The sequence below is a fragment of the Jeotgalibacillus sp. JSM ZJ347 genome (assembly GCF_044383825.1).
Taxonomy (GTDB): domain Bacteria; phylum Bacillota; class Bacilli; order Bacillales; family Jeotgalibacillaceae; genus Jeotgalibacillus.
On the sequence record NZ_JBISEN010000001.1, the window covers coordinates 230686 to 461371 of the forward strand.

The window sequence follows — 230686 nt, forward strand, 5'->3', positions numbered from 1 at the left end:
GGATTGACTGCACGTTGCTATCATTGGAACGTGACAAAGCTGACACTGCTTCCTTTTGGCGGTCAGCTTGAAGTAAAAAATATATTAAATAAACCGGTTGCTGAAGAACTGGCAGTTGCAGTCAGCGGACCTTTGTTTCATTTGATTGTTCACTTAGCCATTCTTTCCTTTGAGCCCTCATTTTCATTTATAAAAGAGCTGTATTACTTAAACCTCCAGCTGATGCTGTTCAATCTACTTCCTGTGTGGCCGCTTGATGGAGGAAGGATCATTTACTGTTTGTCTAACCTGATCTATCCTTTTAAAAAAAGCATCCATATTTCAATCATCAGCAGTTTGATCAGCCTTTTGATCATCTTGTTCTACCTGCTGAATGGCTTTCAGTTTCAATGGATGCTTTTATATATGTACACGGCGGTTTGCACGCTGCAGTTGTTCCGCAACAGGCACTTCCTGCACAGGCAGTTCCTGCTTGAAAAATGGGAATCGAGAGGTCAGAAAGAAAAGGTTGAAGTCGTTGAGGGATTATTAAGTCTGCAGGCACTGGCTGATAAAATGCATAAAGGTAGAAAAGAATATTTTATCCTGCTGGGTAACGAAAAGATGCTCGGGAAACTGAGTGATGATATGATAATTAAACGATACTTTTCCGCTGTGAAATAACAGCTGGTTCAAAAAGAAGGTGCAGTTATTGAAGCAATTAATCGTCAGTCATAAAACACGCGAAAAAAAATGGGCGGTCATGAACCATCAGAAATTAGAAAGACTTGAACTCTATCCGCCTTTTTCACAAACAAAGGTTGGAAATATATACAGCGGGACCATCGCAAGTATTAAGCCGTCATTACAAGCGGCTTTTGTTATGTTTGATCATGGACCTAAAGGTTACCTTCCGTTAAAAACCATACCGGCTGTATACAGCCCGGTTCATCAGGGAATGAGGCTGATGGTTCAGGTGAAAAAAGATGAAGAAGCAACAAAAGGACCTGTCCTGACCGGTGATATTGAGTTAACCGGTAAACATATGGTGTATTTCCCTTTCAGCGATATGATCAGGTTTTCAAAAAAAATTAAGCAGGCTGAGCGCTCGCGATTGAAAAAGTGGGCGGAAGGTTCGCTGACAAAAGGTGACGGCGTACTGATCAGAACAGAAGCCGAGGCTGCAGATGAGAGCACTTTAACTTCAGAGTTAAATGAATTAGTGCAGGATTTTGAACGACTCCAGCAGTCTTTTAAACAACAGAAAGGCTTTTTCTTAATTGATCAGCCCGAGACATTTTCTGATGATGTCATAGAGATCCTGTTAAAAGAACAGCCTGATAAAGTCATTACTGATACTGCTGCAATGGCAAATCAGCTGAAGTCAGCTGCAGCTGAATCGGACCTGACGGCGCAGATTTCATTATATCTAGAGGATGAGGACCTTTTCAGTCAATACCTGAAAGAGGACGTGTATCATCTGATGACGAGACAAACGGTCTGGCTGGATGGCGGCAGTTCAATTGTCATTGATGCGCTTGAGGCATTAACGGTCATTGATGTGAACTCTTCAAAGCAGACAGGCTCTAAGCAGCAGCAGGCAGCGATTAAGGATATCAATCAAAAAGCCGCCCTTGAATCCCTCAGACAAATGAAACTGAGAGATATGCATGGCATCATTCTAATCGATTTTATCAATATGGAACACTCTGCTGACCGTGCTGAGATTGACAGACTGATCAGGGGAGCTGCAAAATCAGATCACAAACACGTTCATGCAGCCGGATTTACAGAACTCGGACTTTATCAGTTAACGAGGAAAAAAACAAAGGCCGCTTATCGCACGCTTTATACAATACCTTGCCCTGTCTGTTCAGGTAAGGGTCAGGTCCGTTCGCCTGAAAACTGCCTGATTGAACTTGAAAAAGAACTGCTGTCAAAACGCAGAACAATTGATAAAGCCGAAATCAAACTAACAAAAGACATACACAGCCTGATCAAGGAAGACACTGCTTTTATCAAATGGATCAAAGAAGAACTCAGCATTCCGGTCACCCTGACAGAAATCGAGCACAGTCATCCTTACTATAAAATTATTTCGACATCAGTTTAGTTACCTGACATTTAATTATGATCAGCCAGATGATCAGCAACAAAATCAAGAATGTCATTGACACACAGATTCCGTGTGTGATAACATTCATATGTTACTGATTGTAGCACCCGTGCTGCAACCGCTCATAACAGGTCATTAAGCACCATCTGGTCACCTGGTATATGGCGAGTCTAAGTGAACTCAAGGAGGTGCATTGGAATGTACGCAATTATTGAAACAGGCGGAAAGCAGATGAAAGTAGTTGAAGGCCAGGAGGTCTACATCGAAAAGCTTAACGCTGAAGCAGGCGAAGAAATTACGTTTGACAAAGTTCTTTTCGTAGGCGGAGATAATGTAAAAGTAGGAAGCCCACTAGTTGATGGCGCTACTGTTACAGGTAAAGTTGAAAAACAGGGTCGCGCTAAGAAGATCACTGTATTCAAATACAAGCCGAAGAAAAATCAACACCGTAAGCTTGGTCACCGTCAGCCTTACACTAAAGTTGTAATCGGCAAGATCAACGCTTAATAGGTCTATCCATGATACAGGTTATCATTGAAAAAGATCCGAACGGTCTGATAAGAGCTTTTCAAATGGAAGGGCACGCTGATTATGCTGAGCATGGTAAAGACTTGGTCTGTGCAGGTGCATCTGCAGTTTCCTTTGGCGCAGTAAACGCAGTTCTTTCTCTTACAGAGACTGAACCGGTTATTCACCAGGGAGACGATGGAGGCTATCTCAGAGTTGAGTTTCCGGTTGAGGCAGACAGCAGTACCCAACTGATTATGGAAAGTATGATTGTCTCCTTGCAGACAATTGAACAGGAATACGGGCAATACATTAAAATAACCTTCAAACAGTAGGAGGTGGAAAACCATGCTAAGATTAGATCTTCAATTTTTCGCTTCGAAAAAGGGAGTAGGTTCAACTAAGAACGGTCGTGATTCAATCTCTAAGCGTCTAGGCGCTAAGCGTGCGGATGGCCAGTTCGTTACAGGCGGATCAATCCTTTACCGTCAGCGTGGAACTAAGATTTATCCTGGAGAAAACGTAGGCCGCGGAGGAGATGACACTCTATTCGCAAAAGCTGACGGCGTTGTACGCTTCGAGCGTATGGGTCGTGACAAGAAAAAGGTCAGCGTATATCCAGCTGCACAAGAAGCTTAATTTCTTAAGAAACTCTGGTTATAAACAGCCAGAGTTTCTTTTTATGTTCAGCATTAGCGCGCTCTTTGCTATACTAGAGGATAAGTGACACTTAGTAGGAGGGGGCTAATGGTAGAATCAAAGTTAAAGCTCGAGCTGCTGCAGCATTGCCGGCATGACTGGATGAATAAACTGCAGATGATCAAAGGAAATCTCGAGCTCTCAAATATAGAGCGGGCAGCCCAAATGATAGATGAAATGGTGATTGAATCAAGACAGGAAGCATTACTTACTGGTCTTGGCACACCGCGTTTTTCAGAATGGCTGCTGACATATAACTGGTATCGTCCCGGGCCGCTGAAGCTTGGTTACGAATTTACCGAACGTATGAAAATTCCGGAAACGTTTGACAGTTTGCTGTTTAACTGGGCAAAAACAACTACTGCAGCGGTGGATAAAGCGTTAAATACACCGTCAGATCAGGAGCTTTACTTTTTATTTGAACAGCAGGAAGACAGCTTTTCTATTGTTGTGGAATATGAAGGGGAGCCTCTTAAATCTTCTCCGGAACAGATTATACAGGAACCAGAAGATGCAAAAGTGGAATGGATTTATGATTCAAGCGCATCCTTTTCAATAAAGCTGACATTTGATTATCCTGTGTCAAAAGTGAAAGTTTAACAATAGGAGGATCCACAATTATGTTTGTCGATCAGGTTAAGATATATGTAAAAGGCGGAGACGGCGGAGATGGAATGGTCGCTTTCCGAAGAGAAAAATATGTACCAAAAGGCGGACCTGCCGGCGGAGACGGCGGTCAGGGTGCCAATGTCATCTTTTTAGTAGAAGAAGGCTTACGAACGCTGATGGATTTCCGTTATCAGCGTCATTTCAAAGCACCTAAAGGTGAAAATGGAATGTCAAAAAACCAGCACGGCAGAGGCGCATCAGATATGATCGTAAAAGTGCCGCCTGGCACAGTTGTGAAAGATGAAGCAACAGGCGAAGTCATTGCTGACCTGACTGAACACGGACAGCAGGCAATCATTGCAAAAGGCGGACGCGGCGGAAGAGGAAACTCACGCTTTGCGACACCTGCCAACCCTGCACCGGAGCTGTCTGAAAAAGGCGAGCCGGGTCAGGAAAAAAATATTATTATGGAATTAAAGCTGCTTGCAGATGTTGGGCTGGTCGGGTTCCCAAGCGTTGGGAAATCTACATTATTATCTGTAGTATCAGCAGCCAAGCCTAAAATTGCAGAATATCACTTTACAACGATCGCACCGAATCTTGGAATGGTCGAGACTGAAGACAACCGGACATTTGTTATGGCTGATCTTCCGGGTCTGATTGAAGGCGCTCATGAAGGTGTTGGTCTTGGTCACCAGTTCCTGAGACACATCGAAAGAACGCGTGTCATTGTTCACGTCGTTGATATGTCTGCCCTTGAAGGCCGTGATCCTTATGAAGATTACGTAACGATTAATAACGAACTGAAAGAGTATAATCTGCGTCTGACAGAACGCCCTCAGGTTGTTGTTGCCAACAAGATGGATATGCCTGAATCAGAAGAAAACCTGAAGAAGTTCAAAGAACAGGTTGGCGATGAAGTAAAGATATTCCCGGTATCTGCAATTTCAAGACAGGGTCTGAAAGAGCTCTTATATACAGTAGCTGATCTCGTTGAGTCTACGCCTGAATTCCCACTACAGGAAGCAGAAAAAGATGAAACGATTAACCGCGTACTGTATAAGCATGAAGAAGCAGAGAAGTTTGAGATTACACGTGATCCTGATGGCAGCTTCGTTATCACAGGAGACTCACTTGAAAGACTCTTTAAGATGACTGACTTCAGCCGTGAAGAGTCAATCAGACGATTTGCACGTCAGATGCGCGCAATGGGTATTGATGAGGCGCTTCGTCAAAAAGGTGCTAAAAATGGCGATACTGTTAAGATTATTGAATTTGAATTTGACTTTGTAGAGTAAAACGAAGCAGGAGGGTATAAGGTGCCAAAAAAGGAACTGAATGAAAAATTCTATCTTGTGAGAGAAGATGTGCTTCCTGAAGCGATGCAGAAAACGCTTGAAGCAAAGCAGCTGCTTGAAAGAGGGCATGCAGGGTCTGTATGGGAAGCTGTGCGCTCTGTTGACCTGAGCCGCAGCGCATTTTATAAATACAGAGATACTGTCTTCCCTTTTCACACAGTTGTAAAAGAAAAGATCATCACGCTCTTTTTTCATCTTGAAGACCGCTCAGGCACCTTATCTCAGCTGCTTGGGCTGGTCGCATCCTGCGGTGGCAATATCCTGACCATCCACCAGACCATTCCGCTTCAGGGAAGGGCAAATGTTACACTATCTTTAAATGTAACAGATATGAATGTCCCGCTTGATGAAATGCTGAGCAGGCTCAAAAAACTGGAGTTTGTTGAAAAAGTTGAGGTACTGGGCTCAGGAGCCTGATTTTTTAAAAGAAGGTGAATATATGAAAATTGGTTATCTAGGACCGGAAGCTTCTTTTACCCATCACGCGGTAAAAAGTGTATTTACAAATGAAGAATATATTGCTTTTCCAACCATTCCTGACTGTCTTGAAGCGCTCGCTGAAGAAAAAGTGGACCGCGCAGTTGTCCCGCTTGAGAATGCGCTCGAAGGCTCTGTGCCGATTACAATTGACTATCTGTTTCATGATGTCGATTTACATATTACAGCTGAATTGATTTCACCAATTGAACAGCATCTGATGGTACACCCTGACAATAAAGAAAAATGGCAGGATGTCACAAAGATCATGTCTCATTCCCACGCACTTGCACAATGTCATAAATATCTGTACTACCGTTTCAGAGGCGTAACGCTTGAGCCGTCAACCTCGACTTCAGCTGCCGCAAAATATGTCAGCGAGCACCCGGAAGAAAACGTGGCGGCAATTGGTAATGCGCTTGCTGCAGATACATATGGACTGAATATAGTGGAAGAAAATATTCACGACTTTCATTTCAATCATACACGTTTTGTCGTGCTGACAAGTGAAAAAGAAACGGAGCTCCTTCCGTTTGAACAGGATGCTGAAAAATCCACACTGATGGTGACACTGCCGTCTGATGACAGGCCGGGTGCGCTTCATCAGGTATTATCAGCTTTCTCTTGGCGTCAACTTTCCTTAAGTAAAATTGAATCCAGACCGCTTAAAACAGGTCTTGGGAATTATTTCTTTATTATTGATGTTGAAAAACCGGTTGACGGTGTACTGATGCAGGGGGCTATTGAAGAACTCGAAGCACTCGGCTGTACCGTAAAGATTCTCGGCAGTTATAAAAAACATATGCTCCAGCCACAGAAATAAAAAAGTTCTCTCATCATCTGAGAGAACTTTTTTTATTCACTATATAAGATGCCTGCCCCGGCTAGTTCCTGCTCAATCCGATCAATTACAGCTGTATGTTCTGCTTCTATTTCATGCATATGGACCCCGTCTGTTAAAGCTGATAACAGTACTGACTCAGAATTTTCCAATTCGGCAGTAAACCGTTTCACTTCAATCTGATTATGAAGCATCAGTGAAGCAGTCATTTCCCCGTATACAGGGTGCTCAATGACAACGTTTTTTACAATGCCTCCATTATTAACAATAATCAACAGCTCTTCTTCAGTCTGATCAGGCGTATGTCTGCATACAATCAATCTTGATACCCGGCTGACCGGATGAGCGGGCATATACAAATAACCCTGGCTTGTCGCAAGGATAGGTTCGTTTTTAGCTTTTAACAAATTAATATCACTGACAATGACCTGCCTGCTCACATTCATCTCACTTGCGAGGGAGCGGCCGGTAATCGGTCCAACGGATTGGCTGAGCGTCTGTAATATTTTTTCTCTTCTCGCTTCTCCTGATTTCTGGCGATCGCTTGGCATTTGTGACCCTTCTTTCTATCGGCGTTCTGAAAGTATTGTATCATAAATTCTTTTTGTTCATAGGATATATGGAATGAACGATGGAGGTGGCAAGATGAAAATTCATGTTGTGCAAAAAGGAGATACACTCTGGACTATCGCTAAAAACTATCAGGTATCTTTTGAAGAATTGAAAGCTGCGAATGCATACTTAGCAGACCCTGACATGATTATGCCGGGAATGAAAATAAAAATACCTGATCAAAAAGCGGCCGTTAAGAAAACGGAAGTAAAAAAAGCTGACTTCATGCACCCGTATGCAAATCAAAAGCCGGCATATCAGGCGCTGCCAGAAGAGGCACCTGTCATGCCTTACGTGGGATTCATGATGCAGACAGCGCCTGAAATGCCCAAGATGAAAGAAATGCCTAAAATGCAGGAGAAACCAAAAACAGAAGAAATAAAGGAATGGAAAAAGATGCCTGAAAAACCCTATTGTGACTGTAAAGAAAAAGGGATCATGCAGCAAATGCCTATGATGCCTCAGCAAATGCCGCAGACAATGCCCCAACAAATGCCGCAAATGATGCCGCAGCAGATGATGCCACAAATGATGCCGCCATGCCATATGCCTGATCATCATATGATGATGCAACCAATGTGTCACCCAGTGCACCACTGTTGCTGTCCGTGTCACCACCCTTACAGAGGTCCATTTTAAAATGAATAAAATCTGGTGAAACACAAATCCTAACCTAACAAGCTTTTTAGGAGAGGATATTATGAAAATACCAGCCATCGCTTTATGCCTCCTTGGCTCTCTGTTCATCTCAGACCAGGCAGATGCAGCGCCACTATTATTAACTTTATCAGTCGAAACCGTCTATCAGGATGGAGAAAAAAGCATTGAACAAAGAACAGAATCATACGAAGCAATGGAAGACTTTTTTGCAGCCTATAAAGACTGGCAGATTATTGATATGAACAATGAATTGATTACCTTAAGAACAACTGAAGATACTGTATCTCCGCTTATGAAATGGAGTGGTTATACTAGTGTCGACTGAATTGTATGATGTTAAACTTTAACTTTCAGGTAAATATTGAGTGGAACGAAGCGAAAGGCGGTGACTTCAGCAGGATGAGTCGGAAAGGTGAGACCCCGCAGGCGAAGCCGAGGAGGTAAAATGGGACCAAAAAACGGTCCACCCATGCGGAAAGCTTCCGCCTGAAGCGCAGTGGAACGGTTAGAGGTTGTGGGAAGATTACCACAGCCTTTTTCTTATGCTGTAAAGCAGGGCAGAACGTGATAAAATAGAACAGATGTTTCATTTTTACAAAACAACTAAACAGATCACCAATCTTAAAAAGTCTGACACATCGAAAAGCCCGAGTTATGTTACAATGAAGTTTGCATTGAAAGGAAGCGTCCAATATGTATGAATATATAAAAGGTGAAATTACATATATCTCAACAGAGTATATCGTTTCAGATCATCACGGGTTAGGCTACAAAATCTACATGCCTAATCCTTTTGTGATGTCTTCGAAACAGGGAGAAACCGTGCAGGTATTTACGTACCAGCATGTGAGAGAAGATCAGCTGACATTGTTCGGATTCCCGACAATGGAAGAAAAGCTGTTATTTACAAAGCTCCTGAATGTGTCGGGTATCGGACCAAAAGGAGCGCTCGCAATTCTTGCTTCAGGCGCACCTGAGCAGGTGATTCAGGCCATTGAAGAGGAAAATGAGTCGTTGCTGGTTAAGTTCCCGGGTGTAGGAAAGAAAACAGCCAGGCAGATTATTCTTGATCTGAAAGGCAAGCTTCAGGATGTCGTGCCAGATTACTTCCCTAATCTGTTCAATGACGCCGCAGAAATAAAAGGTCAGGATGATTCAGCACTTGATGAAGCTATGATGGCGCTGCAGGCGCTCGGATACTCTGAGCGGGAAGTGAAAAAAATCAAACCTGCCCTGCAGAAAGAATCACTGACAACAGACCAGTATATTAAAAAAGGTCTTCAGCTCATGTTGAAGCTCAAATAAAGGAGGGGATTAGATGGAAGAGCGCATTGTTTCAGGGGAAGCAAATATTGAAGAAGAAACACTTGAACAATCAATCAGACCGCAGCTGCTTGAGAACTATATCGGTCAGGATCAGGTGAAGGAAAACCTGGAGATTTATATAGAAGCAGCAAAAAACAGACAGGAAACCCTTGACCATGTTCTTCTGTATGGTCCCCCAGGGTTAGGTAAAACAACGCTTGCTGCTGTTATTGCAAATGAAATGGGTGTAAATCTCCGCACAACTGCAGGACCGGCTGTTGAGCGTGCAGGAGATCTTGCAGCCATTCTGACCGCGCTTGAACCTGGAGATGTATTATTTATTGATGAAATTCACAGGTTGCCAAGAGCGATTGAAGAAGTGCTGTATCCGGCAATGGAAGACTTCTGCCTCGATATCGTGATTGGTAACGGTCCGAGCGCCAGATCTGTCAGGCTTGACCTCCCGCCGTTCACACTAGTCGGTGCAACAACGCGGGCGGGGGCAATCTCAGCGCCGCTCCGTGACCGTTTTGGTGTACTAAGCAGACTTGAATATTACAATGTAGAGCAATTAAAAGAGATCGTTAATCGCTCAGCTGATATATTTAATACTGATATTGATGAGTCCGGTGCAGATGAAATTGCCAGACGGTCAAGAGGGACCCCACGTATTGCCAACCGTCTATTAAGACGGGTAAGAGATTACGCACAGGTAAAAGGAGAAGGGGATATTACTCTTCCAATCGCACAAGCTTCACTTGAACTTTTACAGGTTGATCAACTTGGACTCGATCATATTGATCATAAATTATTAAGAGGGATCATCGAGCGTTTCAGAGGCGGCCCTGTTGGTCTTGATACAATCGCAGCGAGTATTGGTGAAGAGTCTTCGACGATAGAAGATGTGTATGAACCTTACCTGCTTCAAATCGGGTTCCTCCAGCGTACGCCAAGAGGGCGTATTGCAACCCCGCTGGTTTACGAACACTTTAATTTGGAGGTGCCCAAATGACGCTGCCTAAAATGCTGATAATTGCAGGTGCTGCACTGTTAGTAGCCGGATTTTTACTGCAGTTTATAAAGGCTGGCAGACTGCCGGGTGATATCGTGATAAAAAAAGAAAATATGACTTTTTATTTTCCGATTGTCACTTCAATATTAATCAGTTTAATTTTGACAGGAATCTTCTTTTTAATCGGAAGGTTCAGGTAAGGAGCTGTAAGGAATGGATATTAATGATTTTGATTTTGAACTCCCTGAAGAATTAATCGCACAAGTGCCGCTTGAAGACCGTACATCAAGCAGACTGATGGTGCTCGATAAGGTGACAGGGAAAGTTGAACACCAGTCATTTAAACATATACTGGATTATTTGCATGAAGGCGATTGCCTTGTGTTAAACGATACAAAAGTATTGCCTGCAAGGCTCATAGGTGAAAAAAAAGAAACCGGGGCTGCAATTGAAGTACTGCTGCTGAAACAGATAGAAGGCGATACTTGGGAAACACTTGTTAAGCCGGCTAAAAGGATCAAGCCTGATACAGTGATCACATTTGGTGATGGGCTGCTGACAGCAAAATGTATTGATACAGGTGAACAAGGCGCACGTATTTTGGAATTCAGCTACGACGGAATCTTTTATGAATTACTCGATCAGCTAGGTGATATGCCGCTTCCACCTTATATCAAAGAAAAGCTCGATGACCGCGACCGGTATCAGACGGTCTTTGCCAAAGAGCGAGGTTCTGCTGCGGCGCCGACTGCAGGGCTTCACTTCACTGAAGAGATCTTGGATGAGATCAAATCCAGAGGTGTAAAGGTTGCTTTTATTACACTTCACGTAGGTTTGGGAACCTTCAGACCGGTCTCTGTGGATTCTATTGAAGAACATGATATGCACAGTGAGTATTATCAGTTATCAGATGAGAACGCCCGAATTTTAAATGAAGCAAGAACAAACGGCGGACGAATCGTTACTGTAGGTACCACTTCAACACGGACATTAGAAACAATTGCTGATGAAAATGGTCATTTTAAAGCACAATCTGGCTGGACAGATATCTTTATTTATCCCGGCTATCAATTTAAAGCTTCAGATGTGCTACTGACTAACTTTCATCTGCCAAAGTCCACACTGATTATGCTTGTGAGTGCTATGGCAGGCAGAGAGCATACGCTTGCTGCATACGAAGCGGCAGTAAAAGAAAGGTACAGATTTTTCAGCTTTGGCGATGCCATGCTGATCAAATAGAGAGGAGATTGTCTTTTGAGTGCAATCAGATATGAACATATAAAAACATGTAAGCAGACTGGTGCAAGGCACGGTATTGTGCACACGCCACACGGTTCTTTTGAGACACCGACATTTATGCCTGTAGGAACAATGGCGACTGTTAAAACCATGTCACCTGAGGATCTGAAGGAATTAAATGCAGGAATTATCCTGAGCAATACGTACCACCTGTGGCTGCGCCCGGGTCACGACATTATTAAAGAAGCAGGCGGTCTTCACAAATTTATGAACTGGGACCGTCCAATCCTGACTGACTCAGGCGGTTTCCAGGTATTTTCACTGAGCAAGTTCCGTAATATTCAGGAAGAAGGCGTGCACTTCAGAAACCATATTAACGGGGACAAGCTTTTCCTGAGCCCTGAAAAAGCAATGGAGATCCAGAATGCGCTTGGGTCTGATATTATGATGGCATTTGATGAGTGCCCGCCATATCCTGCTGAAGAAAAGTATATGAAGGATTCAGTTGAACGTACGACAAGATGGGCAGAGCGCTGCCTTGAAGCGCATGCCCGTCCTGAAGATCAGGGACTATTTGGCATTATCCAGGGTGGAGAATATGAACACCTGCGCCGCCAGAGTGCGCGCGACCTTGTATCAATGGACTTCCCCGGCTATGCAGTAGGTGGTCTTTCTGTTGGTGAACCTAAGGACGTGATGAATCGCGTATTGGAATTTACGACACCTTGGATGCCTGAAGATAAACCGAGATACCTGATGGGTGTTGGTTCACCTGATTCTCTGATTGATGGTGCAATGAGAGGAATCGATATGTTTGACTGTGTTCTGCCGACACGTATAGCAAGAAATGGGACGCTGATGACGAGTGAAGGACGTCTCGTCGTGAAAAATGCGAAGTATGCACGCGACTTTTCACCAATTGACCCTAACTGTGATTGCTATGTTTGTAAGAATTATTCAAGAGCGTATATCAGACACTTAATTAAATGTGAAGAAACGTTCGGAATTAGACTTACGACTTATCATAACCTGCATTTTCTGATAAACTTAATGGGGAATGTCCGCCAGGCGATAAAAGAAGACAGACTGGGCGACTTTCGTGAAGAGTTTTTTGAACAGTACGGTTTCAATCAGCCGAATGCAAAAAACTTTTAATAGATATATGAAAGAAAGGGGGAGTTTAGCGTAATGGATATGATCGTAACTTTACTTCCGCTTATTCTGATGTTCGGTTTAATGTACCTTTTCTTAATCCGTCCTCAGCAGAAGCGTCAGAAAAAAGTAATGGAAATGCAAAACAGCTTAAGCAAAGGTGATAAAATCGTCACGATTGGCGGTTTACACGGTATCATTGATGCACTTGATGAAGGTCAGGTTGTAATCAAGTGTGGAGATGGAAGCCGCTTAACTTACGACCGCAATGCGGTACGTGAAGTGGTGGAAAAAGATTCAGCAATGTAATAAAAGATAAAAAAAGCTGCAGCTGCAGCTTTTTTATTTTGTTCAGGGACGCTTTTTATCTTCTGAACGACTGAATAAATTAACACCTGCAATTCCGCCAGCCATTCCAGAGGCAAGCAGCAGGCCATAATGAATCAGATGTGACCATTCAAATAAGGTTTCTTTAAAAAACAACCCGGCACCGACAACCAATAAAGCAGTAATCAGCCCGATATGGAATCCTTTTTGGCCTGCAAAAGCACTGCCGATCAGACTGCCTGTCAACACTGCAGCAGCGCCTGCGAGCCCGTGCCACTTTTCCATCGAACCCTCTGTTATCCCCGAAAAGTGTAATACGCCCGATATGGTAGCTGCATACAGTGTAATCATAATCATCACAACACCGATCGCAACACCGATCGCAACACCCAATCCCTCAGCAGTTTTTTTCCACGCCATCAGGTCTTCACGCTCCTTTATGATTATATAAATGAAAATCTGTTTTTCGTACACACTATCAAAGTAAAGGTGGTGCGGACGTTGATTGAGATGTACTCGCTGATTGGATTTAAAGCAGTTACACTTTATTTGCTGATACTGTTAATTTTCAGGGTGATGGGAAAACGTGAAATCGGGGAGCTTAGCCTGCTGGACCTCATCGTATTCATGATGATTGCAGAAATGGCAGCATTTGCGATTGAAGATCCTTATATGGATTTTTTTCAGGCGGCTTTTCCAATGTTGCTATTAATGACCCTGCAGATTCTTTTATCCTGGCTCTCACTGAAATCCAAAAAATTCCGTGATCTGATGGATGGCAGACCCTCTATATTGATTCATAACGGAGAGCTTGTAAAAAATGAAATGAGAAAGAACCGTTACAATATAGATGATCTTATGCAGCAGCTGAGAGAAAAAGAAGTATTTGATCTGCAGGAAGTTTCATTTGCTATTTTAGAACCATCCGGCACATTATCCGTCCTGAGGAAAGAACGCAGTGCCGGTCAGTTATCATTACCATTAGTCATGGACGGAAGAATTCAAAGCCGCCACCTGGATCTGATCGGGAAAGATGAAAGCTGGCTTAGAAAAGAACTTAAATTCCAAGGGTATGATCAGCTGAAAAATATCTTCTTTTGTACGTATGAAGATGGACAGTGGTTTATCAGTTCTTCCTAAAGCTCTTGAAAAATGCCCAGTCATCGCGCTGGATCAGTTGTACCCGGGAAGCCAGGAAACAGAAAATAATGATTGTGATCATTATTCTGACTGGTGCATCCATTGATAAAATACCCGTATGAATCAGCCAGCAGCATGCCGATACGAGAAGAATGGCGGCATATTGCCCAATCGGCAGAGAGATCCGGCACATTTTCCTGACCGTGTGAAAATGTAAAAAGGTAACTGCGGCTGTTCCGATCGCAAGGCCGATCGCTGCACCTGTGATGTCTTCAAAATAAATCATCAGACCAGCCATGGAGAGTAGTTTAATAACAGAACCGGTAATGCTGTTAATCATGGCTTTTCCGGCTGCTTCAAATGCCTGAAGTACAGCATGCAGGGGTCCCTGATAATAGTAAAAAATAAAAAGCAGTGACATGATCTTCAACAGGTTCAAGCCTTCTGCTGAGCCATATAAGAGTGTCAAAATGGTCTCGCCTTCAAGGAACAGAAGAAGACAGCAAAGTGTTCCGGTTACTGCGGAAAGTCTTAAAGCCTGTGTGATTCTGTACATGACGATCCGTTCCTGAGATAACGCCCTTGCCTCACTGATAGAGGGAACAAGGGCTATGCTGAGTGAAACGGTCATGAATGAAGGGAGCAGTAGTACGGGTAAGATAAAACCGGTTAATAATCCATACTCAGCAGTGACAGCTGTTGCGGCCATACCGGTAAATACAAGGCATTTCATGACAATAATCGGCTCCAGAAACCATGCAGCAGAACCCACAAATCTGCTGCCAGCACTCGGGAGGGCAATTTTTAATAGTTGATTAGCCGTTTCACCAAAAGACTTTTCAGATTTCCCGGTTAACTTCTGCTTTTTAAATTTGAACATCATCAATAAGAACAGAAGTGAACATAATTCCCCGACTACTGCAGCAAGCATTGCGCCTCCTGCAGCATAAGCCGCCCCTTTGGAACTTAAAAACCCGACAGCAGCAATCAGTAATAAAATACGGATTGACTGTTCGATTACTGATCCTGTTGCTGTGATGCCCATTTGCTGCCTGCCCATAAAATAGCCGCGGACAACAGCTGAAAAAGCCGCGATTGGAACGATTGGCAAGACAGCAATGAAAGGAATCAGCGTTCTATCATCATTTAACAGGACTGTGGAAATATAGGGAGCTGCAAAAAATAATAAGGGAGTCAGTAATAGTGCTAATGATCCGGTGAGCCAGAGAGAGACGGTTAAAATTTTTCTGATTTCCTGTTCGTTTTTATTTGCTGCTGCTTCTGATACATACTTTGAAATGGCAACGGGGAGTCCAAGCTGAGTGACTGTAATCGCGAGCATGAGTGCAGGGAATGTCATCATGTAAAGCCCGACACCCTCAGCGCCAGCCATATCAGCAAGGATGATTCTATGTACAAAACCCAAAACTTTTGTTACTAACGCAGCTGCCATAAGCAATAAAGTACCTTTAATTAGTTTTGACACTTTCTCCTCCATCTTCTCAAAAGAACATATTTTAGATACAATAAATCATATGCCATTCAGAAGACCGGCTATACCACAAATATAGAAAGGAGCGTACATATGAATCGACATACCAGCTATGAAGAAGCTTTTCCTGTCATTGGACCAGCATTAATCAGTAAAGCACAGGAACTCAGGCTGTACGGATATGATACTGCTACACCTGAAAGCATCTGGCGCTATTTAACACAAAAGAAGTGGAAAAGAGAAAGTGAAAGCTTCAGGCTGCATAGAGTGGTTCAGGAAATTCTTCAGGTCAAAGCGGGTGACTTTATGAATTTCATGACAAATGAAGAATATAAGCAGACAGCAGGAAGAAGCGGTTTAGAGGATGAGGAACTTCAATTATTGCTTCACGGTCAGCATAAAGATGAACATTAACTGACATTATCAGAGACCGCGTTGACACCTTCAGGGAAGTAATACATAATAAGTCTGTTGCTGAAATTTCAGACACATTACATACCTGTTACAAACGGGCAGTTCTTATATAGTTGCGGCTATATACACAGGGAGGATTTTTACATAATGATAAAGCGCAGCAGGATAGTCGCCTTCTTTTTATTAGTAATCTTAATCGGCGGCACGATTGGACTGACATCCAATACAATTTTAAATAACATCAAACTCGGCCTGGATCTCCAGGGAGGATTTGAAGTCCTTTATCAGGTAGAACCGGCTGAAGAAGGTCAGGAAATCACACAGGATGTTGTGTCTGACACCGCAGAAGCACTCGACCGCCGGGTAAACGTACTTGGAGTGAGTGAACCGGTTATTCAGGTTGAAGACGGTAACAGAATACGCGTTCAGCTTGCAGGTGTAGAAGATCAGAATCAGGCAAGAGAGATTTTGTCCACAGAAGCAAACCTGACATTCCGTGACGTAAATGACGAAGTTAAAATGACGGGTGCTGACCTTGTTGAAGGTGGTGCAACTCAGACATTTGATCCAAATAACAATCAGCCGATCGTTCAGGTTCAGCTGAAGGATGCTGATCAGTTTGGTCAGATTACTGAAGAGATTCTTGCAATGGCACCTCAAAACCAGCTGGTGATCTGGCTTGATTATGAAGAAGGGGACTCTTATCAGGAAGAACGGACAAAAGAGGATCCTAAATTTATTTCAGCTCCAAACGTAAGAGAAGTTCTGAATACTGATACAGTAACGATTTCAGGCAGCTTCACACTTGAAGAAGCGAATAATCTGGCTGATCTGCTAAATGCAGGATCTCTGCCAGTAGAGCTTGAAGAAGTGTACTCAACTTCAGTCGGTGCTTCTTTCGGACTGATGGCAATGGAACAAACGATTGTAGCGGGAATTGTTGGTGTTGCACTGATCTTCCTATTTATGATTGCATTCTACCGGTTCCCTGGATTCATTGGAGTCGTAACGCTGTCTGTTTACATCTATTTAATTCTGTTGATCTTCGATTGGCTGAACGGTGTGCTGACACTGCCGGGTATCGCAGCGTTAATTCTCGGAGTTGGTATGGCGATTGATGCCAACATCATCACCTATGAACGGATGAAAGAAGAACTGCGTATTGGCAGATCTGTTCGTGATGCATGGAAAAAAGGAAGCAGTTCTTCACTGCTGACAATTGTTGATGCGAATGTAACAACCATGTTAGCGGGTATTGTACTATTCACATTTGGTACAAGTTCAGTTAAAGGTTTTGCAACGATGCTATTAATCAGTATTGTGACAAGCTTTATCACAGCTGTCTTTGGTACACGTTTATTCATGAGTCTATGGATCAGAAGTAAGTTCCTTGATCAACGTAAAGGCTGGTTTGGCGTAAAGAAATCCGGAATCCTTGAGTATAACGAAGAGGAAGAGCCGGATTCGCTGGACCTTCCGACTAAATTTGACCGCTTTGACTTTGTTAAAGTCAGAAAGAAATTCTTTGTACTGTCAGCGATTTTGCTGTTAGCAGGTCTTGCAGTACTGCTGGTGTTCAGATTGAATCTTGGGATCGAATTTACAGAGGGTTCACGTATGGAGGTGCTCTCTGAGACACCAATGACAAATGAATCCTTTGCAGATGATATTGAAACAGCGGGTTATGAGGCTTCAAACGTTGTCATATCAGGTAATAATCAGGAAATTGGTGTTGCAAGATTCTCTGAAGAGCTCAGTCAGTCAGAAATTGCAGAGCTGAGATCATATTTCACTGAAGAGTATGGATCAGATCCTAATATTTCTACTGTCAGTCCTGTTATTGGCAAAGAGCTTGCAGAGAACGCATTAAAGGCTGTAGCTATCGCTTCACTAGGGATTATCCTATATGTAACGCTGCGTTTTGAATGGCAAATGGCAACCGCATCAATCGTAGCGCTTGTCCATGATGCATTTTTTATTATCGCCATTTTCAGTTTAACCAGACTTGAAGTGGATATTACATTCATCGCGGCTGTTCTGACGGTTATCGGTTACTCCATTAACGATACCATCGTTACATTTGACCGGATCAGGGAAAATATGCGTAAGATGAAGCGTATCGAGAAGAAAGAAGAGCTGGCACTGATTGTGAACAAATCGCTCAGACAAACGCTTGGACGTTCAGTTAACACTGTACTGACAGTTGTATTTGTAGTCGTAGCGCTGATTATTTTCGGTGCAACATCAATTCTGAACTTCTCAATCGCACTATTAATCGGTTTAATTGCAGGTACCTATTCATCAGTATTTATCGCAGCACAGCTATGGTATGTACTGAAGAAACGCCAGCTTAAAAAGAAAGGCGTACTGATCACTTATAAGGAGAAAAAAGAATGGACAGATGAGCCTGTCGTATAATGTGTGAGCCGAGACAAATGTAGATTTGTCTCGGCTTTTTTATATTTATACAAGGTGTGCATGATTGGGGACGGAGGTGAAAGTGCCACACTCGCTCTTCAGGAGTAAAATCCATTAAACCGGGGTAAAAACAACTAACATAGTAAAATAAATTGATATAATAAATAAAAGGAGGTCATTTTATGAAATTTCAATGGACATTGATTTTAGGAATTGTTTTTGCACTTATTGTAGCGATTTTTGCGGTCATTAATGTTGACCCTGTTACGGTTAACTTCGGCTTTTCAGAAGCTGAGCTGCCGCTGATTCTTGTGATATTGGGATCTGTGTTAATGGGCGGCATTATTATGGGGTCAGTAGGGTTGTTCAGACTGTTTATTGCACAGAGAAAAGTGAAGCAACTTGAAGCAGAAAATAAGCAGTTAAATGAAAGGCTGGTTGAAGCTGAAAAGGCACAGTCAGGAGAACTGCCAAGCAGGCAGGAATATCGTAAAACAGCACCGGATTCAGCTGGAGGATCTGCTGCTGAATAATGGTTTGTCATATTGCCACCTCTTCAGTTCATTGAATCATGACTTCTGCTCATGTATAATGAAACCATCTGAAGAGGTGAAATCATGTTAACGTCTAAAACTAGATGGAATGTTAGAGAAAGCAGCGCAGCCGAAACTGAGAAGCTTGCAGCCGCTCTTAACATTCCGCTTTTTATTGCAAAATTATTGGTACAAAGAGGTATAACCACCACGGAAGCAGCCGCTGATTTTTTACATACTGAAAAGAAAGAATTTCATGATCCGTATCTGTTTCCGGATATGAAAAAAGCAGTAGAACGAATTGAACAGGCTGTCAATCAGGGAGAAGCGATCTTAATTTATGGTGATTATGATGCTGATGGTGTGACAAGTACGTCTGTCATGCTGAGCACGTTAAAAAAGCTTGGTGCAGCGCCGGACTTTTATATTCCAAATCGCTTTACAGAAGGCTACGGTCCGAATGAAGGTGCATTCCGTTATGCAGCTGAGCAGGGGTATTCACTCGTAATTACAGTTGATAATGGCATTTCCGGTGTCCATGAAGCTAAAGTATTAAAAGAATTAGGTGTTGACCTGATCATTACTGATCATCATGAAGCGGGTCCGGAACTGCCGGAGGCTTATGCGATTATTCACCCTAACCTTGAAGGGGGCACTTATCCTTTCAGAGAGCTTGCAGGCGTTGGGGTTGCTTTTAAACTTGCCCACGCGCTTCTCGGGGAACCTCCGATTGAGCTGCTCGACCTTGCAGCAATCGGAACAATTGCCGATCTGGTACCTCTCACAGGTGAAAATCGTTTACTTGTGAAAAAAGGACTCAAACAATTGAGAGCTTCTGAACGTAAAGGACTTCATGCGTTACTGAATAAATCCAGCGCGAAGATTCATGAAGCGAATGAAGAAACAGTCGGTTTTGCGATTGGCCCCCGCCTGAATGCTGTTGGCAGGCTTTCTGATGCAGACCCTGCTGTTGAGCTTCTGATGACAGATGATGCGGCAACAGCTGAAGCGCTTGCAAGTGAAATTGATGCGATGAATAAAGAGCGTCAGTCGATCGTGGCTGAAATTGCAAAAGAAGCAATGGAAATAGCAGAGACAAACTATCAAAATGATCGCGTGCTGATCCTTTCTAAAGAAGGATGGAACCCTGGCGTTGTGGGGATTGTTGCCTCCAAGCTTGTGGAGAAATTCTACCGTCCTGTCATTATTCTTTGTGAAGATCCTGAAAAAGGGACGGCGAAAGGCTCTGCCCGCAGTATAGAGGGTTTCAATATGTTTCAGGAGCTGTCACAGAACCGTTCTATTTTGCCTCATTTTGGCGGTCATCCGATGGCAGCAGGTATGACGCTGGACATTCAGTATATTGATCAACTGCGTCAAAATTTGAATGAACAGGCTGAGAAGATGAGCGATGAAGAGTTTATTCCTGTATCAAATATTGATGTGGAAGCTTCAATCGCTGAAATTGACCTTGAATCGATCAGTCAGCTTCAGATGCTTTCGCCTTTCGGGATGAAAAATCCCAAGCCTAAAGTCCTGATCAAACAGACAGAGATTGCTTCGATCAGAAAAATCGGAGCGGGACAGAATCATCTCAAATTATCTGTAAAGCATAGTGATCAGACACTGGATGCAATTGCATTCGGAATGGGAGAAGTGGCTGATCAGATTTCACCTATTGCGAAGCTTGATCTGATAGGTGAACTATCAATTAATGAATGGAATAACATTAAAAAGCCACAGCTGTTTGTCAGTGATATCAGAGTAAGGGAGTGGCAGCTGTTTGATATTCGAGGGATCGCACAGGCTGCAAGATGGGCACCGACGATTCCTGAAGATTCAGTCGTAATCGCTTTTAAGCGGAATACCTATGACCGTTTTAACCCGATCCTTCCTCAACATGTAACGCTGATTGATTCAATAGATCATGCGGGGGATATAAATGCAGATCATCAGACAATTGTGTTTCTTGATCTGCCTGATGATGCGTTGCTGCTTGAAGCTGTGCTCAAGGAGAATAAACCCGCGAGAATTTATGCACATTTTTATCTTGAAGACCCGCAGTTTTTCAGCTCAATTCCAAAGCGTGAAGACTTTGCATGGTTCTTTGCTTTCCTGAAAAAAAGGAAAACCTTTCATCTGCACCAGCACGGCAAGGCACTTGCCTCACATAAAAATTGGTCAATTGACACAATTAATTTTATGTCGAAGGTGTTTTTTGAACTGGATTTTGTTACAATAAACGATGGATTCATTTCGCTTAATGAAGAAATCAATAAACGTGACTTATCAGAATCCCCTGCTTACCAGGCGAAAACACAGCTTGCTAAGTTAGAGCAGGAATTATTATATTCATCATTTCATGATTTGAAAAAATGGTTTGAAGAGCGCTGCGGATGGTCGCGGCAACCTGAGGAGGAAAAGGTATGGATTTAAAGCAATACGTGACAATAGTGGAAGATTGGCCGAAAGAAGGCGTGCGTTTCAAGGATATTACTACACTAATGGACAATGGAGATGCATATAGCTACGCAACTGATCAGATTGTTGAGTATGCAAAAGAAAAGCAGATTGACCTTGTAGTTGGTCCAGAAGCACGCGGATTCATTATCGGTTGTCCGGTTGCTTATGCACTTAAAGTGGGCTTTGCTCCTGTCAGAAAAGAAGGAAAGCTGCCTAGAGAGACAGTTAAAGTGGACTATGGTTTAGAATATGGTAAAGATGTCCTGACAATTCATAAAGATGCAATTAAGCCTGGTCAGCGTGTGCTGATCACAGATGACCTTTTAGCGACAGGCGGAACGATTGAAGCGACAATCAAGCTTGTAGAAGAACTGGGTGGTGTTGTAGCAGGGTGTGCATTCCTGATTGAACTATCTTACCTGGATGGCCGTGAAAAGCTGAACGGTTATGACATGCTCCGCTTAATGGAATATTAATGAACACATGTAAAGAGAGCCCTTTTTCAGGGGCTCTTTTTAGTATATCTCCGGTTTATTTCATGAATTATCAGTAATGGCTTTACATAAATTGATTTTTTATTAATAATAGAAACAATACTCAAAACTACTAAACATGATAAAGGTGATAAATTGTATGGCAAATGATCGGGTGCTTACCGTTGAAGAAGTGTTCGAGATTACCTCCAGTTATATGAATGAAAGTCAGGTAGCGTTCGTGAAGAAAGCATATCACCTGGCTGAAGAAGCACATAAAGAGCAGTTCCGAAAATCAGGTGAGCCATATATCATCCACCCTGTGCAGGTTGCAGGTATTCTTGCAGAACTTCAGATGGATCCATCTACAGTCGCAGCCGGTTTTCTTCATGACGTAATTGAAGATACGATTTTTACTTATGAAGATCTGACTGAGAAGTTCAATGAAGAAGTTGCCATGCTGGTGGACGGCGTTACGAAACTTGGTAAGATAAAATATAAATCTAAAGAAGCGCAGCAGGCTGAAAATCACCGGAAAATGTTCATTGCGATGGCCCAGGATATCAGGGTGATTTTAATTAAGCTTGCAGACCGCCTTCACAATATGCGTACACTGAAACATATGCCTGTAGAAAAACAGATTCGTATTTCAAACGAAACGCTTGAAATTTTTGCGCCGCTTGCACACAGGCTCGGAATTTCGACAATCAAATGGGAGCTTGAGGATACTTCACTCAGATATCTTAACCCTCAGCAGTATTACCGTATCGTGAACCTGATGAAGAAAAAGCGGAATGAACGTGAAGAGTACGTTGATGAAGTCATTACTGAAATTAAACAGCAGGTTAAAGATGTTGGCATTGATGTTGATATTGTCGGAAGACCGAAGCACATTTATTCTATTTATAAAAAAATGGCTGTTCAAAACAAACAGTTTAATGAAATCTATGATCTTCTTGCTGTGCGCGTCATCGTGGACAGTATCAAAGACTGCTATGCCGTACTTGGCATCATCCACACATGCTGGAAACCGATGCCCGGTAGATTCAAGGATTATATTGCGATGCCAAAGCCGAATATGTACCAGTCTCTGCATACGACTGTTATCGGACCTAAAGGCGATCCGCTTGAAGTACAGATCAGAACCGCTGATATGCACCGCATCGCAGAATACGGGGTTGCAGCTCACTGGGCTTATAAAGAAGGTGCTGTCATCAATGAAGACAGCAAACAGACCATTGAAAAGAAATTAACTTGGTTCAGGGAAATTCTTGAGTTTCAGCAGGACTCATCTGATGCTGAAGAATTTATGGATGCGCTGAAATTTGACCTGTTTTCAGATATGGTCTACGTTTTCACACCTAAAGGAGATGTGATGGAGCTGCCTGCAGGGTCAGTTCCAATTGACTTTGCCTACAGAGTGCATTCTGAAATAGGAAATAAAACGATAGGCGCTAAAATTAATGGCAAGATGGTACCACTCGACTCACCTCTAAAAACAGGTGACATTATTGAGATCATGACGTCTAAACATTCCTATGGACCGAGTCAGGACTGGCTGAAGCTGGCTCAGACTTCCCAGGCGAAAAATAAAATCAAAGCGTTTTTCAAAAAGCAGAGACGTGAAGAAAATGTTGAAAAAGGCCGGGAGTCAGTTGACCGTGAAATCCGTGCGCTTGATTTCGCACCTAAAGACGTTCTGACAGAAGAAAATATGAAGCGCATCTATGAAAAATACAATTTCGCGAGTGAAGAGGACCTGTATGCTGCAGTCGGTTACGGCGGGATTACCGGTGCTCAGATTGCCAATCGTCTGACGGACAGATTGAGAAAACTCCGTGACGAAGAAGATACGCTTGAAAAAGCGATGGCTGATATTAAACCACCGTCAGTTAAAAAGAAAAAAGATGCCGGCGTGACGGTTAAAGGAATAGATAACCTGCTTGTCAGACTGTCAAAATGCTGCAGTCCTGTACCGGGTGATGAGATTATCGGTTTTATTACACGCGGCCGTGGTGTATCAGTTCACAGAAGTGACTGTCCGAATATACAGGGAGATTCTGAAGCAAGGCTGATTCCGGTTGAGTGGGAAGGTACAACTGAAAACAGAAAAGAGTACAATGTTGATATAGAAATTTCAGGCTATGACAGAAGAGGGCTTCTGAACGAGGTGCTGCAGGCTGTCAATGAAACGAAAACGAATATTTCAGCTGTAAGCGGCAAAAGTGACCGAAATAAAATGGCGACGATCAATATGTCAATTATGATTCAGAATGTGACGCACCTGCAGAGAGTCGTAGACCGGATCAAGCAGATTCCGGATATTTACGCTGTTCAGAGAATCGTCAATTAGTATAGGAGGCAGTTCGTTGTGAGAGTTGTTGTTCAGCGAAGTAAAGAGGCGAAAGTGACAGTAGAAGGCAAGATTGAAGGAGAGATCCGTTCCGGGCTGGTTCTGCTTGTTGGAATCAGTCAGGAGGATACAGAATCCGATTGCCGTTATGCTGCAGATAAAATTGCAAACCTCCGCATTTTTGAAGATGAAGAAGGCAGAATGAACCATTCAGTGCTTGACCAGGGGGGAGAAATTCTGTCTATTTCACAATTTACTTTATACGGGGACACTAAAAAGGGAAGACGGCCGAATTTTATGAACGCCGCAAAACCTGTTCATGCAGAACCGCTCTATGAGAAATTTAATGAATTACTCAATGAAAAAGGACTAAAAGTCGAAACCGGCGTCTTTGGAGCAATGATGGACGTGTCACTTGTCAACGACGGACCGGTTACGTTGATTGTTGAAAGTTAAATAGAAACTAATAAATGTATAAAGTATCGACTTCAATAAAACTTTTTAAAATAACATAGTGAAACGGTTAAAAGGATGAGACAACATATGTCCCATCCTTTTTTATTCTGAAAAATATTCAGTTAAACCATTATAAATTCCTGTTGCAGCCATCTCCCTGAAGCGGTCATTGTTGATAGAAGCTTCTTCAGAAGGATTGCTGATAAAGCCGAGTTCAAGCAGAACTGAAGGTGCGGTGTTATCTCTTAATACAAGAAAATTCCCATGATGTATACCCCGGTTTTTAACGGTCATACTATCACTCAATCCGCTGTGAACGGAATCAGCAAGTGCTTCATCAGGACCTCCGTAATAATAGGTTGTAAAACCTTTCACGCTTCGGTCATTAATTGCATCATAATGAATAGAGATAAATGCATCTGCCCTGTGATCCCTAGAAACAGCTACTCTGCTGTATAAATCGACGTAACGATCATCTTCACGTGTCATGATGACATTTGCACCGGTACTCGAAAGCATATGATAAAGAACCTCAGCAGTCCGGATCGTCAGTGATTTTTCAAGCGTGCCGGCAGCTCCGACAGCTCCTCCGTCACGTCCACCATGACCGGCATCAATAATGATTGTTGCTTCAGAGATTGAAGTCACCGGCTCTGTTGGTTCATCTTCCGGTTCAATTTCCGGTTCAGCTGTTTCATTGTCAGTTGATACAATCCAGTTTGCTACATACCCGCTCTCGCCTCCTGGTAGTGTGATTTCATACCAATCGCCGCTTTCACCAACAATGGACAGTGATTCACCTGCACTCGCCTTATAGACGACAGCAGCATCAGTTGAGGGCTCCTGTCTAATATTGGACCCATTGTACAGAATCGTTATTTCACCACTTGCCTCTGCATCAGTGTTACCGCCCGAATGAATGCCCCGCTCGGTGAACCAGCTCGCAATCCATCCGCTCTGACCTTCAGAAAATTCGATCCGTAACCAATCTCCTGATTGCTCTTCAACAGTAAAAGAGTCAAATCGACTCACACTGCCAAGCACTTCAGCATTGCGATCCGGCTCAGCACGAACCTGCAGACTATTAACAGTGATATGTATATCGTCAGTAGCTGATTCCGCCGGCTGATTAATTGTTGAAGTGTTATATTCAACATAATCAGAACTGACCCATCCGTTAACAGCACCTGTGCTTATGTATAACCATCCATATTTTTCATCACTGATTGTTACCTGATCACCCGTATTGAGTGTGCCGATTACATTACCATCAGATGAAAAATCATCCCTGACGTTCAATCTGTCAACGAGAATCGTCCCGTTACTATTGGGATCTGTTGACTCAGTTGCTTCAGTATTCAGGTATTCTGAGACAACCCATCCTGTATACCCATCATAGATTACTTCTGACCAGTTGTCTGAAGTAGAAAGCACTTTAACACTTTGCCCCGACTGTATGACTGACAGAATCTCTGAACCTTGATCCGGTGCAGCTCTCAGTCTCAGGTTATCAGTCGTAAAAGCAGATTGACTTTCTGTAGCAGCATCAGGTGCATTTGCTGCGGCGAGCAGCCACTCTGCAATCCAGCCAGATCCCTCACTGAGCGCTACCTCAACCCAGCCATTCTCTCTTTGGAGTTCATTAAACTGATCTCCGGTATTACCTGAAGCAATTGCAGGATATGATAGACCAGGTCCTTCCCTGATCAGTATGTCATCATACACGGCTTCAACGGATTTTACCTCTGCATGTATTGCTGTCGCAGGTAATAATGTAAATAATAAAATGGTTGAACATAATACTGACAGCAGTTTCAATCACATCACCTCGCCATTCTCATATGTCTATCATATAGAAAAATAATTTAAGCGTCATTAGAATTTTGAAAATTTAAGACATGATTAACCTCTTGACAATAAAGCAGATGGTGATTATGATTGATTACATTATCAAAACATATGAACGAATCCCGATGATGGAGAACAGTAAGCAGGATTACGAATGGAAAGAGAGAGTCTGCCACCCGGCTGAAAGCAGACTTACATTGCGCCCTGTTGAATGAACACTCCGTAGGTTTTTTCCTGAAATCATAAGTAGGGAAAGACGTCAGCAGGCGTTAACTGCTTTAAGAGGAAGCTTTGGCTTCAATTAGGGTGGCACCGCGGAATTTCCCGTCCCTTGTTTTCGAACAAGGGACGGGATTTTTTTGTTTGTCTGGGATTTTTTGTTGAAGTGAAGATTTGGAGGAGGAATCATCAGTGGCTATTAATATACCAAGAGGGACACAGGATATCTTACCGGGTGTTTCTGAACACTGGCAGTATATCGAGCAGACTGCTGCAGAACTTTGCAGACAGTACCAATATAAAGAAATCCGCACGCCGGTCTTTGAACATACTGAACTATTTGAAAGAGGCGTAGGGGATACAACAGATATCGTGCAAAAAGAGATGTATACATTTAAAGACCGTGGTGACCGTAACCTCACACTGCGACCTGAAGGGACTGCGAGCGTCGTCCGCTCATACGTGCAGCACAAAATGCACGGTCAGGCAGTACAGCCTGTAAAGTTGTTTTATACAGGTCCAATGTTCAGATATGAAAGACCACAGGCAGGAAGGTTCCGTCAGTTTGTTCAATTTGGCGTAGAGGCAATCGGCAGTGATGATCCTGCAATTGATGCAGAAGTGATTTCACTGGCAATGGAACTTTACAGCAGACTGGGCTTGAAAAAAGTAAAGCTCGTACTGAACAGCCTTGGTGATACGGAAAGCCGGATTGCTCATAAAAATGCGCTGATTGAACACTTCAGCCCGAGAATTGAAGAGTTCTGTTCTGACTGTCAAGTACGACTTGATAAAAACCCGCTCAGAATTCTTGACTGTAAAAAAGACAGAGGGCATGAGCTGATTGAAAATGCACCATCACTGAAAGATTATCTGAATGAAGAATCGCAAAGCTACTTTGAGAAAGTAAAGCGTTACTTGGATGTAATGGGGATCGAATATGAGCTGGATCCTAATCTGGTGCGTGGGCTTGATTATTATAATCACACTGCCTTTGAAATTATGAGCGATGCTGAAGGGTTTGGTGCCATTACAACGCTTTGCGGCGGTGGAAGATATAATGGTCTGACAGAAGAAATCGGTGGACCAAGCGCTCCTGGCATTGGATTTGCACTCAGTATTGAAAGGTTAATGGCAGCACTTGAAGCAGAAAATGTCACACTACCGATCAAAACCCGGGTTGACTGTTACTTTGTCGCAATGGGAGAGGCTGCGAAAGAAAAAACAGTGTCACTTGCTTTTGAAGCGCGTAAAAAAGGTCTGAGCGTTGAACTTGATTATCTGAACCGTAAAATGAAAGGTCAGTTCAAAGCGGCTGACCGCATTAAGGCATCTAACGTTGTCATTATTGGTGAAGATGAACTCACAGCAGGAAAAGCCGCTGTAAAGAATATGGAGAGCGGTTCACAGAAAGATGTCATGTTTGAAGAAATTATTCAATATATAGAGAAAGCTTAGGGAGGAATATATATGTTTGGACGTTCATTTTATTGCGGTGAGGTACCAGAAGCCGCTATCGGAGAAAAGATTACGTTAAAAGGCTGGGTACAAAAAAGGCGTGACCTTGGCGGACTGATTTTTATTGATCTGCGTGACAGATCAGGAATTGTTCAGGTCGTTTTTAACCCTGAAACATCAAAAGAGGCACTTGAAACTGCAGAAGCCATCCGCAGTGAGTATGTGTTAAGCATAGAAGGGACTGTTCAGGCGCGCGGTGAAGGAACAATCAACCCGAACCTTGCAACAGGCTCAATTGAAATTCAGGCGGAAGCAGTGACTGTTCTAAGCAGTGCAAAGACACCTCCATTTGCAATTGAAGATAAAGCTGAAACAGCAGAAGATATCCGTTTAAAGCACCGTTACCTGGACCTTCGCCGTCCGGTGATGGCAGAAACATTTAAAATGCGTCACAGCATTACAAAGTCAATTCGCCGTTTCCTTGATGACGCGCAGTTCATTGAAGTTGAAACGCCGATGCTGACAAAGAGCACGCCTGAAGGAGCGCGTGACTATCTTGTCCCAAGCCGTGTGCATGAAGGTGAGTTCTATGCGCTTCCGCAGTCACCACAGCTTTTCAAACAGCTGTTAATGGTTGGCGGATTTGACCGTTATTATCAGATTGCAAGATGTTTCCGCGATGAGGATCTTCGTGCAGACAGACAGCCTGAATTTACACAGATTGATATCGAAACAAGCTTTATGAGCCAGGAAGATATTATGAAAATGAACGAAGATATGCTTTATCAAATGATGAAAGATGTAAAAGGGCTTGAAATTCAGCTGCCAATTCCACGTATGACTTATGCTGATGCAATGGAGCGCTATGGTTCAGATAAGCCGGATACACGCTTTGGAATGGAACTGACTGACGTATCCGAGATTGTTGAAAACTCGGGCTTTAAAGTGTTCAGTGGTGCTGTTGCAAATGGAGGTCAGGTCAAGCTGATTAATGCAAAACAGGCAGCTGATCAGTATTCACGTAAAGATATTGACGCACTTGGCCAATTTGCAGCAGTCTACGGCGCTAAAGGCCTTGCGTGGCTTAAGGTAACTGAAGAAGGTTTCGCAGGACCAATTGCTAAGTTCTTTAATGAAGAAGAACAGCGTGAGTTAAGCAAAAAAGCAGATGCTGAAGCTGGGGATCTCCTGCTATTTGTTGCAGATAAGAAGTCAGTTGTTGCAGATACACTTGGCGCACTTCGTTCAAAACTTGGAAAAGACCTTGATCTGATTGATGAATCAGCATTTAATTTCCTTTGGATAACAGATTGGCCACTTCTTGAATACGATGAGGAAGAAGGCCGCTATTACGCTGCTCACCATCCATTTACAATGCCGGTCAGAGAAGATCTGCATATGCTTGATACTGATCCTGGTGCAGTAAGAGCGCAGGCTTATGACATTGTGTTAAATGGTTATGAACTTGGCGGGGGATCACTTCGTATATTTGAACGTGAGATCCAGGAAAAAATGTTTGAAATTCTTGGCTTTTCTAAAGAAGAAGCAGTAGATCAATTCGGATTCCTGCTTGAAGCCTTCGAGTACGGTACGCCGCCACACGGTGGAATTGCACTGGGTCTGGATAGACTTGTGATGCTGCTTGCAGGCAGAACAAATCTCCGGGACACGATTGCATTCCCTAAAACGGCAAGCGCTAGCTGCGTGCTGACGAATGCACCGGGTGAGGTAAGTGAAGCACAGCTGAATGAATTAAGATTATCACTGAATCTTCAGAAAAATCTATAATTTTTCATCTAATTAATTGTTTTTTAATGACCTGTATGCTATGATGATTTCACAAGGTAAGTCCTGATGTGTACGTTTTAATATCCATCAGTTTTGACCGAACACTTCAATATCCGGGAGTTCACGTTTTTCAGTCGCTTGCACGCCCTTTGCGGGGAAGCATAAAGCTGAAAATAGGACACCCACCTGCTGAGAGCGGGTTCAAAACGATAGATTCCTACATCGAACGGCACAATTGGGATTTACCACATCTTACATACGAAAAACAGACCCGGGGAATCATTTCCCGGGTCTGTTTTTATAATAACAAGTATACTTGTCGGGTTTAAGTTGCATCTAATTACATTTTACGCTATTCTAAAAACCGTTAATCCAATAAACGGAGTTGATAAAATGCTACACCAATTTTCGAGAAATGAACTTGCGATCGGCTCTGAGGGGCTTGATCTTTTAAAGGGGAAAACAGTAGCTGTTCTCGGTATCGGCGGCGTAGGCTCGTTTGCAGCTGAAGCGCTTGCCAGAAGCGGAGTCGGTCGTTTGATCCTTGTAGATAAAGATGATGTTGATATTACGAATGTGAACCGTCAGATCATTGCGCTGCTCTCAACTGTAGGACAGCCTAAAGCTGATCTGATGAAAGAGAGAATTGCTGATATTAACCCTGAATGTGAAGTACATTCACTTAAGATGTTTTATACAGAAGAAACGTATGAGGAATTTTTCAGCTACGGGCTTGATTTTGTTGTTGATGCATCAGATACGATCTCTTATAAGATTCATTTAATGAAAGAGTGTCTGAACAGAAATATTCCGATTATTTCAAGTATGGGAGCGGCCAATAAAATGGATCCGACCCGATTCCAGATTGCTGATATTTCAAAAACCCATACTGATCCAATCGCAAAAGTGATCAGAAAGCACCTCAGAAAAGACGGAATCAATAAAGGTATTCCGGTTATTTTCTCTGATGAAAGCCCGATTGTGACGCGCGAGGAGGTCAATAAAACAGTCGGTAAAGAAAATGCACCGATCAGAAAGGCTAAAATGCCGCCTTCTTCAAATGCATTCGTCCCTTCAGCTGCAGGTTTAATTGCAGCAAGCTATGTGATGAGAGAATTTTTAAAAGACATCGAGATTAAAACGGTAAGATAAAAAACGGTACATTTGCCGTTTTTTTATTTTGTCTGAAACTTTTTACCAGTTCAAGCGTAAAGAAACTATCAGGAAAAAAGGGGGAGTGTAAAATGAGCAGGCAGGTTGTTGAATTAAAGAATGTATCCAAAAAGATCGGCAGCAAAACGATTATTGATGATATCTCTTTTAATGTATACAGCGGAGAAGTGTTTGGTTTTCTCGGGCCTAACGGCGCCGGTAAAACGACGACAATCCGAATGATTGTCGGACTGATGAAGCTGTCATCAGGAGATATTATTGTAAACGGTAAAAGTGTGAAATCAGATTTTGAAGGTGCCGTCAGTCAGGTTGGCGCGATTGTTGAGAATCCTGAAATGTATAAGTTTATGTCAGGCTATAAAAATTTGATTCACTATTCAAGAATGTACAAAGGTATTTCAAAAGAAAAAATTGATGAAGTGGTGAAGCTTGTCGGTCTTCAAGGCAGGATTCACGAAAAGGTAAAGACTTATTCGCTGGGGATGAGACAAAGACTTGGAATTGCACAAAGTCTGCTTCATGACCCGAAAGTTCTGATTCTTGACGAGCCTACAAACGGACTTGATCCTGCTGGTATCCGTGAGATCAGAGACTACATAAGAAGGCTTGCAAGAGAAAGAGATATGGCCGTGATTGTGTCGAGTCACCTGCTATCAGAAATGGAAATGATGTGTGACCGCATTGGGATTATTCAGCATGGTAAATTGAAGGATGTGCAATTAATCAGTGATTTTGTCGGAGAACAATCCAAAGTTTATAAGCTGGAAGTTTCTAATCCCGCACAAATCGCAGACAGCATGAGACAGAGCTTTCCTTCCTGGGAAATTCAGCTTGTTGGTCAGGATCTCCTGATCAATTGTACAAAGGAAGATATTCCTTCCATTATAAAATGGTGCGTGGAAGAGAACATTTCTGTTTACGGTGCATTAGTTGCTGCTAAAACGCTTGAAGATAGATTTCTTGAAGTAACGTCCGACAAAAAGGGGGAGCCGGTACATGTTTAACTTAGTCAGAAACGAATGGATGAAGCTGTTTTCAAGACCCGCAACCTACGTCATGACCGGTCTGATTGTACTTGCGGTCATTGCAGCAACCGTCATTACTTTATTTGTACAGTCACTTGGAGATGGTCAGGATATAACCTGGCAGTCACAGCTGCAAACAGAAAACACGCAGCTTGAGCAGACGATTGCAACCAGTGAGACCGGTTTTATGGGACAGAACCCTGAGGAACAGCTTGCGATTAATCAGTATGCACTTGAAAATGACATTGCACCAAACCGTGCAGGTTCTTTCTGGTCCTATCTTGAATCAAGCACGTTTCTAATTTCTTTGATCGGTCTGTTTGCCATTATTGTTGCTTCCGGAATCGTTGCAGGTGAGTTCTCATGGGGAACAATCAAACTGTTAATGATCAGACCAATCGCAAGGTGGAAAATTCTTTTATCAAAATTTATTACTGTCGGGGCATTCGGTCTGTTTCTTGTGGCCATTACAGCGGTTCTTTCAGTCATTTTAGGGCTGATATTCTTTGACCCGGGCTCTTCAGTCAGACTCGTGTTTGAGGATGGACAGGTCATTGAAAAAAGTATGGCTGCCTATGTCATTCGCGTATATCTTTTTAACTCTCTTGATGTCATTATGCTGACGACAATGGCATTTATGATTTCAGCAGTATTCCGTAACAGTTCCCTTGCAATCGGAATCAGTCTATTCCTTCTATTTGTAGGTGGAACGGCAACCAGCTTTATTGCGATGTACTATGACTGGGCAAAATACAGCCTGTTTGCAAATACAAATCTTTCATTGTATGAAATGAATATGCCGCTTGTAGAGGGTATGACGATGCAGTTTTCAATTGTCATGATCTTGATTTACTTCACGATCTTTATAGCACTTGCTTTTACGATCTTCACGAAACGTGATATTGCTTCATAAATCGTTTCGCTGCAATTCAGGTAGACGCTTTCCCCAGGGACGGCGGTGAGCCTCCTCACCGCTTCGCGTCTGTGGGGTCTCACCTGTCCGTCATATCCCGGTGGAGTCGCCACCTTACGCTCCACTACACTTTGAAGTGAATATTATAAGGTGATGATGTTTCGAAACAGTTGTTTTGAAGCATCATTTTAATTTGTTATAAATCTGTTTTAATGCCTGTTCAAACTTTCCGGTTTCTTTCGGTTCATAGTATCTTGCACGCTTTAGTGTATCAGGCAGATACTGTTGGGCAACCCAGCCACCGGGGTAGCTGTGTGGATATTTGTATTCTGTTCCGCGGCCCAGTTTCTCGGCCCCTTTATAATGCGCATCCTTTAAATGATCAGGAACAGCGCCAGCCTTGCCTTTTCTGATGTCTGAAAGCGCGCTGTCGATCGCTGAAATCGCTGAGTTTGATTTTGGTGACAGGCATAGCTCAATCACTGCATTTGCTAGCGGAATACGCGCTTCCGGAAAACCGAGTCTTTCAGCAGATTCAATCGCAGAGAGTGTGCGCTGACCGGCCTGAGGGCTTGCAAGTCCAATATCTTCATAAGCAATAACGAGCAACCTGCGTGCAATGGTAGGCAGGTCGCCGGCTTCAATAAGTCTTGCAAGGTAATGAAGCGCAGCATTTGCATCGCTGCCTCTGATGGATTTCTGGAATGCACTCATTACATCATAATGTGCATCTCCGTCTTTATCATGGGAAAAGTATTTCTTTTGCAGACACTCTTCTGCTGCCTGGAGCGTAATAACGATTTTACCATCGTCATCTTCATTTGTTGAAAGTACTGCAAGCTCTAATGCATTTAATGCACTTCTCACATCACCGCCGCTTGCTGTGGCGAAATGGGTGATGGCTTCCTCAGCAATCTCTATCTGCTTATCACCAAACCCTCTTTTGTCATGGAGTGCTCTTTCAACCGCAGCCTTCATATCCTCTTCATCAAGCGGTTTCAGTTCAAAAATCTGAACTCTGCTGCGAATCGCAGGGTTGATCGCGTGATACGGATTACTCGTTGTAGCCCCGATCAAAATCACCGTGCCGCTCTCTAAATGAGGAAGCAGAAAGTCCTGCTTGGCTTTATCGAGCCTGTGAACCTCATCTAAAAGGAGAATCACTCTGCCTGACATTTTCCCTTCCTGGACGACTGCTTCCATATCTTTCTTATTATTGGATACTGCATTTAACATTCTGAACGCATATTTTGTACTTCCTGCAATGGCTGAGGCGATTGATGTTTTTCCAATGCCGGGAGGACCATATAAAATCATTGAAGAAAGCTGGTTCGCTTCAACCATTCTTCTGATAATCTTTCCTTCTCCGACTAAATGGGTCTGGCCAATAATTTCATTTATCTCTGCAGGCCGCATTCTGTAAGCGAGCGGTTTAGTTGCCATCGTATCCCCTCCGTTTCTCTAAGAGCATCATAACCAAATAATCTGCATCAATGCCAATACTAAGGGTTATATGCTATAATGGCAAAAGCAAATTGGCGTAAAGGTGGATGACACATGAAAGTCTCAACGAAAGGCCGCTATGGTCTGACAATCATGATTGAACTTGCAAAGAATTATGGAGAAGGTCCAATCTCGTTAAAATCAATTGCAACAACCCATAATTTATCAGAACACTATCTTGAGCAGCTGATTGCACCGCTCAGGAATTCCGGTTTTGTTAAAAGTGTAAGGGGTGCTTACGGCGGATATGTTTTAGCTGATGAACCTTCAAATATTACTGCCGGAGACATTATCAGAACGCTTGAAGGACCAATCAGTCCAGTGGAAGGGCTTGAAAATGAAGCACCTCCACAAAAAGAACTGTGGATCAGAATCAGGGATGCAGTCAGAAATGTACTTGATCATACGACGATAGAAGACCTTGCAAATCACACTGAAGAAGGCGAATCAGACGCCTATATGTTTTACATTTAACAGGAGGGTTTAGGTTTGAACAGAATTTATGCAGATCATGCTGCAACAACCCCGATGCTTCCTGAAGTCACTGCAGTGATGATAGATGTGATGGAGAAAACTTACGGGAACCCGTCAAGTATTCACCAGACAGGGAGAGCAGCAAGAAAAATACTGGATGATGCGAGAACGCTGATTGCTTCGAAGCTTGGCGTTCATTTTAATGAGATTCATTTTACAAGCGGTGGAACTGAAGCAGATAACCTTGCGATATTCGGAACAGCTGATGCGATGAAACATAAGGGCAGGCATATCATTACAACAGCAGTTGAGCACCACGCAGTCTTACATCCGTGTCAGGAACTTGAAAAACGCGGGTTTGAAGTCACGTATCTGAATGTAGATAAAAGTGGACGGATCAGCACGGCAGATCTGGCGGCATCACTGCGTGAAGATACGATTTTAGTCACTGTGATGTATGGAAACAATGAATCAGGTAGCATTCAGCCGATTAAAGAAATCGGTGCACTGTTAAAAGAGCATCAGGCAGTCTTTCATACAGATGCGGTGCAGGCGTTTGGGCTCGCAGACATCAATGTCAATGAAGAGGGTATTGATCTTTTATCTGTTTCTTCTCATAAAATAAACGGTCCAAAAGGTGCAGGCTTCCTTTTTATTAAAAACGGCACGCCTCATCATGCAACCGTCTTCGGTGGTGAGCAGGAACGAAAAAAAAGAGCAGGTACGGAAAACTTAGCAGCCATTTCCGGTTTTGCTGAAGCTGTCAAATTTGCCTTTGACAGCAAAGATAAAAAAACTGCAGATCTGGTTACAATAAAGCAAACACTGATCAATCAATTAAAGCAGTCAGATGTGCACTTTGAAGTGAACGGCTCTCTTGAACATTCGCTTCCACACGTGGTAAACTTGAGTATTCCGGGAGCCGAAATAGAGTCGTTGCTGATCAACCTGGATCTTGAAGGGATCGATGCTTCAAGCGGTTCAGCATGTACTGCGGGGTCTGTAGAACCTTCACACGTACTTGCGGCGATGTTTGGTGCAGATAGTGAAAAGCTGTTTAATTCAGTCCGCTTCAGCTTTGGTTACGGTAACACCGCTGAGGATGCTGTCTATATTGCAAAAAGTCTTAAGAAAATCACAGACCGCTTTTAGCGTCTGATAAGTAAAGGTGATTCAAATGACAAAAACACCCGCTGAAACGAGAGTAGTCGTCGGAATGTCAGGTGGCGTGGATTCATCAGTTGCTGCTTATCTTTTAAAGCAGCAGGGATATGATGTAATCGGAATTTTTATGAAAAACTGGGATGACACCGATGAGTTCGGTGTATGTACCGCTACTGAGGATTATAATGACGTGATTCGCGTTTGTAATCAGATCGGTATTCCCTATTATGCAGTAAACTTTGAAAAGCAGTACTGGGATAAAGTTTTTACGTATTTCCTAGAAGAATATAAAGCCGGCAGAACACCAAATCCTGATGTGATGTGTAATAAGGAGATCAAATTCAAAGCATTTCTTGATCATGCAATGAAACTTGGTGCTGATTATCTTGCAACAGGTCACTATGCCCGCGTTGACCGTTCAGGGGATGAAGTGAAAATGCTGAGAGGTCTTGATCAGAATAAAGATCAGACTTATTTCCTGAATCAGCTCTCTCAGGAACAGCTTTCAAATGTTATGTTCCCGATTGGTGATATTGATAAAAAAGAAGTAAGAAAAATCGCTGCTGAAGCAGGACTTGCAACTGCTGCGAAAAAAGACAGTACTGGTATATGCTTTATCGGAGAAAGAAACTTTAAAGAGTTCTTAGGTCAGTACCTGCCAGCTCAGCCAGGTGATATGGTTACGATGGATGGAGAAAAAGTCGGCAGCCACGATGGATTAATGTATTACACAATCGGCCAAAGGCACGGTCTTGGCATTGGCGGTTCAGGCGAGCCATGGTTTGTATTCGGTAAAAACCTTGATACCAACCAGCTGTATGTTGGTCAGGGATTTGATCACGAAGCGCTTTACTCGGATTCAATTACCGCAGTGGATATGGGGTTCACTTCTGCAGAAGCACCACAAAAATCCTTCCACTGTACAGCAAAGTTCCGTTACCGTCAGCCTGACCAGGGGGTAACCGTCCATATGCAGGAAGACGGCACAGCAGAAATCGTTTTTGATGAGCCGGTCCGTGCAGTCACACCAGGACAGGCAGTCGTTTTATATAATGGAGACGAATGCCTAGGCGGCGGAACGATTGATAAGATCTACAAAAGTTCAAAGCAATTGATGTATGTAGGTTAATAAAATAGAAATGACCTTTTGTGAACGCCCTTCACATCAGGTCATTTTTTGTGCCTTATGATATACTAATCCCAAATCAATACGAAGGAGAACGTGATGAAATCTTTAAATGAACAGGCAATTGAACTGATCCAGAAAGGCGAACTCGAAGAAGCCTTAAAAAAATTAAATGAACAAATTGAAAAAAGCCCTGAAGACCCGGCGGCCTATATCAATTTTGGAAACGTATTGGCCAGATTTAATGAAGTGGAAAAAGCAGAGCGCTTTTACCAAAAAGCAATCACGCTTGATGAAAAAGCAGGTGCTGCGTATTACGCGCTAGCGAACCTTTATTACACACAGGAAAGGTTCAAAGAAGCCGCTGTTTTATATGAAAAAGCAATCAAATCAGGTCTTGAAGACCACGATGCATACTTTATGCTCGGCATGTCATTTATGAATAATGAACAGACAAAACTGGCAGTGCCTTATCTGCAAAGAGCGGCAGAGCTTACACCTGAAGATGCGGAAGTTCATTTTCAGTATGGGCTTTCTCTCGCAAAGCTTGAGCACGGATCTGAAGCGGTAACCCAGCTGAAGCGCGCTGTGGAGCTTGACCTGGAACATGCGGATGCACTTTATAACCTTGGTGTTGCTTATGCCGGCTTTGAAGAAAATGCCGAAGCGGCACTCGACTGTTTTGAAAAAGCAATTAAAGTGCAGCCTGATCACTATCTTGCTTTAAACGGACGTAAGATTATTCAGCAGGCGATTGACAGCGAATAGGAGGTGTCTTTCATGAACGGTCAGCAGACGGATCTGTTTACTGAAGAAGAGTTATATGTAAAAGGAACGTTAATTGTTTCTATTTTTTATAATGAAGATAATATGTATTCAGTAGTGAGGATCCGTGTATCTGACACGAATATTGCAAATGCTGAGAAGGAAATGGTTGTCACCGGCCATTTCCCTTCTATGCAGGAAGATGATACATATATCTTTTACGGAAAAGTGAAAGAGCACCCGCGTTTTGGTCCACAGTTTATTTCAGAGCGCTTTAAAAAAGAGCTTCCTCAGACTAAGCATGGAATTATCCATTACCTTTCAAGCGATCTTTTCAATGGAATCGGCAGAAAAACGGCAGAAAAGATTGTAGATACGCTTGGGGAAAATGCGATTTCTAAAATTATGGAAAACGAGTCTGTGCTTTTTGAAGTGCCTAAGCTATCTGAAGAAAAAGCCCATCACATTCATGAAATCTTAATTGAACATCAGGGGCTCGAGCGGATTATGGTTCTGTTAAACGACTGGGGATTCGGTCCACAGCTGTCTATGAAGATTTACCAATTTTATCAGGAAAAAACAGTTGAAGTGATTGAAGAGAATCCTTATCAGCTGGTCAATGACATTGAAGGTGTCGGCTTCGGTAAAGCAGATGAGCTCGGCAGACAGCTTGGACTTTCAGGAAATCATCCTGACAGAATCAAAGCTGCCTGTCTTTATACAATGACGCAGCTTTCCATGCAGGAGGGTCACGTATACGCTGACTCCAAACAGCTGTTAATCAGAGTAAAAGAGCTGCTTGAAAAGCATCAGCCTGAGAAAGTGGACTACAGCGATATCTCAAGAAGCCTCGTGGAATTGCATGAAGAGGGTAAAATTGTGGGTGAAAATAAAAAAGTATATTTGCCTTCTCTTTACTATTCAGAAGTTGGTATTGCTTCAAGTATTGAAAGTCTGACGTCAAACACAGAGGTTCACGACCAGTTTCCTGAAGCGGAGTTTCTGCTGGCACTCGGAGACCTTGAGGAGCGGATAGGGGTCACATACGCCCCGTCTCAAAAAGAAGCTATCCAGACAGCGTTATCATCGCCAATTATGATATTAACCGGTGGTCCAGGGACAGGAAAGACGACCGTGATTAAAGGGATTGTAGAGCTGTATGCGGAGCTTCACGGACTGTCGCTGGATCCTGATAACTACTCAAAAGATGAGCCATTTCCGATCGTTCTGGCCGCTCCAACCGGAAGAGCAGCGAAAAGGATGACTGAATCCACGGGGTTAAAAGCGATGACAATCCACCGTCTCCTCGGCTTTAACGGTCAGGAGGATATGGATGAAGAAGACGATGACAGAATGGTTGCAGGACGTCTGTTGATTATTGATGAAATGTCTATGGTGGATACATGGCTTGCAAATAAGCTGCTTCAGGCAGTGCCTGAGTCCATGCAGGTCATTCTCGTTGGAGACCAGGACCAGCTGCCTTCTGTCGGACCTGGTCAGGTGCTGCAGGATCTGCTTGATGCGAAAAAAGTACCTGCGGTGGAACTGACTGATATTTACCGTCAGGAAGAAGGTTCTTCTATTATTGAACTTGCCCATCATATGAAAAAAGGCGAAGTGCCTGAAACGATCAGACAGCCCTACCCTGACCGTTCTTTTATTCCCTGCAGAGCGAATCAGATGGATGAAGTTGTCGGGAAAATTGTTAAGAATGCAATGAAAAAGGGTTATACGGCAAAGGATATTCAGGTGCTCGCTCCAATGTACAGAGGACCCGCAGGCATTGATAAGCTGAATGTACTGATTCAACAGCTGATGAACCCGAATGATGACGGGTCCAGAAAAGAACTGAAATGGGGCGATATTGTCTACCGGATCGGTGATAAAGTGCTCCAGCTCGTTAATCAGCCTGAGAGTAACGTATTTAACGGTGATATGGGTGAAGTCATTTCGATTTTCTACGCTAAGGAGAATACTGAAAAACAGGATATGATTTTAGTCTCGTTTGACGGGGTAGAGGTCACATATACAAGGCAGGACCTGAACCAGATCACCCATGCGTTCTGCTGCTCAATCCATAAGTCTCAGGGAAGCGAGTTTCCGATTGTCGTATTGCCGGTTGTAAAAAGCTACTCGAGAATGCTGAGACGGAACCTGCTGTATACTGCCATTACAAGAAGCAGCAAGTTTTTAATTATGTGCGGTGAAGAAGATGCTTTCAGGTATGGCGTTGAAAGAAAAGATGATCTGATGAGAATGACGTCTCTGAAAGAAAGGCTTGCCGGTGAGCAGGTAAACATTTCAGACGATGCTGATCCATTTGATGGCGGAGCAGATCCAATGATTGGAATGGAAGGCGTCACCCCGTACGATTTCCTTGAAAGTTCTCAAGGTTAAATTGACAAACGGTGATGATCTTTCATATAATTTCAGATAGAATAATGAATCTCGAAGAAGGAACAAGTACGCAGACAAACTCATTTAAAGAGAGAATTCCCCCAGGCTGAAAGGAATTCATTGAAGTTTCTGCGGAAAGCTGGTCCGGAGTGCAGTTAAAAGCTGCCGTCTGCTGCGTTAAAGCAACTTTAGAGTGATGGGTTGTCAATCCATAACCAGGGTGGTACCGCGAGTGTAATCTCGTCCCTGTGTAGGATTGAGGACCCTTTTCTGTTTTTAGAGACGTTTCGGGAGATCAAAGGAGGAAATAAGAATGGAAAAATGGACGGGTGCAGAGCTCAGACAAATGTATTTAGATTTCTTCAAAGAAAAGAAGCATGATGTAGAACCAAGTGCTTCACTTGTACCGCATGAAGATCCATCACTATTATGGATTAACAGCGGTGTTGCTACACTGAAAAAATATTTTGACGGCCGCGTAATTCCGGCAAATCCGAGAATCGTTAACGCACAGAAGTCAATCAGAACAAATGATATTGAAAATGTAGGGAAAACTGCAAGACACCATACATTTTTTGAAATGCTCGGGAACTTTTCGATTGGTGAATACTTCAAAGAAGAAGCAATCGAATGGGCATGGGAATTCCTCACTTCAAAAGAATGGGTCGGTTTTGACCCTGAAAAGCTGTCTGTCACAATTCACCCTGAAGACGACGAAGCTTATGATATCTGGAATAAAAAAGTAGGCGTACCTGAAGAGAGAATTATCCGACTTGAAGGAAACTTCTGGGATATCGGTGAAGGTCCAAGTGGTCCAAACTCTGAAATTTTCTATGACCGCGGAGAAGAATATGGAAATGATCCGTCTGACCCTGAGCTGTATGCAGGCGGGGAAAATGAGCGTTACCTTGAGATCTGGAACCTGGTCTTTTCACAGTTCAATCACAATGCGGATGATACGTATACGCCGCTTCCTAAGAAAAACATTGATACAGGAATGGGTCTTGAGAGAATGGCATGCGTTGTTCAGGACGTGCCGACAAACTTTGAAACAGATCTGTTCATGCCAATCATTGAAGCGACAGAGCTTGTTGCAAAAAGACGCTATGGTCAAAACGCTGAAGAAGACACTGCTTTTAAAGTGATCGCTGACCACATCAGAACTGTATCCTTTGCAGTAGGTGATGGTGCGCTGCCTTCTAACGAGGGAAGAGGGTATGTACTTCGCCGTCTGCTGAGAAGAGCGGTTCGCTTTGCAAAACAGATCGGTATTAACCGACCGTTTATGTATGAACTGGTTCCGGTTGTAGCTGACATTATGATTGATTTCTATCCTGAAGTAAAAGACAAGCAGGACTTTATTCAGAAAGTCATCAAGACAGAAGAAGAACGCTTCCATGAAACGCTGAATGAAGGCCTGTCAATTCTGACTGAGCTGATGAAAAAAGCACAGGAAGACGGTTCAAAAGAAATCAGCGGGAAAGACGTTTTCAGACTGTATGACACATTTGGCTTCCCTGTTGAACTGACGCAGGAATATGCTGAAGAAAACGGATTATCAATCGACCAGAACGGCTTTGAGCATGAGATGGAAGGTCAGAGAAGCCGTGCAAGAGCAGCGCGCCAGGAAAGCGGATCAATGCAGGTTCAAGGTGGCGTATTAGGAGACATTCACACAAAGAGTGAATTTGTAGGGTATGAAAGACTTGATCATTCTACTACAATTGAGGACCTTGTGATTGATGGTGAATTTGCAGATCAGGCAGCTGCAGGTCAGGAAGTTCAGTTTGTACTTGCAGAAACACCTTTTTATGCAGAAAGCGGCGGTCAGATTGGGGATAAAGGTACAGTAACGCATGAAAACTGTGTCATTGACGTACAGGATGTTAAAAAAGCACCAAACGGACAAAACCTTCATACCGGTATTGTAAAAAGTGGACTGATTAAAAAAGGTGAAAATGTAAACGCCAGGGTAAGTGACATCACGAGAAATAAAATTACTAAAAACCATACGGCAACGCACCTGCTGCATCAGGCACTGAAAGATGTACTTGGTGACCATGTAAATCAAGCGGGTTCTCTTGTTGAGCCTGATCGTCTGCGCTTTGATTTCTCTCACTTTGGACAGGTGACCAAAGAAGAACTAAGTCAAATTGAAGAGATTGTCAACGGAAAAATCTGGACAAGCTATTCAGTAGGAACTGCAGTGAAGTCACTTGATGAAGCAAAAGCGATGGGTGCAATGGCTTTATTTGGTGAAAAATACGGTTCAGAAGTACGCGTTGTATCAATTGGTGATTACAGCCTTGAACTTTGCGGGGGTTGCCACGTAGGTAATACTGCTGAGATCGGTCTATTCAGAATTGCTTCAGAGGCAGGAATCGGTGCAGGTACAAGACGTATTGAAGCTGTAACCGGAGAGTCAGCATACCGTCTGATGAATGAGCAGATTGATGTACTAAATCGTTCAGCAGGGTTATTAAAAGCAAACCCTAAAGATCTTGAATCACGCATTGAAGGTCTGCAGGCAGATCTTAAAGCAGTTCAGAGAGAAAATGACTCTCTTCATGCAAAGCTTTCAAATATTGAAGCGAAAAACATTATGGACCGCGTACAGACGGTAGATGGCGTCAGCGTCCTGGCTGAAAAGGTTCAGGCATCTGATATGAATACACTCAGAACAATGGCTGATGATGTGAAAAACAAAATCGGTTCAGGTGTGCTGTTGCTGATTGCTGTAAATGATGGTAAAGTCCAGATTATTGCAGGCGTTACAAAGGATCTGATTGATCAGGGCTATCACGCAGGTAAGCTTGTAAAAGAAGTTGCCACAATCTGCGGCGGTGGAGGCGGCGGCCGCCCTGATATGGCTCAGGCGGGCGGTAAAGACCCTTCACGTGTGGAAGAAGCACTTCAATTTGCCCCTGAGTGGGTGAAATCAATTTGATTCTATTGCTATCTGGTGTACAATAGCAATAGTTGGATAATAGGAATGGTTGTCATTCCGTAGTGAGGTGTTGTTGATGAGCTCATTTGATAAAACGATGCGGTTTGACTTTGGAGATGACTCAGCTGATCAGGAAGTTAAACGTGTCCTGAACCAGGTGTTCGAAGCTCTCGAAGAAAAAGGTTATAATCCGATCAATCAAATTGTGGGGTATCTCTTATCCGGTGACCCTGCTTATATTCCGCGTCATCAGGATGCAAGGAATGTTATCCGCAAACTTGAACGTGATGAAATTATTGAGGAATTGGTGAAGTTTTATCTTCAGCAGCATAAAGAGGGCTAAGAATGAGAACAATGGGACTTGATGTAGGCTCCAAAACTATTGGAGTAGCCATCAGTGATGCGCTGGGCTGGACTGCCCAGGGGATTGAAACAGTAAAAATTGATGAAGCTGCCGGACAGTTCGGCTTCAAGCGAATTAAAGAATTAGTCGAAGAACACGAAGTGTCAAAGGTAGTCATTGGCTTACCGAAAAACATGAATAATTCGCTTGGACCCCGTGCTGAGGCCAGCCAGAGATATGCTGATATGCTAAGCAGAAGAATTGAGGCTGAAATTATCTTCTGGGACGAGCGCTTAAGCACGATGGCAGCAGAGCGGGTTTTACTCGAAGCTGATGTCAGCAGGGGAAAAAGAAAAAAAGTGATTGATAAAATGGCTGCAGTGATGATCCTTCAGGGTTATCTCGACAGCAATAACTAAATGAGGTGACTGAAATGGAACACGGAGAAAAGCAAATTACAGTAATTGATGAACAGGGAAATGAAGTATTATGTGAAGTCTTATTCACATTTGATTCAGATCAGTTTCAAAAATCATACGTACTATACTATCCAGTAGGTGATACTGAGGAAGAAGAGATTGAAATTCATGCATCTTCTTTCGAACCGAACGATGAAAATTCAGAAGGCGAATTAAAGCCTGTTGAATCTGAAGAAGAGTGGGATCTGATCGAGGAAATGCTTAATACATTCCTTGATGAAGAAGAAAACGAATAATATGACAAAGCGGGGGCAGCTATTTGCCCCCGCTTCTTTTTATTGTATAATAAAATCATTGGGAAAAATGAGCAGAAGTTTTTGGAGGGAAATTGATTGAGTGAAAAATCAAGTTTAATAGATCAGTGGAAGCTGAACTTACAGGAAAGAAAAAAAGAAGCAAAACAAGTAAGAAAAATTGTTTTTATTCTATTAATCGTCTTTGTGTTCCTAACAGTTGGTGCTCTCCTCGGTGCCTACTCTTATATCAGTTCAGCGCTTGAACCGATGGATGCAGCTGATGAAAATGCCGTCGCAGTTGAAATTCCAATCGGCTCGTCCGTTGATGGAATCACCCAAACGCTTGAAGATAGCGGTGTCATTAAAAATGCGCAGGTATATAAGTACTATCTGAAGTTTAATAATGAAACAGATTTTCAAGCTGGTACATATAACCTCACACCTGCCATGACACTCAGTGAAATCACTGAAAGTCTGAAGACCGGAAGAGTGTATCACGAACCATTGTTTAATGTCACGATTCCTGAAGGTCTGAGGCTTGAAGAAATCGGAGATATTATTGCAGAGAATACGGATTATTCTCAGGAAGAGTTCATGGAGAAAGTGACGGATGAAACGTTCATTAATTCTTTAATGGAGCAGTATCCAACACTGATTACTGAAGAAATTAAAGGTGAAAATGTGAAACTTTCACTCGAAGGTTACCTGTTTCCCGCAACCTATCCATATTATGAAGAAAATCCTTCTCTTGAAGATATTATTACTCAAATGGTAGATGCCATGAACAATAATGTTGCACCTTATGTAGATTTGCTTCCAGGCTTTACGGAAGGAGATTACACAGGCACGGATGCGGATGAACCAAATGTCATGACCGTTCATGATCTGATCACAATGGCGTCACTTCTTGAAGAGGAAGCAGCTGCGACGACAGACAGAGCGATGATCGCAGGAATCTTCTATAATCGACTTGAAGAAGGTATGCCGCTTCAGACAGATCCAACTGTCCTGTATGCAAAAGGTGAATGGCAGGAGAGAGTACTGTTTGCAGATCTTGAAATTGAAGACCCTTATAACACTTATCAGGTTCAGGGACTTCCACCGGGGCCAATTGCAGCACCGGGCGCAACTTCAATTGAAGCTGCTATCAATCCGGAGAACTCAGAGTATTTCTACTTTCTGACATCAACTGAAGATGGTGCAATGTATTATTCAGAAACGCTTGAAGAACATGAAAGAAAAGCAGAAGAGTTCATCTATAGTGTGAACGATGAAGAATAATGTGAAGACAGAAGGAAAGAACATTCACTTTCCTTCTGTTTTTATGTTAGAATAGATAAAGTATTTTTAGCGTCTATCACTACTTTCCGGATTTCGGTCTGCAGGATTGTATGTGAGCGCTCTTTTTTATGGAGCCTGAGACCAGAAAAGGTGAGAACGTTGGATAAAGTCTATCAATATATTGAAAATTTCTTTCCTGCCCATTCAGATCTTGCTGTGCAGATGATTCGTTTTGCAGAGGAGAATGAAGTACCGATTATGGAATCTGTGGGCATTGAAACACTTTTGCAGCTGCTGAGAATTCAACAGCCAAAAAGAATTCTCGAAATCGGAACTGCCATTGGCTACTCTGCCATTAGAATGGCTGAAACGCTGCCTGACGTTGAAATTGTTTCAATTGAAAGAGATCAGAAAAGAGCTGAGCAGGCTGTACAGTTTGTAAAGCAGTCGGGATATAAAAGCAGAATTCACCTGATAGAAGGTGATGCACTGGAAGTTTCAAATCAGGTTTCAGACTTTGGACAATTCGATGCAGTATTTATTGACGCTGCCAAAAGCCAGAATATCAGGTTTTTTGAATTATATGAGCCTTTCTTCTCGCAGGATGTCTGTGTATATACTGATAATGTCCTCTTTAAAGGGCTTGTTGCAGAACAAACTGGAAATGAAAGCAGAAATGTAAGGCAGATGCTGAGGAAGCTGGACCGTTTCAATCAGTGGATCGCTCAGCATGATCAGTACCATACTGTTATTCTTCCTGTAGGTGATGGTCTTTCAATCAGTAAAAAGAAGTAACGAAAAATACTGCTTTAGCAATTGGAGTGAAAAACTTGTAGGTTTTATTCCAATTAAGATTAAATAAAAGCTTGTCAAAGACATAAGGGATCCTTATGGGTGAATTCACAATCAATCAGATGCTGATAAGCTTCAAATTGAACAAGCGAATAAGCCGCTGCGGTCACTTAGATAGCATGAGAGAGGAGCTAACGGCAAATATGAACAACAAACCCGTTATTATAGGTGTAACAGGCGGTTCAGGATCCGGAAAAACGTCTGTAACCAAAGCAATTTACGATGTATTTCAGGACCAGTCAATCGCAATTATTGAACAGGACTATTATTATAAGGATCAAAGCAATATCCCATATGAAGAACGTTTGAAAACAAACTATGATCATCCGCTGGCTTTTGATAATGATCTGTTAATTGAACATATTAGTCAGCTGCTTGACAGAAAAGCAATTGAAAAACCGGTCTATGACTATACAGTTCACACAAGATCTGAAAAGACAATTCCTGTTGAACCGAAGGATGTGATTATTGTAGAAGGCATTCTCGTACTTGAGGATGAACGCCTCCGGAATCTGATGGACATCAAATTATATGTAGATACAGATTCAGATCTGCGTATTATCCGCCGTATGCTGCGTGACATTAATGAACGGGGCCGTACAATCGATTCGGTAGTAGATCAATATATTAATGTCGTGCGTCCAATGCATAATCAGTTTATTGAACCGACAAAACGTTATGCTGATATTATCATCCCTGAGGGTGGACAAAATCACGTTGCAATTGATTTAATGGTAACGAAAATTCAAACAATTCTTGAACAAAAGTCTATTGTGTAATATGATAGCAAAGGCTAAGAGGATAATTTATCCTCTTTTTAGCATACTTCATAAAAGGGGTTTCAATCACATAGCATGAAATAGGTCATGCATTTTTTAAAGGAGTGAAGGGATTTGGCAAACGAGAAAGTATTTCCAATGACAGAAGAAGGTAAACAGAAGCTTGAGCAGGAACTTGAACAGCTCAAATCTGTTAAAAGAAAAGAAGTAGTAGAGAGAATAAAAATTGCAAGAAGCTTCGGTGACCTTTCTGAGAACTCAGAGTATGACTCAGCTAAAGAAGAGCAGGCATTTGTTGAAGGCCGCATCTCTACGCTTGAATCAATGATTCGCAATGCGAAAATTATTGAAGATGATCAAACGCTTGATGGTGTCGTTTCACTTGGAAAGACAGTTACATTTGTAGAACTGCCTGATGGTGATGAAGAATCTTATACAATTGTCGGCAGTGCAGAAGCGGATCCATTTGAAGGGAAAATTTCAAATGACTCGCCGATTGCAAAAAGCCTGATTGGTAAGGAAGTTGGAGATGAAGTAAAAGTACAGACACCAGGTGGAGACATGGATGTCCGTATTACATCAATCAGTTAATAAAAAGGAATCATGAAACGAAGGCTGGGACAATATTATGTCTCAGTCTTTTTATTCGTTCTGCATCCCTGTAAGAAGGATTTGTCCCGCACGCTTTAAAAGTTTACTCTTACCATGTAACTATTTCTGTTCTTACACGTCTAATGTCATACGGTACAGAGGACCTGTTTTGATAAAAGGAAAAGTGACTCTTGTAACTGAAGCAGGAAACCGTGATATGCTGGTTTAGATTTAAAACATGAGGGAAGAGTTGAACGAGGAGTGATTATATGAACAATTCAAGATCAGACATTCAGAGTAAAAAAAGAAAGCAAAATATATTTCTTAATGCATCTATTGCAGTTGTATTTCTTTTAATTGCAGGTGTGTCGGCATTTATTTTCTTAGGAGATAATGAAAATCAGGCTGCAGAAACGGAAGAAAAAACAATTGCGGAACAGGTTCAGGAGAAGGCTGGATTGCAGGATGAGAACGAGAATGAGCCAGAAGGTAATGAAAATAATGAATTGACTGCTAGTGAAATTGAATCTGAAGATGAGAATAATGAAACAGAGCAGGCCGCTGCTTCAGATGAATCGGAAAAAGAAGAAGAAACAGCAGACGAAAAGAAAGAAAAAGAAAAGAAAAAGAAATCAAATCAAAACGATGAAGAAACGGAAAGACCTGAAGATGGTAAGTGGAAGCCGGTTGGTACAGAACAGACCGGTGAGCACGTCTCGTCTTATGATGAAGGCAGTGTAGACTGGAACGAGAAGTTAAAGGCTGCTGCTTACGCTACAGGACTTGATATGAACGCGATGACAGTGTGGTGGGTCGGAAATAACGGAGGCCCTCAGAAGGCGGTTGTAGAAGTCTCTTCTCCGAGCGCTGGAGCAGCTGAATTCCGTGTACAAATGGAATGGGTTGATCAAAAAGGCTGGAAACCGGTTAAGGTTGATGAGCTCTAAAAAGACAAAAGGTGCTGCGTAACTTTGCAGCACCTTTTTTATGATTTAAAATGAACGCTTGCTGTGTAATACGGCTTTCCTTCAGGGGTAAAAACAGTGTGATGGTTCACATGGTGTACGCGAAGCATAATCGCCTGGTTGTTTTCAATCTGCTGCTGTATTTTCTTCTCAAGCTCACGCAGTGATTGTGATTCAAAAAACTCAACTTTATCTTTAATTAAATCCAGTTCAAAACCCATTGTATTCCTCCGTTGTCTATTTTAAATCATTATATCATGCCTTCATTGATCTTTTCTGATCACTGTGGTAAAGTTCAAATCAGTTTTGAGATACATACAGAAGGCAGGGATTAGTATGAAAATCGGTATTATTGGTGCAATGGAAGAAGAAGTGGAATCACTTCGTTTGGCAATGGAAAACGTTCAGACAGAAACGATTGCAAACAGTGAATTCACATCAGGGTTATTAAAGGAAAAAGAAGTCGTGCTTGTAAAAAGCGGTATTGGTAAAGTAAATGCTGCTATGACAACAACAATATTAATGGAACGCTATCAGCCGGACGTGATCATTAACACTGGATCAGCAGGCGGATTTGATCCTGCATTAAATGTAGGTGACGTTGTCATTTCAAGTGAAGTGCGTCATCACGATGTAGATGTTACTGCATTTAATTATGAATACGGTCAGGTACCGGGAATGCCGGCAGCTTTTAAAGCTGATGAGAAGCTGAGAAAATCTGCACTGAAATGTGCGGAATCAATTGATGATATCAAATCAGTTTCAGGTCTGATTGCAACAGGGGACTCTTTCATGAATGATCCTGAGAGGGTTGAAGCATTACAGGGTAAATTTGAGAACCTGCAGGCTTTGGAAATGGAAGCTGCAGCGATCGCCCAGGTGGCACATCAATATGAAGTGCCATTTGTGATTATCCGCTCGCTTTCTGATATTGCAGGTAAAGAATCTCACATTTCATTTGATCAGTATCTAAAAACAGCTGCAGTCAATTCAGCTAACCTGATTATTCAAATAACAGAAGACATTTAAGCTTCTTCTTCATCAAAATGGTGAAACAGCTTCATTAATGCTCTTTTTTCAATTCGTGAAACGTAGCTTCTTGAGATGCCAAGCTCCTTGGCAATTTCCCGCTGCGTTTTTTCTTCTTCACCATTAATCCCAAACCGCGCACTAATGACTTCACGTTCCCGGTCATCAAGCTTTTTCACAAATGCCCTGATTTTATCACCATTCATCTTCTGTGCAATCACTTCATCAAGTTCTTCTTCTTCACTTTGAAGTACATCAATCAGACTGATCGCATTACCGTCTTTATCCTCCCCGATCGGATCATGGAGTGAAATATCTTTTTTCGTTTTCTTAAGCGATCTTAGAAACATAAGGACTTCATTTTCAATACATCTGGCTGCATACGTCGCCAGCTTTGTACCCTTGTCATATGAATAACTGTCAATGGCTTTAATCAAGCCGATTGTGCCGATCGAAATTAAATCTTCTGTTGTTTCACCGGTGTTTTCAAATTTTTTAATGATATGTGCAACAAGCCTCAGGTTATGTTCAATTAATAATCTCTTTGCATCATCATCTCCATCCTGAAGCTTTAATATTGCTTTTTTCTCATCTTCTTTATTTAACGGCTCCGGAAAAGCATTCTGTTTGAAGTATCCCGTCAATGCCGGCAAGTCAACCAATGCTGATAAAATTAAAAAAACTGACAAGCTTTCTCCTCCTTTCACCGGTTAATACACCGTATGAAAAAAAACAGAAAACTTGCCAGTCCCATTAAATCATCTTAAATTGAGCAATCGTTTTGCTGATTTTTCCTGTTCCGTGGCATTCAGGACATTTCTTCTTTAATATACGTATTTTTCTCACAGAACCGATTCCATGACAGCTTGGACAGATCACAGCAACTTTCATGATAAGTCCTCCTGTATTGAATTTTCAGAATTCTTACTGTTATTTTAACTGGTTTCGCTGTATGATGGCAACGGCTAAGCGTTATTTTTCTTTTTTTTGAATTTCCATTTCAAGCAATTGAAGAAAGTCATCTGAGAGCTTTTGTTGTTTTGCCGCTTCATAAGCCAGGATGAGTGCTTCAAGTGATAACTTATCCATAAAAAAGTAGCCCCTTTCATGTTTCTAATAAAAATGTATCAGAGACAGCGTAGAAGAACAAGCGTTCTCTTATCCACAATCGTTTGTGTATAACCTGTGTAAAAGGTGTGCATAAAGGTTAAATAACAACTAAGGTCGGTTTATTTCGCCATTCGTAAGTTATCCACATTAGAATAGTAAAGACGATATTTGTCGAACGATTTGTGTACTGCTTGTAACTTAAAGATTCATTTTGAACAAATCTTACTGATGATGTATGATATAGACTTGAAGTGAAGAGGTGGAGAACAATGATAAAATTATTTTTGCCAAATGAATACGTCGAGAGCGTATTTGAAATAACACCTGCAAAACTTAAACAGCAGGGGATTAAAGCAATCATTACAGATCTGGACAATACATTGGTTGAATGGGACCGGAAGAATGCAACGCCCAAGCTAATCGAATGGCTTGAAAGTATGCAAATGGAAGGTATTCTGGTCACGATCGTTTCAAATAATAATCAATTAAGAGTAGAAGCCTTTTCTGATCCAATCGGTATTCCGTTTATTTACCATGCAAGAAAACCGATGGGGCGTGCTTTCAGACGGGCAATCAGAGATATGAATGTAAAGAAAGATGAGACTGTCGTGATTGGTGATCAGCTGATGACGGATGTTTTAGGCGGCAATTTGAATAAACTTTATACCATTCTTGTTGTGCCGGTAGCAAAAACAGATGGGTTCTTTACTAAGTTCAACCGCATCATTGAAAAAAGACTGCTGAATTTCTTCAAAAGAAAAAACATGATCCAGTGGGAGGATAAAAAGTGAGCGAAGAAAAAATTACATGTATCGGCTGCGGAGTTGAGATCCAGACGACCGATAAAGAGGGGCTTGGATATGCACCACCTTCAAGCCTTGAAAGAGAACAGATCGTTTGTCAGCGATGCTTCAAGCTGAAGCATTATAATGAGGTGCAGGATGTAGCACTGACAGATGATGATTTTCTAAAAATCCTGAACGGACTTGGACAGGCAGATGCCCTGATTGTGAAAGTCGTTGATATTTCTGATTTCAATGGAAGTTTTCTCACGGGTCTGCACCGTTTTGTCGGAAAAAACCCGGTTCTTCTAATCGGAAACAAAGCAGATGTGCTTCCAAAATCCGTTAAAACGAATAAGCTAATTAACTGGATGAAATATGAAGCCAGTCAAATGGGATTAAAGCCTGTTAATGTCCTGCTATGCAGTGCTGATAAAGGCCATCATATACAGGATGTGCTTCAGGCGATAGACCGTGAACGTAAAGGCAGGGACGTATACGTAGTAGGCTGTACGAATGTAGGAAAGTCCACACTGATCAACCGCATCATTAAAGAAGTGACTGGAGAACAGGACATCATTACGACATCACAGTTCCCTGGTACAACACTGGATATGATCGAAATCCCGCTTGATGATGGAAAAGCCATCATTGATACACCGGGTATTATTAATCGTGACCAGATGGCTCATGTCATTAATAAAAAAGACTTAAAAAAAGTCCTGCCAAAAAAAGAATTAAAGCCTAAAGTATTTCAGCTAAACGAAGAGCAGACACTGTTTGTTGCAGGTCTTGCACGTTTTGATTATATTGCAGGCGGCAGAAAATCCTTTACGTGCTATTTTTCAAATGAGCTGGAGATTCACAGAACTAAGCTTGAAAAAGCAGATGATCTGTATAAGCGTCATGCAGGTGATATGCTATCACCACCGAGGTCTGAGGATCTCGACTCCTTCCCTCCGCTGAAACGCCAGGAGTTTTCTCTTAAAGAGGGTAAAATGGATATCGTATTCTCAGGACTAGGCTGGATCACGATTAATGAGCCTGGCGCCAAAGTTGCTGCTTATGTGCCGGAAGGTGTCAGCGTGATCGTCAGAAAATCTTTAATTTAATGATCAGGAGGAACGGTATATGAAGCTTGCTGTAATTGGTTATCCAATTCGTCATTCAAAATCTCCATATATGCACAATATATGGCTCGAAGCCTTAAATATTGAGGGGCAATATGAAGCGATTGAAGTTTCTCCTGAACAATTGGAACATCAGGTTAAGGTGTTGAAGGAAGAAGAATATAGCGGTTTTAATGTAACGATTCCGCATAAAGAAAGCATTATCCAGTATCTCGATGAAGTGGATCACTCAGCTGAGGTGCTTGGTGCTGTGAATACGGTTGTGATAAAAAACGGTAAATGTACCGGCTATAACACAGATGGTCAGGGGTTTTTACAATCCCTTTCAGCTGTTAGGACGGAAGTTGATATTAAACAAGCGCAGATCCTGCTACTGGGAGCCGGTGGAGCTGCTAAAGGCATTGCGGGTGCCTTAGCATCATTTGGTGTGAGAAAAATCAGTATCGCTAACCGTACGCCATCAAAGGCTGAAGCACTCGTGAAGGCGCAGAAGGTTCCAGGTGAAGGATTGGATCTACAGACTGCACAGGAGCGCCTCAATGAGTTTGATATTGTAATTAATACAACTTCATCCGGTATGTATCCAAATGTGGACGCGGCACCTGTAGACAGTTCTTTTATGAAAAAAGGAGCACTGGCTGCAGATATCATCTATAATCCATTAAGGACACAATTTTTAAAACAGGCAGAATCAGCTGAAGCAGACACGCTAAACGGAATTGGTATGTTCGTCTGGCAGGGGGCACTGGCATTTGAAAAATGGACCCTGCAGCAGCCTGATACAGCAGATATGATCAATAAAATGACAGCATTAATGAAACAGGAGTGAAAATATGTTAACAGGTAAACAAAAAAGATTTCTACGTGCTGAGGCACACAATCTATCGCCGATTTTTCAGGTAGGTAAAGGCGGCGTTAATGAAAACATGATCAAACAGATCTCAGAGGCACTAGAAGTAAGAGAACTGATTAAAGTCAGTATTCTGCAGAACTGTGAGCAGGACAAGCATGAAGTAGCAAGTGAGCTTTCTAAAGGAGCTAAAGCTGAACTGGTTCAGCTAATCGGTCATACAATCGTGTTATATAAAGAATCACGTGAAAATAAAAAAATCGAATTGCCGAAAGCACGTAAGTAATGAAAAAGCGGGTCGGCATCATGGGTGGAACCTTTGACCCAATCCATCTCGCACATCTCATCATGGCGAATGAGGCCTATCATGCGCTAGAGCTGGATGAAGTAAGGTTTTTACCAAACGCCACACCTCCGCATAAAATGATATCAGGTCAGTCGAGTGCAGAGGATAGGTGCAGAATGATTGAAGCGAGTACCGCTGACATTCCTTATTTTAAGCTGGACAAGTCAGAGATTTTAAGGGATGGGAAATCCTACAGCTATGATACGATCTCTCAATTTGTTGAACAGGAACCGGATACTGATTTCTTTTTTATCATTGGTGGTGATATGATCGCGTCACTGTCAACCTGGTACCGGATAGATGAATTGAAAAAAATAATTACGTTTGTTGGCTTCAGCAGACCGGGTTACAATGTGGGTAATGATGAAGTGCTGATGATCAATGGTCCTGTTGTGGATCTTTCATCCACCATACTGAGAAAACGCCTGGCAGAAAAGCAGGATTGCCGATTTTTAATTCCTGAACAGGCGTACAGATATATTTTAGAGGAGGGGCTCTATGAATCTTGAACAGGCGAAGCAGATTGTAAAAGATATACTCCCTGAAAAAAGGTATATTCATACACTTGGTGTGATTGAATCGGCGCTATCTCTTGCAAAAGAACATGGTGTGAGTGAAGAAGATGCGGGAATCGCTGCAGCGCTTCATGATATGGCTAAATTTCATGACAAACAGGAAATGAGAGCAGTAATTGTCGATCGCGAACTTGACCCGGCACTTCTTCAGTTTCATCATGAACTTTGGCATGCACCGGTTGGCGCTGTTTTTGCAAAGGAAAAGCTGAATATAACAAATGAGGAAATTTTAAATGCAATCAGATATCACACAACAGGCAGGCCGGGTATGAGCGATCTGGAGAAGGTCATTTACCTTGCAGACTATATAGAGCCCGGAAGAAGCTTCAATGGAGTGGAAAATGTCCGGGCGGTTGCGCATGAAGATCTTGATGAAGCAATGAAGATTGCTTTAAAACAGTCAATACAATTTTTAATCAGTAAAAACCAGCCGGTATTTCCTGATACACTCGCAAGTTATAATGAATATGTTCAAAAGGAGAAGTGAGTATGACGAAAGAAAACGAATTATTGTCACTTGCATATAATGCGGCTGACGACAAAAGAGCAGAAGATATTGTCGCTTTAAATATGCAGGGGATTTCACTAATCGCAGATTACTTTGTGATTTGTCATGGTAATTCTGACAAGCAGGTACAGGCGATTGCAAAAGAAGTAAAAGACCGTGCTGAAGAAGAAGGCTACAACGTGAAGCGAATGGAAGGGTATGATGAAGCGCGCTGGGTGCTTGTGGACCTTGGCAGCGTCATTGTACACGTATTCCACCGTGATGAAAGAGACTATTACAAACTGGAAAAACTATGGGGAGACGCTCAGATTGAAGATATGACGAGCACAATCAGCTAATGGCTTATGATCAGTTTGCCTATGTGTATGACAGGCTGATGAGTGATGTACCCTATGATGAGTGGATGAGCTATTTACTGCATCAGAAAGAGACTTTTAAAGTCGATGGAATGAAATTACTTGATGTCGGCTGCGGTACTGGTGAATGGACTGTCAAAGCCTCAGCAACCGGCTTTGAAACAGTTGGTATTGATTTATCTGAATCAATGCTCTCAATGGCTCAGCAAAAAGCAATGGAAATGGGACAGTCAATCCGCTTTTTTCAAATGGATATGGCTGAAGCAGAAGATCTTGGTCAGTTTGATCTGATTACAATCTTTTGTGATTCTCTTAACTATCTTGAAACAGAAGAAGCCGTACAGCAGACGTTTAAAAGGATGTATGATCTGCTGTCAGCAAATGGTCTGTTTATGTTCGATGTTCATTCTGTCTACAAAGTAAATGAGCTTTTCGCCGGTCAGACCTACTCTTATGATGATAGTGAAGCAGCGTATATCTGGAATTCATTTGAAGGTGAATTCGAAAACAGCGCAGAGCACGAGCTGACTTTCTTTATCAGAGAAGAGAATGACCTGTATTCAAGGTTTGATGAGTTTCACAAACAGCGTACCTTCTCCATTGAACAATATAAAAAATGGCTATCTGAAGCTGGATTTAAGATAGAATCAGTATCTGCTGATTTCACTGGTGAAGCACCAGTTGAAACGAGTGAAAGAATATTTTTTACATGCACGAAGAGATAGCTCTTCGTGTATTTTTATTGACTTTTTGCACGGGTCTACTATAATGAATGTAATCTTCTGACAGTCTTCTGCTCATTATTGGAGGACTGAAAACATGCTGCTATGGATTAAAAATCATCAAAAACCTCTCTTTATCTTCATTCCACTCATCACGATCTTCTGTTTATTTCTGTTCTATCAATCCACACAAAGTTCTATCCCTGCAGTAAGCCCGCTGACTGAACAACAGCCTGTAACGGCAGAGCCTGAGGAAATAGCCGCCGATCAGTCCGTTGATGTTCTTTTCGTTGATATTAAAGGTGAGGTGACGCATGAAGGTGTGTATGAAATGAATAATGGTGACCGGGTCATTGATCTGATTAAAAAGGCAGGTGGAGAACTGCCGGATGCTGATATGACAGCTGTCAATATGGCACAAAAGCTCCATGACGAAATGGTGATTATCGTGCCCGGCAAATCTGCTGAAGGATTATCTGATCTGGGTACTCAATCTGATAAAATAAATATTAACCGCGCCACCCAAAGTGAACTGGAATCGATCCCCGGCATTGGTCCTTCCAAAGCTGCAGCAATTATCCAGTACAGGGAAGAAAAAGGGCAGTTCAAATCAATTGAAGAAATTATGAATATTTCAGGCATAGGTGAAAAAACATTTGATAAACTGAAAGAGTCTATCAGTACGTATTAAATAACAGCAGCAGCTGTCAGGAGGCGTTAATGATGAAGAGAATTTCCTGGAATCAGTATTTTATGGCACAGAGTCACTTGCTGGCTCTCAGAAGCACCTGTACGAGGCTGACAGTAGGCGCTACAATCGTGCGTGAACAGCGTATCATTGCCGGAGGATACAATGGATCTATTAAAGGCGGTACACACTGTATTGATGAAGGCTGCTACGTGATTGATAATCACTGTGTCAGAACGATTCATGCTGAAATGAATGCGTTGCTTCAATGTGCAAAGTTTGGAGCTGCTACAGAGGGTGCGAGCATGTATGTCACCCATTTTCCGTGTCTGCAGTGTACAAAAGCGATTATTCAGGCTGGAATCGAAAAAATCTATTATGCCAGTGATTATAAAAACCATCCTTATGCGATTGAACTGCTGGAGCAGTCAGGTGTTGAAACTGAACATGTGTCTTTTGATCCTTCGACAATCGAGCCGCTCATCTCACCAGCCACTGAGCACGGAAGAATCAATTGAAACTGATCTTATATTGTGCTCCGGCTGCACTGGCAGGTGCAGCTGGAGCATATTTCCCCGCATACACACCTTTTATCATCCTTCTTTTCCTCCTCTATTGGTTAAAAAGTTCAAGCTTTATTATTATTTCTATCTCCATGATCACCTCTTTACTCTTTTTTATTCACACAGATTACCGACTCGATTCACTGAAGACCGTAATTTCTCCTGACACATCTTCTCTTACGCTGATTATTGCAACACCCTTTACAGGTGAACAGCATAAAAGAGCGGTTGCTGTTAATGGTCAGGAAAAACTGATCCTTATCATACCGAAACAGCATCAGCATTTCCTCGATAAAATACCTGAAAATAGTAAATGTACGTGGGACGGAGAACTGATCACCCCTCAGCCAACTGAAAACTTTCATGCCTTTGATTACCGTCAATACTTGTATTACCAGAACATTCACTGGACATTCATGGTGAAGGATTTACGTCACTGTGAATCAGCCGGAGGATCGCTGTATACTTTTTTAAGCGATCTCCGTTACAAAGGGCTCAGCAGAATTGAACAGATCTTTCCTGAAAGTGTACAGGGGATCGCAGGAGCGCTCATTTTCGGTGACCGCTCTCAAATGGAGGAAGAACAGGTCAGAATGTATCAGCGCTTAGGAGTCATTCATCTTCTTGCAATTTCAGGTATGCATGTTGGAATGATTACATTCTTTTTGTGGAAGGTTCTTTTAAAAATAGGTTTAACAAGGGAAACGATCAGAATGAGTTTACTCGTCATCCTGCCTTTTTATACAGTGATGGCAGGGGCTGCGCCACCGGTGCTGAGAGCGACAGGAATGGTTCTGCTGGGTCTGCTCCTTCAATAATTGTTTGTCCGTTTACCACTGCTGCACATCCTTAGTACAGTATTTATTATTCACTTGTTTTTATTTCCAACTGAACTGGTGAATGCAGGGTTCCAGCTGAGTTATACAATCAGTTTTACTCTTGCACTGTCTTCGGGTAAAATTCTGAGGTTTCAAAATAAAACAGTGAGTCTCCTGGTCGTGACGGTCGTTGCGCAGCTTGGTGCCCTGCCGATCATCCTCTGGCATTTTTATGAACTTTCTTTATCCTCCTTTCTGATGAACCTGATCTATGTACCGCTTTACACACTTCTGATCCTTCCCTCATTTATCCTGATCTATCTGCTTTCGTATATATCAATGGATGCAGCAGTTATTACCGCATCTGCCCCTGGAATGATTATCTTGTCTTTAGAAAAAGTGTCACACCTGATTTCAGATATTAAATTCTCTGTTCTGATTACCGGGAAACCAACTTTTATAAAGGTAAGCATCTTATTATGCGGATTGTATTTGATGATGAGCTTTTTAGAAAAAGCAAAATTTAAATCTGCATTCTGCTGCCTGTTGGTTTTTAATGTTTATCTGATCGGCTCACCATATCTGAATGCTGAAGGGAGCGTAACATTTATTAATGTGGGGCAGGGGGACAGCATTTTGATTCAGCTGCCTAATCGCCAGGGGAATTATCTGATTGATACAGGCGGACAGGTGAATTTCGGGGAGCCTGAAAACAGTTATGCTGTAGGAGAAAAGATTGTTTTGCCATATTTAAAAAGCATGGGGGTTTCAACAATTGATCTGTTAATCCTCACTCATCATGACTGGGATCATATTGGAGGAGCAGAGGATTTATTAAGGGAACTGACCATTAAGGAGGTCTGGACCAGTGCAGGAGCTGTTGAGAAAGAAGAAATGAAGGATCTGCTGAATACTTTCCTTGACCACGGCGTTCCTGTGAAAGAAATAAACGATTCCATGTCATGGCAGGCTGGTAATCATGAATTTGAAGTTATTGCGCCTGCAGCCTATCTTGAAGGGAATAATGGCTCACTAGTCGTGGATGCTGAGATTGGCGGGAAAAAGTGGCTCTTTACGGGGGATATTGAAGAGGAAACTGAACTTGAGATGCTGGATCAGCTGAGGGATATCGATATTTTGAAGGTTGCGCATCACGGAAGTAATTCTTCAACAACTGAGGATTTTCTTCAGATTGTAAAACCGGAAGCCGCCGTAATTTCAGCTGGCAAAAATAACAGCTATGGACATCCACATCGTGACGTCTTAGACAGGCTTAAAAAAATCAATACAGAGATCTACCTGACTTCAGAAAATGGCGCAGTCAGGTACACATTTACAGGAGATGCCGGCACTTTTTGGTATGCAATACCATATAATAATGAAAAATAAAAAGAGCCCTGAAGGCTCTTCAAAAGTTAGGATCCCACGACTGAGATAATTGTTCCGACAGTGAATAATGCAGCAAAGAAAAGAAATGATACAACGAATGCTACGCCGGAATCAATCAGGTCGTTTCGTTTTGATTGAACATTTTGTTCGAATTCATTCATGGTTACCCCTCCTATATACTTTTTCAGTATAGTCCATCGTTTTAGAAAAATCCATAGTTACCATTTAAATTTCCTTACAATCAACAGCTTATCACAAATAATTCATAAATTGATACAAATACTACGTTCAAACAACTGAAATGACGGTGACCCGGGCCCGTCTTTTCAGTGTTTATATAAGGCAGTTTCACTCTGCCCTTTCCACTGTTGTATAGGGAGAGAGATTTCCTATACAATAGTGGTGATACATATAAAAGTGAGGCGGATTTATTTGATCATAAAAGAATGGAACGCAATAAAAAAAGGACAGCTTGCACCTGTTTATTTATTGTATGGTGAAGAAGAATACCTGCTTCACGAAACGAAACAGCTATTAATACAACACGTGATTTCAGAAGAAGAAATGGATTTTAATTTTTCTCTGCATGACCTTGCTGATGAAGCAAGTATTGAAACGGCGATAGAAGACGCTGAATCATTTCCCTTTATGGGTGAAAAGCGGCTGGTCTTTATTGAGGGAGCAATGTATTATACTGCTGAGAAGAAAAAAGAGACAAAGCACCCTACAGAGATGTTAGAAGCTTATCTTCAGTCGCCGGCTCCTTATACTGTACTTGTGATTCACGTTCCGGCTGAAAAGCTTGATGAACGAAAGAAAATCACGAAGCTGACTAAAAAAAATGCTGCAGTGATCGAGGCAAAGAAATTAACGGTCAATGATATTAAAGGCTGGATTAAAAGTAAAGTGGCTGATCACCGAATGCAGATTGAAGACGCGGCAGTTGAAAAACTAACCATGTTAGCAGGGACAAATCTTTTCATGCTCGCCGGGGAAATTGAAAAACTGGCGCTTTATGCCGATGGATCAGAAGTCATTACATATGATGATGTCGTGCTGCTGACACCTAAGTCAGTTGAAAACAATGTTTTTGATTTAATTGAGTTTACATTAAATGGACGCACTGCGCAGGCAATTGAGTTATATCACGATCTGATCAGACAAAAGGAAGAGCCTTTGAAGCTTCTCGCTCTCTTAAGCGGGCAGTTCAGGCTGATCTATCAGGTGAAAAATATGAGCGGGAAGGGGTTCAGTCAACAGCAGATTGCATCGAGGCTGAAGGTTCATCCATTCAGAGTGAAGCTTGCCGCACAGCATGCATCAAGGTTATCTGCTGACCATCTGAAAACAATTATGCTTGAACTGGCTGAATGTGACCTGTCACTAAAATCATCATCAGGCAGAAAAGAGATGATTTTGGAAATGTTTTTGACAAAACTGCCTGCTATAACCCGTTAAAAAAAAGCCGATGCTAAAGGTTAGCATCGGCTTCAACGATTATGCGTTAAGCTTTTTCGTTAGACGAGACTTTTGACGGTCTGCGTTGTTTTTGTGAATAAGCCCTTTTTGTGCAGCTTTATCAAGCTGTTTTACAGCACCTGCAAGCAGTTCTGTTTTGTTGTCAGAATCGTTCTGAACAGCAGTTTCGAAACGCTTGATCGCTGTACGCATAGTTGATTTTTGCTGAATGTTCGCTTCGTTGCGAGCAGCATTTGTCTTTGTGCGTTTGATAGCAGATTTAATGTTTGGCATTTATGTCACCTCCCGAACTGAATCGAGGACTTTTAAAAACTCGATTTACATGATTCACGCCATTTACGGCATACGGTTTCTCGTAAGGAACCGGTTAGATTCAATTACATAAGAACAAGGGATATTTTATCAAACGGATAATGAGAATGCAATAGTAGGGAAAATAAATATTTGATAAGCGAATAGAAAGTCAGTCTGAAAACCATCTTAAATAAAAATGTGCATGGGAGTTGAAAAGATGGCTTTTCGAACAGATCTGGCGCTTGAGGCTTATGAAGCCGTTGCTGATGAGCAGGAAAACAGGCTGATTGTTGAAGAAGAAGAAATTAATGAATTTACCTTAAAAAAAATACATGTGAACAAGGAGACTTCAGTTTTTACGGGAAAAAAAGAAGGGGATTACTGGACATTCGAAGCGCCCCAGCTTCGCACACAAAACGAAGAATGGGTAGAGAAAGCGGCAACAGCACTTTCGTATGTAATCAGATCATTCCTAAAAAAGCTGCACATTCACGATGACGCACCTGTGTTGATTGCAGGCCTTGGAAATTGGCAAATCACCCCGGATGCACTCGGACCGGATGTATGCAGGAAAGTATTTGTCACCAATCATCTGTTTGAGGTCGAACCACAGGCGATCAGTGGAGGCTTCAGAAGAACGGCAGCACTGGCACCGGGAGTCATGGGTCTTACGGGGATGGAAACCGCTGCAACCCTTAAAGGAGTAATTGAACAGTATAAGCCGGCAGCAGTAATTGTCATTGATGCGCTAGCTGCCAGATCGGCTTCACGGCTTCATACAACCGTACAGATTTCCTCTGCAGGGATTAACCCTGGTGCCGGGGTGGGGAATAACCGTCAGGAAATCAACAGCGAGCTTTTTGGTGTGCCGGTTATTGCAATTGGTATACCGACCGTTGTCGATGCTGCCTCGATCACGCATGATACGCTCGGATATTTTGAAAAAACCATGAAGATGAAAAGTAAAAAAGACCGGAAGCCATCTTCACTTCTTTTAACAAAACCATCGGTGGAGGAACTGAATAGCAATCAGGCTAACCCGGAAGAAAAAAGCACCTATCTAGGATTGATCGGTGAACTGACTGAAGAAGAAAAACAGCAGCTGTTTCAAGAAATTCTGTCTCCGATTGGACAAAATCTGATTGTTACACCGAAAGAAACGGATCTTTATATTAAACAGGCGTCTGATATGCTTGCATCTGCACTTGATCATGCACTTCATCACCCTGAAGAAACGTTCTGAAATAAATACAGGTGCATATACTGCAAAAAGATTTCAATCAGGAGGTGGCCTGTTGAAAAAAACGCAGACAATGCAATCAATCAATTTATTTCTAAAAACATTTCTCCTGCTTATTTCTGTGATGGCGGCTGCACTTTATCTTCCAAATGTAAAACAGGGAATCGCCAACTTCTCATTCGAATTACCGGAAGAACTGCCGCTAAGCACTACATATCTGATGTTACAGACCGAATATGGTTATCTGACACCACATGATGAACTCGGGCAGGTGTGGGAGACATTATCTGATACAGTATTTAATCCGTTGAATTGGCTTGCGATGGAAGGTTTCAGTAATCAGGTGGCAGCGAATGAGTTCCCGGCCCCATCTGAATCTGTTCCTCCAACAGAGTGGTTCTTCAGCGGTGAAGAAGGAGAAGCAGTTGAAGTCAATCAGGCGCCGGTTGAAGCTGATCATTCAGCAGACCCGCGTGTCTTTATTTATTTCACTCACTCCAGAGAATCATTCCTGCCATATTTGCCGGACACACAAGACCCTAATCTTGCGCATCATTCAAAAGTGAATATCACACAGACCGGTCAGTATTTTAAACAGTTTTTTCACCAGAAAGGAATTCCGGTAAAAGTTGATTCTACTGATGTGATGGCGAAGTTAAAGGAAAGCGGAAAAGATTACTGGCAGGCATACGATGCATCAAAAAATATCGTACAGGAAGCAATGAGCACAAATGACACACTGGACTATTTTATAGACGTTCACAGGGATTCCGTCAGGCGGGAAGCGACGACACTTGAAGTCGAAAATAATACTTATGCTAAAGTGGCGTTTGTCGTTGGAGGTGAACATCAGGGGAGTAAAGAGAACGCACTACTTGCTGAAGAGCTTCACAAGCGGCTGAATGATCTGGTACCAGGTATTTCAAGGGGCGTATATATAAAAAAGGGTGAGCATACCAACGGAAAGTTTAATCAGGACCTGTCACCAAGGTCTATTCTTCTTGAACTTGGGGGAGTGGATAATACGTTTAAAGAGCTTGAAGCAACTGCTGAAATTTTCACGCAGGCAATGAGTGAGTATATGCTAGATGCCACGCCGGTTTCTGCGCCTTAAAGTGTGCAATTGAAACACGCCTGTTAAACTGTTATACTTTACGCTAGTACAATTGCGTCTTAAAAACAGGAGTGGACACTTAATGAATCAGGAACAGCGTTCGAATAGACAGAAAAACATCAGAAACTTTTCAATTATTGCACATATCGATCACGGGAAGTCAACACTTGCTGACCGGATCTTAGAGCAGACAAAAGCATTAACATCACGTGAAATGAAAGCTCAGCTTCTGGATTCAATGGATCTGGAAAGAGAGCGGGGCATCACGATTAAATTAAACGCAGTGCAGCTTAAATATCAGGCGAAAAATGGTGAAGAATACACGTTTCACTTAATTGATACACCAGGGCACGTCGATTTTACTTATGAAGTATCACGCAGTCTTGCAGCGTGCGAGGGAGCGATCCTTGTAGTTGATGCGGCTCAGGGTATTGAAGCTCAGACGCTTGCCAACGTATATCTGGCGCTTGATAATGATCTTGAAATTCTTCCGGTCATTAATAAAATCGATTTACCAGCAGCAGATCCTGAGCGTGTACGTCAGGAAGTGGAAGACGTCATTGGTCTGGATGCTTCTGATGCTGTACTTGCTTCAGCAAAAGCAGGAATCGGTATCAAAGATATTCTTGAACAGATCGTAGAAAAGGTACCGGCTCCTCAGGGAGATCCTGACGCACCTTTAAAAGCGTTGATTTTTGACTCGCTGTATGACCCGTACAGAGGCGTCGTTGCATATATCAGAATTGTGGAAGGCCGTGTGAAGCCTGGCGATAAGATCCGTATGATGGCGACAGGGAAAGAGTTCGAGGTGAATGAAATCGGTGTATTCACACCGAAATCCACACCTCAGGATGAACTAACTGTCGGCGATGTAGGCTATCTGACAGCGGCAATCAAAAATGTCAGTGACACGCGTGTGGGTGATACCATCACGAGTGCCGTTAAGCCAACTGAAGAGCCGCTGCCGGGGTACCGCAAAATGAATCCGATGGTTTACTGCGGTCTTTATCCGATTGATACTGCGAAGTACGTTGATCTTCGTGAAGCACTGGAAAAGCTTGAATTAAACGACTCAGCTCTTCAGTATGAAGCAGAGACGTCACAGGCATTAGGTTTTGGATTCCGCTGTGGATTCCTTGGTCTGCTTCATATGGAGATCATCCAGGAGCGGATTGAACGTGAATTTAATATTGATCTGATTACAACTGCACCAAGTGTAATCTATGATGTGTATCTTGAAGACGGTGAGCATGTAAAGGTGGATAACCCATCTGCAATGCCGGATGCACAGTCTGTTCATCACGTGGAGGAACCGTATGTTAAAGCTACAATCATGGTACCTAATGATTATGTAGGTCCTGTTATGGAGCTTTCACAGTCTAAGCGCGGTAACTTTATTGATATGCAGTACATGGATGAATCCCGTGTGAACGTCGTGTATGAAATTCCACTGGCTGAGATTGTCTATGACTTCTTTGACCAGCTGAAATCAAGCACAAAAGGTTATGCCTCATTTGACTATGAACTGATTGGGTACCGTGAATCCAAACTGGTTAAAATGGATATCCTCCTGAATTCTGAAAAAGTGGATGCGCTTAGCTTTATCGTTCACAAGGACTTCGCTTATGAACGCGGCAAGCTGATTGTTGAAAAGCTGAAAGAATTAATTCCAAGACAACAGTTCGAAGTGCCGGTTCAGGCAGCGATTGGGAATAAAATTGTTGCCAGATCTTCAATTAAGGCAATCCGTAAGAACGTACTGGCAAAATGTTACGGCGGAGATATCTCACGTAAGAGAAAGCTGCTTGAAAAACAAAAAGCCGGTAAAAAACGTATGAAGATGGTCGGCTCAGTTGAAGTCCCACAGGAAGCGTTTATGGCTGTTCTTCAGATGGACGAAGGCGAAAAATAATTTTGTACATGCGAAAGGGGAGCGGTTTCTGCTGATGGCAGGAAACGTCCCTTTTTCTGTGTTAAAAGGAATGAGGGGAAGCATGACATCTGCAGTTTATATACACATTCCGTTTTGTCACCACATTTGTCATTACTGTGATTTTAATAAAGTATTTATGAAAAATCAGCCTGTTGATGAATACATTGAGATGCTGATTAAGGAAATAAAAACCATTCACACCGGCAACAGTCCGATGAAAAGTATTTTTGTAGGCGGCGGGACACCGACGGCATTGAGTGCAGCACAGCTTGAACAGTTATGCGCAGGTATACAATCCAATTTTCATATTACTGAAGACACTGAATACACATTTGAAGCAAATCCGGGAGATCTGAGCAAAGACAAAATCAGCGTGCTTAAAGCATCAGGTGTAAACAGACTCAGTTTCGGGGTTCAGTCTTTTAATGACAGACTGCTTGAGAAAATTGGGCGAAATCATCGTGCGGACGATGTATACCGCTCAGTAAGAGAAGCGCAGGAAGAAGGTTTCAGTAATATTAGTATTGACCTGATTTATGCGCTCCCTGACCAGACACTTGAGGATTTTGAAGATACAATTGACCGTGCGCTGGAATTGGATCTGCCTCACTACTCAGGCTATTCACTGATTGTTGAACCGAAAACGGTATTTTATAACCTGATGAGAAAAGGGCGTCTGCCGCTTCCGGGAGAAGATACTGAGGCAGCGATGTACGATTTGCTGATGGATAAAATGGCTGCTAAGGGTCTGAATCAATATGAAATCAGCAACTTCGCTAAGCCTGGGTATGAAAGCCTTCATAATCTCACTTACTGGGAAAATGAAAACTATTACGGTTTCGGGGCAGGAGCACACGGATATGTGAACGGCGTCAGATATTCTAATATTGGACCTGTCTCAAAATATATCCAGTCTCTTAAAGATGACCAATTACCTGTTTTCCATCAAGCTGATGTTACGATTCATGAGCAAATGGAAGAAGAAATGTTTCTTGGGTTAAGAAAAACAGAGGGCGTATCGATCTCACATTTTAAGCGCAAATTTGATAAAGACTTAATGCAGGTTTTTGAAGCGCCTGTAAAAGACATGACTGAAAGAAACCTGTTAGAGACTTCTGGAGACCGTATCAGATTGACGCGTGAAGGGAGATTTCTCGGGAATGAAGTTTTTCAATCTTTTCTTGGGTTAAATTAGTGCATAGTCGTTGACAGTAAAATCATCATTTGATAACTTAAGAATTAGATTTAGCACTCGTGATAAGTGAGTGCTAACAGGGGTGATAAAAGATGCTAACAGATCGGCAATTACTTATTCTTCAAGTGATTATTGATGATTTTATTCGCTCTGCCCAGCCGGTAGGTTCGAGAAGTCTGTCCAAGAAAGACGAAATTCCTTTCAGTTCGGCGACAATCCGTAATGAAATGTATGACCTTGAGGAAATGGGTCTGTTAGAAAAAACCCATACATCATCAGGGCGTATTCCTTCTGAGAAAGGATATCGTTTTTATGTGGACCACCTGCTCTCACCGCAGGCTTTAAAGAAAAAAGATATGTCTCAGATTCAATCGATCTTCGCAGACAGAATTCTTGAAATTGAAAATGTCGTTCAGCGCTCAGCTGAAATACTGTCACAGATGACGAATTATACGTCGATTGTACTTGGTCCCGATCACCTTGAAAACAGAGTGAAAAGCGTTCAGATTATTCCGCTGAATCAGGACAGTGCAATCGCCATTATTGTGACAGATACTGGATATGTGGAGAACAAAAGATTTACCATTCCACCCGGACTGAATCCGGAAGATATCGAGCGGATGGTCAGGATATTAAATGATAAGCTGACCGGAACCCCGCTTGCAGAACTTCATGACAAGATGTATAAAGAGGTTGCTTTATTTTTGAAGCGACATATCGCAAACTATGATCTGATGATTGAAGCTTTTGCGCAGATTATGAACATTCCTGTTCATGATAAGCTGTTTTTCGGCGGGAAAATGAATATGATGAATCAGCCTGAATTTAATGATATAGATAAGCTCAGAATGCTGATGGATGTCATAGATAAAGAGGATTACTTATATCCGCTTATTAAAGAAAACAGCGGTTCAGGTATTCAGATCCGGATCGGTAAAGAAAACAATAATGAAGCTTTAAAAGACGTTTCATTAATAACAGCTTCATTTCCGGTCATCGGGGGGCAAAGCGGCTCTCTAGCCATTCTTGGTCCGACAAGAATGGAATACTCAAGAGTAATCAGCCTGCTGAATGTGATCAGTATGGACCTGTCAAAAGCATTATCACACTTTTATGATTCAGATGATCACTAATGCCTGCCGGGCTATTGAAACCGGCAGTGCATTTTACTGAACAGGCGTTTATTGACTAGTAAATAGGGTAAGCATTTCAAGGAGGTGAAAGATCGTGTCAGAAAAAGATGTACAACAGGAAACAACAGAAGAAGTAAAAAATGAAGAAGTTGAAGAGACTGAGGTGGATGTGAATCAGGTATCTGATCAGGAGGAGTCAGTAGAAGCTGCTGAAGAAAACTGGCAGCAAAAAGCTGAGGAAGCTGAAGATAAGTATCTGCGTCTTCGTGCTGAATTTGATAACTACAGACGCCGCATTCAAAAAGAAAATGAAACGTTACAAAAGTATCGTGCTCAAAATGTAGTGACAGGAATTTTACCTGCACTTGATAATTTTGAACGCGCGCTCAATATAGAGACGACCAATGATGAATCTGCTTCACTGCTTAAGGGTATGCAGATGGTACACTCAAGCCTTTTAGAAGCATTAAAAGCTGAAGGTGTGGAAATCATTGAGTCAACAGGTCAGCAATTTGACCCGAACCTTCATCAGGCAGTTATGCAGGTGTCTGAAGAAGGATATGACACAAATACAGTCATTGAAGAATTACAAAAAGGTTATAAACTGAAGGACCGCGTAATCCGTCCTTCAATGGTGAAAGTAAACGAATAATTGTATTTGGGAGGATGATGTTGAAATGAGTAAGATTATTGGTATTGACTTAGGTACAACGAATTCATGTGTAGCTGTACTTGAAGGCGGAGAAGCAAAAGTAATTGCAAACCCTGAAGGTAACCGTACATCCCCATCAGTTGTATCATTTAAAAATGGTGAAAAACAGGTTGGTGAGGTTGCAAAGCGTCAGGCAATCACAAACCCTAACACAATCATGTCTGTTAAAAGACACATGGGGACAGATCATAAAGTAGAAGCTGAAGGGAAAGAATATTCTCCTCAGGAAATTTCTGCAATGATCCTGCAGTACTTAAAAGGATACGCTGAAAGCTACCTTGGCGAAGATGTAACAAAAGCTGTTATCACAGTTCCTGCTTACTTTAACGACGCTGAGCGTCAGGCAACTAAAGATGCAGGTAAAATTGCCGGTCTTGAAGTAGAGCGTATTATTAACGAGCCAACAGCAGCAGCACTTGCTTATGGTCTTGATAAGATGGAAGAAGATCAAACAATTCTTGTCTATGACCTTGGTGGTGGTACATTTGACGTATCGATCCTTGAGCTTGGCGATGGTGTATTTGAAGTACGTTCAACTGCCGGTGACAACCGTCTTGGCGGTGACGACTTTGACCAGGTCATCATTGATCACTTAGTTGCTGAATTCAAAAAAGAAAACAGCATTGATCTTTCTAAAGATAAAATGGCACTTCAGCGTCTGAAAGATGCAGCTGAAAAAGCGAAAAAAGACCTTTCAGGTGTGACATCAACTCAGATTTCACTTCCATTCATTACTGCAGGAGAAGCAGGTCCGCTTCACCTTGAAATGAATCTGACTCGTGCGAAGTTTGAAGAGCTTGCTTCTTCATTAATCGAACGCACAATGGGACCAACACGCCAGGCAATTAAAGATGCAGGTCTGTCTGCTTCTGAAATTGACAAAGTAATCCTTGTTGGTGGTTCTACACGTATTCCTGCAGTACAGGAAGCAATTAAGAAGGAAACTGGGAAAGAACCTTCTAAAGGTGTTAACCCGGATGAAGTTGTTGCAATGGGTGCAGCAATCCAGGGTGGTGTACTGACTGGTGACGTGAAAGACGTTGTTCTTCTAGACGTAACACCACTATCACTTGGTATCGAAACAATGGGTGGCGTATCAACAGTTCTAATCGAACGTAATACGACAATCCCGACATCGAAATCACAGACTTTCTCTACTGCAGCTGATAACCAGAACGCAGTTGATATCCATGTGCTTCAGGGTGAACGCCCAATGGCAGCGGATAATAAAACGCTTGGCCGTTTCCAGCTTGGAGATATTCCACCGGCACCACGCGGCGTACCACAGATCGAAGTTACGTTTGATATCGATAAAAACGGTATCGTAAATGTAAGTGCAAAAGACCTTGGTACAGGTAAAGAGCAGAAGATTACAATCAAATCTTCTACTTCACTCTCAGATGAAGATATCGACCGTATGGTAAAAGAAGCTGAAGAGAATGCAGAAGCGGATAAGCAGCGTAAGGAAGAAGCTGAACTACGTAATGAAGCTGATCAGCTTGTATTCCAGACGGATAAAACACTATCTGATCTTGGTGAAAAAGTTGACGAAGAAGAAAAGAAAAAAGCTGAAGCAGCACGTGACGAGCTGAAAGAAGCGATCGAGAAAAATGAACTTGAAGAAATCAAGACGAAGAAAGAAGCACTTCAGGAAATTCTTCAGGCGCTATCAATGAAGCTTTATGAAGAGGCTGCACAGCAGGCTGAAGCAGAACAGCAATCAGAAGGTGGGAAGCCTGAAGATGATGTAGTCGATGCAGACTTTGAAGAAGTTGACGACGAGAAGAAATAATAGCAGAAGCGGGAAAAAGTCAAAGTCACGGTGCTTTGGCTTTTTCTTTGCCGTTGCAAGGGCAGTCGGAAAAATGATAAAATAACCTTTATGCAAAAGGACCGGGGAGTGGAATTATGAGTAAACGCGATTACTATGAAGTACTTGGCATTTCAGAAGGTGCTTCAAAAGAAGAAATAAAAAAAGCTTATCGTAAGCTGTCAAAAAAGTACCATCCGGATATTAATAAGGATGAAGATGCAGGTGAAAAGTTCAAAGAAGTAAAAGAGGCTTATGAAGTACTGAGCGATGAACAAAAGCGTGCACATTATGACCAGTTCGGCCATACTGACCCGAATCAGGGCTTCGGCGGCGGAGCAGGTTTTGACGGTTTTGGCGGATTTGAAGATATTTTCAGTTCATTCTTTGGCGGCGGTGGCAGAAGACGTGACCCGAATGCTCCAAGACAGGGTAATGACCTGCAATATACAATGACAATTAAATTTGAAGAAGCAGTTTTTGGAAAAGAAACTGATATTGAAATTCCTAAAGAAGAAGAGTGTGAAACGTGTGGCGGTGACGGAGCAAAGCCTGGTACAAAACCAGAAACATGTCATCACTGTAATGGTTCCGGCCAGCTGAATGTTGAACAGCAGACGCCATTTGGCCGTATTGTAAACCGCAGAGTCTGTCACCACTGTGAAGGCTCCGGCAAGCTTGTGAAAGATAAGTGTACGACTTGCGGCGGTAACGGAAAAGTGAAGAAGCGTAAGAAGATTCACGTAAAGATTCCTGCAGGTGTTGATGATGGTCAGCAGATGAGAGTTGCAGGACAGGGTGAGCCTGGCGTGAATGGAGGACCTCCTGGAGATCTGTATGTTGTATTCCGCGTCAGACCACATGAGATTTTTGAGCGTGAAGGTGATGATGTATTCCTTGACATGCCGATCACATTTGTACAGGCTGCACTTGGTGATGAGCTTGAGGTGCCGACTGTACACGGCAAAGTGAAATGGAAGCTTCCGGCGGGTACTCAATCCGGTACTGCTTTCCGTCTTAAAGGAAAAGGTGTGAAGAACGTCCACGGTTATGGTCAGGGAGACCAGCACATCCGTGTCAAAGTGATTACACCTAAAAAGCTGACAGACAGACAAAAGACATTGCTGCGTGAGTTTGCAGAAATCAGCGGTGAGGTACCTGATGAACAGCACGATAACTTTTTCGAGAAAGTAAAACGTGCGTTTAAGGGTGAATAATAAAAATTGAACTGTCAGGGCAGCTGCCCTGACAGCCTGAAGTGAAATGGAGCTGGTCTGATGAAGTGGTCAGAAATAAGTATTCATACAACGAATGAAGCAATTGAACCAATTTCCAATATTTTGCACGAAGCTGGTGCCAGTGGCGTTGTGATTGAGGATCCGGGTGAGTTGCTAAAGGATAGAGAAGATCGATTTGGTGAAATTTATGATCTGAATCCTGAAGATTATCCTGACACAGGGGTCATGGTGAAAGCGTATCTGCCTGTTAACAGCTTTCTTGCAGAAACGGTAGACGGCATTAAGCAGGAAATCAGCAACCTAGTATCATTTAATATTGATATTGGGGAAAACAAAGTCGCAGTCAGTGAAGTCAATGAAGAAGACTGGGCGACTGCATGGAAGAAATATTATAACCCGGTAAAAATCTCTTCAACTTTTACAATCGTTCCAACCTGGGAGGATTACGAAAGAGTGTCGAGTGATGAACTGATTATTGAGCTTGATCCAGGCATGGCTTTTGGTACTGGTACACACCCTACAACTGTGATGTGTATTCAAGCTTTAGAGCGGACTGTTGTTAAAGGGGATACAGTGATCGACGTCGGAACCGGTTCAGGCGTTTTAAGTATTGCTGCTGCTCAGCTTGAAGCTTCATCAGTACATGCGCTTGATCTGGACGAAGTTGCGGTTCAATCAGCAACTGAAAACATTAAGTTAAATGGTGTTGAGAAGATCGTTTCTGTTTCACAGGGGAACCTGTTAAGTGGAACTTCAGAGCCTGTGGATGTCATTGTTGCGAATATACTGGCTGAAGTCATAGTCACTTTCACAGATGACGCTTATAGCATGACCAAGCCGGGCGGCACCTTTATCACTTCAGGTATAATTAAGCAGAAAAAAGATCTGGTGAAAGATGCGCTTAGAGAGTCAGGCTTTGAAATTGATGAAGTGATGACGATGGAAGACTGGGTAGCCATTATTGCTACTAAGCCGGAAGAGTGATCATACATGCAGCGATATTTTATACATCATAAGCTTGATGAAAATGGGCTATTTTCAATCGAAGGTGAAGATTATAAGCATATCGTCCGGGTTATGCGGATGACTGTAGGTGATAGATTCATCTCTGTACTCAGCCCGGCTGAAGTGTATGAATCAGAGATTGTTGAAATTGAAGACAGTTACCTTACGGGTAAACCTGTCGTTCAAATTGATCATCAGTCTGAGCTGCCGGTTAAAGTGACAATTGCACACGGGCTGCCTAAAGGTGACAAACTTGAGCTGGTCATTCAGAAAGCAACTGAACTTGGTGTCTCAGCGATAAAGCCGTTTAGCGCAGAAAGATCCATTGTAAAATGGGATCAGAAAAAAGGAAAAAAGAAAGCTGAACGGTGGAATAAAATTGCCAAAGAAGCAGCTGAACAGTCGCACCGCTCGGTCATTCCACAGGTGGACGAGCCGGTATCTGCAAAACAGCTGCGTTCGTCTTTTCATGAATATGATGCTATTATGATGGCATATGAAGAAGATGCTAAATCCGGAGAATCCTCTAACTTTTATCAGGTGTTGAACCAGTTGAAACCGGATAGTAAAGTGCTGGTCATTATCGGGCCTGAAGGCGGTTTATCTGAAAGTGAAGTGGAGCAGTTCACTGAGGACGGAGCAGTCAGCTGTGGGTTGGGACCAAGAATATTAAGAACTGAAACCGCACCATTATACATATTGGCTGCGATTTCCTATCATTTTGAATTAATGAGGTGAAAAAATGGGAACAGTCGCATTTCATACGTTGGGATGTAAAGTAAACCATTATGAAACAGAAGCGATTTGGCAGCTGTTTAAAGCAAATGGATATGACAGAGTGGAGTATGAACAGTCGTCTGATGTATATGTGATTAATACTTGCACTGTAACGAACACAGGAGATAAAAAAAGCCGTCAGGTTATCAGACGTGCCATTCGTAAAAATCCTGATGCCGTTATTTGTGTAACTGGATGCTATGCACAGACTTCACCTGCAGAAATCATGGCGATTCCCGGAGTGGATATTGTTGTCGGAACGCAGGACCGTACAAAAATGCTTGATTACATTGAGCAATACAGACAGGAACGCCAGCCGATCAACGGCGTAACGAACATTATGAAAAATCGTGTCTATGAAGAGCTTGATGTACCGGCCTTTACTGACCGTACACGCGCTTCGCTGAAAATTCAGGAAGGCTGTAATAATTTCTGCACCTTCTGTATTATCCCGTGGGCACGGGGGCTTATGCGATCAAGAGATCCTGAAGAAGTCATCAGGCAGGCACAGCAGCTTGTAGAAGCGGGATATAAAGAAATTGTTCTTACGGGAATTCATACAGGCGGCTATGGTGAAGATATGAAAGATTACAACCTGGCTATGCTGCTGACAGATCTTGAAGAAAAGGTAAAAGGTCTGAAGCGTATCCGTATATCTTCCATCGAAGCGAGTCAGCTGACTGATGAAGTCATTGAAGTCATTGACCGTTCTAAAATGGTGGTTAACCACCTGCATATCCCGCTGCAGTCGGGATCTAACACGGTCTTAAAGAGAATGAGAAGAAAATATACAATGGAGTTTTTCGCTGAAAGACTGGAAAAACTTAAAAAAGCACTTCCTGGTCTCGCGGTCACATCAGATGTGATCGTAGGATTCCCTGGTGAAACCGAAGAAGAATTTATGGAAACATACAACTTTATCCGTGAACAGAAATTCTCAGAGCTTCATGTGTTCCCTTACTCTAAACGTACAGGAACACCGGCAGCTAGAATGGATGATCAGGTGGATGAAGAGATCAAAAATGAACGCGTTCACAGACTGATCTCACTTTCAGATCAGCTTGCGAAAGAATACGCTTCAAACTATCAGGACGAAGTACTTGAAGTGATCCCTGAAGAGCCGTTCAAAGAAGACGCAACCGGTACCCTCTATGTCGGTTACACAGACAACTATCTGAAAGTTGTGTTCCCTGCTAATGAAGAAATGGTTGGCAAGCTCGTCAAAGTAAAAATCACAGAATCAGGCTACCCTTACAACAAAGGTGAATTTGTCAGAGTGCTTGAAGAAGAATTAACTGTATAAGTGCTGAACAATAACTTTCGATGAGAAAACATCTTTATTTTAACTAAATAAAAGTGTAGCGGAGCGTAAGGCGGTGACTCCGGGACGAATAGAGGGTAGCTGAGACCCCGGAAGCCGCAGGCTGAGGAGGCTCAGCAACCTCCGTCCGGAAAGCATCCGCCTGAAGTGAAGCGAAACGGTTACCAAGACTGGACATATTTTATGATGTCCCAGTCTTTTTTTATTAGGCATTTACACCGCTTAGTGTTAAAATAGGTACGTACATCTAATTGAAAAGGGGAAATAACCATGTCACAAATCGCAAAAATGATCGATCATACACTATTAAAACCGGAAGCAACAAAAGAACAGATTACAAACCTGTGCGAGGAAGCAGCAGAACACGGCTTTATGTCTGTCTGTGTAAATCCATACTGGGTTAAACTTTCATCAGAACTTTTACAGTCAACTGATGTAAAGGTCTGCACGGTAATCGGCTTCCCACTCGGGGCATCTGCTACTGAAACGAAAGCTTTCGAAACAAAGCAGGCAATTGAAGACGGTGCTACAGAAGTGGATATGGTCATCAATATTGGTGCACTTAAAAGCGGAGAATTTGATACAGTCAAGCAGGACATTCAGGCTGTAACAGCTGCTGCAAAAGGAAAAGCACTGACAAAAGTCATCATCGAAACGTCACTTCTTACTGAAGAAGAAAAAGTGAAAGCATGTGAACTTGCGGTTGAAGCAGGTACTGATTACGTGAAAACTTCTACAGGCTTCTCTGGTGGCGGTGCTACGCCTGAAGATATCGCACTTATGAGAAAAACAGTCGGTCCTGACCTTGGTGTGAAAGCTTCAGGTGGCGTTCGCTCAGCTGAAGATGCGAAGGCAATGATCGATGCTGGTGCTACACGTCTTGGCGCAAGTGCTGGAATTAAAATTATTCAGGGACAAACTGCAGACAGCGATTATTAAGATAAACTGTCTCATTGAATTTCATCTTAAATCTAGAAGTCTTTTCATCTCGTAATATAGAGGTGAAAAGGCTTCTTATTCTTTCGAATACCTGTTGACCAGCACAAATACTTGGTTTATACTGTATAAGTACATGGGATTAACCATGAATGTCAGTAAGTATCCCTATCTTACTGCATGCAATGAAGAATTCACATATGTGATTCTCTTTGCTTGAATATGTAAGCGTAGTGTTCGGAGGGAGGGAATTAGAGATGTCAAAAACGGTCGTTCGTAAAAACGAATCACTCGAAGATGCTCTTCGCCGCTTTAAAAAGACTACATCAAAGGCTGGTACTCTTCAGGAGTTCAGAAAGCGTGAATTCTATGAAAAGCCAAGCGTTAAGCGTAAGAAAAAGTCTGAAGCTGCAAGAAAGCGCAAATTCTAATATAGGAGCAGGTGCATGAAGTGAGTATGTTAGATCGTCTGAATGAAGATATGAAAACAGCAATGAGAAATAAGGAAAAGGAACGTCTTTCAGTGATCCGGATGCTTAAGTCTTCGTTGCAGAATGAAGGATATAAGCTTAGTCACAGTGATTTAACTGTAGATGAAGAATTGACCGTACTTTCACGCGAACTTAAACAGCGGAAAGATTCTTATGCTGAATTTAAATCTGCAGGAAGAGAAGATCTTTCTGACAAGCTTCTTGATGAAATCGCCTTAATTGAGACCTATATGCCCCGTCAATTGACTGAAGAAGAGCTTGAAGTCATTGTAATCGAAACGATCAATGAAACAAACGCTTCCTCTAAAGCTGATATGGGCAAAGTGATGAGCAGTATCATGCCTAAAGTAAAAGGCAAGGCTGATGGAGCCCGTATTAATAAAATGGTTCTCCAACACTTATCATAAAACTGAATTTGTTTAATCAGGTTCAGACAAATCAAGCCGTGTTTGCAATGTGCAACGCGGCTTGATTTTTTTATATTGAACATTCAGAATAAAAGTGAAACCTTTCTTTGATACATACGTATAGTAGGTAAGTCATGAAAAGCTACTCAGTCACTGGCAGATAGAAGGGGGGAGTAAAATGAAAATGATCGGAGTGAAACTGTTAGCTGCCTTTGTTGTCTTAATGTCAGTGTTTTCTTTTGTACAGCCAGCAGATGCCAATGGTCAGAAAGTGTATGTGGCTCCGGTTAAGAAAGAGGTTGAGAGAGGGTTAGCAGCATTCCTTGAAAGATCGATTGATGAGGCTGAAGAAAATGATGCAGAAGCATTAATTCTTGATATTAATACGCCGGGCGGTGCAGTCAATGCAGCTGAAGAAATCGGTGAGATCATGCTGGACAGTCAGGTTGATCTGATTGCATATATTAACCCTAATGCATTATCAGCTGGGTCATACATTGCATTATATGCTGATGAAATTTATATGTCACCTTCAGGAAAAATGGGCGCATCCGCAGTCATTACAAGTGCAGGTGGAGATGCTGACAGGAAAGCACAGAGCGCCTGGCTTGCAGCGATGATCAACGCTGCAGAGTCTTCAGATAAAAACAGAGACCCGATTTATGCAGAGGCGATGGTAGATCAATCCGTTGAAATACCCGGACTTGTTGACGAAGGAGAACTGTTAACCTTCACACCTTCAACTGCTGAAGAGCGTGGATATTCTGAAGGGACTTTTGCAAGCCTGGACGAATTAATAGCAGATCTAGGTTTTGGTGATGCTGAACTGGTATCAATAGAACCAACTTTTACAGAAAACCTGGCACGTTTTGTCACCAATCCGATTGTTATACCGATTCTCCTTTCAATGGCCAGTCTGGGACTTGTGCTTGAATTGTACTCGCCCGGATTTGGGATTGCTGGTTCACTCGGACTTGGTGCGCTGCTGCTGTTCTTCTTCGGTCATTTAATCGCGGGACTTGCAGGGATGGAAGTTTTAATTTTATTTCTGATTGGGATAGGCCTGGTGATAGCAGAGTTCTTCGTGCCGGGTGGTATTCTCGGAATTGCAGGACTTGTTGCAATCTTTGTCAGTATCCTGCTTGCAGGTGAAAGTATCGCATTTATGGGGATTGCATTATCTGTAGCGATTTTAGCTGCAGTTATTGGGATGGTGATAATGGTGAAATTCCTTGGTAAAAATCTTCATTTGCTGAAAAAAATTATATTAAGTGATTCAACCAGTACGGAAAGTGGTTATGTGTCAAATGTGAATCGTCATGAACTGATTGGGCAGATTGGCGTAGCCAGAACAGCATTAAGACCCTCAGGCACAATCATCATAGAGAATGAACGCATTGATGCTGTGAGTGAGGGTGGATACATTAATAAAGATCAGAAAGTATTAGTTGTAAAAGTTGAAGGGTCACGCATTGTGGTCAGAGAAGCTGAATAATTTTAAGGAGTGAATGGAATGGGGACAGAAGCAATTACGTTAATTATCATTGTTGTTGCTGCAGTGATTGCCCTTAGTGTACTGTTTACATTTGTACCGGTCGCACTATGGATTTCAGCATTAGCAGCAGGTGTTAAAGTCAGTATCTTTACTTTAATTGGTATGAGATTAAGAAGGGTTATTCCGAGCCGTGTCATTAACCCGATGATCAAAGCACATAAAGCTGGCGTAGACGTAAGCATTAACCAGCTTGAAAGCCACTATCTTGCAGGTGGTAATGTTGACCGCGTAGTCAATGCATTAATTGCAGCGCAGCGAGCAAATATTGAGCTTGCATTTGAACGATGTGCAGCGATTGACCTAGCAGGACGTGATGTGCTGCAGGCAGTTCAGATGAGTGTAAATCCTAAAGTAATTGAAACACCATTTATTGCTGGTGTTGCAATGGATGGAATTGAAGTAAAAGCGAAAGCAAGAATTACAGTACGTGCAAATATTGACCGACTCGTTGGTGGTGCCGGTGAAGATACCATCGTAGCCCGTGTCGGTGAGGGGATTGTCAGTACGATTGGTTCGAGTGATAACCACAAGAAGGTACTTGAAAACCCGGATCTTATCTCACAGACTGTACTTGGTAAAGGGCTGGATTCAGGTACGGCATTTGAAATCCTGTCGATTGATATTGCGGATGTCGATATCGGTAAAAACATCGGTGCAGAGCTGCAGACAGAGCAGGCTGAGGCAGATAAGAATATTGCGCAGGCGAAAGCGGAAGAACGTCGTGCAATGGCCGTAGCACAAGAGCAGGAAATGAAAGCGCGCGTTGAAGAAATGCGTGCGAAGGTTGTGGAAGCTGAAGCTGAAGTTCCACTAGCGATGGCTGAAGCACTCCGTGAAGGAAACATTGGTGTGATGGATTATATGAATATCAAGAACATTGATGCAGATACGGATATGAGAGACTCTATTGGTAAAATTACTGGTAATCAAGACGACAAAGGTGACAGCAAAAACTAATTTAGGAGGCTGACTCCGTGGAGATTATTATTATGGCGATCATCGCGGGTGTCATCAGTCTTCTAAATAAACAGAAGAAGGAAGCACCTGCAGAAAAACCGCCGGTACAAAAGCCTACAGTATCTAAACCCAGGAACCTGAAAGAAACGTTTGACAAGCATGCAAAAGAGCTTGCAGAGGAATATGATAAGCAGAGAAAAATATTTGAAGAGTCACAAAGACCAAAGCGGGAACCTCGTGAAGAATCTCAGTTGAAAAAACAGAGTGAGCCTGTAGTATCACAGGAAATCACAGCTGAAAGCCGGGTTCGACCGCCTAAGAAGCCGGATCCGATCAAAGAGTCTGATATCACTATCAGAAAAGAGTTACAACCAAGCGATGTAGTCAACGGTATCATCTTTGCTGAGGTGCTTGGTCCTCCAAGAGCAAAACGTAAGCACAGACATTGAATGTCATGCCCCCTTTAGTTAAGACATAATCTTAACTGGAGGGGGTTTTTTACATGGTTAAAAAACATTGGTTAAGCCGGGCTGCTGACTGGCTGGACCTGCCTGAAGACTTAATAACAGATTTGCCGAAGATTGAATGGGTTGCGTGTAAAACTGTAAAAATAGAAAATCATAAAGGTTTACTCCGTTATTCAGATTCATCCATTTCGTTTCACGTTAAGTCTGGAGTGGTGACCATTACCGGTGAACACATGATGATCAGCAGTCTGACAAGTGAATATGCATCTCTGCAGGGAGAGATTAAAGATATTCAGTTAAAGGGACACTCGGATGATTAAACAGTTCCTGAATGTAAAAGTTAAGCTGTCGGGAAAAAGCAGCAGTCTTGTGCTCAACAGGTTATTACTGAATAAAGTCTCTTTGAAGGATATTGTATATGTAGATGGAAATGTCACATTTATCATCCGATATACAGATCTTTATCAATTAAGGAAAGTTGTCCGCCGCTCCGGTTGCAGCGTCTCAATTTCAAGTGAAGGAAAAAATCATAAGGTCGTTTCATTTATCCGAACGCACGTACCATCGATCGCAGCGTTTTTGTTAACGGTCTTCATATTTCTTCAGGCCTTTCAATACATTTGGGCAGTTGAGATAACTGGTGCAACGCCTGAGATCAGAGATGAAGCGGCTGAAGTATTAAGTAATAACGGCATTAAGCCTGGTGTCCGGCACTCAGACCTTTTACTGAATCAGCAAAGCTCTGCGGTATTGTATAAAGAAATTGAACAATTATCCTGGAGTGATTTTGAAAGGAAAGGTTCAAAATTAATTGTTAGCCTGAGAGAAAAGGACTTCTTGCAACAGAGTGAACAGGACAAGCCGCTGCATCTTGTTGCTTCAAAAACCGGAACGATACATACATTATCTGTTAGTTCAGGAACACCTGCTGTTAAAAGAGGGGATGTTGTTGAGAAAGGTGAAATTCTGGTGTCAGGTTATATCGGCAGAGAAGGATATGAAAAAGCGGTCAGAGCGAATGGCACTGTAACTGCGCAGACGTGGTATACGGTCAGTGTCAATATGCCAGTTAAAAGTAAAGTGAAGAAATTTACAGGACAAACATACAGCAAATACGCACTTCAATTCAAAGGTTTTCAAACCCCATATACAGCTTATAAAAAAAATCCTTTTGAAAAACAGTTGAAACAGTCAGAGATGAAAAATTTATCGGTGTTCGGCTTTGATTTACCTGTTCAATTGCTTGAACATCAATATAAAGAAGTAACGGAAATTGAAACGGCTTTTTCAGAAGAACAGTATAGAGAGTTGTTAAAGGGGATCGCTAGAAAAAATGTCCTTACCACTGCAGAGGGAAACGGGCAGATTCTGGAGGAGAAAATTTTGCATGAAGATATTGAGAATGGTAAAGTTAAATTAACAATTTTCTATGAAGTTTTAGAAAATATTGCTGAACCAAAACCTTTTACTGAGGAGACACGCGAATGATTGAAGAACGGATTACTGTAGACATCAAATTGGAAGATCCGAATGAGGCAGTACAGCTTTTTGGGAATTCTGATACACATCTTAAAACAATTGAAGACGATCTGGATATATCAATAATTTCCCGTGGAGAATCTTTGCGTATAACCGGGAAGAACGAAGATATTGAAAAAGCAAAAAATGTGATCAGCCAATTGCTTGGCGTAATCAGAAAAGGGATTCAAATCAGTCAGAGAGATGTCATCTATGCGGTTCAGATGTCTCACAGAGGAACAATTGAATATTTCGATGAGCTGTATGATGAAGAAATTACGAAAAACGCCAAGGGCAAGCCGATCAGAGCAAAAACGATGGGTCAGCGCCAGTATGTAAATGAAATACGAAAAAAAGACCTGGTGTTTGGGATTGGTCCTGCTGGTACCGGTAAAACTTATCTTGCGGTGGTGCTTGCAGTCCACGCGTTAAAAAATAATAAAGTGAAAAAAATCATCCTGACAAGACCCGCTGTAGAAGCGGGAGAGAGCCTTGGTTTTCTGCCGGGTGATCTAAAAGAAAAAGTAGATCCTTATTTAAGACCGTTATATGATGCGCTTCACGATGTGCTTGGCACAGAGCAGACGCAGCGGTTTATTGAAAGAGGCGTAATTGAAATTGCCCCTCTTGCCTATATGAGAGGCCGTACACTTGACGATGCTTTTGTCATACTTGATGAAGCACAGAATACCACCTACGCTCAGATGAAGATGTTTTTAACGCGTCTTGGATTCGGTTCGAAAATGGTGATAACAGGTGATCAGAGTCAGGTTGACCTTCCAAATGGAATGGAATCCGGTCTGGTTGCGGCACAAAAAATATTAAAAGGTGTGCCAGGTATCGGATTTAACTACCTCGACCAGGCAGACGTCGTCAGACATCCCCTTGTAGCAAAAATAATCGGAGCCTACGATCAAAAAGGCAGCGTTTAATTTTTATTGATAGTCCTTATAAAGGGAAGTATAAGTTATCTGCAATTTATAAAAAGTTTATTAAGTGTAGCGTAGCGTAGGGCGGTGACTCCGGGACGATTAGAGGGAAGCTGAGACCCCACAGCCGAAGGCGAGGAGGCTCAGCAAGCTCCGTCCGGAAAGCATCCGCCCCGAAGCGCAGCGGAACGGTTATAGAGGCTGAGACATTTATCATGATGTCTCAGCCTCTTTTTTATCTTTCCAAATGTCTAATATCGAAACTATACATTTTTTGCTATACTAATAATCAAGGTACATCTAATTTCTTACATACTAGTATAGCGGGAGAGGATTTTATGCAGAACTGGGTCCGAAAGATGAAGGATCTTTTACATTATACTTTTTTTAAATGGATTCTGTTATCAATAGTAGGACTTGCTTCGTTTCTGCTGCTTTATTCTCATGTGAGTCCTGATACTTATAATACCCGTCTTTTTTCAGTTGCCGATGAGACGATCCGATCATCAAAAACAATTGTTGATGAACGGCTTACAGAAGCTGAAAAAGAAAGAGCGGCAGCTGAAGTTGAACCTGTCTATCAATACAGGCCTGAAACAACTGATAACAGAACCTCTCTGATCAATTCAATTTTTGAATTTGCGAAGGACTTTAATCTCACGCCGGATGAAGAGGAGCCTTCAGCAGATCAGACTGTAACTGCTGAAATGCTTGATCAGCTGAAAAATGCTTTATCTGAAGATGTATCAGAAAATGTAACTGAATCAATTTCAGACCAAACCTTCAGGCAGCTTCTCTCTGCTTCTGATCAGGGGCTTGAAGAAGCCAAAGGGACTACGATTGATCAGGTTGAAAGGGTTATGCAGGAACCTTTCAAACAAGAAGAAGCACTTGTAAAAAAGAATGAGGCTGCAGATTATATTGCCCAGTTCTCATTAAGTGATGAGCTGACCAGTGCTTCGATGGACCTGGCAAGGTTTGCTGTAGTGGAAAATAATATTTATGACCCTGATCAGACTGAGGCAAGAATTGCACAGGCGGTGGAAGCGGTTGAACCGGTCCAGATCCTTGAAGGACAGGTGATTGTGCAAAAAGGATATCTGATTGACAGAGATGTCTACAGACAGCTGGATGCACTCGGATTGACGACAAACGAAGCGAGTCCTGAGCCCTATATCGGTCTGGCATTATTCTCTTTATTAATTATGTTAATCATCCACTTCCACTTTTCATCATGGAAGATCAGTGAAGACAAAAAAGGATTATATTTAGTGTTAGTCAGCATGATACTGCTCCTTTCTCTTTCACTGATGAAAGCAGCAGAGTTAATCCGGGAGCTTGAGATTCTGCAGGTAGGATATTTATTCCCTGCTGCAATGGCGCCGATGCTGATAAAAAGTATGGTGAATACCAGAGTTGCACTCATTATCACGATGATTCAGGCGCTTTGCGCAAGTATTATTTTTAATGATATGATGACTGGCGCTGTGAACGTTGAAGTTTCGCTATACTTCCTATTCAGCGGACTTGCAGGCATTTTATTTCTTTCAGATAGTAAAAGAAGAACTCATTTACTGAGAGCGGGACTTTTTGTGTCAGCTGCAAACCTTATTTTTCTGTTTTCCGTTACGCTGATTGAAAGTGGTCAATTCTCTGCGATTGATTATACGCTCTTTGCAGTGTTTGCAGTGATTTCAGGTGTACTGTCATCAATACTGACAATCGGACTTCTTCCGTTGTTCGAGTCAGGCTTTGGTATATTATCAACAATGAAACTGGTCGAGCTTTCAAATCCTAATCACCCACTTTTGAAAAAAATTCTGACTGAAGCACCAGGCACCTATCATCATAGTGTGATGGTTGCCAATCTTGCTGAAGCGGGATGTGAAGCGATCGGTGCAAACGGATTACTTGCACGTGTCGGCTGCTATTATCATGATATCGGCAAAACCAAAAGACCTCATTACTTTATTGAAAACCAGATGTCAGGTCATAACCCGCATGATCATTTAGACCCTCAAACTTCGCGGGATATTATCATATCGCATGCAAAAGAAGGTGCGGACATGCTGCGTAAATATAAGCTGCCAGGTGAATTTATTGATATTGCAGAGCAGCATCACGGAACGACAATGTTAAAGTTTTTCTATTATAAAGCGAAGGAAAAGGGACTTGATCTAAAAGAGGATGATTACAGATACCCCGGCCCGAGACCGAGGACCAGAGAAACAGCTGTTATATCAGTGGCTGATAGTGTTGAAGCTGCTGTTAGATCCATGAAAGATCCGACGCCTGATAAAATTAAAAAGCTTGTGGAATCCATCGTTCAGGATAGACTGCAGGATGGACAGTTCAATGAGTGTGATATTACAATTAAACAGCTTGAAACCATTAAAAAAGTATTCTGCGAAACGCTTAACGGGATTTTTCACTCAAGAATTGAATATCCTGACTTTAAAAGTGAAGAGAGGAAGAAGGAAGCATGACAACACTGCACTTAGATTTTATAGATGAAACTGAACTGCTGTCAGAAGAAGATGAAAAGCTAATCAGCGACCTTCTTTCATTTGCTGCGAAAGAAGAAGGAATAAAGGAAGCGGAGTGTTCTATTTCATTTGTGAACAATGAACAAATCAGAGTCATTAACAGAGACTTCCGTGGAAAAGATAAGCCGACAGACGTCATTTCATTCGCATTAGAAGAAATGACTGAAGATGAAATTGATATTATTTCTGCAGCTGATATGCCAAGAGTGCTTGGAGATATTATCATTTCAGTTGAAAAGGCAAAGGAGCAGGCTGAAGATTACGGCCATTCCTTCTCAAGGGAGCTTGGCTTTCTGGCGCTTCACGGCTTTTTACATCTCCTTGGGTATGACCATATGACTGAACAAGATGAAGTGGCAATGTTTGGCAGACAGGATGAATTATTAAAAGGATTTGGACTTTCGAGGACTTGATGATGAAGCCGAAGAAATTTCTGCTTTCTTTCAAATATGCCGGACATGGATTGAAAGATGTTTTTAAACAGGAACAGAATTTCAGGTTTCATTCGGTTGCAGCTGTTTTTACAATCGCTGCCGGGTTCTTATTTCAGCTGAATGCAATTGAATGGCTGATCATCATTGCGGCGATCGGAAATGTGATGGCACTGGAACTGATCAATACGGCAGTAGAACGTACAGTTGATCTGATCTCTCCTGAAAACCATCCGCTGGCTAAAAAAGCTAAAGATGCAGGAGCGGCATCCGTATTGATCTTTTCAATAGCAGCTGCGATTGCGGGGGCAATCATTTTTATACCTAAAATACTCTCGTTTATGTAATACAGAGTTTTTACATTAATTCAGTACGTATTTGTAGTATAATAAAGTGTAAGGAGAATTACTTAACCGGTTCGGTGAGTCTTCTCCTTTTTTTAACCCGAAAAATATCACGATATTTTATTAAAGGAGTATTTATATGAATTCCAATCAGTTAATTAAAGAAGCAAAAGAAGCGCGTGAAAAAGCTTACGTGCCATATTCAAAATTTAAAGTCGGGGCTGCACTGCTGACTGAAGACGGAAAAGTGCATCACGGCTGTAATATTGAGAATGCAGCATACAGCATGTGTAACTGTGCTGAGCGGACAGCGCTTTTTAAAGCGTTTGCGGAAGGCGACCGTAAATTTAAGGCAATTGCTGTCGTCGCTGATACAAAGCGTCCGGTTCCCCCGTGTGGAGCCTGCCGTCAGGTCATCGCTGAACTTTGCCCGCAGGAGATGACTGTTTACTTAACAAATTTATCAGGAGACATTCAGGAATTAACAGTAGCTGAACTGCTTCCTGGTGCATTTATGCCGGAGGATTTAAATGGATAATAAACATAAATCTGGATTTATCTCAATTGTAGGAAGACCAAATGTAGGAAAATCAACTTTCCTGAATCGTGTGATCGGCCAGAAAATTGCGATCATGAGTGACAAGCCTCAAACGACGAGAAACAAAATCCAGGGTGTGCTGACGACAAATGACAGTCAGATGGTCTTTATTGACACTCCTGGTATTCACAAGCCTAAGCATAAGCTTGGGGACTTCATGATTAAAATGGCTACAAATACGTTTCGTGAAGTTGACCTGATTTTATTTATGGTCAACGTAGATGAAGGGTATGGCCGTGGAGATGAATACATCATGGAACTCCTTCAAGGCGTTAAAACACCTGTTTTCCTAGTCCTGAATAAGATCGATACTGTACACCCTGATGAGCTGCTGCCTGTCATTGACCAGTACCGTTCAAAGTTTGAATTCACTGAAACGGTTCCGATTTCCGCGCTTGAAGGAAATAACGTGGAGGTTTTATTGAATCAAATATCTGAATACCTACCGGAAGGTCCACAGTATTATCCGGCTGACCAGGTAACAGATCACCCGGAACGGTTTATTATTTCTGAACTGATCCGTGAAAAAGCCCTTCACTTAACCCGCGAAGAAATACCGCACTCAATTGCAGTCTCAATTGAGCAGATTAAGAAGGAAAAGGGTAGAGAAGTGATCGATATCATGGCGACAATCGTTGTGGAACGGGATTCTCAAAAAGGAATCGTCATTGGTAAGAGAGGCGCAATGTTGAAGGAAATTGGTCAGCGCGCGCGTGAAGATATTGAAAATCTGTTAGGGTCCAAAGTATATCTGGAATTATGGGTGAAAGTACAAAAAGACTGGCGGAATAAAGCGAACAGCTTAAGAGACTTCGGTTTTAACGATAAGGAGTACTAAGCCTGCCTAAAGGAGATTTGACGAATGCTTCATAAGTGTGAAGGAATTGTCATCCGGACAAGGGATTATGGTGAAACAAATAAAGTAGTGATTCTCTTTACAAGAGAGCTCGGGAAAGTGGCACTGATGGCACGTGGTGCTAAAAAGACCAATAGCCGCCTTTCTTCTGTTTCTCAAATGTTTACGCATGGAATCTATCTTTATCACGGCGGCAGCGGTATGGGATCACTTCAGCAGGGGGATATGATCAGTTCATCGAGAACGATGAAAGAGGACCTTTATAAAGCCGCCTTTGCAGCTTATATGGCTGAGCTTCTGGATAAAGCGGTAGAGGACAGAAAACCGAACCCATTCTTATTTGAACTCCTGCAGCAATCATATGCATTGATCAATGAAGGCTATGATGAAGAAGTGATCTCTTATATTTTCGAACTGAAGCTGCTTCCTTTGTTTGGTGTTCAGCCGGTATTGAATCAGTGTGTAAACTGCGCGGCAGGGGAAGGGGACTTTTCGTTTTCTTTCAGAATGAACGGCTTTCTTTGTCATCGCTGTAAACATCTTGACGATTACCGGCTACCGCTGTCAGGTAAAGCGGTACGGGTCATCAGACTCTTTTATTTCATTGACCTGCAAAGGCTTGGAAAAGTTTCACTGCAGGATAGCACCAAGCAGGAAATAAAAAAAGTGATCAGGACCTATTACGATGAATATGTAGGCGTTTATGCCAAATCAAGATCGTTCCTCGATCAGATGGACCGCATGAAAAAAACGATGGAAGGTCCAAAAGACACATAAAAAAAGCGTGCAGCTGCACGCTTTTTTTAGTGGATAGATTAAAATTTGATTTTATCTTCAATGAACGCCTGTACTTCAGCGATTGGCATACGGATCTGTTCCATTGTGTCACGGTTACGGACTGTGACCTGCTGATCTTCTAAAGAATCAAAATCAAATGTAATGCAGTACGGTGTACCGATTTCATCCTGTCTTCTGTAACGCTTACCGATTGATTGAGACTCATCATAATCAACCATGAAGTGCTGTGAAAGCTGTTCAAATACCTTGATTGCTTCACTGCCGAGCTTTTTGGAAAGCGGAAGTACAGCGGCTTTATATGGCGCTAATGCAGGGTGGAAGCGAAGAACTGTTCTGCTGTCATTTTCAAGTTCCTCTTCTTCATAAGCATCGCACAGGAATGCAAGCGTTACGCGGTCAGCACCAAGTGAAGGTTCAATGCAGTACGGTACATACTTCTCATTTGTCTGCTGATCAAGATACGTAAAGTCTTCATTCGAATGTTCCATATGCTGCTTCAGGTCAAAGTCTGTACGGTCAGCAATTCCCCATAGCTCACCCCAGCCGAATGGGAATTTGAATTCGATATCAGTTGTTGCATTACTGTAGTGTGAAAGCTCATCTTCATCATGGTCACGCAGACGCATGCTGTCGTCTTTCATGCCTAGGTTCAGCAGCCAGTTCTTACAGAATTCTCTCCAGTAACCAAACCACTCAAGGTCTTCACCAGGCTTACAGAAAAACTCAAGTTCCATCTGTTCAAACTCACGTGTACGGAAAGTAAAGTTACCAGGTGTAATTTCATTTCTGAAACTTTTACCGATCTGACCGATACCAAATGGCACGCGCTTTCTCATTGTACGCTGTACATTTTTAAAGTTTACAAAGATCCCCTGGGCAGTTTCAGGACGCAGGAAAATTTCATTTGTAGAACCTTCTGTTACACCCTGGTGCGTTTTGAACATCAGGTTAAACTGTCTGATGTCTGTGAAATCTTTGGCACCGCAGGTTGGACATGCTACATCATATTCTTCAATTAATTCTGCCATTCTGCTGAATGGAAGGCCGTCTACAATAATTTCTTCACCTTTTTCTTCGATAGCTGCTTCAATCAGCTTATCAGCGCGGTGTCTTGCTTTACAGCTTTTGCAGTCAATCATCGGATCATTAAAGTTTCCGATATGACCTGATGCTTCCCATGTTTTAGGATTCATCAGAATTGACGCATCAAGACCGACATTATGTGGAGATTCCTGAATAAACTTTTTCCACCATGCCTTTTTTATGTTATTTTTCAGTTCGATTCCAAGCGGACCGTAATCCCATGTGTTTGCAAGTCCTCCGTAAATCTCAGACCCTGGGAATACGAATCCTCTGTGCTTTGCAATGTGTACGATATCATCCATATTTTTCGTCATAACCTGTCACTCCTTTTTAGTGTTGCTGTGCATGAAAAAAGCACCGTCCCTGGACTAGAGGTCTATCTAGTCCAGGGACGGTGCTTCTTGACCGCGGTTCCACCCTGATTGATGCATGCGCATCCACCTTGATTAACTGCATTGCTCCAGAGTGCCGTTTCCCTTTAATCCGGGCTTTCACTATCCCCGGTCGCTTCAGTAAAGGTACTTATTCCTCTTTCATTGCGCACATCATTTATCTTTAAACAATCCTAACACGCTTTAATTGAATAGACAATAAAAATCTGTTTCAAGCCATTTACTATCACGTCACATTCATATAGTATATAATATTGACAAACAGTATAACACTATTGAATTTCGGGTGGTGAACAACATCGAACTGAATAAAAGACAGTCTGAGATTCTGCAGATTGTAAAAGCAGACGGACCAATTACCGGCGAACAAATTGCCGACAGGCTCAGCCTGACAAGGGCAACCCTGAGGCCTGACTTAGCTATTTTAACAATGGCTGGCTTTCTGGATGCAAGGCCGAGAGTCGGTTATTTTTATACAGGAAAGTCAGGCACTCAGCTGCTGACTGAAAACCTGAAAAAGCTGTATGTAAAAGATTATCAGTCAATGCCTGTGGCAGTTCAGGATAACGTATCAGTGTATGATGCAATCTGTCATATGTTTTTAGAGGACGTAGGAACGTTATTCGTACTGGATCAGAAAGGGTACTTAGCGGGGGTCGTTTCAAGGAAGGATCTGCTGAGAGCTAGCATTGGTCAGCAGGATTTAACGAGTCTGCCGGTGAATGTGATTATGACAAGAATGCCGAATGTAACGTATTGCCAGGCTGATGATCTGCTGGTAACGGTCGCTTCAAAATTGATCAGTAAACAGATTGACTCGCTGCCGGTTGTTAAAAAGACAGAAGCCGGATATGAAGTATCAGGCCGTATTACAAAAACGAATATTACAAAAGCATTTGTCAGTTTGTCAAAGGATGAAGGATAGGATGGTGGAGTCATGAACGAAGTAAATGTATATGTCGTATCAGACTCGGTCGGTGAAACTGCTGAACTTGTTGCAAAAGCCAGTGTCAGCCAGTTCCGGCAGTCAAGAAAGGCAATTACAATTAAACGTTTTCCATATATAGAAGATAAGGGCCACGTGGATGAAGTCATTTCACTGGCTAAAGAAAATCAGGCGATTATTGTCTACACGCTTGTTAAGCCTCATGTACGCTCATACATAGAGGAGCAGGTGATTATACATCAGCTGACTGCTCATGATGTGATGGGGCCGATTGTCTCTTCATTACAGGAAATATGTGAGGAGTCTCCGATCAATGAACCGGGGATGGTCCATGATCTTGATGAAGACTATTTTAGAAAAATCGAAGCGATAGAATTTGCGGTTAAATATGATGACGGCCGTGATCCACGCGGAATCCTAAAAGCGGATATCGTATTAGTCGGTGTATCAAGAACCTCTAAGACACCACTTTCACAATACCTGGCACATAAAAGGCTGAAGGTGGCTAACGTACCGCTAGTTCCTGAAATTGAGCCTCCTGAAGAGCTGTTCATGGTGAACCCGAATAAGTGTTACGGGCTTAAAATCAGTTCTGATAAACTGAATCATATCCGGAAAGAAAGGCTGATTGCACTCGGACTAAAAGACGATGCAACTTATGCCAAAATGGATAGAATCAAAGAAGAGCTCGAGCATTTCGACAGGGTCATCGGTAAAATGAAGTGCCCGGTAATTGATGTAACAAATAAAGCCGTTGAGGAAACGGCAAACGTTATTTTAAATGATTTAATGAATGGTTAAGTGTGAACAGATGTCTAAGCGGCATCTGTTTTTACATGAGAAGAATAGATCAGTGATGCACAGTTTCATAAAGGAATGAAAATCCATTAAAACAATTAGTTAAAAATAATGGCGGCAGATTCACAAATATACTATAATAAAAAATTGTGATAAAAAGATTCGCTAAAAAAGGATTTTTGCGTAAATACGCAGAATGGTACCTATATGGAACATAATAAAAAAAGTTGTATTTATGTAGATGCGGATGCGTGTCCAGGCGAAGTAAAGGATAAAATCCTTGAATACATCCACTTAGCTGATATCAGGTTCGTTGCCACGTATAATCATTACAGCAGCAATCAAGATCACGCATTATGGACCTATATTGATGATGGAAGTGAAGCAGTGGATTTATATATCCTTAATCGCGTAAAGCGGGGTGATTTAGTGATCACCCAGGATATTGGTCTGGCTTCACTTGTACTGGCTAAAGGGGTTTATGCAATTTCCCCCCGGGGAAAAGAGTACAATCAAGACACGATCGAAACCAGCTTGTCATTTAGGTATTTGTACCAGGAAGAAAGAAAAAAAGGCAGGTTTCATACTGGTCCGAAAAAGGTTTCAAAAAATGACCTGGACGCATTTTCAACATGTCTTATAAAATATTTGACTGAAAATGCAGGAAAAAACTGATTTTTGACGAAACAGTAAAGTATCACAAGTTAAGTTGGTGGTGAACAAGTGCCAGAAAGAATTCCGGAAGAAGTTGTGGATCAAATCAGGTTAAACACCGATATTGTCGATGTGATCAGTGAATATGTTCAGCTGAAAAAACAGGGTCGTAATTATTTTGGACTCTGTCCATTTCACGGAGAGAACTCCCCTTCTTTTTCAGTATCCCCGGAAAAGCAGATCTTTCATTGCTTTGGCTGTGGCGCCGGTGGGAATGTCTTCACATTTTTAATGGATCATAACGGCATGTCTTTTCAGGAAGCAGTATCCTCGCTTGGTGAGAAGTCTGATATACAGTTTGATTTCAGCTCACCAAAAGAGACTGAACCTCACGTTAATCTTGAGGAGAAGGCGCAGCTTGAAGCTATCAGCCTTCTTGAAAAGCTGTTTCATCATTTGCTGATGAATACAGAAGAAGGACATGAGGCACTTGAATACCTTTTGGATCGGGGGTTTAATGAATCACAGCTTAATCAATACAAAGTTGGCTGGGCATTGCCCGGATGGGAAACAGCATCAAAACTGCTTGAGAAAAAAGGTTTTGATCTTTCACTGATGGAAAACGCAGGGCTTTTGATTAAACGTGATGATGGAACTTATTTTGACCGGTTTAGAAACCGGGTGATGTTTCCAATTGAAGATTCAAAAGGCAGAACAGTCGGCTTCTCAGGAAGAATCATAACACCAGAAAAGAACGAGCCGAAATATCTCAATAGCCCTGAGACACCACTATTTCAAAAAAATACCCTGCTCTTTAATTTTCATAGAGCCAGAGGTCAGATACGCAAAGAAAAATATGCTGTACTGTTTGAGGGGTTTGCAGATGTCATTGCAGCTTCAGAAACGGTTTCAAATGCAGTTGCAACAATGGGGACTGCACTGACCAAACAGCATATCCAGCAAATTAAAAGGCTAACTGATACGGTTATTATCTGCTACGATGGAGATAATGCCGGAACTGAAGCGGCTTATAAGGCTTCGATCGAACTGGCTGCAAACGGACTTACTGTCAGAGTAGCCAGGCTGCCAAATGGCATGGACCCGGATGATTATATCCAGAAGTTCGGTTCAGAAAAGTTTAAGGCTGAGATTATTCAGCATGCATCTTCTTTAATGGCTTTTAAAATGTGGTATTTCCGTAACGGGAAAAACCTTCAGACAGAAGATGGCAGGTTATCTTATATTAATGCTGTATTGCCGGAAATTTCACGTTTAAGCAGTGCAGTTGAGAAAGAACTTTATTTAAAACAGCTGTCAGATGATACGGGTGTTTCTTTTTCATCTCTAGAAGAGCAGCTTACATCTTACATGCCTGTGCAAAAAGAAACTCAGGTCAGGCAGGAGACAGTTCCGCCACCTAAAAAAGCGGCAATCTTAAAAGCATATCAAAGGGCAGAGCGATACCTTCTTGCTTATATGATGACCGGAAATGAGACTGCTTATTCAGTTCAGGATTTAATGGCTGATTTATCATTTCCAACAGACGATTATCAGGCAATTTATACGTACCTGCTTGCTTATATGGAAGAAGGCGGATCGTTGGAACCGGGTGCTTTTATTGAATATCTGCCCGACAGACATTTACGTTCAACAGCAACGGAATTAACAATGCTGGAATTAAATGCTGAAGTAACAAAAGGGGAATTAGCAGATTATATTAACGAGCTGGATAAATTCAGACAAGTAAATGTGATCAGGAAAAAAGAAGCTGAGTTAAAACAAGCTGAACAAATAAATGACATCAAAACAGCCACAGCACTGGGAATGGAAATTTTTCAACTGTGGAAAGCTCTAAAAGGGCAACATCGTTAGGAAGTTGGAAGGAGGGGGACTAATGGCTGAAAAGTCAACACGTTCCAAGCAGACTGAACCTGAAGCAGCAACACTCGAATCAGTAAAAACTCAATTATTAGAAGCAGCGAAAAAAAATGGTGAGATTACCTATGAGGATATTGCCGAAAAATTAGCGGGGTTTGAATTAGATACAGAACAAATTGAAGAGTTTTATGAACAGATTGGTGAGCAGGGCGTTGAAGTGATGAAAGAAAATGCTGATGCAGACCCATCTGTTACCGAGTTAGGGAAAGAAGCAGAAGAAGAGTTTGACCTGAATGACCTGAGTGTTCCACCGGGCGTTAAGATCAATGACCCTGTCAGAATGTATCTGAAGGAAATTGGCCGTGTGGATCTTCTGTCGGCACAGGAAGAAATCAACCTTGCGACAAGAATTGAAGAAGGCGATGAAGAAGCCAAAAGACGGCTGGCTGAAGCGAACCTGCGTCTTGTTGTCAGTATCGCCAAGCGTTATGTGGGAAGAGGCATGCTGTTCCTTGATTTAATTCAGGAAGGAAACATGGGTCTGATTAAAGCGGTAGAAAAATTCGACTATAGAAAAGGATTTAAATTCAGTACGTACGCAACGTGGTGGATCAGACAGGCGATCACACGTGCAATCGCCGATCAGGCACGTACAATCCGTATTCCTGTGCACATGGTTGAAACGATTAACAAACTGATTCGTGTTCAGCGTCAGCTTTTACAGGATCTTGGAAGAGAACCATCTCCTGAAGAAATTTCAGAAGAAATGGATCTGACACCTGAAAAAGTCAGAGAAATTCTGAAAATTGCACAGGAGCCGGTTTCCCTTGAAACGCCAATTGGTGAAGAGGATGACTCTCATCTTGGTGATTTCATCGAAGATTCTGAAGCGCAGTCACCTTCAGACCATGCAGCATATGAACTATTAAAAGAACAGCTTGAAGATGTTTTAGATACGCTGACAGATCGTGAAGAAAATGTATTAAGACTACGTTTTGGACTTGACGATGGACGTACCCGTACACTTGAGGAAGTAGGAAAAGTGTTTGGAGTAACAAGAGAACGTATCAGACAGATTGAAGCAAAGGCATTAAGAAAACTGCGCCATCCAAGCAGAAGCAAACGCCTGAAAGATTTTTTGGAGTAGATTGAATAGCTGGCAGCTGCCAGCTATTTTTTTTGCCTTTTTTTTCTTCTTTGAATCCAGTATAGTCATTAGTAAAAGGGGTGGGAGGTTGTTAAATGGACAAGAAAAGAAGAGAAACAATTGTGCATGAAATTAATTATTGGAAACAGAATAAACTCCTGCCGGATGCTTACTGTGATTTTTTAATGAATTTATATACAAGTGGAGAAGGGGAATTTGAGGAAGCTGAGATAAGGAAAAAAAGTGAAAAGAGCTCAAATGTATTTGTATCAGGTGTTTCACTGCTTGGTGGCCTTTTAGCAGTCATTGCACTGGTCTTTGGAGATCTTGCGCTTGTGATTCAGGCGGTTATTTCGATCTTAATTAGTGCGGGAGTCATGATAGTCAGCTTTCGGCCTGGTGCGTCACCAATCGTCAGGATCTTCAGCAGAATTGTTTCTGCATTCGTTATCTTATTATTATCCGTGGAACTTTGGAATACATATTATGCAAATGAAGTTATCATCCTGTATCTGCTCATCGGTGTGCAATGTATCCTCTGGACAGTTGGGGGATTGATTACAAAACAGCACTACTTTACAGTCTCAGGTGCTTTGGGAATTGTTGTCTTACTTATTCTTTACTTTTAAATACGCAGAAAAAATATAAGACTGTGACTTTTCAGTCTTTTCTTTTATAATAGAAATGAAAGCGTATTCAAACAAGGGGGATAATTATGAACTTTGATTTAACACAGGAACAGAAGATGATTCAGCGGACAATCAGGGAATTCTCACAGGATAAGGTTGCACCTGGTGCACTTGACCGTGATCGACATAAAGAATTTCCGCTAGACATTTTTAAGGAATTATCATCATTGGGGATGATGGGATTACCTTTTCCGGAAGAATACGGTGGAGCAGGTGGAGATACAACAAGTTTTGCGATTGTCACTGAGGAATTAAGCAAGGCGTGCGGATCCACCGGTATTACGTATTCTGCACACATTTCACTTGGTGGTGCACCCATCAATATGTTTGGAACAAACGAACAAAAAGAAAAGTATTTAACCAAAATATGTGCCGGTGAATCTTTTGGTTCGTTCGGACTGACAGAACCGAATGCCGGGTCAGATGCCGGGGGGACCCAAACGTCAGCGAAAGAACAGGATGACCATTATATCATCAGCGGTAACAAAAGTTATATTACCAATGCCAGTTATGCGAAGTTCTTAGCGTTGACTGCAGTAACAGGAAATACAGACGGTAAGAAGGAAATAAGTGCGATCATTGTTCCGACAGATGCTGAAGGTTTTACTGTGGTTGATAACTACGAAAAGATGGGTCTTCACTCTTCAAATACGACAGAGCTTGTACTCGATGAAGTATCAGTTCCGACAGAAAATCTTCTTGGGAAAAAAGGAGAAGGGTTTCGACAGTTTCTGATGACGCTTGATGGGGGCAGGATCGGAATTGCTGCCATGGCGGTTGGAATTGCACAGGCTGCTTACGAGCGAGCGCTCAGTTACTCAAAAGAAAGAAAACAGTTTGGTAAGAGTATCTCTTCTTTCCAGGCCACACAATTTAAATTAGCTGATATGGCCATGAAAATTGAACTGGCAAGAAATATGACTTATAAAGCTGCCTGGCTTAAAGACCAGGGAAAGAAGTTTACAAAAGAAGCTTCTATGGCAAAGCTGTATGCTTCAGAAATCTGTATGGAAGTCTGTGATGAAGCAATTCAGATCCATGGCGGATATGGTTATATGAAAGAATACCATGTTGAGAGATACCTGCGTGATGCAAAGCTTCTTGAAATCGGTGAAGGAACTTCGGAAATACAGAGAATGGTGATCGCAAGAGAAATAGGCGCATATTAAAAAATTTTTTATGATTGTGTCTAAAATGCGACAAAAAGGGAAAAGTTGAGTATTGGGTCTTTCCGATTCCCATAAAGTAAAGTAAAATATGAATTGTTCATACCTGCAATAATAGGGTTGATAATTACATATTTTTTGTCAAAAGGGAGGGTAAATCATTGAATAAGAATCCAATCATTCCATTTTTACTCATTATGGTATTAGGTTTTGGAGTCGTTTTCTTTATGTCAGTTCAGGGTCTTGATGACTCAGAAGAAATGGCTGGAGAAGAAGAAGGCGGCGGTGAAGAAGCATCAGGCGGTGACTTTGATCCTGAAGCACATTATCAGAGCACATGTATCGGCTGTCACGGAGAAAACTATGAAGGTGGCGGCGGTGGCCCATCACTGGTTGGAGTTGGCGAAAGACTTTCAACTGATGAAATTGCTGACATCATGGTAAATGGCCGTGGAGGCATGCCAGGAGGTCAGGTTGAGCAGGAAAATGCTCAGGCAATGGCCGAATGGGTAGCACAAATCGGAACTGAAGGCGGCGGCGAAGAAGGCGCTGAGGAAGGTTCTGAAGAGGGATCATCTGAAGAAGAATCCGAAGAAGGCGGAGACGCTGAAGAAGGATCTGAAGAATCTTCTGAAGAAGATGCAGCATAAGCTGTTTTATACTTAAAGATAAAAAGGGGCGACCGATAACGGTTGCCTCTTTTTTCGACATGAGTGAATTGGACGCTTAATCTTACACGTTACATCAGCATTACTGCCGGGTATAATGAGATCAGTGACGAGATATAAAAGGAAGTGGAAAGATGAATAGTAATCAATTATCACAAAGATTAAAAGCAGTGGCAGATTTCGTCAAAGACGGTGAGACAGTTGCGGATATCGGATCAGATCATGCATACCTGCCCTGTTACCTTGTGAAGGCACAAAAAATTCATAAAGCGATTGCAGGAGAGGTCGTCGAAGGACCCTATCAATCGGCTGTGAAACAGGTAAAACAAGATGAGTTAACTGAGCAGATAGATGTAAGAAAAGGAAACGGTTTATCTGTACTTTCACCCGGTGAAGTAACAACTGTTACGATTGCCGGTATGGGCGGACCGTTAATCAGTGAAATTCTTGAAAACGGGAAAGACCGGCTTGAAGGAGTTAAAAAGCTGATCCTACAGCCGAATATCAGTGCAGTTTCAATCAGACACTGGCTGCTTGAAAATGGCTGGCAGATTAAAGACGAAAAAATCCTCGAAGAAGACCGCAAAATCTATGAGGTGATCCTCGCAGAGCGTTCAACTGTTCGTCAGCCATTATCACAGCAGGAGCTCCTGTTAGGTCCAATTTTGTTGAAAGAAAAAACATCTGCTTTTATAACAAAATGGGAACATGAACTGATCCAGCTTAGAAATATACAAAAGCAAATGGAGATGGCTGAACAAAGCTCTTCACTCACTGAAAAGAAAAAACAGCTGGAGCAGAAAATAGTACTGATTGAGGAGGCGATCAAGTGAAACAGGTAAACGGGCATCAGGTTGTACAATTACTTGAGCAATTTTCCCCGAAATCACTCGCAATGGAAGGTGACCCGGTAGGCTTGCAGACGGGTGCATTAAACAGAAGTGTTTCAAAGGTGCTGACTACACTTGATGTAACGCATGAAGTTGTGGATGAGGCGATTGAAAAAGGTGCTAACTTTATCATTGCGCACCACCCGCTTATTTTTAGACCGTTAAAATCTATTAATCTGGAAACAACTGCGGGGAAACTTCTTGAGAAATGTATAAAACATGACATTACTGTTTTTGCTGCTCATACAAATCTGGATGTGGCAAGGGGGGGTGTGAATGATATGCTCTCAGAAGCGTTGGAGCTTCAGCATCCACAGGTACTTGTAAAAACCTTTGAAGACCAATATAAAAAACTAATTGTGTTTGTGCCGGATTCACATGCTTCAATCGTGCGTGAAGCCATTACAGCTGTCGGAGCAGGTCATATAGGAGATTATTCGGACTGCACATTTACAACTGTTGGCACAGGACGTTTCAAACCTGGAACAAGCGCAGATCCTTTTATTGGTCAGCAGGGTACAATTGAAGAAGTGAAGGAAGAAAAAATTGAGAGTATTTTTTTAAGCTCTAATGAAAAAGAAGTGTTAAAAGCGTTAAAGTCAACTCATCCTTATGAAGAGCCTGCTTATGATATTTTTAACCAGTCAATGCAGGGAGAAGTTTACGGGCTTGGAAGGATAGGTAAGCTGAAGGAACCCTTAACGCTTGGTGCATTTGCAGAGTATGTTAAAAAGCAGTTAAACGTACCTGCTTTAAGAGTAACAGGTGACCCTGATAAGAAAATTAAAAAAGCTGCCGTATTAGGCGGGATGGGCAGTAAGTATTTTCAGACGGCAAAATTTGCGGGAGCTGATGTGTATGTCACGGGAGATGTGGATTTCCATACTGCACAGGACGCAGAAGCAGCAGGTCTCTCAATCATTGACCCGGGGCATCATGTAGAAGAAATCATGAAGAGTGGTTTAGCAGCGGAATTAAAAAAGAGAGCTGAAAAAGAAAGGCTGAATGTTGAATTTCTTCCGTCAGCACTTTCAACAGAACCATTTACATTCATATAAAAAGAGCTGCCGAGGCAGCTCTTTTACATTATTTTGAATAAGGCATAATGGTTTCAGGCTTGTTTGGTGTTTTGATTTTCGGAAGAATTTTTGTAAGCGGAACATTCTTCTCGCCGAGCCATGTATCCGGATTATCCGGATCAAACTGATTAATATAATTCATCACTTCTTTTACAATAGGTGTTGGCGTTGAAGCGCCGGCAGTAACTGCAACCGTTTCACACCCTAACAGCCATTCATGCTTAATTTCAGATACATCAGCTACTCTGTGAGCAGGTGTGCCGGCAATTTCCTCTGAAACCTGGGCAAGTCTGTTGGAGTTATTACTCATCGGATCGCCAACAACGATTAAGAGATCAGCTTCACCAGCCTGTTCAGCTACAGCTTCCTGTCTGACCTGGGTTGCCATACAGATCTCTTTATGTTCTTCAGTCTGTGGGTACTTCTCTTTTACTTTAACCATCACATCAGCTACATCCCACTGACTCATTGTCGTCTGGTTTGTCACGATAATTTTATCGTTCTCGATTGAAAGACTCTCTACATCTTCAGGTTTCTCAACAAGATGCACAACGTCTGGTGCTACACCTACAGCGCCTTCAGGCTCAGGGTGACCTTTTTTACCGATATACACAATATGATACCCTTCAGCTTTCTTCTGACGGATCAGGTCATGTGTTCTCGTTACATCAGGGCACGTGGCGTCGATTGATATCAACCCTTTTTGACGGGCGATTTCGCGTACTTCAGGAGAAACGCCATGAGCTGTAAAAATAACAGTTCCTTCATGAACTTTCTCAAGAATCTCTTTGCGGTTTTCACCGTCAAGTGTAATAATTCCTTCTTCCTCAAATGCGTCTGTCACATGTTTATTATGAACGATCATCCCCAGTATATAAATCGGACGGGGCAATGTTTTATCCATTGCGGCATTTCTGGCAATCACCATTGCGTCTACTACACCATAGCAATAGCCGCGCGGTGTTATTTTTAGTGTCTTCATCAGAATCCTCCTGCACGTAAGACTTTATACATTCAGTATAAAGCAGATGACGTACAGGAACAATTAAAAGCTATATATAAAGCTTAGGGATAGACTCAAGTTTCTTCTCAGGATCTCTTTTTGGAGCTTTTTGATTGTCTGGTTTTTCATCTTGCTTATCATCACTAACATCTAATTCGTTAAAAGCTTTGTATAACTTCCACATTGCAGGGAAATTTTTAATCATAGGACCATATTGTTGAACATAAGGCATGTAGCGGTTAGCGGTTTTGATAAATTGCTGAGCTGTACCGGCCCACTTTTGAAGTGATTCAATCGAAAATGAAGCGGTTTTTGCTGACGGCTGGACAAACTGATAGGGCATTGGAAATTGACGATAAGGATACATTAAAACACCTCCTGTACAGTGTTATCATATGCAAAGTATCACGGAATGGAGAAGTCTATGAGGGTGATATTCAGATATACATAGCTTTTTTATAAAAAAAAGACTATAATTAAGTTTTGATGCGAATAGAAGGAGTGACGTATATGTCATCATTTAAACAATATAATTTCCAGGCATTTTTGATAGATGCAATTGATAAACTTGGATTTCATGCACCAACAGCGATTCAGGAAAAAATGATACCGATGATTAACCGTGGGCAGAGCGCAATCGGTCAGTCCCAGACAGGTACCGGAAAAACTCATTCATACCTGCTTCCACTGATTAATCAGATTGCTGCTGACCGTCAGGAAGTACAGGTAGTGATTACTGCGCCTACTAGAGAGCTTGCAAAACAGATTCATCATGAAGTGAAGTTTCTGATTGAAAATACATCTCTTACAAGCAAAGTTTTTGTTGGTGGTACGGATAAGCAAAGAGCCATTGAAAAGTTAAAGCAGCAGCCTCATATTGTCGTAGGTACGCCAGGGAGAATCAATGACCTTGTGAAAGAGCAGGCGCTTCAAGTGTACACGGCAAAAGCAATTGTCATTGATGAAGCTGACCTGATGCTTGAAATGGGCTTTATTGAAGACGTGGACCAGATAGCCTCAAGAATGAGAGAAGATCTGCAGATTTATGTTTTCTCTGCTACGATTCCTGAAAAACTAAAGCCTTTCCTGAAAAAATATATGGAAAACCCTCAATATGCTCATATTGAACCTAAGCAGATTCAGGCTGAAAACATTGAGTTCATTTTAGTTCCACAAAAGAGCCGGTCCCGTGAGATCGTCCTTTATGATACGCTGAATGCGATTAATCCCTATCTTGCGATTGTCTTTACAAATACAAAATCTAAAGCTGATGAAGTAGCGGATTATCTGTTAAATAAAGGGCTTAAGACAGGACGTGTGCACGGTGGACTTTCACCACGTGAGCGTAACAAAATGATGAAACAGATCAGAGATCTTGAATTCCAGTATATTGTTGCAACAGACCTTGCTGCCAGAGGAATCGATATTCCAGGTGTCAGCCACGTCATTAATTATGAACTGCCACAGGATCTGGACTTCTTTATTCACCGTGTGGGCAGAACTGCACGTGCCGGTCATTCAGGTACTGCCATTACAATTTACGAGCCGTCTGATGAGGACGCAATTGCTCAGATTGAAAAGAAAGGCATTACGTTCAGCCATCAGGAAGTAAAAGCCGGAGAATGGGTGCAACTGAATGACCGCCATAAGCGTTCAAGCCGACCTAAGGGTGAAAACGAAATTGACAAGAAAGCAAAATCTTTAATCCGTAAACCTAAAAAGGTAAAACCGGGCTATAAGAAAAAGATGAATTATAAAATGGAACAGATCAAAAAGAAAGAACGCAGAAAAAACAGAAGAAATAATAAATAGACGGGGGAAGTCAGTATGTTGAAAATCGGATCACATGTATCAATGGGCGGCAAAAAAATGCTGCTTGGTGCCAGTGAAGAAGCAGTCTCATACGGATCAACCACATTTATGATCTATACAGGCGCACCGCAAAACACGAGAAGAAAACCGATTGAGGATTTAAATATCGAGGCCGGCCTTGCTCATATGAAAGAGAATGGCATTGAAGATATTGTTGTGCATGCACCTTATATCATCAATATTGCTAATACAACAAAGCCCGAAACATTCGAACTGGGTGTGAATTTTCTGCGATCTGAAACTGAAAGAACTGCAGCACTTGGTGCAAACCAGATTGTTTTACACCCGGGTGCCCACGTAGGTGCTGGAGTTGATAAAGGAATTGAGAGAATTGTTGAGGGACTGAATGAAGTCCTGACAAAAGATCAGACTGTTCAGGTGGCACTTGAAACAATGGCAGGGAAAGGCTCTGAAATCGGGAGATCTTTTGATGAACTAGCTAAAATTATTGATGGTGTTACACATAATGATCGACTTTCAGTATGCTTTGATACATGTCACCTACATGATGCAGGATATGATATTGTGAATGACTTTGACGGGGTGCTGGAGCAGTTTGACAGAATCGTTGGGCTGGACCGGATTAAAGTTGTACATGTCAATGACAGCAAAAATCCAAAAGGTGCATCTAAAGATCGTCACGAGAACATTGGTTATGGACACATAGGATATGAAGCACTTGACCGCATCGTGCATCATGAAGTATTTTCACAAATTCCTAAAATCCTAGAAACACCTTATGTCGGTGAAGATAAAAAAGATAAAAAGCCGCCTTATCAACATGAGATTCAAATGCTTAAAAACAGAGAATTTAATGAAAATTTAATTGAAGAAATCAAAGGGTAAGTATAAAAGGACTGTCACAGAACAGTCCTTTTTTGTGATTATAGATATGAAGCCGCTTTAAGGATTAAATCTTTTACTCTTTTTTTTCCTAAGATCCGTTCCGCTTCATTCAGGATATGGGGGAGAGACTGAATACTGTTGATATTCTTTTTAAGCAGCAGCTGTAGCTTTGTACACTCCTGAACAGATAAGGAAATGCCGGCAGCGAGCAGGTAGAGCTGCATTTTCACCGGTGAAACCGTGGCAAGATATTCAAAATTTATCGTTTGTTTTTTCATAATGCCTCCCAGTAAAAGTGATTTTGATCATCAGGAAATGTTTAATGAAGAGACTTGAACCAAATCCATTTACATAAGCGTACATCAGGTATATAATAAAGAATTGTTAAATCGGAACGATTCTAATTTGAAAGAGGTGGCACGATGAGTCATCATGTCATACAGCTTAAACACGTTCATTACCGGTATGATAAAGAGCAGGTTCTCACTGATATCAACCTTTCGATTCCGAGAGGATCATTTTTAGCGGTTGTCGGCCCTAATGGATCCGGTAAATCAACCATGCTGAAAATAATTCTCGGTTTACTGAAAGTAAAAGACGGAGAAGTAAGGCTTTTTGATCAGCCGGTTCATAAATTTAAAGAATGGGAAAAAATCGGGTATGTCTCTCAAAAAGCAAATGCTTTTAATACCGGATTTCCTGCATCAGTATATGAAGTGGTAGCAAGCGGTCTGACGAAAAAGGCCGGATTGTTTAAGAGAGTTGAACGAAAATATAAAGCTGACATAATGGATGCAATTAAAGCGGTCGATATGCAGAGTTTTATATATAGAAATATTGGAGAACTTTCAGGTGGTCAGCAGCAGCGTGTATTTATTGCCAGAGCAATCGTCAGTCGTCCGGAAGTACTGATTCTTGATGAGCCGACTGTCGGTGTGGATGCAAAAAACGTTCAGACATTTTATGATATGCTCGAACGACTAAATGTTGAACTTGGAATTACGCTTGTGCTGGTCACGCATGATACCGGCACTGTTTCGAATAAAATTACACATGTAGCATGTCTGAATAATACGTTACACTTCCATGGAAGTGCAGAGGACTTTGAACAGGTGAAAGACCATGAGCTTTCCGGATTTTACGGACATGACGTACAGACAATTCATCATGATCACAGTCACGGGGTGCATTAAATGTTAGAAGCATTGTTAACATATGAATTTTTACAGAATGCTTTTGCAGCAGGAATTTTAATTGGTTTGATTGCACCTTTACTGGGTGCTTTTATCGTGGTCAGAAGGCTGTCGTTAATCGCAGATGCACTGAGTCATGTTACACTGTCCGGAATTGCTGCGAGTCTGTTTTTAAGTAAAACCTTTGTGGCTTTTAATGGTTTGAATCCATTGTGGCTCGGAATGGGGTTTTCTGTAGCAGGTTCTTTATTAATTGAGAGGCTTAGAGGCGTATATAAGCACTATCAGGAACTTGCCATTCCAATCCTTTTATCAGGTGGAATTGGTGTAGGTGTTATTTTTATTTCACTGGCAGATGGATTTAATACTGATTTATTCAGTTATTTATTCGGCAGTGTCAGTGCAGTTGGCAGAACTGACTTGTATTTGATTACAGCAATTGCAATCATTGTAATCGTGATCGTAACGTTATTATATAAAGAGTTATTTCTTTTATCATTTGATGAAGAGTTCGGGAAAGCATCCGGTCTATCAACGAAAGCGCTGCATCTTATTTTTATGGTGATGACTGCTTTAGTAATCGCTGCTTCAATGAGAATTGTCGGCATCCTTCTTGTGTCATCCTTGATGACGCTCCCGGTTGCTGCAGCAATGAGGTTGTCAAAAGGATTCAAGCAAACAATTGGATTGTCTATACTATTTGGGGAAATTGCAGTAATTGTTGGACTGATCAGTGCGTTTTACCTTGATTTAGCACCGGGTGGTACGATTGTTGTGTCTTCAATCTTTATACTGCTCTTTGCTATTGGTTATCGTAATTGGTTTGCTGCGAAGAATTAACAATGGGGTGATAGATGTGAATCTTCAGGAAGCAATAGAATTATTAAAGCAGGAAGGCTATAAGCAGACTGGCAAAAGAAAGATGATGCTTGAGCTATTTGATGAACATGACCGTTATATGACTGCAAAAGAAGTGCTTGAAGAGATGAGTCAGCATCATAAAGGGCTGAGCTTTGATACGATCTACAGGAACCTCTCCACATTTGTTTCACTCAATATACTGGAAGAAACTGAACTGTCGGGTGAAAAGCATTTTCGATTTGTGTGTGACAGCGGTCATCACCATCATCATTTTATCTGTCTGGACTGCGGGAAGACGAAACAGATCCATACGTGCCCAATGTCTGCATTAAATGAAAATCTAAACGGCTATGATATTTCAGGACATAAATTCGAAATTTATGGAACATGTCCTGATTGCCGGTAAAAAAAGCTCAGTTCGCTTATCTTTGCGAACTGAGCTTTTTTTCAAATTGCTGAATATAAAATTTTGCTTCATGCCAAGAATGAATTCTGATGACACCTTCAGGATGCGGCTGTCTATTATAAGGAGCATCAAAAAGCAGTACAGGAATACCTGTGTCCTCATGAATATCTACAGCATTGTCATGCTTATCTTCAAGAAACAGGTCGATCTGATTGTCTGTGACGGCTTTCAGCTTATTATGGGAGCCGGTCAAAATAATCTGATCGAAATGAATATCATGGCGATGAAACCATTCCTTCGTCAAGTGATGATGTTCTGTCCCTCTTGCACTGATATAAATCAGTTCATGAGAAGGCTGTAATTGCTTTAAAACTGCATCCGCCTCGTCATTCATAGGCGATGCCTCATAAATTTCCGCCTCTGTTGATTCAAACCACTTCGAAAATGTCCCGGGATCTATTTCCGGTAAAGCCTTCGTTAAGTCATATTCCTTTATATCATTAAGTGTCAGCTGACTGTTAAAAGCACGATTAATGTGCGGGATCAGAGATGATGGGCAGGTAACTGTTCCATCTATGTCAATTCCTAGACGCATACTGTATTGACTCCTTTTACATTCTTTATCAATACAATAACACAGAAAAACAATTTTCCATACATAGATTTATGTACATTGCCAAAGCTAAAGTAAGAAAGCGGAGGAGGGAATATGATTGAATGATGAAAAAAATGAAGAAAAAAATAAAGAAATTATTAAAACGGAGTATGATACGGAGATAGGAAAAGAACTCTCTCAGGTCAGCCCATCCTGGTATGCGGATACTGAACGAAAGAGAGACGGTGTCATTCAAAACACCAATAAAGGTATCTGGCTTGCTTATGCATCAATCATTCTCGGTATACTGGCATTCTTCACTGCGCCTGTTTTGTTTGGTGCTGCAGCGATCATATTGGGTATTCTTGCGAGAAGATCGAATGAAGCAAAAGCAGGGGGGATCGGTATTGCAATCGGTCTGGTTGCCATGCTGCTCGGGTTATTGATCTATCCGCTGCTATAAAAAACTCCCGGCTCATCAAAGCCGGGAGTTTCAATTTATTGCTGGATAGCTGCTTCTTCAGCCTGCTTGCGGTAATGTTCTTCAGCAAGCTTGTCAATTTCAATTTTTAATTCTTCAACCATCGTTTCTTCAGGTACTTTACGTACTGTTTTCCCTTTCATGAACAGAAGACCTTCACCTCTTGCGCCGGCGATCCCGATATCCGCTTCACGTGCTTCACCTGGACCGTTAACTGCGCATCCAAGTACTGCAACTTTGAGCGGTGCTTTAATTGTAGAGATATACTCTTCAACTTCATTCGCGATTGAAATCAGATCAATCTCAATTCTTCCGCATGTAGGGCATGAAATCAGTGTAGCTGCATTAGATGCAAGTCCAAAAGATTTTAACAGCTCTCTTGCGACTTTAACTTCTTCTACAGGGTCTGCACTTAGAGAAATTCTCAGTGTATTCCCAATGCCTTTACTTAAAATAGCGCCGAGCCCTGCAGCACTTTTTACTGTTCCTGCAAATAGTGTACCTGATTCAGTAATTCCAAGGTGTAAAGGATAATCAAAAGCTTTAGCCGCTTTTTCATATGCTTCGATCGCAAGGTTTACATCTGAGGCCTTCATTGACACGATAATGTCGTGAAAATCAAGGTCTTCAAGAATTTTAATGTGGTGAAGTGCACTTTCGACCATACCGTCTGCAGTTGGATAACCGTACTTCTCTAGAATCTTTCTCTCCAGGCTTCCCGCGTTTACACCGATACGGATTGGAATATTTTTCTCTTTTGCTGCTTTTACAACTGCTTCAACTTTTTCACGGCGCCCGATATTACCCGGGTTGATTCTGATTTTATCAGCGCCGCCTTCGATCGCTTTTAAAGCTAGCTTATAATCAAAGTGAATATCTACAACTAATGGAATGTTAATTCTCTTTTTAATCTCAGGAATCGCATCAGCTGCTCTTTCATCAGGGCATGCTACACGAACAATCTGACATCCCGCTTCTTCGAGTCGCATGATTTCAGCAACAGTTGCTTCTACATCATGCGTTTTTGTCGTTGTCATGCTCTGAATAACAAGTTCATTATTTCCACCTATAGTTAAATCCCCGACTTTTACAGGGCGCGTATTCGAACGATGTGTAATATCTCCCACCAGTCATTCGCTCCTTTTTAATTTACTCAAATTTCTATTCCTACTTATTCTAACAGTCTTGAATTCACATTTACAACTAAATGAACGGTGAAAGCGCTCTTAAAATGTTCTGAGATCAGCCTTTACATGATCTTAACATAGATCGTGTATACCCTTTACATTGATTTATGACAATATACCTATAAATCTTAGGGGGATCATACACATGTCATGGATCAAAAGATCATATTATCCATTAGTAAACAGTTTGAAAAAAAGTGCAGGTAAAATAAACCTTGGTTCAAGAGTGATTATGCTGGTACTTTCAATATGTATGATATCTACTGTCTACATAGGGTGGACCGGATATCAGACAGCAAAAAGTTCAGCTGAAACGCTGATGGAGGATCGTCTAACCAGAGAGGCGTCAATTGCGAATGAATTAATTAAAAATGCAAAACTTACATATCCATCAGATGAGAATAAATTTAATGATCAGGTGCAGAGAATTGTCAATCAGCAGGCAGCTGCATTAGGTCAGGATGGTTTGAATGGAAAGATTTATTCTGTCAGTGAAACTGAATCAGCTTCATTAATGTCAAGTGAAGCCAGCTCATTGTCAGACAATACGATACAAGAAATTAATGATCAGAGTAAAGGGACGCTTTTTACAGAAATTGATCAGCAACCATACTTGCTGTCTTTTTTCAGCGTTCAGGAGCTTGGTCAAATTTATGTGATTGCTGTACCTGAAACAGATTATCTGAAGGAACAGAGCGCATTGGGAGAATCGATTATCCGTGTGGTGATCCTGACGATTGTCATTGCAACCCTTCTTACATTGCTGCTGACGAGATCAATCAGCAAACCCTTGAATCTTCTCAGAGAAGAAATGAGAAATGTCAGAGAAGGCAGTTTCACCGGCGCTGACTTAAAGATTAATACAACCATTCCTGAAGTTGTTTCTTTACACAAAAGTTATAAAATTATGATGACAACGATCGGCTCATTAATGGAAGAGTTAAAGACAGCGGGTGGAAATCTGAATCAATCCGGAAGAAGACTGATTGAACGTTCAGATGAGATGTTTCAAACGCTTGATCCTGTGAAAGAAAAGTCTCATTCTATACGCAAGCAGGCTAAAGAAACTTCAGCTTCTTCGGAAAAAAGTCTGGAAACAACTTTACACATGGCGAAGGATATAGAAATCATGATTCAGATACTAAATGATATTAATCAATCAAATCAGCTTCTGATTGATAAAAGGGAAGAAGGAATTAAGAGTGTGTATCAGATGAATGCTTCAATGAAAGTAACGGATGAAAAGCTGCAGCAGTTGAGTAAAGAGATAAAGTTATTAAGAGAACAGTCCATTCACTCAAAACAGGCTGCACATCTGATCAAAGAAATCGCTGATCAGACAAGACTGCTCTCACTGAACGCTTCAATTGAAGCTGCTAGAGCCGGAGAGAACGGGAAAGGTTTTGCAGTTGTTGCAAAAGAAGTAGGTTCACTTGCAGAGCAATCGTCAAATCACCTGTCTGTCATTGACCAATCCATGAAAGAAATGGTGCTTGTCAGTGAGGAGGTTGAATCAAAATTCAATGATATCATGACTGATACTGCCAAAAAGCTTGAGGAGTCTTCTAATGGAATCAGATATTTTAATGAATTGATCAATCAAATGGATCAATCCACTCAACAAATTAGCACAGTCTACAACCAGACAATTGAATTTGAAAAAATACTTCCGGCAGTTAAATCATCAGGTGAACAAGCGCATGTTATCGCAAAAGAAACCAACGAAGGTTTTGAGGAAATGTCGCTGACACTTCGCGAACAGGAATTGCTGATTGTTGAGGTGAAAGAAATCGCTGAAGAACTCTATCAGATTTCATCTCATCTGAACAAACAGTTTAAAGACCACCCTCCTGAGGTGGCTTAGAATAACAAAATGGACCTTCAATGTAGGCTTTGAAGGTCCATTTTAATTATATTACTGAGCTTTCTTTTTAGGCTTGGGGATTTCTTTGATCGAAAGGTATAGCATTAAACCTGTTACAAACCAGTTAAGTAATGTAGCAAACGGAATGACAGAGCCTGCGAGGTCTGCAATCAGAAAGAAAACAGCAGGCAGTGCAGAGCTATAAGCTGCCATTCTGAAGCTGTGACGGTAAGTGAGCTTTCTGTCTGCAGAAGATGCAAGTTTCGTTCCGGCCCATCCGAATATGGTTGCTTTAATGAACAGCAAACCTGCTACAAGAATGAAAATAAAGGCAAGAATGAAAAAGTAAATGATGAATTTAGCACCTTCAAGCGAGCTGAGTAAAGAAGCGATTCCTTCACTGCTTATGTCGAAACCCTCAAACGTGTCATACTGATACTCCTGAACGCTGCCTCCTGTTGCAACAGCAAGCCGGTCAGATAAAAAAGCCACCGCAGGGTCTTCATTTGATAATGCTTCAGAAGTCATTTCATTCGATCCGTCTACATAAAAAGTAATCCCATTGCTGCTCGCTTCTGCAGCAGATGAACCTTCAGTCTGCAGTTCTCCGTTTTGAACTTCGAATGAAGGGAGCTCATTTAGCAGTAATTCCTCACCTTCTGCAAAAAGCCCTTCACCAATCACAGATACCTGAATGATGGCAGGAATAATAGATAGCAAACAAAGTAAAAAAACAAATAAAATGGTTTTTCCGATTCCCTGAAAGCGGAACCTGGCAATATCTTTAGGAGAATATAAGCTTTTAAAAAGTTGTTTGAAAATGTTCAATCTCTAAACCCCCGAATTTATATAATCTATTTATATATTGTACTTTTATCTATGATGAAAGAGCAAATGTGTGAAAAATGAAAAAGTAAGCGTTTATTCTTGTAACATAATTGTAACATTACAACGCTATTATTAACCGATTGTAAAGATTTCAAATTACCCCTTTACTTATATCGCGTAAAGAATTAATAATTGTGGAGGGTTTTCAAGAAGTATGACTAATTTTGTATAACAGGGGTTGAAAACATGGAAGTGAATTGGCAGGAAGTCTTCTTTACATTTATCGGGGGACTTGGGATCTTTCTATTTGGTTTAAAGTTTATGGGAGACGGTCTTCAAAAAACAGCTGGCGACAGACTGAGAGCAATTTTAGACCGGTTTACTACGAATCCGTTTATGGGGGTCCTTGCGGGTATTGTAGTAACCATTCTTATTCAGTCCAGTTCAGGTACGACAGTTATCGTCATCGGACTAGTCAGTGCCGGATTTATGACACTTCGTCAGGCGATTGGCGTCATTATGGGTGCAAATATCGGTACCACTGTTACGGCGTTTATCATTGGTTTTGATATTGGTGCATATGCGTTACCTATTATTGCAGTTGGCGCCTTTTTATTATTCTTTATAAAAAAACCTCAGATTAATAATCTGGGTATGGTTGTCTTTGGGTTTGGTGGACTCTTCTACGGTCTCGAGCTGATGGGAGAAGGAATGAAGCCGCTTCGTGAACTTCAGGCTTTCATTGATCTGACTCAAAGCATGAGTGAAATTCCGATTCTCGGTGTGGTAATCGGTACAGTATTTACAGTCGTTGTACAAAGTTCAAGTGCGACAATTGGTATTCTGCAGGGACTTTATTCTGAAGACTTGATTACGCTTCAGGCTGCACTTCCGGTTTTATTTGGAGATAACATAGGTACAACAATTACAGCGGTTCTTGCGTCAATTGGTGCATCTGTAGCTGCAAAGAGAGCTGCGATGGTCCATGTTATGTTTAACGTAATCGGATCTTTACTATTCCTGATCTTACTCATTCCATTCACGGCATTTATTGTATGGATTGATCAGTTTATGAACCTGAACCCGGAAATGCAGATTGCATTCGCTCACGGAACATTTAACGTAACAAATACAATTATTCAATTCCCATTCATTGCTGCACTGGCATGGGTAGTGACAAAGGTAGTGCCGGGTAACGATGTTGTAGTGGAATTTAAACCTAAGCATCTTGATCCAAACTTTATTGAACAGTCCCCATCTATTGCGCTTGGACAGGCAAAAGAAGAAGTACTGCGTATGGGTCAATTTGCAGTACAGGGACTTACAGAATCATTTGAGTATTTAAAGACTAAAAATAAGAAAAATGCAGAACTCGGCTATCAGGTTGAAGATGCGATTAATAATCTTGATTCGAAAATCACTGATTATTTAATCAAACTTTCATCCACTTCACTTTCCGCTCAGGAATCTGAACGTCATTCTGTATTAATGGATACCGTACGTGACATTGAGCGTATTGGTGACCATTTTGAAAATGTGATTGAGCTTGTAGACTATCAGCAGGCTAATAAAGTTAAAATGACTGATGAAGCAATGGAAGATCTGAACGAAATGTTTACACTGACAATTGAAGCAGTATCTCAATCAATCGATTCACTGGATACGAATGATCACGATAAGGCTCGCAGTGTTGCTGAGAAAGAAGATCTTCTGGACAAAATGGAACGCAAATTCCGTAAAAAGCATATTCTTCGTCTAAATGAAGGAGCTTGCAGCGGACAGGCTGGAATTGTGTTTGTTGACATCATTTCCAACCTAGAACGTATCGGGGATCACTCAGTAAATATTGCTGAGGCAGTTCTTGGTATCAGAAATTAATCACGGAAGCCGGCTGGCAACATCAGTCGGCTTTTTTTGTTATAATCATGTTAAAACATAAGCTTTGAAGGGGTGGAAATCATAGAACTATTATTCTGGAGTCTGATTATTTTAAGCTTTACCATTGCATTTGTCGGTTTAATCTATCCAATTATTCCAAGTGTATTGTTTATTCTGCTTGGCTTTATCTTACATGGATTATTTTTTACTTTTGGTGACTTTACATGGTTTTTCTGGACAGTTCAAATCCTGTTTATTGTTTTGCTGTTTGGGGCGGACTATGCAGCAAATTTATTCGGCGTGAAAAGGTTTGGAGGTTCAAAAGCAGGAATCTGGGGGAGTACAATCGGTCTTTTAGTCGGGCCATTTATAATCCCGGTTATCGGAATCCTGATAGGGCCACTTGCAGGAGCGGTGATCGGTGAACTGGTTGTAAACCGTACACCATTTAAGAAAGCGCTGAAAATCGGCTTTGGGTCACTGATCGGATTTATTACCTCTGTCATCACAAAGGGTACGATCCAGGCAGTCATGATTGTTATTTTCTTTCTGTATGTATGATTTCGGACTTAAGACTGAAAAAAACGTTTGCAGTGCTTATTAATTGAATAGAATGATCTATTCTGATAATCTGAAAACAGTTCATTCCGCATCTCGCGGAAAAATCCACTACATACAAGGAGGAATTCTATTATGGCTTACACATTACCAGAACTACCTTACTCTTATGATGCATTAGAACCGCATTTTGACAAGGAAACAATGAATATCCACCACACAAAGCATCACAACACTTATGTAACAAAATTAAACGATGCACTTGAAGGTCACGATGATCTTCAGGCAAAATCAATTGATGAGCTTGTAGCTGACCTGAACAGCGTACCGGAATCAATCCGTACTGCAGTCCGCAACAACGGTGGCGGTCACGCAAACCACTCATTCTTCTGGAAGATTCTATCTCCAAATGGTGGAGGCGAACCTTCTGGTGACCTTGCTTCTGCAATCAACAGTAAGTTCGGAAGCTTTGAGAAGTTCAAAGAAGAGTTCGCAGCTGCTGGTGCTGGCCGTTTCGGTTCAGGCTGGGCATGGCTTGTTGTAAACAACGGAGAGCTTGAAATCACAAGCACACCAAACCAGGATTCACCACTGACTGATGGTAAAACACCGGTTCTTGGACTGGATGTTTGGGAGCATGCATACTACCTGAAGTATCAGAACAAGCGTCCTGACTACATCAATGCTTTCTGGAGCGTTGTTGACTGGAATGCAGTTGAAAAGCTTTATACTTCAGCAAAATAATTAACTTTTAAAGACTGACGAGGTTTATCACTTCGTCAGTCTTTTTTTTATGACCGCTATTGTAAAGACAAATGTAGTTTTAGCACAGCTAGTGATTGTAGAGGAAGAGGGCGACTCCAGCAGGAGAAATCGGACAGGTGAGACCCCGCAAGCGAAGCTGAGGAGGCTCACCGCCGATCCTGCGGAAAGCGTCCCCCTCGAGCTACAATCACCAGCAACTTTAATTTAGCCTTTGTAATTAAACGATGAGCAAAATGTCGGAGTCGTATGAGTATTTGACCTTTTAATGAAATAACACGTGATCCTCTAGTAATATTTGATAGATTCCTTTAAAATTATGATGTGAATACATAAAAGAAAGGGAGACTCTTATTGAAAAAGAATCAGTCCCGTACGAAAAAAACGAAAAAAATGAAAAAGAACTTTCTTGCTGCAAGAATGAACATCTTATTCTTTGCAGTGTTTTTATTATTTTCAGCACTTATTTTAAGGCTTGGAGTGCTGCAAATTGTTAATGGTGAAGATTTTACAAGGCAGCTTGAGCGGACTGAAGAGGTTGTCGTGAATGCCAGCGTGCCTCGTGGGAAAATATTTGACCGGAATGGGAAAGTCATTGTAGATAATCGGCCGGTAAATGCAATTACCTATACAAAAACACAGCAGACTTCACAGGAAGAAATGATGGATGTTGCGACGAAACTTGCAGACATGATCGAACTTGAACCGGATAAAGTAACGGAGCGGGATATACAGGATTACTGGATCCGGGAGAATAAAAAACGTGCGGATGCAAAAATCACTGATGAAGAACGAGCGCTTTATGATGAGGGAGAATTATCACAAAGTGACTATGACAAGCTTATTCGTGACAGAATTACAGAAAATGAGTTAAATGAAATCACAGATCAGGAAATGCAAATACTGGCTGTTTTCCGTCAGATGCAGACAGGATATAACCTGTCACCACAGATTATTAAAAATGAAAATGTCACGGATGAAGAATTTGCGACAGTCAGTGAACAATTAGGGTCACTTCCCGGTGTTAATACAACTGTTGACTGGGAAAGAGAATATCCGTATGGAGACACATTAAGATCTGTCTTAGGAAGCGTAAGGTCTATTCCGGAGGACAAAATCGAGTATTATCTAGCACGTGACTATGCGAGAAACGACAGAGTCGGTACAAGTTATCTCGAGCTTCAGTATGAAGACGTACTGCAGGGGCAGAAATCAAAGGTGCGAACAATCACAGATAAAGCTGGTAACGTAATAGACTCTCAACTAATTCAACAGGGAGAGCGTGGGAAAGATCTTGTTCTCTCTATAGATATAGAACTGCAGCAGGCACTTGAGAAAGTGGTAGAAGATGAGTTAAGACGCCTGAAGCAGGATTATGGACGCAATCTCATGGACAGGCTGTTCCTTGTCATGATGGATCCAAATACAGGAGAACTCCTTGCAATGGCAGGGAAGCAATATATAGAAACTGAAGACGGTCCGGAAATTCAGGATTATAACATTGGTACGTTTACGAGTGCTTATGAAGCCGGGTCTTCTATTAAAGGAGCTACTGTGCTTTCGGGTTATCAGGATGGTGTGATATCCCCTGGAGCATACTTGAGAGATGAAACAATCAGATTTCCGGGGACTGAACCTAAGTCATCGTGGTATGGAACTTTACCCAATCCTATAAGTGATCTGTACGCATTAGAGCGTTCATCTAACGGTTATATGTTTAAGATTGCAATTGCAATGGCAGGTGCAACATATGTCCCTGACCAACCAATTGATATTGGTCCGAACGCATTTACTAAAATGAGAAATTACTATGGTCAGTTTGGTCTTGGAGTTGAGACTGGTATAGACTTACCGGGCGAAAGTGTAGGATATCAGACAAACAACCCGCTTGATTTAATACCAGGTAAGTTATTGGATTTATCAATCGGACAGTTTGATACGTACACACCTATGCAGATGGTACAGTATGTTTCTACTATTATTAACGGCGGTAACAGACTTGCACCAACAACAGTAAAAGAAATTCGCCAGCCGAGTTCTGATAACGAAACGCTGGGACCATTAGTTAAAGCGATGAAACCTCGTGTGTTAAATAAGCTGGACAATTCACCTGGAGAGCTAAAACAGGTGAAGGATGGTTTTTATCTTTCGTTTAATGGAGCTCAAGGCACAGGCAGAGATTTTATTGGGAACGGCTATGAAGCGGGAGGTAAAACAGGAACGGCCGAGGTTGTTTATTTTGGTCCTAAATATGATGAGCTTTATCGCTCAAAAGGATTAATGCCACCAGAAACAACTAATTCAACCATTGTCGGTTTTGCACCATTTGATCAGCCGGAAGTAGCCTTTTCGGTCATGGCACCATGGGTATATCCAAATGACGGCAGTACTGCACTGCGTGAAGATGTAAATGAAAATGTTGGTACAGCTGCGCTTGATGTTTATTTCGATATCAGAGAAAAAAGAATGAAAGAAGGCGGAGCTGATCAGGATCAGCAGGTTGAAGTAACAGCTGAAGAAGCGGAAGAAGGACAATAAATCATCTATTAAACTGAGTATCGCCCTGCGCGATACTCAGTTTTTTTGCGTGTTTACAAAACCTTTACATTAGATTTATATGAGATTAATAGAAGGGGTGTATTGTATTAGCTGTAGGACAAATCAACCATATCACAGGGGGAATTACAGAATGAAGAACGTAAAGTTTTTAGCAATGTCAACTATCTTAGGATCAGCAGTATTTTTAGCTGCTTGCGGTGGAGAAGATGAAGCAAACGGATCTAGTTCTGAAGGTTCAGGAGAAGAACTGAGCGGACAGGTTCAGGGTGACGGTTCATCTACTGTAGCACCTATAATGGAAGCAATTGTTGAAGAATACGCAGCTGCACAGCCAGGCGTTCAGGTTTCATCAGGCGTATCTGGTACTGGTGGCGGATTTGAAAAGTTTATTGCAGGAGAAACTTCATTCTCAAATGCATCCCGTCCAATTAAAGAAGAAGAAGCAGCCGGTCTTGAAGAGGCCGGAATTGAATACACAGAAGTAGAACTTGGTTATGATGGTCTGTCAGTCGTTATCAACCAGGAAAATGACTGGGTTGACTACCTGACAGTTGAAGAATTAAAAGAAATGTGGACTGAAACTGGAGAAGAAAAAACTTGGGCTGATATTCGTGAAGGATGGCCTGAAGAGCCAATCGAATTTTATTCTCCGGGAATTGACTCAGGAACTTTTGACTACTTCAATGAAGTAATTCTTGAAGATGAGGATATCGTAAGATCAGCAACACTATCAGAAGATGATAACGTACTTGTTCAGGGTGTTATGGGATCACCTAATGCGATTGGATACTTTGGATATGCTTACTACCTTGAAAACCAGGACACAATTAAAGTAGTTCCTATTGATAATGGTGAGGGTCCTGTTGAGCCGAATAATGAAACAATTGAGTCTGGTGAGTATGCACCGCTATCAAGACCACTTTTCACTTATGTAAGTAATGATGCTGTAGCTGAAGATCCTGCGACAGCAGATTTCATTAAGTTTGCGATTGAAAATGCAGGTGAACTAGCTGAAGCTGTAGGATATGTAAGTGCGCCACAGGAAGTATATGACGAAGATATGGCAACAATTGAAGAACTTGCAGGTGAATAAGTAAACACAGCCGGAAAGCGTGTTTTACACGCTTTCCGTATCATTATGTTCTTTGGATAAATGAGGAGGTTTTCATCATGGCTATGAATGAGCCGCAAATTTCGGTTCAGGAATTGATCGCTAAGAAAAGTAACAGGGGTCTTCTGGCGTTCACTGAAAAATTAATTCCTAAAATTTTGTTGTTAATTGCGACAGTTTCTGTACTGACAACAATTGGTATTATATTTACACTGATTTTTGAAACAATCATTTTTTTTACTGAAGTCAATATTTTCAGCTTTTTGACGGGAACAGAATGGTATCCATTCGCTAACACGACGCCAACTTACGGAATTCTTCCTTTAGTGGTGGGAACGTTAAAGATTACTGCAATTGCAACAATCGTCGCTGTACCGATTGGGATTGCAACAGCCATTTTTTTGAGTGAATATGCGAGTGACAGAGTAAGGCGATTTATCAAACCAATTCTTGAAGTACTAGCAGGTGTGCCAACAATTGTTTACGGGTTCTTCGCGTTGACATTTGTTACACCGATTTTAAGGTCGATTTTCCCTGAAATTGCGATTTTTAATGCAATCAGTCCGGGGATCGTTGTAGGAATCATGATCATCCCGATGATTGCTTCACTGTCAGAAGATGCAATGTCTTCTGTACCTAACGCGATGCGTGATGGCGCGTACGCACTTGGTGCTACAAAGCTGGAAGTTGCGATCAAGATTGTTTTACCTGCAGCACTTTCAGGTATTGTTGCTTCAACAGTTCTTGCGATTTCAAGAGCGATTGGAGAAACAATGATTGTTGCAGTAGCAGCCGGTTCGACACCAGGCTTTAACTGGGATGTAACTGGATCAATTCAGACGATGACAGCTTACATCGTACAGGTAACAACAGGTGATGCAGGATATGGTACTACTATTTATTACAGTATCTATGCAGTTGGTTTTACACTATTCCTGTTTACACTGGCAATGAATATGCTGGCACAGTTCATCTCTAAGCGTTTCAGGGAGGAATATTGATATGAAGTACGTTAATCATGAAGAAGTAGCAGCAAGAACTAAAACGCGTTTGACAAAAAACACAGTATTAAAAGGTATTTTTGCAGCTGCAACAAGTTTTGGTCTGATCGTTCTTGCGATTTTGTTATATCGTATCGTGACTCAAGGAAGTGGATATTTAAGTTTTGATTTCTTTACCAGCTTTGCATCACGGATCCCTGAGAATTCAGGAATCAAAGCGGCAATTCAGGGATCTGTCTATTTGATGCTTGTTGTCGCACCGGTTTCCATGTTTTTGGGTGTGGGAACAGCGATTTATCTCGAAGAATACGCAAAGAAGAACAAGTTTACAAATTTTATTAAAGTGAATATTTCTAACTTAGCCGGTGTTCCATCAGTTGTATTCGGTCTATTAGGTCTGACAATCTTCGTTAGGTTTTTTGACCTTGGTATTTCAATTCTTGCAGCAGGTCTCACAATGAGTCTTTTGATTTTGCCTATCATTATTGTCGCGTCCCAAGAAGCGATCAGAGCGGTACCAAACGAGCTCAGAGAAGCATCATTTGCTATGGGTGCTACAAGATGGCAAACGATTTTAAGAGTTGTTCTTCCAGCATCTATACCGGGAATCCTGACTGGATCGATTCTTGCGTTATCACGTGCAATCGGGGAAACAGCACCGCTTGTTGTAATCGGTATTCCAACGATTCTTATGTTCACACCAGACAGTATTATGAGTACATTTACAGCACTGCCTATGCAAATCTTTGACTGGACAAAACGTCCTCAGGTTGAATTCCATGATGTAGCAGCTGCGGGGATCATCGTACTGATGGGGCTGCTGATTATTATGAATTCGATTGCGGTATTTATCAGAAATAAATATCAGAACCGTTATTAATTAAATGGATGAAGGGAGCTTTTCAACATGACAACGATTGTAAAGCCAGAAGTGAAATCGACTGAAAAAAATTTGGTGATGAAGAACAAGTCTTCTGTCTATAAAACAGAGCAGTTAAATCTATGGTACGGATCAAATCATGCATTGAAAAACATTGATCTGGATATTAAAGAAAATGAAGTAACTGCAATTATTGGCCCATCCGGGTGCGGGAAATCAACATTTATTAAAACGTTAAACAGAATGATAGAAACGATTCCTTCTGTCAAAACGTCAGGGGCCATTAATTATCGTGACAAAAACATTTTTAACAAGGAGTATCAGGTAGAAGAACTGCGTACAAAAGTAGGTATGGTGTTCCAGAAGCCTAATCCATTCCCTAAGTCGATCTACGATAACATTGCATATGGACCAAGAATTCATGGCATTAAAAACAAGAAAATTCTTGATCAGATCGTGGAGAAAAGTTTACGCGGCGCAGCAATCTGGGATGAAGTAAAAGATCGTCTTGGAGAAAATGCATACGGTCTCTCAGGTGGTCAGCAGCAGCGTATTTGTATTGCAAGATGTCTTGCCATTGAACCGGACGTGATTCTAATGGATGAGCCGACGTCAGCGCTTGACCCGATTTCAACGCTAAAAGTAGAAGAACTCGTACAGGATCTGAAAAAAGAGTACAGCATCATCATTGTGACGCATAATATGCAGCAGGCTGCACGTATTTCAGACAAAACTGCGTTCTTCCTTAATGGTGAAGTAGTTGAATATGATGAAACCAACAAAATTTTCTCTAACCCGTCAGATGAAAGAACAGAAGATTACATTTCAGGCAGATTCGGATAAGGAGTGAAAGCATTGTCAGTCAGAGAGCGGTACGATACAGAATTAGAAGTATTAAATAATAAAATTGTAGAGCTTGGACGTTTTGCTCAGGTTGCACTTAGGGATTCACTTAATGCGCTTGAGCAACGTGATATTGAAAAATCTCTTATGATCATGGATGAGGATATTAAGGCGAATAGAATTGAAGAGGAAATCAATGACCTTGCGATCTTACTCATTGCTAAGCAGCAGCCGGTTGCAACGGACCTGAGAAGAATCATTGTTGCAATCAAAATCGCGGCAGACCTAGAGAGAATTGCTGACTTTGCAGTTAATATTGCAAAATCAACAATCCGTATTGGCAATGACAGCTTTGTCAGTTCAATTGGAAATGTTCATGAAATGTATAAGATCACAGAAGAAATGATCGAGTTAGTGCTTGAAGCTTATTCAGATGAGGATCTGGTAAAAGCAAAGAAAATCGCAGAGCTTGATGATGGAGTAGACCAGCTTTACGGGGAAACCATCAAAGACCTGCTTTCTTCAAGTGCAGAACAGCCTGAAAAGTTAGCACAGATCACACAACTGTCATTTGTCTGCCGTTACTTAGAGCGGGCAGCGGATCACGTAACAAATATTTCAGAGAATATTTTCTATCTGGTAAAAGGAAAAAGGTACGACCTGAACAAATAAAAAAGAAGCCTCCGGGCTTCTTTTTTTGCACTTAAATTGCTGCTCTGATTATTGCGTAATCAGTACAGCAATTTGCTCTATCGTCATTGTTGAGTTTAAGTCGTACTCACCAATTTGTATACGGTCTGTCAGCTGCTGGCTTGTCAGATAGTCGTTAAATGCCTCCTCATCAATGATTAAACCATTTGAAAAGAGTGCAGAGCTGATTTCAGGTGATGTCATACCGGATTCTATCGTCAGGATCATACGGGTGATTTCTTCAGCCGGCGGCTCACCTGATTCGAGTTCATTGACCCTTTCTTCCCATTCCGTAACTTCATTTTGCAGCGCCTGATATTCATTCGTTTTAATCACCATTTCATCTTCAGCCACCTGACTACTCTCTGCAGCCGGCTCTTCATGTATTAAAGATCCCGCAGCGAAAATAAACAGCGCACTGATCATCATGCCGATACCTGTTGAACGGACTGTTCTGCGATTCAATCGATACACTCCTTATATTTTGCGATTCAATATTTGTCTGACATCATCTATATGTAATGATGAAAGGGCGGAAATCTGATCAGGTTTCATACCCTGTTTATGAAGCGAGAGAACCTGATTAATAAGGATTTCATTAATCTGTTTAGGTTTTGCTTTCTTTTGTCCGGGAGCAGGTTCGATCATCAACTCTTCTTCAAGCGCTTTTGTTCTTTTTTTGAGCTGTGAAAGCTCCTGATAAAGGTTCATTGATAGCTCCTGTAACTCTTCTTCTGCTTCTTTAGAATGGTCCTTTAGAAAGAAAGATATGATAAAAAGTATGAGGCCTAGACCGCCTGCAGCAGGCACAATCCATTCCATTTGCTCACCTCCCTGGTTGTCGGTTTTAATTGTATCATGTTCAGGTGCGATGGATTATAATTCGTTCGAAAAATATAGTAGATTTTTTTGCTGATCAATGATATTATAATTAAGTCGTATGAATCGAAGAATGTAACAAACAGCATTTGAATGTTTGGAGGGATAAAGATGCGTGTAAACATTACTCTTGCTTGCACTGAAACTGGTGATCGTAACTACATCACTACTAAGAACAAGCGTAACAATCCAGATCGTATTGAACTTAAAAAATACAGTCCGCGCCTGAAGAAAGTGACTCTTCACCGCGAGACAAAATAATGATTGAGAGCCGAAAATGTGTTGTGCATTTTCGGTTTTTTTGTCATATCCAGGAGGGATAGGTTTTGGATAAAAAAATGATCAGACAGCAGATGCTTGATCAGCTGAAGAATCTTCCTGAAGACAGAAAAGTATTATATACTAATTACATACATGAGTTAGTGATGTTATCACCGGAATGGAAGCAATCTAAAGTGATTGCCTTAACCATTTCACGCGACCCGGAAATCGATACAACTATACTCATAAATAAAGCTTTAGAACAAGGTAAAAAGGTTTGTGTACCTAAATGCGAACCTTCATCAAAAAGGCTCGATTTTCATTACATACAATCACTAAATGATGCGGAGCCGTCATTTTATGGTCTGCTTGAGCCGAAGTCACACTTACCGATCGCTGAAAAAAGCGATATTGACCTTGTAGTCGTACCAGGACTTGCTTTTTCAGAGACCGGATATAGAATTGGGTTTGGTGGTGGCTATTATGACCGCTTCCTCAAAGATTACAATGGTGAATGTATATCCATGGCCTACAGCTTTCAGATGACAGTTAATCAGTTCGCTGAAAGCTTTGATATGCCGGTTAAGCGGATCATGACTGAAAGAAAAGTTTATCATTGTGATGAAATATAAAAAGCTGAACTAGGAGTACTTGTTATGACTTTTAACACCATGCATGATGTACAAATGCTGCTGAAGAGATTCGGTCAATATGTATACGGTCCGGGAAGACTTGCGACGCTTGAATTGATGGAAATTGAAGTGAAAGATTTATATGATGCTGGAATGATCGAACGTGAGGATTATTTGAAAGCTGTAATGATATTGAAAAATGAAATTAGAAAAGAAAGCCAGGGTGATCAGTGACATGAAGGAAGAATATATTTTTGGAGTAGATATCGGAGGTACCACTACGAAACTAGCAGTCATTACTGATGAAGGAATGATTGTAGAGAAGTGGGAAATCCCGACGAATACATCTAATAAAGGGGTCAGTATCATACCTGATATTGCCGCTGCCATTAAAATCAAAATGACACAGATGAATCTGAATAATGAGCAGGTAGTTGGTATCGGAGTTGGGGCACCGGGACCTGTCAACATGCAGACAGGCATTTTGTATACCGGTGTAAATATTGGCTGGGACAAACCTGTAGCACTGAGGGATGAGTTATCTTCACAGACGGGTCTGCCTGTTGTCATTGAAAATGATGCAAATGCCGCTGCGCTTGGTGAAATGTGGAAGGGTGCCGGGGGTGGAGCACGTGATGTTGTCTGCGTTACACTTGGAACTGGTGTAGGTGGAGGAGTTATCGTCAATGGAGATATTGCACACGGTATTAAAGGAGCTGCAGGAGAGATTGGTCATATTACAGCTGTGCCTGAAGGTGGGTATCAGTGTAATTGTGGCAAAACCGGCTGCCTTGAAACAGTTGCATCCGCTACTGGTGTTGTGAGGCTGGCTAAAGAAGAAATGGAGAAGTCAGATGAAGTCTCTGTCCTTCACAATATAATGGAAGAACATAAAGCCATTACAGCTAAAAATGTTTTTGATGAAGCAAAGAATGGGGACAAAGTCGCGGTTGCAGCTGTAGAGAGACTGACATTCTACCTGGGTCTTGCGCTCGCAAACCTCGGCAGTGCGCTGAACCCTGAAGCGATTGTTATTGGAGGCGGCGTATCGAGAGCAGGACAAATTCTCCTTGATGGCATTACAGAAAAATTTAAAGCATATGCGTTCCCAACGGTAGCTGAATCAACTGACATCAAAGTGGCAACTTTAGGTAATGATGCAGGCGTTATTGGTGCTGCCTGGCTGATTAAATACAAACATTAGTACACTCAACCAGGATCTTCTGTTCAGACAGAAGATCTTTTTTATTCGCTTAAATCATGTTAATTATCGCGCTTTTACAATAATATCGTTTTTCCTTTACATTTTATGCGAATACGATAAAATTAGACTTTGATTTGCCTTTTAAACTTTTATTTAAAGGTGCAATATTATATGAGACTATTGAAGGATTTTAAATTTAATTAGTAATAACGGAACTTTTTGTGGTTTGAAACGTCTATTATGGTGGAATTGTAAATAAGATTTTAAGTATGTAAATGTTACGTTTGATTTTATTTACAATCAAGAGTATGATAATGGGATACAGATTTATTATCCACAAATTGTAACTGAAAGTGTAGGAGGAAATGATATGAACAAAAGATGGTCAATGCCAAAGCTGTCGCTTGTCATTATTGCCATTGCGTTCCTTTGGATTAAAACGTTTATTGCCTATCATGCAAGCTTTAATATCAGCACAGATAATTTCATGCAGGATCTGATCCTGTTTATTAATCCGCTCAGCTTCCTATTGTTGATTTTTGGAGTTGGGCTATTATTTAAAAAAGAAAAAACCAGAAACAATTATGTGATTATCACAAGTTTTGTATTAACAGCTATTCTGTTTGCAAACATGGTTTTCTTCCGATTCTTTAATGATTTCATTACGTTGCCGGTGTTGTTCCAGACAAACAACTTTGGCGACCTTGGCGGAAGTGCAATGGAAAACATTTATATGACTGACGCTCTATATTTTATCGATGTGTTAATCCTGATTGTATTAGCAAAGTATAAGCCGTCATTTATTGTATTCAAAGAACCGACTAAGTTAAATAGAAGAGCATATTTTCTAGTAGCGATTGCCACTTTTTTCTTAAATCTCGGATTAGCAGAAACAGAGCGCCCGCAGCTTCTGACACGTACGTTTGACCGTGAGATGCTTGTAAAAAATATCGGAACGTATAACTATCATATTTATGATGTGTACCTTCAGTCTAAGCAATCTGCGCAGCGTGCACTTGCAGATAGTGACGCGCTTGTGGATGTTAACAATTATGTGCAGTCAAACAAAGCTGATGCTAATAATGATCTTCACGGTATTGGAGAAGGTAAAAACCTGATTGTTGTTAAGCTCGAGTCAATGCAGAACTTTGTTATTAACAATGAAATGAACGGTGAGGTTATCACACCATTCCTTAATACGCTGACTGAAGATGAAAATACGATCTATATGGATAACTTCTATCACCAGACAGAACAGGGTAAAACATCCGATTCTGAATTTCTGCTTGATAACTCGCTGTATCCACTAGGACGCGGTGCGGTGTTTTTCACACACAGCGGGAATGAGTTCAACACGCTCACTCACAGTCTGAATGAAGCTGGTTATTTTACAAATGCAATGCATGCAAATAATAAGAGCTTCTGGAATCGTGATATTGTCTATCAGAATTTTGGATATGACCGTTATTACTCACTGACTGATTACACAGTTGGTGAAGGTCAGGCAGTCAACTGGGGTATGAAAGATATTCCATTCTTTGAGCAGTCAGTTGAACATATGAAGGAAATGGAAAAACCGTTTTACTCAAAAATGATTACGTTAACGAATCACCATCCTTTCTATCTTGACGAGGAAGATAAGTTCATCAACGAGTTCGATTCAAACTCAGGTACTTTAAACCGATACTTCCAGACGGTCAGATATCAGGATGAAGCAATTAAAGAATTTTTCACTAACCTGAAAGAAGCAGGTTTATATGAAGATTCAGTGATTGTGATGTATGGTGACCACTACGGTATTTCTGAAAATCATAATACTGCAATGGCCCAGTACCTCGAGCAAGAAGAGATTACTGCATTTGATACTGCCCAGCTGCAGCGTGTACCAATGTTTATTCACATCCCTGGTGAAGATATTGGTGACACAAATAGCAAGATTGCCGGACAGATTGATCTTAAACCAACAATCCAGAACATCATGGGGATTGAAGGAAATAACAGCATTCAGTTTGGGCAGGATATCTTCTCAGAAGATAATGATAACACCGCGATCTTAAGAGATGGCCGTGTGATTTCAGAAGACCTGGTATATGCAGGTGAAACATGCTGGGATAAAGAAACCGGGGAGCCTGTAGAAAAAGAAAGCTGTCAGCCCCTGATTGATAAAGCAACTGAAGAGCTTGCATTTAATGATGAGATTATTTACGGAGACCTCCTGAGGTTTTATGATACGGAATCCGGAAGATTATTCGAGGATGCAAATGTAACTGAAGAATAAGTATAAAAAGCTCCTAAGGGGGCTTTTTATATTATTTAAATCATATGAGGGGAAGTTGATTGAAATGGCGATTGCAGATATTACGATTATCCCGATTGGAACTACTACACCAAGTGTCAGCAAATATATAGCAGATATTCAGCGTGTGCTTGAGAATAGAGCACAGGAAGGCCTGATCACATATGAATTAACGCCGATGAGTACACTGATCGAAGGTGAGCTGACAGATCTGTTTAAAGTCATACAGGAACTCCATGAATCTGTTTTTTCAGAGGATGTTAAGAGAGTAGCAACCAATATCCGTATTGATGAGAGAAGAGACCGAAACGACCATTCTATGCAGAATAAGCTTGCTTCTGTAAAGAAACATTTGTCTAATTAAAAAAAGCTGACAATTGTCAGCTTTTTTTAATTTAATGTGGATATCCGTCAAAAACGATTGTCATCACTGTAAACCAGCCAAATACACCAAGTGAAGCCAGTGCAAAGAAAATACCCATAATGTTCTTCTCTTTAAAAGATGTGATTGTACCGATTACTGATAGAATGGTTACCAGCGCAAGGATAATTGTTAATCCGTTCATTAAAAGCACCCCTTTCCATACGTTGGTTCATGAATAAACGAGATTAGTGCATAATATAAGCGTACTCTTAATATATTTTATAGTTAATTGTTTGTAATGTCGAGCATAATTCGTGACACTTTCGTGAGTATTCGTCTTTTTTTTATAATCATGCTACACTTTGCCTGAGGTGATATGAATGGAATGGTATCAATTGCCGTTAGGTCCAATGCAGACTAACGCATACATATTGTACAATGATCAGAAAGAATGTTTAATTATCGATCCCGGTGAGGAAGCAGAGAAAATTAAGCGTTTTGTGAAGCAGAAAGAGTTAAAGCCGCTATGTATTTTGCTGACACATGCGCATTTTGATCATATAGGTGCAGTAGAGAAGATTAGACACGAGTATGAGATCGGAGTCTATATGCATATTCAGGAAAAAAGCTGGCTTGCTGCGCCAGAGAAAAACGGCTCAGGATTATTTCAGGGAATTGAGCCGATTATCGCTTCACCGGCAGAAAACATTTGGGAAAGGGAAGCTGAGGTCACGATTGGACAGTTCACATTTCAGCTGCTGCACACGCCCGGACATTCTCCAGGAAGCGTAAGTTTTTATTTTGAAGAAGAGTCACTGCTGATCTCCGGAGATGTCTTGTTTTATGGAAGTATCGGAAGGACAGATCTTCCTGGTGGTGACATGAAAGAATTAATGGGCAGTATCAAAAATAAGCTGCTCATACTTGACGATCAGACTTATGTGTTACCCGGGCATGGGCCCACTACAACAATAGGGGCGGAAAAGAAAGCGAATCCTTTCCTTCAATAAATCAAAAAAGACGATTCCTGATGAAAGGAATCGTCTTTTTTGTCTGGATCAGCTCAACGTTCTTCAAAAATCAGAAGTGGTTTAAAGCGGACCCTTAAGCGGCATCATAAATGTTGTCCAGTAAGTAAATCCTGCAAAGAAAATTGTTAAGTATACAAAGAATACATACACATACATGCGCTCAGATAATTTCATGTACCCTAAAAGGATGAAAAAGCCTGTCTGGGCCAGGAAAAGCAATGAAGTTTTTGGCATATGTCCTAAATAAAATAATACAGAGAAAATTCCAGTCCAAAACCCCATAACGCGATACATTTTATCCATCCGAATCCCTCCTTTACGCAAACAATCCATCGAACCTATTATATAGGATACCATATTATAAAGTAAATAACCCATATTATTAAATGTGACATTTGAGTGATTTTTCAAAGGGAAGATTGTACAATTGTTAAACATTTTCTTTGTTTTGTACAGATGTTTTAAAAACCGCTAATTTACTGGGTTAAACCGCTTACTTTTAAACAAAACTGTGAACAATAAAAAAATATTTATCTATTTTATATAAAATATGTGTACATTAGTTATACAAGTGGTATACAATAAATATAACTTATAAAACACTTGTCCATAGGTGGTACAACTATAAAACAAATGGAGGTAAGATCATGACTCAAATTACATTCTTTACTTATCCAAGCTGTACATCTTGCAGAAAGACAAAAAAGTGGTTAAAGGAAAATGAAGTGAATGTGAGTGAACGTCACATTTTCAGAGAAACACCTGATTATGATGAATTAATGAATCTACTTTCTCTTACAACAGACGGACTTGACGAATTGCTGGCTACACGCAGTCAATCATTTAAAGCACTGAATCAGGATGTAGAAGATTTACCGCTCTCTGAAGTTGTCAAAATGATTATTGAAGATCCAAAACTGTTAAAGCGCCCAATTTTAACTGACGGCAAATCTTTAATTGTTGGCTACAACCCTGAAGGACTTAGAAGTCTTGCAAATAAAAAACAATCGTACAAGCTTTCCAGCTGATAAAAATAGTTTAATCATGTCGGTTCACCTATCTGTACAATCAATGTGCTGATAGGTGAACCGACATTTTGTTTTTAAAACAAAAACTGATTCCATATCAAATAAAAAATATCAAATAATTAAGAAAATTAAAGACAATGGAAATGATTTCGTGTATAGTTTAAATATCTTTAGAAAGGATGTGAAAAAATGCCATATGGCACAGAGTTATTAGCACAAAATATTCTAGTGGAAGCATTCAGGAAAAAAGGGTCAGATATTCACTTTTATCCGGAGGCACAGCAAATGACTGTTCAGCTCAGGGCTTTGGGAGACCTTACAATGCTAAAAAGAATTTCTGCCAACCAGGGGGAGCGGCTGATCTCTCATTTTAAGTTTAAAGCGTCACTTGATATCGGTGAAAAACGTAAGCCTCAGAGTGGTGCCACACTCATATTGATTGAAGAAGAAAAAATCTCCCTCAGAATTTCCACACTACCCGCAGCAGAAGGAAAAGAAAGCATGGTCATTAGGCTCTTACCTCAATCATTTGCAGTTCCAATTGAAAAACTATCATTATTTTCAAACTCCGCAAGAATGTTAACTTCACTTGTCCGACAGCCCCAGGGACTCATCCTTTTTTCAGGACCAACCGGCAGCGGTAAATCCACCACTCTATATTCACTCATTCACTATTGTTCCACTGAACTTAACAGAAGCATCATCACACTTGAAGATCCTGTTGAAAGAAATGAAGATCATGTTTTACAGGTGCAGATCAATGAGAGAGCCGGCATTACTTACGCTTCGGGACTAAAAGCTGTATTGAGGCATGACCCTGATATGATCATTATAGGGGAGATCAGAGATGAAGAGACAGCAGATATTGCAGTAAAAGCTGCATTAAGTGGTCACCTTGTACTGTCTACGATTCATGCCAGGGATACAAAGGGTGCAATCAGAAGAATGATCGACCTTGGCGTAAGGAAAGAAGATTTAAAGCAGTCACTCATCGGTGCAACAGGTCAGCGTCTTGTGAAAATAGAAGTGAACAGAACTGTTCAGTCCAGGTCATCGATCTATGAAATTATTACCCACGCGACTGTGTGCGATTATTTAGACGAACTGCCTGTTCAGTATCCTTATGCGACACTTGAACAGCTCTTCAGGAAAGGAGCTGCGCTCGGCTATGTATCTCCTCAGGAATTTCATCGCTGGATCACACCGGCAGAAGTATATCCCCAAAAAAGATCAGCCAATTTTCCTTCACCGATTAAGTGAACTCCGTGAAAATGGATATCCACTTGATCAGTCCCTCAGCTTTTTATTTCTGCAATTTCCTACCCTCACTCAGAAAAATCATCTGATTAAACTGCTGATGAACGGATCATCAATCAGTGAAACGCTTAACATGCTTGGCTACCCTTCCTATGTTTGTATGCACCTGTATTTTGCAGAACAATATGGAGATGTCGGGCGGTCGTTATCAGAAACTGCAGCGTTAATGAGACACCGTGAAAATCAGAAGAAAAAGCTGATATCAATTCTTCAATACCCCTTATTTCTGATTCTTTTATTTATCTTTGTATCTGCAGTGTTGAATATGTATCTGCTGCCCCGGATGACCCAGCTCTATCAGGCGGTCGGGAATCAACAGTCAGGCATTCTCTCTGCAGCTGAAGCCATCTTTAAATTACTGCCTGCTTTTATGACAGGGGCGATGATCACAATTGGCACCTTTACAGTGATTTTTATACTGGTGCTGCTGAAAAAACCTTTGCTTGAAAGATGGAAGGTCCTTTCATTGCTGCCGCTGATGGGCTTTTATTTCAGGTACTATCACAGTTATTTATTTTCAAGAGAAGCATCAGCTTTACTTAAAAGCGGTTTGTCATTTCAGCAGATGCTGCAAACGTTTATCGATCAGCCATACAGACCTTTATTTAAAGAAATTGGACAGTTTATGACGGATGAACTGGAAAGAGGTCAGAGCATGCATCACACAATGCTTCAGCTTCCATACTTTACAAAAGAACTACAGCAGGTGACTGAACACGGCGAAATAAATGGAAATCTCGAAAAAGAGTGGGGATTTTACAGCAATTACTGCCTGAATACACTGGAAGAGAAATCAGGTATTTATTTTCACATATTGCAGCCGCTTATTTTTACTTTGATTGGACTGGCAGTTGTAGGCGCTTATCTTGTGATCCTGCTGCCTGTATTTAACTTATTACAAAATATTTAATACTTGGAGGAGTCAACAATGAAAAAAATGATGAAACATCTTAAAAACAACCAGGCTTTTACATTAATTGAAATGGTGATTGTATTACTCGTGATTTCCGTTCTGCTGATCGTCAGCCTGCCAAATATTTCTTCACAAAGCAGAGAAATTAACAGCAAGGGCTGTGAGGCTTTTCAGCAGATGGTACAAGCGCAGGTGGAATCATTCCGAATGACTGAAAAGTCGTTACCATCAGATATAGCGGCACTTCAAACAGCAGGATATCTGAATCAGGATGAAACCACATGCCCTGATGGTCGTGAACTGGCGATTGGAACAGAGGGACAGGTGACCATTGTCGAGGTTCCTTAAGCAACAAAGCGGCTTTACGATGCTTGAGGTTATGGTTGTACTACTTGTAATGGGCGTATTCATCACAATATCCGCTTCGATCTATTCTTCTGTCCATACCGTTTCCACCTCATTTGAAACCCGCATCACAAATGATTTGTATTATGCCCAGCTCTATGCGATGACAGAAAATCAATATGTGACTGTCAGGTTCGATGCTGCTTATCAGGAGTATCAATTCATCGTCAGTCATCATCCGCAAGAATATGTGCTTATGCATGTTCCACTTCCTGAAAACGTTGAGCTGCTTGAGACAGGTTCGCTGAAGGTTTTCAGATATTTACCATCAGGAAATACAAGCACTTTTGGTGTCGTCAGGTTTTTAGTAGATGGTTCTCCAGTTAACATTCACTTTTATATAGCTAAAGGAAGATTCTATGTTGAAAAACACTAAAGGGTTTACTTTAATTGAATGTATATTATCACTTGGTATTTGTATATTCTTCTGTCTGACGATCTTACCAGTTGTCGTCATGCTGACAGTGAAGGCTGATCAAGCTGAAGAGCGTCAGCGTATGTTTGAAATTGCTTACGAACAGATCAAGATCATTCAGTTCAATGGACAGATTCATACCCCGGTCTTTAAAGATGGGGGTGAATATGTCATTGATTTTGATGAGGAAAACATGTGCGTTCAGAACCAGGAAAATGTTCAGGTCTGCATCAGTCAATAATTGCAGAGGCTTCACACTGCTTGAGGTGATTGTGAGTGTGGCTGTATTGACAATTATTGCTCCACTATTTGCTATGCTGATCTTGAGTTTTCTTGGCTTAATGGAGCATCAGCACCATTCGAAGGAGTGGGATTTATTTATGATTCAGTTTCAGGAGGAAATTGCGCCACTGATGCTAGAATCTCATACTGATCAATCTGTCACGTTTATTAGGGGAAATAAGAAAGTTGTATTTTCAAAATATGGATCTGTTCTTAGAAAAACTGTAAATGGAACCGGATATGAAATTCATCTGACTGCTATAGATCATCTGACTTTCAGCAGGGATGGGAAAATGGTGATGATGGGAGTTCAATTTAAAAATGGAGAGACGAAGAAGAGTATTTTTTATACTGACGATTTTGAATGAGAGAGGCTCCGTTTTACTTCCTGTACTACTGATATTTATCTTACTGCTGTCCGCATCTTCAGTCATTGCAGCTGTATCAGTTGATCGTATTCAGCATGCTGAAATGATGACGTCATATTTTCAAAAATCAGCAGTCCAATTATGGGGAGAAGAATAGGCATCTGCAGTGATATCATGTATGATGGAGCAAAATAATAAAAGGGGATCACAGATGAAAATCTATTTAATTGGCTTTATGGGTGCAGGGAAATCTACTGTAGGGCATTTACTTGGCAAGGCGCTAAATGCCACATTTATTGATCTGGATCAACTAATTGAACAGAAATGCAATAAAAAAATCAGTGAGATTTTTAAAGATGATGGTGAAATGACCTTTAGAAAAATCGAGGCTGATTATCTTAAAACGTCAAATGGAGAAATCATTGCAACCGGTGGCGGCGTTCTCTATTTTGAGGAAACCGGGCAATGGATACAGCAGGAAGGGATGGTCATTTACCTTCAGGCTCCTTTTGAAGAATTATACGCAAGAATTCAGGGAGATCACACAAGGCCGGTCGCAGCAAGACCGTATGAAGAGCTGAAGGATCTTTATCATAAAAGGGACCAGGCGTATAGGAACATTTCGCATATTCAGGTCTCGGTATCCAGGCGTTCGCCTGAAGATACAGTGACTGATATTCTGTCTTCACTTAAGGTGAACGGAGGTAAATGAGACCTGCCGAAATATGATGTGTTTGAATGTAATTGTCCTGCGCTTTCTGATATGAAAGCTGGTCGTGGATAAATGTCTTTACAAACAGTTTTTCAATATATGCTTCAAGTTTCTGATTCAGCATATTTAAAGACGTTGCATAAGGGATTTTATTAGTTAAAAGAATGCTGCCATTTGGCCGGCTGTCAGTTAACTTTTGTTCTTCAAGTTCTTTTCTTACGTCAAAAGCCGTTTGTCCCGTCGTTAATGAAAGACGGCCTTCAACTCTGTGAGATGGTGAGCCGGGTGGAACGGTTTCTGCAGTGAGATGAATCAAAATCCATGGAAAGAGCCTTTCACCCGGTTGACTTTGCTCATAACCAATAAAGAAGCGGTTGTCATTCTGGGCAGAGTTGAACATCGCTAGAAACACCGGATGGTCAGGATAGATTTGAATGATCTCTTTTTGTTGGGCCGGGGAGGGTGAGTGAACAATCATCACCTGAAGCGGATCACCAGGCTTGCAGACTGCATCTCTGTAATACCAGTAAAACGGCCTGTTCATAAATTTCCTGTCCAGCTGTTCAGTCAGCTGGACGACGGCCTGCCCGGACGATTCTGTTACATTAGCGCCTTCTGACTTTAGATATTCAATTACCAGTTTGCAAATTTCTTTGTTCATCATTCACACCCTCATTTTCCAGGTAGTCTTCGAGTAAATTTAACTTAAATTTTATTTCATTTTCAGATCTTGAATGAATCAATGCATCCTCCAGGTATTTTTCAGCTTCTGTTTTAAAAGGAGACAAAATTTGTTCGTGCTTTCCAACAATCGCTTCAAATAAATGAACCTTGTTTTCTAACAGCTTCCAAATCCTTTCTTCAATGGTATTGCGATTAAGTAAATAAATAATTTCAACATCATTTTTCTGACCAAGCCTGTGAACGCGGCCGATTCGCTGTTCAAGCTTCATCGGATTCCAAGGCAGATCTGCATGAATCACACAGCTGCAAAATTGAAGGTTCAAACCTTCTGACCCTGCTTCAGTTGCAATCATGACATCTGCTTGGTCTCTGAAAAGGTCAGTCATCCATTTTTTCTTTCCTTTTTTAAAGCCACCGCGAAACATTACTGATGAAATGCCATGCTGTTTTAAGTACCACTGTAAATAAAGCTGGGTGGTTCTGTACTGGGTGAAAATAAGCACCTTTTCATTTCTTTTTCTGATGATTTTCAGGATTTCTTTTCCTTTCCCTGTTTCAAGCTGATCTGGTCTGACATCAAGGATCGGACCAAGTATATGACAGACACCCTGATGCTGATCTCTTTTGAGTGCTTTTAACAGGGCGATACTTGAGCTGCAACCCTGCTTTAATAATGTAAGGTGGGTAAACTGATGCATATTTTTCTTTTTTAGTTCCCTGAATGCTTTTTCCACTGCCACATATAATTCTTTTTCATATCCCGATTGCTCAAGCCACTTTACTTTAATTTGTCTCTTTGTCCACTTAATATCAGTATCTTTCTTTCTCGTCCTGATCATTAATTGATCTATACGTTGTTGAAAAACTTCACTATTCTCTCCAGCCAGTTTTTTAAATTCTCTTTTATCCTGAAATAATCCGGGTTTCACGAGCGTAGACAGTGTATAAAGTTCATCCGGTTTATTTTGTACAGGTGTGGCAGTTAAAAGCAGCAGGTATTTTCTTTTTAATGAATTAACAAACTGATAATTCATCGTTTTGGGATTCGAAAGTTTATGTGCTTCATCAACAATGACGAGATCAAACTCCAGTTCTGAAAATGCTGCTTTAAAAGGCTCTCTTTTTAAAAGATCAATTGATGCAATGATCACAGGGAAATGTCGCCATTCCTTTTTTCCTTTGTGGATCATTGAAGGGATCCCAAGGCTGTGAAGCTCCGTTTGCCATTGTCCTGCGAGTGAAGAAGGGACAAGAATTAAAACTGAAGAGACAAGGTATCTCAGCTGAAGCTCTTTTAAAATCAGTGCAGCTTCAGCGGTTTTACCCAGTCCAACCTCATCTGCAAGGATCGCCTGACTATTCATTTCGAAAACGACCTTTTTCACTGCGTTTAACTGATGGGGTAACGGATTGAAAGAAGGTGTGACTTTCAGTGATTTCAGTTCACCTTGATCAACTGCCATCGAATGATGTAACTGTCGCACTAAATAATTGATTTGAACGTTCGGAGATTTATACGAATACAAATATGAAAGAAAACGTTCTTTCCAATCTTCTTCTGGTGTAATGACCGTAATTGACATAATAAATCTCCTTTCACTGCAATTTATGATTGTTGTTAAAGAAAGATGATGGTACGATAAAGATGATTTTAAGCGTAAGAACTAAGAAGTGAATAAACTATTTGTTATTGTGTCCATTTATTAAACAAATATAAGCGAATGAAAGCAGAGGGAGAGACTCTTATTATTAAGAGCGCCGAAGGAGCAAGCTGATCCGTGAATCTCTCAGGCAAAAAGACTTCTGCTGGACGCAACTCTGGAGAGTGTTTCTAATTAGCTGAAACCACCAAAGAGGAAAGCCGCAAGGTAAAACTTTCAGGTGAAAAGGACAGGGACCCCATTTTTAAAAGGGGTATCCCTGTCCTTTTTTGTTTGTATTTGGACGACTATGAGGAGGAAAGCCTGATGAATGACACTTTGAAAAAAACCCCGCTCTTTGATCGCTATAAAGAGTTTGGCGGGAAAGTAATTGATTTTGGAGGATGGGCGCTGCCGGTACAATTTTCAAGTATTAAAGAGGAGCACCATGCTGTTAGAAACCATGCAGGTTTATTCGATGTTTCCCATATGGGAGAAGTAAAAGTAACAGGATCAGCCAGTCTTGCTTACCTTCAGAAAATGATGACAAACGATATCAGTAAAATAAAAAACGGCCAGGCTCAATATACTGCGATGTGCTATGAAAATGGCGGCACAGTTGATGACCTGCTTGTTTATAAAAAAGATGATGATGATTATCTGCTTGTCATTAACGCATCTAATATAGAGAAAGATGTAGAGTGGCTCAAGCAGCATAAGATTGACAACGTTGAAGTAGAAGACATTTCAGAAGAGGTTGCCCAGCTTGCACTTCAGGGACCTAAAGCGGAAAGTATTCTTCAAAAGCTAACAGAAGTAGACTTGACTGCGATTACATTTTTTAAATTTCAAGATGATGTGAATATAAACGGTTCATCAGTATTAGTTTCAAGAACAGGCTATACAGGTGAAGACGGGTTTGAACTTTACTGCACTCCTGATGATGCTAAAAAGCTATGGAAAGAACTGCTTGAGGCAGGGAGAGAAGACGGTTTACTGCCATGCGGACTTGGTGCACGGGATACGCTTAGATTTGAGGCGAAACTTGCATTGTACGGTCAGGAGCTGACTGCTGAGATCTCCCCGATCGAAGCGGGCATTGGTTTTGCTGTTAAGCCGGATAAAGAAACTGCATTTATCGGTCAGGAAGTATTAAAAGATCAGAAAGCGAACGGAGCACCACGCAAGCTTGTGGGAATTGAAATGATTGATAAAGGAATCCCGCGCCACGGCTATAAAGTGTATGCAGATGATACAGAAATCGGTTTTGTGACAACAGGTACACAATCTCCGACTCTAGGCAAAAATGTAGGTTACGTACTGATTAAAAAAGAATTTGCGGCACTCGGTCAGGAGCTTTATGTAGAAGTCAGAAATAAAAAGTTAAAAGCCGAAGTTGTAAAATCTCCATTTTATAAAAGGTAAAGAAGAAGGGAGCAGCAAAAATGAAGCATCGTTACTTACCAATGACTGAACAGGATCAGGTGGAAATGCTGAAAACGATTGGCGTATCATCTGTGGAAGAACTTTTTGAGGACATCCCTGAAAAAGTAAGATTTAAAGGTGAATTAAACATTAAGCCTGCAAAAACGGAATCAGCTTTAATGAAGGAACTTGCACAATTGGCAGAAAAAAATGCTGACACACAAAAAAACACGTCATTCCTCGGTGCTGGTATATATGACCACTATTCACCGGTTATTATGGACCACGTTATTTCAAGATCTGAATTCTATACAGCTTATACGCCTTATCAGCCTGAAATCTCGCAGGGTGAACTACAGGCTATTTTCGAATTCCAGACAATGATTGCAGAACTGACTGGAATGGACGTTGCAAACTCTTCAATGTATGACGGTGGTACATCATTCGCTGAAGCAGCAATGCTATCTGCGGGTCAGACAAAGCGGAAAAAAGTACTTGTATCAGGTGCAGTTCATCCTGAATCAAAAGCTGTGCTTGAAACGTATGCAGCAGGACAGCATATCGAAGTGGTAACAGTACCTGAAAAAGACGGCGTGACAGATCTTAAAGAATTAGAATCGTTAATGTCTGATGATATTGCAGCTGTCATGGTACAGTATCCAAACTTCTTCGGTCAGATCGAAAGACTCGATCAGATTGAACAGCTGGCTCACGGTAGTAAAGCAATGTTTGTTGTCTCATCAAACCCGCTTTCACTTGGTGCACTTACACCGCCAGGCGAATTTGGTGCAGATATTGTTGTAGGGGACGCGCAGCCGTTTGGTCTGCCGCAGTCATTTGGCGGTCCTCACTGCGGATATTTTGCGGTGACAAAAAAGCTGATGAGAAAAGTACCGGGCCGTCTTGTTGGTGAAACGAATGATGAAGAGGGTCAGCGTGGGTATGTGTTAACGCTTCAGGCGCGTGAACAGCACATCAGAAGAGACAAAGCGACTTCAAATATCTGTTCAAATCAGGCATTAAATGCACTCGCATCTTCTGTCACGATGACAGCGCTTGGTAAACAGGGTATTAAAGAAATTGCACATCAGAACCTGCAAAAAGCTGCATATGCAAAAAAACAGCTCCAGGCAGCAGGCTTAAGCGTGAAAAACGGTGGATATACATTTAATGAATTTGTCGTTGAACTGAATCAGCCGGTATCTGCAGTCAATCAGGCGTTAATGAAGAAAAACATCATTGGCGGTTATGACCTTGGCAGAGACTTTGACAGCCGTCAGAATCAGATGCTGATTGCAGTGACTGAACAGCGTACAAAAGAAGAAATTGACTTACTTGCAGAGGAGCTGAAACAATATGCGTAATGAAAACCAGCCGCTAATTTTTGAAATGTCACGTGAAGGAAGAATCGGTTACAGCCTGCCGGACCTTGATGTGCCGGAATCTGATGTAGAGGATCTGCTGCCTGAAGGTTTCGCGCGAAAAGAAGCTCCTGAGCTGCCGGAAGTATCTGAACTTGATATTATGCGTCACTATACAGCACTGTCAAAAAGAAATCACGGTGTAGATTCAGGTTTCTACCCGCTTGGCAGCTGTACAATGAAATATAATCCGAAAGTGAATGAAGCAGTTGCACGTTACGCAGGATTCGCTCATATTCATCCGTTACAGGATGAAAGTACAGTTCAGGGTGCAATGGAAATGATGTACGATCTTCAGGAGCATCTTGTAGAGATCACAGGCATGGATGAAGTTACGCTGCAGCCTGCAGCGGGCGCTCACGGTGAGTGGACAGGGCTGATGATGATCAGAGCTTTCCATGAGGCAAACGGAGACTTCAAACGTACAAAAGTCATCGTACCTGACTCAGCGCACGGTACAAACCCGGCTTCTGCCACAGTAGCAGGGTTCGAAACAGTTACTGTTAAATCGAATGAAAACGGGCTTGTTGATCTTGAGGATCTGAAAAGAGTAGTAGACGATCAGACAGCTGCTCTGATGCTGACGAATCCTAATACGCTTGGACTGTTTGAAGAGGATATTCTTGAGATGGCATCGATTATCCATGATGCAGGCGGAAAGCTTTATTATGACGGGGCAAACCTGAACGCTGTACTGGCAAAGGCACGTCCTGGAGATATGGGCTTTGATGTTGTTCACTTAAATCTCCATAAAACGTTCACAGGCCCTCACGGAGGCGGTGGACCGGGTTCTGGTCCGGTTGGTGTGAAAAAGGATCTGATTCCTTATCTGCCAAAGCCGGTGCTTGTTAAAACAGAAGCAGGTTATACATTTGACTATAACCGTCCGGATTCGATCGGCCGTGTGAAGCCTTACTATGGTAACTTCGGAATTAATGTACGTGCATACACTTATATCAGAACGATGGGTCCTGACGGGTTAAAAGCAGTCAGTGAAAATGCAGTCATTAATGCGAACTATATGATGAGAAGACTGGCTGAGTATTTTGATCTGCCATATGACAGACATTGTAAGCATGAATTTGTCATCAGCGGAAAACGTCAGAAAAAGCTCGGGGTGCGTACGCTAGACATCGCCAAACGTCTGCTTGACTTCGGTTTCCATCCGCCAACCATCTACTTCCCGATCAACGTCGAAGAGTGTATGATGATTGAACCGACTGAAACTGAATCTAAAGAGACGCTCGACTCATTCATTGAGGCGATGATCCAGATTGCGAAAGAAGCGGAAGAAAACCCTGAAATCGTTCAGGAAGCACCGCACACGACTGTCATCAGCCGTCTTGATGAAACGCAGGCAGCACGCAAGCCGGTTCTGAGATACGTGAAAAAAGAACCTGTAGAAGTATAATGAAGAAGAGCCTCCTGATCTGATTAGGAGGCCTTTCTTATGAAAACATATTATTTACGCTTAATTTTACCTGTCCATTTTTTAAATCCGCCCTGCAGCTGATAAAGGTCTTTTACGCCTTTTTTGTGTAACAGCTGCGCTGCACGTCCGCTTCTCATACCATTTTGGCAGTAGATATAGACCGGTTTATCAGCGCGGATCTCACCAAGACGCATTTTAAGCTGTGACAATGGAATATTTCTTGCGCCTAAAATATGACCTCCGTCGTATTCTTTCTGTTCGCGGACATCAATGAGCTGTGCTTTACGGTATCCTGCTTTAAATTCTTCTTCAGTTAATGTTTTAAGGATTTTTTTCTGTCTGAAGTAAGTGAAAACTGAATAAAGAATGATTCCTGCAAGCACAATGAGTAATACATATAACGACTCCAAGTTTTTAACCCCTTTCTATTTCACACTATCCTTTATTATAGTAGGCGGCTCTCATAAGTTCAAAGAAAATAATCAGTTTGATCATCAGTTTTTGACAAGTTGATGGACATTACTTGATCAAAAAGGACAAGTATGAAATCATTTCAAATTGGCAAATATCCAATATGTTTTCTGAGATTCTCTACAGGATATTCGGTTTTTCGCTGTTTATTGGATTTGACAATAATTTTGTAATTGACACAAAAAACTATATGTTGTATAGGTTTTAAAAAAGAAAACACAATATGTTGTGTTTTTTGGTTTGAGGGTTTATATTATTGGTAATACATACAGTAGTTAAGTTCTTAACTCGCTGTTTATTAAAGATATATGTCGAAAGGGGAAATGGAAGTGGCCCAGGTATCAGCATCAGCGCCAGTATTAAATAAAGAAAAATTAAATGAAGACATTCAGTCGTTTGAGGTGGTTCACCCGATCACTGCAGACATGAAGCTGACGCACAAAGGTGTTTCAAGACTCGTCATGTTAGATCGTTATGCGTTTAAGGACACTGAAAAGAAAACTTTGAGTGAAGGGGATTTTGTCGTTCTGACTGTCAGAGAAGATCCTAAATTCCCGGCTCGCGGGCTCGGCTACATTAAAGAAATTGACTGGGAAAAAGGTGTTGCTTCAGTTCAGGTGGAGGATGAATTTAAAAATTCACTAGATACACCGAAAGAAGTTGAATCGGGTATTATTGTCCGGTCACTTGATGTCATTGAAAAGCCGCTTGAAGTGTACTATGAGCAGATTGCACTCAGAAATGCTACAGGTCTTGCATCTGTTGAAAAAACGGAGGAATTGCAAAAAGAGTGGACTGAAAAATTCTATCAGGAGCTTTCAAGTATGCGGTTTGTTCCTGCAGGAAGGGTACTGTACGGTGCAGGTGCAAAAACGGATGTTACATTCTTCAACTGTTATGTAATGCCGTTTATTCAGGACTCAAGAGAAGGGATTTCCGATCACCGCAAGCAGGTAATGGAGATTATGAGCCGCGGCGGCGGTGTAGGAACGAATGGTTCTACACTGAGACCAAGGAACACACTTGCGAGAGGCGTTAATGGTAAATCATCCGGTTCAGTCTCATGGCTCGATGACATTGCAAAACTGACACATCTTGTGGAACAAGGTGGGTCAAGACGTGGTAGAGAAGCATAATGAATGTATGCCTCGTCTATAAATAAACCTCGTGAATTGCTGGAAACTCTTTTATGACTTATTGGCTACAACGTGACTGGAAACAGTGAGCGTGAATGCTTGAAAACAATAAGTGGACAAAGACAATCAGCAGCCAAGCTCCTTAAAAGGAGAAGGTCCAACGGCCATCGAAACCACGCTTATGCGGAAGGGAGTAGAGTAGGGGACAAGCGTTTCCGAAGCGCGAGGACACTCAAAAAGGAGTGTAAGATATGGTCTGAACTCTAAGGTGACTTAGAGCGTTGGTTTAGCGAACCAATATAACAAATTGGCACAAATGATTATGCTCTCAGACTGGCACCCTGACATTATTGAATTCATTATTTCCAAAATGCAAAATCCTAGAATACTACGATTCCTGCTTGAAACGACAAACGATGATTTTATTAAAAAAATTGCACAGGAAAAACTAAAATTCACACCGCTTACTGAGCAGGAAGCTGCGATGTATCAAAGTATTGTTAACTATGAAAGTATTGAAGGGTACGGTGGATTTAATAAGGAAATTATTGAAGACGCGAAGCAGAAACTTGCAGAAGGCGGTAACTACTCAGTTCATAATCCGGAATTCCTGACAGGTGCAAATATTTCTGTCTGTCTGACGGATGACTTTATGAAAGCAGTAGATGAGGATCAGGACTATGCACTGAGATTCCCGCATGTAGAATCGTACTCTAAAGAAGAAATGGCACGTTATAATGCAGAATGGCATGAAGTTGGGGATGTGCGGAAGTGGGAAGCACAGGGTAATAAAGTCAGAACCTACCGTACAATAAAAGCAAAAGAGCTTTGGAACCTGATTAATATCTGTGCAACATATTCTGCTGAACCAGGTATTTTCTTTATTGATAATGCCAATGACATGACAAATGCAAAAGCTTATGGACAGCAGGTCGTAGCAACAAATCCTTGTGGGGAACAACCACTTGCACCATTTTCTGTCTGTAACCTCGCAGCAGTAAACCTTGCTGAGTTCGCAGACAAGAAGAATAAAACCGTGCGTTTTGACAAACTGAAAGAAACCGTTGCAACAGGTGTCAGAATGCAGGACAACGTCATTGATGCCACACCTTATTTTCTTGAAGAGAATAAGAAACAGGCGCTTGGGGAGCGCCGTGTAGGTCTAGGTGTCATGGGTCTTGCAGATCTTCTCATTTATTGTGAAAAGGAATACGGTTCAGAAGAGGGAAATCAGTTAGTAGATAAAATATTTGAAACAATTGCCGTAACAGCATACGAAACGTCAGTGGAACTTTCTAAAGAACGAGGTTCATTCCCGTTCCTTGAAGGCGAAACAGCTGAAGAAACGAACCGCTTAAGAGAAGCTTTTATCAATTCAGGGTATATGCAAAAAATGCCTGAGCACGTCAAACAGGGAATCGTTGAAAATGGCATCCGTAACTCTCACCTGCTGACAGTTGCACCGACAGGAAGCACAGGTACAATGGTCGGCGTTGCGACTGGCCTTGAGCCATATTTCTCTTATACGTATTACAGAAGCGGCAGACTTGGTAAATTTATTGAAGTGAAAGCCGACATTGTAAAAGAATACCTTGAATTAAATAATAAAACAGAAGAAGACGAACTGCCTTCATTCTTCGTAACAGCGATGGAGCTGGCACCTGAAGCGCACGCCGATACACAATGTGTGATTCAGAGATGGATTGACAGTTCAATTTCGAAAACGGTCAATGCACCAAAAGGCTACTCAGTTGAACAGGTGGAAAGCGTATATGAAAGACTATACCGCGGAGGCGCAAAAGGCGGAACAGTATATGTAGACGGAAGCCGTGACAGTCAGGTACTGACTTTAAAAGCTGAAGAAAACAAAGAAGAAAAGCCGAGAGAAAAACAAAACGTCGTGCTGATCGATACAATCCAGGATCTGCGCTCAACAAACGTGACAATCGGTTCAGAAGTAGGGAATACATGCCCGGTCTGCCGTAAAGGAACAGTGAAAGAAATTGGCGGCTGTAACACATGTACAAACTGTAATGCACAGCTGAAGTGTGGTCTATAAAATAGTTATTAGGGTCTGGATTAAGTCCGGACCTCTTTTTTATTAGCTAAGTATAGGTAATTGTTGTTTCGGCACATCTGTTGATTGTAGCGGAAGGGGGCGACTCCAGCAGGAGAAATCGGACAGGTGAGACCCCGCAGTGCGAAGCGCAAGGAGGCTCACCGCCGATCCTGCGGAAAGCGTCCCCCTGGAGCTACAATCAACAGCCAACTTAAAAATTACCAAAATAAAAACACCTGATTGCTCAGGTGTCTACAGCGTCATACGCTTTTTCTTTTTGCCTTTTTTACCCTCAATGACAGTCAGTTTTGGTCCATTCAATCTCGCAGCACCAGCTTTCTTAGCGGGCTTTCTTTGAGGCTGATTTCTTTGTGCGGTCTGAATTTTTCTGACCTTTGAAGGCTTTGCAGGCTGATATTTCTTTTTGGACTGACGGACAGCTTTTTTATAAGCACTATTCTCCTGACTGTTTCCTCTACGTGACATGACAAAACGGTAAATTCCATAAATCGCAGCAGCCAATAGTGCGTAAATCAGGATCATTCTAAGCAGTGAACCCGGTTCAAATAAAATCATTGAAATTAATCCAAGCGCTCCCAGACCAATAACGGCATAGAAAACGATACTTTTAACATTCAATGCAGCCACCTCCCGCAGCAAACCTTTTTATTAGTTTAGACAAGTGCAGCTTTTTTTAAACCTTTTTCAGCCTCTTCCTCCATTTCAAGCATCTTATTGAATGAAGCAATCGCTACTTCGACCTGATCATCTTTAGGTTCTTTTGTCGTCAGCAGCTGCAGCCAGAGCCCAGGATAGCCGAGGAACTTTAGTACTGGAATATCGCGTACTTTATTTGTAATCTGAAGTACTTCAAAAGAAATACCCAGTACAACCGGAATTAACGCAATACGGTTTAAAATACGTGCAGTTAACGGTTCAGTCGGTACAAGCAGATAGACAAACATGCCTACAATGACTGTGAATAAAATGAAGCTTGAGCCACATCTGTAGTGAAGTCTTGATTGAGACTGTACATTTTCAACAGTTAATGGCAGGTTGCTTTCATAAGCATTAATCACCTTATGTTCTGCCCCGTGATACTGAAACACCCTTTTGATCAGTGGTGTAAGTGAGATAAAGTAAATATACGCAAGAAGCAAAATCACTTTAAATACACTTTCAAGCATAACCTGTCCAATATCTCCCGGTACCGCAAAACGGAAAAGCTCTGCCAAGAATACGGGAATTAAAGTGAAAACAAATTTCCCAAATAGGAATGAAAGAACACCAATAGCAGCAATTCCGAATACCATTTCAAGCTTTGAAGATTTCTGTTCCTGCTGAACTTTTTCATCTTCTTCAGGCAGCACATCGTATCTCTCACTCGAAAAATTCAGGTGCTGTGTTCCATTTGCGCTTGCTTCAATCAGCGCAATGATCCCTCTTAAGAAAGGCACCTTTTTTAATTTTTGAAAAGTTGGATTCTGTTTTCTTGGAAGATCGAAATATTCAATCGAGTCATCTTTCCTCCTGATGGCAGTGACAGTGTGACGTTTGCCGCCAAACATAACACCTTCCATTACAGCCTGACCGCCATATGCGGGCTTTTGATTTTTCATGTTTACACCAGCCTATTCCTTACATTCCTAATATTCAGTCAACCAGCAGATGCTGATTTTGAGTAGGTAATACCAGTTTACTAAAAAATCTGTCATTCTTCTACTGTTCGGTGCCTGGAATAACGTAATTAATTCAGTGGCATAATGGGTGTAAAAAGGAGAGATTCATATGGAGTTTCCTACAATCAAACGATTCCCACTTGCCATTTATACATCCATTGCAGGCGCAGTTGTATTTTACTGTATATACCGTGCTTATGTTTTCTTCCATTTTATCGAAAAAGATCTGCTCAAACCGGGGTTCTCATTTATCGCTGCAGAATTTCAAAAAGGCTGGATCAGCGAGTTGTTGTTTATAACCATGCTGACCGTTTGTTCTCTGATATGGGCACTTATTTATTATGTACTGTTAAAGGCACGTCATACGGTTTATCCGGGTATTTTCATGGGCTTGCTGATGTTGGAGGTGCTGTTACTTTTAGGATGGTTATATGACTGGCGGATGGATCCTTCATCCCTTCAGACAAAAACGATCGTGTCACTTCATTCACTTTGTATTTTATACGGGCTCTTTACTGGCTATTCAATTTCATATGAAGAGCCTTACAAAACGAAACAATCGGAAAATTAAACGGATGATGTGTTACAATTTGTTTGTGTGGCGAAGTAAAGGTAAAGGAGCGAACTGCTTTGAAAAAGATATTATTACTGAATGGCCCCAACCTCAACAGGCTGGGTAAAAGGCAGCCTGAGATCTATGGAACTGATACACTTGAATCAATAGAGCAACACCTCACTTCAGTCGCAGAAAAGCAGGGCTTCACACTAAGTGCATTTCAGTCTAATCATGAGGGAGAATTAATTGATGCGCTGCACCGCTCAGAAGATGAACAGTATGCGGGTGTTATATTCAACCCGGCAGCATACACGCACTCAAGTATTGCACTGAGAGATGCAGTAGCGTCAATTTCTGTACCCGTGACAGAGATTCATTTATCAAACATCCATGCACGTGAAACGTTCCGGCACCAGTCAATGATTGCAGCTGAAGCAATCGGTCAAATTGCCGGATTTGGTGTGTATGGCTATGAAATGGCACTGAATGCGTTAATCAATTATGTAAAGGAGAATCATCATGCGTAAAATTGAAAAATTAAGAAACGAAATTTCAGGTCAGGCAGATGGGATGCTGATCACAAGTCCTTATAACCGAAGATATATGACGAATTTCACCGGTTCTGCAGGAGCAGTATTAATCTCAGCAGAAAAAGCAGTGTTTATCACTGACTTCAGATATACAGAACAGGCAGAAAAACAGGCTGAAGGCTATGAAGTTGTGACACATCAGGGGCCGATTACAAAAGAAATCGCTGCTCAATGCGAAAAGATGGGTATCAAAAAGCTTGGAATTGAATCAGATCACCTTGTATTAAGTACATATAAGCAGTATGAAGAGTATATTAAAGCAGAACTGATCCCGCTTTCAGGAACAGTTGAAAAACTGCGCTTAATTAAATCGACGGATGAAATTATGATTATCAAAGAAGCAGCTGATATTGCGGATGCGGCATTTAAGCATATTCTTGATTTCATTCAGCCTGGAAGAACAGAAATTGAAGTTTCAAATGAACTCGAATTCTTTATGAGGAATGCAGGAGCGGTTTCATCATCATTTGATATTATTGTAGCAAGCGGCACACGTTCAGCGCTTCCACACGGTGTAGCGAGCAGTAAAACGATTGAAAAAGGTGATTTTGTTACACTGGACTACGGCGCACTTCATAAAGGGTACGCTTCAGACATGACAAGAACGCTCGCTGTTGGGGAACCGAATGACAAGCTGAAGGAAATCTATCAGGTAACACTTGATGCACAGTTAAAAGCGATGGAAGAAATTAAGCCTGGGCTTACTGGCAAAGAAGCAGATGCGATTGCACGTGACTATATTACTTCAAAGGGATATGGTGAGTACTTTGGTCACTCACTTGGTCACGGTCTTGGGATGGAAGTACATGAAGGACCGGGCTTATCTTCAAGATCTGAGACGAAGCTTGAACCAAATATGGTAGTCACAGTGGAGCCGGGTATTTATCTGCCGGGAATCGGTGGCGTCAGAATTGAGGATGATACCGTGATCACTGAAAAAGGAAATGAAACGCTGACTCACTCGACAAAAGATCTGATTATCCTATAAAATATGAAAGATGACGTAAATTAACGTTTACTTTTTACCGTAAAGTCTATACAATTACTAGCGGTAAACGGAGATCAAGAAAACGGAGGAATTCAAATGATTTCAGTAAATGATTTTAAAACAGGGTTAACAATAGAAGTAGACGGCGGAATCTGGAGAGTCATGGACTTCCAGCACGTTAAGCCGGGTAAAGGCGCTGCATTCGTAAGATCAAAGCTGCGTAACCTGCGCACAGGCGCTGTACAGGAAAAAACATTCAGAGCAGGGGAAAAAGTAGCGAAAGCTCAGATTGACAATAAGCGTATGCAGTATCTTTATGCAAATGGTGATATGCACGTCTTCATGGATAATGAAACGTATGAACAAATTGAACTGCCTGCAGCTCAAATTGAGTATGAACTGAAGTTTCTTAAAGAAAATATGGAAGTTCAAATTATGATGTATCAGGCTGAAACATTAGGTCTTGAGCTTCCGAACACTGTGGAGCTTGAAGTAACTGAGACTGAGCCTGGCATTAAAGGGGATACTTCAAGTGGCGGTTCAAAACCTGCTACAGTAGAAACAGGATTGACAGTAAACGTACCTTTCTTTGTTAACGAAGGTGACAAGCTTGTCATTAATACAACAGATGGAACGTATGTATCACGCGTTCAGTAATTGATCGTCATATAAACTGCACCACCGATTATGAAAGCTTATAATCGGTGGTGCAGTTTTTTATTTCGCATAAATAGAAATGCCGTTCAATATGATAGTCGTAAAACATGAAGGAGACTTTCATGCATCAAATTCTTTCGTTTCTTCCGGATCAAATCACTGACGTAATTATTGAAGCGGCAGGTCCCGAATTGGAATCTGTTAATGAAATCAGGATCAGAAAGGGCAGACAGATCGTGTTGAAATCGAAAGCCGGACAGCAGATCATTCGCTATGAGCCAACTGATGAAGATTGTCACAGGCTCCTTGAAAAAATATCTGATCATTCAGTGTACTCAATCTCCAGGGAGCTTGCAGAAGGGTTTATTACAGTCAAAGGCGGACACCGGATCGGGGTGGCAGGTGAGATGACAGAAAGCTTACATCAGGTCCCTACTTTTAAATATATCTCGTCATTTTCAATCCGTATTGCCCGTGAGTTCATTGGAATTGCGAATGAAATGATGACAGATATATGGCATCAAAATAAAAAGAAGTGGCCTCATTTTTTAATTTATGGACCACCTGGCAGCGGAAAGACAACTTTTATCAGAGACGCAGTCAGATTTGTTTCACAAGGAAATCAGTATATCCCGTCTAAGACCGTTTCTTTAATTGATGAGCGTTCTGAAATTGCAGCATGTTATCAGGGGGTTCCCCAGCTTACTTTTGGTCAGAACATCGATGTGCTCGACAAATGTCCAAAAACCCGCGGGATGAAAATGATGCTTAGGGCAATGTCTCCTGATGTCATCGCTGTTGATGAAATCGGCGGGGCAGCTGATGCACTAGCCGTGGAGGAGATTATATCTGCAGGCATCAAGATGATGGTGACTGCTCATGCTGAAACCGCTGAAGAACTGGAGCAGAAAAAAGAGCTGGCCTCACTGATGGCGAAGGATGATTTGTATTTGATTAAATGCAGCAAATTGAACTATAAAATTGATGCGAGATGACGTATTCAATCGGAGCGGTGTGTATCATTCTCAGTTTTACACTTGAAGGTATGAGACGAGCCTCATTACTGATTAAGAGAAGACAGGTACTGCTTGAGTGTCTAAGGCTCTGCAAATGGATGGAAAGAGAGGTTATGGACCGGAGAACATCAGTTTCCGAGATGATCAGCGTACAATGCGAATCCGGTTCAATCCTGACTGAGTTATTAAAGCAGGTTGAATCCGGCATGCTGACTGAGCCGTTTCACGCTGTCTGGAAGCGCGCAGTATTAAATCACCAGGTATTAAAGTGTTTAAAAAAAGAAGATCTGAATTGGCTTGTAAAAGTCAGTGATGCGTTTAAAAACATTCATATTCATTCTGTTGAAAAAGACCTTTCATTTACAATCAGCGGTCTGCAGGCCAGATATGAAGAGGCGCTTGAATTTGAACATAAATTTGTGAAAATATACCGGACGATTGGATTTATGGCGGGATTGATTGCAGTTTTGCTGCTTATTTGAAACCAGGAGAGATCGCGGGTGTATATAGATGGAGAAACGCTTTTTAAAATTGCCGGAATCGGACTTGCGGTTGCTTTTTTGTATACAGTGCTTGAGCAGGCTGGAAAAAAAGATTATGCACAGTGGCTTGCCTTTTTTGGTGCAATGTATGTGCTCTATATTGTTATCCAGGCGCTCGGCGACTTTTTTGAAGCCGTCAGATCAGTTCTTATGTTTTATGAATAAGGATCAATAATGGAAGAGTTACTTAAAATTGCAGGTATATGCTTTTTAATCGGATTTTTGGCATTGCTGATCAAAGAGCGGTCTCCACATATCGCAATGATGCTTGCATTCTGTGGCAGTGTGTACTTGCTGAATGAGCTGATCATTAAAGTCAGACAGGCGTCAGGTATACTGACACAACTGACGGGATACGTTCCGGGTCTTCAGCAATATTCTATTGTGCTGTTAAAGGTACTGGTCATTGCATTTGTATCAGAAATTTGTATTCACCTTGTCAAACAGCTTGAACAGCCGCTTTTAGCCATGATCATTGAATGGACAGGCAAGCTTTTGATTTTAACGATTGCTTTCCCGGTATTTATTGAATTGATGGAACAAATATTCCAGCTGCTCCCTGAAAACATGTTGCAAGGAAGGCTTTAAATGAATCAGCATCAGGAAGTTGAAACGCTTATCAAAACACAGCTTGAAAAGCAGGATCATTCCGCATGGACAAGTTATTGGACAGAGCTGAATAACAGTTACGGTGAATACCTTCCTGCTTCTCATGACAACTCAATCTGGGATGTCATATTTTCATTTGATGAGGGGATCTGGGGATGGGTTCAGGGACTGATCAGCTACACAATGGTCCAGGTACACGATCACCTTCATTTGATTTTCTGGTTAATACTTCTTTTATTATTAAGCTCTTTTATCCAAGTGATCGAACAGTCCTTCAGTGATCATAAAGTCGCAGCAGTTAGCCCATTAATCCTGATGGGACTTGTTCTGATTACGATCACTTCGAGTGTTCAGCTGTTTCTTGAAGTTATTTTTGATTCACTTCACTCCACAGCTTCTTTTTTAAATGGCCTGCTGCCATTATATATAGCCTCAATTACACTATCTGGCGGTCCTGCTACATCAGCTGCATCATTTCCCATTATGCTGGCAATGGTTTATGTGATCACATATTTAATGAAATCAGTCATTGTACCACTATTTATTTTTTCAATTTTTTTTGATCAGCTGAACTGTCTGTCCGACCGTTACAGTATGGGGAAGGTTGCTGCGTTATGCAGACAGACCGGTCTTTGGATCCTCGGTGTCACAGCGGTTGTTTCAGTATCGATATTGTCTATTCAGACATCTGCTGCTGCCGCTGCTGACGGTGTAGCGGCTAAGTCGGTAAAAACATTAGCAGGTACAATGCTGCCGTTTGTAGGTAAGGTTGTTTCTGATACAGCAGATCTTGTTATGACATCTTCCATGCTTGCAAAAAATATGATTGGTGCAGCAGGTGGATTTATCTTAATTTTTATTGTGTTATTCCCGGCGATCAAAATGCTGATTATCGCAATCATGTACAGGCTCGCTGCAGTGATCATGGAGCCTGTAGCAGGAAGCAGGCTGACAGAGGCTGTGGATGCTGCAAGTAAAGGTATGTTTCACCTTGCGGCGGCACTTCTTCTGACAAGCTGTATCTTTTTTATTTCGATCATTGTGGTTATGTTCATCAGCAATATCCCAATAATGATTCGCTGAGGTGATGATCATACAGTTTTTGACAGAGTGGGCGACAGGGCTCGCGGTATTGATTTTACTTGTACTGGTCACTGACATTTTGACACCTTCTGAAGTGTGGAGACCGTTTATCAAATTTACTGCAGGATTAATTTTTCTGTTCTGGTTTATCAATCCCGTCAAGCATGTATTAAACGATGCAGAGTCTTTCACCATTTTATTTCCTGACACCATTGAAAAATGGATTCATGAAGAAAAAGTGAATGGTGAAGCAGTAATTGAAAGCATGACAGCCGATCAGACTGCATACATATTAGAACAAAGTGAACAAAGCCTCTTGCCGTTGCTTGAAGAAAAGTGTGGCTGTGAAATTGATTCACTTCAAATTGTTCAGCAGGATAATGAATTTCGGATCGTGCTATCAACCAACATTGATAGGGGGGGACTTGAACAACTGGTCACTCAAATTTCAGCACTGCTTGAAATCCCGAAAAAAAACATCATCATATCTGATTAATACCGGAGGATAGAATGAATAAAATCAAAGAAACGATTTTTTCTTCCAGAGACCCGACATTTCAAAAAAAAATCCCGATCATTATATTACTTCTTTTCATTGGTGTCATGATCATCACACAGAATAGAGATCCTCAGGAACCTGAATTGACAGAAGAAGAAACGGCAGACCAGGTGACGGAAATTTCGGACCTGGAGCGGCAGCTCGAAAAGAAAATGACGACACTGCTGAAAAAATCGCTCGGAACGTCAAAAGTGGATGTCATGATTACGCTCAGCAGTGGTCAGAGGTTAATATATGAGCGCAATGAATCAATTCAGCAGGATAGTGGAGAAGAACAAAGGGAGAACCAGCAGTCTGTATCCGGAAGAAAATCCACTACTTCGGAAGTTGTTTTCGGACAAGCATCATTAAATGGTGAACCGGTGTTGAAATACATTGAAAAACCCCCGGTTTCAGGCGTATTAATTGCAGCTGAAGGTTCAGAGTCAGCAGGTATCAGAAAACGTATTATTGAAGCAGTCTCCAAAGCGCTTGATGTATCTACGCACAGGGTGGCTGTCATACCATACGAATAAGGGGATGAGCGTATGTTGAAAAAGCAAACTGTCTGGCTATTGACAATGATTGGTCTTGTAGTCCTGCTGTCGGTTTACTATGTCATGTCACCGACTTCTCAGACTGCCGTTACATATGAGGATTCTGAAGTTGTCAGCACTGAAGATGGTGAAGAGTGGGTATTTGAAGATGAAGTGGAAGTGTCAACTGAAGGCTCACCTGAAGATTTGTTCAATGTACTGAGAATGGAAGTTCAGGACGAAAGAAGCGCATTGAAAGAACAGCTGACATCTAAAGTCGCTTCAGCCGATTTTTCAGCAGCCGAAAAAGATGAAGCTTATGAAGCCATGGAAGAGCTGAATCGACTTGAGTCAAAGGAAAAACTGATCGAAACGATGATAAGGGCAATGGGGTATGAAGATGCACTGGTCAGAACAGATGATGATCGAGTATTAATTACAGTTAAGTCGATTGAACACGAGCATTCCAAAGAAGCCGCCAATGAGCTGGTTCAGCTTGGGCGCAGAGAAATGGGAGAAAATACTTTTGTATCTGTCATGTTTGAACCGGCAGAATAACCTCAGCTAAAATGCCCTTTAAGCCACCGTCAGGAGGCTTAAAGGGCATTTTTTTTATGGTGTTCAGTTATTTTAGGAAACAAAATTTGTGTTACAATCAGATTTGTGAAAGCGTTTTATCTGCTCTTTTCTTGCCTGTCTTGAATTTTGGTTAAGTATTAGCGTATGATAATAGCAGCTGCTGCTAATTAATATGATGATCAGGGAGTGTAAAATATGTTAAAAGTACAAGAAATCAGAGAACTAATTAAATTAATCGACCAATCCTCAATTGATGAATTTACATATGAACAGGATGGCGAAAAACTGAAACTGAGAAAGCAGGCTAAAAAATCAGCTGATTATTCAGAACCGGTTCAGCAGGCTGAGCCAGTTGTTCAGCCAGCAGAAGAAGTAAAAGCACCTGCTCCTGCACAAAAGGAAAAGCAGCCTGAGCCAGTTCAGGAAGCTCAGCCGGAGCCTGCAGCAGACCTTGAGAATACAACAGAGATTAAATCACCGATGGTAGGAACTTTTTATGAAGCATCATCACCGGATGCCGGGCCATTTGTAAAAGTGGGTTCAAAAGTATCTGCTGATACAACGGTTTGTATTGTTGAAGCAATGAAATTATTTAATGAAATTGAAGCTGAAACTGAAGGGGAAATTGTTAAGATCCTCGTAGAAAATGGCCAGCTTGTTGAATACGGACAGCCTCTATTTCTTGTTAAAAAGTAGTTAGGAGAGAATACGTATGATAAAAAAAGTATTAATTGCCAACCGGGGAGAAATCGCAGTACGCGTGATTCGTGCGTGTAAAGAAATGAACATTGAAACCGTCGCTGTTTATTCAGAAGCGGATAAAGAGGCACTTCACGTTCAGCTTGCAGATGAAGCGGTATGCATTGGACCGAAACTATCAAAAGACAGTTATTTAAACTTTACGAATGTGATTTCAGCTGCCAAACTGACGGGTGCTGATGCAATCCACCCGGGTTACGGCTTTTTGGCTGAAAACGTTGATTTTGCTGAATTGTGCAGAGACTGCAACGTTACATTTATCGGACCGAGTCCTGAAGCAATCTCTAAAATGGGAACAAAAGATGTAGCCCGTGAAACGATGAGAGAAGCGGGAGTACCGGTTGTTCCAGGTTCAAAAGGGATAATTGCCTCAGTTGAAGACGGACTCGCTCTCGCTGAAGAAATGGGATATCCAGTCATCATTAAAGCAACTGCCGGTGGAGGCGGTAAAGGAATCCGCGTGGCAAAAAGCAAAGAGGATCTTGAAAAAGGTATTAAGGCAACGCAAAGAGAAGCTGAAGCTGCTTTTGGAAATCCGGGTGTGTACATAGAAAAGTTCATTGAAGATTTCCGTCACGTTGAAATTCAGGTGATGGCTGATACACATGGGCAGACGATCCATCTCGGAGAACGCGACTGTACAATCCAGAGAAGACTTCAGAAACTGCTTGAAGAAACGCCTTCCCCTGCACTTGATCAGGAGGTCCGTGAAAAAATGGGTGATGCTGCTGTGAAAGCGGCTGAAGCTGTTGGTTATACAGGCGCCGGGACAGTTGAGTTCATTTATGACCATAATGAAAAATCATTTTACTTCATGGAAATGAACACAAGAATTCAGGTTGAACACCCTGTAACAGAAATGGTGACAGGTGTAGACCTGATTAAAGAACAGATCAAAGTTGCTGCTGGTGAAAAACTCAGCATCTCACAGGATGAAGTAACATTTACAGGATGGTCAATGGAGTGCAGAATCAATGCTGAGAATCCTGAAAAGAACTTTATGCCTTCAGCAGGAAAGATTACGATGTATCTTCCACCGGGCGGTCCTGGTGTAAGAGTTGATTCAGCTGCATATACTGGTTATGAAATCCCGCCATATTATGATTCTATGATCGCTAAAGTAATTACGTATGGGGCTACACGTGAAGAGGCAATTGCGAAAATGAAGCGTGCGTTATCTGAGTTTGTTGTTGAAGGTGTTCATACTACGATTCCATTCCATTTAAAGCTGTTAAGCCATGATGTATTTACAGGTGGAGACTTCAATACGAAATTTCTTGAGAAGTATGATATCATGACAAAAAAGGCTGATTAAGAGGGGGATCATATGACTGCTGAAAATGAAAATAATTTATTACAAATGAGCAGCATTGCACAAAACCAGCTTGGTAAAGTTGAAATTGCACCTGAAGTGATTGAAGTGATCGCAGGCATCGCAGCTTCTGAAGTTGATGGTATTGCACAGATGAGAGGCAATTTTGCATCAGGTGTTGCTGAGAGGCTCGGTAAGAAAAATCACGGTAAGGGAATTAAAGTTGAGCTCGGTGACGAAGGAATTGTGCTTGACGTCTATTGTACAGTGAAGTTTGGTGCAGCAATTCCTGAAGTTGCGCAGAAGCTCCAGGATAATATCAGACAGACGCTCCTTAATATGACTGCACTTGAAGCAGATGAAGTAAACATTCATGTAGTGGGTATCCAGTTTGAATCAGCTAAGACTGAAGATGAAGAGAAAGAATAACAACATGAGACAACAGCTGAAATGGCTGTTGTCTTTTTTTTAGGAGTGTAAGCGCATACCTTTCTTGAATTTTAAAATTCGTGTCATGTTGAGTTAGTAGGGAGCTTCATTTTATGCTATGATCTTTTGTAGACATGGATATTATGCAAATAGAGAAGGAGTTAAACCAGAAATGAAAAGAAGAACGGCCAGAGAGAAAGCGCTGCAGGCGTTGTTCCAGATGGAAATGAATGAAATGACGCCGGAAACAGCGATTGAAAATATTCTGGAAGACGAAAAAAACGACGATTATTTAACAGACCTGGTAGAGGGTGTTAGCGGTCACCTGTCTGAGATTGATCAGGTTATACAGAATCATCTTGAAAAGTGGAAGATCGAACGACTTGCAAGAGTAGACCGTAACATTCTGAGAGTTGCACTGTATGAACTATTATATAAAAAAGAAGATGTTCCTCACAATGTGGTCCTGAATGAAGCGGTTGAAATTTCAAAGCGTTTCGGTGATGAAAAATCAAGCAAATTCGTGAATGGCCTTCTTTCAAAGGTAGTTGCAAACTTACATTCACGTGATTGAATCACGGGAGGAAATGTTGAATGTCAGCTGAAATCATTGATGGTAAAAAAATTGCTCAATCGATGCGTGAACAATTGAAAAACAGAATTGCACAATTGAATGGCGTAAAGCCGGGACTTGCAGTGGTCCTGATCGGAGATAACCAGGCTTCAAAAACATATGTCTCAATGAAGCAAAAGGCATGTGAAGCACTCGATATCTATTCGAAGCTTGTGAAATTACCTGCTTCTGCTACTGAATCAGAGCTTCTTGATATTATTCAGGAGCTGAATAATGATTCATCAATTCATGGAATTCTTGTTCAATTACCGCTGCCTGATCATATTAACGAAACATCAGTTATTGAAGCGATACACCCTTCAAAAGATGTAGATGGATTTCATCCGATCAATATCGGGAGGCTGCAGACAGGCGGAGAAGCATTTTATCCGTGTACGCCAAACGGAATTATGAAAATGCTCGAACATCATGAGATTGACCCTGCTGGGAAACATGCTGTTGTTGTCGGCAGAAGTAACATTGTCGGTAAACCGATGGGTCAGCTGCTGCTCGGTAAAAGTGCGACCGTCACATACTGTCATTCTAAAACAGCAGATCTAAAAGCGCATACACGTCAGGCGGATATTTTAATTGCTGCTGCAGGTATACGCAATCTGATCACTGCAGATCATATTAAAGAAGGCGCAGTTGTGATAGATGTTGGTATGAACCGTGATGATGAAGGGAAATTATGCGGAGACGTCGATTACTCACAGTGCAGCCAAAAAGCATCAGCCATCACCCCTGTTCCAGGCGGTGTTGGTCCAATGACGATCACAATGCTGCTGTTTAATACAGTTGAATCAGCTGAGCGTTTTTCAAGATAACATAAAGCTTCAGCTTAGCGGTTCCGGTTAGTTTCTCGGAACCGCTTTTGCATATTTAGGAGTGTTAAAATGTCCACTTTAAGATACATAACTGTCAGTGCACTGACAAAATACATAAAAAGAAAATTTGACGCTGATCCCCATTTATCCGGGGTATTGATTAAGGGTGAAATATCAAATCTGAAGCAGCCGTCAAGCGGACACATATATTTTACTTTAAAAGATCAGAAAACACGGATCAGTGCGGTAATGTTTTCATCCGCAGCCGGATCATTAAAGTTTAAGCCGGAAAACGGCATGGAAGTTCTGCTTCAGGCGGATGTTTCAGTTTTTGAATCAAGCGGACAATATCAGTTATATGTGAAAAAAATGGAACCGGATGGTGTAGGTGCGCTTTACCTTGCTTATGAACAGCTGAAGGAAAAGCTCCAAAAAGAAGGTTTATTTGATCCAAATAAAAAAAGGACCTTACCGCCCTATCCTGAAAATATAGGGGTCATTACATCTGCATCCGGGGCAGTAATTAAAGATATTATGACGACAGCCGCAAGGAGATACCCAATTGCCACAATTTGCCTTTACCCGTGTTCTGTTCAGGGTGAAAAAGCTGTACCCTCTATTATCCAGGCACTAAATGATGCCAGCAGGGATTCTTCTCTTGATCTATTAATTATCGGCCGTGGCGGCGGATCTATTGAAGAGCTGTGGGCATTTAATGATGAACAGGTCGCAAGGGAGATTGCATCCTTTCCTGTACCGGTCATTTCTGCTGTGGGACATGAAACAGATGTGACGATTGCAGACTTTGCTGCTGATCTGCGCGCGCCAACCCCTACTGCTGCAGCGGAGATCGCTGTTCCGCATATTGAAGAGGTCAGAGAACGGGTGATGAATATGGAAATAAGAGCCCACAGATCAATCTCGCAGCTGATTCAGAATCAAAAGCAGCAGCTCAAAAAATATACGGACTCAATGGTATTCAGAAAACCTGGAAAAATGATTGAACCGCACGCACAGCAGTTAGACAGATTAAATGAACGGCTGTACCGGGAGAGTGCAAAATACCTTCAAAATGCTGAATTAAAAAGAGAAAGAATGCATGAGCGGTTAATCAGACTTAACCCGTCAAGCCAGATAGAACGTAAAAAAAATAACCTCGACCGGCTCGTGGACCGGCTTGAGCATACGACAGTGAAAAAAGTAAACGCAGGACGGCAGCGTTTTATTCAGGCTTCAGCATCCCTTGAAGCGCTGAGCCCGCTGAAAATCATGAACAGAGGGTATTCTCTCGTATTTAATGAATCAGACGAGCTTATTAAAAGTAGCAGTCAGGTAGAAGCTGGAGATAAAATTAAAGTGTCACTTCAAACCGCAGATTTAATCTGTAAAGTGGATCAAAAAGTGGAGCGTGATCATAATGGAGAAAAATAAAGAATATTCGTTTGAAGAAGCAATGGAAGGCCTTGAAAAAATAGTGGAGAAGCTTGAAGAGGGAGATGTCCCTTTAGAAGAAGCGATTGATTATTATAAAAAAGGTGTTGAACTTTCAAAGTTGTGTCATGAAAAACTGCAAAGTGCGGAAAAGCAGCTTGCTGTGATGATGACTGAGGACGGGGAAACGCCGATTGATCCGGAGGAATTATCTGAATGAATGCGCTTGGAAAATTCAGTCATACTCAAAGAATCCTGATAGAAGAGGAGCTTACTTCTGCCATCAGGGAACTCAACGCTCCTGAAACACTAAAGGAATCAATGCTGTACTCGATCAATGCAGGCGGGAAAAGAATCCGTCCGTTATTATTGCTTGCTGTGATGGAAACGTTCGGAGGTGAAACTGAAAAAGGCTTAAAAACAGCAGCGGCGCTTGAAATGATCCATACGTATTCGCTGATTCATGATGATCTGCCAAGTATGGATGATGATGACCTGAGAAGAGGTCTGCCTACCAACCATAAAGTCTACGGTGAAGCAGTTGCGATACTAGCAGGAGATGCGTTACTGACAAAAAGCTTTGAACTTGTCGCTGACTCTTCAATTGATCCTCAATCGAAAGTAAGCATTATTTCCATGCTATCAAGCGCTTCAGGCGCAGAGGGAATGGTCGGTGGTCAAATCGCTGATATTGAAGGCGAGAATAAGCCATTATCACTTGAAGAACTTGAATCAGTTCACAGACGGAAGACTGGCAGGCTGCTTGAGTTTGCTGCAACAGCAGGAGGACTACTGAGCGGTCTCGGTCAAAATGAATTAAATCAGTTACGACAATTCGCTGAGCATATTGGTCTTGCATTTCAAATCAGAGATGATATTTTGGACGTCGAAGGCAAGGTGGAAGAAATAGGGAAACCTGTCGGCAGTGATGAAGGGCGTCAGAAGAGTACGTACCCTGCCATACTCGGGATGGATCAGGCAAAAGAGAAACTGGCTTACCACCTTGCTGAAGCGAGAGGCTTACTTTATGATCTGCATGAAGAACCTGTGCTGCTACTAGAGCTGAGTGATTTAATTGGAAGTCGTAAAAACTGAGTTTATTGCAAGACATCGGAAAAATGAATATGTTATACTGCCATAAATGGGTGGTGCAGTATTCTAGTCAGTCCGCCGTTTCCGAAGGTGGGCCTAAAAATCCACTAAAGGGCATATCGATGAAGTTCCTGGTTTAGGCTTGAGGCGCCCAGCTTTGGGCTTTTTCTGGGAGTAAGGTTTGCGGGCGATCCACAATGGCATGTGGGCGATGACCCGCTTACCGCGGAGGCTTTCATTCTCAGCTGGCATAAAGCATATGCAGGTGAATGATTGTATGAACCTGTGGAAGTGATGACAATCAGCCACAGCGTAGCCTGCCTTGAGTGGAAGGTGAGGGGATTACGGTTACAGAGAACACATTAGTTGGCCATTAATATGTTCTTTTCAGCCCGTATGAAATCACTTCTGCAAAAGAGGATAAGGAATCTGGATCAGGGCTGCCGGGGAAATCTCCTAGACTGTACACACACGTGTTCAGAGGATTAGAGTGCGGACTAAGTGGTAATCCAGTCCGGCAGCGGGTAACCCTGCCGAATTCGATATAATGGGAAACCGCCGGTATGGCAACAGCCGGTGTCGAATTGGGAAAACCTACTGGACCTAAGCCGTAATGTTAACTCTGATCACGACCACCCCCTTTTTTAGTGATAGGTGTGATATCGATTGAACAGCTTCTTACATAAAACAATAAAATGGAGTGTTACGATAGCCGTTATCACAGGAGTGTTAGCGGCTATTTTTTCACTTCTTTCCACAAGTATACTTAATCAGGTGAACTGGACTGTAGGACTGATCGTCGTGCTGATGATTGTAGTAATCGGCGTATTTTTTGACATGCTGGGTATTGCAGCAGCAGCTGGCGAAGAACAGCCTTTTCACGCTATGGCTGCCAAAAAAGTATACGGTGCTAAGCATGCCATACGAATTGTCAGGAATGCAGACCGTTTTGCCAGTTTCTGTAACGATGTGATCGGCGATATTGCCGGTATCATCAGCGGGGCAGCTGCAGCCATTGTGATTATCCAGCTTGCTAATGAACTTCAGCTTGGTCAGGGTTCACTTGTAGAAAGTTCAATAAATATCGGACTGACGAGTCTGATTGCAGCGCTCACTGTTGGCGGAAAAGCGATGGGAAAGTCCCTGGCAATCACTTTTTCCAAAGATATCATATTCAGGGTGGGAAAAACCCTACAATTTCTTGAGGAAAAGCTACACATTGTTATAATGAAAGATACAAAGAAAACGAAATAGAATTCATTTTGGGGTGCAGCGGGCTTTTTTGTAAAATCCCGTCATCCCCTCTAGAGAAAGTGAGTGATCCGGGTGGAGATAAATCAAATTAAAGGCCCTGGTTTTCTAAAAAGCCTGAACAAAGAACAATTAATTGAATTAAGTGAGGAAATCCGTACATTTCTGATTGAAAAATTATCAGCAACCGGCGGTCATATTGGACCGAATCTGGGAGTTGTGGAACTGACGCTTGCGCTTCATAAGCATTTCGACAGCCCTGCTGACAAATTTCTATGGGATGTCGGCCACCAGTCCTATGTACACAAAATCCTTACAGGACGGGCTGATCAATTCGATACGCTCAGACAATATAAAGGGTTATGCGGATTCCCAAAAATGATTGAAAGCGAGCACGATGTCTGGGAAACCGGACACAGTTCAACTTCGCTGTCAGCTGCCATGGGTATGGCGATTGCCAGAGATATAAAAGGAGACAGCAATTATGTTGTTCCAATTATCGGAGACGGTGCCTTAACAGGCGGCATGGCGCTAGAAGCACTTAACCACATTGGTCACGAACAAAAAGATATGATCGTTGTCTTAAACGACAATGAAATGTCAATTGCACCAAACGTTGGTGCACTGCATAGTGTGCTTGGACGTATGAGAACGGCAGGCAAGTATAATAAAGCCAAAGATGATTTGGAATATCTGATCAAAAAAGTGCCGGCTGTTGGCGGAAGGCTTGCATCTGCGGCTGAACGGGTTAAGGACAGCCTCAAGTATCTGCTTGTTTCAGGTATGTTCTTTGAAGAGCTGGGCTTCACTTATTTAGGGCCTGTTGATGGACATAATTTTGATGAGCTAGATGAAAATATTAAATACGCTAAAAAAACAAAGGGTCCTGTGATCCTTCATGTAATCACTAAAAAAGGTAAAGGCTTTCATCCGGCTGAAAACGATACAGTCGGCACCTGGCATGGAACAGGCCCTTATAAAATCGACACAGGTGATCTGATTAAATCATCTGCAAAGGCACCAGGCTGGAGCGCGCTTGTTGCTGAAACTGTTCGTAAAGAAGCAAGAACCGATGAGCGGATTGTTGCAGTTACACCTGCAATGCCGGTCGGCTCAAAGCTTGAAGGGTTTGCGAGTGAATTCCCTGACAGAATGTTTGATGTCGGAATCGCAGAACAGCATGCAACGACGTTATCTGCAGGTCTTGCAACGCAGAATATGAAACCGTTCCTTGCGATCTATTCCACATTCCTTCAGCGTGCTTATGATCAGGTTGTACATGACATTTGCCGCCAGAATCTGAATGTGTTTATTGGTGTAGACCGTGCAGGCCTTGTAGGGGCAGACGGCGAGACGCATCAGGGTGTATTTGATGTTGCTTTCTTAAGAAGCCTTCCAAATATGGTTGTTATGATGCCAAAAGATGAAAATGAAGGTCAGCATATGGTGCATACAGCATTAGCATATGATGATGGCCCAATTGCCATGAGATATCCGAGAGGAAACGGGCTTGGTGTTCCTATGGATGAAACACTGCAGCAGATTCCTATTGGCAGCTGGGAAGTCCTGAAAGAAGGAACTGATGCAGCAATTCTTACGTTTGGTACGACCATACCAATGGCGCTTGAATCTGCAAAAGAGCTTGAAGAAGAGGGAATTTCAGTCAAAGTGATTAACGCAAGATTTATCAAACCTCTTGATGAGGCAATGGTAAAGGATTTACTTGCTGTAAATATGCCGATTCTGACAATCGAAGAAGCAGTGCTGCAGGGCGGGTTTGGAAGTGCGGTACTTGAATTCGCTCACGATCAGCAGTTCTCTCATGCTAAGATCGAGCGAATGGGGATTCCAGATCAGTTTATTGAACATGGAAATGTTGATCAGCTGTTAGAAGAAATCGACCTTACTTCCGAACAGGTTGTAAATGTCATCAGGTCGATTGTTCCATTGAAGGAGAAAAGAGCCTGAGCATGAAAATAAAAAAGCAAAGAGTTGACATTCTACTTGTGGATCAGGGACTTGCAGAAACACGTGAAAAAGCGAAAAGAGCGGTTATGGCAGGGCTGGTTTTTCATAATGAAACCAGACTTGACAAGCCTGGAGAAAAAATCCCTGAAGATGCAGTGCTAACGGTTAAAGGCAAAGTGATGCCTTATGTAAGCCGGGGTGGATTGAAGCTTGAAAAGGCACTAAAGGAATTCAATATAGATGTACAGGATAAATGTATGATTGATGTGGGTTCTTCAACAGGAGGATTTACTGACTGTGCACTTCAAAATGGTGCCAGACAGTCCTATGCAGTGGATGTAGGCTATAACCAGCTTGCCTGGAAACTGAGACAGGACCCAAGGGTTATTGTCATGGAAAGAACAAATTTCAGGTACCTGACACCTGAAGATCTGTCACAGGGATTACCTGATTTCGCTTCTATTGACGTATCCTTTATTTCATTAAGGATCATTCTTCCGGTCTTAAAGACATTACTTAAGCCGGGAAGTGATGTACTTGCGCTCGTTAAACCACAATTTGAAGCAGGGCGGGAACAGGTAGGAAAAAAAGGAATTGTCAGAGATCATCATGTACATCTTGAAGTGGTAAAAAGAATTTCTGATTTTGCAACAGAGTGCGGCTTCAGTTTGTTAAATGCATCATTTTCACCGATTACAGGAGGAGATGGAAATATAGAGTTTCTATTTCATCTTCAGACAATAGAATCGGGAAAAGGTGAGATTTCAAGCAGCGTTAAACTTGAAGATGTCGTATCAGAAGCGCATAAAAGTTTTAAAAAAACAAAAGTTGAGGACAGCCTATAGGCTGTTCTTTATTTATGACTTTACGCTTCTGCAAATATGACCGGCCACTTCTGCTCACGTTAGTGTACAAAATGGAAAATGTACGTTAAGATAACTGTATATTTAAGCATAAATATTCATACAGACGGAGTGAAGAGATGATTAATAAAGGTCAAAGACATATTAAAATCAGAGAAATTATTGTGAATAATGATATAGAAACACAGGATGAACTTGTAGATGAATTAAAAAATGCAGGATTTCCTGTTACACAGGCTACGATTTCAAGGGATATAAAAGAATTGCACTTAGTAAAAGTGCCTCTTCATGACGGCAGATATAAATATTCTCTGCCGGCTGACCAGCGCTTTAATCCGCTTCAGAAACTAAAAAGAACGTTAACGGATGCCTTTGTAAGAATTGATGGTGCCGGTCATCTGCTTGTTATGAAAACTCTGCCCGGAAATGCGAACGCAATCGGGGCATTAATCGACAATCTGGACTGGGACGAAATTCTCGGTACCATTTGCGGGGACGATACTTGCTTAATTATATGCAGATCAGAGGATGAAGCGGATACGATTTCAAAACGCTTTATTGATATGCTTTAAACAGGGGTGATGTTGTTTGTTACAGGACTTATCAATACGTAATTTTGCGATTATAGATGAACTGTCTTTGTCTCTAGAAGAAGGTCTTACAGTATTGACTGGTGAAACAGGGGCAGGTAAGTCGATTATTATAGATGCGGTTCAGCTCCTTGTAGGTGCAAGGGGTTCGGCTGAATTTGTCAGACACGGCGAAAAGAAAGCTGAAATAGAAGGTGTGTTTTCAGCACCTGCCGGCCACCCGGTATTTAATAAGTGCCAGGAATTCGGTATCGAGATCGAAGACGAAATGGTTTTGCTGAAAAGAGATATTTCTTCTTCCGGTAAAAGTTCATGCCGTATAAATGGAAAGCTCGTAACAATTTCTATTTTACGCGAGGTAGGAAGTGCGCTTATTGATATACACGGTCAGCATGAAAGTCAGGAATTGATGGATGAATCCGCTCATATTAATCTGCTTGATCAATTCGGCGCTAAAGAAATCAGTGAAGCAAAAAACAATTATCAGGAAATTTATGACGTCTATGCCGATCTAAAAAAGCAAATCAGATCATTATCTGAAAATGATCAGCAAATGGCACACAGACTTGATCTGATTCAGTTTCAGTATAAGGAAATTCAGGATGCTGATCTCTCAATTAATGAGGATGAAGAATTGATGGAGGAAAAAATCAGGCTGTCCAATTTCGAAAAGCTGTATGAATCACTGCAAACTGCATACGATGCTCTTCAGGGTGAACAGCGCGGACTCGATTGGACGGGCCTGGCTATGTCGAATATGGAACACGCCGCTGCTATTGATGTCGAATTAAAAGATGTCAGTGACGCAATCAGCAGCCAGTTTTATCTGCTCGAAGATTCAGCAAGGGAGATCAGGCAGCATTTGGATGGGCTTGAATTTGATCCAGAGAGACTCCAGATGATTGAGGACAGACTGAATGAAATCAATCAGCTAAAACGTAAATACGGCTCAAGCATTGAAGATATAATGGAATATTTCTCAGGTATTGAAGAAGAAATTGAAGCCATTACAAATAAAGACTCATCACTCGAAGAATTGAAATATAAACTTGAATCAGTCAAAAAAGATTTATCTGTAGAAGCTGAAAATTTATCTGCTCTCAGAAGAAAGTGGGCAGATATTTTAACAGAAGCGATTCATGGTGAATTAAAAGCACTCTACATGGATAAGGCTGTCTTTAAAGTATATTTTGCTGAAACCAGACCTGACCAATACAAAGCGGATGGCGTGGATGAAATCGAATTTTATATTTCTACAAATCCGGGTGAACCGTTAAAACCATTAATCAAAGTAGCATCAGGCGGAGAAATTTCGAGAATGATGCTTGCGCTTAAAACAATCTTCTCTCAGCACCAGGGGATCACTTCCATTATATTTGATGAGGTTGATACCGGCGTCAGTGGAAGGGTTGCGCAGGCAATTGCTGAAAAAATTTATTCAATTTCATCCCACTCGCAGGTGCTGTGTATTTCCCACCTTCCTCAGGTAGCTGCGATCAGCGACCGTCATTTGTTTATTTCAAAAGAAGTGAAAAATGATCGTACGCACACGAGTGTCAGTCCTCTCGATAAAGAGGACAGAGTGAAGGAAATCAGCAGAATGATTTCAGGAGTTGAAATTACCGATCTGACCATCAGTCACGCAGAAGAGTTGATTAACCTGGCGCATACAATCAAAAAGTCAGCTGTGTAAAAGCTATCCATTAACGGATAGCTTTTTTCTTTTGGCTTGCTGATATTTTTCCTCTTTTCGCTCAAATTATAATTAGTGGAGAGGAGGGATGCAGATGATCAAAAAGCTGATTCTAGCCGTTTTAGTCTTTAGCTCTGTAACAGCACAATATTGTGCTGCAATCGAACTGATACCAGGCGGTCAGTCAATTGGAATTGTTCTTGAAACAAATGGTGTATTAGTCACGGGTTTTTATGCTCCTAGTAATGAAATATCTCCTTCAGAGCGGGCTGGAATTAAAATCGGAGACAGAATCAGCAGCGTAAACGGAAAAAAAATTCAAACTGTAGAGGAATTGAACACTTTAATTAGTAAAGTTCAGTCAGAAGAAACGATCAGTCTTGAAGTAATCAGAGATAAAAGCACATTCACAAAACAAGTAAAGCTGGTTAAAAATGAACACGGTCAATCACAACTTGGATTTTTTGCAAAGCATGAGATCTACGGAGTCGGAACACTAACTTATATTGATCCTGAAACACTCCGTTTTGGAGCGCTTGGACATGTTGTTTCTGAGCAGCATACCAGACAGCCTGTTGAAATGAAAAGTGGTCATATTAAAGCAGCAGATATCAGAGATATTCAAAAGAGCAGGGCAGGCAGTCCGGGTGGTAAAATTGCATATTTAAATGATAAAACTAGCATGCTCGGTGAAATAAAAAAGAATGCATCGACCGGCATATTTGGTGAATTATTTCAGCGTGAGATCAGTGGTGAAGGTGCAAAAGCAATGAAAACTGCTCAAAAGCATGAAGTAAATAAAGGAAAAGCTGAAATTTTGACTGTATTAAAAGGACAGGATATTGAAGCCTTTCAAATCGAAATTCTTGAAACAGATGCGACGCTTCCAAGTGGAGAAAAAGGGATGAAGATCCGTCTGGCTGACCCTGGTTTAATTGATAAAACAGGTGGAATTATTCAGGGGATGAGTGGAAGTCCGATCATACAGAATGAACAATTAATTGGCGCAGTTTCACATGTATTAATTCACCAGCCAAATGAGGGATATGCACTTTATATAGAAGATATGCTGAAAGAACAGGCCTCCTAACCTGTTCTTTTTTGTACATATCTGTAAAAAAGTTGGACCTTGTGGAATTTCATGATAAACTGTAAATGAATTCGACATTATGTCAGTTAATGTTGAAATATATCGAAAAATAGAGCATACAAGAGTATTCGAAAGAAAAATTGTATATTTTTTAAAAAAGTCTTACAATGAGAAGGGATTTATTTCCGCGTGTCGAATACATTAAGTGAGAAATCATAATGGGGAGGAATTATAGTGGAGAAGATGAAGGTTTGTATTATTGATGATAATCGTGAATTAGTATCAACATTAGAAACATTTATTAACAATCAGCCTGACATGGAGGTAGTTGGTACTGCATTTAACGGGCAGGAATTTCTAGATATGATAGAAGAAACATCAGTGGATGTCTGCCTGCTTGATATCATAATGCCTCATATAGATGGATTGAATGCACTTGAAAAAATGAAAGAGCTTGAGCTTGAAAAGAACCCCCATGTGATTATGCTGACTGCATTCGGCCAGGAAGATGTAACGTCTAAAGCGCTTGAACTTGGTGCATCCTACTTTATTCTAAAGCCGTTTGACATGGAAAACCTGCTGCAGGTGATCCGTCAGGTACTTGGTAAAAAAGAACGTCCGATGATGAGCGGTGCAAAGCGTGAGAAAAATAAAAAGCCAAACCTCGACGCGAGCATCACAAGTGTTATTCATGAGATAGGTGTACCTGCTCATATTAAGGGGTATATGTATCTAAGAGAAGCGATTTCGATGGTGTATCATGACATCGAACTGCTGGGCTCAATTACAAAAATTTTATATCCTGATATTGCTAAGAAATTTAATACAACATCTTCACGTGTTGAGCGGGCGATCCGTCACGCAATTGAAGTTGCGTGGAACCGCGGTAACGTAGATGCAATAACAAATATGTTTGGTTATACCGTATCAGCTGCAAAGTCAAAACCTACTAATAGTGAATTTATTGCGATGGTTGCAGACAAGCTGAGACTTGAGCATAAAGCAAGCTGACAAATAAGTAGACAGAACGCCAGTATCCAAACTGGCGTTTTTACTTTTAATTTAATACTTGTCCAAAGGGGTGATGATCATGACAAAAGTATTTGCTCACCGTGGAAGCTCTCTAAAATATCCGGAAAATACAATGCTGGCCTTTAAAAAAGCTGAAAAAACAGGCTGCTACGGAATTGAACTGGACGTACATATGTCTAAAGACGGCTATCTATTCGTCATCCATGATGAAACGGTCAACAGAACAACAAATGGCAGAGGATATATTAAGGATTTAACTAAAAAAGAATTGAAAAAACTTTCAATTAAAAGAAAATGGTTAGGGAATGAAAAAATTCCTTTGCTCGATGAAGTACTTGAATGGGCGGGTAACACCAGGCTGGTCATCAATATTGAAATAAAAAACGATAAGATACAGTATGAAGGAATAGAAAAAGCGGTTGTGCAAAAAGTTGCAGAATATGGTTTAGATCAACGCGTGGTTTATTCAACTTTTAATCATGAAAGTGTGAAGATATTGAAAAGAATCACTTCTTCAGAGGTGGCGGCACTCTATTCAAAAAAAGGGATCAATCCTGTTTTACTCGCCGGATCCACAGGGGCAGATGCGATTCATGCAAATCACCGGGTTATGACTGAACAGCTGATGAAAGATTGTCAGCATCATCACATTCCTGTCAGGTTATATACATTGAACAAACCTGTGCTTATTGAGAAGTGGATCGATGCAGGACTTGCGGGCGTGATAACAGATAATCCGGAGCTTGCAGAGAAAATATTAAAGGAAAAGCAGTAAAAGCTTAAACCGCTTTTACTGCTTTTTTTTAATGAAGCGCTGCTGCACTTTATTTTTTTTGCGGTCCCGGTGCAGAAGAAAACCGCCAATAAAGCTCAGACCTGCAAGAAACATGATCAGTCCGAGGAAGAATTGAAGGGAAAGTGAAGGGAGCCAGGAAACCTGAAGACCAAAAAACATATCCCTCATCAGCTTTATCCCGTAAGCAGCCATAACGCCTGGGATTAATAGAATAATTAATGCGATCATACGTGCCATATATTAACTCCTTAAAACATTCATTTATGTACAAACTATGCTATGTATAAAAAGCATTGTCAAGGAAAGGGCTTTCATGTACAATAAAGTAGGTTGCAAGATATTGCGTGAAATTGAGGGAAGGATGAAATATATTGCAAAAGGTGCTGATTGTCGGAGCTGGGCGTGGAGGTGTCGCCTTGCTGCAGGTAATGGCTGAAAGTGATGCTTTCTCGGTGTATGCAGTTGTCGATCACGATCCGCAGGCGCCGGGTCTTACATTGGCACAGTCACTAAACATTGAAACGGGACAGGATTGGAAAAAATATTTAAGTGATCAGACTGATATCATTATTGATGTTACAGGTGATGAAGAAACCTTTAATCAGCTGAGGGAAGCAAGATCGAGAAAAACAGTCTTAATTCCCGGAAGTGTAGCATCCCTTGTTTATCAGCTGTTAACAGAAAAAGAATCGCTAATTACTCATCTCGAGCATGATTCTTACATAAGAGAACTTGCCATGAATTCTACACACGACGGAATGATCGGGATTGATTGTGATCACAGAATTATTTTATTCAATAACAGAGCGGCTGAAATGATCGGAATCGAAAAAGATAAAGCACTTCACCAATCCATTTATCAAGTAGTTCCGCTCAGTGGGCTGCCGAGAATTATCGAAACAGGGCGTACAGAAAATAATCAGGAGCTTATCCTTGATAACGGCACGAAAGTCGTTACGACCAGAATCCCGATGGTAAATGAGTCAGGTGACGTGATCGGTGCATTTGCAGTGTTCAAGGATATTACTGAAGTTGTGAACCTTGCTGAGGAAATGACAAACCTGAAGGAAATTCAAACAATGCTTGAAGCGATCATTCAATCAAGTGATGATGCCATTTCTGTAGTGGATGAACAGGGACGGGGCTTAATGATCAACAGGGCTTACACTAGATTAACAGGGCTTAGTGAATCTGAGGTCATTAATCAGCCGGCAGAAGCAGATATCTTTGAAGGTGAAAGTATGCATATGCAGGTCCTTAAAACGAGGCGACCTGTCCGTGGAGTGAAGATGCTTGTCGGTCCAAACAGAAAAGAAGTAGCTGTGAATGTCGCGCCGATTATTGTAAACGGTCAATTAAAAGGTAGTGTCGGCGTAATTCACGACTTATCAGAAATACACCAGCTGACATCAGAACTTGACCGTGCAAGAAGAATTATCCGGTCACTTGAAGCGAAATATACGTTTGAAGATATTCTCGGGAATTCAGATGAAATGTTACTTGTAACAGAGCAGGCGAAAGTAGCTTCTAAAACAAATACAACCGTATTGCTCCGTGGTGAACAGGGTAGCGGAAAAGAGCTGTTTGCTAATGCGATTCATAATGGAAGTGACAGAAAGTATAACTCGTTTAACAGAGTGAATTGCGGAAGCATGCCTGCAGCGTTTTTACTTGATACACTCTTTGGCACTGAAGCTTCAGAAGGGCTTTTTGAACAGGCTGGCGAAGGAACAGTATTTCTTGATGAGATTGGTGAGCTGAGCCTGGAAGCGCAAAAAAAATTGCTCAGTACACTAAAAACCAGAGAAATTGAAAAGAATTCTAGTGAAGTGGTTCCGTTCAAAGCGAGAGTTATAACCGCTTCTCATATCAATCTGGAAAGGGCGATTGCAAAAGGGCAATTCTCAGAGGAGTTATACTACTATCTTTCCAGATTAACGCTTCAGCTGCCGCCGCTCAGAACGCATAAACAGGATATGCCTGTTATATGTGAAAGGCTGATCCTTAAGCTCAATCAGTCATTTGGGAGAACAGTTAAAGGGATCTCAAAACCTGCACTTGAGCAGTTAATGGACTATGAGTGGCCTGGAAATGTCAGAGAGCTTGAGAACGTATTAAGCAGAGCAATGATTTTTATGGATCAAAAAGAAGAGACCATAGAACAGAAGCACCTCATCCCGCTTCAGAGTGAACCGGCACTAAAACGTGAAATGAATGGTCCGTTAGCTGAACAGCTCGAGCATGTTGAAAAAGAAATCATTGAGCAGACATTGAGAAAACATAATGGAAATAAAACAGCGAGTGCGAAAGAACTCGATATCTCAATCAGAAACCTGTATTACAAAATTGAGAAATATCAGGTGGAAACTGAAAGGAGTGGATAGATTGGTTCGTTTTGATGATCTGATCAAAAAAGCGGAATCAGCAGCCGGAGCGACAGTTGCAGTTGCTTCTGCTGAAGATTATGAAGTACTAAAAGCAGTAGAAATGGCAATTGAAAAAAGATTAGCTACTTTTATTCTTGTAGGTGATGAAGCAAAAATCAATGCGATCATTCAGGAATCCTTCCCTGCGCTCACTGAAGGTGATATTAAGATTCACCACGCTGATAACGCGCAGTCTGCTGCACTTGAAGCTGTCAGACTTGTCAGCTCAGGGCAAGCAGGTGTGCTGATGAAAGGGCATGTGGAAACAGCAGTTTTATTAAAAGCTGTTTTAAATAAAGAAGTCGGATTAAGAACGGGAAATGTTTTATCTCATGTCGCACTGTTTGAAGTGCCTTCAATAGAAAGAAGCATTTTCATCACGGATGCTGCAATGAATATTGCACCAGACTTAAGTCAGAAGGTGCAAATCGTGCAAAATGCAGTAAAGATTGCGCATGGTGCCGGTGTTGATAATCCATCAGTTGCACCTTTAGCTGCAGTTGAAACAATCAATCCAGCGATGCAGGCAACACTGGATGCAGCCGCTTTAACTCAAATGAACCGGAGAGGTCAGATCAAAGGCTGTATCATTGATGGTCCACTTGCACTTGATAATGCAGTATCTGAAACTGCCGCTGCACATAAAGGAATCACAGGGCCGGCAGCAGGTAAAGCTGATATCCTGCTGGTGCCGTCAATTGAAGCGGGTAACATTTTATATAAATCTCTTATGTATTTTGGTAACAGTAAAGTCGGTGCAGTGATTGCGGGTGCTAAAGCACCTATTGTATTAACTTCCAGAGCTGATACAGCAGATAGTAAACTCTATTCACTTGCACTTGCAATTTGCACAACATATTAATTAGGGGGCAATTACAATGGAACTTTTTACTTATATGGAGAAATATGATTACGAGCAGTTAGTATTCTGTCAGGATAAAAATTCAGGCTTAAAAGCAATTATTGCCATTCACGATACAACACTTGGACCTGCACTTGGCGGAACAAGAATGTGGACGTATGATTCAGAGGAAGATGCAATTGAAGATGCGCTGCGTCTTGCAAAAGGGATGACTTATAAAAACGCTGCAGCAGGACTGAATCTGGGCGGAGGAAAAACGGTTATTATCGGAGATCCGCTAAAAGACAAAAATGAAGAAATGTTCCGTGCATTCGGCCGTTATATTCAGGGGCTTGCAGGCCGTTATATTACAGCAGAGGATGTAGGCACAACGGTAAAAGACATGGACCTGATCCATGAAGAAACTGACTATGTAACAGGAATTTCACCAGCATTCGGTTCATCAGGTAACCCTTCACCAGTAACTGCATACGGCGTATACCGCGGTATTAAAGCTGCAGCGAAAGAAGCATACGGCAGTGACTCGCTAGAAGGCAAGACAATTGCTGTCCAGGGAGTTGGAAACGTGGCATTCACGCTTTGCCGCCACTTACATGAAGAAGGTGCAAAGCTGATCGTAACGGATATCAACAAAGAATCTGTTCAGCGCGCTGTTGATGAGTTTGGAGCGAAGGCGGTTGAACCAAATGAGATTTACGGCGTTGACTGCGACATCTTTGCACCATGTGCACTTGGTGCGATCATTAATGACAATACACTTGAAGTATTAAAAGCTGATGTCATTGCAGGTGCTGCAAATAACCAGCTGAAAGAAACAAGACATGGTGACATTCTTCATGAACGTGGCATTGTTTATGCACCTGACTATGTCATTAATGCAGGCGGCGTAATCAACGTAGCTGACGAATTATATGGATATAACCGCGAACGTGCAATGAAAAATGTTGAAAAAGTATATGATAATGTTGCACGCGTATTTGAAATTGCAAAACGTGACGGAGTACCGAGCTATCTTGCTGCAGACCGTATGGCTGAAGAACGCATCGCGAGTATGGCGAAATCAAGAAGCCAGTTTTTACGCAGTGAACATAACATTCTAAGCAGAAGATAATAATTGAATATGCTGATGCACCTGACTTTCAGGTGCATTGGTTTGTAAGTATGGAGGGAATATCGTGCAGGATCAACAATACAGAATTTTAGTCATTAACCCTGGATCAACTTCAACAAAAATTGGGATCTTTGACAGTGAAACTGCGATTTTAGAAAAAACGATTCGCCATGAAACGGCTGAAATTGATCAATTCGAAAAAATAATTGATCAGTATCAGTTCAGAAAGAAAACAATTCTTGAGGCGCTTGATGAAGAAGGTATGAATGTATCCAAACTGGATGCGGTCTGCGGACGAGGAGGTCTTTTGAGACCGATCGAAGGTGGAACTTACAGTGTCAATGATGCAATGCTTAAGGATCTGAGACAGGGGTACTCAGGTCAGCATGCTTCAAATCTCGGCGGTATTATTGCCTATGAGATTGCACAGGGGTTAAATATCCCTTCTTTCATTGTAGATCCTGTTGTTGTAGATGAGCTTTCAGATACGGCTAGAGTGTCAGGATTTTCATTAATCGAACGTAAGAGTATTTTTCATGCACTGAATCAAAAAGCAGTTGCACGCCGTGTAGCGAAAGAGATCGGAAAGCCTTACAGCGAATCCACTTTTATTGTCACGCACATGGGCGGCGGTATTACGGTTGGAGTACACCATAATGGCAGGGTCATTGATGTAAATAACGGACTGCACGGGGATGGACCATTCAGTCCGGAACGGGCAGGTACCGTACCGGCTGGAGACCTGGTGGAACTTTGTTTTTCAGGTGATTACTACAGAGATGAAATTATGAAAATGCTTGTTGGACAGGGTGGTCTTGTAGGATACCTTGGCACCAATGATGCAGTAAAAGTAGAACAGATGATTCAAAATGGAGATAAAAAAGCAAAACAGGTCTATGATGCAATGGCTTATCAGGTGGCAAAAGAAATCGGTGCCGCATCTGCAGTTGTAAAAGGAAAAGCGGATGCAATTATCTTAACCGGCGGGCTTGCTTATGGTAAGGAATTTGTAGGGCTGATCAGTGAACGGGTGGACTGGATTGCAGATGTCATCGTCCAGCCAGGTGAAAACGAGCTACAGGCACTTGCAGAAGGTGCACTGAGAGTTCTTAAAAACGAAGAAACTGCTAAAGTTTATTCAGCACAATAGGAGGTTTAACCATGGCAGAAGAATATGATCTCGTCATACTGGGTGGAGGCACTGGCGGTTACGTTGCCGCAATCAGAGCTTCACAGCTCGGGCTTAAAACAGCAATTGTTGAAAAAGGAAAAATCGGTGGGACTTGCCTTCATCGCGGGTGTATTCCAAGTAAAGCACTTTTAAGAAGTGCAGAAGTATTTGCAACAGCTAAAAATGCAGATGAGTTCGGAGTTGAAATCAGTGAGGCAGTACTGAATTTCACTAAAGTTCAAAAGCGTAAGCAGGCAATCGTTGATCAGCTTCATAAAGGTGTACAGCATCTGATGAAGCAGGGGAAGATTGATGTCTTTGACGGCTTTGGAAGAATTCTAGGACCATCTATTTTTTCTCCAATGCCTGGCACCGTTTCAGTTGAAATGACTGACGGGACTGAAAATGAAATGTTGATTCCCAAAAATGTAATTATTGCAACCGGCTCAAGACCACGTTCTCTTCCGGGACTTGAGATTGACGGTACTTACGTATTAAGTTCAGATGAAACACTGGAGCTTGAAGAACTGCCAAAGTCTATGGTGATTGTTGGCGGTGGTGTAATCGGAATCGAGTGGGCTTCAATGCTCAATGACTTCGGTGTAGAGGTTACTGTGCTCGAATATGCAGATCGTATCATACCGACGGAAGATGCAGACGTTTCAAAAGAAATGGAAAAACTGCTGAAGAAAAAAGGTATTACGATTGTAACGAATGCTAAAGTTGATGCTGAAAGTGCAAAAACAGGTGAAGAAACCTCTATTTCTGCTGAAGTAAAAGGCGAAAAGGTTGAATATAAAGCTGAAAAAATTCTGGTTTCAGTAGGAAGAAGTGCGAATACTGAAGGAATCGGCCTTGAGAATACTGACATTCAGGTGGAAAAAGGATTTATTAAAGTTAATAATAAACTGCAAACAAAAGAATCTCACATTTATGCGATTGGTGATGTGATCGGTGGTCTTCAGCTTGCTCACGTTGCCTCACATGAAGGAATTCATGCTGTAGAACATATTGCGAATATGGACGTTGAGCCGATTGACTACAGCCTTGTTTCCAAATGTATTTATTCAAGCCCTGAAGCTGCAAGTGTAGGGCTGACTGAGCAGCAGGCTAAAGACGAAGGTTACGAGGTAAAAGTCGGTAAGTTTCCATTTAAAGCGATTGGTAAAGCACTTGTATTTGGTAAGTCAGACGGTTTTGTAAAAATCATTGCTGATCAGGCTTCAAATGATATTTTAGGTGTGCATATGATTGGTCCTCACGTAACGGATATGATTTCTGAAGCAGGACTTGCAAAAGTACTTGATGCGACACCTTGGGAAGTCGGTCAAACCATTCACCCTCACCCGACGCTGAGTGAAGCAATTGGTGAAGCCGCGCTTGCGGTTGATGGAAAGGCAATTCATTCTTAAATGCAGGAGGCGAAAAGACGATGACTAAATCACGTCATAAAGAATTAGGTCTGTCCAATGAAGATGTTCTGAAAATATATGAAACGATGCTAATGGCCAGACGCATTGATGAGCGCATGTGGCTGTTAAACCGTTCCGGAAAAATCCCATTTGTTATTTCATGTCAGGGACAGGAGGCAGCTCAGGTAGGTGCTGCATATGCGCTTGATACTGAAAAAGATTTTGCACTGCCGTATTACAGAGATATGGGTGTTGTGCTGCACTTTGGTATGACTGCACGTGAATTAATGCTCTCAGGCTTTGCAAAAGCAGAAGATCCGAACTCAGGCGGACGTCAAATGCCTGGACACTTTGGCCATAAAGCTAAAAGGATCGTAACAGGATCTTCACCGGTTACAACGCAGGTGCCCCACGCAGTAGGTCTAGCGCTTGCAGGCAAAATGGAGAAAAAAGATCTTGTGACATTCGTAACGTTCGGTGAAGGTTCATCCAATCAGGGTGATTTCCACGAAGGAGCAAACTTTGCAGGGGTACATAAATTGCCGGTTATTTTCATGTGTGAAAATAACAAATATGCAATTTCAGTGCCGATTGAAAAGCAGCTGGCCTGTGAAAATGTATCAGACCGAGCGATCGGCTACGGAATGCCAGGTATCACAGTCGACGGAAATGATCCGCTTGAAGTATATAAAGCTGTAAAAGATGCTGCTGACAGAGGACGACGCGGAGAAGGGCCGACACTTGTTGAGACAGTATCATACCGTCTGACTGCTCACTCTTCTGATGATGATGACCGTGCATACCGCTCACCTGACGAAGTAGCAAAAGCAAAATCACTAGATCCGATTATTACTTTTGGCGCTTACCTGAAGGAAAACGGCGTAATGGATGATGCGCTGGAAAAAGAAATCAATGACCGAATCATGAAAGAGGTCAATGAAGCGACAGATTATGCAGAAAAGGCGCCATACGCTGATCCGGAATCTGCATTAAAATATGTATACGCAGAACAAGAATAAGGGAGGATAAACCGATGCCGGTAATGTCATATATTGACGCTGTTACATTAGCTATGAAAGAAGAAATGGAACGGGACGAGCGCGTGTTTGTCCTTGGTGAAGACGTTGGAAAAAAGGGTGGCGTATTTAAAGCGACGAATGGCCTTTACGAACAGTTTGGTGAAGATAGAGTAATCGATACACCACTGGCTGAGTCAGCAATTGCGGGTGTAGGAATTGGAGCTGCAATGTACGGTATGCGTCCAATCGCTGAGATGCAGTTTGCAGACTTTATCATGCCAGCTGTGAACCAGATCATCTCTGAAGCGGCGAAGATCCGCTACCGTTCAAATAATGACTGGAGCTGTCCGATGGTTATTCGTGCGCCATATGGTGGCGGCGTTCACGGTGCACTTTATCACTCTCAGTCAGTTGAAGCAGTGTTTGCAAATCAGCCTGGATTGAAGATTGTAATGCCTTCAACTCCACATGATGTGAAAGGACTGCTGAAAGCTGCGATTCGTGATGATGATCCGGTTATGTTCTTTGAGCATAAACGCGCTTACCGCCTGATCAAAGGGGAAGTGCCGGATGAGGATTACACGATTGAAATAGGTAAAGCAGATGTAAAACGTGAAGGTGAAGATATTACAGTCATCACATACGGACTGTGCGTTCACTTTGCACTTCAGGCGGCTGAACGCCTTGCTGAAGATGGTTACAGTGTACACGTACTTGACCTTCGTACAATTTATCCACTCGATAAAGAAGCAATTATCGAGGCAGCTTCAAAGACAGGAAAAGTACTTCTGTTAACTGAAGATACGAAAGAAGGCAGCATCATGGGCGAAGTATCTGCGATCATTGCAGAAAACTGCCTGTTTGACCTGGATGCACCAATTATGCGCCTCGCTGGACCTGATGTGCCGGCAATGCCATACGCACCAACAATGGAAAAATTCTTTATGGTCAACCCGGATAAAGTAGAAAAAGCAATGAAAGAACTTGCTGAATACTAAACATTAAAGGAGGCTATTTCCTTGGGTATTGAAAAAATGACGATGCCTCAGCTTGGTGAATCTGTTACTGAGGGTACAATTGAAAAATGGCTCGTTCAGCCAGGAGATACGGTTAATAAATACGATCCAATTGCTGAAGTAAATACGGATAAAGTAAACGCAGAAGTACCATCTTCATTTACAGGTGTGATTAAAGAACTGATTGCAAATGAAGGTGACACGTTAGAGGTTGGTGAAGTCATCTGCTCAATCGAAGTAGAAGGCGAAGGTTCAGCTGAAGAGGCACCTTCAGAGCCAGAAGAAAAAGCATCGGCTAATGCTGATGAAAAGCCTGCTGCACCAAAAAAGGCATCTGAACCAAAGAAATCTAATGCAAGATATTCACCTGCAGTGATGAAAATGTCACAGGAGCATGGAATTGACTTATCATTAGTTGAGGGATCAGGAAAAGAAGGAAGAATTACAAGAAAAGATCTTCAGAAGATTATTGATTCCGGTGAAATGCCGACAGCTAAAGAACCGGTCGAAGCATCTGCTCCTGCAGAAGTAAAGACTGAAGCACCTGCAAAGCCTTCAGCACCGGCTCCGAAGCAGAATATCGAGTCTGCTCCTGGAGACATTGAGATCCCGGTAACAGGTGTAAGAAAAGCGATTGCAAACAATATGCTAAAGAGCAAGCATGAAGCACCTCACGCTTGGACGATGATGGAAGTGGACGTGACAAATCTCGTTCAATACCGTGATTCAATTAAAGGTGATTTTAAACAAAAAGAAGGCTTTAACATCACATATTTCGCATTTTTTGTTAAAGCAGTTGCCCAGGCACTCAAAGAATTCCCTCAAATGAATTCAATGTGGGCCGGAGATAAAATTATTCAAAAGAAAGATATTAACATTTCAATTGCTGTAGCAACTGATGATGCACTTTTCGTTCCTGTCATTAAACATGCAGATGAAAAAACGATTAAAGGCATCGGACGTGAGATCAATGAGCTTGCCGGCAAGGTCCGTGCAGGTAAGTTGAAATCTGAGGAAATGCAGGGTGGAACTTTTACCGTTAACAATACTGGTTCATTTGGTTCTGTCCAGTCAATGGGTATTATCAATCATCCTCAGGCAGCCATCCTTCAGGTTGAATCCATCGTGAAACGGCCGGTTGTCATGAACAACGGAATGATTGCAGTGCGCGATATGGTTAACCTGTGTCTGTCGCTCGATCACCGCGTTCTAGATGGCCTGGTATGTGGCAGATTCCTGCAGCGTGTAAAAGAAATTCTTGAGAATACATCTGAAAATACATCAGTTTATTAATTTTATTCGGCCGCCAGTGTCTTGCTGGCGGCTATCTTTTCATCTGTACAACTTTTCTTTATACTGTAAATGAGAGAATCGAAAACGATTACAATGGGGAGGGAGCTGCCAAGCAGCACGATTATGACTTTAAGAGACACAGAATTTAAAGCGTCATCATTTGATGAATGGACAGAACAGGTAAAGAAAGTGTTAAAAGGGAAGCCGGTAGAATCCCTGAATAAAGAACTGTTGGAAGGGATAACGATTCAACCGCTCTATACTGACCGCCCTGAACGGTCTGATACCCATATCTCAAGAGGGTGGAAATCTAAAGCCGGGTGGATGGTCTCACAGCATGCGCAGGGTAAACGCGCAGAGGATATCATACAGTTTACGGATGAAGAATTAAAAAGAGGGTCTGAAGTGGCTGCTTTAAATGAAATCACTTCTTCTCTCTTTAATGCCAAAGAGGCTTCAGATTTCCTTGCATTAGATGACTATTTACATATTTATATTAAATACACAGATGTATCTCCATGGCTGTCCGCGATTCAACAAACTGAAGTGACAGGTATATTAGGCAAAGACTGCAGCGGCCCGGAGCTGAGTGAAGACTGGTTTAATGATGTGATTGAGATTGATCAGGTACAACCTGACTTGAAATCAATTATTCTATCAGGTTTACCCGTTCACCAGAGTGGTGCAAATGCAGTTCAGGAGCTTGCCTATATCCTCGCACAGGCAAGCAGAGTCATTCAGCTTGCTGAAAAGTCAGGCTGGAGTGCTGATAAAGTGATCGCTAAAATGCACGCGGAATTTGCCATCGGCTCAGACTTTTTTATGGAAATCTCAAAGCTCAGAGCGTTTCGTGCAATCTGGCGTCATTTTACTGCTCAATATCATGTTGATTCCGCGATCACGATCAGTACTGAAACGTCGCAGTTCACAAAATTAACACAGGATGAACATACCAATATGCTCAGAAGCGGGAATGAAGCATTTGCTGCTGTGTTAGGCGGAACTGATTATTTATATGTCAGACCACATGATTGTTTTAAAGACGTGTCATCAGGACAGGCAGTCCGTGCTGCAAGAAATATTGGTCTAATCTTAAAAGAGGAAATGTTTTTACAACACATGATCGACCCTGCAGGTGGGTCGTATTATATCGAGCACTTAACGAAACTGCTTGCTGAAAAATCCTGGAGTGAATTCTGCGATATAGAAGAGCGTGGCGGGCTAACTGATGCTTATCAGGAACTCATGAAAAACGTTCAAAAAACGCGCGATCTTCGTGATCAGGGAGTAAGAACAAGGAGCATTTCACTGGTTGGTATGAACAAGTATGCACCTGCTGATAAAAACACGATTGACCATATCCCGGAGACAGCCGGTTATGCCTGGGATATTTTAATCAAGAAAGTTCAGGACAATCCTGTTAATAAAGTCGGACTGCTCACTGTTGGTGAATTAAAAGATTACAAGCCCCGTGCTGATTTTGTAAAGGGTGTTTTTGCCGCAGCGGGTGTGATCCCTGAATATGATCAAAACGAGGCGGATGTGTTAATTGTATGCGGTTCAGATGCAGCATACGATCAGTATTTGATTGATGCCGTTCAGTCAAAAAAGCCGAATCAGAAACTATTGGTTGCCGGCAGACGGGATGCAGAGGGGATAGATGGCAGTCTGTATCAGGGAATGGATATGGTTTCATTTTTAGAAGATGTCTTATTTGCCGGGATTGGAGGGGATCATCATGAAGCCTGAATTCAGAAAAGATTCGTTTAAATGGTCTGACTATCAGCATACTGCTGACATCCACAATGAAAAAATGATGACAAATGAAGAAATTGACATCCAGTCATTTTATAAGCAAAGTGATATTAATCGTTCTGATGATCTTAATGAGCTTCCGGGTATTGCACCTTTTACACGCGGACCTTATCCGACGATGTATACGACAAGACCATGGACAATCAGACAGTATGCCGGGTTTTCAACTGCTGAAGAAAGTAATGCTTTTTACAGAAGAAACCTGGAGATGGGGCAAAAAGGATTATCAGTCGCATTTGATCTGGCTACACACAGAGGGTATGACTCTGATCATGAAAGAGTGACCGGAGATGTGGGTAAAGCCGGTGTTGCAATTGACTCTGTTGAAGATATGAAAATTCTGTTTGACGGAATTCCGCTTGATCAGATGTCCGTATCAATGACAATGAATGGTGCGGTACTCCCAATTATGGCTTTTTATATCGTAGCCGCAGAAGAACAGGGCGTTACACCGGAGCAGCTGTCAGGGACGATCCAGAATGATATTTTAAAAGAGTATATGGTTAGAAACACTTATATTTATCCACCGGATATGTCGATGAAAATCATTGCAGATATTTTCTCATATACAGCACAGAAAATGCCGAAATTTAATTCAATCTCAATCTCAGGCTATCATATTCAGGAAGCCGGAGCACCAGCTGATGTTGAGCTCGCTTACACGCTTGCTGACGGTCTTGAGTACGTCAGAACCGGTTTGAAAGCAGGGATTGATATCGACCGTTTTGCACCAAGATTATCTTTCTTCTGGGGAATCGGGATGAACTACTTCATGGAAGTCGCAAAGATGAGAGCAGCCAGAAAAATGTGGGCGTCACTGATCAAACCTTTTAGTCCGGAGAACCCGAAATCACTCATGCTCCGTACACATTCACAAACGTCGGGCTGGTCACTGACAGAACAGGATCCCTTTAATAATGTGATGAGAACATTAATGGAAGCACATGCTGCAGCAATGGGGCATACACAGTCGCTGCATACCAATGCCCTTGATGAAGCAATTGCACTCCCTACTGATTTTTCTGCAAGAATCGCGAGAAACACACAGCTTTATCTGCAGGAGGAAACAGGTATTACAAATGTGATCGATCCATGGGGCGGCTCGTATTATGTGGAGTCACTGACACAGCAGATTATGGAGAAGGCTTGGGCACACATTGAAGAAATTGAGTCACTCGGCGGAATGACCAAAGCGATTGAAACCGGCCTGCCAAAAATGCGTATTGAAGAAGCAGCGGCTAAAAGACAGGCTAAGATTGATTCCGGCAAAGAAGTGATTATTGGTGTCAATCGTCACCGCTTAGACAAGGAAGATGAAATGGATATCCTGTCGATCGATAATGAAAAAGTAAGGCAGGGACAGATTGAAAGAATTAAGCGGATGAGAGAAAGCAGAGACGAAAATGCCGTTACTAAGGCGCTTAAAGCCATTACAGCTGCTGCTGAATCAAATGGTGACAACCTTTTAGAAAAAGCGATTGATGCTGCAAGGTTAAGAGCGACACTTGGTGAAATTTCTGATGCGATTGAAAAAGTCAGCGGGAGACACCAGGCTGTGATCCGTTCAGTCAGCGGCGTATACAGTGATGCGTATACAGACACAGACGCCATTGAAAATGTGCGTGAAATGACTGAAACATTTATGGAGCAGGAAGGCAGAAGACCGAGAATTTTAATTGCCAAGATGGGGCAGGATGGTCATGACCGGGGTGCAAAAGTGATATCCACTGCATTCGCTGATCTTGGATTTGATGTTGATATCGGACCGTTATTCCAGACACCTGAGGAAACGGCTGCACAGGCCGTTGAAAATGATGTACACGTCATTGGTGTAAGTTCACTTGCAGCGGGTCATAAAACGCTTGTTCCGGCATTAGTTAAAGAGCTTAAAAAGTGGGGAAGAGAAGATATTATGGTTGTCATCGGCGGCGTCATTCCAGCCCAGGATTACGCATATCTGCTCGGTAACGGTGCATCAGCGATCTTTGGACCGGGAACAGTCATTCCGGCTGCCGCTGAAAAAGTAATAGAGGAAATTTATGAGCGCCTTGGTTACGAGGAAGTTACTGAGGATGAATAATCCAAACAAAAAAAGAGTGTTTAAGAAAAAAACTCAGGATCAGGTGAATATTCAGGAGATTGCCGAAAAAATCACTACAGGTGACAGAGGATATCTATCAAAAGGAATCACACTGATTGAAAGCAGCGCGGTTCATCACAGGCCATATGCAAATGAACTCGTACAGCAACTGCTGCCCAGCGCCGGTAAAAGTATCAGAATTGGTATTACCGGTGTACCGGGAGCGGGTAAAAGCACATGGATTGAAGCTTTCGGAAAAACAGCAGTCAGCAAAGGCTATAAAATAGCTGTGCTGGCTGTTGATCCAAGCTCGTCATTATCAGGCGGCAGCATACTTGGTGATAAAACGCGTATGGAATTTCTGGCGCACCACCCGGATGTATTTATCAGACCATCCCCGTCATCAGGTACTTTGGGTGGCGTAGCCAGGATGACCCGGGAAACCATTTTGCTATGTGAAGCGGCCGGGTACGATCTGATACTGGTTGAAACTGTTGGGGTAGGTCAAAGTGAAGGGATTGTCAGAGGAATGACAGATTTCTTCCTTTTACTTTCCTTAACCGGTGCCGGTGATGAGTTGCAGGGAATGAAAAAAGGAATCATGGAATTGGTTGATGCCATTGTGATCAATAAAGCAGACGGGTCAAACAGGGAACAGGCAATTCAGACAATGCATGACTACAATCAGATTTTACGATTCCTGACACCTGCGACGACAGGATGGAAGCCAAGAGCACATACGTGTTCCGCTTTATATAACGAAGGAATACAAGAAATCTGGGAACTGATCAGGGAATTTATAGAAAGTACGAAAGAAAGTGGAGAATTTGATAAAAGGCGGAGTAAACAGGCTGTTGACTGGATGAGTCAGCTCGTACAGATCCGCCTGAATGAAACCTTTTTTAATCAGCAAAAGAAATATCTGATGAAAACTCTGGAGAGTAAGGTCAGGCAGAATGAATTGTCTCCCTCAGAAGCCGTAGATCTGTTGTTTAATCCGAAAGCATAAAAAAAGGACGACAGAGGGTTCTGCCGCCAAAGAAATCTAGGGAGTTTAGGGGTTAAATCTAGATCCTAGTAGTTATTTTTCCACTTATTTTCTGTTATAAACCTGTTTTAAAGAAAAATTTCATATTATTTTGAAATGCAGATAGTTGATAAAGATGCCCCTGTCATCTATGATTAATCTGTAATCACCTTTAAAGGAGAGTCGGAATATGAGCATGGATTTTAATATTTTTATGAACGACGTTGTCCGTCAGGCGAGAGAAGAAATTGAAACTGCAGGATATGAGCAGCTGACTACACCTGAGGCAGTAGAGGAAACACTTGAAAAAGAAGGTACGACTCTTGTGATGGTTAATTCGGTTTGCGGCTGTGCAGGCGGAATTGCACGCCCTGCGGCAGCTCATGCGATCCATTATGATAAGCGTCCCGACCGCCTTGTAACTGTATTTGCGGGTCAGGATAAAGAAGCAACTGCAAAAGCAAGAAGCTATTTCGAAGGCTATCCGCCATCATCACCGTCTTTTGCATTACTAAAAGATGGAAAGATCATCTCGATGGTTGAAAGACACGAAATTGAAGGGCATGATCCGATGTCGGTCATTGCCAATCTTCAAAGTTTATTTGAAGTACATTGTAAAGAAGTATAATACAGGCATAATGAAAGACCGTCACGGACGGTCTTTTTTATATGCACTTTTTTAGTTGATTGAAAAATCTGAATAATTTTATATTTATTCAGTTTGTAAAAAAGTATTGCATGTTTATAAAAAGTTGATAAAATTAAAACATAATAAATATACAAAAAGTTGTATTAAAATTCATTTATGGGGGAATTGCAATGAAAAAGACATTATTTACTTCAGCACTGGCAGGGGCGTTAATTTTATCAGCATGTGGTTCAGAGGAGGAGCAGTCAGGTCAGTCAGGCTCTTCAGAGGATACACCACAATTAGTGATGGGAACTTCTGCTGATTATCGACCTTTTGAATATGTAGATACAGCAAATGGAGATGAAATTATCGGTTATGACGTTGACCTTGCAAATCTGATCGCAGATGAGCTTGGATTTGAGTTCACGATTCAGGATATGGAGTTCAGCGGGCTGATCACAGCGCTTCAGAATGAGCAGGTTGACTTTGTACTTGCTGCAATGACACCGACTGAAGAAAGAAAAGAAAACGTCGAATTCACTGATATTTATTATGTGGCACAGGATATGATTATTTCGCTTGATGGCAGTGACATTACTTCACCTGAAGACCTTGACGGGAAAACAGTCGGCGTTCAGCTTGGCTCGATTCAGCAGGAATATGTAGACGGACTGGCTGAAGAAATGGACATCACTGTCGAAACGAGAAATCGCATACCTGAATTGATGCAGGATGTTATTAATGAACGTTTTGACGCAATAATTGTTGAAAACACAGTAGCTGAGGGTTACTTAAATAATAACGAAGAACTTTCAGGAGAGACGATTGAAGTTGAAGAGCAGGAAGCAGGTTCTGCGATTGCACTCCCGCTTGAAAGTGAATGGACAGACCAGTTCAATGAAGTGCTGGCTGATCTTGAAGAATCAGGTGAACTTGAAAAGCTTGCAGAAAAATGGTTCGGCGGCGAAGCATCTGAATAATTTGATTTAAAGAGAGTGCTGCTTTAAAAAAGCACTCTTTTCTTTTTCACTCATACACGTAAATTTTTCAGGAGGAATGGATATGAATTTTGAACAGATTATTCCTTCAATGCCTTATATCCTGCAGGGAATCTGGGTTACATTACAGATTGTCCTGATCGCAGGGTTACTCGGTTTTGCAATTGGAATACTATTATCTTTATTTAAAATCGGCAGGATTTCATTTTTAAGGTGGTTTGCTGATGGCTATACTTCAATCTTCAGAGGGACACCACTTGTACTGCAACTGATGATCATCTACTATGCATCTCCGCAGTTATTTGGTGTACAGATTGAAGCCTATACAGCTGCAATTTTATCATTCGGACTGAACTCGGCTGCTTATATCTCAGAAATTATCCGTGCGGGGATCCAGGCTGTTGACAAAGGACAGCGTGAAGCAGCCATGGCCCTTGGCGTACCTTATAATAAGATGATGAAAGACATCATTTTACCGCAAGGAATGAAAAATATTCTGCCTGCATTAATGAATGAATTTATCACCCTGACAAAGGAATCAGCAATTGTGACAGTCATCGGTGTAACTGATATTATGAGAAGAGCTTATATCGTTGGAAGTGACAAGTTTTCGTTCCTCGAGCCGCTTTTATTTGCCGGGCTCATCTATTATGTAATGGTACTTGTTCTGACGTTTGCCGGTAAATGGGTTGAAGGGAGAATGAGAAGAAGTGATTAAAGTAGAAGGATTATATAAATCATTTGGTGATCTTGAAGTCTTAAAAAATATAGATGCAGAAATTAAAGAAGGGGAAGTAGTTGTCGTGATAGGTCCTTCAGGATCCGGGAAATCTACTTTTCTGAGATGCTTGAACCTGCTTGAAGAGCCGACAGCAGGAAAAATTGTCATTGGCGAGGATGAGATCACGAGTAAAAAATTCAATCCTCAAAAGCTGAGATCAGAGGTGGGAATGGTATTTCAGCACTTTCACCTGTTCCCGCACATGACAGTGCTTGAAAACGTAACTTATGCGCCACTTAAAGTAAAAGGTACAAGTAAATCTGATGCTGACAAATTGGGCAGGGAACTGCTCGCTAAAGTTGGACTGTCAGATAAAGCGGATGAATACCCTAACAGATTATCAGGAGGCCAAAAACAGCGTGTTGCGATTGCCAGAGCGCTTGCGATGGAGCCAAATGTGATGCTTTTTGATGAACCTACTTCAGCTCTTGATCCTGAAATGGTAAAAGAAGTTCTTGATGTGATGAAATCACTTGCCGTTACAGGAATGACGATGATGATCGTTACACATGAAATGGGCTTTGCCCGCGAAGTGGCTGACAGAGTTATTTTTATGGATGAAGGCATGCTTGTAGAACAGGCCGATCCTAAAGAATTTTTCAGCGCACCTGCTACAGAGCGTGCACAAAACTTCCTGCAAAAAGTGTTATAATACCATATGTGATCTAACCCAAAGTATTGATATACTTTGGGTTTCTTGTCTATTATTACAGCATATTTGAGCCAGAAAGGGAGAAAAAATGTTTCGTATAGGGTACCGCACAATCAAAACTGCTGCCGGCACTGCAGTCGCTATTGGCATTGCCAGCATGCTCGGCCTTGCAAATTTTGCATCTGCAGGGATCATCACGATCTTATGTATTCAAAACACAAAAAGAAAATCGATTAAGGCTTCATGGAGCAGGGTTGTTGCCTGTCTAATTGCAATGGTGTTTTCGTATTTATTTTTTGAAGGAATCGCTTTTCATCCGATTACGATTGGCCTGTTAATTTTATTTTTTATTCCTACAGCTGTTGCATTGAAGATTAAAGAAGGTATTGTGACCAGCAGTGTCATTATTCTTCACCTTTATACCAGTAATGATATCACCTTATCACTCATCGGCAATGAGTTAATGCTGCTGACAATCGGTGTGATTACAGCACTCGTCATGAACTTATACATGCCAAGCGTAGAGAGCAGGATGGCCCAAATGCAGTCTCAGCTTGAAGAGCAGTTCAAAGAAATTTTTGAGCAGATGTCATCTTATTTAAGAGACACACATACAGAATGGAATGAAAATCTGTTAAATGAAACAGAAAGCTTAATAAAAGAAGGAAAAACGATTGCTTTTCAGGACGTTGAAAACCATTTTCTGCGTAATGAAAATCTCTACTATTTATACTTTACAATGAGAGAAAAGCAATTTGTCCTGATTAAAAGAATGCTCCCGCTTCTTCGCAGCCTGAATTCAGAAGTGGAACAAAGAGAAATGATTGCAGAATTTGTAGAAGATCTGAGTACTCATATTCACCCCGGTAATACAGCCGTGCTGTATCTGAAAAAGCTCTATGATATGAAGCTGATGATTGAAAGCATGCCAATGCCAAAGGAACGGGAGGAATTTGAAACGAGAGCTGCACTGTTTCAGTTCATTCGTGAAATGGAAGAGTATCTTCAGATTAAGCAGTCATTCAGAGGCATTCCTTTATCCAGAAGACAGGTAGCAGACTAAAAAAGCAGTACCTCATCAAATTTAAAAGTGAGGTACTGCTTTACATTTAGCGTTATTAAAATCATTCCATTTAGAAAACAACCATAGATAGTCCGATCGCAAGCGTTGAAGCAAGCATCGCAAAAATCATCAGGTAAACGATAAAAGTTCTGAATTTGCGGTTGCGCAAAATGATTCGCTCCTTTTACAGCATAGTGGTTTAATTGTACACTGAACCTTAATCTGACGCAAGTAGTGGTCAACTTCAGCTGATATCGGTACAATAGAAAAGTAGTCGTTTGAAAGGAGCATTCATATGAAAAAAACAGATCACATTGGTGTTGCGGTAAAATCGATTGATGAAGCACTTCCTTTTTACACGGAAATGTTAGCGCTTACTTTAATGAAGCAGGAAACTGTTGACGCTCAAGGGGTCAAGGTTGCATTTTTAGATGCCGGTAATATTAAAATTGAATTGCTTGAGCCCCTGACCGCGGAATCTCCGATTGCCAAATTTATTGAGAAAAAAGGGGAAGGAATTCATCACGTGGCTTTTGGTGTTGAAAATATAGATGTAAGAATGGACGAATTAACAACAAAAGGTCTTACATTCACATCAGAAAAATCAAAACCTGGTGCCGGCGGTGCACAGGTCGCTTTCTTACATCCTAAACAGGCGCATGGTGTTTTATATGAGCTTTGTGACCATTCTTATGACGGAGGCGACAATCATGAGTGATATGTTCGAAAAAATTAATGAATTATATGATAGAAGAAGAGAAATCGAGCTTGGTGGCGGAGACGAACGAATTGATAAACAGCACGAAAAGGGAAAGCTGACTGCAAGGGAAAGAATTAATCTGCTTGTAGATGAAGGTTCATTTGTAGAATTAAATCCTTTTATTGAACACAGATGCGGGGATTTTGGTATGGAGGCTCAAAAAGGACCAGGAGACGGTGTTGTAACCGGATATGGAAAAGTGAATGGCCGTCCGATCTATCTATTTTCACAGGATTTCACTGTATTTGGAGGCGCACTTGGAGAGATGCATGCAGCAAAAATTGCAAATGTGATGGATCTTGCTGCCAAAAACAGAGCTCCGTTTATCGGGTTGAATGATTCCGGCGGCGCGCGTATTCAGGAAGGCGTTGTCTCTCTGGATGGTTACGGTCAGATTTTCTACCGAAATTCAATCTATTCAGGCGTCATGCCTCAGATTTCAGTTATTATGGGACCGTGTGCAGGAGGCGCTGTTTATTCACCTGCAATCACAGACTTTGTGTTTATGGTGGATAAGACAAGTCAGATGTTTATAACCGGACCGAAAGTCATTGAGACAGTGACGGGTGAAAAGATTTCTTCAGAAGATCTTGGAGGATCAAAAATACATAATGCAATCAGCGGTAATGCTCATTTCCGCGCTGAAACCGAGCAGGAAACGCTTGAGCAGGTCAGACAGCTGCTCAGTTATTTACCGCAGTCTAATGAAGAACAGCCTCCGGTAACTGACATTCCTGAAGAATCAGATGACAGACCTGACCTCGCTGATGCCATTCCATTTGATCCGCTTCGTCCATATGATGTACGCCTGGTGTTGGATCATGTTGTTGATAAAGGTTCATTTATGGAAGTGCAAAAGGAGTTCGCGCGTAATATTGTCGTTGGTTTTGCAAGAATTAAGGGTGAGACAGTCGGACTTGTCTGCAACCAGCCGAAAGTAATGGCAGGTGGCCTTGATATCGACTCAAGTGATAAAGCATCAAGATTTATCCGTTTTTGTGATTCATTCAATATTCCAATTATCACGTTTGAAGATGTTACCGGATTTTTCCCTGGTATCAAACAGGAACACGGCGGAATTATCAGACACGGTGCGAAAATTCTTTATGCGTACTCTGAGGCAACCGTTCCTAAAATGACAGTGATCTTGCGCAAAGCATATGGCGGAGCTTACGTAGCACTTAATAGTAAATCAATTGGAGCAGACTTAGTCTTTGCATGGCCGAATGCTGAAATAGCAGTGATGGGTCCTCAGGGGGCAGCCAATATTATTTTTGCGAAAGAAATTGCAAATAGTGATGATCCCGAAACAATGCGTGCCAGAAAAATCGAAGAATACCGTGAAAAATTTGCCAATCCTTTCGTTGCAGCATCAAGAGGAATGGTTGATGATGTCATTGACCCGAGAGAGACGAGAATTAAGCTGATTCAGGGGCTTGAAATGATGCGGAATAAACATGAGGAACGTCCAAAGAAAAAGCATGGGAACATACCGCTGTAATTAACGTGGATTCTTCGTTATACTTGAGGCTCAGCAAACATTTGTGGAGGTTTTAGGATGAATAAAGATCGAGTGGTTAATCAGTTTATTGAATTAGTAAAAGTAGATTCGGAAACAAAACATGAAGCTGAAATTTCAGAAGTGCTGAAAAAAATCTTTACAGAACTTGGCTGTGAGATTCAGGAAGATGACAGTATGAAAGAAACTGGTCACGGGGCAAACAACCTGATCATCACACTCAAGGGACAAGATGAGTCAGCAGATACGATTTATTTTACTTCCCATATGGATACAGTAACGCCTGGTAAGGGGATTGATCCTGTTATAAAAGAAGACGGCTATATTTACTCTGACGGCTCAACCATTCTTGGAGCGGATGATAAAGCAGGTATTGCAGCCATGATCGAAATGATTCATCAGTTAAAAGAACAGAATATTCAGCACGGGGATATTCAGTTTATTATTACTGCCGGTGAAGAATCCGGTCTCGTTGGCGCAAAGGCGCTTGATCCATCCTTTGTAAAAGCGAAATATGGTTATGCAGTAGACAGTGACGGACAGGTTGGTAATATTATTGTAGCTGCTCCGACGCAGGCTAAAGTAAAAGCGGTGATTCATGGTAAAACAGCTCATGCCGGAGTAGCTCCTGAAAAAGGTGTATCAGCGATTACAATCGCTTCAAAAGCGATTGCCAATATGGAACTTGGCCGTCTTGATGAGGAAACAACAGCAAACATCGGCCGCTTTGAAGGTGGCAGCGCAACGAATATTGTATGTGACCGGGTTGATGTATTAGCTGAAGCAAGATCGCTAGTACCGGAAAAAATGGAAAAGCAGGCAGCGGCAATGAAAAAAGCATTTGAAGATGCTGCTGAAGAAATGGGTGGCAGAGCAGAAGTAGACATTCAGGTGATGTACCCGGGCTTCAAGTTCAATGAAGATGACCATGTCGTGCAGCTTGCAAAACGTGCAGCTTCAGCAATCGGCAGAAATTCTGAACTCCTGACTAGCGGTGGCGGAAGTGATGCAAATGTGATCGCAGGTATGGGTGTACCAACTGTAAACCTCGCAGTAGGATATGAAGAGATTCATACTACAAATGAGCGTATGCCGGTTGAAGAACTGGTTAAACTGAGTGAATTACTCACACAGATTGTCATTGAAAGCAACAAGTAAAAAAGCGGGATTCCCCGCTTTTTTATTTTAATAAACTATAATATTATTATGTAAACTAAATAGTGCTGGAAGATCATGTTCTTTTATGGTACATTAGTAACACTTATTAAAGGGGGTAATCTTATGGACGAGGGATTAAAAGCTGTAGTTTTCACATGTGGGAATGAAGAATATGCAATTTCCATTCAGGAAGTCGTTTCGATTGAAAAAGAAGAGAAAGTGAATGCTGTTCCGCACCTGCCTGATTTTATGCCCGGGATAACTGAAGTACGAGGGGAACTGGTCCCAGTGCTTGATTTTGAGCAGATTCTTTACAACAGACCTTTGATCGCGGGAGAATCAAAAATGCTTGTCGTGAAAACAGAGCAGCTGTCAATCGCCATCAGAGTAAAAGATGCAAAAGAAATTATAGATATTCCTTCAGCCCAGCTGAAAGAAATTGGTCTTGCTGCATACAAAAATACGGAATACTTTACAAGTGTTGCACAACTTGAAGATCGTCTTATTACAATCATTGACCCTGAAGTACTGACTGAAAATCTTGAAGGTATGAAAGAAATCAAAGATTATATGGTCCGGGTAAAAACGACAGAACCAGTTTAATACCGGTCACCCCAATGTTCCTTTATTCAGGAACATTTTTTTTTATGTAATTTTCATGTAAAATCTGAGAAGAGGGACTGAAAGGACTGAGTTGATGAGTAAGGGCAAAATCATTCTTCATATTGATATGAACAGCTTTTATGCTTCTGTTGAAGCTGCTCATCAGCCTGAACTGAAGGGAAAGCCGATCGCGATTGCCGGTAACCCTGAAGAACGCAGAGGCATTGTTGTGACATGCAGTTATGAAGCACGGAGTAAAGGTGTTAAAACGACCATGCAGGTCCATGAAGCACTCAAACTGTGCCCTGAACTAATCGTTCTGAGACCGGATTTCACGAAATATAGACAAGCTTCTAAAGCAATGTTTGATATTTTAAGAAGCTACACAGAGCTTGTGGAACCTGTTTCAATTGATGAAGGGTATATGGATATAACAGACCTTGAAGGTAATCCGGTTGAACTAATAAAAGAAATCCAGGATCGTGTGTTAAGAGAACTGGACCTTCCATGCAGTATCGGGGTTTCACCGAATAAATTTCTTTCGAAAATGGCTTCAGATATGAAAAAACCGATGGGGATCACAGTCATACGGAAAAGAGAAATTGCTGAGAAATTATGGCCTCTTCCAATCAGGGACATGCACGGTGTCGGAGAGAAAACCGCAGAAAAGTTGGAATCTTTATCAATCAGTAAGATCGGGGACCTCGCGAAAGCAGATGATATTCAATTAAAATCACTGTTAGGTATTAATGGACTGAAACTTAAAAACAGAGCGTGCGGGATAGATCAGAGAATCGTTGATCCTGAAAGTGTCTATGACTTTAAAAGTGTAGGGAACTCTACCACTTTACCGCGAGACTTAACGAATCAGAAAGAATTACTGAAAATCATTGATCAGCTTTCTGTTAAAGTGAGTGAACGTCTGAAGTCCAAACAAATGCTAGGCTATGGTCTTCAGGTGATGATACGCTTTAAAAATAGAAATACGATTACACGCAGTCTGACACTCAGCCATCCATTATATGAACAGTCACATATATCTGAACACGCTAAATCTCTTTTCCTTAAACACTGGAACGGCACACCGGTCAGGCTTCTTGGCGTAACTGTTCAGGATCTGGCTGATAAAAGTCATGCTTATAAACAAATTAACCTGTTTTCATATGAAGATGACGTAAAATATGAACCGGTGGAAAAGGTAATGAGAGAACTTGAAGAAAAACACGGAAAGGGCATCCTGACAAGGGGTTTGAAAAGCTCAAAAAACCATCAGAATGCCGAAACGAGTTTCAGTAAAGACTTTTTAGATGACCATAATTAAAGGGTCATGATTAGATTTTTTCGCGTTTAATGATACAATAGTTTAGGATCAAAGGGAGAACGAATATAGAAAGGAAGTTGATTATGTCAAAACACCAGTTTGGCGTTGTTGGTTTGGCGGTAATGGGTAAAAACCTTGCATGGAATATAGAAAGCAGAGGTTTTTCAGTTGCTGTATATAACCGATCTTCTGAAAAAGTTGATGATATGTTAAAAGAATCTGAAGGAAAACAGATCCACGGTACATACAGTCTTGAAGAGTTCGTGGATTCTCTTGAAACACCAAGAAAAATCATGTTAATGGTTAAAGCGGGTCCTGCAACTGATGCAACAATTTCAGGTCTGCTGCCACTTCTTGATAAAGGTGATATCCTGATCGATGGAGGTAACACGTTCTATCGTGATACTATCCGCCGTAATAAAGAATTAAGTGAATATGGTGTTCACTTTATCGGAACAGGCGTATCAGGCGGTGAAGAAGGCGCGCTTACAGGTCCTTCAATTATGCCTGGCGGACAGAAAGAAGCATATGACCTTGTAGCACCGATTTTCAACGAAATTTCTGCCAAAGTAAACGGAGAAGCCTGCAGCACTTATATTGGTCCTGATGGTGCTGGACACTACGTGAAAATGGTGCATAACGGAATTGAATATGCTGATATGCAGCTGATTGCGGAGTCTTACTTCCTGATGAAGCAGGTACTTGGATTAGACGCAGAAGCGCTGCATGAAGTATTCTCTGAATGGAACAAGGGTGAACTTGACAGCTACCTGATTGAAATTACTGCAGATATCTTCAAGAAATATGATGAAGAAACAGGCAAACCAATGGTAGATGTGATCCTGGATAAAGCAGGACAAAAAGGAACAGGTAAATGGACAAGCCAGAGTGCGCTCGATCTTGGTACACCACTGCCAATCATCACTGAATCTGTATTTGCAAGATTCATTTCAGCACTTAAAGATGAACGTGTAAAAGCAAGTGAATTGTTAAATGGACCGACACCTCAGTTGCCTGAAGAAGATAAAAAGGAGTGGGTAGAAGCGATCAGACGAGCACTTTACATGTCAAAGATTGCTTCATATGCACAGGGCTTTGCACAAATGAGAGCCGCTTCTGAAGAATATAACTGGGATCTGAAATTCGGTGAAATTGCAATGATCTTCCGCGGCGGATGTATTATCCGTGCGCAGTTCCTTCAAAAAATTAAAGAAGCCTATGACAGAGATCCAAAACTGATGAACCTGATGCTTGATGATTACTTTAAAGAGATCGTTGAGAACTATCAGAGTTCACTGCGTGATGTCATTGCACTGGCAGTTAAAAACGGTATTCCTGTTCCAGGATTCTCTACAGCGCTATCTTATTATGACAGCTACCGTACAGCAGTACTCCCTGCTAACCTGATTCAGGCTCAACGGGATTACTTTGGTGCACATACGTACGAACGTGTTGATAAAGAAGGTACATTCCACACTGAATGGATGGAATAACATATACCCGCCTCTCAAGTTTGAGAGGCGGGTATTATAGAATGGAGAGCTGATATGAGAAGGTTATATGGTGCAATTGTGTTATATGCAGGGATCATGCATTTCTTTAAAGAGAGGAATTTTAGGAAGATTGTTCCTCCCATTCTACCGTTTAAAAAAGCCATTGTTTATCTAACCGGTGTGATTGAAGTCATACTTGGAGCGATGCTGGCCTTAAACAAGGGTACAAAATATGCCGGCAAAGGACTGGCATACTTTCTGATAGCAGTCTGGCCGGCGAATATTTATATGGCTCAGAAGAACGTTAAGATCGCGGGTAAAAGAATGCCTGCTGCACTATGGGGAAGGGTATTATTTCAAATCCCGCTGATAAAGTGGGCATGGAATATATCAAAAAAGTAAGGCGGAAGAACCCGCCTTACTTTTTTATTGCCTATTCTTCTACGTCAAGCTCACCGATCGGCCACCATTCAAAGCCGTCCTGTTCAAGGAGCCAGTCACTTCTTGCAGGCCCCATTGATCCTGCAAAGTAATTAGGGAACGTCTGATCCTTCGTTTTTTCCCAGTGTTCTGAGATCTTATCTACAAAACTCCATGAGTGTCTGACTTCATCCCAGTGTGTAAAGTTCGTTGCATCACCGAGAATACAGTCAAGAAGCAGCTTTTCATATGCTTCAGGCGTATTAATGCCGTCTATACTGCTTGCTGAATAGCTGAGTTTTACACTGTCAGTATCAATCCCCTGTGTCGTTTTCTTGGCATTTAGATGAAGCGTGATCCCTTCATCCGGCTGAATATGAATGACAAGAAGGTTAGGGTCAAGAGAATGTTCTTTGTTATAATAAAGATTCATCGGGATATCCTTGAACTGAACCACGATTTTTGTAGACTTTACAGCCATACTTTTTCCTGTACGGATATAAAACGGGACGCCTGCCCAGCGGAAGTTGTCGATCATCACTTTTCCGGCAACATACGTTTCTGTGTTGGAAGCACTGTCTACATTTGCATTTTCACGGTAGCCTTTTTGCTCACCCTTATGGTCCGGTCCGTATTGCCCTCTGACGAAATAGTCATCTACTTCCTCGCCTTCAACCGGACGGAGTGCGCGTAATACACGTACCTTTTCACTTCTGATTTCATCAGTGCTCAGACTGATTGGCGGCTCCATTGCAAGAAGCGCAACCATTTGCAGCATATGGTTTTGAACCATATCTCTCAGGGCGCCACTTTTTTCGTAATATCTTCCACGCTCTTCAACGCCCAGCACCTCAGATGAAGTAATCTGGATGTTTGAAATAAACCGGCTGTTCCAGAGCGGTTCAAATAAAGCATTTGCAAACCGGATCACTTCAATATTCTGAACCATTTCTTTACCAAGGTAATGGTCAATACGGTAAATTGATTCTTCAGGGAATGATTGTCTGATCTGGTCGTTTAATGCGTTAGCTGACGGCAGGTTATGACCAAACGGCTTTTCGATCACCAATCTGCAGAATCCGCCGTTATCCGTCAGTCCATCTGCTTTCAGATGATCTGTAATCGTACCGAAAAATTCAGGTGCCATTGCCAGATAAAAAATTCTGTTGCCTTTAAGATCAAACTTTTCATCTAATTCATTCGCTTTATGTTTAAGATTTATGTATGATGAGGAGTCTTCCACATCATGTGATTCGTAAACACAATGCTCAATAAATGACTCGATCTCGTCATGATTGTTTGAAGCTTTTTTTAACGAATCGCGAATGTGCTGTGTAAATTGCTCGTTAGACCATTCACGTCGACCGATTCCAAGCACGGCAAATTGTTTTTCTAAACTTCCCTTCAGATAAAGCTGATATAATGAAGGGTACAATTTGCGTTTAGCAAGGTCTCCGGTTGCGCCAAAAATCATAATTAATGTTGGTGGTGTAGATGTCTGTTTCACTTTCAGGACCTCACTTTTATATTCAATTCGGCAGTTTGCCGGAAATACAATATCTAAATTGTATAGCGGGTTACTAAGAGATGCAACCTTTACGCAGAACTTGAACATACAGGCGTAACAATTTGACTGGCTTCAGCAACAAACACGAATTATTTTTTGAATTGATTGATACTTTATCCAGCTTCAGGTGCCAGCAGTCCGAGTCATAAGTCACTGAACGATAAAGAGAAAGTTCACCTTTTTTCGTTCAGTGACTTATGCTTGTCACAGCTGATCAAGCGCCTTAAGCTTTTAATTAAGGAGGATGATTATGCGATTGCATTTTCTAGGTACCGGAGCAGGCGTCCCCGGAAAAGAACGGAATGTTTCTTCATTTGCCCTAAAGCAGATCAATAAGCAGGGTGACATCTGGCTGTTTGACTGCGGAGAAGCAACCCAGCACCAAATACTGCACACAACGATTAAACCAAGAAGAGTGAAAAAAATCTTCTTAACGCATTTACACGGTGATCACATTTTTGGTCTCCCCGGTTTTCTTGGCAGTCGTTCCTTTCAGGGGGGATCAGAGCCGCTTACGGTGTATGGACCGGAAGGAATTAAAGACTTTATCAGTACTTCACTCAAAGTAAGCAGGACGTATTTAAAATATAACCTTGAGATTATAGAAATAGAAGACGGCGCTGTGATTGATGAAGAAGACTTTACCGTATCAGTCAAAAAGCTTGAACATGTAATTCCTTCATATGGATACAGAATCCGGGAGAAGGACAGACCAGGCAGGCTGAATTCAGAAAGACTGCAGGAAATAGGGATCAGTCCGGGCCCGGTTTATAAAAGGCTGAAAAATGGTGAAACAATTGAATGGGAAGGACAGTTTATTAACGGAAAAGAATTCATTGAAGCACCTGTAAAAGGAAAAGTGATTGCAATCGCCGGCGATACTAGAAAGTGTGATGCTGCAGTTGAACTTGCGAAAAATGCAGATCTATTAGTACATGAAGCGACGTTTGGTTCTGAGAATGAAGAAATGGCTTATGACTACTATCATTCAACTGCGGGTCAGGCAGCAGAAGTTGCACGGTCTGCCGGCGTAAAGTCGCTCTGGCTGACGCATATCAGTGCCAGATATGCTGAAGGAAAAGAAAAAGAGCTGCTGAGCCAGGCCAGGGAGATTTTCCCTGACAGTTTCATTGCATATGATCTGCTTGAAGAAGAAATATAAAAAAAGCCCGCTGATGATGATTTTCATCAGCGGGCTGCCTGCTTAAAATACCCATCCGCGCTTGTATTGCTCAAGCGGTTCAATTGAAGTATTCAGCTCAAGTGCAGCACTTCTTGCCCAGTATGGGTCTCTTAACAGTTCCCGTGCGATAAAAATCAGATCCGCACGTTTATTTTGCAGAATTTCCTCAGCCTGCAAACCGTTCGTAATTAATCCGACCGCGCCGGTATCAATATTCCCTTTATGTTTAATCGTCTCAGCCATTGGAACCTGATAGCCCGGATATGCATGTATAGGAGCGGGAACAATAGCTCCGGAGCTGACATCAATTAAATCCACACCCTGATCTTTCATCCATTTCGCATATGTAGCATAATCCTCTGGCGTAAGCCCTTCTTCGTGCCAGTCACTTGCTGATACTCTGACGAATAATGGACCATTCCACACATCAACTACCTCATCGATGATTTCCTTTAAAAATCTGTAACGGTTTTCCTCCGAACCGCCGTATTCATCTGTGCGGTGGTTTGACAGAGGTGATAAAAATTCGTTAATTAAATACCCGTGTGCCGCGTGAAGTTCAATAATATCAAAGCCTGCATCTCTGGCTCTTCTGGCACCATCCTTGAAGGCGAGGACTGTTTCGTGTATCTGATTTTGAGTCATTTCCTCCGGCTGTTTCATTTTTTCATTAAAAGCAATCGCTGAAGGGGCAATAATTGATCCGTCAGTCATTGATTTTCTGCCCGCATGTGCCAGCTGAATAGCGGTTTTTGCACCGTTTTCTTTAATCAGATCCGTCAGTTCTTTTAATCCTGCGATATGTTCATCACTCCAGATACCGAGATCTTCATTAGAGATTCTGCCCTGGGGTGTTACGGATGTTGCCTCAAGCATAATTAAACCGGTTTGTCCTGCCGCTCGTGAGGCATAATGCACCTTATGAAAGTTGGTCACAATTCCATCCTGGTTGTAGCAGGAATACATGCACATCGGTGCCATAACGATTCTGTTTTTTAATGTTACGTTTTTAACCTGATAAGGCGAGAATAAAGCTGTACTCATTTATAGACCTCCTGTATTTACATTCCATTCCAGTATAACACCACTGAAAAAAGAGCTGAATTTTCAGCTCTTTTTTTTCAAATCTTTTATAGGGTAGATTGTTCCGCGCCACTTTACACCGCCTCTAACCATCGTCAGCATAGCAGCTCTAATTACAGCAGTAATAAAGAGCATGGCTGAAATCGGAAATAGTAATGCATGCAAGCTCGAATACGATGTGAGCCTTCTGGTAATTGGAATATATACTGCCATAATCGCTCCGATCGAGACCCAGGCCATTGCTGAGGTATTTGGGTCAGGACTGAATATCAAAATAAAGGGAAGTACCTGAGAAACAAATACACCCGCCATAGCGGCGAAAGTGAACAGGTAACTGTAATGCAGCCCGGCAAAAGCGTTTTTCTCAAGACCTTTTAACGCTTCTTTAACACTTGGATACCATTCAACCTTCAGCATTGATTTTGCGGTTGCCATTCTCTGGTGTAACCCGTACTTTTTAACAAGCATTCCCAATTGAAGGTCGTCATCCGGACGGAGTCTGATCGCTTTATGACCGCCGATCTTTTGATAGGCAATCTTCGTAATCATATTAAAAGCGCCAATGCCCATACCGCTTTTGGACCCGTCCCGATTGGCCGACCATGGCCGTTTGTAATAAGAGAATCCGAATAAGAAAAATGCGACAAATCCCTTTAGAAGGAAACTGTTTGACTGAAGATCCGGAGAGACAGTCAAATGATCAATTTGCAGCCGTTTCATATATCCTGCCGCTTTTGATAATAGATCAGGTTCGTATAAAACGTCTGCATCAGTAAATAAATAAACGTCTCCGGCAGCTGCAGCAGCGCCGCGGTGCAATGCGTAATTCTTTCCAAGCCAGCCCTGTGGCAGTTTGTCAATATGAATCACCCGGACTCTATGGTCTTCTTCTGCAAGCTTTTCCATCTGCTGACCGGTCTGATCAGTTGACCGGTCATTGATGAGAATCCATTCAGCGTCCCTGTAAGTCTGTTTTAGCTGTGAGCTGATACTTTTAATGATATGACCTTCTTCATTTCTTGCGGGGACAATGACACTGATTTTACCTGCAGGGAGCACAGGGGCTTCTTTTTCAAGGGCATACAGTGCAGAGAGACCCCGGTACGTATCAATTGCAATAATCATCCAGAACAGAGCCGTAAGTGTCAGCAGGGTAAAAAGCATATGCTACAGCTCCTTTTTGATCATCGTACATAACTGCAGGCAGCAGCTGCAACTTTTAAATGTTATGTGCCTGCTCGAATTGTCTACGCAGCCTTTCAGAATGATCCGTTGCTTCTTTAATACATTCTGCAAATGCATCTTTAACGTGGTGATACTCAAGCTGTGCGATCCCGGCTTCTGTGGTACCGCCTTCGCTTGTAATTGCTTTTCTTAATTCCTCAGGTGAGTGTTCAGAGGTTTCAAGCATCTGGGCTGCACCTTTTAATGTCTGAATAATAAAAGGCATTGCATCCTCTCCAAGTTCTGATGCCGCTTTTTCCATTGCTTCCACAATATAATAGATGTAAGCCGGACCGCTCCCGGATAGCCCGGTTACCAGATCAAGACGGGCTTCTTCTACATGAGTGACAGATCCGATTGCAGAAAAAATGGCGTTTGCTGTTGACTGATGAGTGCTGAAAATGCCTTCACTGAAAGAAAGTCCTGTTGCAGACTGACCGATCATAGCGGAAGTGTTAGGCATTGCCCGTGCAATGGGTGCTTTCCCAATGATGCTTTCTATAAAGCCGATTGAAAGTCCTGCAAGTACGGAGATGAGCAGCTGTCCGTTATAATGTGGCTTAATGGCATACAATGCTTCACTGGCATCCTTTGGTTTGACTGCTAAAATTAAGACATCAGCATCTGCCAATAAGCTGTTCAAATCATAACTGCTTTTTACCCCGTATTTTTCTGTCAGCAGCTGCAGTCTATTACTGTCATTTTTATTCGTTACCCAAAGCTCATCGTTGCTAAATGTGTCAGCGTTTTTCATTCCTTTAATCATCGCTTCTGCCATCGATCCTGCACCAATAAAGACAATTTTCATTGAGCACTCCTCCTTGTAAATAGAAAAAACCCTTCCTCCTGTAAAAGGACGAAAGGGTTCTTCCGTGGTACCACCTTAATTTGCAGACTGCTCCGCACACTCATTTAAGCACACTAACGCAGGCTCCGCGGACAGGTTTATGTCACTCCAAGGGCAGGTTCAGCGGAAGGGGGACTGCAGAATCTTTCAGCCTTTGAATTCTGCTCTCTAAAGCCTCTTTGCACGCTTACTATTCCTTGTCATCGATTTTATATATTAACTGAGATTATGCTCAGTTTATAAAAGTTTGTCAAGAGATATTTTCTTTTACTTAACAAACCGGAGGAAAAAGGCTACACTAGTAAAAAAGTGAATAGTTATTCATTTCAGGAGGTAAAAAAGAATGAACGATCCGGTTATCCATCAGCTCACAATACCTACGCCATTTGCTGTGGGAGATGTGCACACTTACTTATTAATTGGTGATGCGGTAACACTAGTTGATACCGGCCCCGATACTGCAGAAGGAAAAGAGGTTTTGACTGCGAAGCTGAAGGAAGCGGGGCTTAGACCACAAGATATTGATCAGGTGGTCCTGACCCATCATCATCCGGACCATGCCGGATTAACTGAATTTTTCAGCAGTGCCACACTGCTTGCTCATCGTGATAGTGAACGTTTTCTCACAAGAAACGATTCATTCATTCACTTGCATGATTTCTTTTATACAGAGTTTTTTAAGCAGTCAGGGCTGCCTGAACACTATATGGTTCTGATTGATAAAATGAAAGAGCCTTTAAATGCGATGGGAAGAAGGGGAATCGATTCTTATTTGTCAGAAGGAGATATGATTCCGGGTCAGGAAGGGTGGCGCGTAATGGAGTCACACGGACATTCCCAGGGGCATATTTCACTTATTTCTGAGAATGATTCTGTCATTGGTGGTGACCTGCTGATCCAGCATATTTCTTCAAATCCGCTGATTGAACCGCCTTTTGGTATTAATCAGCCAAGACCACTGCCACAGATTCAGTACAACGAATCACTTAAAAAGATGGCTTCACTTGAGCCATCAATTGTGTATCCCGGTCATGGGGAGCCCGTATACAACGCTTCTGAATTAATTAAAAAAAGGTTACAAAAGCAGGAAGAGAGAGCCATGTACGTCAAATCCCTGCTTCAACAAAAAGAAACAACTGCATTTGAAATCTGTAAACAGCTTTTCCCAAAAATCTATAAAAAGCAGCTCGGACTGACACTGTCAGAAACAGTGGACCAACTTGATTATCTGATATTTCACGGAGAAATCAAAGCTGCAGATCTTGATGGAGAAGCCATTATATACCGTGCTGAAAGCGGGGTTAAACTATGAAGGATCTAACAGGGAAAAAAGTCTGGATCACAGGTGCTTCAGGCGGTCTTGGAAGAGCGATTGCTGAGGAGTCTGCAAGGAGAGGAGCTGACCTGATTCTTACTGCGAGGAATGAGCAGAAGCTGATCCAGACAGGAGAAAGATGCCGTCAGTTTGGATCCGGACGCATTCTGATCCGGCCGTTTGACTTAAATAAAATTGAAAGTATTCCCATGTTTGCTGCTTCTGTTCTGAAGGAAGCAGAAGGAATGGATATCTTAGTCAACAATGCGGGTTTCGGGCTGTTTGAAAAGCTTGAAGACACGCCGGATGATATCATCAGTTCAATGATTAATGTGAATGTGATCGCATTGATGATGATGAGTAAAGCGGTATTGCCTTATATGAAAACCGGTGGTCATATTGTGAATATTGCGTCTCAGGCCGGGAAGCTTGCCACTCCAAAATCTTCAGTGTATTCAGCAGCCAAACATGCAGTTCTGGGATTTTCGAACAGCCTAAGGATGGAACTCGCTGAAGATCATGTGTTTGTGACTGCCATTAATCCCGGACCAATTGAAACTGATTTTTTTGACACAGCTGATACAAGTGGCCGCTACGCCTCGAGTGTAAAACGGTTTATGCTGTCACCGCGTGTTGTTGCAACGAAAACAGTAGATGCTTTTTACTCTGATAAGCGCGAAATCAATCTTCCAGGCTGGATGAATGCTGCATCAAAGGCTTATTCTCTGGCACCCGGCATGGTTGAACGGCTGGGTAAGAAGGGATTTAATCAAAAATAAAAACTTCCTGGCGACCCAGGAAGTTTTTTAAAGTGATTTATTCATCAAGCACTTTTTCAGCGCGAACGCACGAGTCGAATACCCCTTTATGTGAAGCATCACAAAACGGCATTTTTTGAGAGCGACCGCATCTGCAAAGAGAAAATACCGGTTTTACAGGAAACTGATTACCATCCATATCCACCAGTTCAACATCTCCGGTTACTTTCAGGGAACCGTTATCCATTACTTTGATCTGCACCTTTTTCTCCATCTGAACCCCTCCATTTATGTATTCCTCCATTGATGCTACTTGAAAAGTCTGCTAAAAGCAAGATAGCGGAAGAAGCCTCTATGAAATGCTATACTGGTGAAACAGGAGGCGGTTAGATGAAAATTGAGATTACAAAAGCAGCTTCAGAAAAAATAAATGAAAAAATCACGTCTGAATCAGGTTATTTAAAGCTGAAATATGATACTGAGGGAACAGGATGTGTACTGAACGGTGTGCCGATACTCTGGTATGTGGAAAGTGCAGAAGATGATGATGAGCTGATCGAAACGAATGACCGGCCGGTACTGATTGAAACGTCGAAAACTGTCTTTTACGATAAAAATCTGAAGATCGATTACGCTGAATCAGCACGTACATTCCAGCTGAAAAGCCCCGGTCAGACGATCAATGGAAGAATGAACTTTAAAAATATGGTGAAATAAGAAGCAGCGCCCTTCGTCGTTTGGGCGCTGTTTTTATCGTGCGTAAAAATAATCCTCAAGAAAGCGGTCAACTTCCTTACTGTAAGCTTCCGGGTTTGCCGCGTATGATTGGGCATGTCCGCCTTCTTCAGGGAGAAACAGTCTTTTTGGACCCTGTTTGAGCTCATACAGAATTTCAGTCATATGAGATGGAATAAAGCTGTCATGCCTGCTATGAATAAACAGCACAGGCTTTTTAATATGACCGACTGCCTCCTTAGGTGATACACCTCTAATCATGTAGCGGTCTCTTAGAAAAATAAATGAGCCTGCAAGCGATAATGCCATTTTGGATAGCAGTGCAGAGCGCTGAGATTTAGTCATGAGAAAAGACAACTGCTCTGTCAGGTCAGAAAAAGGGCAGTCCGCAATATAAAAGGCTGCGCGGTCTTCAATGCTGCCGGCATATAAGAGAGTTGTGACAGCACCCATTGATTCACCGTGAATACCAAAGACTGCACTTTCTCCTTCCTCTTCAATCAAACAATCAACAACAGCTTTTAAATCAATTTTTTCAAAATGTCCATAGCTCGTACTTTTACCGCCGGAATCTCCATGTCTCCGGTGGTCATAAATCACGGCATTAAATCCTTTTTCCATAAAAAGCCGGACATATTTAAGAGAATTAATCTTTGTTTCAGTCACACCATGACAAAAAATCATATAAGGAGCACCTGCCATCTGTTCAAGAAAGACAGTATGAATGTCGTAACCTGAAGGAGAAGGGATGCGCACCTCTTTTTTTATAAGCTTAAGGTATTTATCAGGATCATAAAACCCGGCCTCACGTTCTCTTTCTTCGATTTCTGAAGGGTCTTTCAGTTTCATAAACATAATTTTATTCGATAGATACACACCGAATGCGCTGATTCCGGCAGCGGCTGATAACGCTGCAATGCTTCTTTTTCTCAACAGGATCCCTGCTTTCTATGATGATTGCTCCTCTTTATATGATTGATAATACCAGCTATCAAGCTCGCGTGAAACATGCGGTTCTACGATTCTGATTGCTTCATTTAGCAGATTGAGGTCAACACCTGTATCAATTCCCATCCGGTGGAGCATATAGACAACGTCTTCTGTTGCAGCGTTTCCGCTTGCGCCTGGTGCAAAAGGACAGCCGCCAAGCCCGCCGGCAGAAGCATCAAATCTCGTGATCCCAGCACATAGAGAGGCATAAATATTTGCAAGCGCCATCTTTCGCGTATCGTGGAAATGGGCAGCCATTAACACTTCAGGGAGTTCTTTTTTCAGCAGGGTGAAAAGTGAAAAAGATTCTTTCGGCGTTGCTTTTCCGATTGTATCAGCAACACTCAGCTCATCCACACCTGCATCAGAGAGGACCCTGCATAAAGCAAGTGTATCAGCAGGTGCGATTTCACCTTCATAAGGACAGTGAAAGGCAGTTGAAATACATGCCCTGACGAAAATTCCGTCCTCTTTTAATGACCGGATATGCGGAAGCAGTCCATCTAACGCTTCCTCAGTCGTTTTATTAATATTCTTCTGATTGAAAGAAGAGCTTACACCTATAAATACTGCGACGGCTTTTGCACCGGATGCTAAAGCCGCATCAATGCCCCGCTTATTCGGCGTCAGCACAATGGTACCCTGGTGATCCCCGGATACGCGCATCACTTCAGCTGCGTCTTTCATTTGCGGGACCCATTTTGGAGATACAAAAGAGGTGATTTCCATTTCTTTAAATCCGGCACGCCAGAGTGCAATGATAAATTCATTTTTTACCTGAGTCGGCACGAAGTTTGATTCATTTTGTAATCCATCACGCGGTCCAACTTCAATAATTTCGACTGATTGCGGCAATTCCAAGTGATCCATCTCCTTTAAAAGTCATAATTCAACTTTAGCAGAAAAAAAGAATGTAAAAAAGAAGGAATTAAAACGCTTACACAGAAGAAGTACTATATCACGATTTTAAGTGATGAAAGGGGTATTGAAAATGAAGAAGATTTATCAGTCAGCAACAGAAGCCGTCTTGGCTTTAAAAGATGGAGATACACTGATGGCAGGAGGGTTTGGTTTATGCGGTATTCCTGAAAGACTGATCCTTGCAATCAGAGACAGCGGTGTGAAAAATCTCACAGTCATTTCCAATAACTGCGGGATTGATGACTGGGGGCTGGGACTTTTACTGCACAATCATCAGATTAAAAAAATGATCGGCTCCTATGTAGGGGAAAACAAAGAGTTTGAAAGACAGGTCCTTTCCGGGGAACTTGAAGTAGAACTGGTGCCACAGGGGACGTTAGCAGAAAGAATCAGAGCAGGAGGAGCGGGAATCCCTGCATTTTTTACACCGGCTGGCGTGGGAACCAGTGTGGCAGAAGGGAAAGAGATTCGTACATTTGAAGGAAAAGAATATGTCTTAGAACACGCATTAAAAGCAGATATCAGTATTGTCAGAGCCTGGAGAGGCGATAAAATGGGCAATCTCGTGTATAGAAAAACAGCCAGGAATTTTAATCCGATGATTGCTGCAGCAGGCAAAGTAACGATTGCAGAAGTTGAAGAGCTTGTTGAAACTGGTAACCTGGACCCTGATCATATCCATACGCCAAGTATATATGTACAGGGATTATTGCAGGCTGAGCAGGAAAAAAGGATTGAAAGAAAAACAGTGAGTGCCGGGGGTCAGTTAAATGGATAAACAAAAGGTCAGAGAAACCATCGCAAAAAGAGCAGAGAAAGAAATTACTAATGGTGATTATGTCAATCTGGGCATTGGTATGCCTACATTGGTGGCTAATCATATATCAGATGGAAAAGAAGTCATATTACAATCTGAGAACGGTCTTTTAGGAATCGGGAAATATCCGGAAGAAAGTGAATTGGATCCGGATCTGATCAATGCAGGGAAGGAAACCGTAACTGCCATTAAAGGTGCTGCATTTTTTGACAGTGCGGAGTCATTTGGCATGATCAGGGGAGGACATGTTGACGTCGCGATCCTTGGTGGTATGGAAGTATCAGAAAAAGGTGATTTGGCAAATTGGATGATCCCCGGTAAAATGATTAAAGGTATGGGAGGCGCGATGGACCTTGTACACGGTGCGAGAAAAATCATTATTATCATGGAACATGTCAATAGAAGCGGCAGCCCGAAAATATTAAAAGAATGTTCTTTGCCTTTAACAGGGAAAGGAGTAGTGGACCGGATTATTACAGAGCGTGCCGTGATTGAAGTCACGCCATCCGGTCTTCAGCTGACCGAAGTAGCAAAAGGCTATACTGTTGATGAGATCATCAGGACCACAGAACCGAAGCTTCATATTGCTGAACATGTAAAAATGGACGCCTTCTAAGCTGGGAGGGATCAAGTTGAAAAAAAGACAGGAAAAAGACGCAGTGCTAAAAGACGCGCTAAATAATCAGACACTCGAAAAGTTAAAAATGCTCAAAAAGAGTGCCGCAGAAACTGAAGAAAGAAATAAAAAAGAAGCGCGGGCAAAAAAGGAAGAAGAAAGCTGCGCGAAAAAAATAAGTCCTTTGAAGAATTACTGAATGAAAGTGATCTTGACTGGACAAAATACAAAAACTGAGGGGAGCTTCCCTCAGTTTTAATTTTTATCTGTGTTCTGTATAACCATCTGCTTTTGTCAGGGATTTTAACACTTCAATTTCTTCTCTGGATAAAGGATTTTCATTTATCGCCTTAACGTTTTCAGACACCTGATCCGGCGTGCTTGCGCCTGCGATGATTGTTGATACCTCAGTGTGGGCGGCGTTAAATAATAGCGCGATTTCTGTTAAAGAACGTCCTTTAAATAGATCTTGAAGCTTCGGCAGCAATTCTTCAAGTTCCTGATGGGAATAATGCACATAGGAATCTTTATCTGCTAATTTTTCCTTAAATTTCGCTGAGAGCAGACCTTTTGCAAGAGGACCTCTTGTGATAACAGACACATCATTTTCTTTTAACACATTGAAAGCTTGTTCTTCCGGTCTACGGTCAAGCAGGCTGTACTGCATCATATTTGAGTCAGCAGAGGACCTTGGTGCGTATTCACGTATGACATTGGGTCGGATGGATGAAAAACCGTAAGCCCTGATCAAACCTTCCCTTTTAAGGTCTTCAAAAGCTTCAATTGTTTCATCGATCGGATCGTCCAGTGTTCCGCCGTGGAGCTGATAGAGATCAATATAGTCTGTTTGAAGCCTTTTTAAGCTGTTTTTGACCTGCTCCTTTATGTAGGATTTTGACGGGTCCCAATACCAGCCGCTTAAATCGTCTTTGGCGCGGTTACCAACTTTGGTTGCAATGAGCACATCATTTCTGATCGGCTTTAATGCTTTCCCTACAATTTCTTCATTTGTTCCGTAATCATACAGGTCAGCTGTATCAAAATAATTGATCCCCTGATCATAAGCGGTTCTGATAATATCTTCAGCTTTTTTCTGATCTGTTCCTAAAGACATACAGCCTAATCCAAGCAGTGAGCTTTCAAGTGGTGAAACACCAATTCTTCTCTTTTCCATATAGACATTCTCCTCTCTTTAATCATCATATTCTCTAATTAAACCGCGTTCAAACAATGTGTGAAGCAAACAGGTAAAAACATTGATACAATACACATACAAAGGAGTGGTCAGAATGAAAAAATTTGAGGAAAAAACAATTACATCAAATGAATTGTTTAAAGGGAAAATTATCAGCCTACAGGTTGACGATGTTGAACTGCCAAACGGCAAAACTTCAAGAAGAGAGATCATTAAACACCCTGGAGCAGTCTGCGTCATTGCAAAAATAGATGAGGGTAAGCTGGTGATGGTCGAACAATACCGTAAAGCGCTTGAAAGGTCGATTGTAGAAATTCCTGCAGGTAAGCTGGAGCCAGGTGAGTTGCCGGAAGTAACAGCAGAAAGAGAACTTGAAGAAGAAACAGGGTACGGCTGCAAAGAATTAACTCATTTAATTTCTTTTTATACCTCTCCAGGCTTTGCTGATGAATTAGTGCATGTTTATATTGCAGAAGGTCTTTATAAAATTGAGGATTCTGAAGGCACAGATGATGATGAATTTGTTGAATTAATGGAAGTCACACTTGAAGAAGCCGAAGAAATGGTATTAAATCAGCGGATTTATGATGCTAAAACAGCGTATGCTGTACAGTATCTCAGAATCGAGCAGTTAAGAAATCTTACATAGTAGCGGGCTTCCTGCATAGAATGGTTGTGCAGGGAGGAGGATCCGCATGAAACCCAATATAAGCAGCAACATTTTGCACTACCTGTCAAACCACATGGCGTATTATATTTTTATTTTAATTTTACTTGCCTGCGGAACAGCTGCAGGAGCACTTCTCGTTAATATTTATGCGCCTCTTCATATCATGCCGGATATTCATTTTGGCGGCAATGGACAGATCTTCAGTGCAATGGTGATAGATTTACTTCTATTATTATTTATATGGACATCCGGTTTTACTTTGGCAGGGTTACCCGTAGCCTGGTTTTTAATTTATATGAAAGGCTGTCTTTTCGGTTTTGCAGCGGGTATGATGTTGTATGAAAATGGACTATCAGGACTCGCGGAAGCTACAGTTGTCCTGTTGCCGCATAACCTGCTGATGATGTTTGTATACATTATATTAGGTGCCGAATCTCTCATACTCGCTGGTCAGATCTGGAAGGGGATAGGTGCAAGGCAGCCGTTTATTTACACCGTTCGCAATATGGGTGCTGCTTATCTGATTTTACTCGGTGCTGCGCTTGCAGTCGCAGGTGCAGCAGGTGTAATAGAATATTACGTTCCAGGTTTCTTGGTTAAAGTATTTATTACTTAATAATAGTTATTTTTTAATAATGACTTTAGGTGTTAATTAATAATGATTATTGTTTGCAAACCACGATCCTTTTGTTATAATATTGATGATATTGTGAGGGAGGGGTAATCGTGGAGAACAGAATTGACCGTATCAAAAAACAGCTTCATTCAGCAAGCTATAAATTAACCCCTCAGCGCGAAGCAACAGTCAGGGTACTACTTGAAAACGAAGCTGATCACCTCAGCGCAGAAGATGTCTATCTATTAGTTAAAGATAAAGCACCTGAAATAGGGCTGGCGACTGTTTACCGCACACTGGAACTTCTTTCAGAATTAAAAGTAGTTGATAAAATTAATTTTGGAGACGGCGTCTCAAGATACGACTTGAGAAAAGAGGGAGCGGCACATTTCCACCACCATTTAATTTGTCTGGAATGTGGAGCCGTTGATGAAATCCAGGATGACTTACTTGAAGACGTAGAAGAAATCGTTGAACGCGACTGGAATTTTAAAATCAAAGATCATCGCCTGACATTTCATGGTATATGCCATAGATGCCAGGAATAGAGTCCAAACCATGCAGCTGTGCATGGTTTTTTATTTTTAAAAAATGTTAATCATCTTTTACAACAGATGACTTTCTGTAATGGAAACATTAAAATATAATGAGAAACGGGGTGAGAGAATGAAAGATCAATTACAGGATTTTATACAGTATATGATCGTAGAAAAAGGTCTCTCTAAGAACACAATACAGTCATATGAGAGAGACCTGAAAAGCTATATTGATTACTTAACAAAAGTGGAGACAATCAATCAGGTATGTGAGGTGCAAAGGCTTCATATTATGCAGTTTTTTCAGCATTTAAAACAACAGGGGAAATCTGCTAAGACGATTGCAAGACATACTTCGTCAATCAGATCATTCCATCATTATTTAATGAGGAGCAGGATATGTGCACAAGACCCGACTGAACATCTCACCACCCCAAAATCTGAGAAAAAGCTGCCTAAAGTATTGAATGTTGAAGAAATTGAAGCACTTTTAGAAAGTCCGGATCTTACAAAGAAAAGTGGATTAAGAGATAAAGCAATGCTTGAAGTACTTTATGGCACAGGTATGCGCGTTAGTGAATGTATCAACTTAAATACTGATGACATTAACCTGGATATGGGGTTTATTAAGTGCAGAGGAAAGGGAAATAAAGAAAGAATTATTCCAATTGGCCGCACCGCTTCAGAGGTGATTTCCCAATACCTGAGACAAAATACCGGACGCAAAGCAGGCGAACATGCTTTATTTTTAAATCATCACGGACGACGTCTCAGCAGGCAGGGGTTTTGGAAGATATTAAAAGCCCTTGCAGATAGAGCTAGAATAGAAAAAGAGCTGACACCACATACACTCAGACATTCTTTTGCCACTCATCTGTTGGAAAACGGTGCAGATCTGAGAGCTGTTCAGGAAATGCTTGGACATGCAGATATTTCCACTACACAAATCTATACACATGTTTCTACAAAAAGAATCAGAGAAGTTTATTCACAGTTTCATCCGAGAGCTTAATTCTCGGAAAAATAAGTTGTCAGACTTCAGACGTATCTCTTGTAAGAGTAAATGCAGAATAGGTACAATAAGAACAGTTAACTAAGGAGGAAGATGTAATGAGTGATAAAAACTTTAAACGTATTCATCTCGTTGTAATGGATTCTGTAGGAATCGGAGAAGCACCGGATGCTGAGGCTTTTAATGACAAGGGTGCTCACACACTTGGACATATAGCAGATCATATGGGTGGACTGAACATGCCGAATATGGCTAAGCTCGGTCTTTCTAACATTGAACCAATTAAAGGAATTGAAGCTGCTGAAAAGCCGCTCGCGAAATTCACTAAAATGCAGGAAGCCTCAGTAGGTAAAGATACAATGACAGGCCACTGGGAGATCATGGGGCTTAATATCGATACGCCTTTTAAAGTATATCCTGAAGGTTTTCCTGAAGAGCTGATCCAGGCACTGGAGGAAAAAACGGGTAGAAAAGTGATTGGTAATAAACCTGCCAGTGGTACAGCGATTTTAGATGAACTGGGCGAAGAGCATATGAAAACAGGCGCATTGATTGTGTATACCTCTGCAGATCCTGTATTACAAATCGCTGCGCATGAAGACATTATTCCGATAGAAGAGCAATATAAAATCTGTGAAATTGCAAGAGAGCTGACGCTTGATGAAAAATATCTGGTTGGCCGTATCATTGCAAGACCGTTTGTCGGTGAACCGGGTGCATTCAAGCGTACATCTAACAGGCATGATTATGCACTGACTCCATTTAGCCGGACAGTAATGAATGAACTGAAAGATGAAAAATATGATGTCATTGCGATTGGAAAAATTTCTGATATTTATAATGGTGAAGGTGTGACTGAATCAATCCGCACATCAGATAATATGGATGGAATGGATAAATTCATCCAGACATTTGATAAGGACTTCACAGGATTAAGTTTTTTGAACCTTGTTGATTTTGATGCGCTGTTTGGACACAGACGCGACCCTGAAGGATATGGAAAAGCGCTTGAAGAATATGATCAGAGATTAACTGAAGTGTTCGAAAAAATGACAGATGATGACCTGCTCATTATTACAGCTGATCACGGTAATGATCCAATTCACCACGGTACAGATCACACACGTGAATATGTTCCGCTTTTGGTTTATTCACCATCTATTGAAGAAGGCGGAGAAATTCCTTTACGCGAAACATTTGCTGACATCGGAGCAACTGTTGCAGAAAACTTCAACGTAAAAGCGCCTGAGTTTGGAAAAAGCTTTTTAAAGAACCTGCTGAAATAAATCTGTACTCTTATAACAAAGATAAAACTTTTAAATTATTGAGTTTTGTTGAAAATTAAGTGCAGCGGAGCGTAAGGCGGCGACTCCGGGACGTCAAGAGGGAAGCTGAGACCCCACAGGCGAAGCCGAGGAGGCTCAGCAACTTCCGTCCGGAAAGCGTCCGCCTGAAGCGAAGCGGAACGATTAGTAAAGACTTAATACAATAAATTGAAAAGAGGCATCATATAATGAGAATGGTAGATGTAATTGAAAAGAAAAGAAACGGTGAAGAACTCACGACAGAAGAAATTAAATTCGTCATCGAAGGCTACACAAATGAAACAATCCCAGATTATCAGGTAAGCGCTTTATTAATGGCGATTTACTTTGAAGGCATGTCACAGTCTGAACGTGCTGATCTGACAATGGCAATGGTCGAATCAGGAGATCAGATCGATTTATCAGCCATCGAAGGAATTAAAGTAGACAAGCATTCAACTGGTGGTGTTGGTGATACAACGACATTAATTCTTGGACCACTCGTTGCAGCTGCAGGTGTACCGGTTGCTAAAATGAGCGGCCGCGGTCTGGGACATACTGGTGGTACGATCGATAAGCTTGAAGCAGTACCTGGCTTTCACGTTGAATTAACGAGTGATGAGTTCACAAGACTTGTCAATGAAGAAAAGCTAGCAGTCATCGGTCAAAGTGGGAATCTGACACCTGCTGACAAAAAGCTGTACGCACTTCGTGACGTGACTGCAACGGTGAACAGCATTCCGCTGATCGCATCATCTATCATGAGTAAAAAAATTGCTGCCGGTGCAGATGCAATTGTACTTGATGTAAAGACCGGCGCAGGCGCATTCATGAAAGATGAGGCACAGGCGCGTGAGCTTGCAGAAGCAATGGTTAAGATCGGAAACAATGTTGGACGCCAGACAATGGCTGTCATTTCTGATATGAGTCAGCCGCTTGGTTTTGCAATTGGTAATGCACTTGAAGTAAAAGAAGCTATTGATACGCTAAAAGGTGAGGGTCCTGAAGACCTTACTGAGCTTTGTCTGGTTCTTGGAAGCCATATGGTCGTATTATCTAAAAAAGCAGAAACGCATGAAGAAGCAAGAAAGATGCTTGAAGAAGCAATCGAAAGCGGAGAAGCATTGAATCGTTTTAAAGCTTTCTTATCCGGTCAGGGAGGAGATGCATCAGTAGTCGATGATCCTTCAAGACTGCCTCAGGCTGAACACAAAATAGAGCTTCCTGCACAATCAGGTGGAAAAGTCAGCCGTATTATCGCTGACAATGTCGGAACTGCAGCAATGTGGCTTGGAGCGGGGAGAGCGACAAAAGAAAGCGAAATCGATCTTGCAGTAGGGCTTCTTCTTCAAAAGAAAGTGGGAGATGAGGTCAAAGAGGGAGAATCCCTTGTGACAATTTACGCAAATGATTTAACCGAAATTGAAAAAGTTAAAGCTAAACTGTATGAAAGTATCGAAATCTCAGCAGAGGGTCATGCACCTGCGCTGATCGTAGACCAGGTAACTGGAGAATAATTGTAATCGCCGCAGCGCTCAGCTGCGGTTTTTTTTATGTATAAAAATAGCAGGAATCAGCAATTATAATAAAAACCTTTAAAGGGCGTGTGTGAGTTGAAGAATCTGTTATTTCTGTGCTGTTTGAGTTTGTTTTTTTGTATGGTTTCACAATCAAGTGCAGCTGAACTGAATATAGACAACGTAAAGTCAGCAATATTAGTAGACGCTGATTCAGGGATGGTGCTCTTTGAACAAAAAAGCAATGAAGAGCTGCCCCCTGCATCAATGACAAAAATCGGTACATTGCTGCTGATCATGGAAGAAATTGATCAGGGCAGGCTATCCTGGGAAGATGAAGTGACAACAAGCAGTGAGGCTGCAGGGATGGGTGGCTCACAAGTTTATCTGAAGCAGGGCGAAAAAATGACTGTAAAAGAAATGGTTAAAGCCATTTCAATTGCCTCAGCAAATGATGCTTCAGTGGCAATGGCTGAACATATTTCAGGGTCTGAAGAGGCTTTTGTGAAAAAGCTGAATGAAAAAATAGATCGACTCGGACTTAAAAATACTCAATTCAAAAATGTGACCGGTCTTTCGGAAAGCGGTCACGTCAGTTCAGCTTTTGACATGGCCATGCTCGCCAAAGAATTACTTAAGTATGAAGAAATTACAGCGTTCACAGGAAGTTATGATGATTATTTGAGACAGGATACAGATCCTTTCTGGCTGGTAAATACAAATAAAATGATTAAATCATATCCGGGTGCTGACGGTCTAAAAACAGGATACACAAGTGAAGCGAAGTATTGTCTGACTGCAACTGCAAAAAGAGGAGAGATGCGTCTTGTCAGCGTTATTTTTGGAGCAGAATCTTCTAAAGAGAGAAATCAGCTGTCAGCAGAAATGTTGAATTTCGGTTTTGCAAATTATGTATCTGAAACCTTTAATAAGAAGGGTGACATACTGGCTGAAGTCTCAGTAGATAAAGGGACACCTGAAAAGGTACATGCTGAATTAAGCCAGTCGTTAAAAGTAATCGAAAAAAAGAATGAACATGCTGAATATATTAGAAAAGTATCTATTAAGAAGCATTTGAAAGCACCAATTCAAAAAGGCGACGTTGTAGGGGAAGTGCATGTCTATAAAGGCGACATGGAAGTGTCAAAAGGACTGCTCGTCTTAAAAAAAGACACAAATAGAGCAACCTGGTCAGAATTATTTACGAGAACGTGGAAGAAATCATTTTTTGCAAATTAAGTCGAAATGCTACTTCTTTTTTCTAGTATTGTCACCTTGCAGGATTAGCAGGATTCAATCGTGAATAAACCGGATTACAGCTGTAAATCGTCAGCTGAAGAAGGAGGAGTAGGTATGGCATGCACAGTTGAAGCTGAAGTCAAAGGAAGTGTACTACTGCTTAGAATGAGTGGGGAGCTTGATCATCACGAAGTTGGGCCTATTCGCAAAGAACTTGCCGATTTAATGGAAAGCGATTCAATCAGACACATTATTTTAAATCTGAAAAACCTTGAATTCATGGACAGCTCCGGTCTTGGACTGATACTTGGCCGCTATAAGTATCTTCAGAAAATCGGAGGGAATATGGTCTTATGTGCTGCAACACCTGCAGTGAAAAGACTATTTGAAATGTCAGGTATGTATAAGATTCTGATGGTGGAAATTTCAGAGGAGAGAGCACTGACAAGATTGGAGGCTGTCCAATGAAAAATCATCTGACCTGTCATTTTTTATCTGTAAGCGAAAATGAAGCACTTGCAAGGATGATTGCTGCATCTTTTGTTGCGCCGTATGATCCGACACTTGGAGAATTGAGTGATATTAAAACGGTTGTTTCCGAGGCAGTGACGAATGCAATCATTCACGGCTATAACGAGGAAGGTTTTCATGAGGTCACCATGAGATTATCAATGGATAACCGGATGCTGACAATTGAGATAGAAGACCATGGGCGAGGCATAAGTGAAGTTAATCAGGCGATGCAACCGCTTTATACATCAAGACCGGATATGGAAAGGTCAGGTATGGGCTTTACGATTATGGAACACTTTATGGATCAGGTCGAAGTGAATTCTACGCAGAATCAGGGGACGATCGTGAAAATGGTGAAGCAGCTGTCTGCTGTTAAAGCCAATTGTATGTAGAGGGTTTCCCTGATGAGTGTAAATTCAATTAATCATGAAGAGGTTCGTGAATGGATACGGCAAAGTCAGAATGGTGATCAGCAGGCGAGAGATAAAATGGTTGAACAAAATGTCAGGCTTGTATGGTCAGTTGTCCAGCGATTTCAGCACCGTGGTTATGAACTCGATGATTTATTTCAGATCGGGGCAATCGGACTGTTAAAAGCAGTGGATAAATTTGACCTGTCATACAATGTAAAATTTTCTACGTATGCTGTACCGATGATCATTGGAGAAATTCAGCGGTTTTTAAGAGATGACGGGACAGTTAAGGTAAGCAGATCGATAAAAGAGCTTGGATATAAGGTCAGAAAAGCCAGAGAGCATTTATCGGCAGTTCTGAATAAAGTCCCGTCAATATCAGAAATAGCTGCCTATCTTGAGGTGCCGATAGATGACATTATCCTTGCCCAGGAGGCATCAAAAGCCCCTTCATCCATTCATGAAACAGTATATGAAAGCGAAGGTGATCCGATTACGCTTTTAGATCAGCTCGCTGGAGAAGATGATCAGTGGTTTAACCATATTGCTCTGAAAGAAGCACTGATGACACTCGATCATAGAGACAGAATGATTATTTTTTACAGATATTTTAAAGATTGGACACAGTCAGAAGTGGCTAAAGAGCTTGGCATTTCCCAGGTGCAGGTTTCACGGATTGAAAAGAAAGTATTGTCTGCGATTAAAGAGTGGCTTGAAGAAGAGCAGAAAGTGTAGGGAGGTGAAGAGTGTGAAGACTTATATTGAGATGAAACCAAAAGTTTCGCTCGCCGGCGGACCGGTACTGCTCGGTGACATTGCAGAGATCTGGGCACCATCAGACCTGAAAAGTGAACTATACAGACAAACGGTACTTGAAGAAATTGATGGGAGATATTCAATTGTCTCAAGTACCGATATTTATCGCCTGTTCACAAATACAGATTTCACTGTTACAGGAAGCACTTATACGGTGGTAGAACGCCTTGAGTCAACACGCTCTTCATCATTACTGCTGTGCCTTGTATGGCTGTTGTTATTTACAGGTTCAGCCTTAACGATTATGTATTTTCATGAAGACGTCAGTATGGCAGAAACGCAGCTGGTGATCGTAAATATGCTCGGAGGCGCTCATCCAAACTGGTTTCATATCCCTTATTCAGCGGGCATAGGGCTTGGGATGCTATTGTTCTTTAACCGGTTATTAAAGAAGCAGTTTAATGATGAACCGAGTCCGCTGGATATAGAGATATACAAATATGAAAAATCAGTAGAGGATTATGTCACCACGACTGATCAGAAAAAGTGAATATGTTCACAGATATCGTTGCTGCATTTACCGGTATTGCAGCCGGCTTCGCGGTTGGCGGCGGCTTTGTAGCATTTATTTCAGTACTTGGTGTTCTTCCTAGAGTCATTATCATGACTTCTCAGCAGTCAAAGCTTAGGAGCATTGAATGGTCAATGATCCTTGGCACACTCTCAGGAACAGTTGCGATGTATCTGCCTGTTCATTTCAATCTGGCTTTTATTGTGCCACTTTTAGGACTGCTGTCAGGTGTATTTATCGGCATGATGGCAGCCGCTTTAACAGAAGTGTTAAATGTGATTCCACTGATTACCAGAAGGCTCAGAATTACAGGAAGTCTTGAACTGATCATTACAGCAATTATTGCGGGGAAGGTAGCCGGTTCACTTTTTTACTGGCTGATCTTTTTACCGGTATGGAAGGGTTGAATAGAATGAATAAACTCCCTAAAAAAAATCGGGAATTAGACAGCCGACTGAAAGAAGCCGGTTTAGGATTAAGCTTTGATTTTATCGTCCGGAAAATAGATTTTGGTGATCACTCCATCAGCATTTATGCAGTGAATGGATTATGTGAAACAAGGTTTATCATGAAAATACTTGATGAACTAAGCGCACTTCACATGGCTGACAGGCGAAAAAACTTTAAAGATCTTGTAGACCAGAGAATTATCCATCATTCCGTTGAAATGACAGATTCAGAAGATGAATTAATCAGACAGGTTTTTTCAGGGTTAATCGCCCTGAAAATTGACGGTCATGATGAATGTTTCCTGATAGATGTCAGAAGTTATCCGGGGCGTCAGCCTGAAGAGCCCGATACAGAGAAAGTTGTGAGGGGATCTAGAGACGGGTTTGTAGAAAATATCATTGTGAATACAGCGCTTACCCGCAGAAGAATCAGGGATAAGGGAATCAGGTTTGAAATGCTTGAGCTGGGCGAAAGATCAAAGATGGATGTAGCAATTGGTTATATTGAGGGGGTTGTTAATCCATCGCTGGTTGAAATCATTAAAAAAGAAATTAATCAGATTCATACTGATGGTCTGATTATGACTGATAAATCATTAGAAGAGTATATTGTAAAGCAGGGATTTAATCCATATCCGTTAGTCAGATTTACTGAAAGAGCAGATATCGCAGCGGAGCATCTCCTAGAAGGGCACATATGTATCTATATTGACACTTCTCCAAGTGTTATTATTGCACCTTCAACCTATTTTCATCACGTTCAGCATGCTGAAGAATACAGACAGTCTCCTGCCTCAGGCACAATGCTGAGGCTTATCAGATTATTTGGGATAGCTGCTTCTGTTATTCTGCTTCCGCTGTGGTATCTGCTTGCAATTGATCCTGCCTTAAAACCGGAATCTTTATCTTTTATCGGTGTGAAGGAAGAAGCGGCTGTGCCACTGATCTTACAATTGCTGATCGCTGATATAGGGATTGAATTTTTAAGAATGGCTGCGATACACACGCCAACCCCATTATCTACTGCGATGGGCTTAATTGCTGCTGTATTAATCGGACAAATTGCAATTGATGTCGGTTTATTTGTACCGGAAGTCATTTTATATGTGGCAGTTGCATCGATTGGAACGTTTGCAACACCAAGCTATGAACTTGGCATTGCCAATAAATTCGCGCGTATATTTCTGATTGTGTCAGTGGCAATTTTTCACTCGACCGGATTCATTATAGGGATCACTTTACTCATCGTATTTCTAGCAGGGATGCGCGTATTCACAGTGCCTTATCTATGGCCGCTGATCCCATTCAGACCGCTTGCACTTATGCAGGTACTGACCCGAGTTCCGGTGACCGGTGCTGTCCTCAGACCGATGGTAGTAAAAGCCGAAGACCGCATCAGACAAAAGCGCTCTCATTAATACATTGCATAAAAATGCTTTACTGTGGTAATGTACTTACTATCTATTAATGATATTCTGCAGTAAAGAAGGGATTGTAACATGCATTATTATGGCACATCATCTATTAATGAAAAAGGTCATTTGACGATAGGCGGGGTTGATACAATAAAGCTTGCAAAAGAGTTTGGTACTCCGCTTTATGTATATGATACTCAGCTGATAAGAGAACGCGCACGCGGCTTTAAAGATACGTTTGAAAAGCTTGGCGTTTCATCTCAGGTGGCATATGCAAGTAAAGCATTTTCATCCATTGCAATGATTCAGCTGATTGCGCAGGAGGGACTTAGTCTTGATGTCGTTTCAGGTGGTGAATTATATACAGCACTGAAGGCTGGATTCAATTCTGAAAAAATACATTTTCACGGGAATAATAAAAGTCCTGAAGAAATTGCGATGGCGCTGGATGCTGATATCGGCTGTTTTGTTGTTGATAATTTCTATGAAATAGAACTTCTTTCACAAATTTGCAGTGAAAAAGACAAGTCTGCATCAATCTTACTGCGTGTTACGCCTGGTATTGAAGCACACACGCATGATTATATTCTGACTGGGCAGGAGGATTCAAAATTTGGTTTTGACCTTCAAAATGGACAGGCTGAAGAAGCGCTTAAGATGACGCTCTCACACGCACATTTAAATGTGTTGGGCTTACACTGCCATATTGGGTCACAAATATTTGAAACGACCGGTTTTATTATGGCGGCTGAAAAAATGATCGAGAAAATGGCAGAATGGAAAACATCATTAAGCTTTAAGGCTGAAGTATTAAACCTTGGCGGAGGATTTGGGATAAGATATACCAAAGAAGATGAACCATTAGCGCCAGGTAAATATGTTGAAGATATTATTACAAAAGTTAAAAGCCTGATGGAAGAACACCATTTAACAATGCCTGAGATCTGGATTGAGCCGGGCAGATCTTTGACAGGTGATGCAGGGACAACATTATACAAAACCGGATCATCAAAAAACGTTCCGGATGTCAGAAATTATCTGGCGGTAGATGGGGGAATGAGTGACAACATTCGTCCTGCTCTATATAATGCAAGATATGAAGCGGTCATTGCAAACCGGCCGGAAGCCCCGGCGGAGTCAGTTGTTTCAATTGCGGGTAAATGCTGTGAATCCGGCGATATGTTAATTTGGGATCTGCCGATTACGAGTCATGAGCCGGGCGATGTACTTGCTGTATTCTGTACAGGTGCATATGGCTATGCGATGGCCAATAATTATAACCGGATTCCGCGTCCTGCTGTTGTGTTTGTGGAAAATGGGCAGGCTGAACTCGTCATTGAACGTGAAAATTATGAGGATTTAATCAGACATGACCTGCCGTTGTCATTTAAAGGGGCAGATCAGAAATCATGAAAAAGCAGAACGCAGTCACGTTTATTGTCTTATTAATACTTGCGGTTATTTGGGGAGTTATTTACTGGATTTTTATTGTATAAGGACAAAATTGAAAAGTTCTGCTACAGTTAGTATGCGACGGTATAAAAACTGAACGGATTTTACCGGATTAACTGGTGTGTTGATAGACATCAGATTATGATTACAACTTGGTGAGGAGTACTTTATGTTAATTCGTTATAAAAAATCCTTTGAGAAAATTGCGATGGGGTTAATGTCTTTTATGCCAACAGAAAAAGACATCAAACAATTGCAGCAGTCGATGAAACAGTATGAAGAAGAGAAAAATTTTCAGCTGTTTCTGTGGAAAGAAGAAGACATAATTGGTCTGGCAGGAGTTGAAATTGAAGAACAGCAGATTACATTGCGTCACATCTCAGTCAATCCCTCTCATCGAAACGAGGGAGTAGGTCACCGTATGATAGCGGCTCTTAAGGATATGTATGCTGAAAAAGAATTGGTAAGTACTTCTTATACAGAAGGATTTCTTCAAAAATGTGAAGATAATGAAACCGCAGCTGAATAAAGCTGCGGTTTCATTCGTTTATTCACCTTTTTCAGAAATCGGATTCAGCTTTGATTTTGAAAGAAGTGCTTCTTTTCTGAGTAAAATGATATCTGATCTGTCGCGAAGCTTATGACGGTCTACGAGTGCCTTATTGCTTAAGTTACTTTCCCCGCCCCATGTGAAGCCGTGGCGGTTACATTCCGTTTTGCACCTCTCTATAAGTGTATCGTCTGATAATGGCAGCATGATACTGCGGTAGGGAGATTGAACGAGAATTGCACTTTCTATTTCACTGATTATGATCAGTAGTTTGTCAGTATCAAGTGATAAATGACGCGCTTCATCTGAAAACGTTGTGATCTTTTGCTTTGCCTGCCTGATCATTCTTAGAGCGCCTTTGAAATTTCTGCGGCGATGATGATACAGTGCAACTGCAAGTTGAATTAATCCAACCCACAGTGAATTTTTATTTTCATCAGTATGTTCCTTCCAGTACTCTTCCAGTATTTCATGACATTCAAAGTAGTCGCGGTCACCGTGAAAGTGAACTAGAAACCGGATATATTCATCAGGATAATGCACGATGGCCACCTCCAATTTTTGATTTAGTCTATCATACAGGTTTGTCAGCTCCAAACATTTTGAAAATACCAGACCGTAATGGCAACTGCAAGAATCATCCCGGTAATGTCTGCCAGTAAACCTACAACCAGTGCCCTGCCCATTTTTTTAATCCCCACCGCGCCAAAATAAACAGTCAGTATATACAATGTCGTATCAGTGCTGCCCTGGATCACAGCAGCAAGTCTTGAGATCATGTGCTCAGGACCGAACGTATGCGTCAGGTCAGCAGTAATGCTGAGCGCTGCAGTTCCAGAGATGGGACGTGTCAGAAATAACGGGAAAAGTTCTGCAGGAACACTAAAATGTAGAAATAATGGGGATACAAGGTTCGTAATCCATAATAATAACCCGGATGATCTTAACACACTGATTGCAGCCATCATTCCTACTAAAAACGGCAGAAGTTCAGCTGACATATGTAATCCTTCTTTTCCACCGCTGACAAATGCGCTGTAAGCGTCTGTTTTTGTCAGCAGTGCTGAAAACAAGATCGTTAGGATAAGCAGCGGAATGATCAACTTAGAAATAAAGACAATATCCATCATTTTTGCTTCCCCGATGCCATTCTCCAGCTGATTCTGTCATACATAATCGCTGCACTGCACGAGCAGATTGTAGCTAGGAATGCCGGAATAACGATATCAAGCGGGTCAGCAGCACCTTCTGAAAGGCGCATTGAAACAATTGTGGCTGGAAAAAACGTAACAGCTGCAGTATTTAAGCATAAAAAAGTCACCATCGATCTGCTTGCTTTTTCAGGCTGCTGATTCATTGACTGTAATTCTTTCATTGCTTTTACACCAAATGGAGTGGCAGCATTTCCAAGCCCAAAGAAATTAGCTGAAAAATTCGTCATAATATAACCTGCGGCGGGATGATTTTTCGGCAGATCAGGGAACAGCTTCCGGATCATTGGATAACAAAGCTTTGTAATGATATTTAATAATCCTGACTGTTTTGCAATCTCCATCATGCCAAGCCATAACGTGAATATCGCAGCAAATCCAATGACCAGTTCTACAGCCTGACCTGCAGAATCAAAGAGTCCTTTATTCACTTCATCAACTGTTCCGTTAAATATACTGAAAATAATACCTGAGACAAGCATGAAGATCCAAATGTAATTTACCATTTAAAAAGCTCCTTCATTTTGCTGAGCAGGTTTTCAAAAAAGCCGGGATGATCCACCTTCACTTCCTCAATCAGAGTGTTGCTGACCAATTTCTCATCGATATAAACTTTTAATTCAGGGGTTTCATCTGAAATAATCTTATACAAAATCTGTTCTCGTTCTTTTTCGGTCAGAGGAAACTTTTTGATCTCATTTGATATGTAATGCGTATCAGCAGACATTCCTGGAAGCACTGGGAGTGGACCGCGGGAAATCAATTCCACCATTTCATAACGACTAAATCCATTCTCAAAAAGTGAGATATGATCATTCCAGTCATCAGGACCATTGATCGTCACAGTGATAAAGGTAAGACCATCTTTATGGGCAGTCGTCACAAGCGTTCTGCCGGCTTTTTTTGTAAAACCGGTTTTTCCTCCATTCGCATGTGGATAAAGTCCGGTAACCAGGCGGTGTTTGTTTGTCCACGGATAAGCATCTTTAAAAGTAGGTGTATAGCTTGAAGCTGAAAATATTTTTTTAAATGTTTGATTACGGACTGCATATTGGGTAAGAATGGCCATGTCATGAGCTGTAGAGACATGCTGATCGTCTGTATCTAAGCCGTGGGGATTGGTAAAATGGCTCCTTGTCATCTTGATTTTTTCTGCTTCTTTATTCATCAGATCAGAAAATGCCTCAACTGAACCGCTAATATATTCAGCAATCGCTACAGCTGCGTCATTTCCTGACCTCATCAGTAGTCCATATAATAGATCTTCTAGTGTGACAGTTTGCCCTGCCTTTAAATAAAGACTGGACCCTTCAGTCGAAGATGCTTCACTTGAAATTTTTACTTTGTCATTTAAGTTTCCATGTTTAATGGCTAGATGGGCAGTCATAATCTTTGTAATACTTGCGATTTTCATTTGTTCATTTTCATTTTTACTGAATATCACTCGTCCGCTTTCTGCTTCAATCATAATGGCGGAATGAGCGGAAACATCGAGTGCAGAGACAGGATGATAAAAAAGTATGAAAAGTAATATGACAACAATGATTTTTCTGATCAGATACACCACCTTTCAATGTATTCTTATGAAATCCCCGGTAAACTTAGACCTTGATAAAAAGAAAAACACGCGCCTCTGCGCGTGTTAAACGTTACCGGACAAGCCGTTTTTCAATGACTCAAAAAATAAATCACTGTCTTCTTTATCATCTTCTTCCACGTCTTCAGGAAGCGGAGGGAGTTCAGATAAATCTTTTAAGCCGAGGTAATCTAAAAATTCCTCAGTCGTACCATAAAGAATGGCTCTGCCTGCTCCTTCATTTCTTCCAACCTCTTTAATTAATCCTCTCGCAAGGAGCGTATGAACAGGTCCATCTGTTTTGACACCTCTGACTTCTTCGATCTGAACTCTTGTTACCGGCTGCTTGTAAGCAATAATAGCGAGCGTTTCAAGACCTGCCTGGGTCAGGGCAGAAGGGGAGGGTGAGTCTGCTAAAAGTTTAATATAATCAGATAAAGCTTTCTTTGTGACAAATTGATATTTTTGTGCATAAACAGCAACTTCAATGCCTCTTGATGAATCATTCTGATAAGACGACTGCAATTCTGACATCAGTGCTTCAACCTGCTGATCAGAAAGATTCAGCGCTTCTGTCAGCTGCTCAATTGCTAATCCGGCATCTCCTGCTGTAAATAATAATGCTTCTGCTATTGCTTTGTGATTATACTTGACCAACTAATGACACTCCTTCAGTACTTTCCACCATAATTTCAGAAAAATTATGGTCCTGCTTAATAAAAATCTCCTGTCTTTTCACTAATTCCAGCACAGCTAAAAACGAAACCACCATATGCGGTTTTTCAGCTACCGGAAAAAGTTCAGAGAAGGCCCTCGGCGATGACTGAGAACGGATTGTATGAAGAATCTCAGACATCCGCTTCTCAATTGATATCTCCTGTCTGGTGACTCTGGTTGAAATCGGTTTTTTGATCTTTTTGCGCCTCATAAGCTTATTGAAAGCACCAATCAGGTCATACAGATCAATATGGGTTTTTTCATTTGTATCAACCGGCTGCGAATAGCTGCTGAGATCTTCAGGAGGCTTTGTGAAATGTAAACTTCTATCGCTTTCTTTTTCTTTTAATTCAGTCGCAGCCTTTTTATATTTTCTGTATTCAATCAATTTTTCCACGAGTTCCTCACGCGGATCTTCTTCAAACTGCTGATCCTCTTCCCAGTGCTCCTCCTGTGTTGGCAAAAGCATACGGCTTTTAATTGACATCAATGTTGCAGCCATCACAAGGTATTCACTTGCTGTGTTCAATTCAAGTACGCTCATAGCTTTAATGTATAAGGTGTACTGCTCGGATATGTCCGCCATCGGAATGTCATAGATATCGATTTCAAGACTTTGTATAAGATGCAGCAGAAGATCGAGAGGACCTTCAAAAGCATCTACTTTTACTGTATACTCCATGTTCTCACCATTTTCTTACAGCTGTGCTGCTGGAATTCCTCAATATTGCTAATTATATCTGAACAAAACGTTACTTCCAACCGTAAATCAACGTTTTATCGTGTCCTGATTTGCTTTTAGGAATATATGTGACATAATGCTGTAAGAAGCAGAACAAATGAAGAGGTGTAAGATATGGAAAGATTACAAAAAGTGATTGCGCACGCTGGTGTGGCATCACGCAGAAAAGCAGAAGAATTAATTGCTCAGGGAAAAGTGAAAGTAAACGGTAAAACAGTTACTGAGCTCGGGACGAAGGTAACACCTTCCGATAAGATCGAAGTGGAAGGCGTTAAAATCGAGCGTGAGAATAAAGTGTACCACTTATTCTATAAGCCATCCGGTGTGATTTCCGCAGTAAGTGATGATAAAGATCGTAAAGTCGTCACTGATTATTTCAACCATGTTGAAGAAAGAATCTATCCGGTAGGAAGACTTGATTATGATACTTCCGGGTTATTACTCCTGACAAATGATGGGGAGTTTGCAAACCTGCTGACACACCCGAAATATGAAGTTCCTAAAACTTACGTTGCAAGAGTAAAAGGTCTTGTTAAGCGCGAGACGATTAAAAAGCTTGAAAAAGGAATCAGGCTTGAAGATGGCATGACTGCACCTGCAAGAGCAAAGGTCATTTCTGCTGACAAGCAAAAAGATAAGACAATAATTGAAATGACAATTCACGAAGGGAGAAACAGACAGGTAAGAAGAATGCTTGAAGCTGTAGGCCACCCGGTACAGAAACTGAAACGTGAAAGATATGGATTTCTGCACTTAACCGGATTAAATGCGGGAGAATCGAGAGAATTAACACCCCATGAAGTAAAGCAGCTGAGAGCCCTTGCCGAAAGTGGTCAGAACAATTGATAAGTTTCACAGTTCATTCAAATACTATTGCTTAGTCCCATTCGTGTGAATGCTATAATGACAATGAAACTTTTTGTATTTATGCATTAAAGGGGGTAGCAAATGTGAGTAAGAAAAAAAAGCAGAGGCTGATTATGCGTGTCTCTATTCTTGCAGTGCTGCTGGCAGCCGTATCATACACAATCTACTCCAGTGTGGCAGGAGATGAAAGACTGCTAGTAAAAGCAGGTGATCAGGCACCTGACTTCAAACTAGAGGATTTGAATGGGGAAACACATCAGCTTTCTGATTATAAAGGCCAGGGTATATTTTTAAACTTCTGGGGAACCTGGTGTAAACCGTGTGAGAAAGAGTTCCCTTACATGCAAAATCAATATGAGGTTTATCAGGACCAGGGAATCGAAGTTCTTGCTGTTAACGTTGGAGAATCTGAGTACAAAGTATCTAACTTTGCAAATGAATACGGTCTGACATTTCCGGTAGTCAGAGATGTTAATAAAGATGTGATGGATGCATACTCAATCGGACCACTTCCGACTACATTACTAGTTAATCCTGAAGGGGAAATTATTAAAGTAATTAAAGGTGAAATGACAGAAGAAGACGTTGCCTCTTATATGGAACTGATTAAACCTGAAAGTCAGGAGTCTTCTGAATGAGTAAAATAATTTGTCAATGCGGTCACGAGAACCCTGAAGGCTCAGAGTTATGTCAGGCCTGCGGGAGAACACTGACTGAAGCGGCCGCAAAAAGGAAAACACATGACGTAATGCGTTATGAAGGAATGGCGAGAAGATCTCAGACTTATCATACTTCAATTATTGATAAAATCTGGAACTTCTTTTCTTCTGTTAAAGTTGGCGTATCTCTCATTGTGATTACACTGGTCGCTTCTGCAATCGGAACAATTTTCCCGCAGGAGTTTTTTATTCCTCAAAACGTTCCCGCTGTGGAATACTATGAGAGCCGCTATGGACTCCCGGGGAAAATTTATTATGTTCTTGGCTTCCATGATCTTTATGGATCATGGTGGTTTATGCTGTTAGTAGCAGCGATCGGTACTTCAATTATTATCGCCAGTCTGGACCGCGGAGTGCCACTTTATAAAGCACTTAGGAAACAAAGAGTGGAAAGGCATGATTCATTTCTTAAAAGACAGCGAGTCTATTCGGCTTATGAAGGCAAAGCATCTTCTGAAGTATTGGATAAGTTAAGCGAAGGGCTGAAAAAAAGGCGTTACAAAGTAAGGCAGGAAAATGGCCATCTTCTTGCAGAGAAAAACCAATTTTCTAGATGGGGCCCTTATATTAACCATACCGGTCTGATTATTTTCCTGATTGGTGCAATGCTGAGGTTTGTGCCTGGTATGTATGTGGATGAAATTTTATGGATCCGCGAAGGAGAAACAAGATCAATTCCAGGTACAGGACAGGAATACTTCCTGAAAAACGAAGGATTCACGCTCGAGACTTACCAGGAAGGGGATTCTGAAGTATTTGATGATACCATCCAGCGGACTGGTGCCATTGCTAAGAATTTCCAGACGGATGCCATTTTGTACAAGCGGGATGAAGACGCTGTGGCTGGTTCTCAGGATGAGCTGACAGAAGTTAATCACCATGCAATTCAGGTTAATATCCCAATGAAATTTGATCAGTTCGCACTTTATCAGACTGATTATATTGAAGATGAACTTTATAAAATGACTTTTACAATGGATAATAAAGAAACCGGAGAGTCAGTCGGTGAATTTACAGTTAACCTTTTCGATCCTGAAACGTCGGGTGTATACGAACTGAATGACGGATATGCTGTGGAACTGACGGGTTATTACCCTGACTTCAGCGGGTTTGATGAGGGTGAGCCGCAATCTGCATCACCACTTCCAAATAACCCTGCATTTTTATTTGAAATGACCTCACCCGAGCATCCGGATGGTGAAGTTGCTTTTGTAGCGATCCAGGAAAACCTTGAACCACTGGGTCCGAATGATTATAAAATCAGCTTTAATGGGATTGAAACAAGAGATCTTTCAGGTTTGACAGTAAGGAAAGATCTAACATTATGGATACTGGCCCTTGGCGGCGCTATTTTTATGTTTGGCGTAGTAGTCGGTGCATACTGGAACCATAGAAGAGTATGGATCAAACAAGGATCTGACAATACATTATATGCAGCTGGACATACCAATAAGAATTGGTTTGGACTGAAAAAAGACATTGCTCCGGCATTCGAACATGCGGGACTCGATCAGCCGACAGATCATCAGGAGCTGAAAGAATCCAACAGCAATGCGAAGGAGGATAACGAAAGTGGCACAACTGGCCAGCATAAGTAGTACCCTGCTTTATACAGCATTTTTGCTTTACTTGGTAGCAACTGTATTCTTTGCGGGATCTATTAAATCAAAAAAACATACGAATCAGACCGGAAAAAACAGATGGGCGACGATTGGTATCACAATCACGCTGATCGGTTTCGCAGCACAGCTTGGTTATTTTTTCACAAGGTGGATTGCATCCGGACATGCACCAGTAAGTAACCTGTTTGAATTTATCACGTTTTTCTCAATGATGCTCGTTGCATCGTTCATCATTATTTACTTTATTTACAAATTGCACATACTTGGTGTATTCGCTTTGCCAATTGCATTGCTGATTATTGCCTATTCGAGCATGTTCCCAAGAGACATATCACCGCTTATTCCGGCACTTCAGAGTGACTGGCTTGCGATTCACGTCTCAACAGTTGCTGCAGGCGAAGCCATACTTGCCATCAGTTTTGTTGCAGGACTTATCTTTTTACTGAAGGATATCGACTTGTCTAAGGGTGGCAAGCAGGCTTTTTGGCTTGAAGCAATCTTGTTCAGTATTATACTTGTTGTAGGTTTTGTCGTCAGTGCGACAACGTTCTCAATCGCAGGATATGAATCTGAGTTTACTTTTGTAAATGCAGATGAAGAACAAACGGAAGTACAGTATTCAATGCCTGCTCTTGTAACACCAAATGAGGGTGAATTGCTGACAGAGGGTGCTTTTTCATCAGGAATTGAAATGCACGCACTTGTTAACGCACCAAGATTAAATACAGTGATTTGGTCTGTCGGGGTAGGAGCACTGATCTACTTACTGATCAGACTCATTTCAAGACGGAGAGTGGCAGCACTGTTCCAGCCGCTTGTCAGAAAAGCGAATCTTGATATGCTGGATGAAATAGGGTACCGTTCTGTATTAATCGGATTTCCGGTGTTTACGCTCGGAGGTCTGGTGTTCGCAATGATCTGGGCGCAAATTGCCTGGACACGCTTCTGGGGATGGGACCCGAAAGAAGTATGGGCGCTTATCACATGGCTGTTTTATGCAGCTTTTCTTCACCTCAGATTATCCAGAGGCTGGGAAGGAAACCGTTCAGCCTGGCTTGCAGTAATTGGATTTGCTATTATTATGTTTAACCTGGTAGCGGTCAACTTAATTATTGCAGGACTGCACTCTTACGCATAAACATTGCCCTCACGTGTAAGTGAGGGCTTTCTTTAAATACATATCCGATAGGGGGATCTTCAATGAATGAACTTGGTCATATTCTTGTTGTTGATGATGAAGAAAGAATCCGAAGGCTGTTAAAGATGTATCTCGAGCGTGAGGGATATACGATTGAAGAAGCTGAAGATGGTGAAAAAGCACTGAAAAAAGCGCTTGAAGAAGATTTTGACTGTATTTTGCTGGATCTCATGATGCCAGGTAAAGACGGGATTGAAGTTTGTAAAGAGCTGCGTGAAACAAAAACAACACCTGTTATTATGTTGACAGCTAAAGGTGAGGAAGCAAATCGTGTTCAGGGTTTTGAAGTGGGGACAGATGATTACATTGTAAAACCATTCAGCCCGAGAGAAGTTGTGCTAAGAGTAAAAGCACTTTTAAGAAGAACAGCAACAAGCAGTTTTGTTAACACAGATACAAAAGCGAAAGATATGATTGCCTACAATCACCTGGTCATTGATAACGACGCTCACCGTGTGACAGCAGATGGTCATGAGGTGACGTTGACACCAAAAGAGTACGAGCTGCTGTTATTTTTAGCTAAGAGTCCCGATAAAGTGTACGACCGGGAACAACTATTAAAAGAAGTATGGCATTATGAGTTTTTCGGTGACCTTAGGACAGTCGATACTCATGTAAAAAGACTGCGTGAGAAACTGAACAGAGTATCTGAAAAAGCAGGAAAAATGATTGTGACAGTCTGGGGAGTAGGATACAAGTTTGAGGTCGAGGAATGAGAATCTGGAAAAGCGTGGTAGGCAAGCTGTGGATGACAATTCTGCTGCTTGTCTCCTTTGTTTTATTCATCCTGACAATCTTGTTGCTGGAATTTTTCCAGAATTATCATGTGGAAGAAGTTGAGGAAACGCTAAGATATGAGGCTCAAAAAGCCGCAAGTATTATTGAGGATCATGATGATTTGAATATGAGTATACAGATCGTATCTG

The 230686-nt window shown here is 41.6% G+C and carries 250 protein-coding genes, 1 other RNA gene, 3 pseudogenes, 2 riboswitches and 3 other annotated features (2 of these 259 running past the window's edge); of the genes and pseudogenes, 211 read left to right on the top strand and 43 right to left on the bottom strand.

Translation table 11 applies throughout. The features are described from left to right. The 9 genes from ACH6CZ_RS01095 to pheA form a co-directional block, all read left to right on the top strand. Nucleotides 1–663, top strand: the 3' portion of a protein-coding gene (locus ACH6CZ_RS01095) for a site-2 protease family protein (RefSeq protein ID WP_374095596.1). It extends 132 nt beyond the left edge of the window; 663 of the gene's 795 nt are visible here — the last part of the coding sequence; its start codon lies off the left edge, out of view; the stop codon is at nt 661–663. Nucleotides 664–691: 28 nt separating this feature from the next. Continuing rightward, nucleotides 692–2092: a ribonuclease E/G gene (locus ACH6CZ_RS01100; protein ID WP_374095597.1), complete on the top strand. Its 1401-nt coding sequence runs from the start codon at nt 692–694 to the stop codon at nt 2090–2092. Between the two features lie 109 nt (nt 2093–2201). Further along, nucleotides 2202–2277: a sequence feature (ribosomal protein L21 leader region), on the top strand. A 16-nt stretch (nt 2278–2293) separates the two neighbouring features. After that, nucleotides 2294–2602 (top strand): 50S ribosomal protein L21, encoded by a 309-nt coding sequence (gene rplU / locus ACH6CZ_RS01105; RefSeq protein WP_041121017.1) that lies wholly within the window; start codon nt 2294–2296, stop codon nt 2600–2602. Nucleotides 2603–2613: 11 nt separating this feature from the next. Then, a complete protein-coding gene (locus ACH6CZ_RS01110) occupies nt 2614–2937 on the top strand; it encodes a ribosomal-processing cysteine protease Prp (protein ID WP_374095598.1) in 324 nt (107 codons plus the stop codon). Between the two features lie 13 nt (nt 2938–2950). Further along, a complete protein-coding gene (rpmA, locus tag ACH6CZ_RS01115; RefSeq protein ID WP_039810086.1) occupies nt 2951–3241 on the top strand; it encodes a 50S ribosomal protein L27 in 291 nt (96 codons plus the stop codon). A gap of 108 nt (nt 3242–3349) precedes the next feature. Then, on the top strand, nt 3350–3901 hold the full coding sequence (locus ACH6CZ_RS01120) for a Spo0B domain-containing protein (RefSeq protein ID WP_374095599.1): 552 nt from the start codon (nt 3350–3352) through the stop codon (nt 3899–3901). 20 nt (nt 3902–3921) lie between these two features. Continuing rightward, on the top strand, nt 3922–5208 hold the full coding sequence (gene obgE / locus ACH6CZ_RS01125) for a GTPase ObgE (protein ID WP_374095600.1): 1287 nt from the start codon (nt 3922–3924) through the stop codon (nt 5206–5208). Nucleotides 5209–5229: 21 nt separating this feature from the next. Beyond that, nucleotides 5230–5685 (top strand): ACT domain-containing protein, encoded by a 456-nt coding sequence (locus tag ACH6CZ_RS01130; RefSeq protein ID WP_374095601.1) that lies wholly within the window; start codon nt 5230–5232, stop codon nt 5683–5685. A gap of 22 nt (nt 5686–5707) precedes the next feature. After that, the gene (gene pheA / locus ACH6CZ_RS01135) at nt 5708–6568 is read left to right on the top strand and encodes a prephenate dehydratase (RefSeq protein ID WP_374095602.1); all 861 of its coding nucleotides are present in this window, start codon (nt 5708–5710) and stop codon (nt 6566–6568) included. 32 nt (nt 6569–6600) lie between these two features. On the opposite strand, the gene ACH6CZ_RS01140 is transcribed toward pheA, so the two are convergent. Further along, a complete protein-coding gene (locus ACH6CZ_RS01140; protein ID WP_374095603.1) occupies nt 6601–7137 on the bottom strand; it encodes a transcription repressor NadR in 537 nt (178 codons plus the stop codon). 94 nt (nt 7138–7231) lie between these two features. On the opposite strand from ACH6CZ_RS01140, the gene safA reads away from it, so the two are divergent. From safA to yajC, 8 genes are all read left to right on the top strand, one after another. After that, nucleotides 7232–7837, top strand: a complete 606-nt coding sequence (gene safA / locus ACH6CZ_RS01145) for a SafA/ExsA family spore coat assembly protein (RefSeq protein ID WP_374095604.1) — start codon at nt 7232–7234, stop codon at nt 7835–7837. A gap of 61 nt (nt 7838–7898) precedes the next feature. Continuing rightward, complete coding sequence (locus tag ACH6CZ_RS01150; protein ID WP_374095605.1) at nt 7899–8183, top strand: BofC N-terminal domain-containing protein; 285 nt, start codon at nt 7899–7901, stop codon at nt 8181–8183. A gap of 368 nt (nt 8184–8551) precedes the next feature. Then, nucleotides 8552–9163, top strand: a complete 612-nt coding sequence (ruvA, locus tag ACH6CZ_RS01155) for a Holliday junction branch migration protein RuvA (RefSeq protein WP_374095606.1) — start codon at nt 8552–8554, stop codon at nt 9161–9163. A 13-nt stretch (nt 9164–9176) separates the two neighbouring features. Further along, entirely contained in the window at nt 9177–10175 is a 999-nt protein-coding gene (gene ruvB, locus ACH6CZ_RS01160) for a Holliday junction branch migration DNA helicase RuvB (protein ID WP_374095607.1), read from the top strand. Then, nucleotides 10172–10375: a DUF2905 domain-containing protein gene (locus ACH6CZ_RS01165; protein ID WP_374095608.1), complete on the top strand. Its 204-nt coding sequence runs from the start codon at nt 10172–10174 to the stop codon at nt 10373–10375. Before ruvB ends, ACH6CZ_RS01165 begins: the two co-directional genes overlap by 4 nt. 13 nt (nt 10376–10388) lie before the next feature. Then, nucleotides 10389–11414, top strand: coding sequence for a tRNA preQ1(34) S-adenosylmethionine ribosyltransferase-isomerase QueA (gene queA, locus ACH6CZ_RS01170; protein ID WP_374095609.1), 1026 nt, complete (start codon nt 10389–10391; stop codon nt 11412–11414). 15 nt (nt 11415–11429) lie between these two features. Then, nucleotides 11430–12569 carry a tRNA guanosine(34) transglycosylase Tgt gene (gene tgt, locus ACH6CZ_RS01175; protein ID WP_374095610.1) on the top strand — a complete coding sequence of 380 codons (1140 nt, stop codon included), beginning with the start codon at nt 11430–11432 and terminating at the stop codon, nt 12567–12569. A 33-nt stretch (nt 12570–12602) separates the two neighbouring features. Further along, entirely contained in the window at nt 12603–12875 is a 273-nt protein-coding gene (gene yajC / locus ACH6CZ_RS01180) for a preprotein translocase subunit YajC (RefSeq protein WP_039810055.1), read from the top strand. Between the two features lie 42 nt (nt 12876–12917). On the opposite strand, the gene ACH6CZ_RS01185 is transcribed toward yajC, so the two are convergent. Then, entirely contained in the window at nt 12918–13313 is a 396-nt protein-coding gene (locus ACH6CZ_RS01185) for a TIGR04086 family membrane protein (protein ID WP_374095611.1), read from the bottom strand. An 84-nt stretch (nt 13314–13397) separates the two neighbouring features. Between ACH6CZ_RS01185 and ACH6CZ_RS01190 the strand changes: the two genes are divergently transcribed. Continuing rightward, nucleotides 13398–14033, top strand: coding sequence for a DUF421 domain-containing protein (locus ACH6CZ_RS01190; RefSeq protein WP_483868536.1), 636 nt, complete (start codon nt 13398–13400; stop codon nt 14031–14033). Here the strand turns inward: ACH6CZ_RS01190 and spoVB are convergent. After that, nucleotides 14020–15519 (bottom strand): stage V sporulation protein B, encoded by a 1500-nt coding sequence (gene spoVB / locus ACH6CZ_RS01195; protein WP_374095612.1) that lies wholly within the window; start codon nt 15517–15519, stop codon nt 14020–14022. The genes ACH6CZ_RS01190 and spoVB overlap by 14 nt on opposite strands. A 99-nt stretch (nt 15520–15618) precedes the next feature. Between spoVB and ACH6CZ_RS01200 the strand changes: the two genes are divergently transcribed. From ACH6CZ_RS01200 to dtd, 7 genes are all read left to right on the top strand, one after another. Further along, nucleotides 15619–15939: a post-transcriptional regulator gene (locus ACH6CZ_RS01200; protein ID WP_374095613.1), complete on the top strand. Its 321-nt coding sequence runs from the start codon at nt 15619–15621 to the stop codon at nt 15937–15939. A gap of 147 nt (nt 15940–16086) precedes the next feature. Next, nucleotides 16087–18357 carry a protein translocase subunit SecDF gene (gene secDF, locus ACH6CZ_RS01205; protein ID WP_374095614.1) on the top strand — a complete coding sequence of 757 codons (2271 nt, stop codon included), beginning with the start codon at nt 16087–16089 and terminating at the stop codon, nt 18355–18357. Nucleotides 18358–18539: 182 nt separating this feature from the next. Then, nucleotides 18540–18890: a LapA family protein gene (locus tag ACH6CZ_RS01210; protein ID WP_374095615.1), complete on the top strand. Its 351-nt coding sequence runs from the start codon at nt 18540–18542 to the stop codon at nt 18888–18890. Nucleotides 18891–18974: 84 nt separating this feature from the next. Beyond that, nucleotides 18975–21326, top strand: a complete 2352-nt coding sequence (recJ, locus tag ACH6CZ_RS01215; protein WP_374095616.1) for a single-stranded-DNA-specific exonuclease RecJ — start codon at nt 18975–18977, stop codon at nt 21324–21326. Continuing rightward, nucleotides 21317–21829: an adenine phosphoribosyltransferase gene (locus tag ACH6CZ_RS01220; protein WP_374095617.1), complete on the top strand. Its 513-nt coding sequence runs from the start codon at nt 21317–21319 to the stop codon at nt 21827–21829. The genes recJ and ACH6CZ_RS01220 overlap by 10 nt, the downstream gene beginning before the upstream one ends. Nucleotides 21830–21986: 157 nt before the next feature. Next, nucleotides 21987–24179 (top strand): RelA/SpoT family protein, encoded by a 2193-nt coding sequence (locus ACH6CZ_RS01225; protein ID WP_374095618.1) that lies wholly within the window; start codon nt 21987–21989, stop codon nt 24177–24179. An 18-nt stretch (nt 24180–24197) separates the two neighbouring features. Further along, nucleotides 24198–24635 carry a D-aminoacyl-tRNA deacylase gene (dtd, locus tag ACH6CZ_RS01230; protein WP_374095619.1) on the top strand — a complete coding sequence of 146 codons (438 nt, stop codon included), beginning with the start codon at nt 24198–24200 and terminating at the stop codon, nt 24633–24635. A 102-nt stretch (nt 24636–24737) separates the two neighbouring features. On the opposite strand, the gene ACH6CZ_RS01235 is transcribed toward dtd, so the two are convergent. Further along, nucleotides 24738–26453, bottom strand: coding sequence for an N-acetylmuramoyl-L-alanine amidase family protein (locus ACH6CZ_RS01235; RefSeq protein ID WP_374095620.1), 1716 nt, complete (start codon nt 26451–26453; stop codon nt 24738–24740). A gap of 146 nt (nt 26454–26599) precedes the next feature. Further along, nucleotides 26600–26818, top strand: a binding site (T-box leader). Nucleotides 26819–26894: 76 nt separating this feature from the next. Between ACH6CZ_RS01235 and hisS the strand changes: the two genes are divergently transcribed. The 6 genes from hisS to ACH6CZ_RS01265 all read left to right on the top strand — a co-directional run bounded on the left by hisS (nt 26895) and on the right by ACH6CZ_RS01265 (nt 33059). Next, nucleotides 26895–28160 (top strand): histidine--tRNA ligase, encoded by a 1266-nt coding sequence (hisS, locus tag ACH6CZ_RS01240; protein ID WP_374095621.1) that lies wholly within the window; start codon nt 26895–26897, stop codon nt 28158–28160. A 12-nt stretch (nt 28161–28172) separates the two neighbouring features. Then, nucleotides 28173–29948, top strand: a complete 1776-nt coding sequence (aspS, locus tag ACH6CZ_RS01245) for an aspartate--tRNA ligase (RefSeq protein ID WP_374095622.1) — start codon at nt 28173–28175, stop codon at nt 29946–29948. Between the two features lie 57 nt (nt 29949–30005). After that, nucleotides 30006–30194, top strand: a non-coding RNA gene (gene ssrS, locus ACH6CZ_RS01250) — 6S RNA. A 147-nt stretch (nt 30195–30341) separates the two neighbouring features. Then, complete coding sequence (locus ACH6CZ_RS01255; protein WP_374095623.1) at nt 30342–31100, top strand: tRNA threonylcarbamoyladenosine dehydratase; 759 nt, start codon at nt 30342–30344, stop codon at nt 31098–31100. 92 nt (nt 31101–31192) lie between these two features. Continuing rightward, nucleotides 31193–32125, top strand: coding sequence for an ABC transporter ATP-binding protein (locus ACH6CZ_RS01260; RefSeq protein ID WP_374095624.1), 933 nt, complete (start codon nt 31193–31195; stop codon nt 32123–32125). After that, nucleotides 32118–33059 carry an ABC transporter permease gene (locus ACH6CZ_RS01265; protein WP_374095625.1) on the top strand — a complete coding sequence of 314 codons (942 nt, stop codon included), beginning with the start codon at nt 32118–32120 and terminating at the stop codon, nt 33057–33059. Before ACH6CZ_RS01260 ends, ACH6CZ_RS01265 begins: the two co-directional genes overlap by 8 nt. Nucleotides 33060–33242: 183 nt before the next feature. On the opposite strand, the gene ACH6CZ_RS01270 is transcribed toward ACH6CZ_RS01265, so the two are convergent. Continuing rightward, nucleotides 33243–34502 carry a replication-associated recombination protein A gene (locus ACH6CZ_RS01270; protein WP_374095626.1) on the bottom strand — a complete coding sequence of 420 codons (1260 nt, stop codon included), beginning with the start codon at nt 34500–34502 and terminating at the stop codon, nt 33243–33245. A 114-nt stretch (nt 34503–34616) separates the two neighbouring features. Here ACH6CZ_RS01270 and cymR point away from each other — a divergent pair, with 114 nt between their 5' ends. From cymR to ACH6CZ_RS01340, 14 genes are all read left to right on the top strand, one after another. Next, complete coding sequence (cymR, locus tag ACH6CZ_RS01275) at nt 34617–35036, top strand: cysteine metabolism transcriptional regulator CymR (RefSeq protein WP_374095627.1); 420 nt, start codon at nt 34617–34619, stop codon at nt 35034–35036. Between the two features lie 15 nt (nt 35037–35051). Then, nucleotides 35052–36188, top strand: a complete 1137-nt coding sequence (locus ACH6CZ_RS01280) for a cysteine desulfurase family protein (RefSeq protein WP_374095628.1) — start codon at nt 35052–35054, stop codon at nt 36186–36188. 25 nt (nt 36189–36213) lie between these two features. Next, nucleotides 36214–37329, top strand: a complete 1116-nt coding sequence (mnmA, locus tag ACH6CZ_RS01285) for a tRNA 2-thiouridine(34) synthase MnmA (RefSeq protein ID WP_374095629.1) — start codon at nt 36214–36216, stop codon at nt 37327–37329. Between the two features lie 96 nt (nt 37330–37425). Then, nucleotides 37426–38094, top strand: a complete 669-nt coding sequence (locus ACH6CZ_RS01290; RefSeq protein WP_374095630.1) for a tetratricopeptide repeat protein — start codon at nt 37426–37428, stop codon at nt 38092–38094. Nucleotides 38095–38106: 12 nt separating this feature from the next. After that, nucleotides 38107–40488, top strand: coding sequence for an SF1B family DNA helicase RecD2 (gene recD2, locus ACH6CZ_RS01295; RefSeq protein WP_374095631.1), 2382 nt, complete (start codon nt 38107–38109; stop codon nt 40486–40488). Between the two features lie 45 nt (nt 40489–40533). After that, nucleotides 40534–40739, top strand: a binding site (T-box leader). 62 nt (nt 40740–40801) lie between these two features. Next, on the top strand, nt 40802–43435 hold the full coding sequence (gene alaS / locus ACH6CZ_RS01300; protein ID WP_374095632.1) for an alanine--tRNA ligase: 2634 nt from the start codon (nt 40802–40804) through the stop codon (nt 43433–43435). Nucleotides 43436–43511: 76 nt separating this feature from the next. Further along, nucleotides 43512–43778 carry an IreB family regulatory phosphoprotein gene (locus ACH6CZ_RS01305; protein ID WP_039810001.1) on the top strand — a complete coding sequence of 89 codons (267 nt, stop codon included), beginning with the start codon at nt 43512–43514 and terminating at the stop codon, nt 43776–43778. Nucleotides 43779–43780: 2 nt separating this feature from the next. Next, complete coding sequence (ruvX, locus tag ACH6CZ_RS01310) at nt 43781–44197, top strand: Holliday junction resolvase RuvX (protein WP_374095633.1); 417 nt, start codon at nt 43781–43783, stop codon at nt 44195–44197. 14 nt (nt 44198–44211) lie between these two features. After that, nucleotides 44212–44493: a DUF1292 domain-containing protein gene (locus ACH6CZ_RS01315; RefSeq protein WP_041121052.1), complete on the top strand. Its 282-nt coding sequence runs from the start codon at nt 44212–44214 to the stop codon at nt 44491–44493. A gap of 96 nt (nt 44494–44589) precedes the next feature. Next, the gene (gene mltG, locus ACH6CZ_RS01320; protein ID WP_374095634.1) at nt 44590–45774 is read left to right on the top strand and encodes an endolytic transglycosylase MltG; all 1185 of its coding nucleotides are present in this window, start codon (nt 44590–44592) and stop codon (nt 45772–45774) included. Nucleotides 45775–45924: 150 nt separating this feature from the next. After that, nucleotides 45925–46569 (top strand): O-methyltransferase, encoded by a 645-nt coding sequence (locus ACH6CZ_RS01325; protein ID WP_374095635.1) that lies wholly within the window; start codon nt 45925–45927, stop codon nt 46567–46569. A gap of 200 nt (nt 46570–46769) precedes the next feature. Continuing rightward, the gene (gene udk / locus ACH6CZ_RS01330) at nt 46770–47405 is read left to right on the top strand and encodes a uridine kinase (RefSeq protein ID WP_374095636.1); all 636 of its coding nucleotides are present in this window, start codon (nt 46770–46772) and stop codon (nt 47403–47405) included. Nucleotides 47406–47519: 114 nt separating this feature from the next. Beyond that, on the top strand, nt 47520–47996 hold the full coding sequence (gene greA, locus ACH6CZ_RS01335; protein ID WP_374095637.1) for a transcription elongation factor GreA: 477 nt from the start codon (nt 47520–47522) through the stop codon (nt 47994–47996). A gap of 269 nt (nt 47997–48265) precedes the next feature. Next, the gene (locus ACH6CZ_RS01340) at nt 48266–48943 is read left to right on the top strand and encodes a YrrS family protein (protein WP_374095638.1); all 678 of its coding nucleotides are present in this window, start codon (nt 48266–48268) and stop codon (nt 48941–48943) included. Nucleotides 48944–48981: 38 nt separating this feature from the next. Here the strand turns inward: ACH6CZ_RS01340 and ACH6CZ_RS01345 are convergent, their stop codons facing one another. Further along, entirely contained in the window at nt 48982–49182 is a 201-nt protein-coding gene (locus tag ACH6CZ_RS01345) for a YrzA family protein (RefSeq protein WP_374095639.1), read from the bottom strand. Nucleotides 49183–49297: 115 nt separating this feature from the next. Here ACH6CZ_RS01345 and mtnN point away from each other — a divergent pair, with 115 nt between their 5' ends. Next, nucleotides 49298–49990, top strand: coding sequence for a 5'-methylthioadenosine/S-adenosylhomocysteine nucleosidase (mtnN, locus tag ACH6CZ_RS01350; RefSeq protein ID WP_374095640.1), 693 nt, complete (start codon nt 49298–49300; stop codon nt 49988–49990). On the opposite strand, the gene sigK is transcribed toward mtnN, so the two are convergent. From sigK to sda, 3 genes are all read right to left on the bottom strand, one after another. After that, nucleotides 49987–50679 (bottom strand): RNA polymerase sporulation sigma factor SigK, encoded by a 693-nt coding sequence (gene sigK, locus ACH6CZ_RS01355; protein ID WP_374095641.1) that lies wholly within the window; start codon nt 50677–50679, stop codon nt 49987–49989. The two genes, mtnN and sigK, sit on opposite strands and share 4 nt — an antisense overlap. Before the next feature lie 64 nt (nt 50680–50743). Beyond that, nucleotides 50744–50881 (bottom strand): hypothetical protein, encoded by a 138-nt coding sequence (locus ACH6CZ_RS01360; protein ID WP_374095642.1) that lies wholly within the window; start codon nt 50879–50881, stop codon nt 50744–50746. A gap of 81 nt (nt 50882–50962) precedes the next feature. Further along, nucleotides 50963–51079: a sporulation histidine kinase inhibitor Sda gene (gene sda / locus ACH6CZ_RS01365; protein ID WP_374095643.1), complete on the bottom strand. Its 117-nt coding sequence runs from the start codon at nt 51077–51079 to the stop codon at nt 50963–50965. Between the two features lie 290 nt (nt 51080–51369). On the opposite strand from sda, the gene ACH6CZ_RS01370 reads away from it, so the two are divergent. The 11 genes and pseudogenes from ACH6CZ_RS01370 (at nt 51370) to ACH6CZ_RS01420 (ending at nt 59827) form a co-directional block, all read left to right on the top strand. Beyond that, nucleotides 51370–51891, top strand: coding sequence for a YqeG family HAD IIIA-type phosphatase (locus ACH6CZ_RS01370; RefSeq protein WP_374095644.1), 522 nt, complete (start codon nt 51370–51372; stop codon nt 51889–51891). Further along, nucleotides 51888–52994, top strand: a complete 1107-nt coding sequence (gene yqeH, locus ACH6CZ_RS01375) for a ribosome biogenesis GTPase YqeH (RefSeq protein WP_374095645.1) — start codon at nt 51888–51890, stop codon at nt 52992–52994. Before ACH6CZ_RS01370 ends, yqeH begins: the two co-directional genes overlap by 4 nt. A 19-nt stretch (nt 52995–53013) precedes the next feature. Then, the gene (gene aroE / locus ACH6CZ_RS01380) at nt 53014–53841 is read left to right on the top strand and encodes a shikimate dehydrogenase (RefSeq protein WP_374095646.1); all 828 of its coding nucleotides are present in this window, start codon (nt 53014–53016) and stop codon (nt 53839–53841) included. 4 nt (nt 53842–53845) lie between these two features. Then, complete coding sequence (gene yhbY / locus ACH6CZ_RS01385) at nt 53846–54148, top strand: ribosome assembly RNA-binding protein YhbY (protein WP_374095647.1); 303 nt, start codon at nt 53846–53848, stop codon at nt 54146–54148. Further along, entirely contained in the window at nt 54148–54717 is a 570-nt protein-coding gene (locus ACH6CZ_RS01390; RefSeq protein ID WP_374095648.1) for a nicotinate-nucleotide adenylyltransferase, read from the top strand. The genes yhbY and ACH6CZ_RS01390 overlap by 1 nt, the downstream gene beginning before the upstream one ends. Then, the gene (gene yqeK, locus ACH6CZ_RS01395) at nt 54707–55270 is read left to right on the top strand and encodes a bis(5'-nucleosyl)-tetraphosphatase (symmetrical) YqeK (RefSeq protein WP_374095649.1); all 564 of its coding nucleotides are present in this window, start codon (nt 54707–54709) and stop codon (nt 55268–55270) included. Before ACH6CZ_RS01390 ends, yqeK begins: the two co-directional genes overlap by 11 nt. Nucleotides 55271–55272: 2 nt before the next feature. Continuing rightward, the gene (gene rsfS / locus ACH6CZ_RS01400) at nt 55273–55629 is read left to right on the top strand and encodes a ribosome silencing factor (RefSeq protein ID WP_374095650.1); all 357 of its coding nucleotides are present in this window, start codon (nt 55273–55275) and stop codon (nt 55627–55629) included. Beyond that, nucleotides 55629–56372 carry a class I SAM-dependent DNA methyltransferase gene (locus ACH6CZ_RS01405; RefSeq protein WP_374095651.1) on the top strand — a complete coding sequence of 248 codons (744 nt, stop codon included), beginning with the start codon at nt 55629–55631 and terminating at the stop codon, nt 56370–56372. Before rsfS ends, ACH6CZ_RS01405 begins: the two co-directional genes overlap by 1 nt. A 94-nt stretch (nt 56373–56466) precedes the next feature. Next, nucleotides 56467–57060 carry a helix-hairpin-helix domain-containing protein gene (locus ACH6CZ_RS01410; protein WP_374095652.1) on the top strand — a complete coding sequence of 198 codons (594 nt, stop codon included), beginning with the start codon at nt 56467–56469 and terminating at the stop codon, nt 57058–57060. Between the two features lie 32 nt (nt 57061–57092). Further along, the gene (locus tag ACH6CZ_RS01415) at nt 57093–57575 is read left to right on the top strand and encodes a ComE operon protein 2 (RefSeq protein WP_374095653.1); all 483 of its coding nucleotides are present in this window, start codon (nt 57093–57095) and stop codon (nt 57573–57575) included. After that, nucleotides 57572–59827, top strand: a pseudogene (locus ACH6CZ_RS01420) (DNA internalization-related competence protein ComEC/Rec2). The gene ACH6CZ_RS01415 and the pseudogene ACH6CZ_RS01420 overlap by 4 nt, the downstream one beginning before the upstream one ends. A gap of 26 nt (nt 59828–59853) precedes the next feature. Here ACH6CZ_RS01420 and ACH6CZ_RS01425 read toward each other — a convergent pair. Beyond that, nucleotides 59854–59988, bottom strand: coding sequence for a YqzM family protein (locus ACH6CZ_RS01425; RefSeq protein WP_039809946.1), 135 nt, complete (start codon nt 59986–59988; stop codon nt 59854–59856). Between the two features lie 271 nt (nt 59989–60259). Here ACH6CZ_RS01425 and holA point away from each other — a divergent pair, with 271 nt between their 5' ends. Then, nucleotides 60260–61285: a DNA polymerase III subunit delta gene (gene holA / locus ACH6CZ_RS01430; protein WP_374095654.1), complete on the top strand. Its 1026-nt coding sequence runs from the start codon at nt 60260–60262 to the stop codon at nt 61283–61285. 39 nt (nt 61286–61324) lie between these two features. Here the strand turns inward: holA and rpsT are convergent, their stop codons facing one another. Further along, the gene (rpsT, locus tag ACH6CZ_RS01435) at nt 61325–61579 is read right to left on the bottom strand and encodes a 30S ribosomal protein S20 (protein ID WP_374095655.1); all 255 of its coding nucleotides are present in this window, start codon (nt 61577–61579) and stop codon (nt 61325–61327) included. Between the two features lie 238 nt (nt 61580–61817). On the opposite strand from rpsT, the gene gpr reads away from it, so the two are divergent. From gpr to recO, 26 genes are all read left to right on the top strand, one after another. After that, entirely contained in the window at nt 61818–62843 is a 1026-nt protein-coding gene (gene gpr, locus ACH6CZ_RS01440; protein WP_374095656.1) for a GPR endopeptidase, read from the top strand. Nucleotides 62844–62895: 52 nt separating this feature from the next. After that, nucleotides 62896–63954 carry a stage II sporulation protein P gene (gene spoIIP / locus ACH6CZ_RS01445; protein WP_374095657.1) on the top strand — a complete coding sequence of 353 codons (1059 nt, stop codon included), beginning with the start codon at nt 62896–62898 and terminating at the stop codon, nt 63952–63954. 82 nt (nt 63955–64036) lie between these two features. Continuing rightward, entirely contained in the window at nt 64037–65866 is a 1830-nt protein-coding gene (lepA, locus tag ACH6CZ_RS01450; RefSeq protein ID WP_374095658.1) for a translation elongation factor 4, read from the top strand. A gap of 82 nt (nt 65867–65948) precedes the next feature. Continuing rightward, nucleotides 65949–67082, top strand: a complete 1134-nt coding sequence (gene hemW / locus ACH6CZ_RS01455) for a radical SAM family heme chaperone HemW (RefSeq protein WP_374095659.1) — start codon at nt 65949–65951, stop codon at nt 67080–67082. A gap of 92 nt (nt 67083–67174) precedes the next feature. Continuing rightward, nucleotides 67175–68215: a heat-inducible transcriptional repressor HrcA gene (gene hrcA / locus ACH6CZ_RS01460; RefSeq protein WP_374095660.1), complete on the top strand. Its 1041-nt coding sequence runs from the start codon at nt 67175–67177 to the stop codon at nt 68213–68215. A gap of 94 nt (nt 68216–68309) precedes the next feature. Next, the gene (gene grpE / locus ACH6CZ_RS01465; protein WP_374095661.1) at nt 68310–68867 is read left to right on the top strand and encodes a nucleotide exchange factor GrpE; all 558 of its coding nucleotides are present in this window, start codon (nt 68310–68312) and stop codon (nt 68865–68867) included. A 25-nt stretch (nt 68868–68892) separates the two neighbouring features. Continuing rightward, nucleotides 68893–70719 (top strand): molecular chaperone DnaK, encoded by a 1827-nt coding sequence (gene dnaK / locus ACH6CZ_RS01470; RefSeq protein WP_374095662.1) that lies wholly within the window; start codon nt 68893–68895, stop codon nt 70717–70719. Nucleotides 70720–70835: 116 nt separating this feature from the next. Next, nucleotides 70836–71954, top strand: a complete 1119-nt coding sequence (dnaJ, locus tag ACH6CZ_RS01475) for a molecular chaperone DnaJ (protein WP_374095663.1) — start codon at nt 70836–70838, stop codon at nt 71952–71954. Between the two features lie 60 nt (nt 71955–72014). Beyond that, nucleotides 72015–72959, top strand: a complete 945-nt coding sequence (gene prmA, locus ACH6CZ_RS01480) for a 50S ribosomal protein L11 methyltransferase (protein WP_374095664.1) — start codon at nt 72015–72017, stop codon at nt 72957–72959. 6 nt (nt 72960–72965) lie between these two features. Beyond that, a complete protein-coding gene (locus tag ACH6CZ_RS01485; protein ID WP_374095665.1) occupies nt 72966–73718 on the top strand; it encodes a 16S rRNA (uracil(1498)-N(3))-methyltransferase in 753 nt (250 codons plus the stop codon). A gap of 4 nt (nt 73719–73722) precedes the next feature. After that, on the top strand, nt 73723–75060 hold the full coding sequence (gene mtaB / locus ACH6CZ_RS01490) for a tRNA (N(6)-L-threonylcarbamoyladenosine(37)-C(2))-methylthiotransferase MtaB (protein WP_374095666.1): 1338 nt from the start codon (nt 73723–73725) through the stop codon (nt 75058–75060). A 288-nt stretch (nt 75061–75348) separates the two neighbouring features. Next, nucleotides 75349–76017, top strand: a complete 669-nt coding sequence (deoC, locus tag ACH6CZ_RS01495) for a deoxyribose-phosphate aldolase (protein ID WP_374095667.1) — start codon at nt 75349–75351, stop codon at nt 76015–76017. Between the two features lie 254 nt (nt 76018–76271). Beyond that, nucleotides 76272–76445: a 30S ribosomal protein S21 gene (gene rpsU, locus ACH6CZ_RS01500; RefSeq protein WP_039809800.1), complete on the top strand. Its 174-nt coding sequence runs from the start codon at nt 76272–76274 to the stop codon at nt 76443–76445. Nucleotides 76446–76465: 20 nt separating this feature from the next. Continuing rightward, on the top strand, nt 76466–76912 hold the full coding sequence (locus ACH6CZ_RS01505) for a GatB/YqeY domain-containing protein (RefSeq protein ID WP_374095668.1): 447 nt from the start codon (nt 76466–76468) through the stop codon (nt 76910–76912). Between the two features lie 178 nt (nt 76913–77090). Next, a complete protein-coding gene (locus ACH6CZ_RS01510) occupies nt 77091–78407 on the top strand; it encodes an NfeD family protein (RefSeq protein WP_483868534.1) in 1317 nt (438 codons plus the stop codon). Nucleotides 78408–78425: 18 nt separating this feature from the next. Next, complete coding sequence (gene floA / locus ACH6CZ_RS01515) at nt 78426–79424, top strand: flotillin-like protein FloA (protein WP_374095669.1); 999 nt, start codon at nt 78426–78428, stop codon at nt 79422–79424. 17 nt (nt 79425–79441) lie between these two features. Further along, entirely contained in the window at nt 79442–79873 is a 432-nt protein-coding gene (locus ACH6CZ_RS01520) for a hypothetical protein (protein WP_374095670.1), read from the top strand. 53 nt (nt 79874–79926) lie between these two features. Beyond that, a complete protein-coding gene (locus tag ACH6CZ_RS01525) occupies nt 79927–80211 on the top strand; it encodes a YabP/YqfC family sporulation protein (protein WP_374095671.1) in 285 nt (94 codons plus the stop codon). Beyond that, nucleotides 80204–81379: a sporulation protein YqfD gene (gene yqfD / locus ACH6CZ_RS01530; RefSeq protein ID WP_374095672.1), complete on the top strand. Its 1176-nt coding sequence runs from the start codon at nt 80204–80206 to the stop codon at nt 81377–81379. The genes ACH6CZ_RS01525 and yqfD overlap by 8 nt, the downstream gene beginning before the upstream one ends. After that, nucleotides 81376–82341: a PhoH family protein gene (locus ACH6CZ_RS01535; RefSeq protein WP_374095673.1), complete on the top strand. Its 966-nt coding sequence runs from the start codon at nt 81376–81378 to the stop codon at nt 82339–82341. Before yqfD ends, ACH6CZ_RS01535 begins: the two co-directional genes overlap by 4 nt. A gap of 335 nt (nt 82342–82676) precedes the next feature. Continuing rightward, nucleotides 82677–84824 carry an HD family phosphohydrolase gene (locus ACH6CZ_RS01540; RefSeq protein ID WP_374095674.1) on the top strand — a complete coding sequence of 716 codons (2148 nt, stop codon included), beginning with the start codon at nt 82677–82679 and terminating at the stop codon, nt 84822–84824. Further along, complete coding sequence (ybeY, locus tag ACH6CZ_RS01545) at nt 84821–85297, top strand: rRNA maturation RNase YbeY (protein ID WP_374095675.1); 477 nt, start codon at nt 84821–84823, stop codon at nt 85295–85297. Before ACH6CZ_RS01540 ends, ybeY begins: the two co-directional genes overlap by 4 nt. A gap of 2 nt (nt 85298–85299) precedes the next feature. Further along, nucleotides 85300–85662, top strand: a complete 363-nt coding sequence (locus tag ACH6CZ_RS01550; protein WP_374095676.1) for a diacylglycerol kinase family protein — start codon at nt 85300–85302, stop codon at nt 85660–85662. Nucleotides 85663–85798: 136 nt separating this feature from the next. Beyond that, complete coding sequence (locus tag ACH6CZ_RS01555; protein ID WP_374095677.1) at nt 85799–86197, top strand: cytidine deaminase; 399 nt, start codon at nt 85799–85801, stop codon at nt 86195–86197. After that, on the top strand, nt 86190–87095 hold the full coding sequence (era, locus tag ACH6CZ_RS01560) for a GTPase Era (protein ID WP_374095678.1): 906 nt from the start codon (nt 86190–86192) through the stop codon (nt 87093–87095). The genes ACH6CZ_RS01555 and era overlap by 8 nt, the downstream gene beginning before the upstream one ends. 24 nt (nt 87096–87119) lie before the next feature. Then, on the top strand, nt 87120–87890 hold the full coding sequence (recO, locus tag ACH6CZ_RS01565) for a DNA repair protein RecO (RefSeq protein WP_374095679.1): 771 nt from the start codon (nt 87120–87122) through the stop codon (nt 87888–87890). Nucleotides 87891–87928: 38 nt separating this feature from the next. Here the strand turns inward: recO and ACH6CZ_RS01570 are convergent, their stop codons facing one another. Further along, nucleotides 87929–89296 (bottom strand): glycine--tRNA ligase, encoded by a 1368-nt coding sequence (locus tag ACH6CZ_RS01570; protein ID WP_374096491.1) that lies wholly within the window; start codon nt 89294–89296, stop codon nt 87929–87931. Nucleotides 89297–89672: 376 nt separating this feature from the next. Between ACH6CZ_RS01570 and ccpN the strand changes: the two genes are divergently transcribed. From ccpN to ACH6CZ_RS01620, 10 genes are all read left to right on the top strand, one after another. Next, nucleotides 89673–90311, top strand: coding sequence for a transcriptional regulator CcpN (gene ccpN, locus ACH6CZ_RS01575; protein ID WP_374095680.1), 639 nt, complete (start codon nt 89673–89675; stop codon nt 90309–90311). Between the two features lie 12 nt (nt 90312–90323). Next, nucleotides 90324–91133: a pyruvate, water dikinase regulatory protein gene (locus ACH6CZ_RS01580; protein ID WP_374095681.1), complete on the top strand. Its 810-nt coding sequence runs from the start codon at nt 90324–90326 to the stop codon at nt 91131–91133. Nucleotides 91134–91337: 204 nt separating this feature from the next. Then, nucleotides 91338–91805 carry a YaiI/YqxD family protein gene (locus tag ACH6CZ_RS01585; RefSeq protein WP_374095682.1) on the top strand — a complete coding sequence of 156 codons (468 nt, stop codon included), beginning with the start codon at nt 91338–91340 and terminating at the stop codon, nt 91803–91805. Between the two features lie 48 nt (nt 91806–91853). After that, nucleotides 91854–93656, top strand: coding sequence for a DNA primase (gene dnaG, locus ACH6CZ_RS01590; protein ID WP_374095683.1), 1803 nt, complete (start codon nt 91854–91856; stop codon nt 93654–93656). A gap of 22 nt (nt 93657–93678) precedes the next feature. After that, nucleotides 93679–94809 carry an RNA polymerase sigma factor RpoD gene (gene rpoD, locus ACH6CZ_RS01595; protein ID WP_374095684.1) on the top strand — a complete coding sequence of 377 codons (1131 nt, stop codon included), beginning with the start codon at nt 93679–93681 and terminating at the stop codon, nt 94807–94809. Between the two features lie 95 nt (nt 94810–94904). Continuing rightward, entirely contained in the window at nt 94905–95438 is a 534-nt protein-coding gene (locus ACH6CZ_RS01600) for a hypothetical protein (protein WP_374095685.1), read from the top strand. Nucleotides 95439–95524: 86 nt separating this feature from the next. Beyond that, complete coding sequence (locus tag ACH6CZ_RS01605) at nt 95525–96667, top strand: acyl-CoA dehydrogenase family protein (protein ID WP_374095686.1); 1143 nt, start codon at nt 95525–95527, stop codon at nt 96665–96667. 158 nt (nt 96668–96825) lie between these two features. After that, the gene (cccA, locus tag ACH6CZ_RS01610) at nt 96826–97314 is read left to right on the top strand and encodes a cytochrome c550 (protein WP_374095687.1); all 489 of its coding nucleotides are present in this window, start codon (nt 96826–96828) and stop codon (nt 97312–97314) included. A gap of 152 nt (nt 97315–97466) precedes the next feature. Beyond that, complete coding sequence (locus ACH6CZ_RS01615; protein WP_374095688.1) at nt 97467–98165, top strand: tRNA (adenine(22)-N(1))-methyltransferase; 699 nt, start codon at nt 97467–97469, stop codon at nt 98163–98165. Beyond that, on the top strand, nt 98162–99280 hold the full coding sequence (locus ACH6CZ_RS01620) for a Nif3-like dinuclear metal center hexameric protein (protein WP_374095689.1): 1119 nt from the start codon (nt 98162–98164) through the stop codon (nt 99278–99280). The genes ACH6CZ_RS01615 and ACH6CZ_RS01620 overlap by 4 nt, the downstream gene beginning before the upstream one ends. A 28-nt stretch (nt 99281–99308) precedes the next feature. On the opposite strand, the gene ACH6CZ_RS01625 is transcribed toward ACH6CZ_RS01620, so the two are convergent. Together ACH6CZ_RS01625 and vrrA are read right to left on the bottom strand one after the other, a co-directional pair. Continuing rightward, entirely contained in the window at nt 99309–100283 is a 975-nt protein-coding gene (locus tag ACH6CZ_RS01625) for a 4-hydroxy-3-methylbut-2-enyl diphosphate reductase (RefSeq protein ID WP_374095690.1), read from the bottom strand. A gap of 70 nt (nt 100284–100353) precedes the next feature. Then, nucleotides 100354–100671, bottom strand: a complete 318-nt coding sequence (vrrA, locus tag ACH6CZ_RS01630; protein ID WP_374095691.1) for a VrrA/YqfQ family protein — start codon at nt 100669–100671, stop codon at nt 100354–100356. 143 nt (nt 100672–100814) lie between these two features. On the opposite strand from vrrA, the gene ACH6CZ_RS01635 reads away from it, so the two are divergent. Then, complete coding sequence (locus ACH6CZ_RS01635; protein ID WP_374095692.1) at nt 100815–102116, top strand: DEAD/DEAH box helicase; 1302 nt, start codon at nt 100815–100817, stop codon at nt 102114–102116. Nucleotides 102117–102131: 15 nt separating this feature from the next. Then, on the top strand, nt 102132–103022 hold the full coding sequence (locus ACH6CZ_RS01640; RefSeq protein WP_374095693.1) for a deoxyribonuclease IV: 891 nt from the start codon (nt 102132–102134) through the stop codon (nt 103020–103022). Nucleotides 103023–103060: 38 nt separating this feature from the next. On the opposite strand, the gene ACH6CZ_RS01645 is transcribed toward ACH6CZ_RS01640, so the two are convergent. Next, a complete protein-coding gene (locus tag ACH6CZ_RS01645; RefSeq protein WP_374095694.1) occupies nt 103061–103300 on the bottom strand; it encodes a hypothetical protein in 240 nt (79 codons plus the stop codon). Nucleotides 103301–103444: 144 nt separating this feature from the next. Between ACH6CZ_RS01645 and ACH6CZ_RS01650 the strand changes: the two genes are divergently transcribed. The 3 genes from ACH6CZ_RS01650 to ACH6CZ_RS01660 are packed head-to-tail and all read left to right on the top strand — an operon-like array spanning nt 103445 to nt 105482. Continuing rightward, complete coding sequence (locus ACH6CZ_RS01650) at nt 103445–104215, top strand: metal ABC transporter ATP-binding protein (RefSeq protein ID WP_374095695.1); 771 nt, start codon at nt 103445–103447, stop codon at nt 104213–104215. Then, complete coding sequence (locus tag ACH6CZ_RS01655; RefSeq protein ID WP_374095696.1) at nt 104216–105055, top strand: metal ABC transporter permease; 840 nt, start codon at nt 104216–104218, stop codon at nt 105053–105055. Between the two features lie 16 nt (nt 105056–105071). After that, nucleotides 105072–105482: a Fur family transcriptional regulator gene (locus ACH6CZ_RS01660; RefSeq protein ID WP_374095697.1), complete on the top strand. Its 411-nt coding sequence runs from the start codon at nt 105072–105074 to the stop codon at nt 105480–105482. A gap of 16 nt (nt 105483–105498) precedes the next feature. Here the strand turns inward: ACH6CZ_RS01660 and ACH6CZ_RS01665 are convergent, their stop codons facing one another. Continuing rightward, entirely contained in the window at nt 105499–106077 is a 579-nt protein-coding gene (locus ACH6CZ_RS01665; protein WP_374095698.1) for a 5' nucleotidase, NT5C type, read from the bottom strand. Nucleotides 106078–106195: 118 nt separating this feature from the next. On the opposite strand from ACH6CZ_RS01665, the gene ACH6CZ_RS01670 reads away from it, so the two are divergent. Beyond that, entirely contained in the window at nt 106196–106540 is a 345-nt protein-coding gene (locus tag ACH6CZ_RS01670) for a hypothetical protein (RefSeq protein WP_374095699.1), read from the top strand. Nucleotides 106541–106575: 35 nt separating this feature from the next. On the opposite strand, the gene ispG is transcribed toward ACH6CZ_RS01670, so the two are convergent. Next, nucleotides 106576–107685, bottom strand: a complete 1110-nt coding sequence (gene ispG / locus ACH6CZ_RS01675; protein ID WP_374095700.1) for a flavodoxin-dependent (E)-4-hydroxy-3-methylbut-2-enyl-diphosphate synthase — start codon at nt 107683–107685, stop codon at nt 106576–106578. 205 nt (nt 107686–107890) lie between these two features. Between ispG and ACH6CZ_RS01680 the strand changes: the two genes are divergently transcribed. Then, the gene (locus ACH6CZ_RS01680; protein ID WP_374095701.1) at nt 107891–109609 is read left to right on the top strand and encodes a methyl-accepting chemotaxis protein; all 1719 of its coding nucleotides are present in this window, start codon (nt 107891–107893) and stop codon (nt 109607–109609) included. Nucleotides 109610–109660: 51 nt separating this feature from the next. On the opposite strand, the gene ACH6CZ_RS01685 is transcribed toward ACH6CZ_RS01680, so the two are convergent. Beyond that, a complete protein-coding gene (locus tag ACH6CZ_RS01685; protein ID WP_374095702.1) occupies nt 109661–110437 on the bottom strand; it encodes a DUF1189 domain-containing protein in 777 nt (258 codons plus the stop codon). 246 nt (nt 110438–110683) lie between these two features. On the opposite strand from ACH6CZ_RS01685, the gene ACH6CZ_RS01690 reads away from it, so the two are divergent. The 9 genes from ACH6CZ_RS01690 (at nt 110684) to phoU (ending at nt 120701) form a co-directional block, all read left to right on the top strand. After that, entirely contained in the window at nt 110684–112315 is a 1632-nt protein-coding gene (locus ACH6CZ_RS01690) for a Na/Pi cotransporter family protein (RefSeq protein WP_374095703.1), read from the top strand. A gap of 81 nt (nt 112316–112396) precedes the next feature. Beyond that, nucleotides 112397–112876: a DUF456 domain-containing protein gene (locus tag ACH6CZ_RS01695; protein ID WP_374096492.1), complete on the top strand. Its 480-nt coding sequence runs from the start codon at nt 112397–112399 to the stop codon at nt 112874–112876. A gap of 132 nt (nt 112877–113008) precedes the next feature. Further along, complete coding sequence (locus tag ACH6CZ_RS01700; protein WP_374095704.1) at nt 113009–113617, top strand: superoxide dismutase; 609 nt, start codon at nt 113009–113011, stop codon at nt 113615–113617. A gap of 372 nt (nt 113618–113989) precedes the next feature. Next, nucleotides 113990–116173, top strand: a complete 2184-nt coding sequence (locus tag ACH6CZ_RS01705) for a penicillin-binding transpeptidase domain-containing protein (RefSeq protein WP_374095705.1) — start codon at nt 113990–113992, stop codon at nt 116171–116173. A gap of 151 nt (nt 116174–116324) precedes the next feature. Further along, nucleotides 116325–117287 carry a PstS family phosphate ABC transporter substrate-binding protein gene (locus ACH6CZ_RS01710; protein ID WP_374095706.1) on the top strand — a complete coding sequence of 321 codons (963 nt, stop codon included), beginning with the start codon at nt 116325–116327 and terminating at the stop codon, nt 117285–117287. Between the two features lie 77 nt (nt 117288–117364). Further along, nucleotides 117365–118306 (top strand): phosphate ABC transporter permease subunit PstC, encoded by a 942-nt coding sequence (gene pstC, locus ACH6CZ_RS01715; RefSeq protein ID WP_374095707.1) that lies wholly within the window; start codon nt 117365–117367, stop codon nt 118304–118306. 1 nt (nt 118307) lies between these two features. After that, on the top strand, nt 118308–119186 hold the full coding sequence (gene pstA / locus ACH6CZ_RS01720) for a phosphate ABC transporter permease PstA (protein ID WP_374095708.1): 879 nt from the start codon (nt 118308–118310) through the stop codon (nt 119184–119186). A 27-nt stretch (nt 119187–119213) separates the two neighbouring features. Continuing rightward, entirely contained in the window at nt 119214–120029 is an 816-nt protein-coding gene (gene pstB, locus ACH6CZ_RS01725) for a phosphate ABC transporter ATP-binding protein PstB (RefSeq protein ID WP_374095709.1), read from the top strand. A 12-nt stretch (nt 120030–120041) separates the two neighbouring features. Then, nucleotides 120042–120701 carry a phosphate signaling complex protein PhoU gene (gene phoU, locus ACH6CZ_RS01730; RefSeq protein ID WP_374095710.1) on the top strand — a complete coding sequence of 220 codons (660 nt, stop codon included), beginning with the start codon at nt 120042–120044 and terminating at the stop codon, nt 120699–120701. A 48-nt stretch (nt 120702–120749) separates the two neighbouring features. Here the strand turns inward: phoU and ACH6CZ_RS01735 are convergent, their stop codons facing one another. Next, complete coding sequence (locus ACH6CZ_RS01735) at nt 120750–121184, bottom strand: hypothetical protein (protein WP_374095711.1); 435 nt, start codon at nt 121182–121184, stop codon at nt 120750–120752. A 12-nt stretch (nt 121185–121196) separates the two neighbouring features. Continuing rightward, complete coding sequence (locus tag ACH6CZ_RS01740; protein ID WP_374095712.1) at nt 121197–121541, bottom strand: hypothetical protein; 345 nt, start codon at nt 121539–121541, stop codon at nt 121197–121199. A 168-nt stretch (nt 121542–121709) separates the two neighbouring features. On the opposite strand from ACH6CZ_RS01740, the gene rpmG reads away from it, so the two are divergent. The 6 genes from rpmG (at nt 121710) to ACH6CZ_RS01770 (ending at nt 126355) form a co-directional block, all read left to right on the top strand. Further along, nucleotides 121710–121859, top strand: coding sequence for a 50S ribosomal protein L33 (gene rpmG / locus ACH6CZ_RS01745; protein ID WP_039809691.1), 150 nt, complete (start codon nt 121710–121712; stop codon nt 121857–121859). Nucleotides 121860–121924: 65 nt separating this feature from the next. Beyond that, nucleotides 121925–122491: a 5-formyltetrahydrofolate cyclo-ligase gene (locus ACH6CZ_RS01750; RefSeq protein WP_374095713.1), complete on the top strand. Its 567-nt coding sequence runs from the start codon at nt 121925–121927 to the stop codon at nt 122489–122491. Between the two features lie 24 nt (nt 122492–122515). After that, the gene (locus ACH6CZ_RS01755) at nt 122516–122725 is read left to right on the top strand and encodes a YqgQ family protein (protein ID WP_374095714.1); all 210 of its coding nucleotides are present in this window, start codon (nt 122516–122518) and stop codon (nt 122723–122725) included. 1 nt (nt 122726) lies between these two features. Beyond that, complete coding sequence (locus tag ACH6CZ_RS01760; RefSeq protein WP_374095715.1) at nt 122727–123695, top strand: ROK family glucokinase; 969 nt, start codon at nt 122727–122729, stop codon at nt 123693–123695. Nucleotides 123696–124065: 370 nt separating this feature from the next. Then, entirely contained in the window at nt 124066–125973 is a 1908-nt protein-coding gene (locus tag ACH6CZ_RS01765; RefSeq protein ID WP_374095716.1) for an LTA synthase family protein, read from the top strand. Nucleotides 125974–126037: 64 nt separating this feature from the next. Then, entirely contained in the window at nt 126038–126355 is a 318-nt protein-coding gene (locus tag ACH6CZ_RS01770; RefSeq protein ID WP_374095717.1) for an MTH1187 family thiamine-binding protein, read from the top strand. Nucleotides 126356–126386: 31 nt separating this feature from the next. On the opposite strand, the gene ACH6CZ_RS01775 is transcribed toward ACH6CZ_RS01770, so the two are convergent. Beyond that, nucleotides 126387–126557: a DUF2759 domain-containing protein gene (locus ACH6CZ_RS01775; protein WP_041122871.1), complete on the bottom strand. Its 171-nt coding sequence runs from the start codon at nt 126555–126557 to the stop codon at nt 126387–126389. 178 nt (nt 126558–126735) lie between these two features. Here ACH6CZ_RS01775 and ACH6CZ_RS01780 point away from each other — a divergent pair, with 178 nt between their 5' ends. Beyond that, nucleotides 126736–127365 carry an MBL fold metallo-hydrolase gene (locus tag ACH6CZ_RS01780; protein WP_374095718.1) on the top strand — a complete coding sequence of 210 codons (630 nt, stop codon included), beginning with the start codon at nt 126736–126738 and terminating at the stop codon, nt 127363–127365. 81 nt (nt 127366–127446) lie between these two features. Here ACH6CZ_RS01780 and ACH6CZ_RS01785 read toward each other — a convergent pair whose 3' ends face one another. After that, on the bottom strand, nt 127447–127689 hold the full coding sequence (locus ACH6CZ_RS01785) for a DUF2626 domain-containing protein (RefSeq protein WP_041122869.1): 243 nt from the start codon (nt 127687–127689) through the stop codon (nt 127447–127449). Between the two features lie 344 nt (nt 127690–128033). Between ACH6CZ_RS01785 and ACH6CZ_RS01790 the strand changes: the two genes are divergently transcribed. From ACH6CZ_RS01790 to ACH6CZ_RS01830, 9 genes are all read left to right on the top strand, one after another. Further along, nucleotides 128034–128414, top strand: a complete 381-nt coding sequence (locus ACH6CZ_RS01790) for a Spx/MgsR family RNA polymerase-binding regulatory protein (RefSeq protein ID WP_374095719.1) — start codon at nt 128034–128036, stop codon at nt 128412–128414. A gap of 189 nt (nt 128415–128603) precedes the next feature. Then, nucleotides 128604–129674: a competence type IV pilus ATPase ComGA gene (comGA, locus tag ACH6CZ_RS01795; protein WP_374095720.1), complete on the top strand. Its 1071-nt coding sequence runs from the start codon at nt 128604–128606 to the stop codon at nt 129672–129674. Next, nucleotides 129583–130641, top strand: coding sequence for a competence type IV pilus assembly protein ComGB (gene comGB, locus ACH6CZ_RS01800; RefSeq protein WP_374095721.1), 1059 nt, complete (start codon nt 129583–129585; stop codon nt 130639–130641). Before comGA ends, comGB begins: the two co-directional genes overlap by 92 nt. A gap of 18 nt (nt 130642–130659) precedes the next feature. Then, complete coding sequence (gene comGC / locus ACH6CZ_RS01805; protein WP_374095722.1) at nt 130660–130992, top strand: competence type IV pilus major pilin ComGC; 333 nt, start codon at nt 130660–130662, stop codon at nt 130990–130992. Next, nucleotides 130976–131425: a competence type IV pilus minor pilin ComGD gene (gene comGD, locus ACH6CZ_RS01810; protein ID WP_374095723.1), complete on the top strand. Its 450-nt coding sequence runs from the start codon at nt 130976–130978 to the stop codon at nt 131423–131425. The genes comGC and comGD overlap by 17 nt, the downstream gene beginning before the upstream one ends. Beyond that, nucleotides 131412–131705 carry a competence type IV pilus minor pilin ComGE gene (gene comGE, locus ACH6CZ_RS01815; RefSeq protein WP_374095724.1) on the top strand — a complete coding sequence of 98 codons (294 nt, stop codon included), beginning with the start codon at nt 131412–131414 and terminating at the stop codon, nt 131703–131705. Before comGD ends, comGE begins: the two co-directional genes overlap by 14 nt. Next, on the top strand, nt 131680–132114 hold the full coding sequence (gene comGF / locus ACH6CZ_RS01820) for a competence type IV pilus minor pilin ComGF (RefSeq protein WP_374096493.1): 435 nt from the start codon (nt 131680–131682) through the stop codon (nt 132112–132114). Before comGE ends, comGF begins: the two co-directional genes overlap by 26 nt. Continuing rightward, complete coding sequence (locus ACH6CZ_RS01825; RefSeq protein ID WP_374095725.1) at nt 132068–132271, top strand: hypothetical protein; 204 nt, start codon at nt 132068–132070, stop codon at nt 132269–132271. The genes comGF and ACH6CZ_RS01825 overlap by 47 nt, the downstream gene beginning before the upstream one ends. A gap of 54 nt (nt 132272–132325) precedes the next feature. Further along, on the top strand, nt 132326–132826 hold the full coding sequence (locus ACH6CZ_RS01830) for a shikimate kinase (RefSeq protein WP_374095726.1): 501 nt from the start codon (nt 132326–132328) through the stop codon (nt 132824–132826). Here the strand turns inward: ACH6CZ_RS01830 and ACH6CZ_RS01835 are convergent. Together ACH6CZ_RS01835 and ACH6CZ_RS01840 are read right to left on the bottom strand one after the other, a co-directional pair. Continuing rightward, the gene (locus ACH6CZ_RS01835; RefSeq protein ID WP_374095727.1) at nt 132804–133487 is read right to left on the bottom strand and encodes a YqhG family protein; all 684 of its coding nucleotides are present in this window, start codon (nt 133485–133487) and stop codon (nt 132804–132806) included. The two genes, ACH6CZ_RS01830 and ACH6CZ_RS01835, sit on opposite strands and share 23 nt — an antisense overlap. Continuing rightward, the gene (locus tag ACH6CZ_RS01840) at nt 133456–135093 is read right to left on the bottom strand and encodes a DEAD/DEAH box helicase (RefSeq protein ID WP_374095728.1); all 1638 of its coding nucleotides are present in this window, start codon (nt 135091–135093) and stop codon (nt 133456–133458) included. The genes ACH6CZ_RS01835 and ACH6CZ_RS01840 overlap by 32 nt, the downstream gene beginning before the upstream one ends. Before the next feature lie 138 nt (nt 135094–135231). Next, nucleotides 135232–135323: riboswitch (glycine riboswitch) on the top strand. 3 nt (nt 135324–135326) lie between these two features. After that, a riboswitch (glycine riboswitch) is annotated at nt 135327–135406 on the top strand. A 71-nt stretch (nt 135407–135477) separates the two neighbouring features. On the opposite strand from ACH6CZ_RS01840, the gene gcvT reads away from it, so the two are divergent. From gcvT to gcvPB, 3 genes are read left to right on the top strand one after another with little or no spacing between them, the layout of a single operon-like run. After that, entirely contained in the window at nt 135478–136575 is a 1098-nt protein-coding gene (gene gcvT, locus ACH6CZ_RS01845) for a glycine cleavage system aminomethyltransferase GcvT (RefSeq protein WP_374095729.1), read from the top strand. Between the two features lie 20 nt (nt 136576–136595). Next, entirely contained in the window at nt 136596–137939 is a 1344-nt protein-coding gene (gene gcvPA, locus ACH6CZ_RS01850) for an aminomethyl-transferring glycine dehydrogenase subunit GcvPA (RefSeq protein ID WP_374095730.1), read from the top strand. Further along, nucleotides 137932–139407 carry an aminomethyl-transferring glycine dehydrogenase subunit GcvPB gene (gcvPB, locus tag ACH6CZ_RS01855; RefSeq protein WP_374095731.1) on the top strand — a complete coding sequence of 492 codons (1476 nt, stop codon included), beginning with the start codon at nt 137932–137934 and terminating at the stop codon, nt 139405–139407. Before gcvPA ends, gcvPB begins: the two co-directional genes overlap by 8 nt. 50 nt (nt 139408–139457) lie before the next feature. Here gcvPB and ACH6CZ_RS01860 read toward each other — a convergent pair whose 3' ends face one another. Continuing rightward, nucleotides 139458–139838 carry a rhodanese-like domain-containing protein gene (locus tag ACH6CZ_RS01860; RefSeq protein WP_374095732.1) on the bottom strand — a complete coding sequence of 127 codons (381 nt, stop codon included), beginning with the start codon at nt 139836–139838 and terminating at the stop codon, nt 139458–139460. Nucleotides 139839–140222: 384 nt separating this feature from the next. On the opposite strand from ACH6CZ_RS01860, the pseudogene ACH6CZ_RS01865 reads away from it, so the two are divergent. Together ACH6CZ_RS01865 and ACH6CZ_RS01870 are read left to right on the top strand one after the other, a co-directional pair. Then, nucleotides 140223–141029: pseudogene (locus ACH6CZ_RS01865) on the top strand (ribonucleotide reductase N-terminal alpha domain-containing protein); the annotation flags it as partial. Nucleotides 141030–141345: 316 nt separating this feature from the next. Further along, nucleotides 141346–143094, top strand: a pseudogene (locus tag ACH6CZ_RS01870) (vitamin B12-dependent ribonucleotide reductase); the annotation flags it as partial. A gap of 252 nt (nt 143095–143346) precedes the next feature. Here ACH6CZ_RS01870 and ACH6CZ_RS01875 read toward each other — a convergent pair. Together ACH6CZ_RS01875 and ACH6CZ_RS01880 are read right to left on the bottom strand one after the other, a co-directional pair. Then, entirely contained in the window at nt 143347–143733 is a 387-nt protein-coding gene (locus tag ACH6CZ_RS01875; protein ID WP_374095733.1) for an SA1362 family protein, read from the bottom strand. 35 nt (nt 143734–143768) lie between these two features. Next, nucleotides 143769–144713 (bottom strand): DUF1385 domain-containing protein, encoded by a 945-nt coding sequence (locus tag ACH6CZ_RS01880; protein ID WP_374095734.1) that lies wholly within the window; start codon nt 144711–144713, stop codon nt 143769–143771. A 169-nt stretch (nt 144714–144882) separates the two neighbouring features. On the opposite strand from ACH6CZ_RS01880, the gene ACH6CZ_RS01885 reads away from it, so the two are divergent. The 28 genes from ACH6CZ_RS01885 (at nt 144883) to ACH6CZ_RS02020 (ending at nt 168192) form a co-directional block, all read left to right on the top strand. Next, nucleotides 144883–145344 carry a YqhR family membrane protein gene (locus ACH6CZ_RS01885; RefSeq protein ID WP_374095735.1) on the top strand — a complete coding sequence of 154 codons (462 nt, stop codon included), beginning with the start codon at nt 144883–144885 and terminating at the stop codon, nt 145342–145344. A 59-nt stretch (nt 145345–145403) separates the two neighbouring features. Beyond that, the gene (aroQ, locus tag ACH6CZ_RS01890) at nt 145404–145856 is read left to right on the top strand and encodes a type II 3-dehydroquinate dehydratase (protein WP_374095736.1); all 453 of its coding nucleotides are present in this window, start codon (nt 145404–145406) and stop codon (nt 145854–145856) included. Next, nucleotides 145849–146907: a M24 family metallopeptidase gene (locus ACH6CZ_RS01895; protein WP_374095737.1), complete on the top strand. Its 1059-nt coding sequence runs from the start codon at nt 145849–145851 to the stop codon at nt 146905–146907. The genes aroQ and ACH6CZ_RS01895 overlap by 8 nt, the downstream gene beginning before the upstream one ends. 96 nt (nt 146908–147003) lie before the next feature. After that, on the top strand, nt 147004–147564 hold the full coding sequence (gene efp, locus ACH6CZ_RS01900; RefSeq protein WP_374095738.1) for an elongation factor P: 561 nt from the start codon (nt 147004–147006) through the stop codon (nt 147562–147564). 122 nt (nt 147565–147686) lie between these two features. Further along, the gene (locus tag ACH6CZ_RS01905) at nt 147687–148559 is read left to right on the top strand and encodes an ATPase, T2SS/T4P/T4SS family (protein ID WP_374095739.1); all 873 of its coding nucleotides are present in this window, start codon (nt 147687–147689) and stop codon (nt 148557–148559) included. Continuing rightward, a complete protein-coding gene (locus tag ACH6CZ_RS01910; RefSeq protein WP_374095740.1) occupies nt 148556–149062 on the top strand; it encodes a stage III sporulation protein AB in 507 nt (168 codons plus the stop codon). Before ACH6CZ_RS01905 ends, ACH6CZ_RS01910 begins: the two co-directional genes overlap by 4 nt. An 18-nt stretch (nt 149063–149080) precedes the next feature. Further along, a complete protein-coding gene (gene spoIIIAC, locus ACH6CZ_RS01915; protein WP_134383229.1) occupies nt 149081–149287 on the top strand; it encodes a stage III sporulation protein AC in 207 nt (68 codons plus the stop codon). Nucleotides 149288–149296: 9 nt separating this feature from the next. Next, nucleotides 149297–149710 (top strand): SpoIIIAC/SpoIIIAD family protein, encoded by a 414-nt coding sequence (locus ACH6CZ_RS01920; protein WP_374095741.1) that lies wholly within the window; start codon nt 149297–149299, stop codon nt 149708–149710. Continuing rightward, entirely contained in the window at nt 149711–150814 is a 1104-nt protein-coding gene (locus ACH6CZ_RS01925; RefSeq protein ID WP_374095742.1) for a stage III sporulation protein AE, read from the top strand. Between the two features lie 4 nt (nt 150815–150818). After that, the gene (locus ACH6CZ_RS01930) at nt 150819–151310 is read left to right on the top strand and encodes a stage III sporulation protein AF (RefSeq protein WP_374095743.1); all 492 of its coding nucleotides are present in this window, start codon (nt 150819–150821) and stop codon (nt 151308–151310) included. Nucleotides 151311–151324: 14 nt separating this feature from the next. After that, the gene (locus tag ACH6CZ_RS01935) at nt 151325–151888 is read left to right on the top strand and encodes a hypothetical protein (protein WP_374095744.1); all 564 of its coding nucleotides are present in this window, start codon (nt 151325–151327) and stop codon (nt 151886–151888) included. A gap of 12 nt (nt 151889–151900) precedes the next feature. Beyond that, nucleotides 151901–152446: a SpoIIIAH-like family protein gene (locus ACH6CZ_RS01940; protein WP_374095745.1), complete on the top strand. Its 546-nt coding sequence runs from the start codon at nt 151901–151903 to the stop codon at nt 152444–152446. A gap of 216 nt (nt 152447–152662) precedes the next feature. Beyond that, nucleotides 152663–153163, top strand: a complete 501-nt coding sequence (accB, locus tag ACH6CZ_RS01945) for an acetyl-CoA carboxylase biotin carboxyl carrier protein (RefSeq protein WP_374095746.1) — start codon at nt 152663–152665, stop codon at nt 153161–153163. A 16-nt stretch (nt 153164–153179) separates the two neighbouring features. Beyond that, entirely contained in the window at nt 153180–154541 is a 1362-nt protein-coding gene (accC, locus tag ACH6CZ_RS01950; RefSeq protein ID WP_374095747.1) for an acetyl-CoA carboxylase biotin carboxylase subunit, read from the top strand. 12 nt (nt 154542–154553) lie between these two features. Further along, nucleotides 154554–154967, top strand: a complete 414-nt coding sequence (locus tag ACH6CZ_RS01955) for an Asp23/Gls24 family envelope stress response protein (RefSeq protein ID WP_374095748.1) — start codon at nt 154554–154556, stop codon at nt 154965–154967. Between the two features lie 172 nt (nt 154968–155139). Next, nucleotides 155140–155541 carry a transcription antitermination factor NusB gene (nusB, locus tag ACH6CZ_RS01960; RefSeq protein ID WP_374095749.1) on the top strand — a complete coding sequence of 134 codons (402 nt, stop codon included), beginning with the start codon at nt 155140–155142 and terminating at the stop codon, nt 155539–155541. A 20-nt stretch (nt 155542–155561) separates the two neighbouring features. After that, nucleotides 155562–156407, top strand: coding sequence for a bifunctional methylenetetrahydrofolate dehydrogenase/methenyltetrahydrofolate cyclohydrolase FolD (folD, locus tag ACH6CZ_RS01965; RefSeq protein ID WP_374095750.1), 846 nt, complete (start codon nt 155562–155564; stop codon nt 156405–156407). Between the two features lie 69 nt (nt 156408–156476). Next, nucleotides 156477–157838 (top strand): exodeoxyribonuclease VII large subunit, encoded by a 1362-nt coding sequence (gene xseA, locus ACH6CZ_RS01970; protein WP_374095751.1) that lies wholly within the window; start codon nt 156477–156479, stop codon nt 157836–157838. After that, complete coding sequence (xseB, locus tag ACH6CZ_RS01975) at nt 157825–158058, top strand: exodeoxyribonuclease VII small subunit (protein WP_374095752.1); 234 nt, start codon at nt 157825–157827, stop codon at nt 158056–158058. The genes xseA and xseB overlap by 14 nt, the downstream gene beginning before the upstream one ends. Beyond that, the gene (locus ACH6CZ_RS01980) at nt 158055–158933 is read left to right on the top strand and encodes a polyprenyl synthetase family protein (RefSeq protein ID WP_374095753.1); all 879 of its coding nucleotides are present in this window, start codon (nt 158055–158057) and stop codon (nt 158931–158933) included. The genes xseB and ACH6CZ_RS01980 overlap by 4 nt, the downstream gene beginning before the upstream one ends. Nucleotides 158934–159596: 663 nt before the next feature. Further along, nucleotides 159597–160184, top strand: a complete 588-nt coding sequence (locus ACH6CZ_RS01985) for a hypothetical protein (protein WP_374095754.1) — start codon at nt 159597–159599, stop codon at nt 160182–160184. A 72-nt stretch (nt 160185–160256) separates the two neighbouring features. After that, nucleotides 160257–162149 (top strand): 1-deoxy-D-xylulose-5-phosphate synthase, encoded by a 1893-nt coding sequence (gene dxs / locus ACH6CZ_RS01990; protein ID WP_374095755.1) that lies wholly within the window; start codon nt 160257–160259, stop codon nt 162147–162149. Nucleotides 162150–162151: 2 nt separating this feature from the next. Beyond that, entirely contained in the window at nt 162152–162994 is an 843-nt protein-coding gene (locus ACH6CZ_RS01995; protein ID WP_374095756.1) for a TlyA family RNA methyltransferase, read from the top strand. A 140-nt stretch (nt 162995–163134) separates the two neighbouring features. Beyond that, complete coding sequence (gene ahrC, locus ACH6CZ_RS02000) at nt 163135–163584, top strand: transcriptional regulator AhrC/ArgR (RefSeq protein WP_374096494.1); 450 nt, start codon at nt 163135–163137, stop codon at nt 163582–163584. A gap of 16 nt (nt 163585–163600) precedes the next feature. Continuing rightward, nucleotides 163601–165295: a DNA repair protein RecN gene (gene recN, locus ACH6CZ_RS02005; RefSeq protein ID WP_374095757.1), complete on the top strand. Its 1695-nt coding sequence runs from the start codon at nt 163601–163603 to the stop codon at nt 165293–165295. Between the two features lie 94 nt (nt 165296–165389). Continuing rightward, complete coding sequence (spoIVB, locus tag ACH6CZ_RS02010; RefSeq protein WP_374095758.1) at nt 165390–166385, top strand: SpoIVB peptidase; 996 nt, start codon at nt 165390–165392, stop codon at nt 166383–166385. Nucleotides 166386–166628: 243 nt separating this feature from the next. Beyond that, entirely contained in the window at nt 166629–167396 is a 768-nt protein-coding gene (spo0A, locus tag ACH6CZ_RS02015) for a sporulation transcription factor Spo0A (protein WP_374096495.1), read from the top strand. Between the two features lie 79 nt (nt 167397–167475). Further along, nucleotides 167476–168192, top strand: a complete 717-nt coding sequence (locus tag ACH6CZ_RS02020; protein ID WP_374095759.1) for a glycerophosphodiester phosphodiesterase — start codon at nt 167476–167478, stop codon at nt 168190–168192. 15 nt (nt 168193–168207) lie between these two features. Here ACH6CZ_RS02020 and ACH6CZ_RS02025 read toward each other — a convergent pair whose 3' ends face one another. Continuing rightward, nucleotides 168208–168450 carry a DUF2627 domain-containing protein gene (locus tag ACH6CZ_RS02025; protein WP_374095760.1) on the bottom strand — a complete coding sequence of 81 codons (243 nt, stop codon included), beginning with the start codon at nt 168448–168450 and terminating at the stop codon, nt 168208–168210. A gap of 134 nt (nt 168451–168584) precedes the next feature. Here ACH6CZ_RS02025 and ACH6CZ_RS02030 point away from each other — a divergent pair, with 134 nt between their 5' ends. The 16 genes from ACH6CZ_RS02030 to ACH6CZ_RS02105 all read left to right on the top strand — a co-directional run bounded on the left by ACH6CZ_RS02030 (nt 168585) and on the right by ACH6CZ_RS02105 (nt 187570). Next, nucleotides 168585–170597 (top strand): sigma 54-interacting transcriptional regulator, encoded by a 2013-nt coding sequence (locus ACH6CZ_RS02030; protein WP_374095761.1) that lies wholly within the window; start codon nt 168585–168587, stop codon nt 170595–170597. Nucleotide 170598: 1 nt separating this feature from the next. After that, a complete protein-coding gene (yqiS, locus tag ACH6CZ_RS02035; protein ID WP_374095762.1) occupies nt 170599–171501 on the top strand; it encodes a phosphate butyryltransferase in 903 nt (300 codons plus the stop codon). Between the two features lie 16 nt (nt 171502–171517). Then, entirely contained in the window at nt 171518–172612 is a 1095-nt protein-coding gene (gene bcd, locus ACH6CZ_RS02040; RefSeq protein WP_374095763.1) for a branched-chain amino acid dehydrogenase, read from the top strand. A 64-nt stretch (nt 172613–172676) separates the two neighbouring features. Further along, nucleotides 172677–173762, top strand: a complete 1086-nt coding sequence (gene buk, locus ACH6CZ_RS02045) for a butyrate kinase (RefSeq protein WP_374095764.1) — start codon at nt 172677–172679, stop codon at nt 173760–173762. A gap of 11 nt (nt 173763–173773) precedes the next feature. Continuing rightward, nucleotides 173774–175195 carry a dihydrolipoyl dehydrogenase gene (gene lpdA / locus ACH6CZ_RS02050; RefSeq protein ID WP_374095765.1) on the top strand — a complete coding sequence of 474 codons (1422 nt, stop codon included), beginning with the start codon at nt 173774–173776 and terminating at the stop codon, nt 175193–175195. Nucleotides 175196–175215: 20 nt separating this feature from the next. Then, entirely contained in the window at nt 175216–176214 is a 999-nt protein-coding gene (locus ACH6CZ_RS02055; RefSeq protein WP_374095766.1) for a thiamine pyrophosphate-dependent dehydrogenase E1 component subunit alpha, read from the top strand. 14 nt (nt 176215–176228) lie between these two features. Continuing rightward, nucleotides 176229–177212: an alpha-ketoacid dehydrogenase subunit beta gene (locus ACH6CZ_RS02060; RefSeq protein WP_374095767.1), complete on the top strand. Its 984-nt coding sequence runs from the start codon at nt 176229–176231 to the stop codon at nt 177210–177212. Between the two features lie 36 nt (nt 177213–177248). Next, complete coding sequence (locus ACH6CZ_RS02065; protein ID WP_374096496.1) at nt 177249–178523, top strand: dihydrolipoamide acetyltransferase family protein; 1275 nt, start codon at nt 177249–177251, stop codon at nt 178521–178523. Nucleotides 178524–178646: 123 nt separating this feature from the next. Beyond that, complete coding sequence (locus tag ACH6CZ_RS02070) at nt 178647–180272, top strand: methylmalonyl-CoA mutase family protein (protein WP_374095768.1); 1626 nt, start codon at nt 178647–178649, stop codon at nt 180270–180272. Beyond that, nucleotides 180262–182418 carry a methylmalonyl-CoA mutase gene (gene scpA, locus ACH6CZ_RS02075; protein ID WP_374095769.1) on the top strand — a complete coding sequence of 719 codons (2157 nt, stop codon included), beginning with the start codon at nt 180262–180264 and terminating at the stop codon, nt 182416–182418. The genes ACH6CZ_RS02070 and scpA overlap by 11 nt, the downstream gene beginning before the upstream one ends. Continuing rightward, on the top strand, nt 182411–183427 hold the full coding sequence (gene meaB / locus ACH6CZ_RS02080) for a methylmalonyl Co-A mutase-associated GTPase MeaB (protein WP_374095770.1): 1017 nt from the start codon (nt 182411–182413) through the stop codon (nt 183425–183427). The genes scpA and meaB overlap by 8 nt, the downstream gene beginning before the upstream one ends. A 208-nt stretch (nt 183428–183635) precedes the next feature. After that, complete coding sequence (locus tag ACH6CZ_RS02085; RefSeq protein ID WP_039809563.1) at nt 183636–184073, top strand: BrxA/BrxB family bacilliredoxin; 438 nt, start codon at nt 183636–183638, stop codon at nt 184071–184073. 191 nt (nt 184074–184264) lie between these two features. Next, complete coding sequence (locus ACH6CZ_RS02090; protein ID WP_374095771.1) at nt 184265–185056, top strand: transporter substrate-binding domain-containing protein; 792 nt, start codon at nt 184265–184267, stop codon at nt 185054–185056. A gap of 76 nt (nt 185057–185132) precedes the next feature. Beyond that, the gene (locus ACH6CZ_RS02095; RefSeq protein ID WP_374095772.1) at nt 185133–185792 is read left to right on the top strand and encodes an amino acid ABC transporter permease; all 660 of its coding nucleotides are present in this window, start codon (nt 185133–185135) and stop codon (nt 185790–185792) included. Beyond that, a complete protein-coding gene (locus ACH6CZ_RS02100; RefSeq protein ID WP_374095773.1) occupies nt 185785–186507 on the top strand; it encodes an amino acid ABC transporter ATP-binding protein in 723 nt (240 codons plus the stop codon). The genes ACH6CZ_RS02095 and ACH6CZ_RS02100 overlap by 8 nt, the downstream gene beginning before the upstream one ends. Nucleotides 186508–186595: 88 nt before the next feature. Next, entirely contained in the window at nt 186596–187570 is a 975-nt protein-coding gene (locus tag ACH6CZ_RS02105; RefSeq protein WP_374095774.1) for an aromatic acid exporter family protein, read from the top strand. 70 nt (nt 187571–187640) lie between these two features. Here the strand turns inward: ACH6CZ_RS02105 and prli42 are convergent, their stop codons facing one another. Beyond that, nucleotides 187641–187739: a stressosome-associated protein Prli42 gene (prli42, locus tag ACH6CZ_RS02110; protein ID WP_152614722.1), complete on the bottom strand. Its 99-nt coding sequence runs from the start codon at nt 187737–187739 to the stop codon at nt 187641–187643. 126 nt (nt 187740–187865) lie between these two features. On the opposite strand from prli42, the gene mce reads away from it, so the two are divergent. The 7 genes from mce (at nt 187866) to ACH6CZ_RS02145 (ending at nt 194826) form a co-directional block, all read left to right on the top strand. After that, nucleotides 187866–188288 (top strand): methylmalonyl-CoA epimerase, encoded by a 423-nt coding sequence (mce, locus tag ACH6CZ_RS02115; protein ID WP_374095775.1) that lies wholly within the window; start codon nt 187866–187868, stop codon nt 188286–188288. Beyond that, on the top strand, nt 188281–189831 hold the full coding sequence (locus ACH6CZ_RS02120; RefSeq protein ID WP_374095776.1) for an acyl-CoA carboxylase subunit beta: 1551 nt from the start codon (nt 188281–188283) through the stop codon (nt 189829–189831). Before mce ends, ACH6CZ_RS02120 begins: the two co-directional genes overlap by 8 nt. Before the next feature lie 57 nt (nt 189832–189888). Then, on the top strand, nt 189889–191007 hold the full coding sequence (locus ACH6CZ_RS02125; protein ID WP_374095777.1) for a M20/M25/M40 family metallo-hydrolase: 1119 nt from the start codon (nt 189889–189891) through the stop codon (nt 191005–191007). A 123-nt stretch (nt 191008–191130) separates the two neighbouring features. After that, nucleotides 191131–191610: a chemotaxis protein CheW gene (locus ACH6CZ_RS02130; protein ID WP_374095778.1), complete on the top strand. Its 480-nt coding sequence runs from the start codon at nt 191131–191133 to the stop codon at nt 191608–191610. Nucleotides 191611–191704: 94 nt separating this feature from the next. Beyond that, nucleotides 191705–192931: a DNA polymerase IV gene (locus ACH6CZ_RS02135; RefSeq protein WP_374095779.1), complete on the top strand. Its 1227-nt coding sequence runs from the start codon at nt 191705–191707 to the stop codon at nt 192929–192931. 83 nt (nt 192932–193014) lie between these two features. After that, entirely contained in the window at nt 193015–194424 is a 1410-nt protein-coding gene (gndA, locus tag ACH6CZ_RS02140) for an NADP-dependent phosphogluconate dehydrogenase (protein WP_374095780.1), read from the top strand. Between the two features lie 54 nt (nt 194425–194478). Further along, nucleotides 194479–194826, top strand: a complete 348-nt coding sequence (locus ACH6CZ_RS02145; RefSeq protein ID WP_374095781.1) for a DoxX family protein — start codon at nt 194479–194481, stop codon at nt 194824–194826. 31 nt (nt 194827–194857) lie between these two features. On the opposite strand, the gene zwf is transcribed toward ACH6CZ_RS02145, so the two are convergent. Beyond that, entirely contained in the window at nt 194858–196351 is a 1494-nt protein-coding gene (zwf, locus tag ACH6CZ_RS02150) for a glucose-6-phosphate dehydrogenase (protein WP_374095782.1), read from the bottom strand. A 310-nt stretch (nt 196352–196661) separates the two neighbouring features. Between zwf and rnz the strand changes: the two genes are divergently transcribed. Continuing rightward, a complete protein-coding gene (gene rnz / locus ACH6CZ_RS02155) occupies nt 196662–197573 on the top strand; it encodes a ribonuclease Z (RefSeq protein WP_374095783.1) in 912 nt (303 codons plus the stop codon). A gap of 42 nt (nt 197574–197615) precedes the next feature. Here the strand turns inward: rnz and namA are convergent, their stop codons facing one another. The 3 genes from namA to proC form a co-directional block, all read right to left on the bottom strand. Beyond that, on the bottom strand, nt 197616–198638 hold the full coding sequence (namA, locus tag ACH6CZ_RS02160) for an NADPH dehydrogenase NamA (RefSeq protein ID WP_374095784.1): 1023 nt from the start codon (nt 198636–198638) through the stop codon (nt 197616–197618). Between the two features lie 63 nt (nt 198639–198701). Then, the gene (locus ACH6CZ_RS02165) at nt 198702–199841 is read right to left on the bottom strand and encodes a glycosyltransferase family 2 protein (protein ID WP_374095785.1); all 1140 of its coding nucleotides are present in this window, start codon (nt 199839–199841) and stop codon (nt 198702–198704) included. Nucleotides 199842–199896: 55 nt separating this feature from the next. Further along, the gene (gene proC / locus ACH6CZ_RS02170; protein ID WP_374095786.1) at nt 199897–200709 is read right to left on the bottom strand and encodes a pyrroline-5-carboxylate reductase; all 813 of its coding nucleotides are present in this window, start codon (nt 200707–200709) and stop codon (nt 199897–199899) included. Between the two features lie 382 nt (nt 200710–201091). On the opposite strand from proC, the gene ACH6CZ_RS02175 reads away from it, so the two are divergent. After that, complete coding sequence (locus ACH6CZ_RS02175) at nt 201092–202060, top strand: MBL fold metallo-hydrolase (protein ID WP_374095787.1); 969 nt, start codon at nt 201092–201094, stop codon at nt 202058–202060. After that, entirely contained in the window at nt 202057–202842 is a 786-nt protein-coding gene (locus ACH6CZ_RS02180; protein ID WP_374095788.1) for an SDR family NAD(P)-dependent oxidoreductase, read from the top strand. The genes ACH6CZ_RS02175 and ACH6CZ_RS02180 overlap by 4 nt, the downstream gene beginning before the upstream one ends. A 37-nt stretch (nt 202843–202879) precedes the next feature. On the opposite strand, the gene ACH6CZ_RS02185 is transcribed toward ACH6CZ_RS02180, so the two are convergent. After that, entirely contained in the window at nt 202880–203095 is a 216-nt protein-coding gene (locus tag ACH6CZ_RS02185; RefSeq protein WP_374095789.1) for a CDGSH iron-sulfur domain-containing protein, read from the bottom strand. A 116-nt stretch (nt 203096–203211) separates the two neighbouring features. Here ACH6CZ_RS02185 and ACH6CZ_RS02190 point away from each other — a divergent pair, with 116 nt between their 5' ends. After that, complete coding sequence (locus ACH6CZ_RS02190; protein ID WP_374095790.1) at nt 203212–203538, top strand: iron-sulfur cluster biosynthesis family protein; 327 nt, start codon at nt 203212–203214, stop codon at nt 203536–203538. 33 nt (nt 203539–203571) lie between these two features. Here ACH6CZ_RS02190 and ACH6CZ_RS02195 read toward each other — a convergent pair whose 3' ends face one another. Together ACH6CZ_RS02195 and ACH6CZ_RS02200 are read right to left on the bottom strand one after the other, a co-directional pair. After that, the gene (locus ACH6CZ_RS02195; protein ID WP_374095791.1) at nt 203572–204489 is read right to left on the bottom strand and encodes an alpha/beta hydrolase; all 918 of its coding nucleotides are present in this window, start codon (nt 204487–204489) and stop codon (nt 203572–203574) included. Nucleotides 204490–204504: 15 nt separating this feature from the next. After that, nucleotides 204505–205407, bottom strand: a complete 903-nt coding sequence (locus tag ACH6CZ_RS02200; RefSeq protein ID WP_374095792.1) for a hydroxymethylglutaryl-CoA lyase — start codon at nt 205405–205407, stop codon at nt 204505–204507. 130 nt (nt 205408–205537) lie between these two features. Between ACH6CZ_RS02200 and ACH6CZ_RS02205 the strand changes: the two genes are divergently transcribed. The 4 genes from ACH6CZ_RS02205 to ACH6CZ_RS02220 are packed head-to-tail and all read left to right on the top strand — an operon-like array spanning nt 205538 to nt 207137. Next, on the top strand, nt 205538–206245 hold the full coding sequence (locus ACH6CZ_RS02205) for a CoA transferase subunit A (RefSeq protein WP_374095793.1): 708 nt from the start codon (nt 205538–205540) through the stop codon (nt 206243–206245). Continuing rightward, nucleotides 206238–206900 (top strand): CoA transferase subunit B, encoded by a 663-nt coding sequence (locus ACH6CZ_RS02210; RefSeq protein WP_374095794.1) that lies wholly within the window; start codon nt 206238–206240, stop codon nt 206898–206900. Before ACH6CZ_RS02205 ends, ACH6CZ_RS02210 begins: the two co-directional genes overlap by 8 nt. Before the next feature lie 16 nt (nt 206901–206916). Further along, complete coding sequence (locus ACH6CZ_RS02215; protein ID WP_374095795.1) at nt 206917–207099, top strand: DUF3886 domain-containing protein; 183 nt, start codon at nt 206917–206919, stop codon at nt 207097–207099. Next, nucleotides 207063–207137, top strand: a complete 75-nt coding sequence (locus ACH6CZ_RS02220) for a DUF3886 domain-containing protein (RefSeq protein WP_374096497.1) — start codon at nt 207063–207065, stop codon at nt 207135–207137. Before ACH6CZ_RS02215 ends, ACH6CZ_RS02220 begins: the two co-directional genes overlap by 37 nt. Nucleotides 207138–207162: 25 nt before the next feature. Here the strand turns inward: ACH6CZ_RS02220 and ACH6CZ_RS02225 are convergent, their stop codons facing one another. Then, complete coding sequence (locus ACH6CZ_RS02225; RefSeq protein WP_374095796.1) at nt 207163–208074, bottom strand: aldo/keto reductase; 912 nt, start codon at nt 208072–208074, stop codon at nt 207163–207165. 115 nt (nt 208075–208189) lie between these two features. On the opposite strand from ACH6CZ_RS02225, the gene ACH6CZ_RS02230 reads away from it, so the two are divergent. The 15 genes from ACH6CZ_RS02230 (at nt 208190) to ACH6CZ_RS02300 (ending at nt 221087) form a co-directional block, all read left to right on the top strand. Next, entirely contained in the window at nt 208190–208744 is a 555-nt protein-coding gene (locus ACH6CZ_RS02230; RefSeq protein ID WP_374095797.1) for an NUDIX domain-containing protein, read from the top strand. A gap of 46 nt (nt 208745–208790) precedes the next feature. Then, nucleotides 208791–209381, top strand: coding sequence for a stage II sporulation protein M (locus ACH6CZ_RS02235; protein ID WP_374095798.1), 591 nt, complete (start codon nt 208791–208793; stop codon nt 209379–209381). A 110-nt stretch (nt 209382–209491) separates the two neighbouring features. Continuing rightward, nucleotides 209492–209929 carry a ferric iron uptake transcriptional regulator gene (gene fur, locus ACH6CZ_RS02240; protein WP_322421062.1) on the top strand — a complete coding sequence of 146 codons (438 nt, stop codon included), beginning with the start codon at nt 209492–209494 and terminating at the stop codon, nt 209927–209929. 118 nt (nt 209930–210047) lie between these two features. Continuing rightward, the gene (xerD, locus tag ACH6CZ_RS02245; RefSeq protein ID WP_374095799.1) at nt 210048–210929 is read left to right on the top strand and encodes a site-specific tyrosine recombinase XerD; all 882 of its coding nucleotides are present in this window, start codon (nt 210048–210050) and stop codon (nt 210927–210929) included. Between the two features lie 98 nt (nt 210930–211027). Further along, on the top strand, nt 211028–212215 hold the full coding sequence (gene deoB / locus ACH6CZ_RS02250; RefSeq protein ID WP_374095800.1) for a phosphopentomutase: 1188 nt from the start codon (nt 211028–211030) through the stop codon (nt 212213–212215). A gap of 227 nt (nt 212216–212442) precedes the next feature. Beyond that, the gene (locus tag ACH6CZ_RS02255; RefSeq protein ID WP_374095801.1) at nt 212443–213750 is read left to right on the top strand and encodes a pyrimidine-nucleoside phosphorylase; all 1308 of its coding nucleotides are present in this window, start codon (nt 212443–212445) and stop codon (nt 213748–213750) included. Between the two features lie 141 nt (nt 213751–213891). Then, nucleotides 213892–214989 carry a D-alanyl-D-alanine carboxypeptidase family protein gene (locus tag ACH6CZ_RS02260; RefSeq protein WP_374095802.1) on the top strand — a complete coding sequence of 366 codons (1098 nt, stop codon included), beginning with the start codon at nt 213892–213894 and terminating at the stop codon, nt 214987–214989. Between the two features lie 114 nt (nt 214990–215103). After that, complete coding sequence (gene spoIIAA, locus ACH6CZ_RS02265; protein WP_374096498.1) at nt 215104–215457, top strand: anti-sigma F factor antagonist; 354 nt, start codon at nt 215104–215106, stop codon at nt 215455–215457. Next, entirely contained in the window at nt 215454–215894 is a 441-nt protein-coding gene (gene spoIIAB, locus ACH6CZ_RS02270; RefSeq protein ID WP_374095803.1) for an anti-sigma F factor, read from the top strand. The genes spoIIAA and spoIIAB overlap by 4 nt, the downstream gene beginning before the upstream one ends. A 12-nt stretch (nt 215895–215906) precedes the next feature. Next, nucleotides 215907–216650, top strand: a complete 744-nt coding sequence (gene sigF, locus ACH6CZ_RS02275) for an RNA polymerase sporulation sigma factor SigF (protein WP_374095804.1) — start codon at nt 215907–215909, stop codon at nt 216648–216650. Nucleotides 216651–216663: 13 nt separating this feature from the next. Then, nucleotides 216664–217221, top strand: a complete 558-nt coding sequence (locus ACH6CZ_RS02280) for a stage V sporulation protein AA (RefSeq protein ID WP_374095805.1) — start codon at nt 216664–216666, stop codon at nt 217219–217221. Nucleotides 217222–217223: 2 nt separating this feature from the next. Next, nucleotides 217224–217649 carry a stage V sporulation protein AB gene (locus tag ACH6CZ_RS02285; protein ID WP_374096499.1) on the top strand — a complete coding sequence of 142 codons (426 nt, stop codon included), beginning with the start codon at nt 217224–217226 and terminating at the stop codon, nt 217647–217649. A gap of 5 nt (nt 217650–217654) precedes the next feature. Further along, nucleotides 217655–219109 carry a spore germination protein gene (locus ACH6CZ_RS02290; protein WP_374095806.1) on the top strand — a complete coding sequence of 485 codons (1455 nt, stop codon included), beginning with the start codon at nt 217655–217657 and terminating at the stop codon, nt 219107–219109. An 81-nt stretch (nt 219110–219190) separates the two neighbouring features. Then, nucleotides 219191–220519, top strand: coding sequence for a diaminopimelate decarboxylase (gene lysA, locus ACH6CZ_RS02295; RefSeq protein WP_374095807.1), 1329 nt, complete (start codon nt 219191–219193; stop codon nt 220517–220519). Between the two features lie 208 nt (nt 220520–220727). Further along, on the top strand, nt 220728–221087 hold the full coding sequence (locus tag ACH6CZ_RS02300; RefSeq protein WP_374095808.1) for a GNAT family N-acetyltransferase: 360 nt from the start codon (nt 220728–220730) through the stop codon (nt 221085–221087). 18 nt (nt 221088–221105) lie between these two features. Here ACH6CZ_RS02300 and ACH6CZ_RS02305 read toward each other — a convergent pair whose 3' ends face one another. The 6 genes from ACH6CZ_RS02305 to ACH6CZ_RS02330 form a co-directional block, all read right to left on the bottom strand. Continuing rightward, nucleotides 221106–221651 (bottom strand): DUF309 domain-containing protein, encoded by a 546-nt coding sequence (locus ACH6CZ_RS02305; RefSeq protein ID WP_374095809.1) that lies wholly within the window; start codon nt 221649–221651, stop codon nt 221106–221108. Between the two features lie 44 nt (nt 221652–221695). Next, nucleotides 221696–222238 carry a spore maturation protein gene (locus tag ACH6CZ_RS02310; RefSeq protein ID WP_374095810.1) on the bottom strand — a complete coding sequence of 181 codons (543 nt, stop codon included), beginning with the start codon at nt 222236–222238 and terminating at the stop codon, nt 221696–221698. Further along, nucleotides 222235–222825, bottom strand: coding sequence for a nucleoside recognition domain-containing protein (locus ACH6CZ_RS02315; RefSeq protein WP_374095811.1), 591 nt, complete (start codon nt 222823–222825; stop codon nt 222235–222237). The genes ACH6CZ_RS02310 and ACH6CZ_RS02315 overlap by 4 nt, the downstream gene beginning before the upstream one ends. Continuing rightward, nucleotides 222819–223886 (bottom strand): D-alanyl-D-alanine carboxypeptidase family protein, encoded by a 1068-nt coding sequence (locus ACH6CZ_RS02320; RefSeq protein ID WP_374095812.1) that lies wholly within the window; start codon nt 223884–223886, stop codon nt 222819–222821. The genes ACH6CZ_RS02315 and ACH6CZ_RS02320 overlap by 7 nt, the downstream gene beginning before the upstream one ends. A 75-nt stretch (nt 223887–223961) precedes the next feature. Then, nucleotides 223962–224552, bottom strand: coding sequence for an SMC-Scp complex subunit ScpB (gene scpB, locus ACH6CZ_RS02325; protein WP_374095813.1), 591 nt, complete (start codon nt 224550–224552; stop codon nt 223962–223964). Next, complete coding sequence (locus ACH6CZ_RS02330) at nt 224539–225294, bottom strand: segregation/condensation protein A (protein WP_374095814.1); 756 nt, start codon at nt 225292–225294, stop codon at nt 224539–224541. The genes scpB and ACH6CZ_RS02330 overlap by 14 nt, the downstream gene beginning before the upstream one ends. A 174-nt stretch (nt 225295–225468) precedes the next feature. On the opposite strand from ACH6CZ_RS02330, the gene ACH6CZ_RS02335 reads away from it, so the two are divergent. The 6 genes from ACH6CZ_RS02335 to ACH6CZ_RS02360 form a co-directional block, all read left to right on the top strand. Further along, entirely contained in the window at nt 225469–226200 is a 732-nt protein-coding gene (locus ACH6CZ_RS02335) for a pseudouridine synthase (protein WP_374095815.1), read from the top strand. Between the two features lie 104 nt (nt 226201–226304). Beyond that, nucleotides 226305–226859 (top strand): thiol-disulfide oxidoreductase ResA, encoded by a 555-nt coding sequence (gene resA / locus ACH6CZ_RS02340; protein WP_374095816.1) that lies wholly within the window; start codon nt 226305–226307, stop codon nt 226857–226859. Then, a complete protein-coding gene (locus ACH6CZ_RS02345) occupies nt 226856–228538 on the top strand; it encodes a cytochrome c biogenesis ResB family protein (protein WP_374095817.1) in 1683 nt (560 codons plus the stop codon). Before resA ends, ACH6CZ_RS02345 begins: the two co-directional genes overlap by 4 nt. Continuing rightward, nucleotides 228522–229700 carry a c-type cytochrome biogenesis protein CcsB gene (gene ccsB, locus ACH6CZ_RS02350; protein WP_374096500.1) on the top strand — a complete coding sequence of 393 codons (1179 nt, stop codon included), beginning with the start codon at nt 228522–228524 and terminating at the stop codon, nt 229698–229700. Before ACH6CZ_RS02345 ends, ccsB begins: the two co-directional genes overlap by 17 nt. A gap of 62 nt (nt 229701–229762) precedes the next feature. Next, a complete protein-coding gene (locus ACH6CZ_RS02355; protein WP_374095818.1) occupies nt 229763–230476 on the top strand; it encodes a response regulator transcription factor in 714 nt (237 codons plus the stop codon). Then, nucleotides 230473–230686, top strand: the 5' end (the start) of a protein-coding gene (locus ACH6CZ_RS02360; protein ID WP_374095819.1) for an ATP-binding protein. Its footprint extends 1553 nt past the window's final position; 214 of the gene's 1767 nt are visible here — the first part of the coding sequence; the start codon lies at nt 230473–230475; the stop codon falls past the right edge of the window. The genes ACH6CZ_RS02355 and ACH6CZ_RS02360 overlap by 4 nt, the downstream gene beginning before the upstream one ends.

Bases quoted from the DNA above. Each gene is read 5' to 3' on its own strand.
- ACH6CZ_RS01760 (WP_374095715.1), top strand. From the start codon at position 122,727: ATGAAGGAAGAATATATTTTTGGAGTAGATATCGGAGGTACCACTACG.
- ACH6CZ_RS02175 (WP_374095787.1), top strand. From the start codon at position 201,092: ATGAACGATCCGGTTATCCATCAGCTCACAATACCTACGCCATTTGCT.
- ACH6CZ_RS01830 (WP_374095726.1), top strand. From the start codon at position 132,326: ATGAAAATCTATTTAATTGGCTTTATGGGTGCAGGGAAATCTACTGTA.
- safA (WP_374095604.1), top strand. From the start codon at position 7,232: ATGAAAATTCATGTTGTGCAAAAAGGAGATACACTCTGGACTATCGCT.
- ACH6CZ_RS02090 (WP_374095771.1), top strand. From the start codon at position 184,265: ATGAAAAAGACATTATTTACTTCAGCACTGGCAGGGGCGTTAATTTTA.
- ACH6CZ_RS01165 (WP_374095608.1), top strand. From the start codon at position 10,172: ATGACGCTGCCTAAAATGCTGATAATTGCAGGTGCTGCACTGTTAGTA.
- ACH6CZ_RS02185 (WP_374095789.1), bottom strand. From the start codon at position 203,095: ATGGAGAAAAAGGTGCAGATCAAAGTAATGGATAACGGTTCCCTGAAA.
- pstB (WP_374095709.1), top strand. From the start codon at position 119,214: ATGACAACGATTGTAAAGCCAGAAGTGAAATCGACTGAAAAAAATTTG.
- ACH6CZ_RS02255 (WP_374095801.1), top strand. From the start codon at position 212,443: ATGAGAATGGTAGATGTAATTGAAAAGAAAAGAAACGGTGAAGAACTC.
- ACH6CZ_RS02210 (WP_374095794.1), top strand. From the start codon at position 206,238: ATGGATAAACAAAAGGTCAGAGAAACCATCGCAAAAAGAGCAGAGAAA.
- namA (WP_374095784.1), bottom strand. From the start codon at position 198,638: ATGAGTACAGCTTTATTCTCGCCTTATCAGGTTAAAAACGTAACATTA.
- ACH6CZ_RS01415 (WP_374095653.1), top strand. From the start codon at position 57,093: ATGAAGAGAATTTCCTGGAATCAGTATTTTATGGCACAGAGTCACTTG.
- ACH6CZ_RS01700 (WP_374095704.1), top strand. From the start codon at position 113,009: ATGGCTTACACATTACCAGAACTACCTTACTCTTATGATGCATTAGAA.
- folD (WP_374095750.1), top strand. From the start codon at position 155,562: ATGTCAGCTGAAATCATTGATGGTAAAAAAATTGCTCAATCGATGCGT.
- ACH6CZ_RS02165 (WP_374095785.1), bottom strand. From the start codon at position 199,841: ATGCTTTTTACCCTGCTGACACTTACGGCTCTGTTCTGGATGATTATT.
- ACH6CZ_RS01120 (WP_374095599.1), top strand. From the start codon at position 3,350: ATGGTAGAATCAAAGTTAAAGCTCGAGCTGCTGCAGCATTGCCGGCAT.
- mnmA (WP_374095629.1), top strand. From the start codon at position 36,214: ATGACAAAAACACCCGCTGAAACGAGAGTAGTCGTCGGAATGTCAGGT.
- ACH6CZ_RS01925 (WP_374095742.1), top strand. From the start codon at position 149,711: ATGAATCAGCATCAGGAAGTTGAAACGCTTATCAAAACACAGCTTGAA.
- hrcA (WP_374095660.1), top strand. From the start codon at position 67,175: ATGCTAACAGATCGGCAATTACTTATTCTTCAAGTGATTATTGATGAT.
- pheA (WP_374095602.1), top strand. From the start codon at position 5,708: ATGAAAATTGGTTATCTAGGACCGGAAGCTTCTTTTACCCATCACGCG.
- alaS (WP_374095632.1), top strand. From the start codon at position 40,802: ATGGAAAAATGGACGGGTGCAGAGCTCAGACAAATGTATTTAGATTTC.
- gcvPB (WP_374095731.1), top strand. From the start codon at position 137,932: ATGCGTAATGAAAACCAGCCGCTAATTTTTGAAATGTCACGTGAAGGA.
- meaB (WP_374095770.1), top strand. From the start codon at position 182,411: ATGAATAATCCAAACAAAAAAAGAGTGTTTAAGAAAAAAACTCAGGAT.
- ACH6CZ_RS01640 (WP_374095693.1), top strand. From the start codon at position 102,132: ATGTTGAAAATCGGATCACATGTATCAATGGGCGGCAAAAAAATGCTG.
- ACH6CZ_RS01550 (WP_374095676.1), top strand. From the start codon at position 85,300: ATGAAGCCGAAGAAATTTCTGCTTTCTTTCAAATATGCCGGACATGGA.
- ACH6CZ_RS01615 (WP_374095688.1), top strand. From the start codon at position 97,467: ATGAATAGTAATCAATTATCACAAAGATTAAAAGCAGTGGCAGATTTC.
- deoC (WP_374095667.1), top strand. From the start codon at position 75,349: ATGTCACAAATCGCAAAAATGATCGATCATACACTATTAAAACCGGAA.
- recO (WP_374095679.1), top strand. From the start codon at position 87,120: ATGCTTCATAAGTGTGAAGGAATTGTCATCCGGACAAGGGATTATGGT.
- ACH6CZ_RS01885 (WP_374095735.1), top strand. From the start codon at position 144,883: ATGGAGTTTCCTACAATCAAACGATTCCCACTTGCCATTTATACATCC.
- ACH6CZ_RS01360 (WP_374095642.1), bottom strand. From the start codon at position 50,881: ATGAAAGTTGCTGTGATCTGTCCAAGCTGTCATGGAATCGGTTCTGTG.
- ACH6CZ_RS02065 (WP_374096496.1), top strand. From the start codon at position 177,249: ATGACGATGCCTCAGCTTGGTGAATCTGTTACTGAGGGTACAATTGAA.
- gcvPA (WP_374095730.1), top strand. From the start codon at position 136,596: ATGAAGCATCGTTACTTACCAATGACTGAACAGGATCAGGTGGAAATG.
- yajC (WP_039810055.1), top strand. From the start codon at position 12,603: ATGGATATGATCGTAACTTTACTTCCGCTTATTCTGATGTTCGGTTTA.
- rplU (WP_041121017.1), top strand. From the start codon at position 2,294: ATGTACGCAATTATTGAAACAGGCGGAAAGCAGATGAAAGTAGTTGAA.
- mtaB (WP_374095666.1), top strand. From the start codon at position 73,723: ATGGGAACAGTCGCATTTCATACGTTGGGATGTAAAGTAAACCATTAT.
- mce (WP_374095775.1), top strand. From the start codon at position 187,866: ATGAAAAAAACAGATCACATTGGTGTTGCGGTAAAATCGATTGATGAA.
- gpr (WP_374095656.1), top strand. From the start codon at position 61,818: ATGGCTTTTCGAACAGATCTGGCGCTTGAGGCTTATGAAGCCGTTGCT.
- ACH6CZ_RS01930 (WP_374095743.1), top strand. From the start codon at position 150,819: ATGATCATACAGTTTTTGACAGAGTGGGCGACAGGGCTCGCGGTATTG.
- ACH6CZ_RS01680 (WP_374095701.1), top strand. From the start codon at position 107,891: ATGTCATGGATCAAAAGATCATATTATCCATTAGTAAACAGTTTGAAA.
- ACH6CZ_RS02055 (WP_374095766.1), top strand. From the start codon at position 175,216: ATGACTAAATCACGTCATAAAGAATTAGGTCTGTCCAATGAAGATGTT.
- ACH6CZ_RS01755 (WP_374095714.1), top strand. From the start codon at position 122,516: ATGACTTTTAACACCATGCATGATGTACAAATGCTGCTGAAGAGATTC.
- ACH6CZ_RS01840 (WP_374095728.1), bottom strand. From the start codon at position 135,093: ATGTCAATTACGGTCATTACACCAGAAGAAGATTGGAAAGAACGTTTT.
- sigF (WP_374095804.1), top strand. From the start codon at position 215,907: ATGAGTGTAAATTCAATTAATCATGAAGAGGTTCGTGAATGGATACGG.
- xseB (WP_374095752.1), top strand. From the start codon at position 157,825: ATGGAGAAAAATAAAGAATATTCGTTTGAAGAAGCAATGGAAGGCCTT.
- ACH6CZ_RS01110 (WP_374095598.1), top strand. From the start codon at position 2,614: ATGATACAGGTTATCATTGAAAAAGATCCGAACGGTCTGATAAGAGCT.
- aspS (WP_374095622.1), top strand. From the start codon at position 28,173: ATGTTTGGACGTTCATTTTATTGCGGTGAGGTACCAGAAGCCGCTATC.
- ACH6CZ_RS01260 (WP_374095624.1), top strand. From the start codon at position 31,193: ATGAGCAGGCAGGTTGTTGAATTAAAGAATGTATCCAAAAAGATCGGC.
- ACH6CZ_RS01345 (WP_374095639.1), bottom strand. From the start codon at position 49,182: ATGGGTTTTGAACTGGATTTAATTAAAGATAAAGTTGAGTTTTTTGAA.
- gcvT (WP_374095729.1), top strand. From the start codon at position 135,478: ATGAATGACACTTTGAAAAAAACCCCGCTCTTTGATCGCTATAAAGAG.
- ACH6CZ_RS01405 (WP_374095651.1), top strand. From the start codon at position 55,629: ATGGCTTATGATCAGTTTGCCTATGTGTATGACAGGCTGATGAGTGAT.
- ACH6CZ_RS02135 (WP_374095779.1), top strand. From the start codon at position 191,705: ATGAGTAAGGGCAAAATCATTCTTCATATTGATATGAACAGCTTTTAT.
- yhbY (WP_374095647.1), top strand. From the start codon at position 53,846: ATGTTAACAGGTAAACAAAAAAGATTTCTACGTGCTGAGGCACACAAT.
- lysA (WP_374095807.1), top strand. From the start codon at position 219,191: ATGCATTATTATGGCACATCATCTATTAATGAAAAAGGTCATTTGACG.
- pstA (WP_374095708.1), top strand. From the start codon at position 118,308: ATGAAGTACGTTAATCATGAAGAAGTAGCAGCAAGAACTAAAACGCGT.
- rnz (WP_374095783.1), top strand. From the start codon at position 196,662: ATGCGATTGCATTTTCTAGGTACCGGAGCAGGCGTCCCCGGAAAAGAA.
- ACH6CZ_RS01775 (WP_041122871.1), bottom strand. From the start codon at position 126,557: ATGAACGGATTAACAATTATCCTTGCGCTGGTAACCATTCTATCAGTA.
- nusB (WP_374095749.1), top strand. From the start codon at position 155,140: ATGAAAAGAAGAACGGCCAGAGAGAAAGCGCTGCAGGCGTTGTTCCAG.
- ruvX (WP_374095633.1), top strand. From the start codon at position 43,781: ATGAGAACAATGGGACTTGATGTAGGCTCCAAAACTATTGGAGTAGCC.
- recJ (WP_374095616.1), top strand. From the start codon at position 18,975: ATGTTAACGTCTAAAACTAGATGGAATGTTAGAGAAAGCAGCGCAGCC.
- ACH6CZ_RS01585 (WP_374095682.1), top strand. From the start codon at position 91,338: ATGGAACATAATAAAAAAAGTTGTATTTATGTAGATGCGGATGCGTGT.
- ACH6CZ_RS01740 (WP_374095712.1), bottom strand. From the start codon at position 121,541: ATGGAATGGATTGTGCCTGCTGCAGGCGGTCTAGGCCTCATACTTTTT.
- ACH6CZ_RS02235 (WP_374095798.1), top strand. From the start codon at position 208,791: ATGAAACCCAATATAAGCAGCAACATTTTGCACTACCTGTCAAACCAC.
- ACH6CZ_RS02310 (WP_374095810.1), bottom strand. From the start codon at position 222,238: ATGATGGATATTGTCTTTATTTCTAAGTTGATCATTCCGCTGCTTATC.
- ACH6CZ_RS02205 (WP_374095793.1), top strand. From the start codon at position 205,538: ATGAAGAAGATTTATCAGTCAGCAACAGAAGCCGTCTTGGCTTTAAAA.
- yqeK (WP_374095649.1), top strand. From the start codon at position 54,707: ATGAATCTTGAACAGGCGAAGCAGATTGTAAAAGATATACTCCCTGAA.
- vrrA (WP_374095691.1), bottom strand. From the start codon at position 100,671: ATGTATCCTTATCGTCAATTTCCAATGCCCTATCAGTTTGTCCAGCCG.
- ACH6CZ_RS01255 (WP_374095623.1), top strand. From the start codon at position 30,342: ATGCTACACCAATTTTCGAGAAATGAACTTGCGATCGGCTCTGAGGGG.
- ACH6CZ_RS01220 (WP_374095617.1), top strand. From the start codon at position 21,317: ATGGATTTAAAGCAATACGTGACAATAGTGGAAGATTGGCCGAAAGAA.
- deoB (WP_374095800.1), top strand. From the start codon at position 211,028: ATGAGTGATAAAAACTTTAAACGTATTCATCTCGTTGTAATGGATTCT.
- ACH6CZ_RS01880 (WP_374095734.1), bottom strand. From the start codon at position 144,713: ATGAAAAATCAAAAGCCCGCATATGGCGGTCAGGCTGTAATGGAAGGT.
- ACH6CZ_RS02355 (WP_374095818.1), top strand. From the start codon at position 229,763: ATGAATGAACTTGGTCATATTCTTGTTGTTGATGATGAAGAAAGAATC.
- rpmG (WP_039809691.1), top strand. From the start codon at position 121,710: ATGCGTGTAAACATTACTCTTGCTTGCACTGAAACTGGTGATCGTAAC.
- ACH6CZ_RS01905 (WP_374095739.1), top strand. From the start codon at position 147,687: ATGCATCAAATTCTTTCGTTTCTTCCGGATCAAATCACTGACGTAATT.
- ACH6CZ_RS01895 (WP_374095737.1), top strand. From the start codon at position 145,849: ATGCGTAAAATTGAAAAATTAAGAAACGAAATTTCAGGTCAGGCAGAT.
- ACH6CZ_RS01600 (WP_374095685.1), top strand. From the start codon at position 94,905: ATGGACAAGAAAAGAAGAGAAACAATTGTGCATGAAATTAATTATTGG.
- bcd (WP_374095763.1), top strand. From the start codon at position 171,518: ATGGAACTTTTTACTTATATGGAGAAATATGATTACGAGCAGTTAGTA.
- ACH6CZ_RS01425 (WP_039809946.1), bottom strand. From the start codon at position 59,988: ATGAATGAATTCGAACAAAATGTTCAATCAAAACGAAACGACCTGATT.
- ACH6CZ_RS02145 (WP_374095781.1), top strand. From the start codon at position 194,479: ATGAGAAGGTTATATGGTGCAATTGTGTTATATGCAGGGATCATGCAT.
- ACH6CZ_RS01535 (WP_374095673.1), top strand. From the start codon at position 81,376: ATGATTGAAGAACGGATTACTGTAGACATCAAATTGGAAGATCCGAAT.
- ACH6CZ_RS01200 (WP_374095613.1), top strand. From the start codon at position 15,619: ATGAATCGACATACCAGCTATGAAGAAGCTTTTCCTGTCATTGGACCA.
- ACH6CZ_RS02335 (WP_374095815.1), top strand. From the start codon at position 225,469: ATGGAAAGATTACAAAAAGTGATTGCGCACGCTGGTGTGGCATCACGC.
- comGC (WP_374095722.1), top strand. From the start codon at position 130,660: ATGAAAAAAATGATGAAACATCTTAAAAACAACCAGGCTTTTACATTA.
- ACH6CZ_RS02060 (WP_374095767.1), top strand. From the start codon at position 176,229: ATGCCGGTAATGTCATATATTGACGCTGTTACATTAGCTATGAAAGAA.
- ACH6CZ_RS02105 (WP_374095774.1), top strand. From the start codon at position 186,596: ATGTTTCGTATAGGGTACCGCACAATCAAAACTGCTGCCGGCACTGCA.
- comGA (WP_374095720.1), top strand. From the start codon at position 128,604: ATGCCATATGGCACAGAGTTATTAGCACAAAATATTCTAGTGGAAGCA.
- ACH6CZ_RS02125 (WP_374095777.1), top strand. From the start codon at position 189,889: ATGAATAAAGATCGAGTGGTTAATCAGTTTATTGAATTAGTAAAAGTA.
- ACH6CZ_RS01920 (WP_374095741.1), top strand. From the start codon at position 149,297: ATGGAAGAGTTACTTAAAATTGCAGGTATATGCTTTTTAATCGGATTT.
- dnaJ (WP_374095663.1), top strand. From the start codon at position 70,836: ATGAGTAAACGCGATTACTATGAAGTACTTGGCATTTCAGAAGGTGCT.
- accC (WP_374095747.1), top strand. From the start codon at position 153,180: ATGATAAAAAAAGTATTAATTGCCAACCGGGGAGAAATCGCAGTACGC.
- ACH6CZ_RS01555 (WP_374095677.1), top strand. From the start codon at position 85,799: ATGAATTCCAATCAGTTAATTAAAGAAGCAAAAGAAGCGCGTGAAAAA.
- udk (WP_374095636.1), top strand. From the start codon at position 46,770: ATGAACAACAAACCCGTTATTATAGGTGTAACAGGCGGTTCAGGATCC.
- rsfS (WP_374095650.1), top strand. From the start codon at position 55,273: ATGACGAAAGAAAACGAATTATTGTCACTTGCATATAATGCGGCTGAC.
- ACH6CZ_RS02130 (WP_374095778.1), top strand. From the start codon at position 191,131: ATGGACGAGGGATTAAAAGCTGTAGTTTTCACATGTGGGAATGAAGAA.
- ACH6CZ_RS01140 (WP_374095603.1), bottom strand. From the start codon at position 7,137: ATGCCAAGCGATCGCCAGAAATCAGGAGAAGCGAGAAGAGAAAAAATA.
- accB (WP_374095746.1), top strand. From the start codon at position 152,663: ATGTTAAAAGTACAAGAAATCAGAGAACTAATTAAATTAATCGACCAA.
- ACH6CZ_RS01940 (WP_374095745.1), top strand. From the start codon at position 151,901: ATGTTGAAAAAGCAAACTGTCTGGCTATTGACAATGATTGGTCTTGTA.
- efp (WP_374095738.1), top strand. From the start codon at position 147,004: ATGATTTCAGTAAATGATTTTAAAACAGGGTTAACAATAGAAGTAGAC.
- spoIIAB (WP_374095803.1), top strand. From the start codon at position 215,454: ATGAAAAATCATCTGACCTGTCATTTTTTATCTGTAAGCGAAAATGAA.
- comGB (WP_374095721.1), top strand. From the start codon at position 129,583: ATGTATCTCCTCAGGAATTTCATCGCTGGATCACACCGGCAGAAGTAT.
- ACH6CZ_RS01825 (WP_374095725.1), top strand. From the start codon at position 132,068: ATGGAGAGACGAAGAAGAGTATTTTTTATACTGACGATTTTGAATGAG.
- comGF (WP_374096493.1), top strand. From the start codon at position 131,680: ATGTTCAGGTCTGCATCAGTCAATAATTGCAGAGGCTTCACACTGCTT.
- ACH6CZ_RS01645 (WP_374095694.1), bottom strand. From the start codon at position 103,300: ATGAAAAAACAAACGATAAATTTTGAATATCTTGCCACGGTTTCACCG.
- ACH6CZ_RS01835 (WP_374095727.1), bottom strand. From the start codon at position 133,487: ATGAACAAAGAAATTTGCAAACTGGTAATTGAATATCTAAAGTCAGAA.
- ACH6CZ_RS01605 (WP_374095686.1), top strand. From the start codon at position 95,525: ATGAACTTTGATTTAACACAGGAACAGAAGATGATTCAGCGGACAATC.
- recD2 (WP_374095631.1), top strand. From the start codon at position 38,107: ATGAACGGTCAGCAGACGGATCTGTTTACTGAAGAAGAGTTATATGTA.
- ruvA (WP_374095606.1), top strand. From the start codon at position 8,552: ATGTATGAATATATAAAAGGTGAAATTACATATATCTCAACAGAGTAT.
- ACH6CZ_RS01770 (WP_374095717.1), top strand. From the start codon at position 126,038: ATGGCGATTGCAGATATTACGATTATCCCGATTGGAACTACTACACCA.
- xerD (WP_374095799.1), top strand. From the start codon at position 210,048: ATGAAAGATCAATTACAGGATTTTATACAGTATATGATCGTAGAAAAA.
- ACH6CZ_RS01485 (WP_374095665.1), top strand. From the start codon at position 72,966: ATGCAGCGATATTTTATACATCATAAGCTTGATGAAAATGGGCTATTT.
- ACH6CZ_RS01625 (WP_374095690.1), bottom strand. From the start codon at position 100,283: ATGAAGACACTAAAAATAACACCGCGCGGCTATTGCTATGGTGTAGTA.
- era (WP_374095678.1), top strand. From the start codon at position 86,190: ATGGATAATAAACATAAATCTGGATTTATCTCAATTGTAGGAAGACCA.
- ACH6CZ_RS01980 (WP_374095753.1), top strand. From the start codon at position 158,055: ATGAATGCGCTTGGAAAATTCAGTCATACTCAAAGAATCCTGATAGAA.
- ACH6CZ_RS01780 (WP_374095718.1), top strand. From the start codon at position 126,736: ATGGAATGGTATCAATTGCCGTTAGGTCCAATGCAGACTAACGCATAC.
- lepA (WP_374095658.1), top strand. From the start codon at position 64,037: ATGAATCAGGAACAGCGTTCGAATAGACAGAAAAACATCAGAAACTTT.
- ACH6CZ_RS02025 (WP_374095760.1), bottom strand. From the start codon at position 168,450: ATGGCACGTATGATCGCATTAATTATTCTATTAATCCCAGGCGTTATG.
- ACH6CZ_RS02330 (WP_374095814.1), bottom strand. From the start codon at position 225,294: ATGGAGTATACAGTAAAAGTAGATGCTTTTGAAGGTCCTCTCGATCTT.
- ACH6CZ_RS01580 (WP_374095681.1), top strand. From the start codon at position 90,324: ATGAACGAAGTAAATGTATATGTCGTATCAGACTCGGTCGGTGAAACT.
- sda (WP_374095643.1), bottom strand. From the start codon at position 51,079: ATGGATAAGTTATCACTTGAAGCACTCATCCTGGCTTATGAAGCGGCA.
- rpsU (WP_039809800.1), top strand. From the start codon at position 76,272: ATGTCAAAAACGGTCGTTCGTAAAAACGAATCACTCGAAGATGCTCTT.
- ACH6CZ_RS02070 (WP_374095768.1), top strand. From the start codon at position 178,647: ATGACTTTAAGAGACACAGAATTTAAAGCGTCATCATTTGATGAATGG.
- ruvB (WP_374095607.1), top strand. From the start codon at position 9,177: ATGGAAGAGCGCATTGTTTCAGGGGAAGCAAATATTGAAGAAGAAACA.
- ACH6CZ_RS02190 (WP_374095790.1), top strand. From the start codon at position 203,212: ATGAAAATTGAGATTACAAAAGCAGCTTCAGAAAAAATAAATGAAAAA.
- floA (WP_374095669.1), top strand. From the start codon at position 78,426: ATGGGGACAGAAGCAATTACGTTAATTATCATTGTTGTTGCTGCAGTG.
- ACH6CZ_RS01370 (WP_374095644.1), top strand. From the start codon at position 51,370: ATGATAAAATTATTTTTGCCAAATGAATACGTCGAGAGCGTATTTGAA.
- queA (WP_374095609.1), top strand. From the start codon at position 10,389: ATGGATATTAATGATTTTGATTTTGAACTCCCTGAAGAATTAATCGCA.
- gndA (WP_374095780.1), top strand. From the start codon at position 193,015: ATGTCAAAACACCAGTTTGGCGTTGTTGGTTTGGCGGTAATGGGTAAA.
- ACH6CZ_RS02180 (WP_374095788.1), top strand. From the start codon at position 202,057: ATGAAGGATCTAACAGGGAAAAAAGTCTGGATCACAGGTGCTTCAGGC.
- rpoD (WP_374095684.1), top strand. From the start codon at position 93,679: ATGGCTGAAAAGTCAACACGTTCCAAGCAGACTGAACCTGAAGCAGCA.
- ACH6CZ_RS01665 (WP_374095698.1), bottom strand. From the start codon at position 106,077: ATGCGTCTAGGAATTGACATAGATGGAACAGTTACCTGCCCATCATCT.
- ACH6CZ_RS01655 (WP_374095696.1), top strand. From the start codon at position 104,216: ATGTTAGAAGCATTGTTAACATATGAATTTTTACAGAATGCTTTTGCA.
- ACH6CZ_RS02095 (WP_374095772.1), top strand. From the start codon at position 185,133: ATGGATATGAATTTTGAACAGATTATTCCTTCAATGCCTTATATCCTG.
- rpmA (WP_039810086.1), top strand. From the start codon at position 2,951: ATGCTAAGATTAGATCTTCAATTTTTCGCTTCGAAAAAGGGAGTAGGT.
- ACH6CZ_RS02290 (WP_374095806.1), top strand. From the start codon at position 217,655: ATGAATAAACTCCCTAAAAAAAATCGGGAATTAGACAGCCGACTGAAA.
- ACH6CZ_RS01510 (WP_483868534.1), top strand. From the start codon at position 77,091: ATGAAAATGATCGGAGTGAAACTGTTAGCTGCCTTTGTTGTCTTAATG.
- ACH6CZ_RS01390 (WP_374095648.1), top strand. From the start codon at position 54,148: ATGAAAAAGCGGGTCGGCATCATGGGTGGAACCTTTGACCCAATCCAT.
- ACH6CZ_RS02260 (WP_374095802.1), top strand. From the start codon at position 213,892: ATGGTTTCACAATCAAGTGCAGCTGAACTGAATATAGACAACGTAAAG.
- ACH6CZ_RS01270 (WP_374095626.1), bottom strand. From the start codon at position 34,502: ATGGCAACTAAACCGCTCGCTTACAGAATGCGGCCTGCAGAGATAAAT.
- aroE (WP_374095646.1), top strand. From the start codon at position 53,014: ATGAAGCTTGCTGTAATTGGTTATCCAATTCGTCATTCAAAATCTCCA.
- ACH6CZ_RS02085 (WP_039809563.1), top strand. From the start codon at position 183,636: ATGAGCATGGATTTTAATATTTTTATGAACGACGTTGTCCGTCAGGCG.
- ACH6CZ_RS01955 (WP_374095748.1), top strand. From the start codon at position 154,554: ATGACTGCTGAAAATGAAAATAATTTATTACAAATGAGCAGCATTGCA.
- yqfD (WP_374095672.1), top strand. From the start codon at position 80,204: ATGATTAAACAGTTCCTGAATGTAAAAGTTAAGCTGTCGGGAAAAAGC.
- ACH6CZ_RS01305 (WP_039810001.1), top strand. From the start codon at position 43,512: ATGAGCTCATTTGATAAAACGATGCGGTTTGACTTTGGAGATGACTCA.
- ACH6CZ_RS01290 (WP_374095630.1), top strand. From the start codon at position 37,426: ATGAAATCTTTAAATGAACAGGCAATTGAACTGATCCAGAAAGGCGAA.
- ACH6CZ_RS01765 (WP_374095716.1), top strand. From the start codon at position 124,066: ATGAACAAAAGATGGTCAATGCCAAAGCTGTCGCTTGTCATTATTGCC.
- prmA (WP_374095664.1), top strand. From the start codon at position 72,015: ATGAAGTGGTCAGAAATAAGTATTCATACAACGAATGAAGCAATTGAA.
- ACH6CZ_RS02315 (WP_374095811.1), bottom strand. From the start codon at position 222,825: ATGGTAAATTACATTTGGATCTTCATGCTTGTCTCAGGTATTATTTTC.
- ACH6CZ_RS01635 (WP_374095692.1), top strand. From the start codon at position 100,815: ATGTCATCATTTAAACAATATAATTTCCAGGCATTTTTGATAGATGCA.
- spo0A (WP_374096495.1), top strand. From the start codon at position 166,629: ATGAAGGTTTGTATTATTGATGATAATCGTGAATTAGTATCAACATTA.
- scpA (WP_374095769.1), top strand. From the start codon at position 180,262: ATGAAGCCTGAATTCAGAAAAGATTCGTTTAAATGGTCTGACTATCAG.
- lpdA (WP_374095765.1), top strand. From the start codon at position 173,774: ATGGCAGAAGAATATGATCTCGTCATACTGGGTGGAGGCACTGGCGGT.
- ACH6CZ_RS01570 (WP_374096491.1), bottom strand. From the start codon at position 89,296: ATGGATGATATCGTACACATTGCAAAGCACAGAGGATTCGTATTCCCA.
- ACH6CZ_RS01650 (WP_374095695.1), top strand. From the start codon at position 103,445: ATGAGTCATCATGTCATACAGCTTAAACACGTTCATTACCGGTATGAT.
- ACH6CZ_RS01910 (WP_374095740.1), top strand. From the start codon at position 148,556: ATGACGTATTCAATCGGAGCGGTGTGTATCATTCTCAGTTTTACACTT.
- ACH6CZ_RS02230 (WP_374095797.1), top strand. From the start codon at position 208,190: ATGAAAAAATTTGAGGAAAAAACAATTACATCAAATGAATTGTTTAAA.
- ACH6CZ_RS01710 (WP_374095706.1), top strand. From the start codon at position 116,325: ATGAAGAACGTAAAGTTTTTAGCAATGTCAACTATCTTAGGATCAGCA.
- ACH6CZ_RS01540 (WP_374095674.1), top strand. From the start codon at position 82,677: ATGCAGAACTGGGTCCGAAAGATGAAGGATCTTTTACATTATACTTTT.
- obgE (WP_374095600.1), top strand. From the start codon at position 3,922: ATGTTTGTCGATCAGGTTAAGATATATGTAAAAGGCGGAGACGGCGGA.
- ACH6CZ_RS02285 (WP_374096499.1), top strand. From the start codon at position 217,224: ATGTTCACAGATATCGTTGCTGCATTTACCGGTATTGCAGCCGGCTTC.
- ACH6CZ_RS01790 (WP_374095719.1), top strand. From the start codon at position 128,034: ATGACTCAAATTACATTCTTTACTTATCCAAGCTGTACATCTTGCAGA.
- ACH6CZ_RS01340 (WP_374095638.1), top strand. From the start codon at position 48,266: ATGAACAATTCAAGATCAGACATTCAGAGTAAAAAAAGAAAGCAAAAT.
- ACH6CZ_RS01265 (WP_374095625.1), top strand. From the start codon at position 32,118: ATGTTTAACTTAGTCAGAAACGAATGGATGAAGCTGTTTTCAAGACCC.
- xseA (WP_374095751.1), top strand. From the start codon at position 156,477: ATGTCCACTTTAAGATACATAACTGTCAGTGCACTGACAAAATACATA.
- ACH6CZ_RS01225 (WP_374095618.1), top strand. From the start codon at position 21,987: ATGGCAAATGATCGGGTGCTTACCGTTGAAGAAGTGTTCGAGATTACC.
- spoIIAA (WP_374096498.1), top strand. From the start codon at position 215,104: ATGGCATGCACAGTTGAAGCTGAAGTCAAAGGAAGTGTACTACTGCTT.
- ACH6CZ_RS02300 (WP_374095808.1), top strand. From the start codon at position 220,728: ATGTTAATTCGTTATAAAAAATCCTTTGAGAAAATTGCGATGGGGTTA.
- ACH6CZ_RS01995 (WP_374095756.1), top strand. From the start codon at position 162,152: ATGAAAATAAAAAAGCAAAGAGTTGACATTCTACTTGTGGATCAGGGA.
- ACH6CZ_RS01690 (WP_374095703.1), top strand. From the start codon at position 110,684: ATGGAAGTGAATTGGCAGGAAGTCTTCTTTACATTTATCGGGGGACTT.
- secDF (WP_374095614.1), top strand. From the start codon at position 16,087: ATGATAAAGCGCAGCAGGATAGTCGCCTTCTTTTTATTAGTAATCTTA.
- ACH6CZ_RS01185 (WP_374095611.1), bottom strand. From the start codon at position 13,313: ATGGCGTGGAAAAAAACTGCTGAGGGATTGGGTGTTGCGATCGGTGTT.
- spoIVB (WP_374095758.1), top strand. From the start codon at position 165,390: ATGATCAAAAAGCTGATTCTAGCCGTTTTAGTCTTTAGCTCTGTAACA.
- mtnN (WP_374095640.1), top strand. From the start codon at position 49,298: ATGAAAATCGGTATTATTGGTGCAATGGAAGAAGAAGTGGAATCACTT.
- ACH6CZ_RS01315 (WP_041121052.1), top strand. From the start codon at position 44,212: ATGGAACACGGAGAAAAGCAAATTACAGTAATTGATGAACAGGGAAAT.
- ACH6CZ_RS01210 (WP_374095615.1), top strand. From the start codon at position 18,540: ATGAAATTTCAATGGACATTGATTTTAGGAATTGTTTTTGCACTTATT.
- rpsT (WP_374095655.1), bottom strand. From the start codon at position 61,579: ATGCCAAACATTAAATCTGCTATCAAACGCACAAAGACAAATGCTGCT.
- dnaK (WP_374095662.1), top strand. From the start codon at position 68,893: ATGAGTAAGATTATTGGTATTGACTTAGGTACAACGAATTCATGTGTA.
- pstC (WP_374095707.1), top strand. From the start codon at position 117,365: ATGGCTATGAATGAGCCGCAAATTTCGGTTCAGGAATTGATCGCTAAG.
- ybeY (WP_374095675.1), top strand. From the start codon at position 84,821: ATGACAACACTGCACTTAGATTTTATAGATGAAACTGAACTGCTGTCA.
- ACH6CZ_RS02120 (WP_374095776.1), top strand. From the start codon at position 188,281: ATGAGTGATATGTTCGAAAAAATTAATGAATTATATGATAGAAGAAGA.
- cymR (WP_374095627.1), top strand. From the start codon at position 34,617: ATGAAAGTCTCAACGAAAGGCCGCTATGGTCTGACAATCATGATTGAA.
- ACH6CZ_RS02020 (WP_374095759.1), top strand. From the start codon at position 167,476: ATGACAAAAGTATTTGCTCACCGTGGAAGCTCTCTAAAATATCCGGAA.
- ACH6CZ_RS02225 (WP_374095796.1), bottom strand. From the start codon at position 208,074: ATGGAAAAGAGAAGAATTGGTGTTTCACCACTTGAAAGCTCACTGCTT.
- ACH6CZ_RS01785 (WP_041122869.1), bottom strand. From the start codon at position 127,689: ATGGATAAAATGTATCGCGTTATGGGGTTTTGGACTGGAATTTTCTCT.
- proC (WP_374095786.1), bottom strand. From the start codon at position 200,709: ATGAAAATTGTCTTTATTGGTGCAGGATCGATGGCAGAAGCGATGATT.
- hemW (WP_374095659.1), top strand. From the start codon at position 65,949: ATGACATCTGCAGTTTATATACACATTCCGTTTTGTCACCACATTTGT.
- ACH6CZ_RS01150 (WP_374095605.1), top strand. From the start codon at position 7,899: ATGAAAATACCAGCCATCGCTTTATGCCTCCTTGGCTCTCTGTTCATC.
- ACH6CZ_RS01410 (WP_374095652.1), top strand. From the start codon at position 56,467: ATGCTGCTATGGATTAAAAATCATCAAAAACCTCTCTTTATCTTCATT.
- ACH6CZ_RS02345 (WP_374095817.1), top strand. From the start codon at position 226,856: ATGAGTAAAATAATTTGTCAATGCGGTCACGAGAACCCTGAAGGCTCA.
- ACH6CZ_RS01525 (WP_374095671.1), top strand. From the start codon at position 79,927: ATGGTTAAAAAACATTGGTTAAGCCGGGCTGCTGACTGGCTGGACCTG.
- ACH6CZ_RS01935 (WP_374095744.1), top strand. From the start codon at position 151,325: ATGAATAAAATCAAAGAAACGATTTTTTCTTCCAGAGACCCGACATTT.